At 41.4% G+C, this 228,520-nt stretch carries 260 protein-coding genes, 1 tRNA gene, 1 pseudogene, 1 riboswitch and 1 other annotated feature (1 of these 264 running past the window's edge); of the genes and pseudogenes, 50 read left to right on the plus strand and 212 right to left on the minus strand.

Going from position 1 to position 228,520, the window contains the following annotated elements; genetic code table 11:
- Positions 1-271: 271 nt before the first annotated feature.
- Both MHH68_RS10705 and MHH68_RS10710 read right to left on the minus strand, forming a co-directional pair.
- Positions 272-511 (minus strand): YqkC family protein, encoded by a 240-nt coding sequence (locus MHH68_RS10705; protein ID WP_339163004.1) that lies wholly within the window; start codon positions 509-511, stop codon positions 272-274.
- 12 nt (positions 512-523) lie between these two features.
- Positions 524-850: an iron-sulfur cluster biosynthesis family protein gene (locus MHH68_RS10710; RefSeq protein ID WP_339163006.1), complete on the minus strand. Its 327-nt coding sequence runs from the start codon at positions 848-850 to the stop codon at positions 524-526.
- A 220-nt stretch (positions 851-1,070) separates the two neighbouring features.
- Here MHH68_RS10710 and MHH68_RS10715 point away from each other — a divergent pair, with 220 nt between their 5' ends.
- Entirely contained in the window at positions 1,071-1,778 is a 708-nt protein-coding gene (locus tag MHH68_RS10715) for an expansin EXLX1 family cellulose-binding protein (RefSeq protein WP_058014755.1), read from the plus strand.
- A gap of 21 nt (positions 1,779-1,799) precedes the next feature.
- On the opposite strand, the gene MHH68_RS10720 is transcribed toward MHH68_RS10715, so the two are convergent.
- Both MHH68_RS10720 and MHH68_RS10725 read right to left on the minus strand, forming a co-directional pair.
- Positions 1,800-2,771: a GNAT family N-acetyltransferase gene (locus MHH68_RS10720; RefSeq protein WP_339163009.1), complete on the minus strand. Its 972-nt coding sequence runs from the start codon at positions 2,769-2,771 to the stop codon at positions 1,800-1,802.
- Positions 2,768-3,250: a GNAT family N-acetyltransferase gene (locus MHH68_RS10725; protein ID WP_058014959.1), complete on the minus strand. Its 483-nt coding sequence runs from the start codon at positions 3,248-3,250 to the stop codon at positions 2,768-2,770. The genes MHH68_RS10720 and MHH68_RS10725 overlap by 4 nt, the downstream gene beginning before the upstream one ends.
- 278 nt (positions 3,251-3,528) lie before the next feature.
- Here MHH68_RS10725 and MHH68_RS10730 point away from each other — a divergent pair, with 278 nt between their 5' ends.
- The 4 genes from MHH68_RS10730 to MHH68_RS10745 all read left to right on the plus strand — a co-directional run bounded on the left by MHH68_RS10730 (position 3,529) and on the right by MHH68_RS10745 (position 7,143).
- Entirely contained in the window at positions 3,529-3,978 is a 450-nt protein-coding gene (locus MHH68_RS10730) for a YfmQ family protein (protein ID WP_061408447.1), read from the plus strand.
- Between the two features lie 150 nt (positions 3,979-4,128).
- The gene (locus tag MHH68_RS10735) at positions 4,129-5,361 is read left to right on the plus strand and encodes a DNA polymerase IV (protein WP_058014752.1); all 1,233 of its coding nucleotides are present in this window, start codon (positions 4,129-4,131) and stop codon (positions 5,359-5,361) included.
- A gap of 15 nt (positions 5,362-5,376) precedes the next feature.
- Positions 5,377-5,721: a YolD-like family protein gene (locus MHH68_RS10740; protein ID WP_058014751.1), complete on the plus strand. Its 345-nt coding sequence runs from the start codon at positions 5,377-5,379 to the stop codon at positions 5,719-5,721.
- Between the two features lie 186 nt (positions 5,722-5,907).
- Positions 5,908-7,143 (plus strand): MFS transporter, encoded by a 1,236-nt coding sequence (locus MHH68_RS10745; RefSeq protein WP_058014750.1) that lies wholly within the window; start codon positions 5,908-5,910, stop codon positions 7,141-7,143.
- A gap of 31 nt (positions 7,144-7,174) precedes the next feature.
- Here the strand turns inward: MHH68_RS10745 and coaA are convergent, their stop codons facing one another.
- Positions 7,175-8,134: a type I pantothenate kinase gene (coaA, locus tag MHH68_RS10750; protein WP_058014749.1), complete on the minus strand. Its 960-nt coding sequence runs from the start codon at positions 8,132-8,134 to the stop codon at positions 7,175-7,177.
- Positions 8,135-8,322: 188 nt separating this feature from the next.
- Between coaA and MHH68_RS10755 the strand changes: the two genes are divergently transcribed.
- Positions 8,323-9,651: a CoA-disulfide reductase gene (locus tag MHH68_RS10755; RefSeq protein ID WP_061408449.1), complete on the plus strand. Its 1,329-nt coding sequence runs from the start codon at positions 8,323-8,325 to the stop codon at positions 9,649-9,651.
- 67 nt (positions 9,652-9,718) lie between these two features.
- Here MHH68_RS10755 and MHH68_RS10760 read toward each other — a convergent pair whose 3' ends face one another.
- Both MHH68_RS10760 and MHH68_RS10765 read right to left on the minus strand, forming a co-directional pair.
- Complete coding sequence (locus tag MHH68_RS10760) at positions 9,719-10,495, minus strand: SDR family oxidoreductase (RefSeq protein ID WP_058014747.1); 777 nt, start codon at positions 10,493-10,495, stop codon at positions 9,719-9,721.
- Between the two features lie 12 nt (positions 10,496-10,507).
- Positions 10,508-11,458 (minus strand): MBL fold metallo-hydrolase, encoded by a 951-nt coding sequence (locus MHH68_RS10765; protein ID WP_061408452.1) that lies wholly within the window; start codon positions 11,456-11,458, stop codon positions 10,508-10,510.
- A gap of 169 nt (positions 11,459-11,627) precedes the next feature.
- Positions 11,628-11,839: a binding site (T-box leader), on the plus strand.
- Between the two features lie 41 nt (positions 11,840-11,880).
- Here MHH68_RS10765 and proC point away from each other — a divergent pair.
- Positions 11,881-12,708, plus strand: a complete 828-nt coding sequence (gene proC, locus MHH68_RS10770) for a pyrroline-5-carboxylate reductase (protein ID WP_058014745.1) — start codon at positions 11,881-11,883, stop codon at positions 12,706-12,708.
- A gap of 48 nt (positions 12,709-12,756) precedes the next feature.
- On the opposite strand, the gene MHH68_RS10775 is transcribed toward proC, so the two are convergent.
- The 3 genes from MHH68_RS10775 to MHH68_RS10785 all read right to left on the minus strand — a co-directional run bounded on the left by MHH68_RS10775 (position 12,757) and on the right by MHH68_RS10785 (position 15,138).
- Positions 12,757-12,891 carry a hypothetical protein gene (locus tag MHH68_RS10775; protein ID WP_339163016.1) on the minus strand — a complete coding sequence of 45 codons (135 nt, stop codon included), beginning with the start codon at positions 12,889-12,891 and terminating at the stop codon, positions 12,757-12,759.
- A 14-nt stretch (positions 12,892-12,905) separates the two neighbouring features.
- On the minus strand, positions 12,906-13,394 hold the full coding sequence (locus MHH68_RS10780) for a DinB family protein (RefSeq protein ID WP_058014744.1): 489 nt from the start codon (positions 13,392-13,394) through the stop codon (positions 12,906-12,908).
- Positions 13,395-13,524: 130 nt separating this feature from the next.
- Positions 13,525-15,138 (minus strand): M20/M25/M40 family metallo-hydrolase, encoded by a 1,614-nt coding sequence (locus MHH68_RS10785; protein ID WP_339163017.1) that lies wholly within the window; start codon positions 15,136-15,138, stop codon positions 13,525-13,527.
- Between the two features lie 140 nt (positions 15,139-15,278).
- On the opposite strand from MHH68_RS10785, the gene namA reads away from it, so the two are divergent.
- Positions 15,279-16,295 (plus strand): NADPH dehydrogenase NamA, encoded by a 1,017-nt coding sequence (gene namA, locus MHH68_RS10790; RefSeq protein ID WP_144462779.1) that lies wholly within the window; start codon positions 15,279-15,281, stop codon positions 16,293-16,295.
- 119 nt (positions 16,296-16,414) lie between these two features.
- Positions 16,415-17,179, plus strand: a complete 765-nt coding sequence (locus MHH68_RS10795; protein WP_058014742.1) for an alpha/beta hydrolase — start codon at positions 16,415-16,417, stop codon at positions 17,177-17,179.
- Between the two features lie 45 nt (positions 17,180-17,224).
- Here MHH68_RS10795 and MHH68_RS10800 read toward each other — a convergent pair whose 3' ends face one another.
- Together MHH68_RS10800 and rnz are read right to left on the minus strand one after the other, a co-directional pair.
- Positions 17,225-18,532, minus strand: a complete 1,308-nt coding sequence (locus MHH68_RS10800; protein ID WP_339163020.1) for an aminotransferase class I/II-fold pyridoxal phosphate-dependent enzyme — start codon at positions 18,530-18,532, stop codon at positions 17,225-17,227.
- A gap of 139 nt (positions 18,533-18,671) precedes the next feature.
- Positions 18,672-19,601, minus strand: a complete 930-nt coding sequence (gene rnz / locus MHH68_RS10805) for a ribonuclease Z (protein ID WP_144462775.1) — start codon at positions 19,599-19,601, stop codon at positions 18,672-18,674.
- 221 nt (positions 19,602-19,822) lie between these two features.
- Here rnz and zwf point away from each other — a divergent pair, with 221 nt between their 5' ends.
- Positions 19,823-21,298, plus strand: coding sequence for a glucose-6-phosphate dehydrogenase (gene zwf, locus MHH68_RS10810; protein ID WP_058014740.1), 1,476 nt, complete (start codon positions 19,823-19,825; stop codon positions 21,296-21,298).
- 46 nt (positions 21,299-21,344) lie between these two features.
- Here the strand turns inward: zwf and MHH68_RS10815 are convergent, their stop codons facing one another.
- The 10 genes from MHH68_RS10815 to MHH68_RS10860 form a co-directional block, all read right to left on the minus strand.
- Positions 21,345-22,067 carry a GntR family transcriptional regulator gene (locus MHH68_RS10815; protein WP_003215808.1) on the minus strand — a complete coding sequence of 241 codons (723 nt, stop codon included), beginning with the start codon at positions 22,065-22,067 and terminating at the stop codon, positions 21,345-21,347.
- Positions 22,068-22,220: 153 nt separating this feature from the next.
- Positions 22,221-23,627 carry a glycoside hydrolase family 1 protein gene (locus MHH68_RS10820; RefSeq protein WP_339163025.1) on the minus strand — a complete coding sequence of 469 codons (1,407 nt, stop codon included), beginning with the start codon at positions 23,625-23,627 and terminating at the stop codon, positions 22,221-22,223.
- Complete coding sequence (celB, locus tag MHH68_RS10825) at positions 23,611-24,957, minus strand: PTS cellobiose transporter subunit IIC (protein WP_012010487.1); 1,347 nt, start codon at positions 24,955-24,957, stop codon at positions 23,611-23,613. Before celB ends, MHH68_RS10820 begins: the two co-directional genes overlap by 17 nt.
- A 25-nt stretch (positions 24,958-24,982) precedes the next feature.
- A complete protein-coding gene (locus MHH68_RS10830) occupies positions 24,983-25,315 on the minus strand; it encodes a PTS lactose/cellobiose transporter subunit IIA (RefSeq protein WP_339163027.1) in 333 nt (110 codons plus the stop codon).
- A 3-nt stretch (positions 25,316-25,318) separates the two neighbouring features.
- The gene (locus MHH68_RS10835; protein WP_061408468.1) at positions 25,319-25,630 is read right to left on the minus strand and encodes a PTS sugar transporter subunit IIB; all 312 of its coding nucleotides are present in this window, start codon (positions 25,628-25,630) and stop codon (positions 25,319-25,321) included.
- 143 nt (positions 25,631-25,773) lie between these two features.
- Positions 25,774-26,559: an SDR family oxidoreductase gene (locus MHH68_RS10840; RefSeq protein ID WP_144462769.1), complete on the minus strand. Its 786-nt coding sequence runs from the start codon at positions 26,557-26,559 to the stop codon at positions 25,774-25,776.
- Positions 26,560-26,572: 13 nt separating this feature from the next.
- Positions 26,573-27,421: a GRP family sugar transporter gene (locus tag MHH68_RS10845; protein WP_180310791.1), complete on the minus strand. Its 849-nt coding sequence runs from the start codon at positions 27,419-27,421 to the stop codon at positions 26,573-26,575.
- A 119-nt stretch (positions 27,422-27,540) separates the two neighbouring features.
- Complete coding sequence (gene gndA / locus MHH68_RS10850) at positions 27,541-28,950, minus strand: NADP-dependent phosphogluconate dehydrogenase (protein WP_058014734.1); 1,410 nt, start codon at positions 28,948-28,950, stop codon at positions 27,541-27,543.
- A gap of 98 nt (positions 28,951-29,048) precedes the next feature.
- Positions 29,049-30,293 carry a DNA polymerase IV gene (locus tag MHH68_RS10855; protein ID WP_339163028.1) on the minus strand — a complete coding sequence of 415 codons (1,245 nt, stop codon included), beginning with the start codon at positions 30,291-30,293 and terminating at the stop codon, positions 29,049-29,051.
- Positions 30,294-30,439: 146 nt separating this feature from the next.
- On the minus strand, positions 30,440-31,432 hold the full coding sequence (locus MHH68_RS10860) for a carbon-nitrogen hydrolase family protein (RefSeq protein WP_339163030.1): 993 nt from the start codon (positions 31,430-31,432) through the stop codon (positions 30,440-30,442).
- 180 nt (positions 31,433-31,612) lie between these two features.
- On the opposite strand from MHH68_RS10860, the gene MHH68_RS10865 reads away from it, so the two are divergent.
- Positions 31,613-31,894, plus strand: coding sequence for a hypothetical protein (locus MHH68_RS10865; protein ID WP_003215677.1), 282 nt, complete (start codon positions 31,613-31,615; stop codon positions 31,892-31,894).
- Between the two features lie 66 nt (positions 31,895-31,960).
- A complete protein-coding gene (locus tag MHH68_RS10870; protein ID WP_339165789.1) occupies positions 31,961-32,740 on the plus strand; it encodes a membrane protein insertase YidC in 780 nt (259 codons plus the stop codon).
- Positions 32,741-32,776: 36 nt separating this feature from the next.
- On the opposite strand, the gene MHH68_RS10875 is transcribed toward MHH68_RS10870, so the two are convergent.
- From MHH68_RS10875 to mce, 4 genes are read right to left on the minus strand one after another with little or no spacing between them, the layout of a single operon-like run.
- Positions 32,777-33,241, minus strand: coding sequence for a chemotaxis protein CheW (locus MHH68_RS10875; RefSeq protein WP_058014731.1), 465 nt, complete (start codon positions 33,239-33,241; stop codon positions 32,777-32,779).
- Positions 33,242-33,255: 14 nt separating this feature from the next.
- Entirely contained in the window at positions 33,256-34,377 is a 1,122-nt protein-coding gene (locus MHH68_RS10880; RefSeq protein WP_050943793.1) for a M20/M25/M40 family metallo-hydrolase, read from the minus strand.
- A 16-nt stretch (positions 34,378-34,393) separates the two neighbouring features.
- On the minus strand, positions 34,394-35,863 hold the full coding sequence (locus tag MHH68_RS10885; RefSeq protein WP_339163033.1) for an acyl-CoA carboxylase subunit beta: 1,470 nt from the start codon (positions 35,861-35,863) through the stop codon (positions 34,394-34,396).
- On the minus strand, positions 35,850-36,272 hold the full coding sequence (mce, locus tag MHH68_RS10890; protein WP_268496910.1) for a methylmalonyl-CoA epimerase: 423 nt from the start codon (positions 36,270-36,272) through the stop codon (positions 35,850-35,852). Before mce ends, MHH68_RS10885 begins: the two co-directional genes overlap by 14 nt.
- A gap of 114 nt (positions 36,273-36,386) precedes the next feature.
- Here mce and MHH68_RS10895 point away from each other — a divergent pair, with 114 nt between their 5' ends.
- Complete coding sequence (locus MHH68_RS10895; RefSeq protein WP_257736823.1) at positions 36,387-36,467, plus strand: hypothetical protein; 81 nt, start codon at positions 36,387-36,389, stop codon at positions 36,465-36,467.
- A gap of 38 nt (positions 36,468-36,505) precedes the next feature.
- Here the strand turns inward: MHH68_RS10895 and MHH68_RS10900 are convergent, their stop codons facing one another.
- The 6 genes from MHH68_RS10900 to MHH68_RS10925 all read right to left on the minus strand — a co-directional run bounded on the left by MHH68_RS10900 (position 36,506) and on the right by MHH68_RS10925 (position 41,037).
- The gene (locus MHH68_RS10900; protein WP_339163038.1) at positions 36,506-37,015 is read right to left on the minus strand and encodes a L,D-transpeptidase; all 510 of its coding nucleotides are present in this window, start codon (positions 37,013-37,015) and stop codon (positions 36,506-36,508) included.
- A gap of 52 nt (positions 37,016-37,067) precedes the next feature.
- Entirely contained in the window at positions 37,068-38,021 is a 954-nt protein-coding gene (locus MHH68_RS10905; protein ID WP_061408485.1) for an aromatic acid exporter family protein, read from the minus strand.
- 120 nt (positions 38,022-38,141) lie between these two features.
- On the minus strand, positions 38,142-38,864 hold the full coding sequence (locus MHH68_RS10910; RefSeq protein WP_003215712.1) for an amino acid ABC transporter ATP-binding protein: 723 nt from the start codon (positions 38,862-38,864) through the stop codon (positions 38,142-38,144).
- Complete coding sequence (locus MHH68_RS10915; RefSeq protein WP_003215691.1) at positions 38,857-39,513, minus strand: amino acid ABC transporter permease; 657 nt, start codon at positions 39,511-39,513, stop codon at positions 38,857-38,859. Before MHH68_RS10915 ends, MHH68_RS10910 begins: the two co-directional genes overlap by 8 nt.
- A gap of 126 nt (positions 39,514-39,639) precedes the next feature.
- Complete coding sequence (locus MHH68_RS10920; RefSeq protein ID WP_012010505.1) at positions 39,640-40,404, minus strand: transporter substrate-binding domain-containing protein; 765 nt, start codon at positions 40,402-40,404, stop codon at positions 39,640-39,642.
- 195 nt (positions 40,405-40,599) lie between these two features.
- Positions 40,600-41,037, minus strand: a complete 438-nt coding sequence (locus tag MHH68_RS10925; RefSeq protein ID WP_169057025.1) for a BrxA/BrxB family bacilliredoxin — start codon at positions 41,035-41,037, stop codon at positions 40,600-40,602.
- Positions 41,038-41,207: 170 nt separating this feature from the next.
- Between MHH68_RS10925 and MHH68_RS10930 the strand changes: the two genes are divergently transcribed.
- The gene (locus MHH68_RS10930) at positions 41,208-42,101 is read left to right on the plus strand and encodes a YegS/Rv2252/BmrU family lipid kinase (protein WP_339163042.1); all 894 of its coding nucleotides are present in this window, start codon (positions 41,208-41,210) and stop codon (positions 42,099-42,101) included.
- A gap of 15 nt (positions 42,102-42,116) precedes the next feature.
- Here the strand turns inward: MHH68_RS10930 and MHH68_RS10935 are convergent, their stop codons facing one another.
- The 9 genes from MHH68_RS10935 to MHH68_RS10975 form a co-directional block, all read right to left on the minus strand.
- Positions 42,117-42,410, minus strand: a complete 294-nt coding sequence (locus MHH68_RS10935) for a YesK-like family protein (protein ID WP_058014723.1) — start codon at positions 42,408-42,410, stop codon at positions 42,117-42,119.
- 65 nt (positions 42,411-42,475) lie between these two features.
- A complete protein-coding gene (locus MHH68_RS10940; protein ID WP_339163045.1) occupies positions 42,476-43,732 on the minus strand; it encodes a dihydrolipoamide acetyltransferase family protein in 1,257 nt (418 codons plus the stop codon).
- A gap of 18 nt (positions 43,733-43,750) precedes the next feature.
- Positions 43,751-44,734 carry an alpha-ketoacid dehydrogenase subunit beta gene (locus MHH68_RS10945; protein WP_003215848.1) on the minus strand — a complete coding sequence of 328 codons (984 nt, stop codon included), beginning with the start codon at positions 44,732-44,734 and terminating at the stop codon, positions 43,751-43,753.
- Between the two features lie 12 nt (positions 44,735-44,746).
- Positions 44,747-45,739: a thiamine pyrophosphate-dependent dehydrogenase E1 component subunit alpha gene (locus MHH68_RS10950; protein ID WP_339163048.1), complete on the minus strand. Its 993-nt coding sequence runs from the start codon at positions 45,737-45,739 to the stop codon at positions 44,747-44,749.
- A gap of 17 nt (positions 45,740-45,756) precedes the next feature.
- Positions 45,757-47,181 carry a dihydrolipoyl dehydrogenase gene (gene lpdA / locus MHH68_RS10955; protein WP_169057022.1) on the minus strand — a complete coding sequence of 475 codons (1,425 nt, stop codon included), beginning with the start codon at positions 47,179-47,181 and terminating at the stop codon, positions 45,757-45,759.
- Complete coding sequence (buk, locus tag MHH68_RS10960; RefSeq protein ID WP_169057021.1) at positions 47,171-48,298, minus strand: butyrate kinase; 1,128 nt, start codon at positions 48,296-48,298, stop codon at positions 47,171-47,173. The genes lpdA and buk overlap by 11 nt, the downstream gene beginning before the upstream one ends.
- Positions 48,299-48,325: 27 nt before the next feature.
- Positions 48,326-49,420 carry a branched-chain amino acid dehydrogenase gene (bcd, locus tag MHH68_RS10965; RefSeq protein ID WP_003215658.1) on the minus strand — a complete coding sequence of 365 codons (1,095 nt, stop codon included), beginning with the start codon at positions 49,418-49,420 and terminating at the stop codon, positions 48,326-48,328.
- A 25-nt stretch (positions 49,421-49,445) separates the two neighbouring features.
- Positions 49,446-50,393 (minus strand): phosphate butyryltransferase, encoded by a 948-nt coding sequence (yqiS, locus tag MHH68_RS10970; protein WP_339165790.1) that lies wholly within the window; start codon positions 50,391-50,393, stop codon positions 49,446-49,448.
- Between the two features lie 72 nt (positions 50,394-50,465).
- Positions 50,466-52,538: a sigma-54-dependent Fis family transcriptional regulator gene (locus MHH68_RS10975; protein ID WP_339163052.1), complete on the minus strand. Its 2,073-nt coding sequence runs from the start codon at positions 52,536-52,538 to the stop codon at positions 50,466-50,468.
- Positions 52,539-52,687: 149 nt separating this feature from the next.
- On the opposite strand from MHH68_RS10975, the gene MHH68_RS10980 reads away from it, so the two are divergent.
- Positions 52,688-52,924, plus strand: a complete 237-nt coding sequence (locus tag MHH68_RS10980) for a DUF2627 domain-containing protein (RefSeq protein WP_144462757.1) — start codon at positions 52,688-52,690, stop codon at positions 52,922-52,924.
- A gap of 34 nt (positions 52,925-52,958) precedes the next feature.
- On the opposite strand, the gene MHH68_RS10985 is transcribed toward MHH68_RS10980, so the two are convergent.
- From MHH68_RS10985 to MHH68_RS11125, 29 genes are all read right to left on the minus strand, one after another.
- Complete coding sequence (locus tag MHH68_RS10985) at positions 52,959-53,696, minus strand: glycerophosphodiester phosphodiesterase (RefSeq protein WP_339163055.1); 738 nt, start codon at positions 53,694-53,696, stop codon at positions 52,959-52,961.
- A gap of 225 nt (positions 53,697-53,921) precedes the next feature.
- On the minus strand, positions 53,922-55,022 hold the full coding sequence (locus tag MHH68_RS10990; RefSeq protein ID WP_058014715.1) for a Rap family tetratricopeptide repeat protein: 1,101 nt from the start codon (positions 55,020-55,022) through the stop codon (positions 53,922-53,924).
- A 457-nt stretch (positions 55,023-55,479) separates the two neighbouring features.
- Entirely contained in the window at positions 55,480-56,283 is an 804-nt protein-coding gene (gene spo0A / locus MHH68_RS10995) for a sporulation transcription factor Spo0A (RefSeq protein WP_003215740.1), read from the minus strand.
- Between the two features lie 285 nt (positions 56,284-56,568).
- Positions 56,569-57,846, minus strand: coding sequence for a SpoIVB peptidase (spoIVB, locus tag MHH68_RS11000; RefSeq protein WP_339163059.1), 1,278 nt, complete (start codon positions 57,844-57,846; stop codon positions 56,569-56,571).
- 198 nt (positions 57,847-58,044) lie between these two features.
- Positions 58,045-59,781, minus strand: coding sequence for a DNA repair protein RecN (recN, locus tag MHH68_RS11005; RefSeq protein ID WP_061408509.1), 1,737 nt, complete (start codon positions 59,779-59,781; stop codon positions 58,045-58,047).
- A gap of 33 nt (positions 59,782-59,814) precedes the next feature.
- Complete coding sequence (gene argR / locus MHH68_RS11010) at positions 59,815-60,264, minus strand: transcriptional regulator ArgR (protein ID WP_058014712.1); 450 nt, start codon at positions 60,262-60,264, stop codon at positions 59,815-59,817.
- A gap of 159 nt (positions 60,265-60,423) precedes the next feature.
- Entirely contained in the window at positions 60,424-61,278 is an 855-nt protein-coding gene (locus MHH68_RS11015) for a TlyA family RNA methyltransferase (protein ID WP_106067130.1), read from the minus strand.
- Positions 61,275-63,176, minus strand: coding sequence for a 1-deoxy-D-xylulose-5-phosphate synthase (dxs, locus tag MHH68_RS11020; RefSeq protein WP_061408514.1), 1,902 nt, complete (start codon positions 63,174-63,176; stop codon positions 61,275-61,277). Before dxs ends, MHH68_RS11015 begins: the two co-directional genes overlap by 4 nt.
- A gap of 150 nt (positions 63,177-63,326) precedes the next feature.
- On the minus strand, positions 63,327-64,217 hold the full coding sequence (locus MHH68_RS11025) for a polyprenyl synthetase family protein (protein ID WP_339163065.1): 891 nt from the start codon (positions 64,215-64,217) through the stop codon (positions 63,327-63,329).
- Entirely contained in the window at positions 64,207-64,467 is a 261-nt protein-coding gene (locus MHH68_RS11030) for an exodeoxyribonuclease VII small subunit (protein ID WP_003215880.1), read from the minus strand. Before MHH68_RS11030 ends, MHH68_RS11025 begins: the two co-directional genes overlap by 11 nt.
- Positions 64,464-65,807 carry an exodeoxyribonuclease VII large subunit gene (xseA, locus tag MHH68_RS11035; protein WP_144462751.1) on the minus strand — a complete coding sequence of 448 codons (1,344 nt, stop codon included), beginning with the start codon at positions 65,805-65,807 and terminating at the stop codon, positions 64,464-64,466. Before xseA ends, MHH68_RS11030 begins: the two co-directional genes overlap by 4 nt.
- 70 nt (positions 65,808-65,877) lie before the next feature.
- Positions 65,878-66,729: a bifunctional methylenetetrahydrofolate dehydrogenase/methenyltetrahydrofolate cyclohydrolase FolD gene (folD, locus tag MHH68_RS11040; protein ID WP_339163069.1), complete on the minus strand. Its 852-nt coding sequence runs from the start codon at positions 66,727-66,729 to the stop codon at positions 65,878-65,880.
- An 11-nt stretch (positions 66,730-66,740) separates the two neighbouring features.
- Positions 66,741-67,136, minus strand: coding sequence for a transcription antitermination factor NusB (gene nusB, locus MHH68_RS11045; protein ID WP_058014707.1), 396 nt, complete (start codon positions 67,134-67,136; stop codon positions 66,741-66,743).
- Positions 67,137-67,346: 210 nt separating this feature from the next.
- Complete coding sequence (locus MHH68_RS11050; RefSeq protein WP_058014706.1) at positions 67,347-67,754, minus strand: Asp23/Gls24 family envelope stress response protein; 408 nt, start codon at positions 67,752-67,754, stop codon at positions 67,347-67,349.
- Between the two features lie 25 nt (positions 67,755-67,779).
- Positions 67,780-69,129 carry an acetyl-CoA carboxylase biotin carboxylase subunit gene (accC, locus tag MHH68_RS11055; protein ID WP_144462749.1) on the minus strand — a complete coding sequence of 450 codons (1,350 nt, stop codon included), beginning with the start codon at positions 69,127-69,129 and terminating at the stop codon, positions 67,780-67,782.
- A gap of 11 nt (positions 69,130-69,140) precedes the next feature.
- The gene (gene accB, locus MHH68_RS11060; RefSeq protein ID WP_012010533.1) at positions 69,141-69,623 is read right to left on the minus strand and encodes an acetyl-CoA carboxylase biotin carboxyl carrier protein; all 483 of its coding nucleotides are present in this window, start codon (positions 69,621-69,623) and stop codon (positions 69,141-69,143) included.
- Positions 69,624-69,819: 196 nt separating this feature from the next.
- On the minus strand, positions 69,820-70,452 hold the full coding sequence (locus tag MHH68_RS11065; protein WP_003216063.1) for a SpoIIIAH-like family protein: 633 nt from the start codon (positions 70,450-70,452) through the stop codon (positions 69,820-69,822).
- The gene (gene spoIIIAG / locus MHH68_RS11070) at positions 70,452-71,123 is read right to left on the minus strand and encodes a stage III sporulation protein AG (RefSeq protein ID WP_012010535.1); all 672 of its coding nucleotides are present in this window, start codon (positions 71,121-71,123) and stop codon (positions 70,452-70,454) included. Before spoIIIAG ends, MHH68_RS11065 begins: the two co-directional genes overlap by 1 nt.
- On the minus strand, positions 71,116-71,748 hold the full coding sequence (gene spoIIIAF / locus MHH68_RS11075; RefSeq protein WP_339163072.1) for a stage III sporulation protein AF: 633 nt from the start codon (positions 71,746-71,748) through the stop codon (positions 71,116-71,118). The genes spoIIIAG and spoIIIAF overlap by 8 nt, the downstream gene beginning before the upstream one ends.
- A gap of 14 nt (positions 71,749-71,762) precedes the next feature.
- Positions 71,763-72,956: a stage III sporulation protein AE gene (gene spoIIIAE / locus MHH68_RS11080; protein ID WP_144462745.1), complete on the minus strand. Its 1,194-nt coding sequence runs from the start codon at positions 72,954-72,956 to the stop codon at positions 71,763-71,765.
- Between the two features lie 19 nt (positions 72,957-72,975).
- The gene (gene spoIIIAD, locus MHH68_RS11085) at positions 72,976-73,389 is read right to left on the minus strand and encodes a stage III sporulation protein AD (protein ID WP_144462743.1); all 414 of its coding nucleotides are present in this window, start codon (positions 73,387-73,389) and stop codon (positions 72,976-72,978) included.
- A complete protein-coding gene (gene spoIIIAC / locus MHH68_RS11090; RefSeq protein WP_003153142.1) occupies positions 73,386-73,592 on the minus strand; it encodes a stage III sporulation protein AC in 207 nt (68 codons plus the stop codon). Before spoIIIAC ends, spoIIIAD begins: the two co-directional genes overlap by 4 nt.
- A 19-nt stretch (positions 73,593-73,611) precedes the next feature.
- Positions 73,612-74,127, minus strand: coding sequence for a stage III sporulation protein SpoIIIAB (gene spoIIIAB / locus MHH68_RS11095; RefSeq protein ID WP_058014701.1), 516 nt, complete (start codon positions 74,125-74,127; stop codon positions 73,612-73,614).
- Positions 74,121-75,044: a stage III sporulation protein AA gene (gene spoIIIAA, locus MHH68_RS11100; protein ID WP_339163076.1), complete on the minus strand. Its 924-nt coding sequence runs from the start codon at positions 75,042-75,044 to the stop codon at positions 74,121-74,123. The genes spoIIIAB and spoIIIAA overlap by 7 nt, the downstream gene beginning before the upstream one ends.
- Positions 75,045-75,110: 66 nt before the next feature.
- A complete protein-coding gene (locus MHH68_RS11105; RefSeq protein ID WP_058014699.1) occupies positions 75,111-75,392 on the minus strand; it encodes a YqhV family protein in 282 nt (93 codons plus the stop codon).
- 180 nt (positions 75,393-75,572) lie between these two features.
- Positions 75,573-76,130: an elongation factor P gene (gene efp / locus MHH68_RS11110; protein WP_003215497.1), complete on the minus strand. Its 558-nt coding sequence runs from the start codon at positions 76,128-76,130 to the stop codon at positions 75,573-75,575.
- 25 nt (positions 76,131-76,155) lie between these two features.
- Complete coding sequence (locus MHH68_RS11115) at positions 76,156-77,217, minus strand: Xaa-Pro peptidase family protein (RefSeq protein WP_268496888.1); 1,062 nt, start codon at positions 77,215-77,217, stop codon at positions 76,156-76,158.
- Complete coding sequence (aroQ, locus tag MHH68_RS11120; RefSeq protein WP_003215787.1) at positions 77,214-77,657, minus strand: type II 3-dehydroquinate dehydratase; 444 nt, start codon at positions 77,655-77,657, stop codon at positions 77,214-77,216. The genes MHH68_RS11115 and aroQ overlap by 4 nt, the downstream gene beginning before the upstream one ends.
- Positions 77,658-77,765: 108 nt before the next feature.
- The gene (locus tag MHH68_RS11125) at positions 77,766-78,293 is read right to left on the minus strand and encodes a YqhR family membrane protein (protein ID WP_339163080.1); all 528 of its coding nucleotides are present in this window, start codon (positions 78,291-78,293) and stop codon (positions 77,766-77,768) included.
- A gap of 222 nt (positions 78,294-78,515) precedes the next feature.
- Here MHH68_RS11125 and MHH68_RS11130 point away from each other — a divergent pair, with 222 nt between their 5' ends.
- Positions 78,516-79,472 (plus strand): DUF1385 domain-containing protein, encoded by a 957-nt coding sequence (locus tag MHH68_RS11130; RefSeq protein ID WP_339163082.1) that lies wholly within the window; start codon positions 78,516-78,518, stop codon positions 79,470-79,472.
- Between the two features lie 38 nt (positions 79,473-79,510).
- The gene (locus MHH68_RS11135; protein ID WP_003215754.1) at positions 79,511-79,906 is read left to right on the plus strand and encodes an SA1362 family protein; all 396 of its coding nucleotides are present in this window, start codon (positions 79,511-79,513) and stop codon (positions 79,904-79,906) included.
- On the opposite strand, the gene MHH68_RS11140 is transcribed toward MHH68_RS11135, so the two are convergent.
- The 3 genes from MHH68_RS11140 to MHH68_RS11150 form a co-directional block, all read right to left on the minus strand.
- Positions 79,903-80,778, minus strand: coding sequence for a patatin-like phospholipase family protein (locus tag MHH68_RS11140; RefSeq protein WP_058014695.1), 876 nt, complete (start codon positions 80,776-80,778; stop codon positions 79,903-79,905). The two genes, MHH68_RS11135 and MHH68_RS11140, sit on opposite strands and share 4 nt — an antisense overlap.
- Positions 80,779-80,881: 103 nt before the next feature.
- Positions 80,882-81,316 carry a transcriptional regulator MntR gene (gene mntR, locus MHH68_RS11145; protein WP_003215946.1) on the minus strand — a complete coding sequence of 145 codons (435 nt, stop codon included), beginning with the start codon at positions 81,314-81,316 and terminating at the stop codon, positions 80,882-80,884.
- An 86-nt stretch (positions 81,317-81,402) separates the two neighbouring features.
- On the minus strand, positions 81,403-82,239 hold the full coding sequence (locus tag MHH68_RS11150) for a biotin/lipoate A/B protein ligase family protein (protein WP_003216009.1): 837 nt from the start codon (positions 82,237-82,239) through the stop codon (positions 81,403-81,405).
- A gap of 220 nt (positions 82,240-82,459) precedes the next feature.
- Between MHH68_RS11150 and MHH68_RS11155 the strand changes: the two genes are divergently transcribed.
- On the plus strand, positions 82,460-82,840 hold the full coding sequence (locus MHH68_RS11155; RefSeq protein WP_041816283.1) for a rhodanese-like domain-containing protein: 381 nt from the start codon (positions 82,460-82,462) through the stop codon (positions 82,838-82,840).
- A gap of 44 nt (positions 82,841-82,884) precedes the next feature.
- Here MHH68_RS11155 and gcvPB read toward each other — a convergent pair whose 3' ends face one another.
- Genes gcvPB through gcvT form a run of 3 tightly spaced genes read right to left on the minus strand, consistent with a single transcriptional unit; the run spans position 82,885 to position 86,795 of the window.
- Entirely contained in the window at positions 82,885-84,342 is a 1,458-nt protein-coding gene (gcvPB, locus tag MHH68_RS11160) for an aminomethyl-transferring glycine dehydrogenase subunit GcvPB (RefSeq protein ID WP_058014693.1), read from the minus strand.
- On the minus strand, positions 84,335-85,681 hold the full coding sequence (gcvPA, locus tag MHH68_RS11165; protein ID WP_180310528.1) for an aminomethyl-transferring glycine dehydrogenase subunit GcvPA: 1,347 nt from the start codon (positions 85,679-85,681) through the stop codon (positions 84,335-84,337). Before gcvPA ends, gcvPB begins: the two co-directional genes overlap by 8 nt.
- Before the next feature lie 16 nt (positions 85,682-85,697).
- Positions 85,698-86,795 (minus strand): glycine cleavage system aminomethyltransferase GcvT, encoded by a 1,098-nt coding sequence (gene gcvT / locus MHH68_RS11170; protein ID WP_144462734.1) that lies wholly within the window; start codon positions 86,793-86,795, stop codon positions 85,698-85,700.
- A gap of 203 nt (positions 86,796-86,998) precedes the next feature.
- A riboswitch (glycine riboswitch) is annotated at positions 86,999-87,106 on the minus strand.
- Between the two features lie 250 nt (positions 87,107-87,356).
- Here gcvT and MHH68_RS11175 point away from each other — a divergent pair.
- From MHH68_RS11175 to sinR, 4 genes are all read left to right on the plus strand, one after another.
- Positions 87,357-89,027 (plus strand): SNF2-related protein, encoded by a 1,671-nt coding sequence (locus tag MHH68_RS11175; RefSeq protein ID WP_339163088.1) that lies wholly within the window; start codon positions 87,357-87,359, stop codon positions 89,025-89,027.
- Positions 89,028-89,041: 14 nt separating this feature from the next.
- Complete coding sequence (locus tag MHH68_RS11180; protein WP_058014689.1) at positions 89,042-89,839, plus strand: YqhG family protein; 798 nt, start codon at positions 89,042-89,044, stop codon at positions 89,837-89,839.
- 182 nt (positions 89,840-90,021) lie between these two features.
- Positions 90,022-90,186 carry an anti-repressor SinI family protein gene (locus MHH68_RS11185; protein ID WP_003217357.1) on the plus strand — a complete coding sequence of 55 codons (165 nt, stop codon included), beginning with the start codon at positions 90,022-90,024 and terminating at the stop codon, positions 90,184-90,186.
- Positions 90,187-90,219: 33 nt separating this feature from the next.
- Complete coding sequence (sinR, locus tag MHH68_RS11190) at positions 90,220-90,555, plus strand: transcriptional regulator SinR (protein WP_012010555.1); 336 nt, start codon at positions 90,220-90,222, stop codon at positions 90,553-90,555.
- Positions 90,556-90,622: 67 nt separating this feature from the next.
- On the opposite strand, the gene MHH68_RS11195 is transcribed toward sinR, so the two are convergent.
- From MHH68_RS11195 to tapA, 3 genes are read right to left on the minus strand one after another with little or no spacing between them, the layout of a single operon-like run.
- Positions 90,623-91,423: a TasA family protein gene (locus MHH68_RS11195; RefSeq protein WP_058014688.1), complete on the minus strand. Its 801-nt coding sequence runs from the start codon at positions 91,421-91,423 to the stop codon at positions 90,623-90,625.
- A gap of 57 nt (positions 91,424-91,480) precedes the next feature.
- Positions 91,481-92,053 (minus strand): signal peptidase I, encoded by a 573-nt coding sequence (locus MHH68_RS11200; RefSeq protein WP_058014687.1) that lies wholly within the window; start codon positions 92,051-92,053, stop codon positions 91,481-91,483.
- A 44-nt stretch (positions 92,054-92,097) separates the two neighbouring features.
- Positions 92,098-92,625 carry an amyloid fiber anchoring/assembly protein TapA gene (gene tapA, locus MHH68_RS11205; protein ID WP_058014686.1) on the minus strand — a complete coding sequence of 176 codons (528 nt, stop codon included), beginning with the start codon at positions 92,623-92,625 and terminating at the stop codon, positions 92,098-92,100.
- Between the two features lie 266 nt (positions 92,626-92,891).
- On the opposite strand from tapA, the gene MHH68_RS11210 reads away from it, so the two are divergent.
- A complete protein-coding gene (locus MHH68_RS11210) occupies positions 92,892-93,203 on the plus strand; it encodes a YqzG/YhdC family protein (protein WP_061410249.1) in 312 nt (103 codons plus the stop codon).
- A gap of 33 nt (positions 93,204-93,236) precedes the next feature.
- On the opposite strand, the gene MHH68_RS11215 is transcribed toward MHH68_RS11210, so the two are convergent.
- The 10 genes from MHH68_RS11215 to MHH68_RS11260 all read right to left on the minus strand — a co-directional run bounded on the left by MHH68_RS11215 (position 93,237) and on the right by MHH68_RS11260 (position 99,573).
- On the minus strand, positions 93,237-93,431 hold the full coding sequence (locus tag MHH68_RS11215) for a YqzE family protein (RefSeq protein WP_044140973.1): 195 nt from the start codon (positions 93,429-93,431) through the stop codon (positions 93,237-93,239).
- 59 nt (positions 93,432-93,490) lie between these two features.
- On the minus strand, positions 93,491-93,874 hold the full coding sequence (gene comGG / locus MHH68_RS11220) for a competence type IV pilus minor pilin ComGG (RefSeq protein ID WP_058014684.1): 384 nt from the start codon (positions 93,872-93,874) through the stop codon (positions 93,491-93,493).
- Positions 93,871-94,401, minus strand: coding sequence for a competence type IV pilus minor pilin ComGF (comGF, locus tag MHH68_RS11225; protein ID WP_280150117.1), 531 nt, complete (start codon positions 94,399-94,401; stop codon positions 93,871-93,873). The genes comGG and comGF overlap by 4 nt, the downstream gene beginning before the upstream one ends.
- On the minus strand, positions 94,310-94,627 hold the full coding sequence (gene comGE / locus MHH68_RS11230; RefSeq protein ID WP_339163096.1) for a competence type IV pilus minor pilin ComGE: 318 nt from the start codon (positions 94,625-94,627) through the stop codon (positions 94,310-94,312). The genes comGF and comGE overlap by 92 nt, the downstream gene beginning before the upstream one ends.
- Positions 94,611-95,057 (minus strand): competence type IV pilus minor pilin ComGD, encoded by a 447-nt coding sequence (gene comGD, locus MHH68_RS11235; RefSeq protein ID WP_339163098.1) that lies wholly within the window; start codon positions 95,055-95,057, stop codon positions 94,611-94,613. The genes comGE and comGD overlap by 17 nt, the downstream gene beginning before the upstream one ends.
- Complete coding sequence (comGC, locus tag MHH68_RS11240; RefSeq protein ID WP_003217322.1) at positions 95,050-95,343, minus strand: competence type IV pilus major pilin ComGC; 294 nt, start codon at positions 95,341-95,343, stop codon at positions 95,050-95,052. The genes comGD and comGC overlap by 8 nt, the downstream gene beginning before the upstream one ends.
- A gap of 16 nt (positions 95,344-95,359) precedes the next feature.
- Complete coding sequence (comGB, locus tag MHH68_RS11245) at positions 95,360-96,400, minus strand: competence type IV pilus assembly protein ComGB (RefSeq protein ID WP_144462722.1); 1,041 nt, start codon at positions 96,398-96,400, stop codon at positions 95,360-95,362.
- On the minus strand, positions 96,381-97,451 hold the full coding sequence (comGA, locus tag MHH68_RS11250) for a competence type IV pilus ATPase ComGA (protein ID WP_081106456.1): 1,071 nt from the start codon (positions 97,449-97,451) through the stop codon (positions 96,381-96,383). Before comGA ends, comGB begins: the two co-directional genes overlap by 20 nt.
- Before the next feature lie 258 nt (positions 97,452-97,709).
- A complete protein-coding gene (locus MHH68_RS11255; RefSeq protein WP_339163103.1) occupies positions 97,710-98,300 on the minus strand; it encodes a hypothetical protein in 591 nt (196 codons plus the stop codon).
- A gap of 400 nt (positions 98,301-98,700) precedes the next feature.
- Positions 98,701-99,573 (minus strand): STAS domain-containing protein, encoded by an 873-nt coding sequence (locus MHH68_RS11260; RefSeq protein ID WP_058014678.1) that lies wholly within the window; start codon positions 99,571-99,573, stop codon positions 98,701-98,703.
- 98 nt (positions 99,574-99,671) lie between these two features.
- On the opposite strand from MHH68_RS11260, the gene MHH68_RS11265 reads away from it, so the two are divergent.
- Positions 99,672-99,742 (plus strand) — tRNA-Gln (locus MHH68_RS11265).
- A 54-nt stretch (positions 99,743-99,796) separates the two neighbouring features.
- On the opposite strand, the gene MHH68_RS11270 is transcribed toward MHH68_RS11265, so the two are convergent.
- Positions 99,797-100,177, minus strand: a complete 381-nt coding sequence (locus MHH68_RS11270) for a Spx/MgsR family RNA polymerase-binding regulatory protein (protein WP_003217382.1) — start codon at positions 100,175-100,177, stop codon at positions 99,797-99,799.
- A 213-nt stretch (positions 100,178-100,390) separates the two neighbouring features.
- On the opposite strand from MHH68_RS11270, the gene MHH68_RS11275 reads away from it, so the two are divergent.
- The gene (locus tag MHH68_RS11275; protein ID WP_003217440.1) at positions 100,391-100,633 is read left to right on the plus strand and encodes a DUF2626 domain-containing protein; all 243 of its coding nucleotides are present in this window, start codon (positions 100,391-100,393) and stop codon (positions 100,631-100,633) included.
- 45 nt (positions 100,634-100,678) lie between these two features.
- Here MHH68_RS11275 and MHH68_RS11280 read toward each other — a convergent pair whose 3' ends face one another.
- Positions 100,679-101,317, minus strand: a complete 639-nt coding sequence (locus MHH68_RS11280) for an MBL fold metallo-hydrolase (protein WP_339163105.1) — start codon at positions 101,315-101,317, stop codon at positions 100,679-100,681.
- A gap of 157 nt (positions 101,318-101,474) precedes the next feature.
- Between MHH68_RS11280 and MHH68_RS11285 the strand changes: the two genes are divergently transcribed.
- Entirely contained in the window at positions 101,475-101,648 is a 174-nt protein-coding gene (locus MHH68_RS11285; protein WP_003217333.1) for a DUF2759 domain-containing protein, read from the plus strand.
- A gap of 24 nt (positions 101,649-101,672) precedes the next feature.
- On the opposite strand, the gene MHH68_RS11290 is transcribed toward MHH68_RS11285, so the two are convergent.
- The 11 genes from MHH68_RS11290 to rpmG all read right to left on the minus strand — a co-directional run bounded on the left by MHH68_RS11290 (position 101,673) and on the right by rpmG (position 111,248).
- Positions 101,673-101,987, minus strand: a complete 315-nt coding sequence (locus MHH68_RS11290) for an MTH1187 family thiamine-binding protein (RefSeq protein ID WP_339165791.1) — start codon at positions 101,985-101,987, stop codon at positions 101,673-101,675.
- A gap of 77 nt (positions 101,988-102,064) precedes the next feature.
- Positions 102,065-103,318 carry an MFS transporter gene (locus MHH68_RS11295; RefSeq protein WP_339163107.1) on the minus strand — a complete coding sequence of 418 codons (1,254 nt, stop codon included), beginning with the start codon at positions 103,316-103,318 and terminating at the stop codon, positions 102,065-102,067.
- A gap of 155 nt (positions 103,319-103,473) precedes the next feature.
- Positions 103,474-104,598 (minus strand): M14 family metallocarboxypeptidase, encoded by a 1,125-nt coding sequence (locus tag MHH68_RS11300; RefSeq protein ID WP_339163109.1) that lies wholly within the window; start codon positions 104,596-104,598, stop codon positions 103,474-103,476.
- Between the two features lie 86 nt (positions 104,599-104,684).
- The gene (locus tag MHH68_RS11305; RefSeq protein WP_058014675.1) at positions 104,685-106,604 is read right to left on the minus strand and encodes an LTA synthase family protein; all 1,920 of its coding nucleotides are present in this window, start codon (positions 106,602-106,604) and stop codon (positions 104,685-104,687) included.
- A gap of 213 nt (positions 106,605-106,817) precedes the next feature.
- Positions 106,818-107,771, minus strand: coding sequence for an ROK family glucokinase (locus tag MHH68_RS11310; RefSeq protein ID WP_144462713.1), 954 nt, complete (start codon positions 107,769-107,771; stop codon positions 106,818-106,820).
- 13 nt (positions 107,772-107,784) lie between these two features.
- Entirely contained in the window at positions 107,785-107,988 is a 204-nt protein-coding gene (locus tag MHH68_RS11315) for a YqgQ family protein (RefSeq protein WP_008342322.1), read from the minus strand.
- Between the two features lie 70 nt (positions 107,989-108,058).
- Positions 108,059-109,597 carry a rhomboid family intramembrane serine protease gene (locus MHH68_RS11320; RefSeq protein ID WP_339163113.1) on the minus strand — a complete coding sequence of 513 codons (1,539 nt, stop codon included), beginning with the start codon at positions 109,595-109,597 and terminating at the stop codon, positions 108,059-108,061.
- 86 nt (positions 109,598-109,683) lie between these two features.
- Entirely contained in the window at positions 109,684-109,857 is a 174-nt protein-coding gene (locus MHH68_RS11325; RefSeq protein ID WP_017367602.1) for a hypothetical protein, read from the minus strand.
- A gap of 317 nt (positions 109,858-110,174) precedes the next feature.
- A complete protein-coding gene (locus tag MHH68_RS11330; RefSeq protein ID WP_339163115.1) occupies positions 110,175-110,411 on the minus strand; it encodes a hypothetical protein in 237 nt (78 codons plus the stop codon).
- A 78-nt stretch (positions 110,412-110,489) separates the two neighbouring features.
- Positions 110,490-111,050: a 5-formyltetrahydrofolate cyclo-ligase gene (locus MHH68_RS11335; RefSeq protein ID WP_216889381.1), complete on the minus strand. Its 561-nt coding sequence runs from the start codon at positions 111,048-111,050 to the stop codon at positions 110,490-110,492.
- A 48-nt stretch (positions 111,051-111,098) separates the two neighbouring features.
- Positions 111,099-111,248 carry a 50S ribosomal protein L33 gene (gene rpmG / locus MHH68_RS11340; protein WP_012010579.1) on the minus strand — a complete coding sequence of 50 codons (150 nt, stop codon included), beginning with the start codon at positions 111,246-111,248 and terminating at the stop codon, positions 111,099-111,101.
- A 420-nt stretch (positions 111,249-111,668) separates the two neighbouring features.
- Here rpmG and MHH68_RS11345 point away from each other — a divergent pair, with 420 nt between their 5' ends.
- Together MHH68_RS11345 and MHH68_RS11350 are read left to right on the plus strand one after the other, a co-directional pair.
- On the plus strand, positions 111,669-112,016 hold the full coding sequence (locus MHH68_RS11345) for a hypothetical protein (protein WP_058014670.1): 348 nt from the start codon (positions 111,669-111,671) through the stop codon (positions 112,014-112,016).
- Positions 112,013-112,513, plus strand: coding sequence for an endolytic transglycosylase MltG (locus tag MHH68_RS11350; RefSeq protein ID WP_339163120.1), 501 nt, complete (start codon positions 112,013-112,015; stop codon positions 112,511-112,513). The genes MHH68_RS11345 and MHH68_RS11350 overlap by 4 nt, the downstream gene beginning before the upstream one ends.
- A gap of 43 nt (positions 112,514-112,556) precedes the next feature.
- On the opposite strand, the gene pstB (MHH68_RS11355) is transcribed toward MHH68_RS11350, so the two are convergent.
- From pstB (MHH68_RS11355) to MHH68_RS11395, 9 genes are all read right to left on the minus strand, one after another.
- A complete protein-coding gene (gene pstB / locus MHH68_RS11355) occupies positions 112,557-113,339 on the minus strand; it encodes a phosphate ABC transporter ATP-binding protein PstB (RefSeq protein ID WP_034661307.1) in 783 nt (260 codons plus the stop codon).
- Between the two features lie 14 nt (positions 113,340-113,353).
- Entirely contained in the window at positions 113,354-114,157 is an 804-nt protein-coding gene (gene pstB / locus MHH68_RS11360; protein WP_170938397.1) for a phosphate ABC transporter ATP-binding protein PstB, read from the minus strand.
- Between the two features lie 32 nt (positions 114,158-114,189).
- Positions 114,190-115,074 (minus strand): phosphate ABC transporter permease PstA, encoded by an 885-nt coding sequence (gene pstA, locus MHH68_RS11365; RefSeq protein ID WP_003217489.1) that lies wholly within the window; start codon positions 115,072-115,074, stop codon positions 114,190-114,192.
- Positions 115,074-116,000, minus strand: coding sequence for a phosphate ABC transporter permease subunit PstC (gene pstC, locus MHH68_RS11370; RefSeq protein WP_003217329.1), 927 nt, complete (start codon positions 115,998-116,000; stop codon positions 115,074-115,076). The genes pstA and pstC overlap by 1 nt, the downstream gene beginning before the upstream one ends.
- A gap of 79 nt (positions 116,001-116,079) precedes the next feature.
- Positions 116,080-116,997 carry a phosphate ABC transporter substrate-binding protein gene (locus MHH68_RS11375; protein ID WP_058014668.1) on the minus strand — a complete coding sequence of 306 codons (918 nt, stop codon included), beginning with the start codon at positions 116,995-116,997 and terminating at the stop codon, positions 116,080-116,082.
- A 214-nt stretch (positions 116,998-117,211) separates the two neighbouring features.
- The gene (locus MHH68_RS11380) at positions 117,212-119,347 is read right to left on the minus strand and encodes a penicillin-binding protein 2 (RefSeq protein ID WP_058014953.1); all 2,136 of its coding nucleotides are present in this window, start codon (positions 119,345-119,347) and stop codon (positions 117,212-117,214) included.
- Between the two features lie 122 nt (positions 119,348-119,469).
- On the minus strand, positions 119,470-120,756 hold the full coding sequence (locus MHH68_RS11385; protein WP_339163125.1) for an MFS transporter: 1,287 nt from the start codon (positions 120,754-120,756) through the stop codon (positions 119,470-119,472).
- Between the two features lie 122 nt (positions 120,757-120,878).
- Positions 120,879-121,487: a superoxide dismutase SodA gene (sodA, locus tag MHH68_RS11390; protein ID WP_003217313.1), complete on the minus strand. Its 609-nt coding sequence runs from the start codon at positions 121,485-121,487 to the stop codon at positions 120,879-120,881.
- 187 nt (positions 121,488-121,674) lie between these two features.
- On the minus strand, positions 121,675-122,160 hold the full coding sequence (locus tag MHH68_RS11395) for a DUF456 domain-containing protein (RefSeq protein ID WP_003217408.1): 486 nt from the start codon (positions 122,158-122,160) through the stop codon (positions 121,675-121,677).
- 143 nt (positions 122,161-122,303) lie between these two features.
- On the opposite strand from MHH68_RS11395, the gene MHH68_RS11400 reads away from it, so the two are divergent.
- Complete coding sequence (locus tag MHH68_RS11400; protein WP_061408581.1) at positions 122,304-123,074, plus strand: DUF1189 domain-containing protein; 771 nt, start codon at positions 122,304-122,306, stop codon at positions 123,072-123,074.
- 55 nt (positions 123,075-123,129) lie between these two features.
- On the opposite strand, the gene MHH68_RS11405 is transcribed toward MHH68_RS11400, so the two are convergent.
- On the minus strand, positions 123,130-123,675 hold the full coding sequence (locus MHH68_RS11405; RefSeq protein WP_268496873.1) for a GNAT family protein: 546 nt from the start codon (positions 123,673-123,675) through the stop codon (positions 123,130-123,132).
- 190 nt (positions 123,676-123,865) lie between these two features.
- Here MHH68_RS11405 and MHH68_RS11410 point away from each other — a divergent pair, with 190 nt between their 5' ends.
- Positions 123,866-124,168 (plus strand): hypothetical protein, encoded by a 303-nt coding sequence (locus MHH68_RS11410; RefSeq protein ID WP_034661318.1) that lies wholly within the window; start codon positions 123,866-123,868, stop codon positions 124,166-124,168.
- Positions 124,169-124,273: 105 nt separating this feature from the next.
- Positions 124,274-125,386 carry a flavodoxin-dependent (E)-4-hydroxy-3-methylbut-2-enyl-diphosphate synthase gene (ispG, locus tag MHH68_RS11415; protein ID WP_003217392.1) on the plus strand — a complete coding sequence of 371 codons (1,113 nt, stop codon included), beginning with the start codon at positions 124,274-124,276 and terminating at the stop codon, positions 125,384-125,386.
- A 43-nt stretch (positions 125,387-125,429) separates the two neighbouring features.
- On the opposite strand, the gene MHH68_RS11420 is transcribed toward ispG, so the two are convergent.
- The gene (locus tag MHH68_RS11420) at positions 125,430-125,792 is read right to left on the minus strand and encodes a cell division protein CrgA (protein ID WP_058014664.1); all 363 of its coding nucleotides are present in this window, start codon (positions 125,790-125,792) and stop codon (positions 125,430-125,432) included.
- A gap of 139 nt (positions 125,793-125,931) precedes the next feature.
- Here MHH68_RS11420 and MHH68_RS11425 point away from each other — a divergent pair, with 139 nt between their 5' ends.
- Complete coding sequence (locus tag MHH68_RS11425) at positions 125,932-126,510, plus strand: hypothetical protein (protein WP_169056977.1); 579 nt, start codon at positions 125,932-125,934, stop codon at positions 126,508-126,510.
- 18 nt (positions 126,511-126,528) lie between these two features.
- Here the strand turns inward: MHH68_RS11425 and MHH68_RS11430 are convergent, their stop codons facing one another.
- The 5 genes from MHH68_RS11430 to MHH68_RS11450 form a co-directional block, all read right to left on the minus strand.
- The gene (locus MHH68_RS11430; RefSeq protein WP_339163131.1) at positions 126,529-127,446 is read right to left on the minus strand and encodes an ROK family protein; all 918 of its coding nucleotides are present in this window, start codon (positions 127,444-127,446) and stop codon (positions 126,529-126,531) included.
- Between the two features lie 131 nt (positions 127,447-127,577).
- On the minus strand, positions 127,578-128,006 hold the full coding sequence (locus MHH68_RS11435) for a Fur family transcriptional regulator (protein ID WP_003217433.1): 429 nt from the start codon (positions 128,004-128,006) through the stop codon (positions 127,578-127,580).
- On the minus strand, positions 127,984-128,844 hold the full coding sequence (locus MHH68_RS11440) for a metal ABC transporter permease (RefSeq protein ID WP_003217436.1): 861 nt from the start codon (positions 128,842-128,844) through the stop codon (positions 127,984-127,986). The genes MHH68_RS11435 and MHH68_RS11440 overlap by 23 nt, the downstream gene beginning before the upstream one ends.
- A complete protein-coding gene (locus MHH68_RS11445) occupies positions 128,844-129,620 on the minus strand; it encodes a metal ABC transporter ATP-binding protein (RefSeq protein ID WP_061408593.1) in 777 nt (258 codons plus the stop codon). The genes MHH68_RS11440 and MHH68_RS11445 overlap by 1 nt, the downstream gene beginning before the upstream one ends.
- A gap of 135 nt (positions 129,621-129,755) precedes the next feature.
- Positions 129,756-130,637: a YitT family protein gene (locus tag MHH68_RS11450; protein ID WP_058014660.1), complete on the minus strand. Its 882-nt coding sequence runs from the start codon at positions 130,635-130,637 to the stop codon at positions 129,756-129,758.
- A gap of 140 nt (positions 130,638-130,777) precedes the next feature.
- Between MHH68_RS11450 and MHH68_RS11455 the strand changes: the two genes are divergently transcribed.
- Positions 130,778-131,032 carry a DUF2624 domain-containing protein gene (locus MHH68_RS11455; protein ID WP_044139399.1) on the plus strand — a complete coding sequence of 85 codons (255 nt, stop codon included), beginning with the start codon at positions 130,778-130,780 and terminating at the stop codon, positions 131,030-131,032.
- Positions 131,033-131,079: 47 nt separating this feature from the next.
- Here MHH68_RS11455 and MHH68_RS11460 read toward each other — a convergent pair whose 3' ends face one another.
- Positions 131,080-131,973: a deoxyribonuclease IV gene (locus MHH68_RS11460; RefSeq protein WP_339163135.1), complete on the minus strand. Its 894-nt coding sequence runs from the start codon at positions 131,971-131,973 to the stop codon at positions 131,080-131,082.
- A 9-nt stretch (positions 131,974-131,982) separates the two neighbouring features.
- A complete protein-coding gene (locus tag MHH68_RS11465) occupies positions 131,983-133,302 on the minus strand; it encodes a DEAD/DEAH box helicase (protein ID WP_058014658.1) in 1,320 nt (439 codons plus the stop codon).
- 155 nt (positions 133,303-133,457) lie between these two features.
- On the opposite strand from MHH68_RS11465, the gene vrrA reads away from it, so the two are divergent.
- Entirely contained in the window at positions 133,458-134,156 is a 699-nt protein-coding gene (gene vrrA / locus MHH68_RS11470) for a VrrA/YqfQ family protein (protein WP_058014657.1), read from the plus strand.
- Positions 134,157-134,314: 158 nt separating this feature from the next.
- The gene (locus MHH68_RS11475) at positions 134,315-135,259 is read left to right on the plus strand and encodes a 4-hydroxy-3-methylbut-2-enyl diphosphate reductase (RefSeq protein WP_058014656.1); all 945 of its coding nucleotides are present in this window, start codon (positions 134,315-134,317) and stop codon (positions 135,257-135,259) included.
- A 37-nt stretch (positions 135,260-135,296) separates the two neighbouring features.
- Here MHH68_RS11475 and MHH68_RS11480 read toward each other — a convergent pair whose 3' ends face one another.
- The 25 genes from MHH68_RS11480 to rpsU all read right to left on the minus strand — a co-directional run bounded on the left by MHH68_RS11480 (position 135,297) and on the right by rpsU (position 158,636).
- Positions 135,297-136,418 (minus strand): Nif3-like dinuclear metal center hexameric protein, encoded by a 1,122-nt coding sequence (locus tag MHH68_RS11480; protein ID WP_339163139.1) that lies wholly within the window; start codon positions 136,416-136,418, stop codon positions 135,297-135,299.
- Complete coding sequence (locus MHH68_RS11485; protein ID WP_180310506.1) at positions 136,411-137,127, minus strand: tRNA (adenine(22)-N(1))-methyltransferase TrmK; 717 nt, start codon at positions 137,125-137,127, stop codon at positions 136,411-136,413. Before MHH68_RS11485 ends, MHH68_RS11480 begins: the two co-directional genes overlap by 8 nt.
- A gap of 109 nt (positions 137,128-137,236) precedes the next feature.
- Positions 137,237-137,596: a cytochrome c550 gene (cccA, locus tag MHH68_RS11490; RefSeq protein WP_058014653.1), complete on the minus strand. Its 360-nt coding sequence runs from the start codon at positions 137,594-137,596 to the stop codon at positions 137,237-137,239.
- Positions 137,597-137,899: 303 nt separating this feature from the next.
- The gene (gene rpoD / locus MHH68_RS11495; RefSeq protein ID WP_008342392.1) at positions 137,900-139,021 is read right to left on the minus strand and encodes an RNA polymerase sigma factor RpoD; all 1,122 of its coding nucleotides are present in this window, start codon (positions 139,019-139,021) and stop codon (positions 137,900-137,902) included.
- A gap of 201 nt (positions 139,022-139,222) precedes the next feature.
- Complete coding sequence (gene dnaG, locus MHH68_RS11500; RefSeq protein WP_058014652.1) at positions 139,223-141,052, minus strand: DNA primase; 1,830 nt, start codon at positions 141,050-141,052, stop codon at positions 139,223-139,225.
- Between the two features lie 33 nt (positions 141,053-141,085).
- Entirely contained in the window at positions 141,086-141,586 is a 501-nt protein-coding gene (locus MHH68_RS11505) for a YaiI/YqxD family protein (protein WP_060596665.1), read from the minus strand.
- Between the two features lie 261 nt (positions 141,587-141,847).
- Positions 141,848-142,669: a pyruvate, water dikinase regulatory protein gene (locus tag MHH68_RS11510; protein WP_008342399.1), complete on the minus strand. Its 822-nt coding sequence runs from the start codon at positions 142,667-142,669 to the stop codon at positions 141,848-141,850.
- A 25-nt stretch (positions 142,670-142,694) separates the two neighbouring features.
- Positions 142,695-143,333 (minus strand): helix-turn-helix transcriptional regulator, encoded by a 639-nt coding sequence (locus tag MHH68_RS11515; RefSeq protein ID WP_024423017.1) that lies wholly within the window; start codon positions 143,331-143,333, stop codon positions 142,695-142,697.
- A 167-nt stretch (positions 143,334-143,500) separates the two neighbouring features.
- On the minus strand, positions 143,501-145,546 hold the full coding sequence (gene glyS, locus MHH68_RS11520; RefSeq protein ID WP_339163145.1) for a glycine--tRNA ligase subunit beta: 2,046 nt from the start codon (positions 145,544-145,546) through the stop codon (positions 143,501-143,503).
- Positions 145,539-146,426 (minus strand): glycine--tRNA ligase subunit alpha, encoded by an 888-nt coding sequence (gene glyQ, locus MHH68_RS11525; protein ID WP_339163148.1) that lies wholly within the window; start codon positions 146,424-146,426, stop codon positions 145,539-145,541. Before glyQ ends, glyS begins: the two co-directional genes overlap by 8 nt.
- Before the next feature lie 327 nt (positions 146,427-146,753).
- Positions 146,754-147,524, minus strand: coding sequence for a DNA repair protein RecO (gene recO / locus MHH68_RS11530; protein ID WP_034661344.1), 771 nt, complete (start codon positions 147,522-147,524; stop codon positions 146,754-146,756).
- 35 nt (positions 147,525-147,559) lie between these two features.
- Positions 147,560-147,703 (minus strand): YqzL family protein, encoded by a 144-nt coding sequence (locus MHH68_RS11535; protein WP_003217288.1) that lies wholly within the window; start codon positions 147,701-147,703, stop codon positions 147,560-147,562.
- Positions 147,704-147,851: 148 nt separating this feature from the next.
- Positions 147,852-148,757 carry a GTPase Era gene (gene era / locus MHH68_RS11540; RefSeq protein WP_058014648.1) on the minus strand — a complete coding sequence of 302 codons (906 nt, stop codon included), beginning with the start codon at positions 148,755-148,757 and terminating at the stop codon, positions 147,852-147,854.
- Positions 148,750-149,148, minus strand: a complete 399-nt coding sequence (locus MHH68_RS11545; protein WP_003217296.1) for a cytidine deaminase — start codon at positions 149,146-149,148, stop codon at positions 148,750-148,752. The genes era and MHH68_RS11545 overlap by 8 nt, the downstream gene beginning before the upstream one ends.
- 113 nt (positions 149,149-149,261) lie before the next feature.
- A complete protein-coding gene (locus tag MHH68_RS11550; protein ID WP_339163152.1) occupies positions 149,262-149,648 on the minus strand; it encodes a diacylglycerol kinase family protein in 387 nt (128 codons plus the stop codon).
- A complete protein-coding gene (gene ybeY, locus MHH68_RS11555; protein WP_061408615.1) occupies positions 149,626-150,105 on the minus strand; it encodes an rRNA maturation RNase YbeY in 480 nt (159 codons plus the stop codon). Before ybeY ends, MHH68_RS11550 begins: the two co-directional genes overlap by 23 nt.
- Positions 150,106-152,193, minus strand: a complete 2,088-nt coding sequence (locus MHH68_RS11560; RefSeq protein ID WP_339165792.1) for an HD family phosphohydrolase — start codon at positions 152,191-152,193, stop codon at positions 150,106-150,108.
- A gap of 138 nt (positions 152,194-152,331) precedes the next feature.
- The gene (locus MHH68_RS11565) at positions 152,332-153,291 is read right to left on the minus strand and encodes a PhoH family protein (protein WP_003217430.1); all 960 of its coding nucleotides are present in this window, start codon (positions 153,289-153,291) and stop codon (positions 152,332-152,334) included.
- A gap of 3 nt (positions 153,292-153,294) precedes the next feature.
- Positions 153,295-154,485 carry a sporulation protein YqfD gene (gene yqfD, locus MHH68_RS11570; RefSeq protein ID WP_061408617.1) on the minus strand — a complete coding sequence of 397 codons (1,191 nt, stop codon included), beginning with the start codon at positions 154,483-154,485 and terminating at the stop codon, positions 153,295-153,297.
- 18 nt (positions 154,486-154,503) lie between these two features.
- The gene (gene yqfC, locus MHH68_RS11575) at positions 154,504-154,785 is read right to left on the minus strand and encodes a sporulation protein YqfC (RefSeq protein WP_012010618.1); all 282 of its coding nucleotides are present in this window, start codon (positions 154,783-154,785) and stop codon (positions 154,504-154,506) included.
- Between the two features lie 210 nt (positions 154,786-154,995).
- The gene (locus tag MHH68_RS11580) at positions 154,996-155,493 is read right to left on the minus strand and encodes a hypothetical protein (RefSeq protein WP_058014644.1); all 498 of its coding nucleotides are present in this window, start codon (positions 155,491-155,493) and stop codon (positions 154,996-154,998) included.
- A gap of 31 nt (positions 155,494-155,524) precedes the next feature.
- On the minus strand, positions 155,525-156,517 hold the full coding sequence (floA, locus tag MHH68_RS11585) for a flotillin-like protein FloA (RefSeq protein ID WP_034661354.1): 993 nt from the start codon (positions 156,515-156,517) through the stop codon (positions 155,525-155,527).
- 26 nt (positions 156,518-156,543) lie between these two features.
- Positions 156,544-157,857: a nodulation protein NfeD gene (locus MHH68_RS11590; protein ID WP_058014643.1), complete on the minus strand. Its 1,314-nt coding sequence runs from the start codon at positions 157,855-157,857 to the stop codon at positions 156,544-156,546.
- 141 nt (positions 157,858-157,998) lie between these two features.
- On the minus strand, positions 157,999-158,448 hold the full coding sequence (locus MHH68_RS11595; RefSeq protein WP_058014642.1) for a GatB/YqeY domain-containing protein: 450 nt from the start codon (positions 158,446-158,448) through the stop codon (positions 157,999-158,001).
- A 14-nt stretch (positions 158,449-158,462) separates the two neighbouring features.
- Entirely contained in the window at positions 158,463-158,636 is a 174-nt protein-coding gene (gene rpsU, locus MHH68_RS11600) for a 30S ribosomal protein S21 (protein WP_003152957.1), read from the minus strand.
- Positions 158,637-158,818: 182 nt separating this feature from the next.
- Between rpsU and MHH68_RS11605 the strand changes: the two genes are divergently transcribed.
- Entirely contained in the window at positions 158,819-159,748 is a 930-nt protein-coding gene (locus MHH68_RS11605; protein ID WP_339163160.1) for a Na/Pi symporter, read from the plus strand.
- Positions 159,749-159,787: 39 nt separating this feature from the next.
- Here MHH68_RS11605 and mtaB read toward each other — a convergent pair whose 3' ends face one another.
- The 12 genes from mtaB to gpr form a co-directional block, all read right to left on the minus strand.
- Positions 159,788-161,146, minus strand: coding sequence for a tRNA (N(6)-L-threonylcarbamoyladenosine(37)-C(2))-methylthiotransferase MtaB (mtaB, locus tag MHH68_RS11610; RefSeq protein WP_169057207.1), 1,359 nt, complete (start codon positions 161,144-161,146; stop codon positions 159,788-159,790).
- The gene (locus tag MHH68_RS11615) at positions 161,146-161,916 is read right to left on the minus strand and encodes a 16S rRNA (uracil(1498)-N(3))-methyltransferase (RefSeq protein ID WP_339163162.1); all 771 of its coding nucleotides are present in this window, start codon (positions 161,914-161,916) and stop codon (positions 161,146-161,148) included. Before MHH68_RS11615 ends, mtaB begins: the two co-directional genes overlap by 1 nt.
- Positions 161,917-161,939: 23 nt before the next feature.
- On the minus strand, positions 161,940-162,875 hold the full coding sequence (gene prmA / locus MHH68_RS11620; protein WP_339163163.1) for a 50S ribosomal protein L11 methyltransferase: 936 nt from the start codon (positions 162,873-162,875) through the stop codon (positions 161,940-161,942).
- A 22-nt stretch (positions 162,876-162,897) separates the two neighbouring features.
- On the minus strand, positions 162,898-164,031 hold the full coding sequence (gene dnaJ, locus MHH68_RS11625) for a molecular chaperone DnaJ (RefSeq protein WP_012010628.1): 1,134 nt from the start codon (positions 164,029-164,031) through the stop codon (positions 162,898-162,900).
- A 165-nt stretch (positions 164,032-164,196) separates the two neighbouring features.
- Positions 164,197-166,038 (minus strand): molecular chaperone DnaK, encoded by a 1,842-nt coding sequence (gene dnaK, locus MHH68_RS11630; protein ID WP_339163166.1) that lies wholly within the window; start codon positions 166,036-166,038, stop codon positions 164,197-164,199.
- Between the two features lie 24 nt (positions 166,039-166,062).
- The gene (gene grpE, locus MHH68_RS11635; protein ID WP_012010630.1) at positions 166,063-166,620 is read right to left on the minus strand and encodes a nucleotide exchange factor GrpE; all 558 of its coding nucleotides are present in this window, start codon (positions 166,618-166,620) and stop codon (positions 166,063-166,065) included.
- 63 nt (positions 166,621-166,683) lie between these two features.
- Positions 166,684-167,715, minus strand: a complete 1,032-nt coding sequence (hrcA, locus tag MHH68_RS11640) for a heat-inducible transcriptional repressor HrcA (RefSeq protein WP_003217350.1) — start codon at positions 167,713-167,715, stop codon at positions 166,684-166,686.
- Between the two features lie 81 nt (positions 167,716-167,796).
- Positions 167,797-168,936: a radical SAM family heme chaperone HemW gene (gene hemW, locus MHH68_RS11645; protein ID WP_339163169.1), complete on the minus strand. Its 1,140-nt coding sequence runs from the start codon at positions 168,934-168,936 to the stop codon at positions 167,797-167,799.
- A gap of 117 nt (positions 168,937-169,053) precedes the next feature.
- On the minus strand, positions 169,054-170,892 hold the full coding sequence (gene lepA / locus MHH68_RS11650) for a translation elongation factor 4 (RefSeq protein ID WP_050943735.1): 1,839 nt from the start codon (positions 170,890-170,892) through the stop codon (positions 169,054-169,056).
- Between the two features lie 131 nt (positions 170,893-171,023).
- Entirely contained in the window at positions 171,024-171,356 is a 333-nt protein-coding gene (locus tag MHH68_RS11655) for a YqxA family protein (RefSeq protein ID WP_061408632.1), read from the minus strand.
- Between the two features lie 14 nt (positions 171,357-171,370).
- Entirely contained in the window at positions 171,371-172,579 is a 1,209-nt protein-coding gene (locus MHH68_RS11660; RefSeq protein WP_034661367.1) for a stage II sporulation protein P, read from the minus strand.
- A 66-nt stretch (positions 172,580-172,645) separates the two neighbouring features.
- The gene (gpr, locus tag MHH68_RS11665; protein WP_339163171.1) at positions 172,646-173,761 is read right to left on the minus strand and encodes a GPR endopeptidase; all 1,116 of its coding nucleotides are present in this window, start codon (positions 173,759-173,761) and stop codon (positions 172,646-172,648) included.
- Positions 173,762-173,959: 198 nt separating this feature from the next.
- Between gpr and rpsT the strand changes: the two genes are divergently transcribed.
- Complete coding sequence (gene rpsT, locus MHH68_RS11670; protein WP_003217506.1) at positions 173,960-174,226, plus strand: 30S ribosomal protein S20; 267 nt, start codon at positions 173,960-173,962, stop codon at positions 174,224-174,226.
- Positions 174,227-174,358: 132 nt separating this feature from the next.
- On the opposite strand, the gene holA is transcribed toward rpsT, so the two are convergent.
- Complete coding sequence (gene holA / locus MHH68_RS11675) at positions 174,359-175,378, minus strand: DNA polymerase III subunit delta (RefSeq protein WP_180310497.1); 1,020 nt, start codon at positions 175,376-175,378, stop codon at positions 174,359-174,361.
- A 236-nt stretch (positions 175,379-175,614) separates the two neighbouring features.
- Between holA and MHH68_RS11680 the strand changes: the two genes are divergently transcribed.
- Positions 175,615-175,749 (plus strand): YqzM family protein, encoded by a 135-nt coding sequence (locus MHH68_RS11680; protein ID WP_012010638.1) that lies wholly within the window; start codon positions 175,615-175,617, stop codon positions 175,747-175,749.
- 39 nt (positions 175,750-175,788) lie between these two features.
- Here the strand turns inward: MHH68_RS11680 and MHH68_RS11685 are convergent, their stop codons facing one another.
- The 3 genes from MHH68_RS11685 to MHH68_RS11695 all read right to left on the minus strand — a co-directional run bounded on the left by MHH68_RS11685 (position 175,789) and on the right by MHH68_RS11695 (position 179,373).
- Positions 175,789-178,116: a DNA internalization-related competence protein ComEC/Rec2 gene (locus MHH68_RS11685; RefSeq protein WP_339165793.1), complete on the minus strand. Its 2,328-nt coding sequence runs from the start codon at positions 178,114-178,116 to the stop codon at positions 175,789-175,791.
- Complete coding sequence (locus tag MHH68_RS11690; protein ID WP_058014632.1) at positions 178,109-178,678, minus strand: ComE operon protein 2; 570 nt, start codon at positions 178,676-178,678, stop codon at positions 178,109-178,111. Before MHH68_RS11690 ends, MHH68_RS11685 begins: the two co-directional genes overlap by 8 nt.
- Before the next feature lie 65 nt (positions 178,679-178,743).
- Positions 178,744-179,373: a helix-hairpin-helix domain-containing protein gene (locus tag MHH68_RS11695; protein ID WP_339163176.1), complete on the minus strand. Its 630-nt coding sequence runs from the start codon at positions 179,371-179,373 to the stop codon at positions 178,744-178,746.
- A 90-nt stretch (positions 179,374-179,463) separates the two neighbouring features.
- On the opposite strand from MHH68_RS11695, the gene comER reads away from it, so the two are divergent.
- The gene (gene comER / locus MHH68_RS11700; protein WP_339163178.1) at positions 179,464-180,312 is read left to right on the plus strand and encodes a late competence protein ComER; all 849 of its coding nucleotides are present in this window, start codon (positions 179,464-179,466) and stop codon (positions 180,310-180,312) included.
- A gap of 48 nt (positions 180,313-180,360) precedes the next feature.
- On the opposite strand, the gene MHH68_RS11705 is transcribed toward comER, so the two are convergent.
- From MHH68_RS11705 to MHH68_RS11740, 8 genes are read right to left on the minus strand one after another with little or no spacing between them, the layout of a single operon-like run.
- Positions 180,361-181,104 (minus strand): class I SAM-dependent methyltransferase, encoded by a 744-nt coding sequence (locus tag MHH68_RS11705; protein WP_339163180.1) that lies wholly within the window; start codon positions 181,102-181,104, stop codon positions 180,361-180,363.
- A complete protein-coding gene (gene rsfS, locus MHH68_RS11710) occupies positions 181,101-181,457 on the minus strand; it encodes a ribosome silencing factor (protein ID WP_003217467.1) in 357 nt (118 codons plus the stop codon). Before rsfS ends, MHH68_RS11705 begins: the two co-directional genes overlap by 4 nt.
- Positions 181,458-181,469: 12 nt before the next feature.
- Positions 181,470-182,033 (minus strand): bis(5'-nucleosyl)-tetraphosphatase (symmetrical) YqeK, encoded by a 564-nt coding sequence (gene yqeK, locus MHH68_RS11715; RefSeq protein WP_339163182.1) that lies wholly within the window; start codon positions 182,031-182,033, stop codon positions 181,470-181,472.
- Positions 182,023-182,592, minus strand: a complete 570-nt coding sequence (locus MHH68_RS11720; protein ID WP_169056949.1) for a nicotinate-nucleotide adenylyltransferase — start codon at positions 182,590-182,592, stop codon at positions 182,023-182,025. The genes yqeK and MHH68_RS11720 overlap by 11 nt, the downstream gene beginning before the upstream one ends.
- A 13-nt stretch (positions 182,593-182,605) precedes the next feature.
- Positions 182,606-182,896, minus strand: a complete 291-nt coding sequence (gene yhbY / locus MHH68_RS11725) for a ribosome assembly RNA-binding protein YhbY (RefSeq protein WP_034661378.1) — start codon at positions 182,894-182,896, stop codon at positions 182,606-182,608.
- Positions 182,890-183,732: a shikimate dehydrogenase gene (gene aroE, locus MHH68_RS11730; RefSeq protein ID WP_339163185.1), complete on the minus strand. Its 843-nt coding sequence runs from the start codon at positions 183,730-183,732 to the stop codon at positions 182,890-182,892. Before aroE ends, yhbY begins: the two co-directional genes overlap by 7 nt.
- A 21-nt stretch (positions 183,733-183,753) precedes the next feature.
- Entirely contained in the window at positions 183,754-184,854 is a 1,101-nt protein-coding gene (yqeH, locus tag MHH68_RS11735; RefSeq protein WP_339163187.1) for a ribosome biogenesis GTPase YqeH, read from the minus strand.
- A gap of 2 nt (positions 184,855-184,856) precedes the next feature.
- Complete coding sequence (locus tag MHH68_RS11740; RefSeq protein ID WP_044139602.1) at positions 184,857-185,378, minus strand: YqeG family HAD IIIA-type phosphatase; 522 nt, start codon at positions 185,376-185,378, stop codon at positions 184,857-184,859.
- 362 nt (positions 185,379-185,740) lie between these two features.
- Here MHH68_RS11740 and MHH68_RS11745 point away from each other — a divergent pair, with 362 nt between their 5' ends.
- A complete protein-coding gene (locus MHH68_RS11745) occupies positions 185,741-185,881 on the plus strand; it encodes a sporulation histidine kinase inhibitor Sda (RefSeq protein ID WP_003217327.1) in 141 nt (46 codons plus the stop codon).
- Between the two features lie 135 nt (positions 185,882-186,016).
- Here MHH68_RS11745 and MHH68_RS11750 read toward each other — a convergent pair whose 3' ends face one another.
- The 4 genes from MHH68_RS11750 to MHH68_RS11765 form a co-directional block, all read right to left on the minus strand.
- Entirely contained in the window at positions 186,017-186,166 is a 150-nt protein-coding gene (locus tag MHH68_RS11750) for a hypothetical protein (protein ID WP_003217499.1), read from the minus strand.
- A 78-nt stretch (positions 186,167-186,244) separates the two neighbouring features.
- Positions 186,245-186,973, minus strand: a complete 729-nt coding sequence (locus MHH68_RS11755) for a GDSL-type esterase/lipase family protein (RefSeq protein ID WP_235567047.1) — start codon at positions 186,971-186,973, stop codon at positions 186,245-186,247.
- Positions 186,974-187,057: 84 nt separating this feature from the next.
- On the minus strand, positions 187,058-187,798 hold the full coding sequence (locus MHH68_RS11760; protein WP_339163190.1) for a polysaccharide deacetylase family protein: 741 nt from the start codon (positions 187,796-187,798) through the stop codon (positions 187,058-187,060).
- A gap of 175 nt (positions 187,799-187,973) precedes the next feature.
- A complete protein-coding gene (locus MHH68_RS11765) occupies positions 187,974-189,095 on the minus strand; it encodes a Rap family tetratricopeptide repeat protein (RefSeq protein ID WP_058014623.1) in 1,122 nt (373 codons plus the stop codon).
- Positions 189,096-189,326: 231 nt separating this feature from the next.
- Between MHH68_RS11765 and sigK the strand changes: the two genes are divergently transcribed.
- Positions 189,327-190,055, plus strand: a complete 729-nt coding sequence (gene sigK / locus MHH68_RS11770; protein ID WP_058014952.1) for an RNA polymerase sporulation sigma factor SigK — start codon at positions 189,327-189,329, stop codon at positions 190,053-190,055.
- A 128-nt stretch (positions 190,056-190,183) separates the two neighbouring features.
- Here the strand turns inward: sigK and MHH68_RS11775 are convergent, their stop codons facing one another.
- From MHH68_RS11775 to MHH68_RS11790, 4 genes are all read right to left on the minus strand, one after another.
- Complete coding sequence (locus MHH68_RS11775) at positions 190,184-190,702, minus strand: Imm6 family immunity protein (protein WP_339165794.1); 519 nt, start codon at positions 190,700-190,702, stop codon at positions 190,184-190,186.
- Between the two features lie 214 nt (positions 190,703-190,916).
- Positions 190,917-191,075 carry a hypothetical protein gene (locus MHH68_RS11780; RefSeq protein WP_339163192.1) on the minus strand — a complete coding sequence of 53 codons (159 nt, stop codon included), beginning with the start codon at positions 191,073-191,075 and terminating at the stop codon, positions 190,917-190,919.
- A 9-nt stretch (positions 191,076-191,084) separates the two neighbouring features.
- Positions 191,085-191,501 carry a hypothetical protein gene (locus tag MHH68_RS11785; RefSeq protein ID WP_339163195.1) on the minus strand — a complete coding sequence of 139 codons (417 nt, stop codon included), beginning with the start codon at positions 191,499-191,501 and terminating at the stop codon, positions 191,085-191,087.
- A 32-nt stretch (positions 191,502-191,533) separates the two neighbouring features.
- The gene (locus tag MHH68_RS11790; RefSeq protein WP_061408662.1) at positions 191,534-191,959 is read right to left on the minus strand and encodes an NUDIX hydrolase; all 426 of its coding nucleotides are present in this window, start codon (positions 191,957-191,959) and stop codon (positions 191,534-191,536) included.
- A 151-nt stretch (positions 191,960-192,110) separates the two neighbouring features.
- On the opposite strand from MHH68_RS11790, the gene MHH68_RS11795 reads away from it, so the two are divergent.
- Positions 192,111-192,242, plus strand: coding sequence for a hypothetical protein (locus tag MHH68_RS11795; RefSeq protein WP_260850340.1), 132 nt, complete (start codon positions 192,111-192,113; stop codon positions 192,240-192,242).
- 47 nt (positions 192,243-192,289) lie between these two features.
- Here MHH68_RS11795 and MHH68_RS11800 read toward each other — a convergent pair whose 3' ends face one another.
- From MHH68_RS11800 to MHH68_RS11820, 5 genes are all read right to left on the minus strand, one after another.
- Positions 192,290-192,481 carry a hypothetical protein gene (locus tag MHH68_RS11800; RefSeq protein WP_339163201.1) on the minus strand — a complete coding sequence of 64 codons (192 nt, stop codon included), beginning with the start codon at positions 192,479-192,481 and terminating at the stop codon, positions 192,290-192,292.
- Between the two features lie 93 nt (positions 192,482-192,574).
- Positions 192,575-193,987, minus strand: a complete 1,413-nt coding sequence (locus MHH68_RS11805) for a polysaccharide deacetylase family protein (protein ID WP_339163204.1) — start codon at positions 193,985-193,987, stop codon at positions 192,575-192,577.
- Between the two features lie 159 nt (positions 193,988-194,146).
- Positions 194,147-194,701 (minus strand): delta-aminolevulinic acid dehydratase, encoded by a 555-nt coding sequence (locus tag MHH68_RS11810; RefSeq protein WP_339163206.1) that lies wholly within the window; start codon positions 194,699-194,701, stop codon positions 194,147-194,149.
- A gap of 16 nt (positions 194,702-194,717) precedes the next feature.
- Positions 194,718-195,287 (minus strand): GNAT family N-acetyltransferase, encoded by a 570-nt coding sequence (locus tag MHH68_RS11815; protein WP_339163209.1) that lies wholly within the window; start codon positions 195,285-195,287, stop codon positions 194,718-194,720.
- Between the two features lie 51 nt (positions 195,288-195,338).
- Entirely contained in the window at positions 195,339-195,632 is a 294-nt protein-coding gene (locus MHH68_RS11820) for a CotD family spore coat protein (protein WP_044139542.1), read from the minus strand.
- Positions 195,633-195,854: 222 nt separating this feature from the next.
- On the opposite strand from MHH68_RS11820, the gene MHH68_RS11825 reads away from it, so the two are divergent.
- Entirely contained in the window at positions 195,855-196,067 is a 213-nt protein-coding gene (locus MHH68_RS11825) for a hypothetical protein (protein ID WP_058014617.1), read from the plus strand.
- 35 nt (positions 196,068-196,102) lie between these two features.
- On the opposite strand, the gene MHH68_RS11830 is transcribed toward MHH68_RS11825, so the two are convergent.
- The 4 genes from MHH68_RS11830 to MHH68_RS11845 all read right to left on the minus strand — a co-directional run bounded on the left by MHH68_RS11830 (position 196,103) and on the right by MHH68_RS11845 (position 201,287).
- Entirely contained in the window at positions 196,103-197,443 is a 1,341-nt protein-coding gene (locus MHH68_RS11830; RefSeq protein ID WP_061408677.1) for a sugar porter family MFS transporter, read from the minus strand.
- A gap of 81 nt (positions 197,444-197,524) precedes the next feature.
- Positions 197,525-198,946 (minus strand): L-arabinose isomerase, encoded by a 1,422-nt coding sequence (araA, locus tag MHH68_RS11835; protein ID WP_339163211.1) that lies wholly within the window; start codon positions 198,944-198,946, stop codon positions 197,525-197,527.
- Positions 198,947-198,963: 17 nt separating this feature from the next.
- Positions 198,964-199,668, minus strand: a complete 705-nt coding sequence (locus tag MHH68_RS11840) for an L-ribulose-5-phosphate 4-epimerase (protein ID WP_058014614.1) — start codon at positions 199,666-199,668, stop codon at positions 198,964-198,966.
- Complete coding sequence (locus tag MHH68_RS11845; RefSeq protein ID WP_339163213.1) at positions 199,662-201,287, minus strand: FGGY-family carbohydrate kinase; 1,626 nt, start codon at positions 201,285-201,287, stop codon at positions 199,662-199,664. Before MHH68_RS11845 ends, MHH68_RS11840 begins: the two co-directional genes overlap by 7 nt.
- Positions 201,288-201,559: 272 nt before the next feature.
- On the opposite strand from MHH68_RS11845, the gene MHH68_RS11850 reads away from it, so the two are divergent.
- On the plus strand, positions 201,560-202,660 hold the full coding sequence (locus MHH68_RS11850; protein WP_339163216.1) for a GntR family transcriptional regulator: 1,101 nt from the start codon (positions 201,560-201,562) through the stop codon (positions 202,658-202,660).
- A gap of 32 nt (positions 202,661-202,692) precedes the next feature.
- Here the strand turns inward: MHH68_RS11850 and MHH68_RS11855 are convergent, their stop codons facing one another.
- The 13 genes from MHH68_RS11855 to MHH68_RS11915 form a co-directional block, all read right to left on the minus strand.
- Positions 202,693-203,418 (minus strand): DsbA family oxidoreductase, encoded by a 726-nt coding sequence (locus MHH68_RS11855; protein WP_339163219.1) that lies wholly within the window; start codon positions 203,416-203,418, stop codon positions 202,693-202,695.
- A gap of 140 nt (positions 203,419-203,558) precedes the next feature.
- A complete protein-coding gene (hxlB, locus tag MHH68_RS11860) occupies positions 203,559-204,116 on the minus strand; it encodes a 6-phospho-3-hexuloisomerase (RefSeq protein WP_339163222.1) in 558 nt (185 codons plus the stop codon).
- A complete protein-coding gene (gene hxlA, locus MHH68_RS11865; protein ID WP_003216301.1) occupies positions 204,113-204,745 on the minus strand; it encodes a 3-hexulose-6-phosphate synthase in 633 nt (210 codons plus the stop codon). The genes hxlB and hxlA overlap by 4 nt, the downstream gene beginning before the upstream one ends.
- Positions 204,746-205,083: 338 nt before the next feature.
- Positions 205,084-205,440: a winged helix-turn-helix transcriptional regulator gene (locus MHH68_RS11870; protein ID WP_029708013.1), complete on the minus strand. Its 357-nt coding sequence runs from the start codon at positions 205,438-205,440 to the stop codon at positions 205,084-205,086.
- Positions 205,441-205,516: 76 nt separating this feature from the next.
- Positions 205,517-206,386 (minus strand): alpha/beta hydrolase, encoded by an 870-nt coding sequence (locus MHH68_RS11875; protein WP_339163224.1) that lies wholly within the window; start codon positions 206,384-206,386, stop codon positions 205,517-205,519.
- A 53-nt stretch (positions 206,387-206,439) separates the two neighbouring features.
- Positions 206,440-206,817 carry a hypothetical protein gene (locus tag MHH68_RS11880; protein WP_268496833.1) on the minus strand — a complete coding sequence of 126 codons (378 nt, stop codon included), beginning with the start codon at positions 206,815-206,817 and terminating at the stop codon, positions 206,440-206,442.
- 18 nt (positions 206,818-206,835) lie between these two features.
- Positions 206,836-207,183: a YxiJ family protein gene (locus tag MHH68_RS11885; protein WP_339163227.1), complete on the minus strand. Its 348-nt coding sequence runs from the start codon at positions 207,181-207,183 to the stop codon at positions 206,836-206,838.
- A 58-nt stretch (positions 207,184-207,241) separates the two neighbouring features.
- Positions 207,242-207,640 (minus strand): hypothetical protein, encoded by a 399-nt coding sequence (locus tag MHH68_RS11890; protein ID WP_339163230.1) that lies wholly within the window; start codon positions 207,638-207,640, stop codon positions 207,242-207,244.
- Between the two features lie 47 nt (positions 207,641-207,687).
- Positions 207,688-208,164 carry a hypothetical protein gene (locus MHH68_RS11895; RefSeq protein WP_339163232.1) on the minus strand — a complete coding sequence of 159 codons (477 nt, stop codon included), beginning with the start codon at positions 208,162-208,164 and terminating at the stop codon, positions 207,688-207,690.
- Between the two features lie 93 nt (positions 208,165-208,257).
- On the minus strand, positions 208,258-208,854 hold the full coding sequence (locus MHH68_RS11900) for a hypothetical protein (RefSeq protein ID WP_339163234.1): 597 nt from the start codon (positions 208,852-208,854) through the stop codon (positions 208,258-208,260).
- A gap of 152 nt (positions 208,855-209,006) precedes the next feature.
- Positions 209,007-209,549 carry a hypothetical protein gene (locus tag MHH68_RS11905; protein ID WP_339163237.1) on the minus strand — a complete coding sequence of 181 codons (543 nt, stop codon included), beginning with the start codon at positions 209,547-209,549 and terminating at the stop codon, positions 209,007-209,009.
- Between the two features lie 218 nt (positions 209,550-209,767).
- Positions 209,768-210,556, minus strand: a complete 789-nt coding sequence (gene blaBPU, locus MHH68_RS11910) for a BPU family class D beta-lactamase (RefSeq protein WP_339163239.1) — start codon at positions 210,554-210,556, stop codon at positions 209,768-209,770.
- A 126-nt stretch (positions 210,557-210,682) separates the two neighbouring features.
- A complete protein-coding gene (locus MHH68_RS11915; RefSeq protein WP_323641142.1) occupies positions 210,683-211,846 on the minus strand; it encodes an acyl-CoA dehydrogenase family protein in 1,164 nt (387 codons plus the stop codon).
- A 120-nt stretch (positions 211,847-211,966) separates the two neighbouring features.
- On the opposite strand from MHH68_RS11915, the gene MHH68_RS11920 reads away from it, so the two are divergent.
- From MHH68_RS11920 to MHH68_RS11935, 4 genes are read left to right on the plus strand one after another with little or no spacing between them, the layout of a single operon-like run.
- The gene (locus MHH68_RS11920) at positions 211,967-212,755 is read left to right on the plus strand and encodes an amino acid ABC transporter ATP-binding protein (RefSeq protein WP_339163246.1); all 789 of its coding nucleotides are present in this window, start codon (positions 211,967-211,969) and stop codon (positions 212,753-212,755) included.
- On the plus strand, positions 212,752-213,612 hold the full coding sequence (locus tag MHH68_RS11925) for an amino acid ABC transporter substrate-binding protein (RefSeq protein WP_339163249.1): 861 nt from the start codon (positions 212,752-212,754) through the stop codon (positions 213,610-213,612). The genes MHH68_RS11920 and MHH68_RS11925 overlap by 4 nt, the downstream gene beginning before the upstream one ends.
- Positions 213,609-214,307 (plus strand): amino acid ABC transporter permease, encoded by a 699-nt coding sequence (locus tag MHH68_RS11930; RefSeq protein WP_339163252.1) that lies wholly within the window; start codon positions 213,609-213,611, stop codon positions 214,305-214,307. Before MHH68_RS11925 ends, MHH68_RS11930 begins: the two co-directional genes overlap by 4 nt.
- A 12-nt stretch (positions 214,308-214,319) precedes the next feature.
- Entirely contained in the window at positions 214,320-215,033 is a 714-nt protein-coding gene (locus MHH68_RS11935; RefSeq protein WP_144462682.1) for an amino acid ABC transporter permease, read from the plus strand.
- A 36-nt stretch (positions 215,034-215,069) separates the two neighbouring features.
- On the opposite strand, the gene MHH68_RS11940 is transcribed toward MHH68_RS11935, so the two are convergent.
- The 6 genes from MHH68_RS11940 to MHH68_RS11965 all read right to left on the minus strand — a co-directional run bounded on the left by MHH68_RS11940 (position 215,070) and on the right by MHH68_RS11965 (position 222,228).
- On the minus strand, positions 215,070-215,900 hold the full coding sequence (locus MHH68_RS11940; protein ID WP_058014596.1) for a manganese catalase family protein: 831 nt from the start codon (positions 215,898-215,900) through the stop codon (positions 215,070-215,072).
- 128 nt (positions 215,901-216,028) lie between these two features.
- Entirely contained in the window at positions 216,029-217,069 is a 1,041-nt protein-coding gene (locus MHH68_RS11945; protein ID WP_058014595.1) for a 2,3-butanediol dehydrogenase, read from the minus strand.
- A 70-nt stretch (positions 217,070-217,139) separates the two neighbouring features.
- The gene (locus tag MHH68_RS11950) at positions 217,140-218,360 is read right to left on the minus strand and encodes an MFS transporter (protein WP_339163257.1); all 1,221 of its coding nucleotides are present in this window, start codon (positions 218,358-218,360) and stop codon (positions 217,140-217,142) included.
- A gap of 373 nt (positions 218,361-218,733) precedes the next feature.
- On the minus strand, positions 218,734-219,483 hold the full coding sequence (locus tag MHH68_RS11955) for an SDR family oxidoreductase (protein WP_339163260.1): 750 nt from the start codon (positions 219,481-219,483) through the stop codon (positions 218,734-218,736).
- A gap of 133 nt (positions 219,484-219,616) precedes the next feature.
- The gene (locus tag MHH68_RS11960; RefSeq protein WP_339163261.1) at positions 219,617-220,780 is read right to left on the minus strand and encodes an iron-containing alcohol dehydrogenase; all 1,164 of its coding nucleotides are present in this window, start codon (positions 220,778-220,780) and stop codon (positions 219,617-219,619) included.
- Entirely contained in the window at positions 220,777-222,228 is a 1,452-nt protein-coding gene (locus MHH68_RS11965; RefSeq protein WP_339163264.1) for an alanine/glycine:cation symporter family protein, read from the minus strand. The genes MHH68_RS11960 and MHH68_RS11965 overlap by 4 nt, the downstream gene beginning before the upstream one ends.
- A gap of 146 nt (positions 222,229-222,374) precedes the next feature.
- Here MHH68_RS11965 and MHH68_RS11970 point away from each other — a divergent pair, with 146 nt between their 5' ends.
- Positions 222,375-223,268 (plus strand): LysR family transcriptional regulator, encoded by an 894-nt coding sequence (locus MHH68_RS11970; protein ID WP_058014591.1) that lies wholly within the window; start codon positions 222,375-222,377, stop codon positions 223,266-223,268.
- Positions 223,269-223,462: 194 nt separating this feature from the next.
- Here MHH68_RS11970 and fdhA read toward each other — a convergent pair whose 3' ends face one another.
- Entirely contained in the window at positions 223,463-224,677 is a 1,215-nt protein-coding gene (fdhA, locus tag MHH68_RS11975; protein WP_058014590.1) for a formaldehyde dehydrogenase, glutathione-independent, read from the minus strand.
- Between the two features lie 419 nt (positions 224,678-225,096).
- The gene (locus tag MHH68_RS11980) at positions 225,097-225,699 is read right to left on the minus strand and encodes a methyltransferase domain-containing protein (protein ID WP_339165795.1); all 603 of its coding nucleotides are present in this window, start codon (positions 225,697-225,699) and stop codon (positions 225,097-225,099) included.
- A 318-nt stretch (positions 225,700-226,017) separates the two neighbouring features.
- On the opposite strand from MHH68_RS11980, the pseudogene MHH68_RS11985 reads away from it, so the two are divergent.
- Positions 226,018-226,092: pseudogene (locus MHH68_RS11985) on the plus strand (YjcZ family sporulation protein); the annotation flags it as partial.
- Between the two features lie 43 nt (positions 226,093-226,135).
- Here the strand turns inward: MHH68_RS11985 and MHH68_RS11990 are convergent.
- The 5 genes from MHH68_RS11990 to MHH68_RS12010 form a co-directional block, all read right to left on the minus strand.
- The gene (locus MHH68_RS11990; RefSeq protein ID WP_223250656.1) at positions 226,136-226,291 is read right to left on the minus strand and encodes a hypothetical protein; all 156 of its coding nucleotides are present in this window, start codon (positions 226,289-226,291) and stop codon (positions 226,136-226,138) included.
- A gap of 166 nt (positions 226,292-226,457) precedes the next feature.
- Positions 226,458-226,592 carry a YrzI family small protein gene (locus MHH68_RS11995; RefSeq protein WP_012010698.1) on the minus strand — a complete coding sequence of 45 codons (135 nt, stop codon included), beginning with the start codon at positions 226,590-226,592 and terminating at the stop codon, positions 226,458-226,460.
- Positions 226,593-227,037: 445 nt separating this feature from the next.
- The gene (locus MHH68_RS12000) at positions 227,038-227,268 is read right to left on the minus strand and encodes a YrhC family protein (protein WP_041815772.1); all 231 of its coding nucleotides are present in this window, start codon (positions 227,266-227,268) and stop codon (positions 227,038-227,040) included.
- A gap of 72 nt (positions 227,269-227,340) precedes the next feature.
- A complete protein-coding gene (locus MHH68_RS12005; RefSeq protein WP_339163268.1) occupies positions 227,341-228,489 on the minus strand; it encodes a bifunctional cystathionine gamma-lyase/homocysteine desulfhydrase in 1,149 nt (382 codons plus the stop codon).
- 1 nt (position 228,490) lies between these two features.
- Positions 228,491-228,520, minus strand: the 3' end of a protein-coding gene (locus MHH68_RS12010; protein WP_058014587.1) for a cysteine synthase family protein. 894 nt of this gene lie beyond the right edge of the window; 30 of the gene's 924 nt are visible here — the last part of the coding sequence; the start codon falls outside the window, past its right edge; the stop codon is at positions 228,491-228,493.

Genomic DNA, 228,520 nt, shown 5'->3' on the forward strand with positions numbered 1-228,520 from the left:
ATGTTGTATTCTATCACATTTCCTCGAATGGAAGAAATATGAAATGTCATTTTTCGCAAAGTTTTCGGTATCCCGCAATAACCGCTTCCATTGCCTATTTTTCGGCATGTATATTCACGATTTTTTCATGTCTATTTTTCTCATTTTGTCGAATTGCTTGTTATAAAATGGGGGTTTTTCGTTTCAAATGATCATTTTACAGATTAGACATTCTCAGCTTCTTGGTGAGATGATGAAGACACGAAAAAAGCCCTTTTGTCAAAAAGGGCTTTTATAATACATCTGTTATCTGTTCCATATTCTCTTTGATCCAATTGACAGCTAATTCGAGTGTTGGAAACTCTTCCGTTTCAAATGTGACTTCATCCTGAAGAAGCCAAACATCCTTTTTCACCGAATCCATTCCACCTATTGACCAGTGCAAAAGGGTATAGGGATGATTGTTATTTAAAAACGACACCCATGTTTTATTTTGTGCCGTGTTTTGTATCACTCTAAGCTTCTGATCCACTACGTTTCCACCTTACTTTACAAGTATGCCCATTCTTGGACTGAGTATTTGCTGAGGACTTTTCAGCATCAATGTATTGGATTTTTTATTAAAATCGATGGTCATTTCCTCATCAAAAAATACCTTCTGTGCAATGTGTATATATAGTTTTAAATGTTGGCTATTTTTAAGTTGTTCCCATTCACCTGTTCTTTCACTTGTTAACCAAAGCATTGGTACGCCACTCACTGCACAGCCACAACCTTCTGAATCGTAGCGAAGCAGTAATTCCTTAGTTTCGTTTTCTATTTGCTGTTTTTTTATATATGTTTTAGCCAGTTCTGTGATGTGAATATACATGGAGAACATCCTTTTTAAATTGATGCTTACATTGTAACACATAAAACACCATAAAACATGACACACGACTACACGACTAAATCCGAAAATCATATTCTTTGAAATACACGCTCTTCTCACTAGGATTATATCTATCTATTGACTCTTTTCGCTTCTTGTTTTTTAGAATTATACTGATGACGCTACCAATTTCAAAAGAATAAACAGGAGGTTTTAGATCGTGAAAAAAAGATTATCTCTCTGCTTCATCGGGGCACTGATATTTATGTTGAGTTTCGCTGTGCCAAACATGAAAGCGTCATCTGTCCTTGATGAAGTACGAGAAAGCTATGCGACTTATACGGGATCTGGTTACTCAGGGGGCGCTGCATTATTAGATCCTATTCCATCTGACATGGAAATTACGGCTTTAAATCCTCATGACTATAACTATAAAGGGGTAAATGCGGCACTTGCAGGCGCTTACCTTGAAGTAAAGGGTCCAAAAGGAAAAACCGTTGTGTATGTAACCGATAAATATCCAGAAGGAGCAAAAGGAGCTCTTGATCTTTCTCCTAATGCCTTTGCCAAAATCGGTAATATGGCAGATGGGAAAATCCCAATTAGTTGGAAAATTGTAAAAGCACCGATTAGCGGAAATGTAGCTTACAGAATAAAAGAAGGCAGCAGTGAGTGGTGGGCTGCGATTCAAGTGCGCAATCATAAATATCCGATTATGAAAATGGAATATTACAAAGATGGACAATGGGTGAACATGGAAAAGACAGACTACAACCATTTCCTTGGATTTAATATGGGGTCTAAATCTCTTCCTGTTCGAATCACAGATATCCGCGGGGTCATTGTAAAGGATAAATTACCCGCTCTTCCATCTACTGCTGCTTCACAGGCCTATATTGTAAAAGGCAATGTTCAGCTTCCTAATTAACGAGGAAAAGAGGTAGCTTATTTAAAGAGCTCCCTCTCTTCCTTCTCTATCCCAGTGATATGCCTCATTTTCTATTTCTTTTATGATTTCATTCTTTCCTGCCATATAGCTTTGTATATCTTCCGGATACTGTTTTGCTAATTGTTCCTTGACAGACGCATACGCTACAGCTCGTTCTGGATGGGCCCTTAAGTAATCTCGAAACAATAAATGCCTTTTCACATCAGGGTGATTTCTCTCATAAACATGGACATGATGCGTACGATTCAAGCCACCCTTTTGAAAAAAACGTCTCCCTTTTATGCCATTTTCACCTAGCGCTTGATATCCAAGATGTTCAAAGCTCTCTCTTTTTCTATCGATCTCTTTTATATGACTTACTTCTATTAAGATATCAATAATTGGTTTGGCAGCAAGTCCTTCAACTGACGTACTACCAATATGATGTCCTTCTATCCAGCTCTTTTGAATGATTTGCTTGAGTTGCTGCTTTTCTTGATGGAATTCTTCATGCCACTCTTTTTTGAATTCGACAACCTCAACCTTTCGCCTTGGTGTCCATGTCATTTTTGATAAGGTGAGCTCTTTTACAACATGAATCACACCTGTTTCAAGAAATCCTAACTTTTCATATAGCCTTTTTGCAGGGGTGTTTTTTTGCCCTGTGGTCAGTTCTATAGGGACATTTTTCTCCATAATTGTGGACATAAGTCTTGTTCCAATACCCTGCTTTAGCGCTTTTGGATGTACAGCCAATCGACTAATGATCAAATAATCTTTCTGCTCTTCATAAGAGGCAACACCTAGTAAGATTCCCTTTTGCTCAAAACCAATAAATTGCTCTTTTGCTTTCATTACATCTTGAATGGTCTCCTTTAATGGTGGGAGATCGGCATAGCCAATTTGCTCAGCTTCTTGTTGGTATGCAGCTAGTTGAATATGTAAGATCTGCTTTGCTACATCAATTATTGTTTGATCTAAATTGACAATCATTGCATTGCCTCTAATTTTTTCACAAATAAAACACGATCTTCATTTATTCCATCATAGTCTGAAAACACGGAGATTCCTTCTACAGTAGTTTTGTCCCCTTTTTCAATTTGAAAGCCCAATTTTGCATGATAGGCAATCGATACTTTATTTACAGGAGCTGTTACCGCTTTAATGGTTGTTCTTCCTTCCTGTTTTGCCACATCATAAAAGGCTTGATATAGGATTTTTCCTATCTTTAATTTCCGATGATCTGGATGTACCCCAACAAAGTGAATATACGCTTCATCTGAATGAGATTGCGATAAAAAACCGACTAAAAAGCCTATCAGTTCACCTTTTTCAACGACGACAAAACTTGTTTGCTGAAAATGTTCAAAAAATAGCTTCGGCAATTTTGCGCGTAAATCTCTACCGCCCCACCAGCTTTGGATGACGGATGTGACGGCGTAAAAATCTGACGGCTTCACTTGACGTATCATGATGACCTCGCCCCTTTTCATTTTTAACTTACCGCTCTCTTTTTTCACAAAAAACTGTTGTTTCAATAGTCTACCTGTCCGATTTATTGTTTGTAAAGATCACGTGTCAGCCTTTTTCCTTTCAGCTTTGTTGATTCTTCGTTCTTTCGCGGTCATCTCCTTTTAAATCTTCACACTTATTTCAAAAAGTTCACTTTTTGTGCGAAAGTTTCATTCTTTTGGTATGTTAAGATGGTTCATATAGGAAATGTAACAAATGTTTATTGGAGATGATGATATTGGTTTGGATTGTTACTTCACTTGTTGTGTTTAGTCTTTTAAAGCTTCTTGTCACTTCGCTGCCTTCTGGTGTTGTGGAACGCCTTTTTAGCCGTTATGCAGTGCATGCAAAAGTAACAAGTGATCAAACAACGATCATGTTTGAAGATCGTCCGCTCGATGATCAGCAAGCATCTGAAATTATTCAACATTTTAATGATGCGATCTTTATTGAACGCTATTATATTTATCCTGGTGATGAAGAACGCTTTCTTCGTCCGCAGGAAGGGCCTGCGCCGCTTACTATGCAAACAAAGCTTGGCAAGCATGATGTGACCCTTTATCTGTATCATTACGATGACCACGTGGATGTGGTGCGGCAATTTACTCATAAGCCTAAGAAAAAACTGACGGCCTATCGTTTGCGTTCTGAGCCGCTCCAAACATCTTACAATTTAGCACATGCTTAAAAATATGTTTGATCAAATGAGACGAAGTGGAAGACACTTCGTCTTTTTTATATGGTTTTACACTCTTTTCTTTGAATGATTTACCAGTATCAATTTCGCCTCTTGACGGTTACAATAAATACAGAACATACGTTCTAAGAGGTGAAAATAATGAATGAACGAGCCATTCTGCTTGTGGATATGCAATCGTTTTATGCGTCAGTCGAAAAAGTGGAGGCTCCCCACTTGAAGGATGTACCGCTCATCGTTTCTGGAGATCCTGAGCGGCGGAGCGGGGTCGTACTTGCTGCCTGCCCGCTTGCTAAAAAACGGGGCGTACAAAATGCATCAAGATTATGGGAAGCACAGGAGAAATGCCCCGAAGCTGTCGTCGTACGCCCCCGTATGCAGCGTTATCTTGATATCTCTGTCATGATCACAGAGCTGCTTGAACAATACACAGATCTTGTCGAACCGTATTCAATTGATGAACAATTTCTCGATATTACAGGTAGTCTGACACTACTCGGTTCTCCCCGTGAGATCGCTCAAAATATACAAACAACCATTATGAACCAGACGGGTATTTACGCACGTGTTGGCATCGGTCCTAATAAAGTGCTCGCCAAAATGGCCTGTGACCATTTTGCTAAAAAAAACACATCTGGCATTTATGAACTTCGCGCAGACAGTGTTGCGGCTGATTTATGGCCGCTTCCGATTGGAAAATTATTTGGCGTTGGTAAACGAATGGAGCACCATTTAAAACGAATGGGCATCAGTACCATTGGGACGCTTGCTGCTTATCCGTTAGACCGGCTTAAAAAACGCTGGGGAATCAACGGAGAGCTTTTGCAGCGAACAGCATTAGGGCATGATCCCTCTCCGGTTACCATTCACACACACAATGAACAAAAAGCGGTGGGACATCATATGACTCTCCCCCATGATTATGCGTCTTTTGAGGATATCAAAGTCTCTCTTCTTGAATTGAGCGAAGAAGTGGCAAGACGTGCACGCTTTAAGCATTATCTTGGTCAAACAGTGTCTGTTGGCGTGAGAGGCGCTGATTTTTCTCACCCGACCGGATTTCATAGACAAACTAAGCTTCATTCGCCTACACAGTACGGGAGAGATATTGCAGATGCAGCCATTCAGTTATGCCAGCAGCACTGGGATGGTCAGCCCATTCGAAGTGTCGGTATTACTCTCTCACAGCTGCAGTCTGACAGTCAGTATCAGCTAAATTTATTTGATCATCATGTTCAAAAAGACAAACTCAGCAAAGTATTTGATGCGATCCACATAAAGTATGGGCCTGCTGCCTTGCTGCACGCTTCGTCACTGACAAGCGCAGGGCAGGCGTATCACCGCGCCGAAAAAATTGGCGGACATTACAAATAACGGAGGCGAACAGCCATGAATCCCAATAAATTAACACCTGGATACAACCTCATGTGGGAATCAAGCCGAATGATGCTTCCAGAGCACCGGGAGCAGCTGCTTGCTCAAAAACGGAAGAAAAAAGAATACATCCCTCTCCCGCTGAGCACCGATCAACTGGAGGAAATGAATTTTTTGATCACACAGTCGATTACCGAGGATCAAGCGATTTGCGTGACGTATGCCGTAGAAGGTAGGAAAGAGCAGTTTTGGGGCTGGGTAAAAGCCATTCATTATGAAACGCAGCGCATAAAAATCATCAATGATGAAGATGTTCTCAACCTGTCCTTGCAGCAAATCGTCGCGATCGACCTTGATTAAATGGGGTCAAATGACCGCACGAATCAGTGTCATAAAAGCACCGGCATAAAAAAGCACGCGTCTTCAAATACGCTAATCAAGCTTCTCTGCCATATGGCGGATGTCCCCTCCATCAAATTGTGTATTTAATTTGCACAATTTTTCATGTATGATTGGAACATCTTACAAACTCAGGGGAGAAACAGCATGAAAAATAACTTACGTACGCTACATCCGCTTAGTTGGACGATCATCATCGGCACCATATTTGGCCGAATGGCGACGTCCATGAGCATTCCTTTTTTGGCCGTTTATTTAACACAAGTCAAAGGCGCCTCAGCTTCTTCTGCTGGATTAATCATTGCCGTTAGCTCTCTGATTGGGATCGTTGCGAGTTTTTACGGTGGATATATTTCTGATCGTATCGGAAGAAAAAAGGTCATGCTTCTATCAATCTTCGGTTGGACACTTGTCTTTGTTGGCTTTGCATTTGCAGATGCCATTTGGGTCTTCTTTATCATGAACGCTTTAAACGGACTGTGCCGGGCACTGTTTGAACCAACATCTAAGGCGCTCTTATCTGATGTCACCCCATCAAGTATTCGGTTGTTTGTGTTTAATTTACGGTATACAGCCATTAACATTGGTGTCATTTTCGGCCCGCTGCTTGGCTTATATCTTGGGTCATCAAAAACGACTTTTCCATTTCTCGTCGCTGCCCTCATTTACTTGTTATACGGATTAACGCTGGCATGGCAATTTCAAAAGCATCCAGTGGCTGCTCCAGAAAGCACCAAACAAATCGGTGTCAAAAAAGCTCTTTCCATTATTCAGAAAGATACGGTCTTTAGCATCATCCTCATTGGCGTTACTTTATGTTCGTTTGGCTATTCGCATCTAAGTTCAACACTGCCTCAATATTTATCAGCATCGCCTATGATTGAGGATGGCCCTAAGCTATTTGGTTACCTTTTATCCTTAAACGCTGTTGTTGTCATTGTCATTCAGTACCCGCTGATTATGATCGCCAAGCGCTATTCAACGATTTTGTCGTTAACGACTGGGAACTTGCTTCTAGCAGGAAGTTTGTTTGCCATTGCTTTTTCACAAAGTCTCGGTGCGCTTGCTTTTATCATTGTCGTGTTTACGATTGGTGAAGTACTGCTCTTTGCAATGATGGATCTGTTTGTGGACAATATTGCAAAACCTGAAATGAAAGGATCATACTTCGGCGCAATGGGGTTTTCTCAGCTAGGCAGCGTCGTCGGACCGTTTGTCGGAGGATTGTGTATTGATTTATTTGGTGCATCCCATCCCCTTTCCATTTTTTCAGTCTTGGCGATTGTCACTGCTGCAGGCGTTCCGTTCTTACTCATCGGATACTACCGCCTAAAAAAACGAACGGCGGCTGCCGTCGCTGTAAAAGTAAGTGGAGGTCACTAAAAAAAACCGCTCTCGTTTGAGCGGTTTTTCTTTATACTCGGCGGATGGCGATCTCTTCCACCTTATGCTGATCGCCTTTTTTTAAAATGAGATCAGCTCGATATTTTGTCGGTAAAATATTTTGATATAAATTAGGGCGATTGACAGTGTTCCAAATTGTGCTTGCCATGTGATCTGCCTCTTCATCCGTCAAATCTTTGTATTGATGAAAGAAGGATTCAGGGTCTTGGAAAGCTGTTTCCCTCAGCAAACGGAACCGTTCTTTATACCATGATTGAATTTGCGCTTCAGCAGCATCTACATAAATCGAAAAATCAAAGAAATCTGATACAAACACACGCGGTTCATCCTTCAGATCATCCAGCGCTGGGGATTGCAGCACATTGATTCCTTCAATGATGACAATATCGGCATCTTCCACCGTTTCATACACACCTTCAAGGCGGTCATAAGTCAGATGCGAATATACAGGGGCATGCACGGTTTGTTTCCCTGATTTTAATTCGTTTAAAAAAGACAACAAGGCTTTGACATCATAGCTTTCCGGGAAGCCTTTCTTTTCCATGAGTCCTCGATCCTTTAATTCTTTTTGAGGATACAAAAAGCCATCTGTTGTCACAAGACTCACTTTCAGTCCATCTCCAAGCCTCGATAAAAGTGTTTCGATGATACGGGCCGTTGTGCTTTTCCCGACAGCCACACTTCCAGCAATCCCAATTAGAAAAGGAATTTTCGCATGATGCGGGTAGTTTAAAAAGGCATTCACATGCTGATTTTTTTGTTTTTCTGCAAAGACATGCAATGTCAAAAAACGAATAAGTGGTATGTAAATATCTTGAACTTCTTCAAGCGATAAATAGTCATTTAATCCTTGAAGTGCTCTTGCTTCCTCTTCTGAAACAGATACCGGCATATATTCTCCAAGAGCAGACCAAGCCTCTCTTGTATGACGTGTATATAAAGTATTAAAATCTAGTCGTGTGTCACTCAAAGTCTTTCCCACCAATCTTCACTAAACTCGTAACCAAAAAGACGATAATCCGATTGTAGCTTAAAATGAAGGCGCTGTCTTTATTTTTCAACTAAAGTTTGCTTCTTTTGCGAAAAAAAAGCATTAAAAAAAGGAAAATGAGGGTAAATAAGAGTATTCAGTTCGATAGATAGAAGGGAGCACACCAAATGAAATATGTGATCATTGGCGGAGATGCAGCAGGAATGAGCTGTGCTATGCAAATATATCGAGAGGACCCGGATGCACATATTGTCGCTTTTGAAAAAGGAGAGATTTTCTCATATGGACAGTGCGGCCTCCCCTACTTGATCGGCGGTCTCATTGATCACCACAGCAAGCTGATTGCACGCAGTGCTGAAACATTTCGCGACAAATACGGAATTGATGCTAGATGCTTACACGAAGTGACCTCCATTGACCCAAAGCAAAAAATGGTGTCAGGGGCTCATACGAAAACAAAAGAATCCTTTACCGAAAGCTATGACCGCCTCTTAATTGCGACAGGAGCAAGCCCCGTCACACTGAATTTAAATAATCAGCCGCTAGAAGGCGTACACGTATTAAAAACCATTCCGCATGCGCTGTCCATTTTAGACCACTTAAAACAAAATATCACACATGTCACCATTATCGGCGGTGGATATATCGGCTTAGAGCTGGCTGAAAATTTAAAAGCACTGGGGAAAAATGTACATATCATTCAGCGGGGTTCAACACTTGGTCCGGGCTTTGACCCCGATATGGCAAAGCACCTGAAAGAAGAGGCGGATGCCCAAGGCATTCACGTGACTCTCGGGGAAACCGTGCAGACATTAGAGGGCGAGTCACGTGTCACAGCTGTTCAAACAGACAAACAAACCATAAGAACAGATATGGTCATCATGGCCATCGGCGTCACCCCGCAAACCTCTTTTTTAGACAAAACAGGAATCAAACGACTTTCAAATGGTGCCATTATTGTAAACGAATACATGCAAACCAATGTAAAAGACATCTATGCTGCCGGGGATTGCGCAGCCACTTATCACCGCATCAAACAATCACTCGATTATATTCCGCTCGGCACAACGGCGAATAAACAAGGAAGAATCGCTGGTTTTCATATGACGGGAACAAACCGGGCGTTTCAAGGCGTGACTGGAACTGCCGTCATGAAATTTATGAGCATGACAGCAGGACGAACGGGTTTATCTGAAAAGGAAGCACAAGCAGCTGATATTCCTTTTTCCACCATCACCATTGACAGTACAGATCACGCTGGATATTATCCAGATGCGCAAAAAATGAAAATCAAACTGCTTTACAGAAGTGATGACTACACCTTGCTCGGTGCCCAAATCATCGGAAGAAACGGTGTAGATAAACGGATCGATGTGATGGCAACTGCTCTTTACCAACAGCTAACCATAACAGATCTTGAAGATTTAGATATTAGCTATGCACCGCCTTTTAACAGTGTGTGGGACCCGCTTCAGCAAGCAGCAAGGCGGAGATAAAAAGACGGTCACAATGGCGGGCTTACTTCAAAAAAAAGAAACCAGTTCACGACCGGTTTCTTTTTTGTTATTTTTTCATCATCGCTTTGCGTGCTGCTTTTTCAAATAAAAATGGGAATAATTGATACAATTTACTGCCAGTATTCATCCATCCAGGCAGATTAATCTCTCTTTTTTTCGTCATCATAGCGGATACGACCTTCCCCGCCACCTTGTCCGCACTAAGCATCATGAATTCAACATTCTTCACATATTCACCGCTGCGATCGGCGATGGTAAAGAAGTCAGTGGCAATCGGGCCTGGATTCACTGTGGTGACGTGAATGCCGATGTCTGACAGCTCCATTCTGAGGCTGTTTGAAAAGCCAAGGACGGCATGCTTGGATGCAGAATAAATGGCCGATTTCGGGGTGGCAATCTTTCCTGCCTGAGAGGCAATATTGATAATATGTCCGTGTCCTCTCTGTTTCATCTCTGGAATGACCTTTTTCGTGCAGGCGATTAAACCAAACACGTTTACTTCAAACATCGACACCATTTCCTCAATGGACGCATCTTCAACGAGATCAAACGCACCAAAACCGGCATTGTTCACCAAAATATCAACAGCCCCCACTTCTTTATATGCGCGATCAATGTCCTCAAGATGACTGACATCTAGCTCCACGATGTGACACACCCCGCCAGCACTCATAATCTTTTCTTTTACACCCGCCAGCTTTTCAATTCGTCTTGCTGAAATAATGATCTCTGCGCCTTCTGCTGCTGCCAAGTACGCCATTTTTTCACCAATGCCGCCAGATGCGCCTGTAATCCATATTCTCTTTCCTGTTAATCGCCCCATGCGTTTCACTCCTTAGTTTGCCCTGTAATAGAGAATTCCATCTTTTTGCACTTCTTCAATTTGTCCAGCTTCTAAGAGGACATCCAGCTGCCCAACTGTCTCTGACATCGTTAAAAACAAGGCCTCTTCATACAGCACTGGAAATAGCTTGCGGCAAAGATGAAAGGCAGTCATTTCTTTTCGTTTAAGCAGCTGATACATCGTATTTGCCCGTTTTTCTTGTTTCTTAAATCTTTCTTCGATCAATTCATGATGAGACGTGATGAGCTGCCCGTGTCCTGGATAAATCGTCTTGATCGGCAGATGAAGTAATCGATTGAGTGATGCTTTATATTGAAGCAGCGATTTTTGGCGTTCCTCCCCTTCATACGGCGCTTCCATTAACGGGTTTGAGGAAATAGTCGTCAAAAGAAGGTCTCCACCAATGAAGTGGCCCGTTGTTTCATCTAGAAAGGAAAGATGAGATTGCGCATGTCCCGGTGTTTCCATGACGAAAAAATGTTCATGCCCTTTCAACCGATCGCCTTCTTTGATGACGTCATCTACATGTGCAGTACAGGAATATGTATAAGATTGCTTCACGATTCTTTCACACTCATCAGGGCGAAGCGGCACACCTAACTGCTGAAAAAAGTGTTTCGTAAAAGCAATTTGATGCTCTTTAAACACAGGGTCCTGGCTAATATACGGCTCATTTACCTCATGTCCGATCACACGAACATGAGGTTTCATCAGATTTAAAAGACCGACATGATCTGCATGATGATGGGTCAACACCACTTGATCAATATCGTCAATTGATAAACGATGCTCATGTAATTGCGTGACAAAGGCGTGCTCCGCCTCTTCTGTCATCGGCCCGCAGTCCACTAAAGTCACAGCTTCTCCTTTTAAAATATATGCATGTACATCCCCAACAGCAAAAGGGGTCGGGATAGATAATTGAATGATGTCTTCTTTCACTTTTTTATGTCATCTCCTGCTTTTTGACTCATGATTCATTGTCACTTCGTCTTCTTTATTCATTGTATCCTGCAAAGGGCAGACTGTCATGCGGTTTAGGCGGTCAATTTTTTTATCTGTCCCTATTGACACAAACTTGTCCATCGTTGCATAATGAACAACAAATATAAAATGCGTGATGACAAGGATTAGTAAGCAAAATAATGATGCAAGAGAGTGAGGTCCGCCGGCTGTAAGACCTCACCATCCTCTTATTTGCTGAACCTGCCCTTTGAGCTGTTAGGCAAACCTAAACGTTTCCCGCGTTAAGGGACTAGAGCTGAGTATGCATATTTGCATGCTAATTGAGGGTGGTACCGCGAAAAACCTTTCGTCCTTTTCAGGCGAGAGGTTTTTTTATTTTCTACAAGGAGGAGCGGCTTATGAGTAAAATTGGATTTATTGGTGCAGGCTCAATGGCAGAGTCGATGATGAAAGGTTTATTAAAAAGCGGCATCATGTCAAACGAAGATATTATTGTCACAAACAAAACGAATGAAAAACGCCTAGAAGAATTAAAGGTGCGTTATGGGGTCAAAACGGATTTCTCTCGTTCTTTTATTTATGAAGAAGCGGATATTCTCGTATTTGCTTTAAAACCGAAAGATGCTGAAAGCGGGATATCTGAAGTTCGGCCTCATTTACAAGGGCAGCTGATCATTTCGATTTTAGCAGGCATCTCAATTGAAACGATCCAACACTATGCTGGCGAGAAGACTGCAGTGGTTCGCGCGATGCCAAATACATCAGCCGCCATTCAGCAATCAGCAACAGGCATTTCTGTCAGTCAAGAAGTGACAGAGGATCAAAAGAATAAAGCAATCGAACTGTTTGAAACGATCGGTCATGTGACGGTATTAGATGAATCACAGCTTAATGCTGTTACAGCTATTGCAGGAAGCGGTCCTGCCTTCATTTATCATTTGATTGAAGGAATGGAGCGAGGCGCTTCGGAACTTGGGATGGACCAAGCAACAGCGAAGCTGCTCATCTGCCAAATGATTGCGGGTGCCGCCAACATGCTTCAAAGCAGCGGTAAAGAACCTGCTGAACTGCGCAAAGAGATCACAAGTGAAGGCGGAACGACAGAAGCCGGCCTGAACACACTTGCTGCCTATCAATTTGAAGAAGCCGTTGTCGATTGTGTCAAAACCGCAACAAAACGAGCAGCAGAATTAAACGAAATGTTTTCAGCAAGCACGTATAAATGATAGAGAAAAGCACCTGTGTTGATGACAGGTGCTTTTTGACATACACATCTATTTTTTCTCACTAGCAACTTGATGCAAACTGCCTGTTTCACACTTCGGTTCTTTTTTAGAAATGGCTTGTTCTAATAAAGAATTACGTGCCTGATAAAAATTCATATCGATTAACAATTCTTGATGCTTCACTAATTAGCATCTCCTCATGCAGATGATTCACTCATTGACATGATGGCTTTGATTTGATCGAGATGATGTAGTTCATGTAAGGCGATCGTTTCAGCTAATATTTGCACTGTCATCACCCCTTCTTCAGGATGCAGACCTGATTGCTCCCATGTATCGTTTTCTAATAGATGAAGTGTCTTGCTTCTTCTCTCTTTCAGTCTTTTAATCAATGCTTTGATTTCCTGTACGTTAAATCTTTCGTAAGCTCTTTCCTTCACATACATTTCAGGATCATACGATTGAAAAGGCGTATGGTCATTTGATATTGCTTGCTTTATTCGCTCTGACCAGACTTCTTCTGTATCATACAAATGCCCTGCAATTTGCTTGATCGACCACTTGCCCTCTCCCAAAGATTGATCTAGTGTGTGCTCATCACATGTCCCCACTAGCTGTTCTAGTTCACGGATACTTTCCTGAAGCGATGTAGTAATTTCTGTTTTTGTTAATTTTCCAGTTTCCATTTCATTCTCACCATCCTCTTCAAATAAATGTAAGTCATATTCTTTATCATACTCTATTTATCTAAGTCGTCGGATCGTTTATTTAAAAATAAAAAGCCCTATCATCACGATAGGGCTCTTCATCATATACTTACTTTTTCTCTAACAAAGCATGAATCGCTGAGTCTAATAATTCTGGCAAAATGCCAAATGAGAACGGGATGTGCAGGCGCTCTGTCCATTTGTGTGGGTCCTTTCCTAATGGACCCACGTTGATGACTGGAACGTAAAGTGCTCCCTTTTCTCCTTCCGGTAAAGAATAGCCTTTCTGATAAAGCGGCATATTGGTCGTGTAATGCCCTACGTCCTGTTTTTCGAGCTGTAAGTAACTTAAATCAGACAATCCCGGAAAATATTTCACTTCTTCTATTTCAAGACCATAACTCTTCTTCGCCTCAATTTGAATCCTCTTTAAGGTTGCTTGGATATGCGGATCTTCCGTTGAGGAAACCGCTGGATAAAATGGCGGGCTATAAAATAGAACAATGAGCGGCCCATCTTCCTTACAAAGCGTCGTCAGCTCAGAGACGATTTTGGTTGAAAAATCACGATCTCCAAGCTCACCTCGATTGGCAAACGCATAGTTTACAATGCGTTCAACCTCCTGTTTACCTGAGCGTTCAGCAGCTTTTTGATACAGCTCATGATACGTGAGAACGGTGATTCTCGTATCAATCGGTGTAAATGGTTTAAAGCGCTGAAAATCTGCTGTTTTTTGTTTGAGATCAGTTTCGATTTGGTCTGCTGCTTGTTTCGCCGTGTCATAAAGAAGCCCATGCAGTTCTTCACTTGAACGATTCATCATCAGCACATTAAATAAAGAAACAGCTGTGTGAGGTGTTTGAACGGAATAGGCTTCTTTTAAATCCTTTTGCATTAAGTTAGTTGGGGGCGGCGTGACTTCCCCATCTACTTCCTCACAATAATCACTATTCAGCTCTAACAGCCGATTTAATGCAGATACGATAAAATTCGCATTTAAGCCTGAGAACGGCTCTCCTACATGTGTTTCAATTCCTTTGCAGAAAAATCCGGCCAGCACCTTCCCTATACTGCCTGTATACATATAATAATGTTCATCACCTGGATACTTTTCAAACATAGGCTCACTGTTTAAGCACGCGGTATAGTCAAGGTCATGCTTTTCCTTAAGCTCCTTTAGTTTTGGAACAGCTTCAAGCATTCCTTGAGAATTCACTTCTTCATCCGGGACTGTGACGAGTAGGACATTTCCATCAAATGTCTCTGCCATCGCTCTTTCCAGCATAGACAGCTGTACAGTAAGACCTGCCTTCATATCCATGGCACCTCTTCCAAACAACCAGTCACCTGAAGCTAGATCTTCTCTTGCTCTTTTTGGGAGAAGCGCACTTTTTTGAGAAAATGACGCCATTAACTCCTCTGGCTTGCATGCCATGTTTTGAAATTCACCGTAATCTTCTGTATCGACAACATCGAAATGACTAAGCAGCAAAACGGTACGAGAAAGAGAACTGCGCTTTACAAGCGCCGTTAAATAATACCGGCCATCTTTCATCGGATGCAAAGCCAAATGATCAGGATTCTGCTTGTAATAAGGCCGCTCCCTCAGTAAATAATATAAATATTCAGCTAACGCAACTTCTCCAGTTGTACCCGATATGCTTTCATACTGCATAAGAGCTGTGAGCAGTTCCTTTCGTTCACTCTCTGTTTGCCATTTCATTCGTTCTCCCCCTTTGCTTTCTCTATTTCTCCATTATACAAAAACGTGTATAAAAGCTATATTCTTTGAGCACCTTTTATGACGAAAGTTTGAATGGCTGTTATAATCGGCTATACAATTCTATGAGGAGGCGAAGGTATTTGGAAACAAAACTCTTTTCACCTTGGACATTAAAAGGTGTTACGCTCAAAAACCGCATCGTAATGTCCCCGATGTGTATGTATTCATCCTATGATCGGGATGGGAAATTACAGCCTTTCCACTTTACACATTATATTTCCCGTGCCCAAGGTCAAGCTGGCCTGATCATGGTGGAGGCAAGTGCCGTTTCCCCCGAGGGAAGAATTAGTGATCAAGACCTCGGAATTTGGAGTGATGAGCACATTGAAGGCTTCGCTTCATTAAATGAACAAATCAAAGCATACGGAACCAAGACAGCCATCCAGCTGGCTCATGCAGGACGTAAAGCTGAACTAGATGGTGACATCCTGGCACCATCTAGCATTCCATTTGATGAACAGTCTAAAACCCCTGTCCAGATGTCCGTCGATCAAATCAAAGATACTGTTCAGGCGTTTCAGGATGCAGCAGTCCGGGCAAAAAAGGCCGGCTTTGACATCATTGAAATTCATGGGGCGCATGGCTATTTGATTAATGAATTCCTTTCACCGCTGTCAAATCATCGAACAGATGATTATGGCGGTTCACCAGAGAACCGTTATCGTTTCTTAAGAGAAGTCGTCGATGCAGTCAATGAAGTATGGGACGGCCCATTATTTGTCCGTGTGTCGGCTTCTGATTACACGACAAAAGGACTTGATATTGCTGATTACATTGGCATTGCTACATGGCTGAAGGAACAAGGTGTCGACTTAATCGATGTCAGCTCAGGCGCTGTCGTACAGGCGAAAATCAGCACATTCCCTGGCTACCAAGTGACCTTCGCAGAAAAAATCAAAGCAGGTGCCGGTATTCAAACAGGTGCTGTCGGTCTGATCACATCTGGTGTACAGGCAGAGGAGATTTTACGAAATCAGCGTGCAGACTTAATTTTTATAGGCAGAGAATTTTTACGGGATCCATACTTCCCAAAAACAGCTGCTGAAGAGCTTCGTACATCCATCGAAAGCCCGCGTCAATATGACCGCGCTTGGTAAAAATGCATAGGAAAAAGGTGTCTATTTTTTGAAATAGGCATCTTTTTTGTTTTTAAGAGAAACATATCTGCCTTTTGTGCCGTCTTTTAGCTAAAGAACCACTTAGAGGAGATGGAAGAATGAACTCGGCAATGATTGAAAGAATGTATCATATAGATGGACATCATTTTTATACAAAACATCGTCAGGGCAAAAGGCAAGCCACCATTATCTTTGAAGCAGGCTACGGCATTTCGGGTGATACGTGGTCGAATATGGCCCGCGATATTGATCCTGAGCTTGGGGTTTTCTTATATGATCGATTAGGAAATGGAAAAAGCAGTGAGAGCAGTGAAGGAAGAACATTGCATGATCTTGCAGATGATTTAGATGCGCTGCTAAAAGAAGCCAATATCCAGCCGCCCTTTCTCATTGTGGCTCACTCATTTGGCTCTCTTGTCAGCCGGTTATGGGCAAGCCGCAGAGGGGATGACGTCATTGGCATGGTGCTGTTAGACCCAGCAAGTGAGGAGCAAGAGCAGGTGATCCTGCCGCTTTTATCAAAGGAAGAACGCACCTCATATATGGCGCAGTTTACAGCAGAATGTACGCATGAGGATTTTCAGCAAATGCTCAGCACAATGAAAGAGGAGCAAACCCATTATGGGATGATGCCGCTCCTTGTCATTTCATCAGGTAAGAGCCGATTGTTTCATCCAGCACACGAGGCATGGCTCAGACTTCATAAACGGATGCTGTCTTTGTCATCCCAAAGCGGATGGATTCAAGCGCAGAACAGCTCGCACTATATTCATCATGATGAACCGCATATTGTGCAGCTTGCGATCTATGATGTATGGTGCGCAGCCAAACAACCTGTTTCCTATTATCAAACAGCCAATTAAAAACAAAAACTCCTTGACTAGTTTTGCGTCAAGGAGTTTTTTTCTTTATGCCGTTGGAGCTGACTGACTTTTTTTAGACAGCAACTTTTCAATGCTGACAAGCTGAACACATAATGTAAAGATGTCAATCGCTTGCTCTAGTTCTTCAAGTGATGGGAACGTTGGCGCAATGCGAATGTTACGATCAAGCGGGTCTTTTCCATAAGGATAAGTCGCGCCTGCACCTGTCATGGTCACACCAGCTTCTTTTGCCTTTTGCACAACAGCTTTTGCACAATGATCAAGTGTATTTAAACTAATAAAATATCCGCCATTTGGCTTGTGCCATTCTGCAATGTCCTTCCCGCCAAGTGTTTCATCAAGAATGGAAAGAACGAGGTCAAACTTTGGCTTAATGATCGCTGCATGTTTTCTCATATGTTCCTTCAAGCCTTCTGGATTCTTGAAGAAACGAAGGTGTCTTAATTGATTGATTTTGTCTGGTCCGATCGTTTGAATCGATAATTGTTTTTGAGTGAAGCTCACATTATCCGGGCTAGATGCCATGAGTGCAATACCTGAGCCTGGGAATGTAATTTTAGAAGTAGATGCAAACATAAATACACGATTAGGGTGCCCTGCTTCCTCTACTGCTTGAAAAATATCTTTTAACATATCAGGCGTATCCGTTAGGTGATGGACTGCGTATGCATCATCCCAAAAAATGCGGAAGTCGTCTGCTTTTGTTTTCATCGAAGCAAGGCGGTCAACCACCTCATCTGAATACGTAATGCCATCTGGGTTGCTATATTTTGGTACACACCAAATGCCTTTAATCGCTTCATCCTCTGCGACCAATTTTTCGACCTGATCCATATCAGGTCCATCAGCTTTCATATCTACCGTGATCATCTCTATGTTAAATAGCTCACAAATGGAAAAGTGACGGTCATATCCTGGACTTGGTGCAAGGAATTTTACTTTTGGCAGCTTTCCCCAAGGTGTTTTGCTGTCATATACGCCGTGGGTCATGGCACGGGCAATGGTATCGTGCATCATATTCAGGCTGGAATTACCGCCGATGATGATTTGTTCTGGCTTCAGATTGAGCACATCTGCAAAAAATGTCTTCGTTTCAGGAAGCCCTGTCAAACCGCCATAGTTACGCACATCTGTACCATCTTCAGCCGTCATCGCATCCTTTGATGTCACAACATCGAGCATACCCATAGACAAATCGAGCTGTTTTGGTGAAGGTTTTCCTCTAGACATGTCTAAGTGTAAGTTTTTACTTTTAAACGTTTCGTACTCATTTTGTAGTGCTGCATATAGGTCATTTAATTCTGCTTCACTTAACGCTGTAAAACCGCTCATCTTTGATTGTGCCTCCCGTATTCTTCATAGTTTCATTCGTCATTTGTTTTTTCTTCACCATTTTACCACTACCTGAAAAAGAGAGTCATTATAAATATCAAAAAAATCACACAACTTTTCTTGACGTTTCATCCAATTTTTACAGGGTGCGGTCAATGGAAAAAGAAGAGAAATCCTGTGCAGCTTCTGTCAGCGGGAATATATCGCGTGCCTCTTTCAATAGTTGTTTTAGTGCCTCTTCTCCCTGGTAACGTGCACTAATATGGGTCAAAATTAATCTTTTTGCGCCTGCTTCCTGCGCTGTTTTCGCTGCTTGTTCTGTCGTGCTGTGATAATAATTGTAGGCTAGCTCAGCATCTTCTTTACCAAATGTTGCTTCATGGACTAACACATCCGCATCCTTGGCAAGCCTTGTTATATTCTCGCATAAACGGGTATCTCCTGAAAATGCAACGATTCTCCCTTTTTTAGGGGGTTCCAAATAATCGGTTCCATCAATGATTCTTCCATCTTCGAGTGTCACGGTTTCCCCATTTTTTAACTTCTGATACAAAGGTCCAGGTTTTACACCGATTTCTTTTAGATCTTCGGCTTTTAATGCACCTGGTACATCTTTTTCTACTACCCGATAGCCGTAAGCTGGAATCCCGTGAGATACTCTTCTTGCTTCTACTTGAAAGGTATCATCTTCAAATACGATCCCTTCATCTATCTCTATGATATGCAGCGGATATGTCAAATGCGTTTGTGTAGCTGAAAGTGCTGCGTTCACAAACGCTTTGATGCCCTTAGGTCCATAGATCGTTAGTTCATCTTCTCCGCCTTGGAAGGATCTGCTCCCAAGCAGTCCTGGGAGACCGTATACATGATCACCATGCATATGAGTGATAAATATTTTCTCAATCTTTCTCGGTTTAATCGTTGTATGTAATATTTGATGCTGCGTCGCTTCTCCGCAATCAAAAAGCCACACTGCTTTTCTTTCTTCTAAAAGCTTTAGCGCAGTGCAAGTGACGTTTCTAGTTTTCGCAGGAATGCCTGCACCCGTTCCTAAAAAGAGCAGTTCCATTACTTTTCCTCCTAAAGCCGGTATACAATATCTTTATTCATATAGAATACATGAAGACAAGGTAAATGTGAATTCAGCGGAATTTTCGAAAAAAGTCAAACGAGACCAGAAAAAGTCGAATCAAATGTTTGCTTTACGAACAATGAAGCTTTAAAATAAAGAAAATGTACATACATTCTCGGTTTTTACAACAATGCTACGAATAAAGTGAGGTACTTTTCGTGAATACAGAAACTAACAATCCAAAAGCAGTCATTGTCATTTTTGGCGCAACAGGAGATCTTGCCAAACGCAAGCTCTACCCTTCTATACATAGACTTTATCATAGCGGAAAACTTGGCGATCAATTCGCCGTGGTCGGTGTTGGACGCCGTCCGTGGTCTCATGAGGATCTAAGAGCTGTGGTAAAAGAATCTGTTTCTTCTGATGATGCAGAAGCGAAAATAGAGGAATTCAGTTCACATTTTTATTATCACGACTTTGACGTATCAAGCCCTGCTTCCTATCAATCGCTTAACACACTTCTAACAGGCCTTGAAGATACGTACAGTATCCCAAACAACCGGATGTTCTATTTAGCGATGGCACCGGAATTCTTCGGAACGATTGCAAAGTTCCTAAAAAGTGAAGGTGTATCAAAAACAACTGGCTGGTCAAGACTTGTCATCGAAAAACCATTTGGCCATGACTTGCCAAGTGCGAAAAAGTTAAATGAAGAAATTCGAGATGCATTCTCTGAAGATCAGATTTATCGTATCGACCACTATCTCGGTAAACAAATGGTTCAAAACATTGAGGTCATCCGTTTTGCAAATGCCATCTTTGAACCACTTTGGACAAACCGATATATCTCAAACATTCAAATTACATCTAGTGAGTCATTAGGGGTTGAAGACCGGGCCCGCTATTATGAAAGTTCAGGTGCTCTAAGAGATATGGTCCAAAACCATATGCTTCAAATGGTTGCACTTTTAGCAATGGAGCCGCCAATTAAGCTGAATACCGAGGAAATCCGCAGCGAAAAACGGAAAGCATTACGCGCTCTTCGTCCTTTCTCTAAAGATGAGGTCGATCAATTCTTTGTCCGCGGACAGTATGATGCTGGTACGGTTGATGGCGGCATGGTTCCTTCGTATCTTGAAGAGCAAAATGTTGACCCGAACTCAAACACGGAAACATTCGTTGCAGGGAAGCTGCTCATCGATAACTTTAGATGGGCCGGCGTGCCATTTTACATTCGTACTGGAAAACGTTTAGAAAAGAAATCTACTCAAATCGTTGTTCAATTTAAAGACATTCCAATGAACCTGTACTATGGTAACGGAAATTCCATGCATCCGAACTTACTCGTCATTCATATTCAGCCAGATGAAGGTATCACCCTTCACCTGAACGCTCGCAAGCTTGATGGTGGTACATTTGCAAAGCCGATTAAGCTCGACTACCAAACAAACCATAATGACATCATGAATACACCAGAAGCATATGAAAAGCTGATTCATGACTGCTTGCTGGGTGATGCTACGAACTTTGCTCACTGGGATGAAGTGGCGCTTTCTTGGAACTTTGTTGATCCGATTTCTGAAAAATGGGCAGAAAACAAAACATTAAAACCAAATTATCCTGCTGGTTCTATGGGACCGAAAGAAGCCGATCAGCTTCTAGAAAAAGATGGGTATCATTGGTGGAATATATAAAATGATATAAAAAAGAGCAGTCTCCCTTGGGGGTTCTGCTCTTTTTTTAACGTCCTGTTTTCGTAATTTCAACCGTTGAAAAGTCGAACTTATCATAGCGATGATGACTAAAGGAGTACTCAAACGGCCGGCCTGTGTTTAAATAAGCAACCTGTTCGACCTCTAGCACAGGATCCGTTGGGTCACAGCCTAAATATTGCTGGTCTAGCTCGTCTGATTTAGCCGCTCTAATTTTCTTATGCGCGCCTGCCACTTTTAAATTCAAATCATTTGATATGTAGCCATAGATGGATCCCAATAAAACCTCTTCATCTATTCCCTTAATAAGATTGACGGGCATAAACGTTTTTTCTAATACGTATGGCTCCTCGTCCACAAGACGGAGACGGATGATGTCATAAATGGGTGTGGTGGAGTCTATGGATAGGTGGGCTGCCACCTCTTTGCTTGGAAAATGGACATCAAAGTGAATGATTTGCGTCGTGACGTTTTTATCCGCCATGACTTTTGTGAACCCTTTATTTTCATGTCCTGACACATTGATTGCCCCTTGATTGAGCGCTGCCTTCACAATAAATGTACCGTGACCTCTTTTTCTAAAGAGGAGACCTTCTGCTACGAGAAGATCGAGCGCACGCTTCATCGTCATTCGGCTGCATTGAAATTCAGCGGCAAGCGAGTTTTCATCTGGAATGGGTTGATCTTCTGGATAATATGCTGTTCCTATTCGTTTTCTGATTTCTTCTGAAATGAGTTCGTACTTTTTCATCTCACACCACCAACTGACTTGTTTTTTCATAGCTTCCTCTCATTCTACACTAAGCCTAGTGAGCTTAAAAGGTACCAGCCATTTTTGTTTCATCCATTTACCGTCACATAAGAAAAATACTTGCCCTTTTCAAGGAAAGAGCAAGTATCTTGATTAAAAACCGTTATTTTCTGATACCGATTGAAACCAGTATCCACTTTTCTTAATCATACGTTTTCCGTCTTCTTGAAGATCAACTGAGACAAATCCATAGCGATTCTTATAGGCATTCGACCATGACCAGTTATCCATAAAGGTCCACAGATGATAGCCTTTTACATTACTTCCTTCTTGAATGGCTTGATGCACCCATTTCAGATGCTCTGAAATAAAGTCAATGCGGTAATCGTCATGAATCATTCCTTCTTCATCCTTAAACCGCTCTTCTCCTTCAACACCCATTCCATTTTCAGAAATAAAACATTCAATATTATCATAGTCTGTTTGGACTTTTTTCAATATATCATAAATGCCTTTTTCATAGATTTCCCAGCCTCGATACACATTCATTTTTCTTCCCGGCATGTCAAATGCATCGAAATAATGATTTGGCATAAATGGGGCATTTGGATGCGGCATATGCTCTTTCGCCTTCACTCTTCTTGGCTGATAATAGTTGATTCCAAGGAGGTCGACGGTATTCTCTCGAATGAGCTCAAGGTCTCCTTCTTCCATACTCGGCATAAAGCCTTCTTTCTTTAAGACCTCTACTAGTTTCTCTGGGAAATGTCCCTTCACCGCAGGATCTAGGAAGGAACGGTTAAAGAAAGCATCCGCCATCTCAGCTGCTTCTACATCGCGCGGATTCTGGCTTCTCGGATAAGATGGGGTAAGATTAAGGATGATGCCAATCTTACCGCCTTGCTTCAGCTTTTTATAAGCCGCAATCGCCTTCGCATTTGATAAAAGTTCATGATAACCGACCTGTACAGCCTTTTGGAAATCAACTTCGTTTGGATAATGAAAGCTATACATATATCCGCCCTCTACAGGAACGATCGGTTCATTATGGGTAAACCATTTTTTCACCCGGTCGCCAAATAATTGAAAGCACAATTCTGCATAGCTCACATAATCATCTACTACCTGTCTGTTGACCCAGCCGCCTTTTTCCTGCAGCGCCATTGGCATATCGAAATGGTACAGGTTCACAAACGGCTCAATATCATGTGCAATCAATTCGTTGATCACATCATTGTAAAAAGATACTGCTTCTTCATTGACCGCACCTGTCCCTTCAGGTAAGAGACGTGACCATGAAATGGACAATCTGAATGAATTGTGCCCAATTTCTTTCATCAGACGAATATCCTCTTTATATTTTCGGTAAAATTGAGATGTCACATTCGGTCCAACGCCATCAAAAAAACGAGTCGGCTCTTGCTCAAACCAATGATCCCAAATATTCGGTCCTTTTCCATCACCAGGGACGCTTCCTTCTGTTTGCGTGGCAGAGGCAGAAGATCCCCACCAGAAACCTTCTGGAAATGTATATATTTGCTTGTTATTTTCCATCGACATGTATTGAGTCTCCCTCACCTTTGATGTTAGTTGTTTTTGTTTTTTCCGTTGTGGTTATTTTTTCATTTTTCACATTCATACGGTCAATAAACTTCAGGAACGGGAACCAAATGACAAACACGATCATCAGGTTAAACAGCTGAAGAAGACCGCCCGCTAGTGAATTGGTTGCCATGATTCCGCTTATAAAGATCGGCACCGTCCAGGGAATATTCACGCCAGTCGGTGGTGGTACAATGCCTGATGCCATCGCAAAATACGAAATACATGTAATAACCATTGGCGCCAAAATCCATGGAATAAGAATAAGCGGGTTCATGACAATCGGTAAGCCGAAAATAATCGGTTCATTGACGTTAAATAATCCTGGTCCTAAGCCTAGCTTTGCTACCTGTTTTAATTGCTTACTTTTCAGGAAAATTAAAATCGTAAACACGACAGCTAGCGTCATACCGGTTCCGCCCATGCCAACCGTATAAATTTCGATAAACTGCTTGCTGATGATATTTGGAACCTCACCAGTTTTTGTATAGCTCTCTAGGTTTTGAATGGACAACGTATTCCAAATGGGGTCCATGACAGAGTTGATAATAATTTGGCCGTGAAGCCCAAAGAACCAAAGAATTTGTATAAAGAAAACAGCGATCAAGGTAGGAATGATACCGCTTCCAAGTCCGACAAGTGGTGCCTGAATCGCATGATAAATCAAGTCATGCATGTTTGTTTTGAAGCCTTGTGTAATGATGATATTGATCAGTAAAAAGGTTGTGAGTGTCAAAGTAGCCGGGATCAGTGCAGCAAAAGACTTTGAAACAGCTGGCGGAACCCCTTGCGGCATATTAATGACAAATTTCTTTTGGACAAAATAACGATAAATTTCAGCAGACAAAAAGCCTGTGATCATCCCAAGGAACATCCCCTTTGCTCCTAAACGATCGACTGGGATCACGCCTGCAATAGATGCACCGCCTTCTTGTTCTAGTAAAAATGGCGTTAGAAGTAGAAAAGAGGCTAAAGCAATCACGCCGCCAAAGACAGCTTCTACATCATAGCTTTTCGATAAATAGTAGCCAATCCCAAATACAACAAACACACTCATAATGCTGATGGTCGCACTTGGCGCGATATTCAGTGCAGACTGGACGCCTTCCAGTGCGGTTTGACTCATGATTTTATCTAAAAATGGCAAATTCATTAGCACAACCATTATGGAACCAAAAATAGTAAGCGGGAACGCAAGCATAAAGGCATCCCGTAATACACCTAAATAGCGGTTATTGTTCAGTCTCCCAGCAATCGGAACCAAAATGGCACTTATTTTATCAAACATTGGTTTCCCCCCTTGTTTACACCCTTTATTGTTTAAGCGATTGGAAAATCGGCAGGAGCTCTCCCACAAGCTCCTTCATCGTAATAGTCGACATTAAGTGGTCTTCTGCGTGCATGAGCAATAAGGAGAAAGGCGTTTTCCCCCCGCCTGCCTCTTGCTGTACGAGTTGAAAATGGATGCCATGTGCATGACGTAAATCTTCTTCGGCTTCTTTCATGAGACCAAATGCCTCATCTTCTTGACCTTCTCGAAATTGTTTCAGAGATTGAAGCAATTTGCTGCGTGCATTACCGCTGTGTAAGATCAATTGAAAACTGACTTGTTCTTCCGTGAGCCCTTCGAGTGTTTTCTTTTCCATTCTTTACGCTTCCTCCATCAATGAAACGGCTTGTTCATACGCTTTTTGTCCATCGGCAAGCCCATACGCCTGCATATCGATGACCTCTACTGCAATCCCGTATTTTGTTGCTTCTTTTTGAAGATCCCCTTTTAAAAAGCTCATTTGCGGTCCAATTAACACAACATCCGCATTCGCCATTTCTTTCCTCGCTTGATCTTGTCCAACTGCCCAAATTTCTGCCTCGTCCCCTATTGAGTCGGCATGAGCCTTCATCTTTGTAACTAGTAAACTCGTAGACATTCCTGAACTGCATGCTAATAAAATACGTTTCATTTCTCTCACCCCATTGTTGTAATAAAAGCGCTTCCAGTTAATATTATATATTTTTATTTTTAAATGTCTAGACATTTAGAATCATTTGTCTGTATTTTATATAAAAAAGAGCGTATGTGTGTGTACGCTCTTTTTGTTTCTTCTTATCCTTTTCCTGCTTGGAAGCCAGGATACTTTGTCATGCCGCCGTCCACATAGAGCGTCAACCCTGTCACATAGCTCGCCTCTTTTGACGCCAGCCAGACAGCACATGCTGCTACTTCTTCCGGTTTTCCGATATAACCAATTGGGATCAGTTCTATCACGCCTTTTTTCAATGCTGGATCATTAAATTTTTCAGCATTGATCGGGGTATCAATTGCGCCTGGTGCAATGCTGTTTACGCGGATTTTTTTAGGGGCATATTCTAGTGCCAGCGTTTCTGTTAAAAGCTTAGCGCCTCCTTTACTTGCTGCATAATGGACGAAATGCGGCCATGGAATTTGTTGATGGACCGATGACATATTAATGATCGATCCTTCAATTCCATGTTCTGTCATATACTTCAATGCATCACGACAGCCTAAAAACATACCTGTTAAATTGGTGGACATCACTTTGTTCCAATTATCTAGCGTCATCTCCGTTGAAGGGACTTCATTTTCAATTCCTGCATTATTAATCATGACATCAAGACTGCCATATGTATCGACAGCTTGATCAATCATTGCCTTCATATCCTCTTCCTTTGATACATCTCCTTTAATTTTGACAGCCTGTCCGCCACTTTTCTGAATCTCAGCAATCGTGTCGTCTGGGTTTTCTTTGTCGGAGAAATAATTAATTACCACATTGGCTTTTTCTTGTCCAAACCGGCGTGCCATCGCTTGACCTATTCCTGTACCAGCTCCTGTAATCACGACTGTTTTTCCTTCTAAATCTGGATACATTCGTTTTACCCTCCTATTTTGTAAATCCTAATAGCACGCCACCTGCAATGATCATCAAGCAGCCTGCAATGACAAAGCTTGTTCTGGATGCTTTCTCTTTTAATAAGTAAATGCCGCCTAATGTCGAGATAACGATCCCTGTCTGTGACATCGAAAAACTTACGGCGACACCAATGAGCGGAATGGCCAAAAGAAGTCCGAGATTTCCTGTCGACCAAACAAGCCCGGCAATGATATTTTTAAACGTATATTTACTAAACGGGTTCTGCTTAAGACTAATCGCCAAGGATGAAAGCAGCATGCCGACCGATTGCGGAACGAGGGCAGACCAGCCATCAATATGAAACCATCGCAAAATAACAACATATCCGACATAACCAACCGTTGAGATAAGCAGAATCATGATCCCTTTTTTGAAATTGCCCCCACCGTTCCCACCGCCATTCTTTTTTTGACCGAGCGATGTCAGCACAACACCTGCAATAATCAGTAAAATGGCACAAGAACCAATGAGTATGACCGTCATCGTTTGCCATTCTTTGAAGACCATGACGCCAAATAACGTAGTGCTCACAAGCTGCATGCCGGTTGACAAAGGAACCGCCTTCGAGACTCCGAGAAACGCAACACTTGAAAGCTGATTCATTTGTCCAATGCTCCAAAAGATGCCTGAAATGACAGAAACCGCAAAAATAAACGGTGTCAGCTCTGGCATTTTGATGAAGAAGGCTGCAATTGAAAATATAAATGCGCCAAGCGTAATACCGAGGGTTTGCTGGTAAGCATTCCCGCCAAGTTTGACACTGATGAGAACAATACTCCCCCAAAATATCGCTGGGAGAAGTGCATATAAGATGCCCACTTCGATCCCTACTTTCTTTTCTTTTTTACATAGCATCCCTCTTTTTCGCATTTTTAGCCGAAAAGATGCAAACACAAAAAAACCTTACCAAAGGGTAAGGTTTTTCAGTCATTCTATGTTTATTTCATCCATTCTGTATGGAAGATGCCTTCTTTATCTGTGCGCTCATACGTATGTGCACCGAAATAGTCACGCTGCGCTTGAATTAAGTTCGCTGGCAGGACAGCTGTGCGATAGCTATCAAAGTAAGCAAGTGCACTTGAGAATGAAGGAACAGGAACTCCTTGCTCCACTGCAAGTGAAATGACTTTACGAAGAGATGATTGATAGCTTTGAGCAATATCCTTAAAGTAAGGATCAAGCAATAGGTTTTTCAGTTCTGGATTCCGGTCATATGCTTCTTTAATTTGTTGTAAGAAGGCTGCACGAATGATACAGCCACCACGGAAGATCATTGCAATTTCACCGTATTTTAAATCCCAGTTATACTCATCAGATGCTGCTTTCATTTGCGCAAAACCTTGTGCATATGAGCAGATTTTACTCATGAATAAGGCTTTTCTAACCGCTTCGATCAGCTCTTGTTTATTCTCTGCTGATTGTGCTGGCTTAGGACCTTCGATTAATTGACTTGCTTCAACACGCTCATCTTTCATTGCTGAAATGTAGCGCGCGAAAACAGACTCAGTAATGATTGGAAGCGGAACACCTAGATCAAGAGAACTTTGGCTCGTCCATTTTCCAGTTCCTTTTTGTCCAGCTTTATCTAAGATCACATCCACAAGCGGCTGGTTTGTTTCTTCATCCACTTTTGTGAAAATATCAGCTGTAATTTCGATTAAATAGCTGTCAAGCTCACCTTTATTCCATTCTGAGAATACTTCATGAAGCTCCTCTGCTGATAATCCAGCCACATGCTTCAAGATAAAGTATGATTCAGAAATCAATTGCATGTCTCCGTACTCGATGCCGTTATGGACCATTTTGACATAATGTCCTGCTCCATCTGGGCCGATATACGTTGTACATGGCTCGCCATCTACTTTCGCAGAGATCGCTTCTAAAATTGGTTTCACTAGCTCATGCGCTTCTTTTTGACCGCCAGGCATGATCGATGGACCTTTTAGTGCCCCTTCTTCACCGCCAGAAACACCTGTACCAATGAAGTGGATACCACTTTCCGCAAGCTCTTGATTACGTCTTTGCGTATCCTTGTAATATGTATTTCCACCATCAATTAAGATGTCACCTTTCTCTAGGTGAGGAAGTAATGATTGAATGGTTGCATCCGTTGCTGCACCAGCTTTTACCATTAAAAGAATTTTACGCGGTGTTTCAAGCGACTGAACAAATTCTTCGATGCTGTATGTGCCTACAACGTTTTTCCCTTTTGATTCTTGAAGAAATTCTTCCGTTTTGCTGCTAGATCTGTTATAAACGGACACGGAGAACCCGCGGCTTTCAATATTAAGGGCAAGGTTTTTCCCCATAACGGCTAGTCCAACCACACCGATTTGTTGTTTTGACATAATTCTGACGTCCCTTCTAACACACTATATTGATTACTGCTGAAATGATGTACCCTTTGAAATTACCACAACACCACCTCTTTTATCAAGTTTTCAGGCTAGTCATTTCCTCTTTTGTCCTGAAAAAAGTCTTTATTAAAACTTGTTCCACTTGTTTTGCTCTCTTTTTCCTTGATAGTTATCCCTCTTTGAACGAGTGATTTTCCATACTTTTCTTTCAGTCCTTCTAAAATGGTTTGAAGAGGCTCTTCTTTTGCATCTTCTGTATAGGAAAATAAATCAAGCTGTTTAACGGCTGCTTTTCGTTCTACAAGATCTGTCCCCGTCACACCTAAGAGTCTCACAGGCTGGTCATTCCAATGTTTAAGGAATAACTGCCTTGCTGCATCAAATAAATCTTCCTTCCGATCCGTCGAATTCGTGAGGGTGACACTTCGCGTAATATTTTTCCAGCTTGCGTACCGAATCATGATGAGCAGCCGATTTGCCATCACTTCTTTTCTCCTTAACCTTGCACTCACGGATTGTGACAGCTTATCAATTAACGCGACAAGTTCATCTGGATCGTCAGAATCATGAGGAAGGGTTGACGAATTACCGACGGATTTAAAATCGTATATTCTTTCTGGGTCTACGATGCCGTCATGTTCACCATTCGCCTTTTGCTTTAATCTCGGTCCATTGATGCCCAGTAATTCCTTTAGTGTATACTCATTTGCTTTCGCTAAGTCTTCAATGGTATGAATGCCAATCGTTTTCAATTTATCTGCCGTTTTTTGTCCAACTCCGTGCATGTCACCCGCTGGCAGCGGCCATAGCATTTGGGGTACATCTCGTTTACGCAAAATGGTGATGCCCATTGGTTTTTTCCAATTAGACGCCATTTTCGCTAAAAATTTATTCGGTGCAATGCCAATACTTGAAGGAAGCATGAGCTCCTCTACAAGCCTCGTTTGAATATCATGAGCCGTTTTCAACGCGTGCTCGGCATATGGCGTATGCGTTAAATCAATATAGCCCTCGTCGATGGATACTGGCTCGACTAAATCGCTGTATTCTCTTAGTATCGTAAACATCTCTTGTGAGGAGCTTCGGTACCGGTCAAAGTTTGGTGTACGGACAATCAGCCCCGGACAAAGCCGCTTCGCTTCCCATAACGGCATCGGGGGCTTTACACCTAGCGCTCTTGCCTCATAGCTGCACGTCACCACAATCCCTTTACGCTCTTTCGCATTTCCGCTAATGGCTAAAGGTTTCCCTCTCAAAGAAGGATCATACGCCATTTCTACATTGGCATAAAACGCATTCATGTCTATATGAAAAATAATATTTGACATTGGCATAACCCCATTTTCTTCAGTTCCTATATTTTAATCAGAAGTTCCGAATCGATCAAATATGATGAATCTCTTTTATGCTCAATTATACATTGATTTATTTCATCTTTCCTCAAAAAAACCTTCTCTAAAAAAAGAGAAGGTTTCACGAATTATACTTTTTCTTCAAGCATACCATTTTGATATTGAATAGCCTCGTATGTTAACACTTCATTTTTATTGTCATTCAAATGTTTCACAACTGGAGTCGGCTGCTGATTAAAATTCATACTCAAGCTTTGATTGGAGTAGTGGCCAGCTGGATCAATATAATACTTGTAATCAATGACTCTTTCCACATCAATGTCTGCGTATGCAATTCCCTCTGTTTCAGCTGGAACCATATCACTGATCGGTTCTCCATCTGGACCGTAAATGCACGTATGCCCACTCTTAAATGTGTCAAAGTAATCTCTTTGCTCCTGCGTTAAACAAATCATCTCTTTCATTTCTTCCGTATAGATAGAAGAAGTCATCAGCACAAAAGTTTGTGTCGCAATAGCATAATATCTGCTTGAAATTTCATCATCAAAATAACCTGGCCAAGATGCTACATGTACCTGTTCATTTTGAGCATTCATCGCCATCAGATCTAGTGGTACTTGATGCTCCCAGCACATCAATCCGCCAAGATTGCCAATGTCAGTTTGAAAAACGGGCATCATGCTTCCACTTCCATCTCCCCAAATCAGTCTTTCTGCTACAGAAGCTCTCATTTTCCGATGTTTTCCTATTAAATCCCCATTTGGGTTAAACCAAAGTTGAGCTAAATAGAGGGAACCGCCATCTTTTTCACTGCATGATATACAAACGTACGTTTCATTTCTTTTTGCTGCCTCGCTTATTTTTTGGATAGCTAAGCTAGGGATTTCGACTGCATTTTTATATAATTTGTGATAGAACTTTCTTGTATATTCTGAATGACCAATAAAAGCAAACCAAGGATAACCAGGTAAAAATGCTTCTGGGAATGCCACAAGTTTAGCACCATTTGAAGCTGCTTCGTCGATCAGTTCACATGATTTCTGAACGGTTGCCTCCAAATTTAAGTAGATAGGGGCTGCTTGTACCGCAGCTGCTCGAAACTTCGGGTAAATACTTGTCATATTCAAAACCTCCATTTCTTCTATTCCCCCTCATTATAAGATAGGAATGGTGAAGTTTGGATGACAAATACCACTTTATACAAAATAAGGATTTGCACTTAATAAAGAAAACACTTGGTCCTGTTAGACATTTCACAATGTGTATAGTACACTGTGAGTAATGAAATGGATGTGATAATCATGATTATTGATACATTCAATGAAGTCTTTTTCCTTGTTGAATTCTTTACGATTATTCTTCCAGCCCTGACGGCCATAGGCATTGCGTTTTTATTAAAAGACTGCCGTATGAACGAACACCTCGGTGGACATCGTTTGGAAGAGTTGGACGCATCTTTATTGAATCGAACAGACTTTCTGTTTATCATATATGATCGCATTACAACTTGGATTAGTAAAGTCATTCGAATGAAACGATCATCAAACGATGATGAAGACCATTCGCTTCCTCTCTCTAATTAATTTTTTAAAAAATGAGGAGGAAACGAATTGAAACGTTTATTAACGATTTGTACGACTTTATGTTTAATGATGATTGCCTCACCTGCTTTTGCAGCGAGTGGGCAGACAAATGCGAGCTCTGATGGGTTTTTCCATCATTATTTTGTCCAGCCTTTTTCTGAGCTGATCATTTGGCTTGCGAACTTCTTCCATGATGATTATGGTTTATCGATTATGTTCGTAACCTTGATTGTCCGCCTGCTGATTTTCCCTCTTTTTGCGAACCAATTTAAGAAGCAAAGAGTCATGCAGGAGAAAATGGCACTGGTGAAGCCTCAAATTGACGACATTCAAAGCAAATTAAAGAAAACGAAAGAACCTGAAAAACAAAAAGAATTACAAATGGAAATGATGAAAGTATACAAAGAGAACAATGTGAACCCGCTGGCAATGGGCTGTCTGCCTATGCTGATTCAAATTCCAATTGTTCTTGGCTTTTACTCAGCGATCCGTTCAACACCTGAGATCGCAACACATTCGTTCCTATGGTTTAACTTAGGACAAACTGATCTATTGGTCGCGATCTTTGCAGGCGCTATGTATTTCTTGCAATTTTATGTTACGCAAAAGTTTGCGAAACAATCAGGCACCCAGACAGAGGCTGCGCTAAAGCAAGCCAAAGTGATGGGCATGATTTTCCCAATCATGATGCTGTTTATTTCAATTAATGCACCCGCTGCCCTTCCTTTATACTGGATGACAAGCGGATTATTACTCACAGTCCAAACCATTATTTTGAATGTCATGTACCAAAAATCAAAATCAAAAGCTGAGGCAAACGACCAAGCTAGCCCAGCTGCTGAATAAAGAAGATCCCCTTATCATCAGATAAGGGGATCTTCTTTATGCCAATTCTTCTTTTAACCGCGCTGGCAATTGATCGAGATCCTCAATTCTCCCAAGGAACTTATTTGGGTCCACTTGTAAAATCATCTTGTTCTCTCTCTCCACAACGCCGAAGAAGTATTCAGAGGCTTTCGTGTTCATATGAAATGGCTTGATCTCACTTTGCTCGATATCGATAATATCTTTTGCATCCGAGACAAGACAGCCTACCATTTGTTCGTTTAATTCAAATAGCAATACCTTGGACTGCTCGTTCACATCAAGAGGCTTTCCGTGAAGCATCACGCCTGTGTCACTGACAGGAATGACCTCTCCCCTTAAAGACATGAGTCCTTTTATTTCTTTTGGAAGGTTCGATACTTCTTGTAAATAAGGGACCTTCTCAATTGAACGAATATGTTCTACACTGATGCCAAAATCCTCTTGCCCCACTTGGAAAATAATGATCTTTTGCGTGCTCACAGAGTCTCCTGCCTTTACGATGGATTTGTCGTTTCTTCGATAATGGCGAGAACCATTTCAGCTGTTTTGACTAATTCTTCAATCGGCATTTTCTCATTTTTCGTATGAATATCTTCATATCCAACAGCTAGGTTGACAGTTGGGACGCCGTTTCCTGCAATGACGTTTGCATCACTGCCTCCGCCGCTCGTCTGTAGTTCTGATGGACGGCCAATTTTCGCAGCCGCTTTTTTCGCCACTTCTACGACTTGATCGCCGTGAGAGAATTTGAAGCCTGGATACATGATGTCAATGTGTACATCGGCACTTCCGCCCATTTCTTTAGCAGTTTTTTCAAAGGCTTCTTTCATCTTTGCTACTTGCGCTTCCATTTTTGCAGGTTCTAAAGAGCGTGCTTCAGCAAGAATATCGACTTGATCGCACACAATATTCGTTTGCGTTCCGCCTTCAAAGCGGCCGATATTCGCCGTTGTTTCTTCATCAATTCGGCCAAGCGGCATACTAGCAATGGCTTTTGATGCAATGGTAATCGCTGATACACCTTTTTCAGGCGCGACACCTGCGTGAGCTGTTTTTCCGTAAATGGTTGCGCGTACTTTCGCCTGTGTTGGCGCTGCAACGATAATGGTTCCGACCTTGCCATCTGAATCAAGGGCATAGCCGTATGCCGCTGTCATCAACTTTGGATCTAACGCTTTTGCTCCGACAAGTCCTGATTCCTCACCTGCTGTGATGACAAATTCAATCGTTCCATGCGGTAAATTCTTCTCTTTCAGCACACGGATTGCTTCAAACATTGCCGCAAGTCCTGTTTTATCGTCAGCACCTAGAATAGTTGTTCCATCTGTTTTCACATAGCCGTCTTCAATGACTGGCTTTACACCATTGCCCGGAACAACTGTGTCCATATGAGAAGTGAAATAGATGGTATCAGCCTCTTGAGTACCTTCCAGTGTACAGATGAGGTTGCCTGCACCGTGGCCTGTTTTCGCTTTTGAGTCGTCTTCCACCACTTTTAGTCCAAGCTGTGAAAATTTTTCTTTTAAGACTTCCACAATTTTCTCTTCGTGTTTTGTTTCGGAATCAATCTGAACAAGTTCTAAAAATTCGTCTAATAAACGTTTTTCATTGATCATGATACTGCTCCTCCTCTTATAGCGGCATGTTGCCATGCTTTTTTAACGGTCTTTCTTCTTCCTTCCTGCGAAGCAAATCAAATGAGCGAATCAATCGTTCTCTCGTTTCAGACGGCATAAAAATATCGTCTATCAGCCCTGCCTGAGCCGCTTTTAATACACTTGGCTTCGTTTCAACCTCGCGCGAATCAGGATGAACGATTTCGTCTGCGAACATTTTCCCCATCACATCAATTTCTGCAGCTGGCCATGCATAAACAAAATCAGCGCCTAAGCCCTTGCTATTCATTGCGACATATGCTCCGCCAAACGCCTTTCTTAAAATCACTGTGATTTTTGGAACGGTCGCTTCAGCGTATGCATATAAAAGCTTTGCACCGTGACGGATAATTCCCGCATGCTCGGCTTTCTCACCTGGTAAAAAACCAGGGACGTCTACAAGCGTTAAGATCGGAATATGAAACGCATCGCAAAATCGAATAAACCTAGCCGCTTTATCAGCCGCATCAAGGTCAAGGCTTCCTGCCAGCACCTTTGGTTGATTGGCAACTACACCAATTGAAGCCCCTTGTAATCTCGCAAACCCTGTGACGATATTTTTTGAGAAACAAGGCTGCGTCTCAAAGAATGAGCCTGAATCGATGATGGCTGTCACCACTTGTTTGACATCATAGGTGCGTGATGGATCCTTTGGCAAGATGTTACCTGGATCAGCTGCGTCTTGCTCACTCGTTTTCGCATCCATGACAGTCTGTTGTTTCGTTGGTATGTACGTTAAAAGTGTTCGAACCGCTTTTAACACGTCTTTCTCATCTTTCCCAGTATAGTGCACATTCCCGCTTGTCTGATGCTGAACACTTGCACCGCCAAGACGGTCAGGACAGACCGTTTCTCCTGTTGCCTTCTCTATGACTTTCGGACCTGTTAAAAACATATGAGCTGTCTGTTCTGTCATGAACACAAAATCGGTCAAGGCAGGAGAATAGACTGCTCCTCCAGCACAAGAACCTAAAATAACGGATATTTGCGGGATTTGACCGGAGTACAGCACATTCCGTTTAAAGATCTGTCCGTATCCTTCTAATGATACCACACCCTCTTGAATTCTCGCACCACCTGAGTCTTTTAGACCGATGACCGGCATCTGATTCTTAGCTGCGAGATCCATGAGAGAAGCAATTTTTTTAGCATGTATTTCGCCTAAAGACCCTCCATGCACTGTTGCATCTTGTGCATAAACACATACTGGCCTTCCATGAATGAGTCCAGTTCCAGTGACGACGCCATCACCGACATGCTCTGACATGCGGCCTGTTGCAAATGCTTGAATTTCCATGAAACTGCCCCCGTCAAGAAGTTCATGCAGCCGCTGACGAACCGATAGTTTTCCTTTGTTCCGGTGCGCAGCTGCACGTTTCACGCCACCGCCCATGAATGCTTTTTCGCGCCATTTCGCCAAGTCATTGAACGATTCATTCATTGCCATGTTCCTCTCCTTTCAAGGGCTCGCACAATTCAAATAACACACCGGACGTTTCTTTCGGTGAAATAAATGCAATCCGCTTCCCGCTCGCGCCTATCTGTGCTGATTGTTGGAGAAGCTCCACCCCAAGATGATCAAGACGGTTAAGGTCCGCCTGTATGTCACCTGTCTTTAACGCAATATGATGAAGTCCTTCTCCCCTTTTGGTTAAAAAGGTATGTAGTTTGCTGCTGCCGGACATCGGTTCAATTAATTCAATGTGCACATGATCAAGTGAAGCGAAAGACGCTTTAACCTCCTGTTCAGGAATCTCTTGTATGTCTGAAAAATGCCAGTTAAACAGCTGTTGAAGAATGCGAGATGTATTTTTTATAGAAAAGACCGCAATGGCAATATGGTCGATTTGATTCATCCGTTCACTTCCTTTGTTGATCACTTGTCGCATTTGAAAAAACGAGCTAGAATAAAGAAAGGTGCGTTCGTCGCAAAAAATCTTCGGTTATAGGGGTGCGATATGTCTCAGAAAATGATGAAATTCATGGTATTGCTCATGATTAGCCTGCTGCTAATATCTTCACTTTTAGCAGGAGCGGCAACCTTTTTATAAGATTTCAATAAAAGCAGACAAGCAGGTGATTCGTTCAATCAACGAATGGCCTGTTTGTCTTTGGCAAGCTTTTCAAATGAATCGCTTGATGTTGTAATCCATACTTTTGTCCCAACCGGAAGCTGGTCAAATAGAAGCTCTACATCGTGATTATGAAGTCTCACACATCCTGACGTGATAAATTTCCCAATCGTTGTTTCGTCACTCGTCCCATGAATTCCGTATGTTCTGCCATCTGTTCCTCGTGCATCAAATCCAATCCATCTTCTGCCGAGAGGGTTATTCTTCGCACCGCCTTCGATATTCTTTTTTCTGTAATAGGGATCTTTCGCTTTGATCATAATGGTAAATTCCCCTTCTGGCGTTAAATCTGACGTTTTCCCTGTTGAAGCAGGATATATTTGTTGGATTTTCCCTTGATCAATATAGGCAAGTTCATTTGTTTGTTTATTAATAATGACATACGGGTCTCCTGGAAGCGGGTTTTGTCCGAGCGGCCAGATTGGTGAAAGGGACATGGTCAATACGGTATAAATTAAAAGACGCATAAGCTCCTCCTTTTTCATTAGATTGACCAATGAAGGAGGAACTCATGCGTCTCTATTCTTTCATCCCTTTAAAATAGCTTTTCAGTACTAAATATTGTTCCATTTCTCCGAGGAAATGAAACAGTGCAGCTCTTGCCTCAAACTCTTCTCTTGTTTGCGGCAGCGGTAGCTTATCGAACTCTTCTTTCATATCAATGAGGCGCCTTAAGAACTTATGTGCCGTGTTCCCTGGGTGAATATGTTCACGTAAGTCTCTAATGTATTCTGCAATGATTTGTCCATGCTCTGTTGTAATGGAAATGGACGTGATCTTCGGAAGCACACGCTCGATGATTTCGAATTGCTTTTGCCTCATATTGAAATAATGATAATACAGGTTTTCATGTCTTAACACATGGTTTTCAACATCACGATATGCAAGAGCTTTTGCTTCTTTAATCAATTGATGTGTCTCTGGTATTTCTTTGCCTGTCCAGTCTTGTTTCCCTGTCATTAAGTATTGTTCGATTTCCTCAAAAATTTTTGCAAAGTTGGCTTCAATCTGTTCGCTGTAGCGTTTAAGCTTTTTATCAACACTTGGCATATACAGGTTCATGATCAGTGCCACGCCAACACCAATCGTAATCAGCAGCAGTTCATTCCAAATGAGGTGAAGGGTAATCCCGCCGGACATGTATAAATGGAGGATGATGACTGAACTTGTGACAATCCCTTCTTTAATGCGAAGCAATACGGTTGTCGGAATAAAGACAAGCAGCATCAGACCAATCACAAAAGGATGATACCCAATCAGATCGAAAAATAGATAAGAAAATAAAATGGCAAGACTGCATGCGGCAAAGCGGGCGCCTGATGCAAGAAGCGACCGTTTCTTTGTCACCTGAATACACAGAATCGTAATAATCCCGGCAGCGGAATAATTTTGAAGGCCAAGCAGTTGCGCAATATAAATGGCGATCGCTGTTCCTAATGCTGTTTTCAGCGTTCGGTAACCGATTTTAAACATGATGTGAGTCACTCTTTTCTGTCTTGTTTCTATTCACTTATTGTGAAATGATGAACTTTTTTACTTTCCCCATTATAATCAAAAAAAGAAGGAGATGTTAAGTCTCCTTCTCTTTTTTCTTTATAATATTTTTTGCAAGAAATCTTTCGCGCGCTGTGACGACGGTGATTCAAAGAATTGCACAGGGTTTGCATCCTCTACAATTTTCCCATCGTCCATAAAGATCACGCGGTCAGCCACTTCTTTTGCAAAGCCCATTTCATGTGTGACGATCACAAGCGTCATTCCAGATTGAGCCAGCTCTTTCATGACCTCTAGCACTTCCTTGACCATTTCTGGATCTAGTGCAGACGTTGGCTCGTCAAACAGCATGATGTCTGGTGTCATCGCAAGCGCACGTGCAATTGCGACACGCTGCTTTTGACCACCTGACAAGCGGTTCGGAAAATCATCTTTTTTCTCTAAAAGCCCTACCTTTTTCAGCAGATCTTCAGCTTGTTTGATGCTGTCTTCCTTCGATTGATTCTTCACATTCATTGGCGCATATGTGATATTTTCCAGCACCGTTTTATGCGGGAACAGGTGAAAATGCTGAAACACCATTCCGATGTTCTCACGCACTTTGAGTGCATTGGTTTTTGGGTTTGTGATTTCGGTATCCTGAATCGTAATGACACCAGAAGTCGGCTTTTCAAGCAAGTTGATGCAGCGAAGAAACGTCGATTTTCCTGAACCAGATGGTCCAATGACTGCGACAACTTCCCCTTCTTTAATGGTGGTGTCAATCCCTTTTAATACTTCATTTTTACCAAAAGATTTTGTGAGTTTCTCTATGTTAATCATTTGATTTTAACTTCCTTTCCACCGATTTGCCGACAAAGGTGAGAACAAGCACGATGACATAATAGATGAGGCCCGCAAAAATAAGCGGTTCAAGATAATTATACGTGACGGCACCTGCTTGATAGGCTCGTCTCATGACATCTCCCAGTCCAATGACTGTTACAATCGCTGATTCTTTTGTCAGTGTAATCGTTTCGTTCACAAGTGCAGGTGAAATATTTTTAAATGCCTGCGGAAGCAATAAGTCCTTCATCATTTTAGCATAAGGGATGCCTAAAGCAACGGCTGCTTCTTTTTGCCCTTTATCAATGGCATTAATACCAGCACGAATAATTTCAGATACGTATGCAGCAGAGTTTAGTGAAAATGCCGCTACAGCAGCCCAGTATTGATCGATTTGAAACCCGAGAAGCTGAGGTAGACCGAAATAAATAATGAGCAATTGAAGCACAAGCGGTGTGCCTCGGAAGATGGATGTATAAAAATCCGCAAGCCAAATGAGCGGCTTAAATACACTAATTTTGCAAAGCGTTAATAAAATCCCTAAGATAAATCCAAGAAAAAGTGATACCACTACAATAGAAAGTGTGACCTTAAGCCCTTCTAAAATAAAGGGCATCTGAGGTATTACATCTTTAAAATCTAACATGACAGTCTCCTTTTTTATGCCTTCATACGAAATCAAAAAATAAAACAGGAAAAAAGTTCAACATGAGTTGAACTTTTCAGCGCTTTCTACTGGATTTTCGTGAATGACGCTGATCCTTTTCCTGACTTATTTTTCATCAGCAAACCATTTTTTAATTAATTTATCAAGTTCGCCATTGTCTTGCATTTCTTTTAATGATTTATTAAATTTAGCTGTTAAGTCGCTATTTTTCTTGAATGCAATAGCTGAACCTTCATTTGAACTATTCAATCCAAATGCTTGGAAGTCTTTTTCTTTTTTCAAATAACCAGCAGCTACTTTATCTTCAATAATGGCTGCATCAAAACGACCTGCTTTGATTTCTTGAATGATATCAGAGATTTTATTACGGTCTTCCACTTTTAAGTTATATTTCTTTTGCAAACCGTTTGCTTCATCCTGCTGAATTGAACCTAATTGAACGCCGACTGTTTTATCTTTTAAGTCTTTCTCTGTCTTCATTCCGCTAGATTTCTTTGAGACAACTAAGTTTTTAGCATTGTAATAAACATCAGAGAAATCTAATTGTTTTTTACGTTTTTCTGTAGGGGTCATGCCTGCAAGGACGATATCAGCTTTATTTGTTTTAAGAGCTGATACAAGGCTTGCAAAATCCATATCTTGAATTTCTAGCTTGTAGCCGTTCTTTTTCGCTAGTGCTGTAGCAAGATCAACATCAAAGCCGACAATTTTATCTCCGTCTTTTGATTCAAATGGCGGATAATCTGCTGATGTCGCCATAACGAGTGTTTTGTCATCTCCTGATGCGTTTGAATTATTAGAAGAAGTTCCGCAAGCTGCGAGTGCAGCTGCAAGACCAGCTGTCATAAGTAATAATAACCACTTTTTCATAAGATAATGCCTCCCAGTATTTAAAATCATGTATTGTTTTGAATATTTATTCACTATAATGTATTTTAAACACTTTCTTTTTAAGATGCAATAGTATTTTGCTAAAATTATTTTGATTCAATGGTCTTATAAAACAAAAAGCAGACCGATCTAAAGACCGGACTGCTTTATATGTCATCATTCAAACGTCACATGTTAAATTTCTTCGCAATGCTCATCGAATGCAGCTTGAAGCTTTGACACGACTTCCATTGGCTCGTGCCCTTCAATTTCATGACGCTCGACCATTTTGATGATCTTTCCATCTTTTAATAATGCAAAGGATGGTGAAGATGGCGGGAAGCCTTCAAAGTATTCACGGGCTCTTGCTGTTGCCTCTTTGTCTTGTCCAGCAAACACTGTCAGCAATTGATCAGGGCGCTTATCGTAATGAACAGAATAGCCTGCAGCTGGTCTTGCAATACCGCCAGCACATCCGCATACTGAATTCACCATGACAAGTGCCGTGCCTTCTTTAGACAAGGCTTCATCCACTTCCTCAGCTGATGTAAGCTCAGTATAGCCAGCCTGTTTGATCTCTTCTCTCGCTTGTTTCACAATATCATTCATAAATAAATTAAAATCAATATTCATTGTCCGTCCACTCCTTTAGCATGCCAAAACCATTTTAACAACATCATATCAAGGAAAACGCCTGCGGGCAAATGTGTTGTCTTTTCATTCCACACTTTTTCTGAACATCGTTTATACGCCGCAAAATTGGGGAAAAGTGATGATAAAGAGATGAAAGGGAGAACTGCGTGATGGCACAATTTAAAAAAGCGATGCTCATTTATAATGGAAATGCTGGACAAAAAAACATGGAAAAAGTTCTCGGTCAAACAGTACCTCTTCTTTCTCTACATATTGATGAACTCATTCTTAAACCAACAAAGCAGCCAAATGATGCTTATGAATTCTGTCGTACAATTAATGAGACGATTGAATTACTTATCATATTAGGCGGAGATGGAACCGTGCATGAATGTATGAATGGCATCGGTGGTTTAGAAAAAAGGCCAGCTGTAGCGATTTTACCAGGCGGGACATGTAATGACTTTTCTAGAACGCTTGGTATTCCGCAACAAATGCAGAAAGCCGCTCAAATGATTGTAGACGGCGTAGAAAAAAAGGTCGACTTAATCAAGGCAGAAGATCGATACTTGTTAAACTTTTGGGGCATCGGCCTCATTGCAGACACGTCCAACAATATTAATGATAAGGAAAAAGCTGTACTCGGAAAAATCAGCTACTTCACAAGTGCCTTGCGCACCTTGCAGCAAACAGATCCTTTTCACGTACGAGTTGAAACAGAGGAGGAAAGCTGGGAAGAAGAAGCCGTCATCGTTCTTGTTATGAATGGACATTTCATCGGGACAAATAAAATTGATTTGCCGAGAGCAGCAATTGATGATGGAAAAGCAGAAATCTTAATTTGCAGAAATACGAGCTTCTCTGCTCTAAAAGAGATCTTTTCTATGGACCGGGAAGAACTGGAGGATTTCACCGGCGACCTCTCTCTCATTCAAGCATCCAGTATTCAGATCCACACAAAAGAGGAAATGGATGCTGATACAGATGGTGAAGTGTATATGACAGCCCCAACTTCTTTAGAAGTGTTAAAACAGCATTTGACCTTTATTGTTCCAGCAGAATAAAGAAAACGCCCGAGATCATTCTTTTTCGGGCGTTTTTTTGATATACCGTCTGTATAAATATTCAAGTGCATATCCGAGCAGCGTTCCGGTAAGAAGAGAAATTCCTAAAAGGCTATTCGCTGCTCCTTTAAATCCACCGACAAGCAGCAAGCAATACAAAACTTGAATAATAGAAACGATTGATATGATCAGTAGTAATCTTTCAGGATGATTGCGTGATTTAGAAATATATCGAAGAAAAGCGAACGCAATTGCTGTGATAAACATGAGTCCAATCGTTAAAAATGCAAAAAAGTCTAGTCCAGACATATCATCGCTCCTTTCTCATCATGGGGAAATCCCCCTCTCCATAGCGGGAGGGGGACATTCTTGTTTTAGTAAACAGATGTCTGCTCGTCAATGCCTTCAAGGATTTGTTTAATCCGTTGAAGGAATCTGCCGCATACAAGACCATCAAGTACTCTGTGATCTAATGAAAGACAAAGGTTAACCATGTCTCTTGCTGCAATCATACCATTTACAATCACCGGACGCTTCACGATCGATTCTACTTGTAAAATCGCCGCTTGCGGATAATTGATGATTCCCATAGATTGTACAGAACCAAATGATCCCGTGTTGTTTACAGTAAAGGTGCCGCCTTCCATGTCGCTTTGCTTCAGCGTACCTTGTCTCACCTTGGAAGCAAGCTCATGAATTTCCTTGGCGATGCCTTTAATCGTTTTTTCATCTGCATCCTTAATAACTGGAACAAATAGAGCGTCATCAGTGGCAACAGCAATCGAGACGTTGATTGCTTTCTTTTGCACAATTTTATCTCCAGCCCACATGCTGTTCATTTCTGGGAATTCCTTTAAGCCCTGAGCCACTGCTTTGACAAAGAACGCAAAGAACGTCAAATTAAAGCCTTCTTTTGCTTTAAATTGGTCCTTGAGCTGATTTCTTCTAGTCACAAGGTTTGTTACATCAACTTCCATCATTGTCCATGCATGCGGAATTTCATGTTTGCTTCTCAGCATATTTGCCGCAATCGCCTGCCTGATTGGCGTGACTGGCAGTTCAACATCACCAGGCATTGTAGAGATGGAAGGCGCCGCTTTTGATTTTGATGACTGCACAGGCTCTGGCTTGACCGCCTGTTCAGTGACAGGTGCTGCCTTCTCTTGTACGCCGCCGCTTTCAATAAGCTGTAGTAAATCTTTTCTTGTGATTCGTCCGCCTGCTCCCGTTCCTTGCACTGCCGCTAAATCAATGCTGTGCTCATCAGCTAAACGAAGGACTGCTGGAGAGTAGCGTTTCTTTTGACTTTGATTCTCTTTTGCTTGATCTGCTTCGGGAGCTTCACTTTGCTCAGGTGCGGCTTCTTCTTTCGCACTTTGCTGCGAGCTGCCTTCTACTTCAATTTCACAGAACACTTCTCCTACTTGCAGTGTATCGCCTTCTTCAGCTGATAGCTTTGTTATCGTTCCTGTAAAAGATGACGGGACTTCTGCGTTCACTTTATCCGTCATGACTTCCGCAATAGGATCGTATTTATTCACATGATCGCCAGGTGAAACGAGCCATTTGCTGATGGTTCCTTCTGTTACACTTTCACCTAACTGAGGCATTTTCATTTGTTCAATTGCCACTTGAAACCCTCCTCTTTCTTAAAACGCCGCTAGCTCTCTCATTTCAGCTTCTACCTTATCTGGGTTGACCATAAAGAATTTTTCCATCGTCGGTGCATAAGGCATTGCCGGGATTTCTGGTCCAGCTAGACGTTTGATTGGTGCGTCTAAATCAAATAAGCAATGCTCTGATATGATCGCCGCTACCTCACTCATGATGCTGCCCTCTTTTGTATCTTCCGTTAGAAGAAGCACTTTGCCTGTTTTTGATGCCGCTTCAATAATGGCTTCCTGATCAAGCGGGTACACTGTTCTCAAATCGAGAATATGCGCAGAAATGCCGTCTTTTGCAAGGCGGTCTGCTGCTTGCAGCGCAAAATGGACGCAGAGGCCATATGTAATGACCGTGATATCATCGCCTTCACGTTTCACATCTGCTTTTCCAATAGGGAGTGTGTAATCCTCTTCAGGCACTTCTCCTTTAATGAGACGGTAGGCACGTTTGTGTTCAAAGAACAATACAGGATCTGGATCTCGCACCGCAGCTTTTAAAAGACCTTTTACATCATAAGGTGTAGAAGGCATGACAATCTTCAAACCAGGCTGGTTGGCAAAAATCGCTTCAACTGATTGTGAATGATAAAGCGCCCCGTGAACTCCGCCCCCATAAGGTGCACGGATGACCATCGGACAGCTCCAATCGTTATTTGAGCGGTATCTAATTTTCGCAGCCTCTGAAATGATTTGGTTAATGGCAGGCATGATAAAATCCGCAAATTGCATCTCAGCAATTGGGCGCATTCCATACATCGCGGCTCCAATCCCCACACCAGCAATGGCTGATTCTGCAAGAGGTGTATCCATGACGCGTGCTTCTCCGAATTGCTCATAGAGACCCGCTGTCGCCTTAAATACGCCGCCCTTTTTCCCGACATCCTCTCCGAGCACAAACACTTTCGGATCTCGCTCCATTTCTTCTTTCATCGCCAGTGTAATGGCGTCTATATATGACATAACAGGCATTTTTCTTCCCCCTTACTCCGCATACACGTAACGAAGTGCGCTTTCAGCATCAGCATAAGCAGCGTTTTCCGCTTCATCAGTAGCTTCGTTTACGATTTGCATGATTTCTTTTGTCATCTCTTCTTTCATTTCTGAAGTCATGACGTTTCCTTCGGTTAAATACGTTTCATATTGGATGAGCGGATCTTTCTTTCTCGCTTCAAGCACTTCTTCTTTTTCTCGATAGCTTGAATCATCGTCATCACTTGAATGCGCAGTTAAACGGTAAGAGATCGTTTCAATCAACGTTGGTCCTTCGCCTCTTGTCGCACGGTCTCTCGCTTCTTTGACAGCGGCATATACTTCAAGCGGATCATTGCCATCAACGGTTACGCCAGGCATTCCGTACCCAATCGCACGGTCTGAAATGCGTTCACATGCTACTTGTTTGTCATAAGGTACGGAAATCGCGTACTTATTGTTTTCACACATGAAAATAACAGGCAGCTTATGCACAGCAGCGAAGTTAGCACCTTCGTGGAAATCACCTTGGTTTGAAGAGCCCTCTCCAAACGTAACAAAGCTGACAAAGTTTTTTTGATCTAGTCGTCCAGCAAGTGCGATCCCCACTGCATGAGGAACCTGCGTTGTAACAGGTGAAGATCCTGTCACAATTCGATTTGATTTCTGTCCAAAATGCCCTGGCATCTGTCTTCCGCCTGAGTTTGGATCGTCTTGTTTTGCGAAACCTGACATCATTAAATCTTTTGCTGTCATTCCAAATGCGAGGACAACCCCCATATCACGGTAGTAAGGTAAGACGTAATCCTCTTCTCTATTAAGAGCGAAAGCAGCACCGACTTGCTGCGCTTCCTGCCCTTGACAAGAAATGACGAATGGAATTTTACCAGAACGGTTTAAAAGCCACATCCGTTCATCAATTTTTCTTGCTAGAAGCATTGTTCTATATATATCAATTGCTTGTTCATCAGATAATCCTAATTCATGATGACGCATGTTACTCATCTTATTTCCCTCCTTGATTAAAAATGGATCGCTTTCCCGTCAACAGCAAGGGCAGCCTCGCCAATCGCCTCTGATAAGGTTGGGTGCGGGTGAATTGTCTGCCCGACTTCCCAAGGCGTTGCATCAAGTACTTTGGCTAATCCAGCTTCAGATATCATATCTGTGACATGAGGACCAATCATATGAATCCCTAAAATATCATCTGTCTTTTGATCAGCAATGATTTTGACGAATCCATCAGACTCCCCGTATACAAGTGCTTTTCCGATCGCCATGAATGGAAATTTCCCCATTTTGACTTCGAAGCCTTGCTCTTTTGCCGCCTGTTCAGTGAGTCCAACACTAGCGGTTTCCGGGTGAGAGTAAACACATTTAGAAACGAGCGTTTCATCGAGCGGCTTTGGATCTTGCCCAGCCATATGCTCCACAGCAATCATGCCTTCGTGTGATGCCACATGTGCCAGCTGAAGCCCGCCAATGACATCTCCTATTGCATAAATATGTGATTCTTTCGTTTGATAATGTTCATTCACGACAATGCCTTGTTTTTCTGTTTGGATGTCCGTGTTTTCAAGACCAATGCCTTCAATATTTGGTACTCTACCGACTGATAGAAGAAGTTTTTCCGCTTCAAACGTCTGAATGTCTCCATCCTTTTCTGCTTGAATCGTCACGAGATTCTCTTGCTTTTTGACGGTATCTGGCAGTACTTTCGCATTTGTCACAAAGGTGATGCCTTTTTTAGATAAAAGCTTTTCCATTTCTTTAGAAATGTCATGATCCTCTGTTGGCAATATGCGGTCTGCAAATTCAATCACCGTCACCTTCACACCAAAATCATTGAGCATAGAAGCCCACTCGATTCCGATTACCCCGCCGCCGACAATGAGCATCGACTGCGGAAGCTCTGGCAGTTCTAGTGCATCATCTGATGTAAGAATGTGCGTCCCATCTGCTTCAAGTCCAGGCAGCACACGCGGTCTTGAACCTGTCGCAATGATGACCTGCTTTGGAATAAGCATTTCATTTTCATCTCCATTTGCCATTTCTACGGAGATGGTTCCTGGCATTGGCGAAAAGATAGATGGACCAAGGATGCGGCCGATCCCTTCATAGACATCAATTTTCCCTTGTTTCATTAAATGTTTGACGCCGCCTGCTAGTTTCTCTACAATCTCTGCTTTTCTTTTCTGCACACTTGCAAACTGCAAGGCGATGCCATTTGCCTCAACGCCAAAATCAGCAGCACGTTTGACGGTTTGATAGACTTCAGCACTTCTAAGCAGCGCTTTAGACGGAATGCATCCTTTATGGAGACATGTTCCGCCAAGCTTTTCTTTTTCTACAACTGCTGTTTTCAATCCAAGCTGTGAGGCACGAATGGCCGCTACATAGCCGCCTGTGCCTCCACCAAGAATGACGAGGTCATATTCAGTTGCCATGACTTGTCACTCCTTTCTTCATCTCTTGATCATTTGGGTATTCTTTCGGAGATTCTTCTTCTTTTAAAATACGAAGTGCACCTTCTGCTAAGGATTGCAGTTCATTTTCGCCTGGATAGACGACAACATCTGAAATCCAGTCAATGTGACCTCTAATACTTGATGTAATTTGTTTGCTGTACGCAAGTCCGCCTGTTAACACAATGACGTCAACTGCACCTTTTAGGACAGCACTAGCCGCACCGATTTCCTTGGCAATTTGATAGCACATCGCTTCATAAATCAGCGCCGCCCGTTCATCGCCTGCTTCAATCATGCGCTCAACTTTCACAGCATCTGTCGTACCAAGGTAGCCCGCAAGACCACCTTCACCAATAATGCGTTTCAGCATTTCCTCTTGGCTGTACTCACCAGAAAAGCAAAGATTGACGAGGTCACCTGTTGGCAGTGTCCCCGCGCGCTCCGGGCTGAAAGGGCCTTCACCATGGAGTCCGTTATTGACATCAATGACTTTTCCTTTTTCATGGACACCAATGGTGATGCCGCCGCCCATATGGGTAATGATCATATTCAAATCTTCGTAGCGCTTCCCAAAGGATGCAGCTGTTTTTCTTGCGACTGCTTTTTGGTTTAATGCATGGAAGATGCTTTTTCTTTCAATCGTTGGCAGCCCTGAAATACGAGCAATTGGTTTTAGCTCATCCACCACAACTGGATCGACAATAAAAGCTGGGATGTTCAAACCTAGTGCAATTTCTCGTGCAATGATACCCCCCAGATTTGATGCATGCTGGCCGGCATATCCTTCTTTCAGGTCTTGCACCATTTGCTCATTGACTTCATATGTGCCGCCTTCAATCGGACGAAGTAGACCGCCGCGCGCACAAACTGCATCAAACTTTGAGATGTTCATCCCTTGTTCATGCAGCGTCTTCAAGATTGTTTCTTTACGAAATGAAAACTGATCAATGATATGAGGGAATTTCTTTAATTCCTCATCTGTATGTCTCAGTGTCGTTTCAAAAATAGATCGTTCATTGTGAAACACACCGATTTTTGTTGAAGTAGAGCCAGGATTAATTGTGAGAATACGCCATTCTTTTGTCAGCAAAAACAAAACCTCCGTTTCAACTCATTCTTCAAATTAGCGACGACTTAAAATATGCTGGCCATTTTGCAGGAATTGACTTCTTGATTTGCGCATTCTTTCAATTCGCTCCTCCGCCAATCGGTCTGCCGCTTTATAAGTTGGAATGGCATCACGGTTTGAAATTTCAATCACGCGTTCAATGTTTTGGTAAATACCTTCTACCTTTTTCATCGCACGATCTGCATTATAACCATAAAGCTCATCAGCTACGTTAATTACACCGCCTGCATTGATCACATAATCAGGTGCATACACAATGCCCATTTCATGAATCAGGTCGCCGTGATGCGTTTCTCTCAGCTGGTTATTCGCTGCACCTGCGATGACCTTTGCTTTCAGCTTAGGAATCGTTACATCATTGATCGTTGCACCAAGTGCACACGGTGCATAAATATCACATGCTTGATCATAAATATCGTCAGGGTCTACTGCTTTTGCGCCAAAGTCTTCTACAGCTCGTTTTACAGAGTCTTTGTTGATATCTGTGACAATCAGCTGTGCGCCTTCCTCGTGCAGATGTTTACACAAATTGTAGGCCACATTCCCAACACCTTGGACTGCAATCGTTTTTCCTTCTAATGAATCGGTTCCAAATGCCGCTTTGGCAGCAGCTTTCATCCCTTTGTATACACCGTAAGCTGTAACAGGAGACGGGTTTCCGGATGAACCAAATGCAGGTGAAATACCTGTCACAAAGTCTGTTTCTTCATGAATCAGATCCATGTCTTCTACCGTTGTACCGACATCCTCCGCTGTGATATAGCGGCCATTTAATCCTTGGATGTAGCGTCCAAACGCACGGAACATTTCTTCATTTTTATCTTTTCTCGGATCACCGATGATGACTGTTTTACCGCCGCCAAGATTCAGACCTGCTGCTGCGTTTTTATAAGTCATCCCTCTTGCTAGACGAAGCGCATCTTCAATCGCTGCTTCTTCGTTTTCATACGTCCACATTCTTGTCCCGCCTAGTGCTGGCCCAAGTGTTGTATCATGAATGGCAATAATCGCTTTTAAGCCAGATTGTTCATCCTGACAAAATACAAGCTGTTCATAATCGTATCGTTCCATATATTTAAAAAGTTCCATTGTTTATTCCTCCTATGACTTTCGCTTAATTTGATGTACAGATGGCAAGTGCAATTGAATAAAGCTTACTTTCAGCTGTATCCGACCGGCTTGTTAAAGCAATCGGCGCCTTCGCTCCTGCCACCACAGCTCCCACCTTTGCATGCGCAAAGTAGATGAGAGATTTATAAAGAATGTTTCCTGCTTCAATCGTTGGCACAAGCAAAATATCTGCATGACCGGCGACATCACTCGTAATATTTTTATGAGAAGCTGCTGTTTGAGAAATGGCATTGTCTAAAGCAAGTGGCCCGTCAATGAGGCAGCCAGAAATTTGCCCTCGCCTATTCATTTGCGCCAGGCTTGCCGCTGTCAAAGTGGAATCCATTGCCGGGTTCACAACCTCTACCGCAGATAACACAGCCACCTTTGGCATGTCGTTTCCGACAGCTTGTGCTACTTGAACAGCATTGATCGTGATCTCTTTGAACATGTTTAAATCCGGCGCGATGTTCATCGCAGAATCTGTGACATAAATAAAACGATCAAAGCCCGGCACTTCGAATGCCGCGACATGTGATAGAACACTCGCCGTCCGCAGCCCGTACTCTTTATTCAGCACCGCTTTTAAAAGAACGGCTGTCGTGACATGCCCCTTCATCAATATATCTGCATGCTTCTCGCTCACTGCCTGCACGGCAATCTTGGCTGATTCTTCAGGAGAATCCGAATGAATAATATCTATCCAGTCTTCATTGATCTCATGCTGTTTCACCAGCTCCTTCAGGTTGCGTTTGTTCCCAACCAGCAGGAAGCGAGCGACCTTGCGTTCAATTGCCATTTTAATGGCATGAAGCACTTCTTCGTCTTCTGCATGAGCCACAGCAGCAGTTTTATTCTGCAACTGGGCGGCTTTCATAATCAGATCGTCAAGCTTCATATATGCCCACCTTTCCTTATGCTCGGGTTCATGGTTTTCATATGCAAGTTCTATGCCAGCTTAAAATGCAGTGAAATGAGGCATTTCGCATGAGATACGTGCAATTTTTTGCAGGTAACGTGCATTTTATTGCATGCTATCTTTTGCAAGTTGATATTTATCCATTTTATAGTAAAGGTTACGAATGCTAATCCCTAATGTTTTCGCTGTTTTCGTACGGTTGAATTGATGCTTTTCAAGGGTTTGTTTAATCAGCTGCGTTTCAAACGCTTCAACAGCATCCGAAAGAGTCTCTCCCTCAAATTGACTGACAGCTAGTTCCTGCTGCTCTTTTTCTTCCTGCTCTTCTGACTCCATGAAGGAAATATGATCTTCATCGATCCATTCTTCTTGCGGATTCAAAAAGATCATGGCTCGTCCAAGGACATTTTCCAGTTCTCTCACGTTTCCAGGCCAGCTGTAAGACCGAAGTCTATCGAGCGCACCTTCTGTTAAGCCGCTCACATTTCGACCATAGTCTAAATTGATTTTCTGAATAAGACGTTTGCTTAATGAGTCAATATCTTCAAGGCGCTGCCTTAGAGGCGGAATGGAGATCGGATATCTGTTCATCCGATAATATAAGTCCTCTCTGAACTTTCCTTCCGCCATCGCTTTTTCAATGTTGACATTTGTTGCGGTAATCACACGCACATCAACTGGTATCGCTTTTGTTCCGCCTACTCTCACAATTTCTTTCTCCTGCATGACGCGTAATAACTTTGCTTGTGTACTTGGCGTCATTTCACCAATTTCATCTAAAAAGATACTGCCATGATTCGCTTCTTCAAACAGCCCTTTCTTCCCGCCGCGCCTCGCACCAGAAAATGCACCTTCCTCGTAGCCAAAAAGCTCTGACTCTAAAAGTGTTTCTGATAAGGCAGCACAGTTGACTCTCACAAAGCGATTATATTTCCGGTCACTTTCATTGTGTATAGCGTGCGCAAATAGCTCTTTTCCAGTACCTGACTCTCCCCTGAGTAAAATAGTGGCTGGTGTTTTAGCCCCTAGCTTTGCCTGCTCAAGCGCTACAAGCATTTGCTCACTTTCTCCAATAATGTCTTCAAAAGTGTACTTTGCCTCAAGTGTTCGGATGAGCTGTCTTGCTTTATTTAATTCATTCGTGAGTGATTGAATTTCTGATACGTCATGAATGACGCCGACACTGCCTTTTAAAATGCCATCAACGATCACTGGTGCTACGTTGACAATCACATCCTTCTTATTAGGTCCGACTTTCATTCTGACGCCTCGAACTGGCCTTCTTGTTTCAAGCACCTTTAAATGCATGCTTTCCCCTTCAGAAATATCCGCACCCGCAGGTTTGCCCACAACCTCTTTGTCTGTTAATCCCGTCATTTTCGTATAAGCTCTGTTAATTAAAATTCCTTTCCCCTGCTCATCTACGACGGATATCGCTTCATCTGATGATTGAATGATCGCCTCAAGCATCGTGCGCACTTCTTTGAGGTTTGTGACTTCTTCTGCAAGTTCCACTGCATCTGTAATATCTTTAAAAATGGATAGAGCGCCTAGCATTCTTCCTGCGTCGTCAATAATCGGCAAACGCGTTGTGACAATTTGTATTTGCTGATTCAGAAATTGTTTTTGATGAAATTCTGGCTCCCTCGATCTTAAAATATCGGGGAGTTTTGTATTTGGGATCACTTCACGTATGTGCCGGCCAATCGCATCTTTTTGCGAACGTCCAACCATTTTGGCAGCCGATCGATTAAACAGAACAACTTCTTCATCCATATTAATAAAAATCATGCCGTCGTTCGTTGCATTAAAAATGCGGTCATGTTTATAGGTTTGTTCTTTTAATATTTGAATGAGCTGATGCTTTTCTGACATTAATTCTGAAATGACGTATGCCATCGAACTTGGAACAATGACAGACTGCTCTGCTTTTTCTTCCATCAGTTCTTTAAGGACAGCTGAACTGCCCGTTGTTTCAATGATGATATCAATGTCATCTTTTATGTATTCTTTCCAATCCGTTGTCGTATCAATTCCATTTTTTTTCGCTTCTACCATCCCCGGTGCCCCAAGATCAAGGTCGGCGATTGCAACGATTTGAATCATATTTGTTTTCAGCAATGTTTCAAGCAATGCTGATCCACCCTGTCCTGCACCGACAATCAAGACTCTCTGCATCCCGTTACCCCTTTATATGAAAAAATTTGCACACCATATTTTTCCGTTGCAAAAAATTGCACAACTCTTATATTACCACGTTTTCCTTTCTTGACAAAATATTTTTTGAATTAGACAATGGAAGTAAATGACGTTTAAGGGGACATTTGATGGGGAGAATACTTGCATTAGTGATTATTTTAATACCTGGCGCGCTTGCTGCACTTGGAATTAAGCTGCTGCGTGACACTGTTTTCGGTATCATCATTTCACCATTTCCATTTTTATGGCTGCAAGGAATTGCAGGGTTGGTTTTTTTAGGGGGAGGTCTTTACGTAGTCGCTGGCTTTATTTTATATAGAGACCGCAAACGAAATAAAGTGACCACCCGCTTTAAACAGAGATAAACATGAAAAAAGACCCGCTGTTGATCGCAGGTCTTTATTTCATTTCTTCTCTTATTTCGACGGCTCTATCAGGAAAATCTGTGAAAATTCCATCGACACCTAAGGAAAACATGTTTTTCATTTGCTTTTCACTGTTTACTGTAAATGGCCTGATCACTTGCTGGGCAGCATGGAGAGCTGATACGACTTCTTTTGTTACCCCTGCGCCCTTTATATTGGGGTGATAACCTCTTGCAGGTACTGTTTTTATGTACATCTCTGGCCGATGAATGACATCCATTGTGAGAACAGCAAGCTCAACATGCGGCATCCGCTTGTGAAAAAGAGCTAAACTGCCGTGATGAAACGATGAGACTAGTACACGATCTTCTATTTGAAAGTGTTCAATTTGCTCTTTTACTTTCTCTTCCATACCAGGATATCGATAAATGGAGTTTTTCAGTTCAATATTGATGATGAGTGATGATTGCTGCGTCACTAGCTCCAATACTTCTTCTAAAAGGGGAATGGATACAGCACCGGTTTCTTCATAAAAAGAATGACTCGCATCTCCTGCTTTTAACTCTTCATATGTATGGTCTTTCACTAAGCCTTTCATATTCGTTGTTCTATTCAGCTTCTCATCGTGAATGACAGCAAGCCTGCCATCTTTCGTCAACTGAACATCCAGCTCAATTCCGTCAGCCCCAGAATGAAGTGCATGCTCAAAGGCTATCATGGTATTTTCAGGATAGATGCCTTTAAAACCTCTGTGTGCAAAAATTTTCGTCATATGTCACCTCTAAGTATGATGCTTCCTTTCATTATGACGTCTCTCTTTTCGTTTTTCCAGTTTGAGCACATAAAAAAACCTCTTCTGATTCGTACGAAGAGGTTCTGTATAAATTCGATCACGTAATCGCTCTGATGGCTTGCTCTGTCGTCTCTGCGTCAAGAGCAAAAAGGGAAGAAACAACTGCGACTGCTGTAACAACGGTTAAACCTAACAACAACTTTTTCATAAGATAACCTCCACTTTCTTTTGAAGTATTTGTGCATCGAATTTCTTTTCAAGAAAACGAATGGCATTTTGATAGTCATTTCGTTCCTTGAAGTATTTCGATATTTGTTCAGACAAATCCTCAAGCTCCACATATAATCTATTTTTTTCTATGTAGTCTAATTTTTCAGAGAATAAGTCTGCTGCTCCACTATTTTCGCACATCAAATCTAAAATTTCAAATTTTACTATATATTCATTATTTTGGATATCACAACTATACTGAATGCCCTCTTTAATATATTCCTTCGCCTCTTGATCTCCTAGATGAACCAAGGCATTTGCCAGAACATATAAAGATTGGATGTAATAATGGCTATTGTCACGGTGCATTTGAATGCCCATCCCTTTTTTGGCATATTGTGCGCTGTTTTCGTAATCATGTTTCGCATAATAAAGAACGGCTAAATTGTGATAGCATTTCCCAATCAGCACTTCATTGTTAATACGTTTACTTTTCTCAAGTGCTTCTTGGTATTTTTCCTCCGCTTCGTCAAATTGGATCAAATCGATACAATTACTTGCATGTAAAATCAAGCTGTCAATCGCCTGCGCTGTATATTCTTCATGCGCTTTGAACGTATCGATGGCTTTTTTGATATGATTAATGGATATGAAATTTTGTTTCAGTTCGTAATAAATTGAAGCAACCTTATGATGAAAAGTCCCTACTTCAAGGTCCTCATTCACACGTTTTAGACGCTGTTCTGCAATTTTGTAAAAGCTGATGGCTTCATCATATTTTTTCACATATGCAGCATATTGACCTTTGTAAAAGTAAAAATAAAAATTAATAATGTCATCTGCTTTCTCATCAAGCGTTCCGACACTCTTCATAATGTGATTGGCTTTTTCAATATTTCCAAGTAACATTTCATGTCTGCCATTAACAAGCTGATAATACAGGAGAACTTCGCGGTCTTCATCTGTATTTTTTAGCAAATTCTGAATTTTCTCTTTATAGATCGCAGATTTTTCTAGGTCATTTTGAGAAATGACCCTCGTCCACTTGCTAATTTCGTTCGCTACCTCAGCAGAGTGGATTTTCAGCTTTCCCATAACCTCACCCTCTTCTTTTCATTATTATAGCATAGTAAAAGAATGTGAAAATTATTAAATTCGACAATGGGAATATTCAGTTCAAATGGCACAATCTCTAAGAAGCCAGTGACTTTAAAACGCCAACCAATCAGGTCAATAGCAATAGAACTTTCGATCTCATTTGCTTTATTTACCAAATTCATCAGACCTTTTCCTCTCATCCTTTTTCTTACGAATGAGCGTTTCCTTCTACTATTTTGAAGACCAAACAATTGATTGGCGTAGCTGATTACCACTAATTTATGTCATACCCATTTCTTTCATGCTTTATTTTTCATTTTATTCTGAAAATAAATCAAGCTGAGTTGTCCAAATGAAACAATAAGATGATTGTATCAATACAACCAATTTTTTACAATATTTTTTCAAAATAAAAAAACGCCTCTTTGAAGAAACGTTTTTCTATAAAAATGAACTAGCTAGCTCGATGCTCCAAGCGGAGACGGTCAGCCACCATTGCGATAAATTCAGAATTGGTTGGTTTTGCTTTAGACATGCTGACTGTATAACCAAAGAGTGAGGAAATGGAGTCGATGTTTCCTCTACTCCAAGCCACTTCAATCGCATGACGAATTGCTCGTTCGACCCTGCTCGCGGTCGTGTTAAATTTCTTCGCGATGTCTGGATACAACACTTTTGTGATGCTTCCGAGAAGCTCGATGTCATTGTACACCATCGAAATGGCTTCTCTTAAGTATAAGTAACCTTTAATATGAGCAGGTACACCAATCTCATGAATAATCGTCGTAATGCTCGCATCTAAGTTTCTGCGTTTCGGTTCAGGTTTGTTTCGAAGGACACTGTTTTGGATAGATGAAGATCGATGGGTGACTTGTGTGCCGTTTCCACTGACTTGACGAATATGACCGACTAGGTTTTCCATATCAAATGGCTTTAAGATGAAATAGGATGCCCCTAAATCAACTGCTTTTTTCGTGACATCTTCTTGTCCAAACGCCGTTAGCATAATCACACTTGGCTGTTTGGTCATGTCATTGTTTTCACGGAGGCGTTCCAGTACAGCAAGGCCATCTAAATGAGGCATGATAATATCTAAGAGGAGAACGTCGGGCTCTTTATCTTTAAATAATGTCAGACATTCCTGACCATTATACGCCACGCCAAGTACTTCCATATCTTCCTGTCCCTCAATATACTCTGTCAAAAGGCCAACAAGCTCTCGATTGTCATCAGCTACACACACTTTAATTTTCTCCACGTTCTTTCCTCCCCAATGTCGATTCCTTTAGTCTTTTGTATTTCTCTTCTGAGTGTTCAATTCGACAAAACCATGCTATCCCCTTTAAAAAACTTTAATTTTCCGAATAATAGAGCATTATCTAGCTTTTTCTACGTTTTTCTTAACGAATCGACGATTATTGCAATTTGACAACATACCACTTTCCATTTTGTCGAAAAATCTCTTTTTCCTTATTTTATAACATGATGGCAGAGAAAGAAAGGGGAGAAAAAAACTGCCGGAAGATTCGCGGCAGTTTGATGATCAGCTTGCTTTTTTGTTTTTTTGATAAAGGTCGATGCCTGCTTCTGACAGCATCCATTCAATGTGTACGCCGTAGCCGCTTGTCGGGTCATTGACGAAAACGTGCGTGACCGCCCCAATGACTTTTCCGTTTTGGATGATGGGGCTTCCGCTCATACCTTGGACGATACCGCCCGTTTTACTTAAAAGACGCTCATCTGTTACCTTTAATACCATCCCTTTTGTTGCCGGGAATTTCTGCGGAGTCGTGCTGACGATTTTAATATCAAACTTCTCCACTTTATCATGATCCACAACGGTTAAAATTTCTGCTGGACCTTCTTTCACTTCATTTGATAAAGCAACTGGAAGCGGTTTGTCTGATACATGATTTTCAAGCTTTTCGGTTAACGTACCAAAGATACCAAATGGACTGTTGCGGGAGATATCTCCTATTGTTTTTCGTTCGGAAGAGAATCTCGCCAATTTTTCTCCAGGATTGCCTCCTGTGCCTTTTTCAATCGATGTTACGGTTGATCTAACAATTTCACCATTGTCGACAACAATTGGTTTTTTTGTATCCATGTCAGAAATGACATGCCCAAGGGCACCATATTTTTTAGAAGATGGTTCAAAGAAGGTCATCGTGCCGATTCCTGCGGCGGAATCTCGAATGTAAAGACCAATTCGATAGGTGCCTTCACTTGAATCTTTTGCGGGTGTTAATGTTGTTTGAAAGGTTTTATGGTCTCTTTTTATGAGTAAACGAAGCGTTTCACCTGTTTTCCCTGCTTTCTGGATAAATGGGGTGAGGTCATTCATTTTCTCCATCTTTTGACCATTGATTTCAATGATCATATCCCCTGATTGAATGCCTGCGGCTTCGCCTGGTGATTTTTTGCCATCTGCTGTTGTGATTTGATGAAAACCTACAACGAGAACTCCTACAGAGTGGAGCTTGACGCCAATGGATTGTCCTCCAGGAACGACTTTTAATTCAGGGAGAACGTCGACTTTTGTTTTCTTAATAGGAAATCCTTTAAAATCATAAACAATTTCGGCTTTTCCTGCCTTTTGTCCTGTTACTTCAAGCTGATTCTTTTTCTCTGAAAGACTAAAGGCTTGTGAAGAAGCATTGGCTGACGCTTCTATTGATGTGTCAATTGCGTGCTTCTGTTTTTCAAATACAGCAACATTTGTTGGAATGCTGATGTATTCCTTCACTATGCTCATAAACCCTGTACTTATTAAAGAAACAAGGAGAATCACACCAATGGCTTTTCTCATCTTTTCGGGCATTCATTTTTCACTCTCCTCGCTCCTTACCCACACCAGAACACTCATGTTTTGGCTACATCTTTACTTTTGCCTTCTTCGCTTTGATTTATAACCAACAGCTATAGAAAATGATTGGATAAATTGATAAAAGAAAAAGACGAATTCGCGGGTATATACAGCGATTTTGACACAATATAAAAAAGGCAGCTGGTTTTTCAGCTACCCTGTTGTTTTGACATCATTTGCTTGATGCAGCAATTCTTTTGCATGCTGTTTGGTCAGCTCAGTGACTTCGACACCCGCAATCATCCTGCCAATTTCACTCACTTTTTCTTCATGACTTAATGGTTTGACGTTTGTCAGTGTTCTACCAGCTTTAGAGCGTTTCGAAATGAAGAGATGCGTGTCAGCCATTGCTGCTACTTGCGGGAGATGCGTAATGCAGAGCACTTGTGAGCCAGCCGCCACTTTATAAATTTTTTCGGCAATTGCCTGTGCAACTCTGCCGCTTACGCCTGTATCCACCTCATCGAAAATAATGGAAGTGACCTCTTGTTTGGCTGAGAAGATACTTTTCACGGCGAGCATAACACGTGAAATTTCTCCACCAGAAGCAACTTTTGATAAAGATTTCATCGGTTCGCCAGGATTAGTAGAAATCACAAATTGAGCTTGATCAATTCCGTTTTTCCCAAGCTGGACGGGCTTTCCATCTAGCAGCGGATTATCCGTGCTGCTAAAAGGCGCATACCGAATGGAAAAGGATGTATCAAATGTTGACTTCTCCATATACAAATCCTTTAGTTCTGTTTGAATTTGCTTCGCTAGCTTTTTGGCCCATTTTTTACGAAGCTCCGAAACGTTAAGTGCTTCAAGCAGGGCGTCACGGCTCATTGCATCCAGTTTGTTTTTAAGTGTCTGCAGATGACTGTCTCGATTTTGAATTTGATCGATTTCTTCTTCAATCTTCGCCGCATACTCCAAAATTTCCTCAACCGTCGTCCCGTACTTTCGCTTTAACTGCTTCATTTCATTCAGCCTAGACTCAATAAAATCAAGGCGTGCTGGGTCAAACTCTAATTGATCCAGCATGCTTCGCATTTGAAACGTCGAATCCTCTAATAAATAGTAAGAGTTCGACACTTGTTCGGAAAGCTTTTTTAGATCGTCGTTAATCTCAGAAACCTGCTCGAGCTCGCTCGATGACATGCCAACCCAATCAAGTCCCCCCTGCTCATTGCGCAAGGCATTATAGGCGTTTTGGAGTGAGGAAAAGATCTTTTCGTAGTTGCTGATCTGATGGCGCTCTTCTTGAAGCTTCTCATCTTCTCCCGGCTCTAATTGTGCCGCTTCAATCTCTTCTAGCTGAAATTGCAATAAATCTAATCGGTGCACCATTTCTTGCTCATTCTCAGAGAGCTGTTTTAGCTTTTGGGCTGTCTTTGTATATTGCTCATATGCTTCTTGATACTGTGACAAAGCAGGTGCAATTTCTTCTGCTCCAAATTGATCGAGTAAATGCAGATGATTTTCATCCTCCATCAATAACTGGTTATCGTGCTGTCCATGTATATCGAGCAAAAGGCGTCCTACTTCGCGTAAAAGTGAGATTGTGACGAGCTTGCCATTGATGCGGCAAATGCTTTTCCCGTTATTGTTAATATCACGGCGAAGGATCATCATTTCATCAGTTGCGTCAATTCCCTGCTCTTCGCATAAAGCAAATACAGGGTGGTCAGCTGCTGGTACAAGAAAAAGCCCCTCCAGCTCAGCCTTTTTCTCACCATAACGAACAAATTCAGACGACCCTCTACCTCCCACAAGAAGTGAGACAGCGTCAATCATGATGGATTTCCCTGCACCTGTTTCCCCTGTTAGGACTGTGAGTCCTTTTTCAAATGAAACCGTTAACTCTTCAATGATTGCAAAGTTTTTAATGGTTAGTTCTGCTAACACTCATTTGCCACCTCTTTTTGTAAACCTGATTCTTTATAGGAGCTCTAAAATTTTGCTTGAAACTATTTCCGTATCATCTGGTGTGCGGCAAATGATCAAAATGGTATCATCTCCGCAAATGGTTCCCATGATTTCTTCCCAATCTAAATTATCCATTAAAGCCCCAATCGCCTGAGCATTACCTGGCATGGTTTTGAGGACGATTAAATGACTGGCAGCATCCATTTTAATAAATGCATCCATTAAGGATCGCTTTAGTTTAGACAGCGGATTAAACCGCTGATCCGCAGGAAGGCTGTATTTATATGTTCCATTGTTCGTCGGCACTTTCACTAAATGCAATTCTTTAATATCTCTTGAAACGGTCGCTTGTGTAATGTTATATCCATCGGCTTTTAAAATATCGACTAGTTCATCTTGTGTTTCAATCTCTTGGCTCGCGATGATTTCTCTAATCTTAATATGCCTTTGACCTTTATTCATTATTGACCCCCCTAGGCGTTTGATCTCAGTTTTTCTTTACGTTCTATGTTATATGAACCACAGTTCAAAAAACAAGCGTTACGTGAGAAACGGCCAATTCTCATCTTTTGACCATGTAAAAAGGAATAATAGCGAGCTATTATTCCTTTTGTTTCAACCTCATGTATCAGCCGGCTCAGGACTGTTTTTCTTTTCTTTCAATACAGAATGGGCTTCCTTGACGATCTTTTCAAGTTCTGAAACTGGAAGTGCCGCATTCTCTTCTTGATCAGGGTGAAGCACTAAATGGAGAAGGAACTCAATATTCCCGTCTCCGCCTGTAATAGGCGAAAATGAGACATCCTTCACATCATAGCCTTCTTTTGCAGCAAATTGATTCATCTCTTCCAGCACACCAAGGTGGACAGACGGATCTCGCACGATGCCTTTTTTCCCAACAAGCTCTCTTCCTGCTTCAAATTGGGGCTTGACGAGTGCAATACAGTCTCCGCCCGGAACAAGAATGTGCTTTAAAGCCGGAAGAATGAGTTTAAGTGAAATAAAAGAGACATCAATTGACGCTACTTCTGGCAATCCTTCGGTAAAATCTGCCGGGACGGAATGACGGAAATTGGTGCGCTCCATGACGATTACCCTGTCATCCTGCCTTAATTTCCATGCAAGCTGATTGTAGCCAACATCAACAGCATATGATTTGACCGCTCCATTTTGAAGAGCGCAATCTGTAAATCCACCTGTTGATGAACCAATATCAATTAGCAATTTCCCTTCAACAGTTAAGTCGAATTCTTTTAGCGCTTTTTCAAGCTTTAATCCGCCGCGGCTCACATATTTCAGAGGGTTCCCTTTCACAGTGAGCGGTGTATCACGAGCGATTTTCTCTCCTGGTTTATCCAAGCGGTTTTCATTTGAGTAAACGATCCCTGCCATAATGGCACGCTTTGCTTTCTCTCTCGTTTCCATTAGTCCTTGTTCGACTAATAAAACGTCAAGTCGTTCTTTCTTTGATGTCATGATCCAATTCCTTTTCTTGGTGCTGCGGGAAGCAAGTCACGTAAAGTGTCAGCAACCTGTGCTTTCGTCAAACCAATTTCTTCAAGCAGGGCATCAACACTTCCATGCTCAATAAATTCATCTGGAATGCCCATACGTTCTACTTTGATATGAGATGCTTTCTTATCGTGTATATATTCTAAAACGCTGCTGCCAAATCCGCCTTGGAGCACAGCTTCTTCAATCGTTAAAATCGGAATACCTTCAGAAAGAATATCATTTAACATCGCTTCATCAAGAGGCTTAATAAAACGAGCATTGACAACACGAACCGATTTCCCTTCTTTTTGAAGTTCTTCTGCTGCTTGAAGCGCCATTTTAATCGTCGTACCAAATGTTAAAATCACAGCATCCTTCCCTGGACGAAGAACCTCCCAGGACCCAATCGGAATGGTTTTCAGCTGTTCATCCATTTTGACACCTAACCCATTACCGCGCGGGAAGCGCATGGCAATAGGACCGTCATCGTACTGAATAGCTGTATTGACCATGTGCTGCCCTTCATTTTCATCTTTTGGCATCATGAGCACCATATTCGGCATATGACGCATAAAGGCAATATCAAACACACCTTGATGGGTTTCTCCATCTGCACCGACAAGTCCAGCACGGTCAATGCCAATAAAGACGTTTAGATTCTGGCGGCAAATATCGTGGAGCACTTGGTCATAGGCTCTTTGCAGAAACGTTGAATAAATCGCTAAAAATGGCTTCATGTCCTGCGTCGCAAGACCAGCTGCCATTGTGGCTGCATGCTGCTCGGCAATGCCTACATCAAACATCCGCTCTGGAAATTCCTTCGCAAAGCCTTCAAGCTTTGAACCAACAGGCATCGCAGGCGTGATCGCAACAATCCGCTCATCTTCCCGTGCCAGCTTTCTGACTGTTTCACTGACGAGACCACTCCAAGACGGAGCTGCTGCTGCCGGTTTTACAAAATCACCTGTATCAATTTTGTATGGACCCGTACCATGCCAAGTGCCAATTTTATCGGATTCTGCCGGCTGATAGCCTTTTCCTTTTTTCGTGATGACATGCAGAAGAACAGGCCCTTTTGTTTTCTTTGCATATTCAAGATTCTCAAAAAGATCTTCATACGAATGTCCGTCAACAGGACCTAAGTAGGTAAATCCCATTTCCTCAAAGAACATGCCAGATACAAGTAAATATTTGAGGCTGTCTTTGATACGCTCTGCTGTCGCAGCAAGCTTACCACCTACAGCTGGAATGCGCTTGAATAAATATTCAAGTTCGTCCTTTACCCATTGGTATTTGCCAGCTGTACGTAATCTGCCAAGCATTGTGTGAATCGCACCGACGTTTGGTGCAATACTCATTTCATTGTCATTTAAGATCACAATCATATCTTTCTTTTCATCACCGATATGATTCAAAGCTTCCAGCGCCATACCTCCGGTTAGTGCACCGTCTCCAATAATCGGCAGGATATATTCATCTGTCCCTTTGATATCACGCGCTGCCGCCATACCCATCGCACCAGATAACGAGGTTGAACTGTGACCTGTCTCCCAAACATCGTGCTCGCTTTCATTTCGTTTAGGAAAACCGCAAAGCCCTTTATATTGGCGAAGTGTATCAAACTCCGCCCCTCTTCCCGTTAACAGCTTATGAACGTAAGACTGATGTCCAACATCCCAGAGGAATTTGTCTTTTGGGCTGTCAAATACTTTATGAAGCGCAACAGTCAGTTCAACGACTCCCAGGTTCGGACCGATATGCCCGCCAGAGTTAGCTAAGGACTCAATTAAAAACATGCGAATGTCAGCGCTAAGCTCCTCTAATTCTGCATTTGACATTCCCTTTAGAAACGTTGGATTTTTTATTGATAAAAGATCCAATTAGGATCAACTCGCTTTCAACAAAATTTCTATATACATCTATAATGCCTTATTCCTTTGAAAACCAGTAGGGAATAAGAGTTGTCTCATCATAATAAACTGTTTACAGTTTACCACAATTGCTCGAGGACCCTCAAATCTAGGCTGTTTTTAATGATCTCTTGAGGCAATTAGATCACATAAATCATGCAGCAATTGCTGCTCTAATTGAAGATTGGAGACAATTTCTTTTGCACGTGTGATGTGCTCATGCAGTTTTTCTTTTGCTCCTGAAAGCGTTAATAAAGAAGGATATGTCGACTTTTCATTTGCTGTATCAGAGCCGACCCGTTTTCCGATTTTTTCTTCGCTTCCTTCGAGATCTAAAATATCATCACGGATTTGAAACGCAATGCCAATATGATAGCTGAATTCCCTTAGCTTCTCGATATCGTCATCTGGTGCTCCTGCCAGCATTCCACCTGCTGCGACGCTGAACGTGAGGAGCTTTCCTGTTTTACGGGCGTGAATGGATTCTAGTTCAGCAAGCGATACTTGTTTTTGCTCTGCTTCCATGTCATCAAATTGACCGCCAACCATTCCTAGTGCACCTGCTGACTTTACAAGCTCATCTACAATTCTGATCTTTTTGTCAGCAGAGACGCTGCTTGACAGCTGTGATGTAATCAAACGGAAGCTCTCTGTTAAAAGGGCATCACCTGCGAGAACAGCTGTTGCTTCTCCGTACACTTTATGATTCGTCGGTTTTCCTCTGCGAAGGTCATCGTCGTCCATGCAAGGAAGGTCGTCATGTATCAAGGAATACGTATGAATCATCTCAACCGCACAGCCGACAGGTATACCATCTTCTTCGTTTTTACCGTAAGCATTTAGAAGAGCAAGAACGAGAATAGGTCGAAGCCTTTTCCCGCCCGCTTTAAGTGAATAGAGCATAGAAGATTTCAGGTCTTCTGGAATCGTCAATTCCTGAACATATGTAAATAAATAATCTTCAATGGCCTGCTTTCGTGTTGTTAAAAATTCATTTAAATTACTTGTCACCAGCATCTGCCTCCTTCACTGAGAAGGGAGCCAGCTCACCGTCCTCTTTTAAAATGAAATCCATTTGCTTTTCAACATGCTGTAATTTTTCATGACAAAGCTTCGAAAGGGTCATGCCTTCTTGAAAATAATGAATGGCCTGCTCAAGTGGTACATCTCCTTCTTCGAGCTTTCCCACAATCTCCTCAAGACCTTTCATCGCCTCTTCAAATGTCATTTGTTCTTCTTTTTGTTTATTGGATTCTGTCATGATTGCCCCTCCTTCTCAATAACCTCACAAATTAGACGTCCATCCTTCATCGTGATAGTCAGCTGATCCTTCGTCTCTACTTGGTTCACACTTTTTACTAGTTCTTCTTCTTTATAGGCTAAGCTGTAGCCTCTTTCCATCACTTGAAGTGGATTTAATGCATTTAGTTTACCAAGAACCGATTGGAACTGCGAATGAATTGTTTTCATTTGCACATTCATACTGCGAATGAGCTGTTCTGTTTCATTGGCGTGTCGTTTTTTCGCTTGAAGCAGCTGTTCTTTAGGATGAAGCGGCTTCAGTCTGTATGTCTGGCGGTCTAGCTGACTGCGTTTTTGCTCAATTTGTCTCGTCAGCTGTTTTTGAAAACGGTCAAATACCAAATCGAATTGCTGCTCTTTTTGCTCCTGTAATCGTTTTGGAAAACGGAAGGCATAAGAGGATTGCAGCGCCAGAAGACGGTCTTTCGCTTGTGAGGTTCGATTCTTTAACGCTCTTGTTAGCCGTATATCGATTGATTTGATTCGCTCTATTAAATCGGTCGTGCTTGGAACAGCAAGCTCGGCTGCTCCTGTTGGTGTGGGTGCTCTCATATCTGCAGTGAAATCACTGATCGTAAAGTCTGTTTCGTGCCCAACTGCAGATATGATTGGAATGTCTGATGCGAAGATGGCCCTTGCGACAGCTTCTTCATTAAAAGCCCAAAGCTCTTCAATCGAACCGCCTCCTCTTCCGACAATCAAGACATCACAGAGCTGTTTTTCATTCGCTTCCTTGATTCGCTCTACGATGGAACGGGTCGCATGCTCACCTTGGACGAGCGCCGGAAGCACAATGATTTTCGCCTGCTGATAGCGCCGATTGATCGTCGTAATGACATCTCGAACAGCCGCTCCTGTTGGAGACGTAATGACACCAACAACCTCTGGATATTCAGGGATTGGCTTTTTATAGCGCGCATCAAATAAGCCTTCACTTGCTAGCTTTTTCTTCAGCTCTTCATAAGCAAGATGAAGAGCACCAACACCATCAGGTTGCATTTCTTTTGCATATAATTGATAGTTGCCGCTTGGTTCATAGACTTGAATTCCGCCGCGAACAAACACCTTCATCCCACTTTTAGGTGAAAAAGGCAGCTTCGCCGCAGAGCGCTGGAACATGACAGCTTGCATGCGGGCGTTTTCGTCTTTTAAGGTGAAGTACACATGTCCCCTTGAATGAATCTTGACATTGGATAGCTCACCTTTGATCCAAATATCTTCTAAATGCGGATCAACATCAAATTTTCTTTTTATGTATTTTGTAAGGGCTGTGACCGTCACAAAGGCTTTTTCACTCATGACGTATTCCTCCTCCTCAAAAACGCACATTCATCCACCAGCAGTATGCAGGTGGATGAATGGATAAAGCTTATGCTAATGTACGTTTTGCTGATTTAACCGTATTATGTGCAAGCATCGTAATCGTCATTGGACCGACTCCGCCAGGGACTGGTGTGATATAAGAAGCTTTTTCTTTTGCCTCTTCAAAATCAACATCACCAACAAGCTTCCCGGTATCCAAACGATTGACTCCTACATCGATCACAATAGCGCCTTCTTTAATTTGGTCAGCTTTAATAAAGTTTGCTCGACCGACGGCAACAACTAAAATATCCGCTTTCAACGTATGTTCTGAAATATTCACTGTTCTTGAATGGCAATAAGTAACCGTTGCGTTTTCGTTTAACAGCAATTGTCCTACTGGTTTACCGACAATATTGCTGCGTCCGACAACAACGACTTCTTTTCCAGAAAGACTGACACCCGTCTTGTTTAGTAGTTCAACAATGCCTGCTGGTGTACATGGAAGGAATGTGTCTTCCCCAAGCAGCATTTTCCCGATATTCAATGGATGGAAACCATCAACATCTTTCTCAGGTGAAATACGTTCAATCACGGCTTTTTCAGAAATATGTTTTGGCAGTGGAAGCTGAACAAGAATCCCGTGAAATTGATCGTTCGCATTGTACTGATCAATCAGCTGAAGCAATTCTTCTTCTGTTAAAGAAGCCTCTAAATGATCTAGCTGGAAATGCATCCCCATTGCTTCTGCTGCTTTTTCCTTTCCGCGTACGTAAGAAAGTGAAGCCGGATCATCACCGATTAGAATAACGGCAAGACCAGGTGTGACACCTTTTTGTTTTAGCTCTTCTACTTCTTTTGCTAATTGCTCACGCTTTTCTTTTGCTGTTTCTTTCCCATCGATGATTGTTGCTGTCATGTCGAATCCTCCTATTGCTGCTTTAGGTCGTTTTTAATGTTCGAAAGTACTCCATTTACAAATTTCGGTGCTTTATCATCACCGAATAATTTGGCCAGTTCAATCGCTTCATTCATTGAGACACTAACCGGGATATCTTCTTGATACACCATCTCGTACACAGACAGCCTTAAAACGGCTCTGTCTACGTTTGCAATACGATCGAGTTTCCAATTCACTAAATGCTGTGAAATCATGTCATCGAGCTTGTCCTTTTGTTCAAGCACACCGAAAACCAGCTCCTCAAAAAAAGGATCTGATTCTTGTTCGTCCAGCGCATGTGTAATGGCCTCTTTCGGATCAATATTGCTCACATCAATTTGAAATAATGTTTGTAGCGCCTTTTCTCTTGCAGTTCTTCTTTTCATTATTTACTCCTTTAACCACTTTATCCGCTTGTCGTTAAGCCATACAGAGATCATAACATATTTTGACCGTGGTCGCACCAAGATCCATGTGAGCTGTCACGAAAAACGAATCAATCCACGTGTGAGATCATCATTATTCGGAAATGACCCAAAAATGGGCTTTAAAAAACCAAAGAGGCGATGCCTCCTTGGTTTCACTTGAACTCTTTTTTACATTTCTTGATCTACTTCAGCATCAGCTGATTTTGTATCAAATTGAATACCTACGACATGGATATTGATTTCATTAATCGTTAAGGCAGTCATGTTCAAAAGAGTTTGACGGATATTTTCTTGTACAGCAGTGGATACCTTTGGAATGGATAGGCCAAATTCAATCACACAATATACATCGATTGTGATGCCTTCATCAGAGACATCTACTTTCACACCTTTACGGTGATTTTTTTTACCAAAGCGTTCTGCTACATCAGCAGCGAAATTGCCGCGCATTTCGGCAATGCCTTCGACTTCTGAAGCGGCGATCCCAGCAATGACCTCAATCACTTCTGGTGCAATTTGCACTTTTCCCAATTGATCTTCATCAAGGTTCATTTCAAGCAAATTGTTTTCTGACACGATCATTCACCTCCGAAAGCTGTGATTATTTCATGATTTGGTATGTTTCTAAAAACTTCGTATTAAAATTACCGCTCACAAATGTTTCATGCTCAAGCAATCTTAGATGGAATGGAATTGTTGTGTAGACTCCTTCAATGACGAATTCTTGAAGCGCACGTTTCATTCTCGCAATCGCTTCTTCTCTCGTCTTACCATATGTGATCACCTTTGCAATCATACTATCGTAATATGGCGGAATCACATAGCCCGGATAAGCGGCAGAATCCACGCGTACTCCTAAACCGCCTGGCGGAAGATACATTTTAATTTCACCAGCTGATGGCATGAAGTTTTTCTCTGGGTTTTCTGCATTAATACGGCATTCGATTGCCCATCCTTCAAATTCGACATCCTCTTGTGTAAGAGAAAGCTTCTCACCTGATGCCACTTTAATTTGTTCTTTGATCAAGTCAACACCTGTGACCATTTCTGTTACAGGATGCTCTACTTGAATACGGGTATTCATTTCCATGAAGTAGAACTTCTCTTCATTATAATCATAAATAAATTCGACTGTTCCAGCACCAGTGTATTCAACAGCTTCTGCAGCTTTTACGGCTGCTTCACCCATTTGCTCACGGATGTCTGCATTTAGCGCTGGTGATGGCGTTTCTTCAAGAAGCTTTTGCATTCTTCTTTGGATTGAGCAATCACGCTCTCCTAAATGAATGGTATTGCCATGCTGATCTGCAAGCACTTGGATTTCCACGTGTCTAAAGTCTTCAATGAACTTTTCTAAATAGACGCCAGGGTTACCAAAGTTTTGCGCTGCTTCCTGCTGCGTGATGGTGACACCGTTAATGAGCTCTTCTTCGGTACGAGCTACACGGATTCCTTTACCACCGCCGCCGGCAGTTGCTTTTATAATCACAGGATACCCAATACTTGCTGCTGTTGAAACAGCATCATCAAGATCTTTTACAATTCCTTGAGAACCAGGAACAATCGGAACGCCAGCATCTTTCATTGTTTCCCTCGCGACATCTTTTGTTCCCATTTTGGAAATCGCTGACGGAGTTGGCCCAACAAAGATGACATTGCATTCCCCGCAAAGCTCAGCGAAGTCTGCATTTTCAGCAAGGAAGCCGTATCCTGGATGGATGGCATCAGTACCTGTTAATTTAGCAACACTAACAATATTCGTGACATTTAAATAACTATCTTTTGAAGCAGTCGGTCCGATGCAATATGCTTCATCAGCCATTTGAACATGAAGCGCATCGCGATCCGCTTCCGAAAATACCGCAACTGTTTCAATTCCAAGCTCTTTACAAGCGCGGATAATTCTAACTGCGATTTCTCCTCTGTTTGCAATTAATAGCTTTTTAATCATGATCGTACTCCTTACTCTGCTTTCACTAGAAAGAGGGGTTGTCCGAATTCTACAAGCTGACCGTTCTCAGCTAATACTTCGACGATTTCACCTTTTACTTCTGCTTCGATTTCATTAAACAGTTTCATCGCTTCTACGATGCACACAACTGTGTTTTCGTTCACCTTAGAACCTGTTGTCACGTAAGGACCTGCTTCTGGTGAAGATGAAGCATAAAATGTGCCAACCATTGGGGATGTAATTTTATGCAGATTATCAGACGCAGCTGCCTCTTGTGCAGGGGCTTCGGTCTGAGCTGGAGCTTGTGCTTTAGGAGCTTGTTGAGCTGGAGCTGCTTGGACAGGAGCCACTGATGCTTGTGCCGCAACTTGCTGAACGACTTCTTTATTTTTCTTCAGTTTGATTTTTGCACCTTCGTTTTCGTACGTAAATTCATCAATAGTAGATTCGTCAATTAATTTAATCAGTTCATGAATTTCTTCAATTTTTAACATGGATTTGCACCCCTATGTATGGATTTATCTTTTTCTTTATAGGCTAGTACTAAAAGTACATACTATAACCATCTTACAGGAGGATTTCAATGAATTCAACTACTATTGTGGCGAAGCGCTTTGCGAGAGCATCTTGAAGAGGGCGCAAAACCGCATCAAAAAACGCCCTTTTCGGCAAAGGGCGTCTGTTCATTTTTTATTCGTTAGAGGGCTCAAAAGTGACCGCTACGTTATCAAGACCTCTCATTTCTTTTGTGACCATATCAATAATATCGGCAGCTTGGGACTTTGATTTTTTGTCAGAACGAACTGTGATGCTCACTTTATCTCCCTCTGCACTCACTAGCGCATCTTTATAACCTTTTGTTTTAATTAAGGTTTCAAGTTGACGCTCCGTTCCTTCTGCTTCACTAAGCGCTGTCATTTGGTCATACGCTTCGCTTTTTTCTTGTGCTGTTGCATCATCACTGGATACGATTTCGTTGAACTCTTCGCGCTGCTTGCTTCGTTTATCTTCAAGCTCTAATCTGTATGTTGTAAAAAGCTCATCGTCTGTTTGCTCTGACACAGCCTTTCCTTCTTCACCGCTTGTTTCGATATCCTCTTGTTTACCATTTGTTTCTTTGTCAGTGGACTTCTCATCAGCGCCTTTTTCTGTTCCTTTATCCATTCCTTTTTCTGGTTCAGTCTTTTTCTCTTCCGTTCCTTTTGATTTCATCTCTTCTACTGTCACTGCATTTTCACCTTGTGGAGACATGATATAGTACACACTTAAGACGACAACTAAACTTAGCATCGTTAATAGCCAAACCGTTTGTTTTTTTAACATCATTCCGAATCCTCCTTGATTTTTTTAGGGGCAACAGCCACTCTATGGCTCGGTACATCAAGCACTCGTGTAACCGCTTCAATGATGGTTTTCTTTATTTGAACGTTGTCTACTCCTTGAGCAACAACGAGAACACCTCGAATGTCTGGTTTTTTCGTTTGCACCACAACTGGCGTTTCTTCATTGCCATTTTTGATGATGACGATTTCTTCTTCTTTTGTTTGATCAGTGACACTTCGCACGCCGCCTTCTTTATCTGTTTCTTCGGTCGTTGTGCTTTTATTGGATTTGTTTTTTTCAAACACTTTTAAAGAAGTTGCGTCTACATTGACCACAATCGATACATCCTCAACGCCAATAATGGTCTCTAAAATTTCTTTCAGCTGATTTTCGTATTCTTGCTCCACATCCTCAATCGAATTCTTTGATTTACTTGACGATGCCGGCTTGAATACCTCCTGCTCTTGTGAGGTTGTTTTTTTAGAAGCAGGAACAGCAGCTTGTTCTTTGCTTGATGGCGGTGACAAGATCTGACTGACTAACATGAAAGATACGCCGATGATGAATACAAGCAGCAAGTAATGGTGCTTCGTTAATTTTGGTTTCCCTTCACCTTTTTCAGGCGGCTGCAAGAATGATTTCAGCTTTTGTTTCCAGTCCTTGTTATTCATGATCTGCTGCGTCACCTCCCTCAATGTTCAGCGCAATGTGCTCAGGACTCGTATTCCAAACATCAGCAAGCGTCTCTTTCACCCTCTTGATCTCTTTGCTAGAAGATCCAGCGCTGTCCTCCTTTTGCCTGGAGAGATCAATGTCCACCTTTGCCACCGTTTCTACAGCATCACCTGTGAGCGGGGAAAGAACTGCTTTGATGCGAAATTGATCCGCCTCCATATTCTCATCCAGGTGCTCAACATCTGCCTGCACTTCTACGTGTTTCATTTCATAGCTCTCCTTCTCCAGTGGCTCCTTTGCGCTTTTTTCTAGTTGGACAGCCATTTGCTTTAAAATATATGCACGCTGAGAGGCTTGTATTTCTTTTTTTTCTAAATTTATCTGATTTTTTATTTCTTCTGACTGTGCTTCTTCCTTCCCCTTCATCAATTCTGAGAAGATTTGGTCAGGGTCTGCCCGAAATAAAGCAAAAATCGGATTGAGCATCACGACAATCAACAGGAGGCTGACGACCATTTTGGCATATTTTTGCATGCTTGAATTGGGAAGCAGAAGATCAATGACAATCGCAAATAAGATAAAGAGAATAATACTTGTGATCCATTCCGTGAGAAAACTCAAAAGGTGTCCCCTCCTTACTTCATCATCATGGTCAAATTGCCAGCAGTGATAATGACGGTAATGCTTAAAAAGAACATGAGCGATACGACAGCAAGTGCAGCAAAGATATAGAGCACACTTTTTGAAATGACATCAAGGCAGCTGATAATCGGACCGCCTCCTAATGGCTGAAGAATGGCTGCGGCAAGCTTATATATAAGAGCTAGCGAGAGCACTTTGATCGCAGGGAAGGCGGCAATTGAAATGAGAATAGCGACGCCGACAAGTCCGACCGTATTTTTAAGTAATACAGAGGCACTGATGACGGTATCCGTCGCATCTGTAAACATTCTGCCAAGGACGGGGATGAAATTTCCGGTAATAAATTTGGCTGTACGAAGTGTGATACCATCTGTAACCGCAGCAGATGCCCCTTGCACAGAAATGACACCAAGAAAGACAGTTAAAAAAACGGCTAACCCGCCTATCGCCACATTTCTTAACAGCTGGGCAAGCTGGGTAACCTTGTATTGTTCAGTCAGCGTACTGACAATGCTTAATATCGCTGATAAAAAAATAAGCGGAAGAACGACATATTGAATAAAAACGCCGCTCGTATTCATCAAAAATAAGATAACCGGATGAAAGAATCCGGCTGAGACAAGCCCGCCTGAGGAAGCAATAAGTGCTAATAACAGAGGAATAAGAGCAAGAATAAAACTGGTCATCGTTTGAATGGCTTCCGTTGCATAAGAAATCGCCACATGAAAGCTGTTGAGTGCAATAATGATCAGCACCATATAAACAAGTGCGTATGCGACTTTACTGACAGTGCTTTGTTCAAATGCATTCTGCAAAAGCTGTAAAAGCGAACAAAAGATGGTGAGTAAAATCAGTGTCCCAAGGAGCTTTCCGTTTGCGATGACCTCGTGAAAAAGATAATGAACAAAGGCTTTCAGCCATGTCTTGGGAGACAGCTCTTTATCGCCATCAATCATTTCTTTCACTGTTCCTTTTTGGCTTTCTGGCAGAAAGCCGCCATACTCATCCAATATGGTTTCCCAAAAGTCACTAATGGAATGAAGCTCAAGTGCATCAGCTTGTCCAGCCGCCACTTCTTCTGCTGCTGGTGCTTCATTTGATAAAGGCTCTTTTTCTTCTGCACCTGCGTGCGGAGCGATCAGCCAGAAGAAAAGCATCAGTCCCATAACAGCTGTCACCCGTTTCATTGTCATCACCTCTTTTCAATTAAGTCATGGACGGGATCATACCTAAGATCGTCTCAATGATGACTGTTAAAATAGGAACTGCCATGACCAAGATGAGAATTTTGCCGCCAAGCTCTATTTTTGATGCAATGGCGCCTTGTCCAGCATCTTTTGTCAGCTGGGCGCCAAATTCCGCAATATAGGCAATGCCAATAATTTTTAAAATGGTTTCAACATACTTCATATTGACACCGGCACTTGCCGCAATTTTTTCTATCATCGAGATAATGGCATAGATTTGATCTATTAAATAAAGAAAGATCACACACCCTGTAAATACAACTAGCAAAAAGGCGAAGGTTGGCTTTTGTTCTTTGACGATTAATGCTAAAAAAGTAGCGATTAAACCAAGTCCAACAATTTGTATGATTTCGATTTGTAAGCCCTCCCCTATCCTTGAAATAGAAATACGGCTTTAATCTTTTTAAACAAATCATCTACAATGGTTGCTACCATAAACAAAATGTAGATAAACCCAAGCAGCGTGACCCACTGAGCGTACTCCTTTTTCCCCATTTGATCTAAAATCGTATGGAGGAATGCCACAACGATGCCTACTCCCGCAATTTGAAAAATGACGTTTACATCAACGCCCATGCTCTCGACTCCCTTCCTCTCACATCAATAAAAGAATCAGTAGTAATCCGCTTAAAAATCCGAGGCTTCTGACCATTTTTTCATTTTTGGCTTGGGCGATTTCAGCTTCCTTCTCCTCCGATTCCAAATGACCTAAAGCAAGCTTGATATATTTTTGCTGAGACGTGACATCATGCTGGCCAAGTGTTTCTCCAAAGTGCTTCAGTGCCTCATATTCGCCTTTTTTTAAGACGGTTTTTTTCCAAACATCCTCAAGACTCTCATTCCATGCATGCCGTGCAGAAAAAGTTCCACCTTTCAGCTTTTCTGCAAATTGTTCAAATAACCGATTCACAGGAGTGCCTACTTGTGACGCAATTTGCTCTGCTGCACGCGCTAGAGGTGTTTGACCATACATAATTTCAGCTTCAAGAGACTGGAGCGCAAACCGGAGCTGTCGAATTTGTTTCGGCCGGTCGCTATATCGTTTGGCAAACTCGAACCCTCCCCAAGTCGTAGCCGCGACAATCAAGATAGCGCCAATGAGCTTTAACATACGTCCACTCCCCGCCTCCATTTCATCTCTTGTCCGCCTTGGTCATATATTCGTCCGATCGTGCCGGGACCGTCCTTGCGATTTAATTCAACATAACGCTCAAACACACGAAGCTCCCATAGCGGTTTCAATGATGGACGTTTATATACATCTTCAAGTGAATAGCCATGAACGGAAACGATAATGGTGACCCCCGCATGAATCGCTTCTAAAAGTGCCTGCACATCCTCGCGTTTGCCGATTTCATCGACAATCATGATCTCTGGACTCATAGACCGAATCATCATCATCAAGCCCTCAGCCTTTGGACACGCATCGAGCACATCCACCCGGTGTCCAAACTGGTGCTGCGGCACCCCTCTTATACACCCAGCGATTTCTGATCGCTCATCTATAATGCCTGTTTTTTTAGGAGGAATTGCTTTTGTGCCCGTACTAGCCAGTCTTGCTATATCCCGCAATAATGTCGTTTTCCCTGTTTGCGGTGGACCGATGATCAGTGTATTGCACCAGTGCTCATCATATAAATAAGGAAGAAAGGGAAGCGCAATCCCGACTTTTTCTTTTGCGATGCGGATATTAAATGAAGAGATATCTCTTAATCCTTTGACAATGCCGTTTTCAACGATCACCTTTCCTGCAAGTCCCACCCGGTGCCCGCCTGAAATGGTGATGTAGCCTTGCTTTAGCTCCTCTTCAAGTGTGTACATGCTGTAATTGCTCAGCCTGCCTAATAGCTGAGACGCATCTTCTCCTGTTGTGCGATAAGAAAGAAAGCGCGGTTTTCCTCTTTGCATTAATTCAATAGGACGATCCGTGCGAATGCGGATTTCTTCTATTTGATCCCATTCTGCTTCTTTTAGCAGTCTAAGTTCTTGTCCAATCGAGTGCGGGAGAATATCCAACAAGCTCCGCAACGAATTCCCCTCCTTTTTTTCTTCTCTAAAATGTATGATGGGAGCCGTTAATTATGCCAAGCCGTTTTACTTATAAATCCCAACAAGAATAAATACGACACCAATGAAAATAAAGACGAGCTTGGCATAGGATAGCTGCCCTGCGATTTGATAGATTCCAATCGTCATCGTGATAATAAAAATGAGCGGCCCAATGATCGCCAATATACTATTAATGACAACCGCTTTACGGACATCATTTGTGACTAAAATGAGGATGGCGGCTGTCATTTCAATCGCTGCTGATAAAAACCTCATGCCTGCCATCGCAGCGACTGATGGATGGATGCCCGGGAGAAATTGTTTCATACTAGAACCTCCAGCTTTTTTTACACTATATGCTTGTCTAGCTGGAAGTAGTCTTGTTTTTCGGAAAGGAAAAGAGATGAATGAGAGAATTGAGAGAAGGCGTACCTTTTGGGGGAGTCTTACATGTTTTACAATAAAAAAAGACTGTAAACACGAGGTTTACAGTCTTTTTTTCGTTCATTACGCTCTTGACACGTATGAACCGTCTGATGTATTAATGACTAGTTTATCTCCTTGGTTCACAAAGAAAGGAACGTTGACGATTAAACCAGTTTCTGTTTTTGCAGGTTTTGATCCGCCTGATGTCGTGTCACCTTTAATACCAGGCTCTGTTTCTACTACTTCTAGTTCTACCGTGTTTGGAAGTTCTACTCCAAGTGTTTCAGCACCATACATCACAATGTGAACCGACATATTTTCTAGCAAATATTTCAGCTCATCTTTAATTTGTGTTTCACTTAGTTCAAGCTGCTCATAAGAACTTGTATCCATGAAGACATGTTGGTCGCCATTTGCATATAAATATTGCATTGTTTTTGTTTCGATTTGAGCTTTCGCTACTTTTTCGCCTGCACGGAATGTTTTTTCTTGAATAGCACCAGTACGCAGGTTACGCAGTTTCGAACGAACAAACGCTGCGCCTTTCCCTGGCTTTACGTGTTGGAAATCCACTACACGCCAAATACCGCCGTCCACTTCAATTGTCAGGCCTGTACGAAAATCGTTTACTGAAATCATTTTGTCATCCTCCTACATTTCACCATCATAATATGATAAGTTCTTTCGGTGAGTGGGTCAATCGTTTATTGCCGTCAGCTGTCAGGACAATATCATCCTCAATTCTCACGCCGCCGACATCCGGCAAGTAAATTCCCGGTTCAACTGTCACGACCATTCCCTCTTCTAAAACGACCTCTGATCGTGAGGAAAGGCCTGGCGCTTCATGTACTTCCATCCCTAGCCCGTGGCCAGTTGAATGCCCGAAGTATTGACCATAGCCATACTTTTCAATGATGTCACGTGTGATGCGATCAGCTTCTTTTCCTGTTAAGCCTGGCTTGATTCTATCCACACCAGCGTTTTCTGCTTCTAATACGATATGATAAATTTCCTTTAACTTATCGCTCGGTGTGCCAACAGCAATCGTTCTTGTCATATCAGAACAATACCCTTTATAGTAAGCACCGAAATCGAGTGTAACTAAATCACCAGATTCAATCACCTTTTCACTCGCTCTTCCGTGCGGCAGGCTTGAACGAACACCTGAGGCGACAATCATATCGAATGAAGATCCTTCAGCGCCTTCTTTTCTCATGAAAAATTCAAGCTCGTTCATGACAGCAATTTCCGTCAAGCCCGGCTTGATGTAAGTGAGAATATGATCAAAGGCGTGATCTGCAATCTTCGCAGCTTCCTCTAATATCTTAATCTCTTCACTAGACTTAATCAAGCGCAACTTTTCAACTGATTCTGAGACCGGAACAAGCTCAATATCACCTGTTTTCTCTGCATACTGCTGGTACGTGGCAAATGTCATATGGTTTTGTTCAAATCCAAGGCGTTTGATCCCAAATTCCTTTGCCGTTTGAGCTGCGGTTTCTGCGATATTTCCTTTATGTTCAATAATGTCGAAGCCTTTTACTTGGTCCTTCGCTTGCTCTGTATAACGGAAATCCGTGATAAAAGCTGCCCGATCCTTTGAAACAACGGCGAGACCGGCTGAACCAGTAAAGCTGGTCATATACTGTAAATTAAAGCTGCTCGTAATGACTAGACCATCGATCTCTAATTCAGATAAAAGTGTTCTTAACTTTTCAAGTTTCATGATACTGCTCCCCCTTCACTCACTAAATAACGAATCGCCAATTTATACCCTTCTAAACCAAGACCAACGATTTGCCCTTGGCATACTGGAGCAAGTACAGAATGATGGCGGAATTCCTCTCTCTTATGAACGTTTGAGATATGTACTTCAACGACGGATAAAGAAATACTTGCAATGGCATCTCTCAGGGCATAGCTGTAATGTGTAAAAGCCCCCGGGTTAAATACGACTCCATCGTACTGATCTTCTGCCTCGTGGAGCGCATCAATCAAATCTCCTTCGTGATTTGATTGAAAGAACGTTAACTGGATATTGGCTCTTTCTGCAAACTGGAACAAATCTGTCTCTAAATCTGTCAGCGTCTTACTTCCGTAAACAGCCGGCTCTCTTTTGCCAAGCCTATTTAAATTCGGCCCATTCAGCACAAGAAAATGAGGCATACAACCACTCCTTCACCCTAATTCAATCTATATCGAGATCTGTTTCTTTTTCCTTAGAAACCTTTCGTTTCCAAAAATATTTTATCATATGAATAGGTGATTTACACTTTATTCTGTCTTTTTCCCGAGTGCCCTCGCAAGCTTTTGACTCGTTAATTCATTATATTCAAACGAAATGCTGTACCCGACAAACATGCCGTATAAAATATATAGGCAAAATGTCGTGACGATGGTGCTTTGCTGCAAATCTTGTACTTGCTTTACATCTGGGAAAATCGGGTTAAATACGTAAAAAACGATCAGCCATAAAAGCGCGCCATATATCAGCCCCATCCAATAGCCTTTGATCCGTTTCAAAAGCCCATAATAAATAAAGGCTGCTCCGATCGATAAAACCCCTAAAAGCACAATACTGATAAAAGTACCAAGTCCGCCCTTTTTCCACTCTCCGAGTACAAAAGGCTGAAGGAGCATATTGGGACTCACCTCTGAGAAATGAAACATATGGGTCAGAAACCCGATAAAGCCCCAAAAAACACCGCCAACAAAGCCTGTCGCAGCTGCTCTTGCCAATAGCGATGACGTTTGTACAGACTGATTGTTCTTTTCTTGGTTTTTCTTTTCATCACGTTTCATTTGTGAACACCTCCAGCAAGTAGTATGTCCAAAATGTCATAAAAAAAAGGATTTCCATACGTGAGTGTAAAATTTTTATAACAGGGTATACTGGCTAAAAAGAGGTAGATAGAATTCTAGTAGATAATCGACCTGTGCGCTAGTGATTTCCCTACATTTCCTGTACAATAAAGGTATAAGGAAATGCATGTAAATTACAGGAAACAGGCAGGTTGATGAAATATGTCCAATCAAACAAAATCTCCAGCATATGGAGGGCAGGCAGTTGTCGAAGGTGTCATGTTCGGAGGTAAAAAGAACTATGTGACAGCGATTCGGCGTAAGGATCAGTCCATTGAGTTTTTAAAGCTTCCCCGGACCTTCAATAAACGAACCGCCTTTCTCAAGAAAATCCCCTTTGTCAGGGGTGTTGTTGCACTTGTTGAAGCAAGCGCAAATGGCAGTAAGCACTTGAACTTCTCCAGCGAGCGCTATGACTTAGATCCTTCAGGAGATCATACTCTTGAAAAAGAACAACAAAGCTCAAAATTATCTATGATTTTCGGCATTGCTGTGATCGGAGTTCTCTCTCTCCTCTTTAGTAAATTTGTCTTTACCCTAGTACCTGTCTTTTTAGCTGAACTTGTGCGGCCCGTCTTTTCAGGGAATTTCGCACAAATCGCAGTTGAAACATTCTTTAAACTGGTCCTGTTATTAGGCTATATTTACTTTATTTCCATGACCCCTTTAATTAAAAGGGTATTTCAATATCATGGCGCAGAACATAAAGTCATAAACTGCTATGAACAGAATCTTGACATCACAGTGGAAAATGTCCAAAAACAATCACGTCTTCATTATCGATGCGGTAGCAGCTTTATTTTATTCACTGTCATTGTCGGAATGTTCGTCTATTTACTCGTACCGACAGATCCTTTATGGGTGAGAATTCTGAATCGCTTGGCGCTCATTCCAGTTGTTCTCGGCATTTCATTTGAAGTGCTTCAGCTTACGAATAAACTCCGAGAAGTGCCTGTGCTGAAAGTGCTTGGCTATCCTGGCCTTTGGCTGCAATTGCTGACAACAAAAGAACCTTCTGACGATCAAGTCGAGGTAGCCATTGCAAGTTTTAATGAACTTCTTCGTTTAGAGGAAGCATCTCTGAAACAAGCGTCAGATTCTGCTCATCAAGTGATCTAACTTATAAATCCGGTAAATTCCTTCGGAGGTGGACAGTTATGAATCGCCGAGTACATCCTGCTTTTACCATTATTTTCGCTTTAGGTGTTTTGGGATTTGTGTATTTACTCACAACGAATCCAGGCAGACTTTTTACAATGCTGCTATCAGTTGTGATCATTGGAGCGGTTATGTTTTTCCTATTTAGATGGCTGATGAATCGAAGAACTGGAACAGAGGGCAATCTTTATCGTAAAGCAGTCAAACAATCTAAACGTCGCTACCAGCAGCCTAAACCAAAAACGAAAAGCCAGATGAAAAATCGGGTCACTCATTTGCGAAGCGTGCCGACTGACCACAAGTCTAAGCCCGTCCTTCTCAAAAAGAAAAGCCAAACACAGTTAACTGTGATTGAAGGCAAGAAAAACAAAAAGAAGAATCGCGCTTTGTTTTAAAATGTCCAGCTTTTTAAAAATTGCTCGGCCTTCTGTCTGCCTAGATCGACGAGCGCCTTTTTCTTTTCTGTCATCAGCTGAAAATCAGTGGCAATGACGTGTTCTACAGGAATAAAAATCACATGACGTTCGTGTTTTGTGGCAATGTGTCTTTCGTCATGAGCACCACGCATCGTTTCAAAAAGAGCGCCAAACAGTTCAAACGCATTGCGGATGGAGTGTTGAGGGCGTTCTTTTTCGTTTGGGGTTAATGTGACACCGACGAACGGTCTTTTTTTCTCTTCGGCAAACAACCAAATTGGAAAATTACTAAGCACGCCTCCATCCACAATGGTACAAATGCCTTTTGATGACTTTAGTTTGACAGGCTCGAAAAAATACGGCAGACTGCAGCTCATCCGGATTGCCCTTGCAACAGAAAAACGCTCTGGATTTAAGCCGTATGAAGGAAGGTCGTCTGGCAGCACGAGAATTTTTCCATTTGTTAAATCAGAGGCAACAATTTTCAGCGAATCTTTTTTAAGATCCCCAAATACGGTGACCCCCTTTCGTTTCAACACATCTGTCAGCCATTTTTCCAGCCGGTCGCCTTTGTAAAGACCAAGACGCCAATAAATAGACACCCATCTAAGCATTTTAAACGGGATGAATTGACATCTCCTATCAAGCAACTGATGTTCATCCATTTCATCTAAAAGCCCCCGAATCTCCTGACTTGTAAAGCCTGCCGCGATGAGTGAAGCAATGATCGCTCCAGCACTTGTACCAGCAAGGCGGACAAATTGATATCCTCTCGCTTCAAGCGCTTCATAGGCACCCGCAAGTGCTGCCCCTTTAATGCCTCCACCTGAGAACACACCATCTATCTTCATCGAGGAGCCCCCTTTGATATCACGCTATTAATAGTGTAAGAGCATATGCTTTCAATTAGAACTTTAATCAAAAAGGACACCCATGCTGAGGGTGTCCTTTTTCTTAAGATTCTTGATTTGTTTGTTCGTTCTTCTTTTGAATCGCTTTCAGCTGAACAGATCGCTCGTCGTTTTCTTCAAAGAATTGAACGAGATCGCCGATACGGTCAATGCTGTTCCAGCTGAGATGATGTTCAATGCCTTCTACATCATCATAAATTTTCTCTTCATCTACACCAATGATTCTTAAAAATTGCTCTAGCAGTTCATGTCTGTATACGAGACGTTTTCCAATTTTTTTGCCTTTCGGGGTTAAAATTAGACCACGATACTTCTCATAAATGAGGTATTCATCTTTATCTAGCTTCTGAACCATTTTTGTTACAGAGGAGGGATGGACAGCGAGTGCTTCTGCAATATCAGAGACTCTGGCATATCCTTTTTCTTCTATCAGCATATATATTTGTTCAATGTAATCTTCCATACTAGGTGTAGTCATAAAACCCCTCCATAATGCACCTTTACTTAATAATCATAACAATTCTACACCATCGCCCATTAAAAAACAAGGAGTGTCCACTGTCTTTAACGCTTGTAATTCCACTCGTCTGATGCATATTTCGTTTTGGCAAGGTGGTGGACAAATGCTAACTCTTCATCTGTCAGCTCATAAGGCACAAGCTCAATATTTAATCCTTTTTCAAATCCTCGTTTAAACGCCACACGCGCATCATCTATTGTACAGGTTCGGTCTGAGATTTCATTGATGGCGACCGCTTTGTTTTTAAAGCTTCTCTGCATCCGCTCTCTCACCCGGTCGTTTGGATAAAGAAATAAATCGAACAATTTGTCCTCATCAAGGTCAATTAAGATGGAGCCGTGCTGGAGGATCACTCCTTTTTGTCTCGTTTGAGCACTGCCTGCTACCTTTCTGCCTTCTACGACAAGCTCGTACCAGGAAGGGGCATCAAAGCATACAGACGATCTTGGATTTTTTAAGCTTTCTTTTTCTTTATCTGTTCGAGGAATGGCAAAATACGCATCGAGTCCCAGTTCTTTAAAGCCCTCTAAAATGCCTTCTGAAATGACGCGGTATGCCTCTGTCACCGTCGCCGGCATTTCTGGGTGTTCCTCTGACACAATCACGCTGTAGGTCAGCTCCTGATCATGAAGAACCCCCCGCCCTCCAGTTGGTCTGCGCACAAACCCAAGGCCATAACGCTCGACTGCTTCCATGTTGATTTCTTTTTCAACATGCTGAAAATACCCAACAGACAATGTCGCCGGATTCCATCCATAAAAACGGATGACAGGCGGGATGAGCTTCTCACTATGCCAATAAAGCAAGGCTTCATCCATTGCCATGTTAAAGGCAGGGTCTTGATTTCCTGTATCAATGAAACACCATTTCTCTTTTTGCATATAAAAATCCCTTCTCTTTTACGTAGTCAATGTTAGATGATGGTCACAGCCACCGATATTCTCTCTTCATCAGTCTATCAAATAGGGAACGAATTGAAAATAATTCTGACCATTTATGATGACAAGTTTCTTTTGCTTTACTATAATAGTATTTGTCTAAAACGTACCATCAGACAGGCCACTGTGCTGATGCTCAAGAAGGAGTCGAGTTGTATTGTCAATGTTCAACTATATCGTCCTCTCACTTTGTGGACTTTTCGTTCTTTATTCTGTCGGCAGCTACATTTATCAGCAGCGTATTATGAAAACGCTGACGGAAGCAGAATTTATTAAAGGTTACCGCAAAGCTCAACTCATTGATGTGAGAGAGCCAAATGAGTTTGATGGCGGACATATTTTAGGGGCAAGAAACATCCCCCTTTCCCAGCTAAAACAGCGCAAAAATGAAATTCGTCCTGACAAGCCTGTTTATCTCTATTGCCAAAACAATTTGAGAAGCGGAAAAGCAGCGCAAACTTTACGTAAAAACGGCTGTCGTGAGATTTATAATTTAAAAGGCGGCTTTAAAAAATGGGGCGGCCGCATCAAAACAAAGAACTAACAAAAAAGACTCTGGGAGCATGATCCCCCCTGAGTCTTTTTTCTTTATCTTTCAAAAACGAGAACTGGATTTCGCGCGGCCTTTGTTTCGTCCATTCGTTTGACGACTGTTGTATGCGGCGCTTCCTGTACCACTTCTGGATTTTCTTCTGCTTCTTTGGCAATCTGAATCATTGCTTCGATAAAGGCATCAAGAGTTTCTTTTGATTCTGTTTCAGTTGGTTCAATCATGATACATTCCTCTACATTGAGCGGGAAGTAGATCGTTGGCGGATGATAGCCAAAATCAAGTAATCGTTTGGCAATATCCAGTGTACGCACACCTAATTTTTTCTGACGTTTACCTGAAAGGACAAATTCATGCTTACAGTGACGGTCAAATGGCAAATCGAAATGAGTACTTAAACGGCGCATCATATAGTTCGCATTTAACACAGCATTATCAGTTACAGCCTTTAAGCCGTCTGGACCCATAGAGCGAATATACGCATACGCTCTGACATTAATGCCGAAGTTGCCATAGAACGGCTTCACGCGGCCAATTGATTCTGGTCGATCATCATCGAAGTAAAAGCGGCCTTCTTTCTTCACAAGCACCGGCTTTGGCAAGTACGGAATCAAATCCTTTTTGACGCCTACAGGACCTGAACCAGGGCCTCCACCTCCATGTGGACCTGTAAAGGTTTTATGAAGATTTAAGTGAACAACGTCAAAGCCCATATCCCCCGGTCTTGCTCTGCTCAAAACGGCATTCAAGTTGGCTCCGTCATAATAAAGCTTGCCGCCAGCTCCGTGAACGATTTCAGCCATTTCTAAAATATTTTCTTCGAATAGGCCAAGTGTATTTGGATTCGTCAGCATTAAAGCCGCAGTTTCTTCATTGACAACACGGCGCAGGTCCTCTAAATCAACAAGTCCATTCTCATCAGATGCGACGGTAATGGTTTCAAATCCGGCCACTGTCGCAGATGCTGGGTTCGTTCCATGAGCAGAATCCGGTACAATGACTTTTGTTCGCTTATGGTCTCCTCTTGCTTCATGGTACGCACGGATCATCATGAGTCCTGTCCATTCCCCGTGTGCTCCTGCCGCAGGCTGTAATGTCACAGCGTCCATCCCCGTAATTTCTTCAAGATGATCACCTAGGTCATACAGTAATTCTAATGCTCCCTGCACAGTGTCCGCCTCCTGTAGTGGATGGACTTGCGCGAAGCCTGCAAAGCGTGCAACCTTTTCATTAATCTTTGGATTATATTTCATCGTACAAGAGCCAAGAGGATAAAATCCGGAATCGACCCCGTGATTACGTCTTGATAATGCTGTATAATGACGCATAATATCAAGTTCAGATACTTCAGGAAGCTCCGCATCCTCATGACGTATGTACGCCTCATCAAATAAGGACGGGATCTCCTGTTCAGGTACATCTAAATCAGGCAGGCTATAACCAATTCTTCCTTCTTTGGATAATTCAAAAATAAGCGGCTGATCTTGTTTATTCATGGCGATCCCCCAATTCCTTAATGAACGTATCAATTTCTTCTTTCGTTCTTAGCTCTGTCACGGCGACGAGCATGTGATGTTGAAGCTCGGGGTAGTCTCTCCCTAAGTCATAGCCGCCGATGATTCCTTTTTCAAGCAATCGTTTATTGGCTTCTTTCACAGGTTCTTGTAATTTGATGACAAATTCATTGAAATGGGCTCCTTCTACATCAGCAAGCAGTCCATGTGCTTCTGCCTGCGTCTTGGCATAGTGGGCTTTTTGCACGTTTTGATAGGCGATGTCTTTGATGCCTGTTTTTCCGAGCGCTGTCATGGCAACGGAAGCAGCTAATGCATTTAAAGCCTGATTCGAACAAATATTAGACGTCGCTTTATCTCTCCGAATATGCTGCTCACGCGCTTGAAGAGTTAGTACAAACCCACGAACACCATTTTCGTCTTCTGTCTGTCCGACTAAACGGCCTGGCACTTTTCGCATCAACTTTTTCGTCACAGCAAAATATCCGCAATGTGGCCCGCCAAACGCTGCTGGAATGCCAAACGGCTGTGCATCACCAACGACAATATCTGCTCCAAGTTTTCCTGGCGGTGTCAGTAACCCGAGTGCAAGTGGATTACTAGAAACAACGAACAGACTTTTTCCTTTATGCGCAATAGGTTCGATGTCTTTTAACGGTTCGACGACACCAAAAAAGTTTGGATATTGCACAAGAACTGCTGCTGTCTCGTCGCAGACAGCCTTTTCTAATGCTGCTAGGTCCGTCTGTCCTTTTTTCGCAGGCACTTCAACAACTTCGATGTGCTGTCCTTTGGCGTATGTTTTTAGCACGGCTCTTGATTCAGGGTGAACCGTTTCAGAAACAACCACTTTTTTCTTTTTTGTATGTCCAGCAGCTAGCATCGCCGCTTCAGCTAATGCCGTCCCGCCGTCATACATCGAGGAGTTAGCAAGATCCATACCCGTCAGCTCAGCAATCATTGTTTGAAATTCAAAAATGGCTTGTAGTTCACCTTGCGAAATCTCCGGCTGATAAGGTGTGTATGCTGTATAAAATTCAGAACGTGAGATGACATGATCCACAATGACAGGCTGGTAATGATCATATACACCGGCACCAAGAAACGATGCATAGGAAACCGTATCTTTATTCTTTGCAGCTAATCGGGATAATTCCCTTACAAGCTCTGTTTCAGATGCGGCTGCTTTAATGTTGTATGCTCCTTTAAATCTCACTTTTTCTGGGATATCTGAAAAAAGCTCATCGATCGACTGAACGCCGATGACATCCAGCATTTCTTTTTGATCTTGCTCGGTTTGCGGCAAATACCTGTGCTTCATCCTCTATTCCCCCTCGTTATTTGGCTCTTTTATAAAATGGTGTTGCGACGATTTTTGCTTTTAGACGTTTTTTGCGAACTTGTACTTCTATCTCTGTTCCAAGCTGCGCCTGAGAAGATTCGATTAAAGCAAGCCCGACATTTTTCTTTAATGTTGGGGATTGTGTGCCTGTGGTGACAACTCCAATCTGCTTTTCTCCTGAGAAGACTGGATAGTCTGTGCGCGGAATCCCTTTATCTATCATTTCAATGCCGACAAGCTTTCGCTTCGGCCCTTCTTCTTTTTGCTTCTTGAGCGCTTCTTTGCCAATAAAATTGGCTTCTTTATCTGTTTTGACCGCAAAGCCAATCCCGCCTTCTAATGGAGAGATCTCCTTTGTCAGCTCCTGGCCATAAAGCGGAAGTCTTGCTTCAAATCTCAAGGTGTCACGCGCACCGAGCCCGCACGGTATTAACCCTTTTGGCTCGCCTACTTTCAATAAAACCGACCAAATGTGGACCGCATCTTCTGACTTGCAGTAGATTTCAAAGCCGTCTTCCCCTGTGTAGCCCGTTCTTGAAACAAGCACCTCTTTTTGAGCAACCTCAGCTTTTGATAAAAATGTAAATGGCTTGAGCGATGTCACTTCTTCACCCGCTACAGCTTTCATGATGTCAGCGGCAAGAGGTCCTTGAAGTGCTAGCAAGGCGATTTGATCAGAGACATTTTGGATCAATACGTCGTTCGCCTCTTGATGCTGAAGCAGCCATTCCACATCTTTTTCGATATTCGATGCATTAATGACAAGCAAATAATCGTTCTTTTCTTTTTGATAGACGAGCAGATCATCCACTGTCCCGCCATCTTCATAGCACATGGCTGTATATAGTGCCTTGCCGTTTGTCAGCTTCGACACATCATTGGTTAATAACCTTTGTAAAAAAGGAAGGGCGTCTTGACCTTTGATTTCCACCTCACCCATGTGAGACACATCAAAAAGCCCTGCCTTTGTTCGAACAGCTTCGTGCTCTTCTTTAATGGAAGAAAATTGGACAGGTAATTCCCAGCCCCCGAAGTCAATGGTTTTTGCGCCAAACGTTTCATACGCATGAAAAAGCGGTGTTCGTTTCAACATCAATCGTTTCCCCCTTTTTTCTTTCAGTGCAGATCACAAGCTGAATTTTCAGAAAAAAATCACAGCAAAAAAGGACAGAGCGCTCCCTTTTATCAAAAAGAAGTCTCTGTCCTTGCACCTGAAAGTTTACAGCACAACATCATTGTGCGTTTTCCCCTTTGGTGGTTTGCTAAAAAACGATGAGCAAACACTCTCCAGAGTTGCGTCCGGTAAGAGTACTTTTGCCTGAGAGATTCACTGAAACAATTCAGCTTGCTCCTTCGGCGCCTGCCAGTGCTAAATAACCGCCAAGTCTCTCCTCATACCATCATCCGCTCATATTCTTCACATTTATTGGACATACTATCAAAATGGGTGACTTATTTTCTAGATCACTTACCAACATCCTACCATTAGAAACGGATGAAGAGCAACAGAAAAATCATTAACATTTTTTAAACAACCACTCATTATCGTTCGCTTTTATTCAAATATCTAGTCTTTTCAAGACCTCTTAAAAAATGAAGCGTTTAAATACAGAACAATTTTATCCTTAACCTACTAGAAAGGCAGGCGATCACATTGAAGATTCAAACGGTTTTTGATCAGGAATGGGCAAGTGAATTTCAGCAGCGGCTTTCAGCAGACGGACCATGGGCGAACTGGGAAATGTACCGTTTAGCGACGCAGGTCCAAAAAGTCACAGCCATTGATTCATTTGAAGGACTGCAAGCTCCTGCCCATCTGCCTGCATTCACCCCTTTAAAACATCAGCTTGAAGTTGCCAGAAGAGTCGTAGAAGAGATGAACGGAAAAGCCATTTTAGCAGATGAAGTGGGACTTGGAAAAACCGTAGAAGCAGGACTTATTATCAAAGAATACATGATTCGTGGACTTGCCAAAAAAATTCTCATACTCGTTCCCGCCTCTCTTGTATCTCAATGGGTACAGGAGCTGCGCACGAAATTTTATATTGATGCTGTCGAACAAAAAAAGAGCTACGTGTGGGAGCAGTGTGACGTCGTGGTTTCCTCCATTGATACAGCTAAAAGGCAGCCGCATCGAGATACCATTTTATCCATTGCCTACGATATGGTCATTATCGATGAAGCACACAAACTGAAAAACAATAAAACGAAAAACTATGAATTTGTGAGAAATCTAAATAAGAAATTCTGCTTGCTGCTGACAGCGACGCCTATCCAAAACCGTATCGGAGAAATATTTAATCTCGTTTCTCTTCTGAAGCCAGGTCACCTAGGGAATGAACATCAGTTTAAAGATGTCTTTGCCAAAAAGGATTTACAGCTAGAAGACCATGACCGTTTAAAACAGCTTGTGAATAAAGTGATGATTCGTAACCGAAGACAAGACACAGGCATCGAGTGGACAAAACGGCATGTCAAAACGATTTCCATTGATTTCTCTCCGACAGAACAAGCATTATATGATGAAATCTGCAAGCTGAAAGAGAACCCATCTTATACGAAACACATGTTTTCCATCATGACCTTGGAACGAGAATGCTGTTCAAGCCGTGAGGCGGTCTATATGACAATTAAAAAAATGCAGGAAGATGAAAAACATATCCTTGGATCCTCTGCTATAGCGCAAATTATGGAGAAAATCAACCAAGTGCAGCAAAACACAAAGGCGCTTGAAGTCGTCAAGCTTATTCAGCAGTTAAATGAAAAGGTCATTATTTTCACCGAATACCGCGCGACACAAATTTATTTACAATGGTTTCTTCAGCAAAATGGCATCAGCTCCGTTCCTTTTCGGGGCGGCTTTAAGCGGGGCAAAAAGGATTGGATGAAAGATTTATTTAGAGAACGGGCGCAAGTGTTAATTGCTACAGAAGCAGGCGGTGAAGGAATCAACCTTCAGTTTTGTAATCAGATCATCAACTACGATCTTCCGTGGAATCCGATGCGTCTAGAACAGCGGATTGGACGTATCCACCGCCTTGGACAAGAGCGGGATGTCCACATTTACAATATGGCAACTAACGGTACCGTCGAGGAACACATCTTAAAGCTTTTATATGAAAAAATTCAGTTGTTTGAAAACGTCATTGGCGATCTAGATGATATCTTAACGCGAATCGATATCAAAGATGCCGAAACAGAACTGCATCAGATTCTTTTTCATCATGAATCAGATGGAGACATGAACAAGAAATTAACCCAGTTTGCTTCCTATTTAACAGAAGCAAAAACACCGCTTTTAGAAAAAAGACAGCAAGGCTCATAAAGGAGAGTTGATCAATGAAGCAGCGTGACATACATACCTTTCTTCTCCGTTTCTTTCAGGCAAATCAATGCGACATACTGGAAGAAAGCGCAGGACATATGACCGTACAACTGACCATCGATATGGATAAATTGATAATGAACCGCCCTTTTTATTGGCACTGGCTTGAAAAAACTGGTGGTGTTCCGGAGCCGCGGCAATTGACCCTCATCACCGATCAAAAAATAGTGGATGACACTATTGAAGGTGAATTTATCCACTTCGGCTCCCCTCGTTTATTTCAGATTTTTGAAGCCGTCAAACAGCAGGGCCGATTTATCCGTCTCTATGAACGAGTCACTCCACTCATGACCAAACAGATCGCACTCGAGCCTTGGCTTGGTCTCAATGTGAAAATTTCTTATCTCGCAGATCGAAAGAAGGATAAGCTTTTATCACTAGGACTTCATCTCATACGAGGAGAAGTCGTTGAACAATTTCAAGAAAAGCTAGAAACCCGTGAGCTGTCATCTCAAATTCCCGATTACTGCTTTACGATGAGTACAATGATCAAGCCAGAAAGCGGAATCAGACGGCTCTACAGTTTAATGGAGCATTACGCCCATGAGGAACCAGATGATTGGGCGGTAAGAGCTGTTCAAAAATGGAAAGAAGACACTGAACTTTTAAACCAATTTTATGAAGGGACTTCAGACACGTCTGTAGAATATGAAATAGAAAGACAAGCACTCAAAACTTTATACGAACCAAAAATCAGTCTTACGATTGAAAATGGCGGACTTTTTTACTTACAGCAAAAAAGAGGAGGTTGATCCATAGGTCCCCTCCCTTTCATGTGACGTACAATTTTCGATCAGCCAAAAGCAACGTTTGTCTGTTTGTATTGGGCGGAAAAATGACGCAAGCAAACTACGAGGTCTTACCACCTGTGTCTTTCCATTTCATGCGTTAAGTGCCTGAAATACATGATTCAGTATTTTAGGAGGGTATTTGTATGGAAAAGAAAACGAACATATTAGACAGTGAATGGGTTCAATTATTACTTGAAGCTCGTAAAGCAGGGCTAACAGTGGAAGAAGTCCGTCAATTCCTCAAATCAAGTGAAAAGTCCTCTGAGTCTCACCCTCTGGTAAGAAGTCATTCTATCAAACCTTTCTGAATGTGCTATAATATCGAAAGGAAGGTGATGACATTGATTGGCCAGCGTATTAAACAATACCGCAATGAAAAAGGCTACTCACTATCAGAACTGGCCGAAAAGGCTGGGGTAGCGAAGTCTTATTTAAGCTCAATAGAAAGAAACTTGCAAACAAACCCCTCCATTCAATTTCTTGAAAAAGTCTCCGCTGTTCTGGACGTCTCGGTTCATACACTGTTACACGAAAAAGATGAAACCGAATACGATGGTCAATTAGATAGTGAATGGGAAAAACTAGTTCGAGATGCAATGACATCAGGGGTTTCGAAAAAGCAATTTCGTGAATTTTTAGATTATCAAATCTGGAGAAAAAAGCAAGAAGAGGAGTAAAGCGCACATTTTAGCGCATACTCCTCCAATTGCTATGCAGAACTTGATATCAGTCTAAAGACTGGCTTTATTTTTTATCTTCGCTGTGTGCTTTTTCGTTTTCTTTCACGTAGCCTTTTTCATCCGTATGCTTTTTGGGATTGATCGTTAAACCATTCCACTGAGTCGCTTCGAAGGAAAGATCAATTTGAATCGCATCGCCTTGGTATTTATTTTGGATATAGTGACCAGCTTTATCCTTCGTCTGGTCATTGACAAATTCAATGATCATTTCCATTTTATCGTAATCAAACGGGTTCTTTGGTATGCCGTCATACTCTGGAGCCACTGTTCCATCAACAGTTGCTACATTAATCTTCCCGCTTTCATGTAAAAACTTCTCATCGACGGCATGACGAAGCTTTTCAAATGCGGTCTGATCCTGTTTTGCCGTTAGTTGATGCAAGTCAAGCAGGTTTGCAGCGTCTAAGATAATATTTTTCGGATAACCATTTCCACCTTCAGCTCCGACCGTCAGAACACTTACCTGAAACTGGCTAAGAAATTCTTCAGCTGTATTCTTACCGCCATTTTTTGCGGAAGCTCCGTCTTGAAACTGGCTGTAATCAAGACTCATCAGCACTTGATTGATCGCAAGCGATCCTTTATTTTCAAAATTAAATTCTTTTTTGATCCGATCACCAGGTTTTAAGTTTGAAAGGTTGATGGCGCCGGAGTTCTCTTTTGCAGATAAATCCAGCTCTCCTGTCGAGTAGACCGCGTTTGCCGTTTCAACATCGTTAAACGCCGCCCATGTCCCCCCACCGATTAATGCCAGGCCTAAAGCCCCTGATAATACACCTAAACGAATTGATCTTTTCTTTACCATGAATGAACCCCCTAATAAATTGTTTTATTGAAACCTAATTAGGTTACAAACGAAAATTTAAGCTTGTTCCTCTGACATATGTAAATCAGCTGTGCGTCTTCGGTGTTTTGCAGCGCCCACAAAATGAAGAGTTGAATAAACGAGCAGCATCACACCTGGTATAATGAGCAGCAACGCGGTTCCAGCCGAAGTCCCAGCATACGAAAGAAGCTTTCCTGCATAAGGAATGTTCACACCCGTATACTGCGCAGCTACCTGATCCGCTTTTACTAGCGTGCCGTCCCGATACATATTGTTGTCACCTTTCGTCTCAAAGGCTTTATTTGCTCCCTTTCCTTTCACCCCAACAATTCGGTGGGTCACATAAGACTGGTCCTGTTTTGTTTGAAACGTGATAATATCTCCTTTTTTAAGCGACTCCGGTGAAGTCACTTCTTTTACGACAATGAGTGAGCCAGTTGGAAATTCTGGTTCCATTGATCCAGATAATACTTGCTTGAATTGAAAACCGAAAATTTGAGGATCTCCTCCTGTAGTTCTTGATGACAATACGACAATAATGCATGCAATCATCACCGTGAATACCACCACATAAAGAATACTTCCAGACATCTTCATCCATTTTTTCATGACCTCTTCTCCCCTTCGCCTATCATTAAAAAAGACAGCTCTATTTAAGATACCTTTTCTTGACACTTTACGAGCTGCATATGTTTAGACCATATAAATGCTTTTTCAGACCCACCAAAACCTATAGGATAATAAATTTTAAACGCATAAATTCCATTCGTTTTTGCTTTATCTGTCGTGACAGTCACTGTTTCTTGTGAAAGAAGGGATTTTATAGAACCTTTTTCAAGAATATGACCATCTTGTAACGGCTTCTGCTCACTTTTCACTTTATGTAATTCCCATTTCCATTCAGAGTGTGCAATAGATTGTCCACTATTTTTTAATGTCATGCTCAAGCTTTGAGGCGCACAGACTGTTCCTTTGATCATTGTTTGATCGATGAGTTCCAAATGACTTCTATCCCATTTGGCAGGCTGACAATGCTGATCGGTCTGTTCAAAATTTTCGCATGTTTTCATGACAAAGTTTGAGTGCTCAACATCGTTAAAAGAAGCGTTCGTTGTTGAGATCAATAGAGACGTGAAAATCAAACAAATGGCACAAAAAAGTACAAAGAGCGACTGTTTCATTCATTCTCCAACTCCTTGAACGATTGTTCTTTAATAAGAACGATTACATACAGTATAAGGAAATACCTATAAAACCCAAAACGTCAAATTAGTCCATTTTGTTCTTAAACAAGAATGATTACGAGAAAATTCTTCCATTTTCTCATTCTTTCGCCGTATTCAATATTTTTTTGTGTGACATTTGTACTTCTTAAAAATTTACATAAAAGTGCAGCATTTGGTCAAAATAATAGCAGGTGAGGTGATGTGAAGTGAAATATGGAAAGATGATAATCATGCTCTGTTTACTGTTGATTCCTATGATACAAGACACCAACCCTGCGGATGCGAGAGGTTTCACTGCCGCCGCAGATCAATGGGAAACACGGGCAGTCAAAGAAGCAAAGAAGCGATATCCTCTAACGCAAGTCTTATTCAAACAAAAAGTATGGGACCGTCATCGCGAGAAGGAATCTGTGAAACAGTATCATATTACATTAAAAGACCACACCAAAGAATTTGGGGTATATGTCACTATTTCTTATAATCCCTACTCAAACAAGGTCAATAAAGTGATTGTTGTGGAAGAATACAGCTAAAGAGGCATAAAAAAACCGCCTGCTGGCGGCTTTTTACTTTTGTCGATGTCGCTTACGTTTTTTTAGCATCATTGAAAACCCAAACGGCAGAACCCCAAATAAACGCTGTGAAAATGGCGGTTTCGTTTCCATTTTCTCTTGTTTATGTTCCTTCCGTTCGTCACGTGGTGTATTCATATATTTAATGATTTCCTGTGTCATATATTTTACATAGTCATTTGTTTTCAAGCACATTCACCTCTTCTTTCTTCAAGTGTTACCAGGAAGAGGATCATTTTATACACTGGCTATTCACTGTTTGCCCATTTCATGATTTCACGGGTCTTCCAATTTAGCACGAGTTCCCGCTCATCTGATAAACCATCCTTTGTTTTCACACTGACTAACATGTGGATATGCTTTTTCTTTTGATCGCATGTCACCTGCTTTAATGTCACTCGTCCTTCTTCAGTGTCAATAGGGGTATGCTGCTTTTCACACAACCGATGTAATGTACTGGCAGCTTCATTCGCACCCACCCTGAAAAGCTGCTGTTTTTTATAAAATGAAATCGTCAGCTCTGCACTTCTCAGCTCTCTTTGAAACCCCATCGTCATCGCCCCTAGAATCAAGAGAAAAAATAGAATCGCAGCCAGTACTTGCGGATAGATAAATCCTCCTTCCCTTTTCACGATGTAGGTACCACCCCTTTATATATGAAAAAAACGGCTTCATACACCTTACCAGATTCATCTGTGACTTTAAGGATAGCTTTGTGCTGATTTGTTCTTACGCGAAATTCTTTCACCTTTTGCAATAAAGGGAGATGGCCTGCTTGATCCATTCTCTTTCGAAGCATCTCTTGATATGGCTCAATCGTTACGACTCGCCCTTGATCAGACACATACTCTAACGCTTTCCCTCCTTGCGCCGATCGAATAGCCGTTGCTCGGCTTAATTCCTCATCTAATTGCAGCACAGTCTGTCTCCACTCCATTTGTGAAAATCGGTTGACCTCTTCAAAAGGACGAGCTTTCTCAGCTGTAGAAAAGATCAGTACACAGCCAATTGAAAGGAACAAAAAGAGCTGCAATTGCCACAAAGCCTGGACAAGGGTAAAACCTCGTTCACCGTTCAGCAACATGGTGAAAGCATATGGTCTGCTTTTTATGTATCGTGTATGATACACATCCCTTCTCTTTACTCCAATTGAATACATATGTGATGTCGCCTCGCTTCTTTTTGACAGAAGTTTTTGTACCATCTATGAACAATTCATTCATCTGTTCATGCAAAATTTGGTAAGCTTCAAGTTTGGCTCTTATTTCATTTTTCCCTATCATGATTCTTTCATAAGCTGGCATGAGCACAAGAGCTGCAAATAGGAAGATATGACAAGCAAACAGCGTTTCAATCGTACTAAACCCTCTATTGCTTTTGAACATGGATTCGCCCGCTTCCTAAATAGATCGTGAGCTTATACGTTTGACTGCCAAATTGAATAATGAGAGACCCGCCGCTGCTCGGATGTCCGTTTACATTAAAATAGATACCTTGTGGAAATGTAGAAGCCTTAATGCTTCCCTTTTGTTGCTGAAAAGAAGCAATGATTTCGCCATCCTTTTGATCGATTACCTGATACGATACATGTGGTGGATGGAATTCAACATACACACGTGTTTTTTTGACAAATGCAGTATAAGCAGCCAATTGAAAATCTTGTTTCATGATGTTCACTTGTCTTTTGGCTTCAGCGTCTTCTATTAAATTTGGGATTTTCACTCCTATGATCGACAATAGTATCGATAGAACCAGTAAGATCATTAGCTGTTCTATGAGGGTAAAACCCTTTTCATGAAAAACTAATTTATTCATGCTTCACATGGCCGTTTTGAATGACAATCGCTTTTCCATTAGGACACGTTAATCCCTTTTTGACATAACCTTCTTTTTCTAATTCAGCTAAAGATGGTGTCTTGCCATCGTGCTCTAATTCATATGCCATCACCTGTGTGCTCACCATTGATTTAAGCCCTTCACAGCCCTTTGCTTGAATCGTTTGGTGGTGACGAGTGATATTCGGAATGGTAATCAGTAAAAGAATTGAAATCACAAGCATGACAATTAACATTTCTAACAGAGTAAATCCTTTATCATTCATGTTTTTGTCCTCCTTCTTACACTTGCTCCATCAGTTGATACATTGGTAAAAGAATAGATAAATACACAATGAGTATTAGAATTGCCGTCAGACCATAGATAACCGGCTGCAGCCACGACATCCATTTTTCAATTTTCAGCTCTGCATTCTCTAATAGAAATTGGCTGTACGTGTACATTTCTCTTGCAAGCATCCCGCTCGCTTCACCATGTTCGATGACGGCGGCAAAATGTTTTTCAAAAAAAGGAGACAGGCTCACTTGATATGCCATGCTCTCTCCTTTTCTTAACTCTTCAATCATCTGTTCTGATATTTCTTGAAGAAAGGGTAAGTAGCTTTGCTGCTTAAAAGCTAGCAAGCTCTCGTACATCGATAACCCAGCCTGAAGCAGTCCGCTTAACTGTAGAGAGAAAAGGTACGTATGCATCAGCCGCATTCCTTTATATAAAAAAGGAAACCTGCTTATGACCCTCAGCTTCTCAAGGGTAGATTTTTTCCTAAAAAAGAAGGCATAGTATCCAGTCAGACAAATACACACACAGCCGATGAGGAGGAGAGATACATGAAGCAATTGAAAGATTCCAAACATACCTTGAATCAGCCATGACATTCGGGTATCCATCGAGGAGTACAAGAGAGAAAATTGAGGAATGATCATTTGCTGAACAAGTATGAGCACGATCAAAACCGTAAAGATGAGGAAAATTGGGTAACGTAATATGCGTTTAAACGTGTCTACCTGTTTAATTTTTTTCTCTAAAAACCGTGCGCTTTGTACAAGTGCTGTTGCTAGACTGCCATGCTTTTCGGAAAAACTTAAAATGGCGATGACTTCCCGCTGAAAATGAAGTCTTTCTAGCACCACATACAAAGGCTCCCCTTCAAGCAGCCACTGAATGCCCGGTGCTAATTGTTGCTGCTGTTTATTCGACAACTGAATATTCATCATCGTTAATGCCTCAACCAGTGTATATCCAGCCTGAATCAATTGAGCAAGTTTTGATAGACATTCCGCTTGATCCTTTTTAGACCACGCTTTATAGGCTTGCTTCTTCATAAACCCAGCGATGATAGGTGTTTTTCGATAAATAGCCTAGTGCCACTCCTTTACGAATTAATCTTTGCAGTGTTTCATATGACGAGTGAGCATATTCTCCTTTAGCCTCCTTGATACACTCACCGAGCTCCTTTCCGAACAGCAGTTCAAATACATTTGTTCGTCTGACCGGACGATTTAATTTACAGTAAAGCTGGCATGTTTCTCCGCAAAAAGGACAGGTGAGCTCGATTAATCGCTGCGCAGCAATCGCAACCATCGTTTGTTCGAGTTCATTCATCGTGACACCAAATTCAAGCATACGATAAAGGGCTCCTTTTGCATTTTTCGCATGTAGTGTACTCATCACTAAATGGCCTGTCAGTGCTGCTCTAATTGCCGTTCGGGCCGTTTCAGCATCTCTTATTTCTCCTAGCACAATCATATCTGGATCATGTCTTAAAATAGCGCGTAATCCTGCGGCATATGTGATACCGGCTTTTTCATTTACTTGAACCTGTAACACTTCTTCATTTCTTGTTTCCACCGGATCTTCAAGTGTAATTATATTTCGGTTAAAATTCTTTTTTGCGAACTGGATCAATGAATAGAGGGTCGTTGTTTTGCCTGAATTGGTTGGACCGGTAAATAAAATGAGCCCATGCGAATGATTCAAAAACGACAATAATCGAGTAGAGGCTTTCGGAAATAGTGACAGATGTTTTATTTTCGGAACATGATCCTGCGGCAATATTCTAATCACTAAACTTTCATCATTTACAGTTGGTAAGGTAGACATTCGAATAAACACCTGGCCTCTTCTCAGCATCACAGCTAGCGACCCATTTTGCGGTCTCCGTTTTTCTCCGATATCCATGGACGATAAAAATTTAAAATGAGCAATGAGCCGCTCGCCGCTTTTTTTATCAATGGTTCGCTGCTGAATTAAATCTGAGTCTACTCGGAAAGATACAGACGCTTCCTTTTCTTTTGGGACAATATGCACATCAGATGCCCTCATACGGCATGCTTCTTCTAGCAGCTCTTGTCCCAAATATTCAATCCCATACAATTGGTTCACTCCTTTCAGTGACCCTATTGTAAGGTGGTAGAACATTCCTGACAAAAGCGTATTTCTTCATTTTCATGACTGAAAAGGTGTGAACATGTTCAATATGAGATGTATTCCATCTATAAATAATAGAAGCGCATATAAAAAATTGATTTTTACAACAACGGGTTCCGTTCAGAGGGGAAAATAACTAAATAACATTAAAAAAAGAGATGCTATTGGCACCTCTTTTTTATACTAATTTACATAGGATCATCACTATTTTATTTTGTTCTTCCATTGTGGATGATCCGTTACAACGAATGAGTTAAATAGTGAATCATACTTATCCCCTTCGAGTGAGAAAACAGAAATTTGAGGTTGAGAAATCATTGACTCATATAATGTGTCTACCGGATGGGACAATTCTTCAATTAAAAGTTCGGTCATAACTTTATCTTTAATATCTACTAGCCCAAGGTAATCCTCAACTATTTCCGATTCTAAAAATGGTTGTGCTTTCATCATTTCTGTCATTTGTCCATTTCCAGAGAACTTTAATAAATCACGCCAGTACGGACAAGCCAACATGAGTGAAATAAAACCATTAAAACTTTTTCCAACCTTTCCAGCCTTTCCTTCTGAATCAATATGGAGAACTGGGCGCTTTTCAACTTCACCAGAACCAATTAATGAAAAAATTCCACCCGACACGTCTTGAGCAATAATCGCAGCTTGTTCATCCACCTTAAAATGAAATTTTTCTGTATCTGAATTAGGCTCAATCACTTCAAAGTCATAGTATTCAATAAGATGATTAACTATTTCTGGTTTGCTCAAAATTGTTGCAAACAATTTCGGTGTTTCCAAATGTATGTCCTCCTCAACAGGTTACTTATTACGGAAGATAAAGAATAACCTTTCATGTCTGTTCGGAAATGACCCAATTCACAATATCTGAGCTTTGATTTTCCGGCTTTATTTAGCTCCAATTCATCATCTTAAATAAAGACTCCTTATTTTGGTTGATGAATTAACAAAAATTCCAGCAGGTATTTTAGCATACAGATTGGACATTGACTCATCATGATTATGCATCATAAAATAGGTATGTTAAACGAACTGTTAAAGACAAATCCTATTAAATCAGCATTTATGGGTAAAAAAAGAGACCAAACCTGTATGCGAATTGGCCATCTAATGAATATGCTAATTATATTGTTTCTCCTTGTCAACGGACCCTGTACTTTTACAAGTACAGGTTTTTTGTTCATGTTGCTTCTTGCTGCTGCTCTTCAAAGATACGAAATCCTCTTTTTTCTAACGCTTTTGCAAGGCTGTGTTCTGTATTTACTTTTGAGAAATCAATGCCGAGTTTCACTACAGTTTGAGCGATCTCTGGGCGAATGCCTGATATAATCGTCTCAATTCCTAGTAGCTTCGAACTATCGACCACTTTAAACAGCTGATAAGCAACCATCGTATCAACGATCGGTACGCCCGATATATCAATGAATAAATGCGTTAAACGAAGTCTTGAAGCCTGTTCTAGTACGGATTCCAGAATGATTTTGGCTCGGTACGTATCGATTTCTCCGATCAGCGGCAAAATCCCGATTTCCTTTGACACCGGAATAACAGGGGCACTCAGTTCTTGAATCATCTCTCTTTGTGCATTCAGCTGACTGAGTGTCACACGGTCATATTCTTCTGATAAACGCTCAATCATATCATCAAATGTGGCGTGAAAGTGCTGATTCCACTGACACACATCTTGCAGGGTCACTTCAAGCTCTGTTTCTTGGGTGAATGTCTCAATTCTCGAACAGAAAATGTAGCGGAAGATCTTAAATTGTCCAATGATTTCATATAACGGCACCTCGTGCACTGCTCGATCACGAGCAATATCAACAGACCATTTTTTCAAATGGTTTTCTGCTTTGTCTGACAGTGTCACAAGTGTTGCTGCAATGGTTTGAATAAACGCTGTATTCTGTTCCTTCAGCTTCTTTTCCGTTTCCTCTGAAGCATGTTTAGAATATAATGAGCCTTCTTCTGTTCTTGTCTTTAGCCATTCTTCGGTCATGACAGGGGCTTCTTTTAGGATAAATTCATATAATTGCTTAGATTTTTCATTCTTCATTTACTTCTTCCGCTCCTTTTTCACTTAAAACTCGTGACATACAACTTTTATGTATAAATGACCGTAGATGGTGAACAATATCATTACACGTTTGATATTGGGCTATAGCCAAGTGGTAAGGCAATGGACTTTGACTCCGTGATCGTTGGTTCGAACCCAGCTAGCCCAGTTCAGCACAAAAACGAAGACGGCTGAAGCATGTTTCAGCTGATCTTCGTTTTTATTAGGAAACTGATTGATGAATCGCTTTCTTTTTTGATAATTTCATGAGTTCTCCGGGATTATAGCCTACTACTAACTTATTTCCATCAATGATAATCGGTCTTCGGAGCAGTTTTGGTTTTTCAATGAGAAGTTGAAGAACCTCGTTTACTTTTAAATCATTAATATTTAAATTTAAGCTTTTAAAAGCTTGGCTTCGTGTGGCTAAAATTTCATCCATTCCTTCTGTTGTTAAGGAAAGGATCTTTTTTAATTCTTCTAGGGTTGGCGTTTCTCTGAAAAGGTGACGCTCTTTAAAATCAATTTGATTCGCCTTTAGCCAATGTTTTGTTTTGCGGCAAGACGTGCAGCTCGGGTATGAATAAAAAGTAATGTCACTCATTAGTCTTCCTCCTTAGGTCGTTAACCTTTTCTCTTATGGAGTAAGTACCCTCATGTATTTCAGCATAAACACATTTTGATCAATTTTTCAAAAAAATTTTTTTCTACCTGCAAAATAAATGTTCACACGTTGTCAAAAATGTAAATGTTTACATAACAAGTGATGATCAGCTATAATATGAATCAAAGGGGTTTTTTAAGGGGAGGGAAAGAAATGAATCGCATGTTCCGCGTGCTTGGCTTTTGGACGGGTATTTTTGCTGTCATGTTCTATTTAGGGCATATGAAAGATGCATCGTTGCTGTTCTTCGGTCAAACCGTTCTTTTTGTATTTTTATCCTACTTGAATCTATCCGAAAGAATGTATATTTACATTTTCGGAGCGTACTTGACGATTTTCTTTGCCGGATTTACATATTATTCGATTTTCATCATGGTTCCCGGTACCGGACATTAATTGAAAAAAAGCATCTCTATAAAAGAGATGCTTTTTTTCATACATTTAAAGAGAAAAACCATTGATAAATGGATTTTGTTCCTGCTCCGTGAGTACAGTCGTTTCTCCGCCATGTCCACTTAAAACAAGAGTTGATTCTGGTAATGACAACAATTTGTTATGAATTGATTGAAGCAGCACTTCTTGACTGCCCCCTACTAAATCTGTTCTCCCGATGCCGCCTTCAAATAGCGTGTCACCAGAAATCACAAATCCTTCTTCCGCCGAATAGTAAGATACACTGCCTGGAGAATGCCCAGGAGTGTGGAACATCTCTAATGTAAACGATCCAATTTGAAGAGTTCCTTCTGACGTGATTAATTTTTCAGCTTCTTTGACCGTAATTCCATTCCCAATCAATCGAGCTGAACCGTTTAATTCAGCATTCGTGAGCCATTCTCTTTCATTCTCATGTACATAGAGTGGCACTCCCCACTCTGCCCGCACCTCATCTGCGGCACCGATATGATCAAAATGAGCATGTGTCAGTAAGACAGCAAGCGGTGTGAGCTGTTTTTCTTTTACATAGGAAATCAGCTTTTGTGCTTCACCGCCTGGATCAAAGATTAAACATTCTCCGTGCTCATTTTTCCAAATATACGCATTCGCTTGTACATAGCCTAGTGGCATTCTTCTCCAATTCATTTTCATCACCTACTTTATTCATTCTTTTTTATTATGAAGGCTACACAATAAAAATTCAAACAATCGTCAACTGGAATCTACTCGACAAGCTTTATGAAAACGGTTAAAATGAAAAGAAAGGAAATCAAGGGGATTGATGACAAAGGGGGACTTTCACATGATGCTCGTCATTATTTTTGGTCTAGTCACGATTTTAGCTGCACTCGGGATCTATCGCTCACTTAAAAAAGTGAACGTACTTGCCATCGCTTTTGCTGGCGCAACATTTTTGGTTTTTGGCTGGTTTACTGTCATGACCATCATCTATAGCGGTTATCCAACTGCACATTAAAAGCCTGCATATAGCAGGCTTTTTTCATTGATTCAAGTGCTTATTCACGCTTTCTATTTTACTTGTAAGCGTTGTGGTTTGATCCCGCCTGTCATCAATGCGGATATTGGTCGCTACGCGGTGCAGTCCCTTTTCAAAAGGTGCTTCATGAATGCGCTGAATGACTTCAAATAAATCAGATAATTCACCTTCAATTAACGTATTCATTGGTGTTAATTGATAATTAATTTTCCCTTCTTTTTGAAAGCCTTCTAAAATTCTTTGTACATCTGCTACATAAGCACTGACACTTGGTGTTTCGGTGCCTATTGGAATGATCGTGACATCTGCTATGGCCATGTTTAGTGCCCCTTTCCATTGAATCCTCATGTTTTCTCGTCCTCATTGTAACCTATTCGCAATCCATCATGCCATGCTCACGTTGCATTTAAAGAAGGTTTGTCTCTTTCTATCGTCAAATCCGCCCTCTTTACCTTCCCAATCTTTGTGAATAGCAGCAGGCATATCCCAGACACAGCTTCAATGATGCCGCCAGCCGCAATGACATATCCAGACCCAAATCGTGTTGCCATATAGCCGCCAATGAGTGCGCCTAACGGAATCATGAAGAAGGAAATCATATTGATAATTGCATACACTTGCGGCTGATCCTCTGCTTTTACTGACAATTGAATCATTGTATGTTCAGGCACGTTGACTGCACTGATGGCGGCACCTAAAGCAAAAGCTGATATAAATACAAGTGGTAAAAATGCGTTCATACCTGTGATGAAAAACGAGATTCCGTCAACGATCCCGGCACCTATAAACAGCAGCCCATACCGGTTCACTTTTACCTTTGTCAAAACAAATCCCATCAAGAATGCACCTAGTGCCGTTGTGACTTTAATAAATGAATAGATCACTGGTCCACTATGTAAATCCTCTGTTAAATAAATAACCGACAATGCTTCCCATGGTGCGGCAGCAAAGTTCGAGCAGACACAAAAAATCGCCAATGGGAACAAAATATGATGCCTTCTCACAAGTGAAAATCCCCGAATCAATCTTTTGCCGTATGATAACCCTTTTTTGGCTTTATCGATGATGATTTCTGTTTCATATGTAATGATGAATACGAGTAAAGCGGACAAGAGATAAAGAGGAATAATCACAAGCATTGTATATCCTACCCCCACAAATGCAATCATGACACCACAAACCGTGACCGTCACAAGCCTGACTACATGACTTGCTGATTGAATAGTTGCATTCGCTTTTTGTATGAGGTCCTCATGGACAAGCTTTGGAATAATTGATACAGACGCCGGTTCGTAGGAGCCACCAGTTGCTGAATGAAGAAGCATACAGCCAATAACAAGTGCTAATGGCGTGAAACCATAAAAGTAACTGACCACAATCACAAGGATTATCGCTCCTCTAGTTAAATCAGCAAAACACATCCAAAATTTCAGTTGATGCGGCTTCATCATTGGGGTAATGAGCGGGCCAACAATGGCTTGCGGAACAAAGCTGACCGCAATAAAAAAGGCTGTTCCAATTGCCCCTTTTCCGCCTAGTACTAAAAGCCACAAGATGGTGTTGAAAGATAAACTATCAGCGGTTATTTTGCACATTTTAGAAATAAATAAGTAAGTGAAATTCCTTTTCCACAGGCTTTGAGCACTCAATAATCGACATCTCCCTAAAAAATATCCTTTTTTTTACATCCATATCTTTCACAATAGCTCACAAGGGAGGCCTTCGTCAATGACCCTACCATTATTTTTATTGACAATAAGAAATTGCTTCATGTCAAATGTAAAAAGCACCTGACAGGTGCTTTTTAACACTTACATGCTTCCCATAACAACCGCTTTGTTTTCTCATAGATGGTATCAAATTGATTCATGGAAAGAGGATTTTTTCCTAGACCAAGCTCGACTGTATAGCCCTCATTGTGACATTGATAAATAAACCAATCGCGATAACCTGCATAGCTGTCAAGATATTGAACTGGCTGATAGCCGCTTACTTGCTCAAATCGTTTGACCGTTTCTTTTGAGATGGCTGGTTCATGACCAAGAAAACCCCAGTATATCTCTTCTCCTTGTGTATGAAGAGCAACAAGCCTGTCAAAGCGTTTTCGTAACGCTAGATTTGCCATCGCTTTCGCTTCTGGCTCTGTTAGCGGCTGATATCCAGGAAAACCGCGATTGGACGGTTCCTTAGGCTCATAACGGTAGTATTCGATCTCCCAATAAGCAGGAAATTGATTGTTCAAATCCACCCCTCTTATATTTGCTTTCCATTCTTGATAATCAGCATATCCTCCATGTAGCGCTGTGAATTCTTCACTGCTGAGCCCTAGTGACTCTGGTCCATTTCGTACGAGATCCACGCCATCTGGATTCACCATTGGTACGATGGAGAGAGCTGTAGTTCGCAGAATATGAACGGCTTCATGATGTCTTGCTTGCACCGGGTCAGATGCAGCCAAACACAGCGATTTCAGCCATTTTATTAAAACAGACGTCGTGATCCACTCATTTGCATGAAAAGAGGCATTCAAATGAATAGAATGCAAATGCTGAACAGGCTCTGTTCGGATTTCATAAATAGGTGTATCAAGCACTGAATGACCTATGACACTGATTTGAAGAAAAGGAAATGCGGCTTTTAATCGGCCCAGCTCTTTTTCTAATTGAACACTATCATATTCAAAGGTTCCATTGATCCAATCATCGGATTGCTGCAGCCTGTATGGCGCAATAAATTTCTGCAGCTCACCTATGGAAGAAAATGAATGGATGCCTTCCGGAAGTCGATATCCCGGTAAAAGGAGATACTCAGTGCTGATATGATTGGATAAATGGAAAGCTGCATTCCCTATCCCTAGCTGCTTTGCCACATTATCCTTTTCCTCTTCATCAAGCTGCCATTCAATTTTCCCAAACGACGTTGTCTTCATTTACATCCCTCCTCTCATACTATATGAGCTGGCATACAAAAAAAGAAAACCTCTGCATGTAAAAATAACAGAGGTTTTCTCATATGTTAGGACGCCTTTTTCAGCTTCGTTTCATCTTCTTTTTTGGATGGAGAATGGTCCGGGCTGTTCCGGTCATAAAATCTAAGGAGATCCCCATAGATGATCTGATCAGAGAATTGGAGCTCTTGCTTTGCCTTTTCTTCATAAGACTGACAAACAGTCTCATCATCTCTCGGCTCACCCGTTTTTTTATTGTAGCAAACACCATCTGTGAAAACACTGTCCTTCGTAATAAAGCTGCCATCACGAAGCACGGTAAAGTCATTCTTATCTTTTGATAAAAGATCATGACCAAATTGGATTTGTTTACTTGTATCGACTCCTAAAAGATTGAGTATAGTTGGACGGATATCGATTTGTCCGCCTACTGTATCAATTTCTTTTGGCTGTTGATCTGTGATCCCTGGAATGTGTACAACAAACGGCACTTTTTGAAGCTGCACTTCTTCAAATGGCGTAATCTCTTTATTTAAAAATTGTCCCATTGCTTCGTTATGGTTTTCTGAAATTCCATAGTGATCCCCATATAAAACAAAGATGGAATTTTCGTACAAACCTGTTTCCTTCATCTTTTCAAAGAAAATCTTCAGCGCCTCATCTTGATATCGCACTGTCGGAAAGAACTTGTTTAACGTTTTGCTCTTAGAATCATATTCATCAATCAGCTTATCTTCTTCGTCTAGATCAAACGGAAAGTGGTTCGTTAATGTAATCAATCTCGTATAGAAAGGCTGCGGGATCGATTTCATCAATTCCGCTGACTGTTCGAAGAATGGACCATCTTTCAGCCCCCAGCCAACTGAATTTTCTTCATTTACATCAAATGATTTAATATCAAAAAACTTGTCGTAGCCAAAGCTATCGTAGATCAGATCACGGTTCCAGAAACTTTTGTTATTCGCATGAATGACAGAAGAATGGTACCCCTCATCCTTTAACAGCTCAGGTGTGGCTGTATACTCATTGCTTGGATTTGTGAAGAACACAGCCCCTCTTCCAAGTGGATAGAGAGAGTTATCAACAATAAACTCCGAGTCCGATGTTTTTCCTTGCCCTGTTTGATGATAGAAATTAGTAAAGTTGTAGCTTTTCTTGATTAGTTTGTTGAGAAATGGGGTGATTTCTTTCCCATTTAATTTTTCATTGACCACAAAGCTCTGAGTAGACTCAAGTGAGACAAGGATGACATTTCGTCCTTTAGCTTGACCAAACGTCTTTTCATTACGGTCAGTTTGATTTGCGCTTACATAGTTTTCAATTTCCGTTAAGCTATTGCTGTCAGCAAGAGCTCGCTGAGCAGACTGCTTCGATTGCAGCACTCCATCATAAATATGGAAATTATATAAGCTAATATTTTTCACCAGCATCTCACGGTCAAATGAGCGAGTGAGCAGTTCTGGTCTTTCTGTTTCAGCCAAACCTAGGTTAAAGAAGAAAGTCGCTGCCACAAATAAATAATACGCTGCTCGTTCTTTTCGTGAAATGGTGACATCCGTTCTAAAGGAAGGCTGCTTTTTATAGAGCCACATTAAAATGATGATATCAACGAACATCAATAAATCGACTGGTTCAATTAAAGAGGTAATACTTGACCCGAGGTCACCCATATTGTTTGTTTGAAATAGGACGGGGATGGTTAGAAAATCACTATAGAATCGATAAAACACAATGTTAGCTAACAAAATGAATGTCAAAATAAAGCTCATGACGATGATATATCGATTGCGATTTTTTTCTTTCATAAATAAACCGATACCAAAGATAAACAAGAGAAAGCTAAGCGGATTAATAAACAGGATAAACTCCTGCATGAAATTTTCTATTTTAATATTGAAGCTAGATTTATAGATAACATAGGTTTTGACCCACATGAGCAATGTTGCAATCAGTAAAAATGAAATCGCCTTTAATCTTTTCTTTCGCATTGTAACCTCCTTATGCTAAGCGAGAACTCAAGCTAGGGATACACCCTAATTATTGGTGCTTCTTCAAAAATAACTAAACTATATCTTATCCTGTATGTGCTGGAAAATCAATGTCTTTCTCCTCATGACAAACTTATGAATATGCTAAACATTTCATTTCATGCCCATCTATCGCTTTTTTTAATAAAAATGACATCATGATGACTTTTTTGTTTAAGACAACCATTTGTTTTTTGCCATCCATGCACCGCCGATGACTCCTGCATCGTTTCCGAGAGAGGCAATCACGACTTCGACATCATCAGCGCAAGGCGGAAATGCGTGATGCTTAACAACGCGCTCTACTTTACTGCGAAGAATCTCACCTGCTTTTGAAACACCGCCGCCAATCACGATTTTTGTTGGGTTTAACGCACTGGCAAGATTCGCTAAGACAAGGCCAAGATGAGTCGTCACTTCTTCTACGACACGCATGGCAAGGTCATCTCCACTTTCAGCGGCCTTAAACACATCCTTTGCAGTCAGCGAGGTGAGTGTGCCCAGTGAAGATGTATGCTGCTCTGTTTCTAATTTATCCTTTGCTAGCCGGACGATGCCAGTCGCAGATGCAATGGTTTCAATACAGCCCGTTCTTCCGCAGTTACACGGTGCTCCTTGGAATGGAACGGCACAAATATGGCCAATTTCTCCGCCAGCCCCTGTCTCCCCTTGAACTACTTCACCATTTACAATAATACCGCCGCCAACACCTGTACCAAGTGTGACCATCAGGATGTTTTTTGCGCCATCGCCTGCACCCTTCCACATTTCACCGAGTGCAGCAATATTCGCATCATTTTCGATGACAGATGGAAGTCCTGTCTCTGCCTCTAGGTGATCTTTGAGTGGATAGTTTGTCCAGCCGAGATTCGTTGTTTTATAGACAATCCCAGATACTTTATCTACAGGCCCAGGTGCACCCATTCCAATCCCAATCAGCGCTGATTTGGGCATACTGATTTCGACCAATTTGTGGTCAATTGATTTGGCAATATCGACTGTGATCGTCTGCCCTGATTTATCCGTAGGAATTTCCCACTTATGCTGAATTTCACCATATAGATTAATGAACGCAAGCTTAATTGTCGTACCGCCAAGATCAACTCCTACAAACCAATCCCCTATCATATGCCCTCCACCTTCACATTGTTTTTCGATTTAATTTGGCTAGTTCCATTTGAAGAATCGTCATTGCGTTTGACCATTCGGTCCGGTCAATAATGCCCGATGTATACATTTCCTTCAGTTCATCTGCCATAAATTCTAATTCCACTTCACGATCTCCGAAATACACATAATTTCCAAATCTCATGAGCAGCTGCTGTACATCATATAACGTTTTCATTGTTTCCACCATTTCTTCTCATCAACAGATAGGATAAGCGTATTCATAAATGCGCTTTCAGTCAAGTCATTCAATGTGTTTGCGTGTTTTCAATATATTGTTTCAGCTTTAAAAATTGATCATTTTTTGGATCTTGGTCTAATCCTTTTTCTATTAGATCCTCTGCTTTCGCTGTCTCTCCTTTTTCTACGTACAACAACGATAAATGATACAGTTTATTTGGATCATCTGGATCTTTTTTAAGCGACTTTTGTAAAAATCCAATCGCTTTGTCAAGGTGGCCGAGCTGGGCTTCCGATAGTGCATATATATGGAGAGCCTCAGCTGATGCATCCTTTTGATGTACATATTCCTCTAGACGTTTACTTGCTTCGTTATAGTTCTTGTCATCAAATAGACTTGCTGCCTCACTTACTGCCGCCGCTTCCTTTTGATCATCTGAATGAAACCCTGTATACAATCCAAAACCACCAATCAATAGTAGAACAATACTAGCAAGAAACATTTTGACAGGCTGCACCTGTTTAGGGAGACGGACAGCTAAAGCAGCTAAAAAACCGCCAACCAGACCACCAAGGTGCCCTGCGTTATCAATACCTGATACGGTGAAGCCGATCCCTAAATTGATGAGGATGATCACAATAATATTTGTCCCCATCGTCCGAAAGAAGAGCTTACGGTTAGAGATTGCCAAATATAATAGTGCACCTAAGCATCCAAAGATCGCACCTGATGCACCGGCTGCGATGGCGGTATTAAAGACAAAGCTCGCTATGGAACCAAAAATGCCGGAAATGAAATAGATGAGCACAAATCGCCATGAACCATAAATTCTCTCAACAGCCGCTCCGACAGACCAAAGAGCAAATGTATTAAAGAGTAAGTGCGTCAAGCCAATGTGCAAAAACATTGGTGTAATCAGGCGCCACCATTCTCCCTCTAAGATCAGCCCATTATTTTTAGCACCAAACGCTGTCAAAGTTGCCGTATTGGTACTTCCGCCAAATAGTTCAAGTAAAAGAAACATCACCACTTGAACAGCGATGAGCAGGTAGGTGAAAATCGGTCTGCCATTTTGAAAAACGGCCCGTTCTCGTTCACGCTGCTTTTCCTGATCATCGAATGCTTGAAGTACGTTCACTTTAAGCTTTATGACATCTTCAGCTGTGTCTCTTTTTGCCTCTTCTACATCCACTGTCAACGATGTATTGAGCCATTTTTGCAGCTCGTTAACGTCGTGTTGAAGAGTGTCTGCATTCAATAATACTGGTGTAACCGTCACCTTTTGCTTTTTTTGCGGCTGACCGTTTAGGTCCTCCCAATCATCTACAGGGTGGTCAGCTGTAAATTGGAGCTGTAAGAGATGAAGAGACCGTTTACGCATGGCCTCTCTCAGCTGATTCATCCGATACGTCTGCTCTTCGATATCTCGAACAATCTCCTGTTTAAAATTCACATCTTTTCTATATAGACGGATAAGATCATACCCTGAGTTTCGTGGTGCTTCGAAAAATATTTCATCTTCTGGATACGGACTTTGAATCATCTCGTACCCTTTTTGTCTTAATTCATCAACAACTCGCCAAAATAAACTATCTATGACATTCATTCATTCGCGCTCCATTTTTTACATTATTATAACAAGAATCGTTCTGATCCGCATTTCTGAACAAAAAAATCCCGGCGTCTGCGGGATTAGAATGCTTGGCGAATAAATTTCGTCCGAAAATATGGGATTTTCATCAGCCACTTAATAAAAAAGTGACGCACTTGATTTTGACCTAAGATCAAATTCATCAGCCGATAACGATTTTGCACGAGAACAAATGCAAACAATGTGAACACAATGCTCCAAATCATTTTATTCATCATATTCCCTCCTATGTTCGTATCGTGGCTTAAATGGGATTTGTTTATGCATGAACCATCATTTTTATCGCTTACCATGCGATCTGCTTTCACACTCTAATCCCTTGTTCTTTTGATTGAATATAATAGACCTCTTCACACGCTGATTGATCAAAAGAAACGTCAAATTGATGAAGGTCGATTAAATCCTTGAACGTATGAGGCAGCTTACAATTCCGCTCTACCACTTCGATCTTATGCGGGAAATAACTGTCGTATGGATTCGGTGTATGTACATATACAGCGTCTAAACCAGGGTCATGTTCGTGAATACAAATTCATGTTTGGTATGGCTTTTCAAAGCCTTCAAGCTGTTTTAACAGCCTATGATATAAGGTGATATGGGCTTTGATATGCTCTCTTCTTATTTTTAAGCTATTTTCCCCGACTCCAAAAAAATCAAGGTGCGTATGCCAAAAATAAAACCATGAATCCTGATCGAGTTTTAGGTCACAAGTATTGACTTCCTCCCGCATATTGCGGAAGTATCTTTTCTTTCCACGAAATTTTTTCAAAACGGACCTCCTATCAGCTAAAATGAAATGACTTTATGAAACAACAAAAAGCCCGTTCTTTGGACAATCAGCGGACTTTTACTTTTGATATAACGTACCTTTTTCACTGACAATTATAGACACCGGTATGTCGTGTGCTTCAGATGGCACATGCCTAATTTGCTGTAAAGACAGACAAAGTGCAATGGTGACGCCGTGAAAGTCAGCTAAGTAGCGGTCATAATAGCCGCCCCCAAATCCAATCCGGTAGCCTTTTTGATCGAAGCATACTCCAGGCACAATGATTAAATCAATGGCTTCTTTATGTACAGCTGTTGATACTTGAGGATCTGGTTCCAATAGCCCAAAGTAACTGGATGTCATCTTTGTTTCGGGTGTATATTCATAAAATATCATCTCTTTTGTTTTCGGAAAGCAGGTGGGGATACATACTGTTTTTCCTTCTTCCCACGCTTTTTCAATCAGAGGCATTGTCGGTATCTCTTTTCCTCTAGACATCGTCAAAGCGATCGTTTCCGCCTGTTTCCATGCTGGCAGCTGCAGTAAATGCTCATGAAGTAAAGCCGTGCTGCGCTCAAATTCTTCAGCGCTTATCTGATCAAGCTTGGCTAATGTTTGAAGGCGAAGTTCCTTTTTCATACAGATCATCTCCCATCATAAAAAAACAGCAGGAAAATTCCCTGCTGCTTACTTTGTTTCACGATGTACAGTTTGTTTTTTATCACGTGAGCAATACTTTTTGAATTCAACGCGATCTGGATTGTTTCGCTTATTCTTTTTAGTAATATAGTTACGCTCACCGCATTCAGTGCAAGCTAGAGTAATATTTACGCGCATATTTTTCCCTCCAAACTAAAATCAATTCACATTCAGACCTAACTATAATACCACTTCTAGCTTAGGAATGCTAGAATGTTTTTTCACCAATTTCAATTTGAATGCATTCACTTACATATCACATGCTTATGTCATGAAAAATCGTCTGCTCCCCTATAAAACCTGATCCTTTGTCGTACTGTATACATGAGACCCCTCTTCTCCCCGCCACTTTCATTTATTTTGACAGCGAGGCAAGGTTTTCATACCCGTTTTACATATAAAAAGAAAAAAGATGAAAAAAAGGTGATTTTCTTCAGCAATTCCTTTTGAAACTAGCTTTTTTATGGTATAAAAAAGAAGGGTCGAAAACTGTCTGAAACAATCTTGAAAGCCTTTTATGGCTTTCAGCATTAAAATATGAATAAAAGGTGATGAAACATGGAAATTGCAATTATCGGATTGCTTGTTGTCAGTATTGTACTGATCGCATTCTCATATTTTCAAAGAGAGCCGATTAAAGAAGTCGAGCAGGAACTTGAAACACTTCAACTATCTGCAATGCAAGAAATCTATAAACTGAAAAAGAAAATGAAAGTGCTTGAAGAAGAATTACTTGAAACAAACATCGTTGTCCGCCAGCATTCTGAAATTGATCCATCCATCGCAAGACAGATCATTTCAAAGCATCAAAATGGCATGTCTCCTGAGGCCATTGCGCGCGCTGAGCATGTATCTGTAGAAGATGTCAACATGATCATTAAAGACAACGAGAGGGTGCTTGTATGACGAAAAAAAGCATCCAAACGTTTGCAGCAGGTATGATTCTTGCAACTGGGGTTCTTGCGATTGTCTTTTTCCTCACTGGGAAAGACGAGGCAGCAGCTGATACAACAACAAAAGAAACCCTCGCACAGAAAGTAACAGACACTGACGTGAAAAACTATTTAGACTCCAAAAAAGAAGTCACTGTCAGCCGTGAAACGTACCAGCAGCTTCTTGGCTATAAGGAAAAAGCGCTAAAGGCAAATGAAGACGGCGATTCTAATAGTGATCAACAAAAAGAGGACAAGCCTAAAGGCAAATCGATCAAATTCGTGATTAAAAACGGTATGAGTACAAGTGATGTTTCAGACATGCTTGAAAAAGACGGCATCATCAACTCGTCTAAAGACTTTAATGATTACGTAATTGACGCTGGCTACCATAAAGAAATTCGTGCAGGCAAATTCAATTTAAAAACAGGAATGACGTTCAAACAGATTGTCAAATCCTTAACAAAATAACAAGAAAAACCCCCTGGCGGCACTGACCTTCAGGGGGTTTTTCTTATCCAAATCGACCAGATATATAATCATTCGTTCTTTGATCGTTTGGCTCAGAAAACATCACATTTGTATCATTGACTTCAACAAGCTCTCCCATTAAGAAGAATGCCGTTCGGTCTGATACCCGAGCCGCTTGCTGCATGTTATGCGTCACAATGGCAATTGTATATTTCTCTTTCAATTTCATAATCAATTCTTCAATCTTTAATGTGGAGACAGGATCAAGCGCTGATGTTGGTTCATCCATTAATAAGATGTCTGGGCTTGTGGCAATGGCTCTTGCGATACAAAGACGCTGCTGTTGACCGCCAGAAAGACCTAGAGCGGGGGCACTTAATCGATCTTTCACTTCATCCCATAGGGCAACATCTCGAAGCGCTTTTTCCGCGATTTCTTTCAATTGCTGCTTGCTCTTTACTCCATGAATTCTTGGTCCGTATACGACATTATCAAAGATTGACTGAGGAAATGGATTCCCTTTTTGAAACACCATGCCGACATTTTTACGCAGCTCGACTAAATCGACACGACCTTTTAAAATGTTGTCATCTTTATACATCATATCCCCGGTGATTTTCACACCTGGCACTGTTTTGACCATAAGATTTAACGTTTTAATAAACGTTGACTTTCCGCAGCCGGACGGGCCGATAATCGCTGTGACTTCATGCTCTCTAATCGCTAAGTCAATATGCTTCAATGCATGATGCTGTCCATACCAAAGATTCATATCATTCACACGAAACACTTCTTTTTTTGCTGTTTCAGTTGCTACTGCATTCATCAACTCCACCCGCCTTATCCAAATCGACCATTGATATAGTCTTCTGTTTTTTGCTGCGCAGGACGTGTAAAGATACGTTCTGTGGCATCATATTCTACTAGATCTCCGTTTAAGAAAAAGGCCGTACGATCTGATACACGGAGCGCTTGCTGCATGTTGTGTGTCACAATGACGATTGAATAATCATTTTTCAATTCGCCTAATAGCTCTTCAATTTTCGCATTTGAGATAGGGTCTAAGGCAGAAGCCGGTTCATCTAATAGCAAGACACTAGGTTTCATCGCAAGTGTACGTGCAATACAAAGACGCTGCTGCTGACCACCTGACAATGACAAAGCGGATCGGTGCAAACGATCTTTGACCTCATCCCATAACGCCGCCTTTGTTAAGCTTTCTTCAACCGCATCATCAAGCACAGATTTTCTTTTCTCCCCGGCATACTTTAACGCATGGGTAATGTTATTGTAGATCGATTTAGGAAATGGATTTGGTTTTTGGAAGACCATGCCGATTTCTCTTCTTAAATTCACCACATTAATACGGTCATCCAAAATATTTAATCCTTCGTACATGATCGCCCCTTCACTTCTCGCACCTGGAATTAAGTCGTTCATGCGGTTAATACTGCGTAAAAAGGTTGACTTCCCGCAGCCGGATGGACCGATTAATGCAGTAATTGCATTCTTCTCAATCTCGAATGAAATGTGATTGACTGCTCTTTTTTCACCATAATAAATGCTTAAATCCTGCACCTGTAAAATCTGTTCCGCTTGAAGTGGAGCCTTTTTCGCTGCAATCTCTTTTTTTTCTGCTAGCATTTGAACCATATCCCCTTCACACCTCTCTCACATTATTTTGACGTAAGCTTTTTATGAATAAATGAACCCAGCCATCTAGCTGCTAAGTTGAATAATAAGACTGAAAGCACAAGTACAGCTGATGCACCATTTGCGATGGCTTCTGCATCTGGAATGATTCCTTGTGTATTGACGTTCCATATATGAACGGCTAATGTTTCTGCCGGTCTAAACACATTCAGCGGTGACGTATCAGAAAAAGGACTCCAGTTTGTGAAATCTAGGCGCGGTGTGGAGAGACCTGCTGTAAAAAGAAGGGCAGCCGCCTCACCAAAGACTCTTCCTGATGCTAAAATCGCACCGGTAATTATAGAAGGAAGCGCACCTGGAATAAGGACCGTTTTGACTGTATGCCACTTCGTTACACCAAGCGCAAGTGATGCTTCCTTTTGATCCTTCGGTACAGAGCGCAGCGCATCTTCTGTCACCCTGACCATCACCGGCAGGTTAAACACAGTGAGCGCAAGAGCTCCTCCAATGATCGTATAGCCCCAGCCTGTTAAATTCACAAACATGAGTAAACCAAACATACCAATGACGATAGACGGAAGTGAAGACAGCACTTCAATACATGTACGTATAAAATCTGTGACTTTGTTTTGAGGCGCGTACTCTGCCATATACACTCCGCCGCCGACGCCAAGCGGGACTGTAATCAGCATCGTAATAAACAAAATATAAAACGAGTTAAACAGCTGATCCCTGATGCCGCCGCCAGAGCCAATCGCACTTGAGCGGGTTGTCAAAAAGTCGAAATTTAATTCTTTTGCACCGTTAAAAATGATATAAGAAAACAAACCAACGAGAATCGCCGTAATAATGGCAGCACATAATCCAAATATAAATGTGGCAAAACGATCAGTCATTTTGCTATTCATTAAATCTTCCTCCTAGACGACAAGTATCTGATAATGAGTATGAACATAAATGATACAACTAGAAGGACAAGTCCCATTGACCAAAGTGTATTGTTCTCAACACTTCCATACGTTGTGTGACCCATGTTTAACGTAATAATGGTTGTTAATGTACCAGCTGTATCCATAATGCTCTCTGGTAAATTACGCGTGTTTCCAATGACCATCTGTACAGCAAGAGCTTCTCCAAATGCTCTAGCCATGCCAAGAACGACCGCTGTCATTAATGTTGGCAGAGCTGCCGGGACAAGCACACGTCTAATCGTTTGCCATCTTGTTGCGCCTAGTGCATACGATCCCTCACGTAAACTTTTTGGTAGTGAACCCATTGCATCAGTCGCAATGGATGTAACGGTTGGCAGGATCATAATAGACAGGACAATCGTTCCTGCTAGCACACTATGCCCTGAGCCGCTTGACTTGAAATGTCCGATAAACGGCACCAATACTGTAAGACCTATGAATCCGTAAACAACGGATGGAATCCCCACAAGCAATTCAATGACTGGCTGGAGGATTTTACGTCCCCAAGCAGGTGCAATTTCTGTCATAAAGATTGCGCCTGCGATGCCTAGCGGCGCTGCAATGAGTGCCGATAGGAGCGTGACGGCGATTGATCCGAAGATAAAAGGAAATGCACCGTACTGCGGGTTTTCTGCTGTTGGGTTCCAATTGATACTGGTTAAGAACTCAATTGGGCTTACACCATTTACGATGAAAGATTGTAAACCCTTAATGCCAAGGAAGATGGTGATGGCGATCGAGACAGCAATCATTAAGAATGCGCAAAATCTCACCAAAATACTTCCTCTTACTTCATCCATTTGCCTATTTTTCTTCGAGCTGATCAGTCGATCGCTCGCTTCTGTATGTTCTATCTGCTTCATCTTTTTCTACACTCCTATGAATGTCATAAAAGGAAAAGTGAAAAGCTCCACTTTTCCTTCATCAGCAATTCAAGACCTCTTACTTATCTGTTTGTTTGCCTGTTGCGTCTCTTTCTACTTTCATATTAGAAACTGAGATGTAGCCTTGGTCTTTGACGATTTCTTTTTGCACTTCATCACTCATGAGGTAATCTAAGAATTGTTTTGCTAGACCATCTGGCTCACCTTTTGTATAAGAATGCTCGTAAGCCCAAATTGTATATTTACCGCTTTCTACATTGCTTTCTTCCGGTTTCACACCATCAATGCTAAGCGGTGTAATTTTGTCATCTGTTAAATAAGAGAATGCTAGGTATCCGATCGCACCTGGTGTTTCTGCAATCAGTTTTTTCACTGTGTTTGAAGAATCTTCTGTGATTCCTTCTGCAGGTGTTGCACCATCAAGTGCATACTTCACAAATGTTGCACGAGTTCCTGAAGAGTCAGGTCTGTTCACAAGAGTGATTTTTTGATCTTTCCCGCCAAGCTCTTTCCAGTTTTTGATTTTACCAGTGAAGATTTTTTTCAATTCGTCCTTTGTGATGTCTTTGACACCCACTTCAGGGTTTACAGCTGCAGCCATTCCAACAACTGCTACTTTGTGGTCTGTTAAAGCTTTTGCGTCGATTCCGTCTTTCTCTTCTGCGAATACATCTGAGTTACCAATTTGTACAGATCCTTCTGACACTTGAGAAAGTCCTGTTCCTGAACCGCCGGCTTGTACTTGAATATCGGCTTTTGGATGTTTATCCATGAATTTTTCTGCTGCCGCAAGAACTAAAGGCTGCATCGCAGATGATCCTGAGATGGTAATGGAACCTGATGCCTCTTCTTTGTTTGAAGCATTTCCTTTACTGTCTTTTGAATCTCCGCTTGAGCTGCTGTTTCCGCATGCTGTAACGAATGCTAACAATGCGATCGTAAGGAAAGTAAGCAGCCATAATTTGTTCTTTTTCATTTCAAGAATACCCCCTGAATAATTTGTCCTACGAGTAATACATTAAAGGTTCTTTATTAATTTCGTTTAAATGGAATGTTAAGGTTTTGTAAATGTCGAAGTTTTGTAGAGATCTTGCGATGTTTTTTATGTATTTTGTCAATTTATCTCGAAGTTTTTGAAGAAAACGTAAAAAAACGCCCACAAAAAGTGAGCGTTTTTACCTAGAGAAAGTCTAGTCATTTGTTTCTGCTTCATTTTCAATTTTATTTTTGTTCTTCGCTTGTGTATCATTGCTTTCCTGTTTTGATTTTAGCTCAAAGTATTTGTCTAATACTTGTTCACCGATATCATTTGTAATTGGATAGCGCTGATTGTAGTCTTGATACACCCATGGTACAACAACAGAAATGGCCACTTCTGGGTTATCAGCAGGTGCATACGCAACAAGAGTGGTGTTATACGTCGGTGTGCCGCGCTTGCTTTTAATTGGGCCGTCATAGAATGATTGAGCGGTCCCTGTTTTGCCAGCTGGGTTATACTTTTTGTTGCCAAAGTTCGAGTAGGCTGTCCCTCTTGGGTTCTGCATGACAAGCTTGAACCCTTGCTGAACACGCTTGATTTGATCACTTGTCATGTCTAGTTTATTCAATACGTCTGGTTTGACGGATTCTGTTACAGCACCAATGCCGCGCTGCGGATCTGGCTCTCTCACTTCTTTCACAAGCTGCGGACGTAAACGATAGCCGCCATTGGCAACCGTTGAAACGTATTGCGCCATTTGCAGCGGTGTAAACGTATCATACTGTCCAATTGCATAGTCAAGCAGGAGCCCAGATTGTGTAGACGTTCCCCGGTAGCCTGTCGCTTCGTTTGGCAGGTCAATCCCTGTTTTGACCCCAAGACCAAATTTACTGAAATTATAACGGAATGTATCAAAAGCTTTCGGATCGATTGGGAGCGGCTGGTTCTTACGATACTCCCCTTTTCCAACGGCAATCGCTGTTTTAAACATATACACGTTAGATGAACGCTCAAGTGCCGTTAAATCATTAATGAGTCCCATATTTTGATAGGATTTCTTAGGCGGTGACTGCGCGATGTACAGCGGTTCATCGTACTGGGTACTTCCAATATGAATCACGCCTGTTTTATAGCCAGTCAGTACAGTGGCACCTTTTACGGCTGAGCCCATCGCATAGGATGATGTCATTGTTCCCAGTGCGTAGTCATCAAATTTGTATTTTCCGTTTTTGTTTGAAATCTGTTTCCCCGCAACAGAGAGAACTTCTCCATTTCTAGGGTCCATCATGACAACAAACGCACGATCAAGAAGCTCTGTCCCGCCTCTTTGTTTCGCACTTTTCAAGTTCTTTTCAATGATTTTTTCAACCGCTTTTTGCAGCTGAATATCAATAGTGAGCACAAGGTCTTTCCCGCTCTTTCCTTCTGTTAGCACTTTAGAACTTGTCACATTACCCTCTTTATCCGTTGTGCTCTGTTCTTTTTCCTTTTGTCCTTGCAGGACATCTTCATATTGATACTCTAGATAGCTTTTTCCTACACGGTCATTTCGGCTGTAGCCGAGCGATAAATAATGTTCAAGAAGTGACTGTGGAAGTCCTTCATCACTTGAGGACACGCTGCCGAGCATACTGCGAAGCAGTCCTTTATACGGATAGCTGCGTGACCAGTCTGTTGTGACATCCACACCTGGCAGCTCGTCCAAATGCTCAGAGACGTAAGCAATTTCGCTTGGCTTCACATCATCATTTTTAATGAATTGAGGCGTAAGTGCATAACCTGCATCCATTTGTCTTTTAATCGCAAGCACTTGTAAGTCTTTTTTCGTCAGTTGATTTAATTCCTTGTCCGTGATGCGCTTCAGCTGAAGCTCATATAATTTATCATCAGCGACCTTATCGTCACCCTTTAATTCCGATTCCTTTTGAACAAGCTTTTTCGCTTCGTTCGGGTGGGTTAAAATCCAGAAATCTTTTTTGTCCCGATCTGTGATTTTTTTCGTACTCACATGAATCATATCCGCTAATTTTGTAGCCACTTTGAGCCGCTCTTCTTGTGAAGTCGTCGAGGTTCTCGTATATGTAATGGCATTTAGCGCTTTATTGCTGACAATCGTATTATAGTTTCGATCGTAAATTTTTCCGCGCGGAGCAGATGAGCTGACATTCACATCCTCTTGTTTTTCTGCCTGCTTTTTATAATCTTCTCCATTGACAATTTGTACAAACCCGAGTCTTACAACAACACCAGTAAAAATAATAAACGCAGCTAAAAATAGTAAATTCAGCCGGAGTGGAAGTGTTTTGCGCCCTTCCTTCGCGTCTTTTTTGTTTTTCTTGTTTCTCATCACATCACCTTTTCTATCAAGAAAGAAATGGCACCCCTTTTTGTGTATAAAAGGTGCCATCATCATTTTAGCGGTTTTTCTATTATTTATCTAGAAATTTGATGTTCCATTGGTAAGAAATTTTACCTTTCTCCCTTAATAAGGTTCTTCTGAGAAACTGGCTTTTGACCGTCTGCCTCTTTCATATCAGCAGTTTTTTCTTTCAAATGAATATCTTTAACAAAGAAATAAATGAGGGTATGTCCCGCTCCAAGCACAACAAGAGATGCAGGTATCCCGAGCTCGTCACCAAGTAAAGTGACAGACAGAAGAAACAACACAATGGAACAAATACGGCCTGCATTTAAAAACAGCTCTCTGACCACAATATATTCAATTCGGGCCTTCCTTGCATACCTTGCATGGCCGATGACATCGTATGTTAAGGATACATATGGAACAAGCAGAAGCGGATATCCTATCGCGATGGCTACCGCATACATGAGAAGCGATACATAGGACAAGTGAAAGACGATTAAGAACAAGGCGCCGTATAAAATCAGCCCGCCAAGCATGATGGCTTTCTTACGCCACTTTTTCTTAATCAAACGTGTAGCGAAAAAATAAGCGAAAAAGGCAACACCTGAGTTCACTAAACCAAATGTCCCGAGAGCAAGCTCACTGTTTGTTGCAATAAACACAAAGACACTAATTAAGAAGACAAAGACCCCTTCACGAAGCCCTTGAAAAAAGTGAGCTGTTGTAATCTTACGCCAATTCTCGTCGGCATGGCGTTCTTTCCATATTTGCTTGATGATAAATTTCCCTTTGGACTGCCTTCTCTTGAGGAAAAAGCTCATTACAACCGCAAGTGAGAACAAAAAAAGCGATAACGTGAAAATCACCGTATAGCCTGTATCATCCGTTAATTGAGATATGACAATCCCTGCAATAAGAGGACCGATCATCCCAGCTGTAGATGACAGCACACCGAGAAACCCATTAAAGAAATCTCTTGTTTCAGGCTCGGTGATCTCAAAGGTAAGTACGTTAAAAGCAAGCCAGTAAAAACCATAACCGATCCCAAGGACACTTCCTAATAAAACAAGCCGCGCGGCCGCTTGTTCTCCTGCTATTAAGACAATTAAGTAAAAAGCGGCTAAGAAGATAACGCCGAAACGAAGAACAAACGCCCGGTCTATTTTTTTAGCGAGCCGGCCTGCGAATAAAAATGTAATGGGCTGAAGCACAACAATAGCCAGATTGTAAATCGCAAGATCCGTAAATTTCCCAGACTGTTTCCATAAATACACGTTTACAAACGTATTTGAAAGCGCAATGGCAAGTGCATATAATCCGCCAATCGTGAGGAGGAGCATTAAATCTCTTGTAACATCCATGTCCCCGAACATTTTCTTTAATCTGCTCATATATTTCATTCTCCTTTTCTACACAATAGTCTGTCTCATCAAAAGGCAGATATGTAAAAAAAGGAGGGAAAATATAAAAAGACCTGCTTCACTAAAGAGCAGGTCTTTTCAAGTCAAATGATTTATTTAGCTTCGCTGTAAAGGCGAGCTACTTCATCCCAGTTCACAACATTCCAGAAAGCTGAAATGTAATCAGGACGACGGTTTTGGTAGTTTAGGTAGTAAGCATGCTCCCAAACGTCTAGTCCTAGAATTGGTGTTTTTCCTTCAGTTAAAGGAGAATCTTGGTTTGGCGTGCTTGTGATTTCAAGTTTGCCATTGTTCACAACAAGCCATGCCCAACCAGAACCAAAGCGTCCTGCAGCTGCTGCAGCGAAATCAGATTTGAATTTTTCAAATCCGCCTAATTCTTTTTCGATTGCATCTGCAAGTTCACCAGTTGGTGCACCGCCACCGTTTGGTGAAAGAAGCGTCCAGAATAATGAGTGGTTAGCATGTCCTCCGCCATTGTTACGTACAGCTGTACGAACGTTTTCAGGTACAGAGTTTAGGTTAGCCACTAGCTCTTCGATTGATTGATCTTCAAGAGCTGATACACCTTCGATTGCTTTGTTTAAGTTTGTTACGTATGTGTTGTGGTGTTTTGTGTGGTGAATCGTCATTGTTTCCTTGTCGATATGTGGTTCTAATGCATCGTAAGCATATGGTAATTCTGGAAGTTTAAAAGCCATGGTTAAATTCCTCCTTAGAAATGTATGTACTGAAATGCTTCCTTAATTCATAAGCAAGCAATTCACCCTACTCAAAGAGTATCAAAAGAATTGGCTTGTTTCAACGTTATTGCTCATGATCTGAAACATTTCAGTGTTTATTTTGTATTTAGCCCTTTAGAAAAAGTTTTAAACGCCCTTTTTCTATTTATCGAAGGACATAAAATAAAAAGATGCCCAGCATCAGCGCTTGGATCAATCCTTTGGCAAATACACCTGATATAAATCCGATTAATGAGCCTAATCCTACTTTCACACTTGTCTTCACATCTTTTTGATGAACAAGGAGCTCTGCAATAACACTTCCGATAAATGGACCAATGATAATTCCTGCAATCGGAATGACAAAAGGACCGACTAATAACCCGATGGTGCTTCCCCAAATAGCTGCACGGCTGCCGCCAAAACGCTTGACCCCAATAAGATTCGAGACATAATCTGCCGCAAATAATACTGCAGTAAATACGGCTTGAATGAGCCAAAACGTCAGTGTCAGCGGCTCGAAGCTGAAAAAGAAACCATATAGAATAAATCCGAGAACCATAAAAACCACGCTAGGGATAATTGGATAAACAAGTCCAACAAATGCAATGATAAATGCACAAATAATGAGAATCCAATACAACACATCCAAGTCACAGCCGCCTCCTTTTTATTTGCTGTATACATTATGCCTCATTCCCTCTATCTTAACCAGCAATGAAGGCCATACTTGTACTTGTTAGATAGACATTGATACAATATGAGAAATAGAAAAGAATGTAGGAAGTGAATTGATTGAACGTATTTAAACTTTTGTTAAAAGGCATTTATTCACCAAAAGATATTGCTAAAGCACGGTTTACAGGGATTGGCAAAGCGATTTTATTCATTTTTATCCTTTCGATTATCGCAGCAGTTCCTCAGGGTTACCACATGAGTCAAGAGATCTCGAATGCGATGTCAGGATTTCAGCATGTGATCAAAAAAGATTTACCTGATTTCTCAATCGAAAAAGGAAAGCTTCAAGCGGATCAAAGTGAACCGATAGAAAAAGAAGAAAACGGCATTACGATCATTTTTGATCCAGCTGAAAAAATAAAAGCAAGTGAGCTTGAATCAAAGCAAACAGCCATCGCATTATTAAAAGAAAAAGCAGTGATTGCCATTGATGGGCAAATGACAGATATCCCGTATCAGCTGCTTGGTGGGACGCTGACAAAAGACGAACTTGCCCGCGTTACAAATCAGAATCAAGCGATTATTATCCCAGTTATCTGCGTGCTGCTATATCTATCAACTGCGGCTCTCATGTTCATTAGCGCAACTTTCCTTGCGATGCTCGGTACATTTATTAAACGCATGCAGCAAAAAGAGCTGTCCTTCCAAATGCTATGGAAGCTCTCTGCTTACTCACTCACATTAACAACCGTCTTTTTCGCCATCATGAGTGCATTAAACACACCTGTTGCGAATTCATTTTTATTAAATTGGGTCATTAACTTTATCTTCTTATACCTTGTCGTAAAGGAAATACCCGCTAAACATAAACCACTTGCCAAAAATTAATTTAGTATACGAAAGCTCCCCCAACTTGGAGGAGCTTTTTATGTATGTGCATGCCCTATGATTCATCCGGATGAATGATCGCAAACAAATAATGATCTTCCCATACGTCATTAATCTTTACTTTTTTACGATTAAGTCCCTCATTTTCAAAACCTGACTTTTCAAGCACACGAATGGAACCTATATTACTCGGCTTTACTCCAGCTTCAATACGATGCAGATGCAGCTCTTCAAAGGCATAATCGATGATTAACTGAATGGCTTCTGTCATATACCCTTTCCCGCCATGCTTTTCATCAAGTACATACCCTAGCCAAGCTCCTTCTATCGGACCTCTTTCAACAGAACTTAATGAGATTGTCCCAATTAAGGCATCTGTTTCATTTAAGAAAATACCGTGCATGTAGGCTTCATCCTGTGCGCATTTTTTCACACTGCGCTGAATTCGTTCAATTTGACGAGGTAACGTGAAAAAATCATCTTTGACCAAAGGTGTAAATTGCTGAAAATAGGAGCGATTCTCAAGCTCAAGTGTAAGTAGTGATTGTGCATCTTCTTCTGCTAGCGCTCTCACATAGATCTGCTGACTGATTTTCTTCATAAACTCTCCCCCCTGTTTTTATTTTATCATAATCGTGATAGAAGCTTGAAAAAGCACCGCCGAGCGTAAATTCAATGCAAGACTCACTAGAACGAACTAGAACCTCCCTTTCCAGCTTTTTTCCTCATGTTGGTTCTATCATTTCGGGACATGCATAGACTGAAGTAAACTCTTAAAAGCGGTGAGTGAAATGCGGCGTATTATTTTTTTGCTAATCAGTTTGTTTGTCCTCTTTATTATCTTTTTTGATTTAAAAAATGGCACCATCCCCGTTGAAGAAGGTCCAGCTGTTCCTGCAAATGCCTTTCAAACACCTGAGAAAAAAGCATATAAGAAGGTCACGGTGAAACAAGGTGAAACCGTCGTCTCTATCGTCCATACAAGTAAGCCTCTTGATGAAGTCATTGAAGATTTTGAAGAGCTGAATCAAGGCGTCAAAGCAAACGAAATTCGGGCAGGCAGCACATATAAGTTTCCGGTCTATAAGAGATAAAACGTTAATTCCTTGTCATTCATACAAAGAGACTGTTACAATATGAACTGTAAAACAAGACGTACATGGCAAATGATTGCTTGTACACTAAGGAGCGATTGACAAGTGAGTGAAGTCACACATCGTACTAAAACGCGTCCCGTCAAAGTGGGACCTTTAACTATAGGTGGAAATAATGAGGTTGTCATTCAAAGTATGGCAACAACCAAAACACATGATGTCGAAGCGACAGTAGCTGAAATTAAGCGTCTTGAAGAAGCAGGCTGTCAAATCGTGCGTGTCGCATGCCCAGACGAGCGTGCAGCAAATGCGATTGCAGACATAAAAAAACAGATCAACATCCCGCTAGTTGTCGATATTCATTTTGACTACAAGCTTGCACTGAAAGCGATTGAAGCAGGTGCAGACAAAATTCGAATCAACCCAGGAAACATCGGAAGACGAGAAAAAGTCGAAGCGGTTGTAAAAGCAGCAAAAGAAAAAGGCATTCCAATCCGTATTGGGGTAAACGCTGGTTCATTAGAGAAAAAAATTCTTGATAAATATGGCTATCCAACAGCAGATGGTATGGTCGAAAGTGCACTGCACCACATTAAAATTCTAGAAGATCTAGATTTTCATGATATCATCGTCAGCATGAAAGCATCTGATGTCAACCTAGCGATTGAGGCGTACGAAAAAGCTGCAAAAGCATTTGACTACCCTCTTCACCTTGGGATTACGGAATCAGGTACATTATTTGCAGGTACGGTCAAAAGTGCAGCTGGCCTCGGCGCTATCTTGAATATGGGAATTGGGAACACACTCCGCATCTCATTAAGTGCTGATCCAGTTGAGGAAGTAAAAGTAGCACGTGAACTGTTGAAATCATTTGGTCTTGCAGCAAATGCAGCAACACTGATCTCTTGCCCAACTTGTGGCCGAATCGAAATTGACCTCATTAGCATTGCAAATGAAGTTGAGGAATATATCTCCACGATTAAAGCACCGATTAAAGTAGCTGTTCTTGGCTGTGCTGTAAATGGTCCAGGTGAAGCGCGTGAAGCTGATATCGGAATTGCCGGCGCTAGAGGCGAAGGCCTATTGTTCCGTAAAGGTGAAATTGTTCGTAAAGTGCCAGAAGAAACAATGGTCGAAGAACTGAAAAAAGAAATCGATAAAATTGCTGAAGAGCATTATGCAAAAATGGAAGCTGAAAAAGCAAAAGCCAACGCATAACAAAAAACGCCTGACGTCACTGTCAGGCGTTTTTCTGTTCTTGTTAAAAGAACGGGGTGATAAATATGCCAAGGATGACGGAAACAATTCCGATCCCAATTGACCATGCGCCAAGCGCATGTGCTCCTTTTCTTCTTGCAATATAACCAACGACGATTGCCGCTACTCCTAATAGCACCGGCAAGACAAATAACGAGATAATCGCAATCGCGAGTGCTGTATAGCCTATCCCCTTACTGCCTGAATCGTCACCTACTTGGTCACGTTCTCGTCTGTCTACTCGATCTCTTGAAGCCTGATATGGCTCTGCAATTTCAGCAGCTGTTTCCTCTAGATAGCCATCATCATTACTAAAGTGTGTATCGATTTCACGATCATCTCTTCTGAAATCTTCGTCTCTTTCCATGATCAATTCCCCCTTTTGGTTAATAGAAAGGAGCTTTTTTAGTATGAGCAAAAATGTCTGTTTCATGTTTGCTAAAACTTGCTGGAATTGTGAATTGATTATGTTACACTTTAAGAGTATAAAAATGAGGAGTGTGGGCATGTTACGTTTAGGAATTGATATAGATGGCACAGTGACGGCACAGGACACCTTTGTTCCCTATTTAAATGAGTCGTTCCAATGTGCCATGACACTAGATGATATGACAGAATATGATTTGACGAAGCTTTTAAATATTTCTCAAGAAGAGTTTTGGGGCTGGATGAATCAGCACGAGCCTCTTATATATAAACAGGCACAGCCTGCTAAGGATGCAAAAGAGATTCTTGATCAAATGAAACATCAACATAGGCTGATCTATATTACAGCAAGAAGGCAGCATCATGCGGATATCACCTACGAGTGGTTTCACAAACATCACGTGCACTATGATGACATTGAACTGGTTGGCGGTCATCATAAGCTCGAAGCAGTTCAAAAGCACAAGATTGATGTGTTTTTCGAGGATCATCATGGGAATGCCACCATGATTGCAAAAGAGGCTGACATCCCGGTTATTCTTTTTAACTCCCCATATAATCAAATGCCTATTGATGACAGAATTATACGCGTCAACAACTGGCAGGAAGCGTCTCAATGGATTAAACAATACGAGCAGCGTTTGGAAACTGCTTATTAATACAGAAAAGCCGATACTCTAATGTATCGGCTTTTTTAATGAAACAAACTGCCCTTCTTTCATGAGAAAATGGTACAGTGCTCCCTTCATGCCTGCCTGATTCAAGTAGTAGCACGTTTCCAGCTTCACCTGAATGTTCTTCCACGCATGCAGTGTATGTAAATGTTTCTCAATGTTTGATAGCAAATCTGGTCTGGCACTAACGCCCCCGCCAATGAGAATTTTCTCTGGATTAAGGACAGTTGCTACATTGTAAATGCCAATGGCGATTCGCTTGTACCACTGATCCACCAGCTTTTCAATGGACGGATCATGCTTTGCTTTTTCAAATATGTCTTGACCGTCTATTTGCGTACTTTGCGGAATTCCTTGCTTTTCTTTATAGCTGCGAATTAAACCAGCTGTTGAAGCACTGCTGTTGAGTGTTGTGAATTGTCCATTTTCTGTCTCTGTCAGCATCATGCCAAATTCACCGCCGCGAAAGGAAGCCCCGCGCACAAGCTGACCGCCAGCGAAAATACCACCCCCAACACCTGTGCCAAGCGTCATACAAATAAAGCTGTCACACTCTTTCGCATGACCACTATATTTTTCTGCAAGAGCTGCACAGTTCGCATCATTTTCCACTTCCACACGAAGCGATGTTTTCTCTTCTAAAAGTGTTTTTACATTTTGACCATTTAAGGCGATGATGGCTCCTGCAAATTCTGTATAACCTGTTTCACTGTCCACAAAGCCCGGAAGACTAATCGCGATTCCGCTGACATCCGACGTTCTCTGATATTGCTTGACCACATCCACCATCGCTTCTAAAAACGGTTCAAGCTGCCGGCAGTTCGTTTCATAGTCACCGCTCGTGACAAGTTCCCCATCCTGATCCATTAAACCATGTTTTGTTCTCGTCCCGCCTACATCAAACACGACATAATACGCCATTTTTGACCCTCCCTTTACCCCAAAAGACACAAATTGCTTCAGTACCTTGTTCTCATTTTAATGAAACAGCCGTCCTTTGTAAAACGTTTTCAAAAAGATAAAAGAAACAGCCAGCTCTGCGGCTGGCTGTTTTATGAATGAACTTCCTTCGGTTCGCAGGAAGGACACGTTCCGTATATTTCGAATTTATGTCCGCTAATGTGATAATCCTCTAGATCGGCGTCTAACTTGTCCATAGGGCAGGCATCGATCTCCTTTGTTTTACCGCATGTCAGACAAATAAAATGATGATGGTGATGAGAAAATGAGCATTTAAAACGAAAAAGCTTCTCCCCTGACAATTCCGTTGTTTCTAATATACCTAAGTCTTCATATAGCGACAGGTTACGATAAATCGTATCAAAGCTAAGACCTGGGTAGTCTTCACTTAGTGCCGTCAGCACATTTTTAGCAGTCAAATATTTATCAGAATCAGAAAACAGTTGAAGCATGTCTTCACGTTTGCTTGTATACTTGTAGCCTTTTTCCTTTAATAAATCAAGCGCTTCTTGTACGTTCATGATGATTCCCCCTTTTGAATTTTCCAATAAAAATACATCCGATTAAAATCAAAATGGACAGCATCACAATGGTTCCGCCTGGTGCTAAATCTAGATAATAGCTTAAGATCAATCCCGCCAATACAGACAATTCACCGAACAAGATTGAAAGGAAGATCGCCTGTTTGAATCCTTTGGCAATGCGGATACTTGCCGCAACAGGAAGTGTCATGAGCGCAGAGACAAGCAGTGTACCTACGATACGCATCGACGCCGCAATGACAAGTGCGACAACTAAGATAAAAATAAAATGAATCCATTTCGCTGAAATACCAGAAGCCTTTGCATGCTCTTCATCAAAAGAAAGTAAAAATAATTCTTTATATAAAAGCACCACAACTAACACAACAACGAGTGAGATCCCAACAACAATCCAAAGATCTAATCTCGACACCGCACTGACACTTCCGAACAAATAACTAAACAAATCTGTATTAAAGCCATTCGCTAGTGAAATGAAGATGACGGAAATCCCAATACCGCCTGATAAAATAATAGGTATCGCCAGTTCCTGATAATGCTTATACACAGAACGCAGGCGTTCAATAAATAACGAACCGGCAACAGAAAACGCCATCCCTAAGTACAGCGGGCTCACCCCTGTCAAGAGGCCAAACTTTTTATCAAGGAATAAACTAGCTGCAATACCGGCAAGTGATACGTGACTGAGGGCATCTGCAATCAGCGAGAGCCTTCTCACGACGATAAATACACCAAGCAAGGGCGCAATAAAGCCGATCAGCATTCCTGCGATAAACGCATTTTGTAAAAACTCATAATGAAAAAATGGAAATAGCATTATTCATGTCCCCCATGATGGTGATGATCGTGATGAATCACTTGAATGTCATGCCCGTAAAATTGGGATAACGCTTGATCATCCATTGAATCAAACGTTTCTGCATCTCCGTGGAAATGAAGTGTCTGATTTAAGCAAGCCACATGGGTGACTTTATCAGAAACAGTGCCCACGTCGTGTGTGACGAGAATTAAAGACATTCCTTTTTCTTTGTTCAATGTTTCTAACAGCTGATAAAAGCTTTCTACTGTCCGCTGGTCTACGCCAACCGTTGGTTCATCTAAAATGAGCAGTTTCGGCTGACTGACGAGCGCACGTGCAATAAAGGCACGCTGCTGCTGACCGCCTGAAAGTTCCCCAATGTTTTGATGCTTCAAATCTTGTATCCCAACTGAGCGAATGGCATCCTCAACTTGCCATTTGTCCTGCTTGCTCATTCGTTTAAATAATCCTATTTTCGCCGTCAATCCACTTGCGACGACTTCGTAAACAGAAGCAGGGAAACCTGTATTAAAACTATTCGCCTTTTGAGAAACAAATCCAATTTGGTCCCAGTCTCTAAATTTAGAAGCAGGCGTGCCAAATAGTTTTAATTCGCCTTGCTGTGGTTTAATGAGCCCAAGCAGGCATTTTAATAAGGTTGTTTTACCAGATCCATTCGGTCCAACAAGTGCTAGAAAGTTCCCTTCCTCTACTGTTAAATGAATGTGATCTATGACATTTCGCTGTCCATACGAGTACGAAATGTCCTTCATTTCAATAATTGGCTTTGCCATGAATCTTTCCACCTTTAATCAATATAAAAAGAATGATTACGATTTATACAACAAAAAGAAAATGGCTTTTGCCATTTTCTCTGTCCATACATACATTTCATTATATAAAAGAAAGATTAAAAAGTAAAATAAAAGCTAATGAATGGCTGTTTTGAACTTACCGCCTTTTGTTTCATGCGTATCCATAATTGTAATAAATGCTTGACTATCAATTTCAAATACAATGGATTTTAGCTTTGTAATTTCAAGTCTTGTGACAACGGCGTAGATGACATCTTTTTCTTCATCTGTATAACCGCCTTTCCCTCTCAGCTTTGTCGTTCCCCTGCCAAGTCGATGAAGAATCGCATCTGAAATTTCATCATAATAATCTGATACGATAATGACAGCTTTTGTTTCATCAAGCCCTTGAATGACAGCATCAATTGTTTTCATTGCCAAATAATATGTCATGACAGAATACATAGCCTGCTCTGGTCCGAAAACAAAGCCTGCCCAAATAAAAATGAACACATTGACGATCATGACAAACTCACCGACGGAAAAAGGAATTTTTTTCGTTAGCAGAATGCCTAAGATCTCTGTTCCATCCATTGAGCCTCCATTACGGATGACAAGTCCAACACCAAAACCAAGTAATAGCCCGCCAAATACAGTAGCTAAGATCGGCTGATTGGTAAATGCCTCTACATGATGGAGTGAAGATTCTATGACGGCTAAGCTGACAATCCCAATCACAGTGGAAATAAGGAACGTTTTCCCAATATGTTTGTATCCTGATATCATAAATGGAATATTTAAAATGACAACAATCGTCGCAAAATTGATGAATGGGTTATCTGTAAAGAGATAATCCAAAATAAGCGAAATGCCGATGATGCCTCCATCGATAATATTGTTTGGCACTAAAAATAATTCAATGCTGACTGCTGCGCATGTAGCACCTACTAGAATTAGGAAAATTCTAAATATAAAATGAGGCACTGATTCCTTTCTATGCTGTTTACTATTTGCCATACGTTCTCCCTTCTACACATGTTAAATTTTCAATGAACATTTTATTCACTTTACTATTTTATCATTTCACAGGGTAAAATAAAATTTTTTGCACATTTTCCGTTTTCGCCCATACATTGTTACAGAGGGGAGGAATGGAATTGATTTTAATTCAAAAAATTGTCCTGCAGCGGCTCAATCAGATCACAGCAAATGATCTGTTAAGGTATGCGAAACAGTATGGTGTCAGTTTAACGTCAAACCAAGCTGCTGAGGTGGCCAAACTCATGAATGGGAAAAACGTCAATATTTTTAATGATGCAGAGCGTAGCCGGCTTCTTAAGCAAGTAGAGGCGATTACATCTAAACAGACAGCTCAGACTGTCAATGATCTGTTTAATCAGTTTACAAGTTAAGAAAAAAAGGGCCGCATTTAGCGGCACCTCCTGATGTTGTATGCTTTTTACTGATCTTTAATTTTATCTAGTAAGCCTCCGTCAAATTGCTTTTCTTTTAGCATCGCAATTTCGAATTTGTAAGGTGGTTTTTTGTTCTTTTTATCTTCACCTACATAAGGCGTTTCTAAGATTTTTGGCACATCTTGAAGCTGCGGATGATGCACAATATTGTTCAGTGCATCGAAGCCAATTTCACCAAAGCCGATATTTTCATGTCGGTCTTTTCTTGCGCCTTGTACGTTTTTACTGTCATTAATATGAAGAACCTTGATTCGGTCAATACCAACGATTCGATCAAATTCTTCTAACACCCCATCAAAGTCAGTCACAATCGGATATCCAGCATCGTGTGTGTGACACGTATCAAAGCAGACAGAAAGTGCTTCGTTATGTGTCACTCCGTCGATAATTTGGGCAAGCTCTTCAAAGCTTCTTCCGCACTCTGAACCTTTGCCAGCCATTGTTTCAAGTGCAATTTGAACCTTTTGCCCTTTTACGATGACTTCGTTTAAACCTTCAATGATTTTTTGGATTCCTGCTTCTGGTCCTGCTCCGACATGTGCACCTGGGTGGAGAACAATCTGCCTCGCACCTAGCGCTTCTGTACGTTCAATCTCAGAGCGAAGGAAGTCCACACCAAGCTCAAAGGTCGCTGGATTGACGGTATTCCCAATATTAATAATATACGGTGCATGTACGACGATATCTGTCATACCATGCTCTTTCATATGCGCTTGTCCAGCTTCAATATTGAGATCTTCAATTTTTTTACGGCGCGTATTTTGAGGTGCACCTGTATAAATCATAAACGTATTTGAACCATAAGAGGCAGCTTCTTGACTCGCTGCAAGAAGCATATGTTTTCCGCTCATGGATACATGTGAACCAATCTTCAACAATGTTTCCCCCTACTTTCCATTACGCTTTGACTTTCTACGTTCCTGTCTTTTGATTTTGTCCATCTCACGTGTCATTTTCTTTTTATATCCAGGTTTGACGGCTTTCGGTTTTCTCACAAGACGCTTTGCTTTTTCTTCAATTTCATTAGGTGCTTTTTTACGTCTTTGACGCTTCAAGCGGTCATCTGCATCTCGCCATTCGCCATGAACAATGGTTTTGTTTTCAAACACAACGCCCATTTTCTCGATCTGAATAAGTGCATCCTCATCAGCAAGCTCATAAATCGTCATCGCAATTCCAGATGAACCAGCTCGAGCTGTTCTCCCAACACGGTGAACATAAAAATCAAGATCAGATGGCAGTTCATAGTTGATCACATGGCTGATGCCTTTGATGTCGATTCCGCGGGCTGCAAGATCTGATGCCACTATATAAGTGAACTCTAAATCATCAATTTGCTTCATCACTTTTTTACGTTCGCGCGGTGTTAATCCGCCGTGCAGCACCCCAACCTTCATTCCTTTTTCTTGTAGGAATGATGCGATTTCATCAACGGTTGTTTTTGTATTGGCAAAAATGATGCCTAAATAAGGCTGTACATTCGTCACCATTTCATGAAGCAATTTCAGCTTGTCACGCTGTTTAGATGGGACTAAAATATGCTGAATGTTTTCAGCTGTAATTCGTTTTGGTTCAACATGGGCATATTTTGGATTGTCCATATATTTTTTCAGGAATGGCTTTAGTTTTTCTGGAATCGTTGCTGAGAACACAAGCATTTGCAGCTGTTCTGGCATTTGTGAGCCAATACGGTCCACATCTTCTAAAAATCCCATATCCAGCATTAAATCCGCTTCATCAATGACAAGAGATGTCGCTTTGTAAACGTTCAGCGCCTGCTCATGAATGAGGTCAGCAATACGTCCAGGTGTACCGACAACCAAATGCGGCTGGTTTTTTAGCTTTTGAATGGATTTTTGCTTGTCCGTTCCGCCAATGTAAAGCTTCGCTTTAATCTCTTCTTCTGGAGAAGCATTTTTTAAAATCGTTTGGGCTTCTTTGAAAATTTGATTAGCTAATTCTCTTGTAGGTGCAGTAATCACGACTTGTACGTGCTCTTTGCTTGGATCAATTGAATGAATAAGCGGCAATAAGTACGCGTGGGTTTTTCCTGTTCCTGTTTGTGATTGACCAATCACGCTTTCTCCTTTTAACACAGCAGGGATGATTCTTTTTTGAATATCAGTTGGCTCATAAAAGCCCAGTTCATGAATAGCATCTATAATAAAAGACTTTAATTCATATGTCGTAAATTTTGTTTCGTTCATGTTTTCACTCCTTAAGGCAATGCCTTTTTGCTCATCTCCTCATTATAGCTGATTTTCAGCAAAAAAACCATGTCCGCTTTTCTTAAAGGAAACCAATTGATGCTTCGTTGCATAACCTATGAAGAGAAAGAGAATGCAGTAAGGGAGGTACAAGTATGTTAGGGCAAAGGCCTATGGGCGATTTTCAGCCGCACCGTCCCTCACGCCGGCATCTTGGAAATGGCGGACAGCCCGGAATTTTTCAAAGGAGGCAGCAGGCTCCTATCGAACAGCCTTTTCAAGGGCAAGGCAATCAATTTCAGCAAATGATGCCTCGCTCCCCGTCTGTACAGGGAGGCGGTGTACGCGGAATAGGTGGAATTCCAGGAGGCGAAAGCCGTGCACTAGGCGGCGGAGCAGGAATGAAAGGCATGCTCGCTAAATTTCTTCCTGGCGCAGGGGGAGCAGGAGTCTCTGGAGGTGGTGCGGGTTTACAAGGAATCCAGAGCTTCGCAAATCCTGCAACCCTCTCAAGCATGTTGGGAAATGTTCAAAAGGTGCTCGGTATGGCGCAGCAATTTACGCCAATGATTCAGCAATACGGTCCTTTAGTCAGAAATCTGCCTGCGATGATTAAGCTATATAGCCAGCTTGGCAGTGCGGATGATGATGAAACTAGTACAGATGAAGAACCTAAAGAAATCGGCGAGGAAACAGAAGTGCAAAAAGAGGTTGCATCAGGAGATGATGAAATAGAAGAAACCGAAGAACCAGAAGACATCCTCGTCAAAAAAACAGCTCCTCACACATCACCTGCTCCTGAAGTGAAACCGAAAAAAAGACCTGGCAGCTCTGTTCCAAAACTATATGTCTAGTGATCTTTTAATGGCGAAATGTCCCCTGCGTATAACAATCTTTGATATATACGCTTACTTTGGCTATAATGGAAGCTAGAGAATGATAAAAAGCCGTTTTTTCACGGCTTTTTATATTGTTCTTCTCTAGCAGCACTTCCCTACAGGAGGACGAATAAATGAATGTAATTAAAATTTCGCCGCGTGGCTATTGCTATGGCGTTGTAGATGCAATGGTCATTGCTAAAAATGCCGCACTTGATAAAAATTTGCCACGCCCAATTTATATATTAGGTATGATTGTGCACAACAAACACGTGACAGATGCCTTCGAAGAAGATGGGATCTACACACTGGACGGCCCAAACCGCTTGGACATTTTAAAGCAGGTTGAAAGCGGAACAGTCATTTTCACTGCTCACGGCGTTTCACCTGAGGTTCGTCAAATTGCAGAAGAAAAAGGCCTTGTCGCCATTGATGCAACCTGTCCCGATGTAACGAAAACACATGAACTCATTTCAGAGAAAACAGCCGATGGATATGACATTATTTATATCGGAAAAAAAGGTCATCCTGAGCCAGAGGGAGCTGTCGGAGTAGCCCCTGACAAGGTGCATCTTGTCGAATCAGAAGCGGACATTGAAGCGCTCGATTTAACATCAGATAAATTGCTTATCACCAATCAGACAACGATGTCTCAGTGGGATGTCCACGATCTGATGGAGCTCATAAAAGAGAAATATCCTCACGTCGAGTACCACCAAGAAATTTGTCTTGCGACACAAGTACGTCAGGAAGCTGTATCTCAGCAAGCTGGCCAAGCCGACCTTACCATTGTTGTCGGAGATCCAAAAAGTAATAACTCCAACCGTCTGGCACAAGTGTCAATGGAGATTGCCGGAACGCAGGCTTATCGTATTGGTGACCTAAGTGAACTCAAGCTGGAGTGGCTGCAAGGCGTCAAAACCGTTGCCATTACTGCTGGCGCTTCTACACCGACACCTATTACAAAGGAAGTGATCCGTTTCTTAGAAAACTACGAGCCGGATGATGAATCAACTTGGAAGATTGAACGGTCGGTTCCTCTTTCGAAAATACTACCGCGCGTGAAAACAAAGAAATAAAAAAACGTCAGAGCATAGAAGCTCTGACGTTTTTTATTTACATAAATTGAAATGGATTTGTGTTCGATTCAGAAACAAAGAGCTGTACATCATACTTTTTATCTGAACATAGGGATTGAAGCTTCGTCTTTACGCCCTCTTTCATAATCTTTTCTGCATAATGCCCTGGGTCCACTACATTCAGCCCGAGCATCATGGCATCATGGGCGACATGGAAATAAAGATCCCCTGTCACATACACATCAGCACCCATTCTTTTCGCTTGATGAATGTATTTATTTCCGTCTCCGCCAAGCACAGCTACTTTTTTCACAACAGCATCCTGATCACCTACAAAGCGAGCACCATTTACATCGAGCTTTGTCTTCACAAATCGTGTAAAGTCTCCAAGGGGCATTGGCTCTCTTAGCTCCCCTATACGGCCAAGACCTTTTTGAATAGGAGGAAGATCTGTCGTGTGTACACTATAGGCGACTTCTTCATAAGGATGTGCCTTGATCATTTCACGAATGACTTGTTTTTCAATACTTGCTGGGAAAATGGTTTCAATCCGCACTTCTTTCACAAATTCCAATTGACCGGTCTCACCAATAAACGGATCCGCATCTTCTGATGGCAAAAAACTGCCTGTCCCTTCATTTGAAAACACACAATGGCTATAGTTGCCAATATGACCGGCACCCGCATTTCCTAAAGCTGTACGGATGGCTTCTTCAAATTCCTGCGGGACATAGAGGGCAAGCTGTTTGATTGGATCTTCATATGTCGGCACTAGCACACTTGTTTCTTCAAGCTCTAGAGCCTCAGCAAGCAAATCATTAACTCCTCCGTCAGCCACATCTAAATTCGTATGTGCCACATATACTGCAATATCGTGTTTGATGCATTTCTCAATGATCCGTCCAGCCGGCTGATCTGTCGCTACATGTTTTAATGGACGAAAAATCGGCGGATGGTGAGCAATAATGAGATCCACTTTTCGCTCGATCGCCTCATCTACTACATTCTCTAATACATCCAAAGTGATCATAACATTGGTTACTTTTTTATTTAATGTCCCGATCTGAAGACCAATTTTGTCACCTTCCATGGCATATGCCTTTGGTGAAAATTGTTCAAATAATTGGATGATTTCATGTCCGTTTACTGTTTTAGCCAACAGTCAAAACCTCCTTTAGAATCTTTATTTTCACATGCAACTCTTCAAGGCGATCGTTGTTCTCTTCTGTTTGCGCTGCCTGCTGGATTTGACTTTCTATCTTCTCCATATGCTGAAGCTCTTGCATCCACTTGCGACGGAAGACGTCATTTTGCTCTTTCGCAAGAAACGGCCCAACTAGCATGCCTGTTTCAATTGACATCCCTTCATAGGCTTTATCTTTGTCGCCTTTTTCGGCGATGATGATTTCGTATATTTTGCCATCCTCTTCTAAAATAACTTCATCTATCAATTCATACCCCTCTTGATAGAGCCATAAACGAATGTGATGAGCATGGATATTTGGCTGAAGAATGAGCCTTTCAAGGCCTGTAAGCTTATGCTTGCCGTCATTTAAAATGCTTGCGATGAGTGCTCCGCCCATACCTGCAATCGTTACAGCATTCACTTCGCCCTTTTCAATGACTTCAAGGCCATTTCCTTTTCTGACCGAGATCTGGTCATCTAATTCAAGTCTATGTACTTGCTGCTTCGCTGATTGAAGCGGACCTTCTGTAATTTCACCAGCAATCGCTTTTACTGCTTTTTGATGCAGGATCGCATAACACGGCAAATAGGCATGATCTGAGCCGATATCAGCAAAGACAGCCTCATGTGGTAAAAAGTCTGCGACTCTTTTTAATCGTTTTGATAAATTCATTTCATTCATACGTATCACTACTTTTCTTTAATGTTCATTCTTGTCTATCTTATATAAATTAAAAGTCGTTTTCAAATGAAAAAAGCTCTTCTGATCAAAAAGAGCTTTTTGCGTAACATTATTTAATTTTGGATACCCATTCTGACATTTCATCAAGCTTTTCATTCGGAATCAGCCCGCCTGGCATCCCATTGCCGCCTTCTTGAATTTTCTTCTTGATGTCTGCTACTTCAAGCTTGTCGCCAACACCTTTTAATGCAGGACCAGCACCGCCTTCATAGTTTTCCCCATGACAGCTAATACAGTTCTGTTTATACAATTCTTCCGGCGTCGCATTTGCTGTTTCTTCTTGCTTTTGCTCCTCGCCTCCAGAGGCGATTTTGTCTTCATCTTTCAACCCCTTCATTGATAAGAAAAAAGTGAGTCCAATACCTAAAATGGCAATCAATAAGAATGGTATAAGTGGATTCCGTTTCATTTCTTTCATCCTCCCCTTTGTGAAAACCCCTTTAAGACTATACAAACAATTCTAATTCTACTTTAATTTTACAAAAAGTAAACGAATTATGATACAAAACTTTGGTCAAGTTCACAGATTAGACAAAAATGATGCAAAGATGAGAAATGAAGCCTTCAGCACATTTTGATGTATTTTTTATACATCTTTTCTCTAAGAACGTTGCAAATTCATTATTTATTCAGTAAAATATAATCAGATTGAAAAAAGCGTTTTCATTTTTGATGAAGAAAGAACGGATCTCTTTCAAGATCCGTCCAGTTTCTACTCTAAGAAGTCTTTTAATCGTTTACTTCTGCTTGGGTGTCTTAATTTACGCAGAGCTTTCGCTTCAATTTGGCGGATACGCTCTCTTGTGACGCCGAACACCTTTCCAACCTCTTCTAACGTACGTGTTCTTCCGTCATCTAGTCCGAAACGTAGTCTTAGTACATTTTCTTCACGGTCCGTTAGCGTGTCTAATACATCTTCAAGCTGCTCTTTTAACAATTCGTATGCAGCATGATCAGATGGAGATGTCGCCTCTTGGTCTTCAATAAAATCACCAAGGTGCGAGTCATCTTCTTCACCAATAGGTGTTTCTAAAGATACAGGCTCTTGCGCAATTTTAAGAATTTCTCTAACCTTTTCTGGCGTTAAATCCATGTCTTCAGCAATTTCCTCTGGCGTTGGTTCTCTGCCTAGGTCTTGCAGAAGCTGTCTTTGAACACGGATCAATTTATTAATGGTTTCCACCATATGAACCGGGATCCTGATTGTTCTTGCCTGATCGGCAATCGCACGCGTGATCGCCTGTCTAATCCACCAAGTCGCATATGTTGAGAATTTGTATCCTTTTCGGTAATCAAACTTCTCAACTGCCTTCATAAGACCCATGTTTCCTTCTTGAATCAAGTCTAGGAACAGCATACCACGACCGACGTAGCGTTTCGCGATGCTGACAACGAGACGAAGGTTCGCTTCCGCTAATCTTCTTTTTGATTCCTCATCGCCTTCTTCGATCTTTTGAGCATACGTAATTTCTTCTTTAGCAGATAACAAATTGACGCGTCCGATTTCTTTTAAGTACATACGAACAGGATCATTAATTTTGACACCTGGTGGTACGCTTAAATCATTCAGGTCAAATTCTTCTTCCGCTTTAGCCAGCTGCTGAACATTTGGGTCTTCTGTCTCTTCGTTTTCACTAATGAGCTCTACACCCTGTTCGCCTAAGTATTCATAGTATTCATCCATTTGGTCTGATTCAATTTCAAAGCTAGACATACGCTCTGCAATTTCTTCGTATGTTAAAACGCCCCGTTTTTTACCCGTTTCAGTGAGCTTATCTCTCACCTGTTCAAAGGTTAGTTCAGTTTCGGTTTCGTGGGCTTGTTTATCAGCCATTATGGATCCCTCCTTCCAAAGCTTGCAACGAATTCTAAAGTAACTTGCGATTTGCTTCCGCCCTGCTTTTCTCTCTTTATCAAACAGATGAGCAAATAGGAATAAAATAAATAATGATGAAGGCAAGATGCTTGCGGTCTTATGCTCCTCCCGTAAAGGATTCATTGCCAGCCGTAAGTCTTGTCATAAATATTAGACGTATTACTTCAGCGAACGGTTCAACTGAATAATTTCTTTTGCAAGTGTTGCCGCTTTGAAGAAATCTTTTTGCCTCTCCGCTTCTGCACGTTCTAGTTCTTTTTCCTTTATCATTGACAAATTCCGATGATTCAACACTTTCTTTACATAATCACTTAATTCAGCTTCACTTAGTTCGTCTCCAACTTGAATCATGAATATATCCGTCAGAAGCTGATTGATGACATCATCTTCTATACGGTTCATCAGGTGCTGCGGCGTTGGTTCTTTGCCTTCTTCATACAAAGCATAAATGTACGTGGCCAGCGCCCTGTGAGAATCTATATTAAATTCAATCCCTACTCTGTCCAGTACTTTGCGGATCACGTCATCGCTTTTTACCATATGAGCAAGCAGCATTCGCTCTGCATTTTCATACGCTGGCCGCAGACGCTTTCTCCGTACCTGTGTTGACAGATGTGCACGCCGTTTTTCAAGCCCGCTTTCTTCCTGCGTGCTTTTAGCTTCTTGACGCTGCTGTTTTTCAAACAGGTCCAGTTGTTCCTTTAATGAATCAAGTGAGATCGAGAACTCTCCAGCAAGCTGTTTCATGTAAATCTCTTGTTCCAAGGAACCGTTTAACCGGCTAATTTCTCGGAGTACCTGCTTCATATAAGTAAGCCGGTCTCCTTCATCAGATAAATTCTTTCCCCTACGGAAAAAGTTCATCTTAAAAGTCATTAATGTCACACTTGCATCTATGATGTCATTCCTAAATTTCTCGCCGCCATATTTACGAATGTAATCATCTGGATCAAGTCCATCTGGTATCATGGCAACGCGAACTTTACATCCTCTTTTTCCAAGCAAATCTGATGCTTTCATGGTGGCTTCATAACCGGCCGTATCAGAGTCATAGCAAAGAATAATCTCTTCTACGTTCCGTCTGAGAAGTTTTACGTGCTCTTCTGTTAGAGACGTACCCATTGTTGCAACACTTTCGCCGACACCTGATGTGACAGCTGAGATGACGTCAGCAAATCCTTCGAAAAGAACCGCTCGTTCGCGTTTTCGAATATGCATACGCGCGTCATGAAAGTGATAAAGCAGCTTACTTTTATGAAAAAGTGGCGTTTCAGGACTATTCATATATTTAGGCTGCTGATCACCAAGCGATCTTCCGGAAAAAGCGACGACTGTCCCATGATGATCATGAATGGGAAACATCACACGATCCCTAAAGCGGTCAAAAAAGCCTGTTCCGTTTTCACGTTGAATCAAAAGACCGGCCTTCTCCATCATCGCAGGATCAAACCCTCGTTTTTCTAAAAACTTGGTCACAAAATCCCAAGAGTCAAGAGCATATCCGATCTCAAACTTGGCAATTGTTTCATCTGTAAAGCCTCTCGCCCGTAAATAATCGAGAGCGTTTTGACCTTCCTTTGTATTTACCAGCAAATGGTGGTAAAATTTCTTAAGAAGCTCATGCGCTTCAATCATTTTATGATCTGCAGTGTCCTCTTGCTGTGAGGAGCTGATCTGAGCATTTGCTACATGATCAGGCAAATCAATATGGTACTTATCAGCAACATGTGAAACGGCTTCAATAAATGAGTAGCCTTCCATTTGTCTGAGGAACGAAAATACATTACCTCCTGCACCACAGCCAAAACAATGGAAGATTTGCTTATCTGCTGAAACAGAGAATGAAGGAGTATTTTCACCATGGAATGGACAAAGACCGAAGTAATTTCGACCTTGCTTTCTAAGCTGTACGTATTCTCCAATCACTTCGACAATGTCTGCGTTTTTTTGGATTTGCTCCAAAAGTTCATCTGGTATACGTTTGCTCATCCTAATAACACTCCGTCGTACATTATTCGCCTTTTAATTCAAAAATCCTTCATGATTCGACAGGATTTTTTGTAGTTGCGCAATAAATCGCTTTTTATCCTCTTCTAAAAGCTTTTTGGGACCTTTTCCGTATACACCTTTTCTTCGCTGTTTACTGGAAACATGCCTGCGTTCCAAATCAAAATCAATTGTTTCGTTCGTGTACATCCGTCCTCTTTCAGACAGGACAATGACCTGTCTTGGAAGCAGTAAGGAGGCAAGACCAATGTCTTGGGTGACGACAATATCATGCGCGGCAGCTGAGTTCGCAATGACTAAATCCGCTGCTTCCTTATGTGTATCTACAAACCGCCAATCTTCAAGTGGAGATCTTTTGGTTTGAAAATGCTCATATGAAGCAATGAACGTCACAGGTACTTGAAATTGAGATGCGACAGAAAGGATTTCGTCTTTTACAGGACAAGCATCTGCATCGACATAAATCGTCCTCTCTTGTTTATGTTCATTCAGGTGACTAATTCTCCATCCCTCCACCTTATTCCTGCTTTAGAGAAGCAAAAAGACCATACTTTTCCCCCATATAGCTAACAACAGTACAACTCATTTTGTCGAAAAGTTATGTTCAGAATCACTTGACTTCTGCCAATATTAGTTTATTCGTTCTTGACTTAACTTAAACCTAAAATCAATCATTTTATCACAATTTTTTATTATAATACAAATACAGCAAATATGCCATTGTTTTTGTTTACCCGTTTCCCACCATAGGAAAAACCCAGGAGGAGCATCCTGAGTTTATTCGGAACCTCTTTTGGTCAGCATTTGATGAATAACATTTGCCGTTTCTTCAACTGCTTTATTCGATACATCAACAACTTGACAGTTAATGCGGTCCACCACTTTTTCAAAATACTCTAGCTCTTCTTTAATCCGTTCAATGTTCGCATAAATGGCGCGATCATTTAAACCTAGAGATTTCAAACGCTCTTTACGAATATGATTTAGTTTGTCTGGACTGATTTTCAGACCGATGCATTTCTTTGGATCAACTGAAAATAACTCCTCTGGCGGATCTACTTCAGGAACAATTGGAACGTTCGCTACCTTCAGCCGTTTATGCGCCAAGTATTGAGATAGTGGTGTCTTAGATGTACGTGATACACCGATGAGCACAATATCAGCCTTTAGAATGCCTCTTGGGTCTCTGCCGTCATCATACTTCACTGCGAACTCAATGGCTTCAACCTTCTTAAAATAGTCCTCATCTAATTGACGTACACGCCCCGGCTCATGTTTCGCTTCATTTCCATAAGCAGTCTCCATTTTGTCGATCAGTGGTCCGATGATGTCATAATAAACAACTCCGTTTGCTTCTGCCTCTTCGATTAAGAATTGGCGCATTTCTGGCACAACAAGAGTAAAGCAGACGATTCCGTTATCTGCTTTCGCCAGTGAAATGACTTCTTTAATCGTACCGACATCCTCTACATATGGGATTCTTCTAATATTTGAATGGTCTGATGAGCCGCCATCAAATTGGCTAAGTGCCGCTTTGACTACGAGCTCTGCCGTTTCTCCTACTGAATCTGATACCACAAAAATTACGCGATTACTCATAACATCCCCTCGCAGTCTTCTGAAATTAGATTATTTCGTTCTCCGATAAGCTAACAAGTATTTTCGTCATGTTTGTTTTTGTAATTCTGCCGACCACTTCAAAGCCTTTATCCGTATCTTTTATAACAGGAAGTGCGTCTATCTGCTTTTCAATCAAGTGCTTCGCCACATCCATAATGAAATCTTCCTTGCGGCAAACGGTGATGTTCGGCATTCTTGTCATAATGATATGGACAGGAATCGATGGAAGCTCCTGTTTTCCAATACTCGCGCGAAGGAGATCCTTCCTTGACAACACCCCTGTTAAAATAGAGTGATCGTCCACAACGAATAATGTGCCCACATCCTCTAAAAACATCGTACAAATCGCATCATAAACTGAAACATTCTCATGTATCACCACTGGAATGGATTGAAAATCTTTCACTTGAAGTTTTTTCAGCTTATCTGCTAAAAGCTGCGTGCCTGTTTTTCCTGTGAAAAAGTAGCCGACTCTTGGTCTTGCTTCTAAAAAGCCTGACATCGTTAATATGGCTAAATCCGGTCTGAGGGTCGCCCTAGTTAAGTTCAGCCGATCGGCGATATGCTCTCCAGTGATCGGACCATTCTCTTTGACAATCTGTAAAATCTGCTCTTGCCGTTTATTTAACTCGATTGTACTCACCACCTTTAAATAGAGAGAGCGAATCTTTACTTTATGTATATCATTTTCATAACTCATCATATTATAGCGCATCTTTGTCCGAATGAAACAAAAATCCACTCAAAAACCGTGAATTAAATGAGTAAAAAACGATTGCCCTTCAAAAAAAGGCAACCGTTCTTAGGTATTTATTTTACAATTAAATTGTTCATATTCGCAAATGATTGAATGACTTTAGCTAGTTTCACCATTTGTGCCAAACGATTTCGCTTCAGCTTTTCATCATCTGCATGAACCATTGTGTGATCGAAATAATGAACAATCGGTGTTTTTAACGTATCAAGCGCCTCAAGCGCTGCACTGTATTGCCCTGCTGCTACATGTTCATTGACAGCTGTCTCTACTTGCTGATACGCCTCATAGAGCTTTTGCTCATGTTCATTTTCAAACAGCTCAGGCTGAATCTCTGCGTCTTCTCCTTTTTTACTGATTGAAATGACGCGTCCTAATGCTTCTGCTGTTTCTTTGAAGCTTTCTTGTTTCACACTCTCTTCAAGAACAGCTGCTTTTTTCACAACTGCATAAGGTTCAATATTTTCAACATCCAGTACTGCATCGACAACATCATGACGGATATGCTCTGCTTGGAGGACATATTTTAAACGGTATGTTAAAAATTCAATGAGAGCAGTTTCATGTGCGGCTTCTACTTGAGCAAGTGCCAAAAGCTCTTTGAATGAAATGTTCCAATGACGATCAAGCAGAATTTGAACGATACCGCTCGCTTGTCTTCTTAGTCCATAAGGATCTTGAGAGCCCGTTGGAATGACATCAATTGAGAAGAAGGAACAAATAGAATCCAGCTTATCGGCTACTGCCACAATCGCACCAATTAAAGTGGAAGGCGCCTCATCACCGGCAAAGCGCGGCATATAGTGCTCGTTGATGCTTTTAGCCACTTCTTCATGTTCACCAAGTGCTTTTGCATATTTCTCGCCCATGATTCCTTGTAATTCTGGGAATTCATAGACCATTTGAGTCACAAGGTCAAACTTCGAAATACTGGCGGCTCTTGCCACACGCTCTGTCGTTTCGTCATCTGCACCGACATGTGCCGCTAGACGCGTCGCAATGTCTGTCACTCTCTTTAGCTTGTCGCCAATTGTGCCAAGTTTCTCATGGAATACAACCTTATCAAGCTTCTTAATATTGTCTTCAATGACTAGTTTTTCGTCTTCTTTATAGAAGAAGGCAGCATCTGATAAACGCGCACGAAGGACTTTTTCGTTCCCTCTTGCGACATTTTCAAGCGCCTCACTGTTTCCGTTTCTCACCGTAATAAAGTGAGGCAATAATTCTCCTTGCTCATTTTTCACAGGGAAATAGCGCTGATGCTCTTTCATTGTGGTTACCAAAACTTCCTCCGGCAATGCAAGGAATTCTTCTTCAAAGGAACCAGATAGTACCGTTGGGTATTCTACAAGATTGTTGACCTCTTCTAGAAGCTCAGGATCAACAGGAATCACCCAGCCTTTTTCAGAAGATAGAGCATTTAGCTGCTCGGTAATAGATTGTTTTCTTTTATCTGAATCTGCAATGACAAATTGATCGCGCAACGTTTGCTCATAAGAAGCAGGAGAGTCGATGGTAGTTGCCTTACCAAGGAAACGGTGTCCTCTTGTCTCACGGCCGCTTTTCACCCCAGCAATGTCAACAGGTACAATCTCCTCTCCAAATAAACAAACAATCCATTTAATCGGACGGATGTAGCGTAAATCTTTACTTCCCCATCTCATGTTCTTTGGAAAACTTAATGAAGCAGCGATCTCACCTAATGCTGGCAGAAGGTCTTTAACTTGCTTTCCTTCTTGAAACTTCTGGACATGGACATAATCCACTCCTTTGATCTCTTTAAAATAGAGATCATCTGTTGAAGCACCTTGTCCGCGGGCAAAACCTTCCGCTGCTTTTGTCCAATTGCCTTCCGAATCTTGCGCGATTTTTTTAGCCGGACCTTTTGCTTCTTCTTTGATGTCTTCTTGTTTTTCTGCGACACCTTTCACAAGTACAGCAAGACGTCTTGGTGAGTTAAATAGAGCAGCATCTTCAAATGAAATGTTTTGCGCTTCAAACCACGCTTTTACTTTTTCGCCTAGCTGCTTTGTGCTTTCTGGCATGAAGCGAGCCGGCATCTCTTCTAAGCCGATTTCGAGTAATACATCTTGTTTATTCATGAGAAGCCGCCTCCTCTTTTAGCATAGGGAATCCCAATTTTTCTCGTTCTTCATAATAGGTTTTGGCTACTTTTCTTGCTAACTGACGCACTCTTCCGATATAACCAGTTCGCTCAGTAACAGAAATTGCGCCCTTTGCATCGAGCAAGTTAAACGTATGAGAGCATTTCAGTACGTAATCGTATGCTGGGTGAACAAGCCCTTTGTCCATTTGGCTATGCGCTTCCTTCTCATAAGTCGTAAATAGCTCAAACAGCATGTCAGTATTAGATGTTTCAAATGTATAAACAGAGTGCTCATATTCAGCCATTAAGAATAAATCTCTGACCGTAAAACCGTCAGTCCATTCAAGATCGAAGACATTTTCTTCGTCCTGGATGTAGGAAGCAAGACGTTCAATACCGTATGTGATTTCAACGGAAACAGGCTTACATTCTAAGCCGCCGACTTGCTGGAAATACGTGAATTGGGTGATTTCCATTCCATCAAGCCATACTTCCCAGCCAAGTCCTGCACAGCCAAGAGATGGGTTCTCCCAGTTGTCTTCGACAAAACGAATATCATGTTTCAGCGGGTCAATACCAAGCGCTTTCAATGATTCAAGATACAGTTCTTGAATATTGTCAGGTGACGGCTTAATGATTACTTGGAATTGATGATGCTGATACAATCTATTTGGGTTTTCTCCATATCTGCCATCAGCCGGGCGTCTTGAAGGCTCTACATACGCTACCTTCCATGGCTCTGGACCAATGCTTCTGAGGAACGTGTATGGACTCATCGTTCCGGCACCTTTTTCTGTGTCATACGCCTGCATTAATACGCAGCCTTCATTTGACCAATGCTTTTGCAGTGTCAAAATCATGTCTTGAATATTCAATGATCGCACCTCCATCTTTTCTACACCATCGCTATGTATGGCGGGTGGGTCTAGAACCTCGCAAAAAACACAAAAACTCCCGTCTCTATGCTCGCAAGGCTCCTTGCAAACATAGGGACGAGAGTTTTTCCCGCGGTTCCACCCTATTTGCTGGTATCGTAGCAACCAGCCGCTTTGTTTTACGTTGCTCAAGAATGCCTTTCGTTACGCCTCCATCCTTAGCTCACACCGCCCTAAGGTCGCTTTTATGGGTTCTGCGCAAGTACTTCTTTCTGTCAATGCAACATATTTTATCTTAGATGATCTTACAAAAAGTCATGGAAGATGTCAACTTTTGTTTTCCCCGCCCATGAGCTTTTTCATGGATTCCATCTGATTCATGAATTTTTTTGATTTCAAATAAAGGCCTGAATACTCTTCATAGTAGTGATCGAGCACTTGACGAATTTCTTGTTTCGTCTGCGGTTTCACATCCACCTGACCGAGCCTTGATAAATCAAAATAATGAAATAAACGGAGCAGCCTTGCAGCTGCTGGGGATAAGGGCAGTTTATACGGATCTTTAGAAAAGCAATTTTGGCAAATAAAGCCGTTGTCTCTAATCGAGAAATGAAACTGCCCTTCTTTTTGACCACAGTGGACACATTGATCCAGTTCGGGCTTCATTCCCATCACTGATAACATTTTGACCTCTACGATAAATAAGATAATATCAGCATCTGTGCCTTCATTCAGATGACGCAGAGATTGAAGCAGGAGCTCAAACAAATAAGGGTTTGGCTTTTTTTCTTCTGTACCTTTATCGAGTAACTCTGTCATATATGCGGCATATGCGGTCAAGAATAAATCCTCCCGAATGGTTCGCATACTTTCAATCATTTCGCCTTGCTGGAGCGTTCCAAGTCCTGTTGATGATTGGATCAGGAAGGTTCCGTATAAAAACGGCTGGCTTATGGCTGACAGGCGGCTGTTTGATTTTTTCGCGCCTCTTGCCATCACACCAATTTTCCCATGTTCTCTAGTGAGCAGCGTGACAATTTTGTTTGTTTCGCCATAATCTGTTGTTCTAAGGACGATTCCTTCACTTTTAATGAGCATTTGTCTACACTCCGAGCATTGGAGGGGGTCAAGAATTATAAGATTGGAAAATCAAATCGTGCTATCTCTTCTTCAAGTACATCGGGTCTTTCCAGGTTCTCCTTTTCTAACTCTTTGAAAAGCAGATACGTGTCAACGCTTCCTGTTTGTGAAAATACGTTCCATGTAAAATTCAACATAAAAACCCCACCTTTCTTTATTAGAAGCAGCAACGCTACATCCAACATATTAATTTTATCTTGACCAGACTACCTCCATTTCATGATAAACAATTTTTACTAATCGAACCGCACCATTGTCAGGTTTTATGACAACAGCAGCGATTTTTTAATATTCGTCGTCTCTAAATCCGAAGTCACGAAGGTGAGTGGATTTATTACGCCAGTCCTTCTGAACCTTTACCCAAAGCTCCAGATACACTTTTGAACCGAGAAGTGCTTCGATATCTCTGCGCGCTTTTTGTCCCACTTCTTTTAATAAGCTGCCTCGTTTACCAATGACAATCCCTTTTTGTGAATCACGTTCTACGACAATGGTCGCCGCCACATGGATCTTGCCATTTTCATCTGGCTTAATGGATTCGATCGCAACTGCAATGCTGTGCGGGATCTCTTCTCTCGTTAAATGCAGCACTTTTTCACGAATTAATTCAGAAATAATAAACCGCTCTGGATGATCTGTTACTTGATCTGCTGGATAAAATTGCGGGCCCTCAGGAAGATAACCTTCAATCTGCTGAAGAAGCGTGTCAATGTTGTTTCCTTCAAGAGCTGAAATTGGCACAATTTCCTTAAATGGATAACGTGTGCGGTATTCATCAATTAAAAGGAACAGCTCATCTGGATGAATTTGGTCGATTTTATTGACGACTAGGAATACTGGTGTAGATGTTTGCTTGAGTCGTTCAATGATGAATTCATCACCCTTGCCATAGCCTTCCTTTGCATTGATCATAAACAAGATCAGGTCGACTTCCTTCAGTGTATTTTGAGCCACTTTCATCATAAAATCACCAAGCTTATGCTTAGGTTTATGAATCCCTGGTGTATCGATAAAGATCGTTTGTGACGTGTTTGTTGTTAAGACACCTTGCACTTTGTTTCGCGTTGTTTGGGGCTTATCACTCATGATGGCGATCTTTTGTCCAATCACACGATTAAGAAAGGTTGATTTTCCTACATTTGGTCTACCAATAATTGATACAAATCCTGATTTGAAGCTTTCGTTAGTCATTTAAATCCTCCGGTGAAAATGCGCCTGGCAATAGTTCGTTTACTGTTGTTTCGTATATTTGTCCTTTTAAGTTCGTTAGAATCACTGGCATGTCAGGTGCACATAGCTCTGAAATAACCTGTCTGCATGCGCCGCACGGCGAAACAGGCCGGTCTGTATCAGCTACTACCGCTAGCATTTGAAACGATGTGATGCCTTCTGAATAGGCTTTAAAAAGTGCTGTTCTTTCCGCACAATTACACATACCATATGCTGCATTTTCAATGTTGCAGCCGCCATACACTTTTCCATCATTCGACAACAATGCTGCACCGACTTTGAATTTCGAATAGGGTACATATGCAAAATCTCTTGCTTTAACTGCTTCTGAAATCAACTCTTGTTTGTTCATTCCTAGTTCCCACTTTCAGAAGAAATGGTACCACTGTCACATTTATATTTTACATAATTCACGTGACATTTTCACGCCCATTTCTAAAAATGTTAATAAATAGTAATATTGTTCTATTGCATGATCTTCGGTAAGAAGATGCTCAACCCAATCATAACCGAAATCGCGGCGTAAACGCAAACAGCGCCTGCTGCGGCGTCTTTCGCTTTCTCAGCAAGCGGGTGTCTCTCTTCTGTCATAAGGTCCACTGTATGTTCAATGGCTGTATTGACAAGTTCAAGCGCAAACATCCCCCCGCACAAAAGCAATACGATCATCCATTCAAATGGTTCAATGTGAAACCAAAAGCCGCAGATCACCACGATGATGGCTGCGACTGTGTGAAATCGAAAATTCCGTTCATTCAAGAAAGTTCGCCATATTCCTCTAAATGCATAATAAAAACTCCGAAAAAAACGGGCAAGCGGCCTTCTCTTCTTACGAAGATCTTGAAAGGCCATAATCATCCAAGATTTTTGTCTGTTTGGCGAACATTTCTTTTTCATCTTCCTCTGTCATATGATCAAACCCGAGTAAATGAAGGAACCCATGAATGGTGAGAAATCCAAGTTCTCTCATAAAGGAATGTCCGTATTCCTCTGCCTGCTCTTTTGTACGATCCACACTAATGATGATGTCACCGAGTACAGGCGGAATATCATCAGCACCAATGATTTCAATTTCCCCTTCTCCTTCTTCCTCAAGTGCAAAGGAGATCACATCTGTCGGTGCGTCTTTTCCGCGGTATTCTTTATTAATTTGATGAATCTCTTCATTTGAGACGATCGTCACTGATACCTCCGCTTGATCTTTGACCTCAAGGGCATCAGCAGCGAATTGAAGAAGCTTTTCCACTTCTTCAAGCTGCTCTTTTGTTACTTGTCCTGTTTCATCTATTAAATCGATTAACAATGTCATTTACTTCACCTTCTGCTTCGGGGCATCTGGATATTCAATCCGAGAATGGAAAATCCCCTTTAATGTTGTACAAATCGTTTGACTAATAATATTTAACTCTTTAAATGTCAGATCACATTCGCTGAATTGCCCATTCTGCATTTTATCGGAAATAATGCCTTTGACGAGCTTTTCGATCCGCTCTGGATTTGGATTATGCATCGATCGTACCGCTGCTTCCACGCTATCCGCTACAGAAATAATCGCCGCTTCTTTTGATTGCGGCTTTGGACCAGGATAACGGAATTCTTCTTCTGTCACCTGATCATCACGCTCTTTTGCCTTATAGTAAAAGAACTTTAACAGTGACTTGCCGTGATGCTGTTCAGCAATATCGACAAGCTCTTCGGGAAACTTCTTTTCTCTCAGCATATCAGCTCCATCTGTCGTATGGGCAATAATGATATTTTTACTTAGCTGAGGGGAAAGTTTGTCATGCGGATTATCAATATTCATTTGGTTTTCAATAAAGTATTGCGGCCTTTTCGTTTTGCCAATGTCATGATAATAAGCGCCAACCCTTGCTAAAAGACCGTTTGCTCCGACTGCTTCACATGCAGCATCCGCTAAATTTGCCACCATGACACTATGATGATATGTACCTGGTGTCTCTGTTAAAATCTTTTTAAGCAGCGGATGATTTGGGTTTGATAGTTCAATCAGCTTCATTGTTGAAAGAATACCGAACATACTCTCAAACACAGGCATTAACCCAATGACCAAAATAGATGATGCAAACCCTGACACAATCGCCATCATAAGGTTTACACCGATTTCAAGCCCTGATGGTGAGGAGTTTTGAATCAGCGTAATGGATAGAACCACAAGGACATTCACCAAAGCGACCCAAAGCCCTGCCTGCAATATTTTTGAACGTGCATTATGCTTTCTCAAAAATAAAATGCCCGCCATCCCGCTCACAAGGTAATAAGCGCAGATCACATAGTTAAAGACGCCGGTTACTCCTTGATTAAACATCATACTGCCGCAAAGAGCAAATACAAGACCAGAGAAGATCGCCAGCCGCTCATTGATAAGGAGCTTGATCAGCATCGTGCCAAGTGCCACTGGCACCACATAACCTATTGTCGTATACTTTGTTTCCTGAAAGAGACTGAATACTTCCATGATAACTAAAATAATGGTAAAAATGAGCGAATAGAGCAGCAACGACTTATTCTTATGAACAAGCGATTTTTTCCTCGATTCAAGTGAATGAATAATCGCTGCTAAGAACAGACCTATCAATATCATAAGACCGCTTACAGGCTTAATCAAATTGGAGCTGTTTAAGAGCCCTGTCAGTTCTAATTTACGATACACTTCTCGGTCAATAAGTTCTCCTTCTTCGACTAAGATTTGCCCTTGCTTAATCTGAACCGGCTGAATATTATCTGCGGCTTCTTGTCTTTTCTTCTCTGTCGCCACTGGATCAAATACATAGTTTGGAATGATCGCAAATTCACCGATTTCTTTCGCTGCATTTAAGTATTTGGATGGAATTGAGTTATTTTCAAGCTCTGTTTTCACTTGTTTTTTCTCTTCTTGTAATTTCGCTGCTGTGATTTCTTTACTCATCAGTGAATTCACCACTGTGATGATGGAATCTTTAGTAAAAGAGAGATTTTCGTCACTTGCCTGAAGCAGTGCTTTAATAGATTGGTCTGATACAGCCTCCTGCATATCTGATGTGAGTTTTTCTTTGACACGCTTGACCATTTCTTTATCTGATGGTGGATTTTCTTTTTCATCAGCTGCTTTCTTCTCTTCTTTAATGGCTTCAAAAAGGGAGGAGATGAGGTCAACACGATTGTCAGAATACGCTTTTTTGAGTGTATATTGATCCTCTACTTGATCTGTTGCTTCTTGCTTCTTTTCTTCTGTCGCTTCTTGATCATCAACGGTTGATGGAGAATAGATGGTCTGTTCGCTCACTGAAAACAAATCTAAGTCGAGCGATTCAGGCTTTACATGGAAGAAGAGCACCACGAATAGAATGGCTGCTAAACCAGCGTATAGCAATACATTTAAATAACGTGAGCGCTCCATTTTCTGAGGTTCTTTTTTAGACAGCAGTCTTTTGCGCTTACTGTCTTTCTGATTCTTTCTCAAGGAAAGTACCTCCTTTTTTACTTTAAACCACGATCGAAACAAAATGACCCGATGTAGACGATCGGGTCACTAAGGTCATTTTTGCTTTTCGTATGCTCCGATGATCTTTGCCACAAGGGGGTGTCTGACCACATCTGTCTGGTCTAGCTCAATAAATGAGATGCCCTTGATCTCTGCAAGCATGTCCTTTGCAGCTGCAAGACCAGACTGCATGCCCTTCGGCAGGTCAATCTGTGTAATATCTCCTGTAATGACCATTTTAGAGCCAAACCCAAGTCTCGTCAAAAACATTTTCATTTGGGCGGGCGTTGTATTCTGCGCTTCATCTAAAATAACAAATGCATCATCGAGTGTCCGTCCTCTCATATAGGCAAGAGGCGCTATTTCAATCACACCGCGCTCAATTAAACGTTCCGTATGATCACTGCCAAGCACATCATGCAAGGCATCATATAGTGGTCTTAAATAAGGATCTACTTTTTCCTTTAGATCACCTGGTAAAAAACCAAGACTTTCTCCTGCTTCAACAGCTGGTCTTGTCAAGATAATTCGTTTCACATGTCCATTTTTCAGTGCATGTACCGCGTTGACGACTGCCAAATACGTTTTCCCTGTTCCAGCTGGTCCAATTCCAAAGACCAAGTCATCTTTTTTCATCGCCGCAGCATATTCCCGCTGGCCAATGGTTTTTACCCTGATTGACTTTCCTTTAGCATTTTTCGTAATTTCATCTTCATACATATTTTCAAAATAATTGAGCTTGTCTTTTTGCGCCATTTTGATGGCATATACGACATCCCGTTCAGAAATCTCAATTCCTTTTCGGATGAGATGTAAGAGAGATGTCATCAGACGGCTTGCTGTTTCTCTTGATGCTTCCTGACCAGAAACATACACTTTTTCTCCGCGCGTAATAATGGAGACATTCAGCTCGTTTTCCATCAGTTTCAGATAAGCATCTTGATTTCCAAATAAAGCAATCGCTTCGTTTGGGCTATCTAATTTTTGTTGAATTTCAAGTAAATGTTCTGTCATTCTCTAGTCTCCCTGAACAATAGGTGTTGGTTGAACAATATCTTCTATTACTTGGTAAAGGATGATTAACTTAACTTTACCATTCCCTGTTGTCTCGTGCAAAACTTTTTCACTTTTCACCTCTCCTGTTTGACCTAGCTTCTCTTCTAATTCTTTTTTACCCATTTTAATCCCTGCTTGAACCGCTTCTTTATTTGTGTATGTCCGGTTAATTTTTTCACTTTCGCGTGTCGTTTCTTTTTCATAGGAAAATGGGAGCTGGAACTGTAAGAAATGGAGTGGGTGAACTTCTGTTTCGATTTTTGGCTGCTTAAAATCATCCTTTTTAAAGGAAAAGCCCCAAAATGGCATTGAACCTCCAAATGCGGAGAGCTTGTGCTTTGTCTTCATTTTACCCGTAAAGACATCAAAAGATGTTCGAAGAGGGACAGAAACTTCAGAACGGTACCACGTTTCTCCATAAATTTTCGCTTTAGCACCGACCGTTTTTTGCTTGTCTTCACTGCCGATGAGGCCTGAGACGAGCATTTGTCCTTTCTTCACATGTTCATCAACTGCGGCAAGCGGTTCCCCTTTTTCCACATACATTCTTGTGATGACCGCCTTCTTCTTTGCCACAATATGCTGAGGACTCGTATATTTCTCTTTCTCCGGCTCATTTTTTTCCACAACTTTCATTTGAAATGTTGTACCGTTTAGTTCAACGCCAACCCATGTAATGCTTTGAATATTGGCGGTCAGTGATTTTTGAATTTTTTCAGGTGTTCCCATTAGAAACTGAAAACGGCCTTTTTGCACCCCAATCTCGTCTAAATGCTTTCTCATCTGATGTTCAGTTTCTGGATTGGCTCCTTTAATATCTATTTTCCACACCATGTTTGAAAGCGCCAATATCGTCACTAGAAAAAACACAATCCCAAAGGTAAACCCAATATTCTTTCTTGACCATAGGAGAAGGAATGGAAATCCCTTCCTTTGATGAAATGAACATGTTACCTCATGATGTCTTTGTACTTTTCTGAAGGCATGTACATCTGATAAGCGAATAAATAAGCGCACGCTGTCTTGACGGCGGCTCACTTGAAACATTGTGATCCCCTGTCTCGTGCACTCATTGATGAGCCGCTCAATGCCGCTTCCCTTGATCTCCACTTCCACTCTGCCAATAAAATAGGCAAACCATTTATTCTTCACACTTCTCCCCTCCGTCAGTTAAGAATCAATATAACGGACCTCATCGATTTTCCCTTCTAATAAGATCTCTTCTGGCAAAATCGTTTTAATCACAAAATCTTTCCCTGAAATAATGCATTGTCCTTGTTTGAGCATCAGCCTTACCTCTTGATCACTGAAAAGCAAAAGCCCTTTATGGTTCTCTATGTAAATGTGGAGTCTACCAACCATCGTAATACGGGGAAGATCCATCATGACGTCTGGAGGGATTTCAAGTGTTCTTGTCAGCCATGCTTTAAGTCGATTTTTTCTTTTTCCCATTCAATAAGAACCCCTTCCCACCTCATGTGTATGAGATCAAACTGAAAGATGGTGAGACTGATGAGAAAGCCTCTATGTCATCTTATTCCTCAGCGGTTCAGATCATGCTAATGAATCCCGCAAAACAGCCATTTCATCATTTTTCACTGCGAGAGGTCTCCCTCAAGTCAAATAAAAAAAGCCCCTTTTTATATAAAGGGACTTTCTTGTTTATCTGTTATATGGCCGTTTCATCGTTCTGTGCGGCTTTTTCGCGCGCGGCTCTCCAAATACTTCTCCAAGAAGCATGCCTTGAACAACAGTATTTTGATTAAGCTTGCCAATGATGTGCGGCTTCATCTCCGCAGCAGAAGCTTTCGGCTTGGTCAGCTGCCTTTCAAGAGATTGGAACTCTTTATTCAGCTCACTTTTTCTTTCTTCCATTTCAGCTAGTGTAGCGGTATAACGATCCTGTAAGGACTGTGATCCTTGCTTCTTCATCCCGCCATGATCATGTACATCGCCGAAATCGTCCAACTGGTCTGTTTTGACCGGGTTTGGGCTCGTTTGTTCTGCTTTCTTTTGAGACATAGGCTTATTCTGAGGAGCCGGCTTATGTTGCCGGTTGTTTTGTTCCTTCTCCTCTTGTTTGCCGATTTTTCCAAATACAGCAGAGATAATACCGATGATAATCGCAATTAGTAACGGATTTTCAAATAGAATGTCCATTGGGCTCCCTCCTTAAAGCGTGAGAGGATGCTTATTTGTTTTCATTATCAGATGGACCTTTTGTCATTTTACCAAATGAATCTCTCATGTCCGTATCAGCATCGATATTCTTAATGTTCATGTAGTCCATGACTCCAATATTACCTTCACGTAATGCTTCAGCCATGGCAAGTGGTACTTCAGCCTCTGCTTCTACGACTTTCGCGCGCATTTCTTCAACTCTTGCACGCATTTCTTGCTCCTGGGCAACAGCCATTGCGCGGCGTTCTTCTGCTTTTGCCTGTGCAATGTTTTTATCTGCTTCTGCTTGGTCTGTTTGCAGAATTGCCCCGATGTTCTTACCGATATCCACATCTGCGATATCAATCGAGAGAATTTCAAACGCAGTACCTGAATCTAATCCTTTACCAAGAACCGTTTGAGAAATCATATCTGGGTTTTCTAGAACCTTTTTATGATTATTTGATGAACCAATTGTAGAGACAATTCCTTCACCTACACGAGCAATGATTGTTTCTTCCCCTGCACCACCGACAAGTCGTTCGATGTTTGCACGAACTGTAATACGTGCTTTTGCTTTTACTTCAATCCCGTCCATTGCCACACCAGAGATAAATGGTGTTTCAATGACTTTAGGGTTTACACTCATTTGTACAGCTTCAAGTACGTCACGGCCTGCTAGGTCGATCGCTGCACAGCGTGCAAAGTTCAATTCGATATTCGCACGTTGAGCCGCGATCAATGCATTTACAACACGGTCAACGTTACCACCTGCAAGGTAGTGACTTTCTAATTGGTTAATCGTCACATCAAGACCTGCTTTATGTGCTTTGATGAGCGGATTGACCACTCGGTTTGGAATAACGCGGCGAAGTCTCATTCCTACAAGTGTAAAAATGCTCACTCTTACGCCAGCCGCTAGGGCAGAAATCCACAGCATCACCGGTACAAAGGTGAAGAAGATCGATAGAACGATCAGACCTGCTGCGATAATCACAAATAATAGTAAAGTAGATGGATCCATTTTATTCCTCCTATAAAATCAGTTATCTATACTTTCCTCACGACAATGCGTGAGCCTTCCGCTTTCACAATTTTTACTTTTTCATCCTTATCGATGAATGCACCTTCTGACACAACATCAATGCGTTCATCTCCAAATACAATTGTACCTGACGGACGAAGTGCGGTTGCTGTCACCGCGATTTGCCCAACAAGATCTTCTCTTGTTTCATTTGAGACATAACCGCTTTCCTTATTGGTTGAATCGGTTAAAATGAACTTTTTGAAAAATTTCATACGTTTCCCCAACACCTTTGTCAATATAATAACTGCTATGATTGAAACAGCAGTGGCAATCAAGATGGAAATCGCCATTTCTGTAAAGCTTCCAGCTGCTAAAAATAAGCTGACAACCACACAGATCAGTCCAATGACACCTACGATTCCCCCCGGCAAAAACAATTCCAGGATCAAGAGCAATAACCCTGCTAAAAACAGGAACAACGTCTCATAACCTGCAAAACCTGCCACAAGATGACCATAAAAGAATAGAAGAAGCGCTGTCACTCCCATGGTACCTGGAACCCCAAAGCCGGGTGAATAGAGCTCAACGATTAACCCTAAGCTTGCGATGGATAAAAGGATTGGAATGACAATTGGGTGCGTGAAAAAGCGCGCAACCTTTTCAGCAAAGCTCACTTCATCGTATTGAATAGAAGCGTCTGCTAAATTCAGCTTCTGAAGCAAGTCATCCATATTTTTCGCTTCCCCTTCTGCATAACCGAATTGAAGGGCACGGTCTGTATTGAAGGTAAGCAATTCTCCTTTTGGTGCACCAGCTTCTTTTGCGTCTATATTTACATCTGCCATTGCAAGTGCATACTTTGGATCACGCCCCTGCTTTTCGGCAGCGTCACTCATTTCAGCAAGCCATAGCGATTCAGATTTTTGATCGGCAGCATTGCCTTCACCGTCAATGATCGCAGCAGCCCCCATCTTTCCATTTGGGGTCATATAGATTTGGTCGGCATTTAGCGCAAGGAAAGCCCCTGCTGAAAGCGCTCTATGATTCACAAACGCTGTCACAGGGATATCAGACGCACGAATGGTATCTGCGATCTCAAGCGCCGCATCGACTGCGCCACCTGGTGTATTGATGTCTAGAATGATATGTTTCGCTCGTTCAGACTTTGCCTGCTCAAATGATCGCTCAATAAATTGAGAAAGTCCTTTTTCTACTGTATCTTCAATTGGGATAACATGAACTTTCTGATCTGCTGATTTCGCGGTCAATTGAACCCCTAATAATAAGCATATTATAAAACAGCTGAAGAGAGCAATAGAAATTTTTATTTTTTTCATCTATTTGGTGATCCCTCCTCTCTATCTTCCATTTTACCGTTCCTTTACATACGTTACAAATGTATCATAGGTTTCATTTTTATATGACAGATTGATGAGGGTATAAAAAAAGTACCCTTCTAACAATAGAAGGATACTTTTTTATTGAGACAGCTGCTCGCTGACAAATCTGTTAATGACAGCTCCATCAGCTTTACCTTTTACTTTTGGCATAATAGCGCTCATGACTTTACCCATATCAGCCTTCGATGAAGCGCCTGTTTCAGCGATCGTCTCTTTCACGATCGTTTGCAGTTCTTCTTCAGAAAACTGTTCAGGTAAATAAACGTCTAAGATGTCAATCTCTTTTTGAACTTTATCTACTAAATCTAAGCGATTAGCTTTCGAAAATTCATGGAGGGAGTCTTTACGTTGCTTAATCTCGCGGGAAAGGACGGTTAGTTCCTCATCGCCGGTCAAACTGTCTTTCTTAAGCTTAATTGCTTCATTTTGGAGTGAAGCCTTTACCATCCGAATGACAACAAGCTTGTCTTTCTCACGGTTTTTCATAAAAAGCTTCATATCAGAATTTAATTGCTCAAGAAGACTCATAAAATCCACCCTCTTTAGAATTTACGTTTTCTAGCAGCTTCAGACTTTTTCTTGCGCTTTACGCTAGGCTTTTCATAAAATTCACGCTTTCTTGCTTCTTGCAATGTTCCAGTTTTGGATACACTGCGTTTAAAGCGACGAAGAGCATCTTCAAGCGATTCGTTTTTTCTAACGACCGTTTTTGACATTCTCTTTCCCTCCCTCCGAATACACCAATCGACTGCATTAAAAAAAGATATACATGCGAAACATGTACCTAGATATTATAATATAAGCCTAGTGTGAGGTCAACTAAGTGATTTGGAAATATATTTTCGTCATGAGCAGGTAGACAAGTCCATATATTCATTGGTAAGAGGAGGACTTTTCTATGATGGCGATCATTTATTTTTGTGCACTTATTTTCATTTTTTTATGGTCAATGGGTTTGCTGAGAAAAGGATTAATGGCGCTTGCGTCGTCTCGTATTGAGAAATCACTTCTTCTCTTTACAGATCACCCAGTAAAAGCATTCTTAGTCAGCATTATATTTACAGGGATTCTCCAAAGCAGTTCGGCGTTTATGGTCATCGTGATCGGCTTTGTCAGTACAGGCATTCTCTCTTTTAAAAAATCCATTCCAATGATTCTTGGTACCAATATTGGCTCCACGTTTACAACAGAATTTATCGCCATTAAAATGGATGTTTTCATGTGGGTCTTGATCCTAGCTGGTCTCATATGTATGATGTTAGGCAGAAAATCTTTTCGGCATGCAGGAAAAAGTATATTTGGACTCGGGATGATCTTTTTTTGTATTCAAGGCTTTTCTAAAATTGCAGGTATGATGACAAGTCAGCCTGAGACATTACGCTTTCTCGAAATGATGCAGCATTCTGACTGGACGGCGCTGCTTTCGGGTACTATTTTCACAGCAATTGTTCATTCGAGCTCCGTCTGTATCGGCATTTTAATGGGCTTTATGAATGAAGGAACGGTTGGGCTTCAGGAAGGCATCAGCTTTGTGTTAGGATCCAATATCGGGACATGTATTACAGCCGTTATGGCTGCCATATCTGGCGGCTATGCAGCACGTCAAACGGCTTATGCACACGTTTTGTTTAATGTGCTCGGAGTACTTTTATGTCTCCCGTTTCTCGCCATAATGACAGAATTTGTCGCCCTTCTTGCAAACGCTCCAGCTCAGCAAATTGCGCACTTCAGCCTGCTGTTTAATGTGGCAAGCTCTTTGCTTTTCTTCCCATTCATCCGTCCATTTCACACATTGATTTTATGTCTTTTACCGAATCAATCAAAATAAAACACCGGCTTACCCTTTTGGCAGCCGGTGTTTTATTGATTATGAGGTCATTCTCACTTTGTCTGTTTGTACTTCATCGCTTATACGAACGAATTGTCCTTCGTTATAAGGATAACCCGCTTTCGTGATTTTCACTTTGACCAAACGGCCGATCATGTCCTCTGTTCCTTCAAAAACAACCTTCATATAGTTATCTGTATAGCCCACATAAAGATTGTGCTTTCCTTCTTGTTCTTTGAAGGATTCTTCCGGAATAATCTCTAGGACATCTCCTTCATAAGCTGATGCGTATTCTTTCGCAAGCTGGTCAGAAAGAGCGATCAAGCGGTGGACACGTTCGTTTTTCACATTTTCATCCACTTGATCATCCATTCTTGCAGCTGGCGTACCCGTACGTTTACTGTAAGGGAATACGTGCAGTTCAGAGAATTGATGGTCTTTGACAAAATTGTATGTTTCCAAAAACTCTTCTTCTGTTTCTCCAGGGAATCCTACAATCACATCAGAGGTGACAGCAAGACCTGGCAATGCTTTTTTCAGCTTTGTTAAACGCTCTGCAAAGAATTCCATCGTATATTTACGGCGCATTCTTTTCAGCACTGTATTAGAGCCAGATTGAAGCGGGATATGAAGATGTCTGACAATCTTATCTGACTGATCAAGCACTTCTATCACTTCATCTGTAATTTGACTTGCTTCGATAGATGAAATACGAATTCGTTTTAAGCCATTGACACGTGCATCTAATTCTTTCAGAAGCTTTGCAAAGTTATAATCTTTTAAGTCTTCTCCGTATCCGCCTGTGTGAATACCTGTTAATACAATTTCTTTATAGCCGGCATCCACAAGCTGCTGCGCTTGGTTGATGACCTCTTCTGGATCACGAGAACGAAGAAGTCCGCGAGCCCAAGGAATAATGCAGAATGTACAGAAATTGTTACAGCCTTCTTGGATTTTTAATGACGCACGTGTTCTGTCTGTAAAAGCAGGAACATCAAGTTCTTCAAACACACGTGCCTTCATGATATTGCCAACCCCATTAATCGGCTGTCTTTCTCTGCGATATTCTTCAATGTAACCGAGCAATTTATGTCTGTCTTGTGTTCCGACGACAATATCTACACCAGGAATCGCCATGATTTCTGCTGGAGATGTTTGCGCATAACAGCCTGTTACACAAATGACACCATCCGGGTTATGACGAATGGCTCTTCTAATGACTTGGCGGCTTTTTTTATCGCCTGTATTCGTGACCGTACATGTATTAATGACATATACGTCTGCTTTTGATTCGTACTCTTTTCTTTCATAGCCTGCTTCTTTAAACAGCTGCCAGATCGCTTCTGTTTCATAGTGATTGACCTTACAGCCAAGTGTATGGAACGCTACTGTTCCCATCATGATTCACCTCTTAATAACTCTGTTTGATAAGATATAGCAGAAAGCGCGTAAAGAGGAGCTGTTTCCGTTCTTAAAATGCGTGGTCCGAGCCCGCAAATGACTGCACCAAGCGTTTCAAGCGCTTCAATCTCCTTTTCTGCCAAACCGCCTTCAGGGCCAAAAACCACTAGCAAGGTTTGTCCGCCTTTCATCTGTTGGAGCACAGTTTGAAAGCGGCTTTGCTCTCCTTCTTTCGATGATTCTTCGTATGCAACGACACATTTATCGAATTCACCAGCTAATTGAGTCAGCTCTTTAAACGTTGATACTGGATAAACATGAGGAATGATATTCCGGTAGGACTGCTCAGCTGCTTCTTTCGCAATTTTCTCCCAGCGTTCACGTTTTTTATGTGACTTCTTTTGGTCAAGTTTTGTAATAGAACGAGCCGCTTGAAACGGGATAAATGAACTTGCACCAAGCTCTGTGCCTTTTTGGATAATCAGCTCAAGCTTATCTCCTTTTGGGAGTCCGCTCGCAATTGTTACCCTTACCGGAAGCTCTCTGTCCTGATTTGTCCAGCCTTCAAGGTGACAAATGACTTCTTCCTTTGTTATTGTATCAATTTTACTGAGCGCTTCAAAGCCGTCTGTCGTTAAGCAAAGGATTTCCTGCCCTGCTTTCATGCGCATGACGTTGGAAAGATGATGTACATCTTCACCTTTGATGACGATAGATCCCTTTGCGATCACTTCTTCTTTCGTGAGGTCGATAAAATATCGTTGCATACGTGTCCTGACACCTACTCGCTTTATTTTTTCGCTATAATGCTGAACCAATCTTCCATTGACAGCACTTCAACTATGTCAAAACCTGCTTCTTCTAATGCTGTTTTGACTTGTAATTTCTTTTGTCCAATGATGCCCGATGTAATGAAATAGCCATCTTTCTTCAATAAATCATAAGCTTGATCTGTAAAGCGCAAAATCACTTCTGCGAGAATGTTGGCGACGATCACATCACGTTCACCTGAAATCCCATCAAGTAAGTTATTTTGCTTGACCGTCACTTGTTCGCTTACACCATTTAGCTCAATGTTTTGCTTCGCACTTTCAACCGCAACGGTGTCGAGATCAAAGGCTTGAATGTCCTTTGCACCAACCATCGCTGCTGCCACACTTAAAATCCCAGAGCCTGTTCCAACATCAATCACCGTATCGTTTTCCTTCACATAGCGCTCAAGCGCCTGAATACACAGAACGGTTGTTGGATGTGTCCCTGTTCCAAATGCCATTCCTGGGTCCATTTCAATAATCAGTTCATCAGAATGAACCGGAGTATATTCTTCCCATGTTGGAACGATGGTGAATTTTTCAGAGATTTTCACAGGGTGATAGTATTTCTTCCATGCGGTGGCCCATTCTTCTTCATTTACTTCACAGATAGACAGCGTATTTCTTCCTAGGTCAATATCGTATAGAAGAAGATTGTTGATGGCTTCTTTGATCTCATCTACCGTTTCCATTAAAAAGCTGTTCATTGGAAGATAGGCTTTGACGATGACCCCTTCTTCAGGATAGTCATTCGGATCGAGCTGGTAGATCTCACCGTATACATTTTCACGTTCCTTGACTAAATCAAGCGGGTCCTCAATCACGACACCACTCGCACCTGCTTCATGCAAAATATTGGTGATTGGTTCCACCGCTTCATTTGTTGTATGGACGCTAACTTCTGACCACTTCAATACTACCAACTCCTTATCCGTCTTACTCGCCTTTAAATGCGCGTTTTACCTTATCGAAGAAGCTCATTTCTTGTTCGTCCGGTTTATTTCCGCTCACTTCAGCAAATTTTCTAATGATATCTTTTTGATTGTCCGTTAAATTTGTTGGTGTGACGACTCGTACAACGATATGCTGATCGCCTTGACCATAGCCGCGTACATTTTTCACACCTTTTCCTTTGAGTCTAAATTTCGTGCCAGTTTGCGTGCCAGCAGGGACTTTCAATTTTACTTTACCGTGTAATGTCGGCACTTCAATTTCGTCACCTAATGCAGCCTGTGCAAAGGTTAGCGGCATTTCGCAGTAAATGTCATCTCCGTCACGCTCGAAGAATTCATGCGAGCGCACATGGAACACAACAAATAAATCGCCTGGAGGTCCTCCATTTACACCTGGCTCCCCTTGACCAGACACTCTGAGCTGCTGACCATCGTCAACACCAGCTGGGATCGTCACATTGATTTTCTTACGCTTACGCACTTTACCAGAGCCGCCGCATGTAGAACATTTGTGATCGATTTGTTTTCCTGTTCCGCTACAGTAGTTACATACTCTGCGGTTGACCACTTTACCAAACGGAGTTGACTGCTCAACATTTAATTGACCAGAGCCGCCGCAATGTGAACAAGTCTTCGCATCTGTTCCAGGCTTTGCCCCTGATCCATGACACGTTTCACATGATTCCTCACGAGGAATTTCAATCGTTGCTTCTTTTCCAAATGCTGCTTCTTCAAATGAAAGCGTCATTGTATACTGCAAGTCTGCTCCTTGACGCGGTGCATTTGGATCTCTTCTTCTGGCTCCGCCGCCAAAAATACTAGAGAAGATGTCATCAAAGCCGCCGAAGCCGCCAAAGTCTCCTCCTCCGCCAAAACCGCCGCCGCCAAAGCCTTGGTTTGGATCCGTATGACCGAACTGATCATACTGCGAACGTTTTTGATCGTCAGAAAGGGTTTCATAGGCTTCTTTTACTTCTTTGAATTTCTCATCTGAGCCAGCTTCTTTATTAATATCAGGGTGATACTTTTTTGAAAGCTTGCGGTATGCCTTTTTGATCTCGTCTTTTGAGGCGCTCTTACTCACGCCAAGCACTTCATAGTAATCACGCTTACTCATCTCTTCACACTCCCGATTTTCTCACATAAATACGATTGTATCATTTTGATTTGACCTTTTTCAATTGCTTTCATCGTTGGAAAGAAAAAAAGTCAAAGCCAAGAGATCCTGACTTTGACTTTCTGACGAGTACGTTTCAGCAGTCTTTTTCAAAAGTAAAGGTGATTATTTTTTCTCTTGATCGTCGTTTACTTCTTCGTATTCTGCATCCACTACATTGTCATCTGCTTTTTGAGCACCTTCAGCGCCGCCTTCTTGCTGAGCTTGTGCTTGTTTTGCAGCTTCTTCATAGAGCTTTGTCGTTAGTTCTTGAACGATTGTTTGCAGCTCATCTTTTTTCGCTTTGATGTCTTCAAACTCGCCTTTTTCGATCGCAGCTTTTAGTGCATCTTTCGCGTCGTTTGCTTTTTTCACTTGCTCTTCATCGATTTTGCCTTCTAGATCTTTTAATGTTTTTTCAGTTGTAAACACTAATTGATCTGCTTCATTGCGCACTTCGATTTCTTCTTTTTTCTTCGCATCTGCTTCAGCATTTTCTTCTGCTTCTTTGACCATTTTTTCGATCTCATCATCAGAAAGACCTGAAGAAGATTTGATTGTGATGTTTTGCTCTTTGCCTGTACCCATATCTTTCGCACGTACGTTGACAATACCGTTTTTATCAATATCAAAAGATACTTCGATTTGTGGTACGCCGCGTGGTGCTGGCGGAATGTCAGTCAATTGGAAACGACCTAATGTTTTGTTATCTGCTGCCATTGGGCGCTCACCTTGCAGGACATGGATGTCTACCGCTGTTTGGTTGTCAGCAGCCGTTGAGAATACTTGAGATTTACTTGTTGGAATTGTTGTATTACGTTCAATCAGCTTTGTGAATACGCCGCCCATTGTTTCAATTCCTAAAGAAAGTGGTGTTACGTCAAGAAGAACAACGTCTTTGACATCTCCTGTGATGACTCCACCTTGGATCGCCGCACCAAGAGCAACCACTTCATCAGGGTTTACACCTTTATGAGGCTCTTTGCCTGTTTCTTTTTTGATTGCTTCTTGTACTGCAGGAATACGAGTTGATCCACCAACAAGGATGACTTTATCAATCTCGCTAGCAGATAAACCAGCATCTTTCAAAGATTGACGTACAGGTGTCATTGTACGCTCTACAAGGTCTGCAGAAAGCTCTTCGAATTTAGCACGCGTTAGCGTTAATTCTAGGTGAAGAGGACCTGCATCTCCAGCTGTGATAAATGGCAGTGAGATTTGTGTAGAAGATACACCAGAAAGATCTTTTTTCGCTTTTTCAGCAGCATCTTTTAAACGCTGAAGCGCCATTTTATCTTTTGAAAGGTCAATGCCATTTTCTTTTTTGAATTCAGCCACTAAGTGATCAATGATCACTTGGTCAAAATCGTCTCCACCTAGACGGTTGTCCCCAGCAGTTGAGCGTACTTCAAAGACGCCGTCTCCAAGCTCAAGGACTGATACGTCAAATGTACCGCCGCCAAGGTCGTATACAAGAATCGTTTGATCTTCATCTGTTTTATCTAAACCATAAGCAAGTGCAGCTGCTGTTGGTTCGTTGATGATACGTTCTACTTCAAGACCAGCAATTTTACCAGCATCTTTTGTAGCTTGACGTTCTGCATCGTTGAAGTAAGCAGGAACTGTGATAACAGCTTTTGTTACTTCTTCGCCAAGGTAACCTTCAGCGTAAGATTTAAGATGTTGAAGAATGATTGCAGAGATTTCCTGCGGCGTGTAGTTCTTGCCTTCAACTTCTACTTTATAATCTGTACCCATATGTCTTTTAACAGACATGATTGTGTTCGGGTTTGTAATTGATTGGCGTTTCGCTACTTCACCAACTTGGCGCTCTCCATTTTTAAAAGCGACAACAGATGGTGTTGTACGTGCTCCTTCAGCGTTTGCAATGACTTTTGGCTCTCCGCCTTCAAGTACTGCAACACATGAGTTTGTTGTTCCTAAGTCAATCCCAATGATTTTACTCATAATCGATGACCTCCCATTATGTAGTTATTGATTTACTTTTACCATTGATGGACGAATAACTCGGTCTTTGAGTTTATAGCCCTTTTGCAATTCTTCTACTACGATATTTGAATCGAAGTTTTCATCTTCAACTTGCATGACGGCTTGATGAAGGTTCGGATCGAACTCTTTGCCGACAGCTTCAATTGGTTCAACGCCTTCATTTTTCAACGCTTCTACCAGCTGGCGGTAAACCATTTGCATTCCTTCTAACAAACTTTTCGCCTGCTCATTGTCTGGATCAATTCCAAGCGCTCTTTCAAAGTTGTCAAGAGCTGGGAGAAGATCGCTGACAACATGTTGAGAACGATATTTTTGCACGGTCTCCACTTCAGTTCGAGCACGGCGTTTATAGTTTTCAAAATCTGCTTGAACACGCAGAATCTTGTTTTCTTTTTCATCTAGAAGCTGCTGCAATTCATCGATTTTCTCTTGGAAGGCAGACTGTTCATCCTGTGTTACTTCCTCAGTATCTGCTTGAACTGCTTCTTCTTGTGCTTCAACCTCTGCTTCTTGCTCAGGTGTCTGTTTTTCTTCTGACATTGTGTTCACCTCCCTCAAAAGATTCAAGAATACGAAGGGGCTGTGCCCCCGCCTTTTATCACCCTACTCATCATACAAATTGGAAAGTGCGTTTGACAAGTCTTTTGATACATGATGCAAAAGACTAACGACTCGCCCGTAATCCATGCGGGTTGGTCCGATGACGGCAATGGAGCCGAGTGATTTTTGATCAATCGAATAAGTCGCTGTGATCAAACTGCAGTTCTCCATTGCTTCCAAATTGTTTTCTGAACCGATTTTAATGGTGATACCTTGCTGATTTGGATGAAACAGCTGCATGACATCATTCTTTTGCTCAATCAGCATCATGAGTGAGCGAATGCGGTCGATGTCATGAAATTCAGGCTGATTCAACATATTAATCTTCCCGCCAAAGAAAAGTTTTGATTCATTTTGTGTCGATGTAAATGTGTTACCAAGCGCATCTAAAATGTGATCATAATCTTTTAAATGTGTGCGCAGAAGCATGACCACTTCTTTATACATCCTGTCCTTCAACTGATCCATTGGTACGCCAGCTAAGCGGCTATTCAAAATATTCATCAGCTTCTCAATATCGGAGACATCGAGATGCTCAGAGAAGGTAATGGTTTTGTTTTCAACATGTCCGCTGTCTGTAATCATGATCGCTACTGCTTTGTTTGGCTGAACGGGGACAAGCTGAATTTGCTTTAATCGATTTTCACTCAGCTTTGGACCAAGCACGATCGATGTATAGTTTGTGAGATCTGATAAAATTTCCGCCGATTTTTGAACTGTTTTTTCCAGCTCAAAAATTTTCTCCTGAAAAGCCGACTGGATAAGCACAAGCTCTTTAGACGACAGTTTTCGCGGAGAGAGCAAATGATCTACATAATAACGATATCCTTTTTCTGAAGGAATTCTTCCTGATGAAGAATGGGTCTTTTCAATAAAACCAAGTTCCTCCAAATCAGCCATTTCGTTTCTAATCGTCGCAGAGCTGAATGTGATGTCCTCTTTTTTAGAAAGAGTCCTTGACCCAACTGGCTGCGCCGAACGAATAAAGTCATTAATGATGACTTGCAGAATCAAAAGCTGACGATTTGTTAACATCATCATCACCCCTGTTAGCACTCTCTTTCAACGAGTGCTAATTGTATAAACAAAATTACCAAACTCAAATTAAAATGTCAATTATAACTCACCGAGAAACGCTTGAAATACTTCATTTCCTAACAATTTTCCTTTTCTTGTTAAACGAATTCCAATGTCATTTTTTACAATGAGACCTTTTTCTGCTAATTCTTCAAGAACCGTGGGAAAAAGGGCTTCTGGTGAAGCACCATATTTGGCTTGGAAGTCGGCACTTTTTACCCCTTCGATTTTTCGAAGGCCTAAAAACAATTCTTCTTCTATCTGCTCTGCTTTTGTGACTTGATGAGTTTCTTTATACGGGAACCCAGTTTGCTCAATCAGTTCCAAGTAATGCTTCACTGGTCCTGCGTTCACATTTCGGATGCCATCTACATACCCGTGTGCCCCTGCACCGAAACCGAAGTAGTCTTCATTGCTCCAATAGGTCAGGTTATGCTGGCTTTCAAAACCAGGTTTGGCGTAATTACTGATTTCGTATTGATGTAATCCATGGCGCTCCATTTCATCCATCACAAGCTCATACATTTCAGCCTCCCGTTCTTGCGGCGGTAAATGCAGTTTTCCTTTTTGCATTAAGTTGTAAAACACCGTTTTCGGCTCCACAATCAGTGAGTAGACAGAATAATGCTCTGCTCCTAAAGAGAAAGCTGTCTCAAGTGAATTCATAACATGATGCTTTTCTTGATGCGGCAAGCCAAACATGAGGTCAAGGCTAATGTTGTCAAATCCAACATCTCTTGCTCGTTCGAAAGATGTGAGAACATCTTTCTTTTGATGAACTCGTCCGATTTTTTTGAGCAAATCATCTTCAAAGGTTTGGACGCCAAAGCTTAACCGATTGACACCGGCTTCTTTTAACACATGCAGCTTCTCGAGTGATAATTCATCTGGGTTCGCTTCCACTGCAAATTCAACCAAGTTTTTTGACGGTTTTAACACACGGTGGATGCTGTTCATGAGCTCGTCTAGCTGGCTGACGGTCAATGATGTCGGAGTCCCCCCGCCAATAAAGATCGTCTTTAGTTCTTGCTCACCCTTTTGCTCGATCGTGTGCTGCATCTCTTTTTCAAGAGCCGCTAAGTATTCATCGACTGGCTGCGTTTTAATGAAAAATTTATTGAAATCACAATAGTGGCAAATGTGCTCACAAAATGGAATGTGAATGTATGCTGCTTTCATTTGATGACACCTTCTTTACAGGTAAAGAGCCGCAGTTTATCGCTGCGGCACCTTTGTTTGTTTTCGACTATAAACGCCAAGGCTGACATTGTAAAGCAGGTTGCCTTGAGGAGGATGTTATTTTTTCGGTGTGCTGTCGTCCATCTTCAGCACAGCCATAAATGCTTCTTGCGGGACTTCAACAGAGCCCACTTGTTTCATGCGCTTTTTCCCTTCTTTTTGCTTCTCAAGAAGCTTTCTTTTCCGGGAAATGTCTCCCCCATAACATTTAGCAAGTACGTTTTTACGCATCGCTTTAATGGTAGAGCGAGCCACGATTTTTTGTCCAATCGCTGCTTGAACTGGTACTTCAAAATGCTGGCGCGGAATAAGTTCTTTCAGCTTTTCTACGATGATCTTGCCTCGTTCATAAGCGTAATCGCGGTGAACAATAAAGGAAAGGGCATCGATTTTTTCGCCATTCAGCATGATGTCCATTTTCACTAGAGTAGATGGGCGATAGCCAATCAGCTCATAGTCAAAGGACGCATAGCCTTTTGTATTGGACTTGAGCATATCAAAGAATTCATACACGATCTCCGCCAAAGGAATTTCGTACACAATGCTCACTCGGTTTGCATCAAGGTATTGCATATCAATGAAATGTCCGCGCTTCCCTTGGCAAAGCTCCATGACAGAACCTACATAATCATTCGGTACCATCATTGTTGCCTTCACGTATGGTTCTTCAATTTTCTCAATCTTTTGCGGATCAGGCAGATTGGACGGGTTATCGACGATGATTTTTTCTCCGTCTGTCATATACACATCGTAAATAACACTTGGTGCTGTCGTAATGAGATCGATTTTAAATTCACGTTCAATCCGTTCTTGGATGATTTCCATATGAAGCATTCCAAGAAAGCCGCAGCGGAAACCGAAGCCAAGTGCTTGGGACGTCTCTGCCTCATATTGAAGTGAAGAATCATTTAATTCAAGCTTTTCTAGTGCTTCACGTAAATCGTTATATTTCGCTGTGTCAATTGGATAAAGACCGCAGTAAACCATTGGGTTTAGCTTTCTGTATCCTGGCAGTGCTTCTTTCGCTGGGTTCACCGCACTTGTGATCGTATCCCCCACACGTGTATCGCCGACGTTTTTAATCGCTGCTGTTAAGTAGCCAACATCTCCAACAGTGAGTTCATCTGTCGGCATGGCTTTTGGTGTGAATACGCCGACTTCAAGTACTTCAAATTCTTTGCCCGTCGCCATCATTTTGATTTTCTGACCTGGTTTGACGGTCCCTTCCACAATTCGTATGTACGCAATAACGCCGCGATACGCATCGTAGAGAGAATCAAATATAAGAGCTTGAAGCGGTGCTTCTGGGTCTCCAGCAGGTGCTGGCACCTTTTCGACGATTTGTTCTAAAATATCTTCGATCCCAATACCCGCCTTAGCAGAGGTGAGAACAGCTTCAGATGCATCCAACCCGATGACATCTTCAATTTCTCCTCTTACACGCTCAGGCTCTGCACTTGGCAGATCGATTTTATTGATAATCGGAAGAATTTCTAAGTTGTTATCAAGAGCTAAATAAACGTTCGCAAGTGTCTGTGCTTCAATTCCTTGTGCTGCATCTACTACGAGAATCGCACCTTCACAGGCAGCAAGGCTTCGAGATACCTCATAGGTGAAGTCGACATGCCCTGGTGTATCAATCAGGTGCATAATATATTCTTCTCCATCCTTCGCCTTATATTTCAGCTGGACAGAGTTTAATTTAATCGTTATGCCGCGTTCACGCTCTAAGTCCATGGAATCAAGTAATTGTTCTTTCATTTCTCGCTGCGTAATCGCCGCTGTTTTTTCTAAAATACGGTCGGCCAATGTGGATTTCCCGTGGTCAATATGGGCGATAATGGAGAAATTTCGAATTCTTGATTGCCGTTCTAATCGTTTTTCTTTATCTGTCACAATCTATCACTCCTACTATAAAACGCGGGTTGCGCTAGGTTAGATTATATCAATAGGGCTGTAAAGATTCAATCGAAATCAAGAAAAGCCGCTCATCAATTAGCGGCTTTAGTCATATGGTGTTGATTTGTTTATTTCCCATTCACCCAATCATAAAGAGAACGAGCTGCATGTGTCATGCCATCAGACAACGCCTTCCCTGCCTTGGAGAAGGCATTAAAGCTCTCTATTTCCTCAAGCTGCTTTTGTTTTTCGGCAAGATCCTTTTCTGTAACAGCCGTTCCTAAGATAGAGGCTTCTCGTTCTTCATCATCGTTCATTTGGATGGAGAAAGCGCCTTTTAATTGCGGGTCATGGTAACCCTTCATTTGCAGCATGCCATTATTTGCCTGCTGCATTCCTAAAAAGACGCCAAATAGCAAGACCAGTCCTAAAATAATGGTTTTTCCAATAAATGATCCCATGCACCGTCACCACCTTAAGAGCGTTTTTTCTCATCCTTTGCTTTGCCGTTTACCTTTTCCGCGTCCCAGAAAATGTCGCTGAAGACATCAGCTGCTGCATTGGATGCATTTTTCAATTCTTCCATATTATTATCCACTCCGCCAAATTCTAAAAGAAGGGCTTTGTCGGATAAATCTTGATTATAAATTCCATTATCACCAATTTCGCCTTTGGCAAACACACCGACACTGAGCCCTTTATATTTTTTCTCCATCAAATGGTGGAACTCCGTCGCAAGCTTGAGGTTTTTCTCATAGCTTTGATTCTTCTTCCCCACAACAAACGCAATTCTCGCATATTTCTTTCCTTTGATCTCGACAGTGGTGTCTTTCTTTCTTCTTGAGTCACGGTGGATATCGATTAAATATTCGAGATCATCATTTTTCGCTAAGGCTTCTTTTACGACCAGTCTTGATTCATTATAAGACTGGGGATACTTTAGTCCTTTTTGCAGAAGCCGTTTTTCAACTTCTGTTTTGTCGACCGTATTCCCGATTCCTTGCTGATCAAGCGCCTTTCCGAACATGTCGCCAACAAGGGTGACATTCACTTTTGAGTGCCGTGCATTGTTTGGATTCGTTTCTCCTTTTAAAAATGGTAAATATGATTCCGTATTATGTGTGTGGTAAATGTAAACTGCTTTTCGTTTTCCTGTCGACCGGTCTGGCTCTTTCGCAGGCTTTTTCGGCACATCTTTGTCGAGCTTGTCCAGCTCTGCCAAATTTGCTTCTTTTTCATCTTGGATGACTTCACTTGGCGGCGGCGATTCCATTGGCATGTTGGTATAATCTGTTCCTTCACCCGCTAAAATGATTTTTGTATCAAAATGTTCAAAGCCCGGGAGTTCTCTCCCTAGAAAACTACGCGGGTCTTCTAAATTGATACTGGTCGCAAGCTTGAGTGACAGTCCAGAGAAATGAAACCCTTTTTGATCTTTCGGAACGGCTGAGGCGAAATATTGGTTTTCCATGCCCATTAATGTGGCAAAAAAAGCCCCGGAAAGCTCATCTGCTACACCATATAGCGAGGCTTGTGGCCTCAGCTCCGGCTTTAAAGATGTCAGCGCCCCTGACATCACAAATACTACAACAAGCGAGGCTATAAATAAGAAAATGCTTTTGACTACTTTCGTTCCATTAATCGCAACGACCAACTGTCGAGGACGGCGGGGTCTTTTTTTCATGATTTACTCCCTCCAGCACGCTTTCTAGTAATTACACTATGAGCGAGCTAGAGAAAGTAGAACCGATTAATGATTATAAGAACCCTTGTTATCTTGAGAGATTTTTTGATGAAGCGCTGTGTTCAATCCATTGGCGAGCACGTTTGCCATATCATCAATGAATGTATCCACTTCCTTAGGCGTCACCATTAAATTTTGCCCTAGCGGCGCAAGCACTTCATGGATCAGCTGCCGTTTCTCTTCTTCTGTAAGAGTTCCTACGATACCTAAGAATGATTGACGCGTTTCCTCATCTGGTAAGTCTTCTTCGTTTAGTACTTTTTTCTTCCCAAACGTCAAACCAGCCGGCACAAGAGAGCGGGACGGCCGGTCATCTTTCAGTTCTCTACCAAAATGCTTTAAGACATAATCAATTGTGTCACTTGCAATGGTGACTGCATCTACGACTGTCGGAACGCCAATCGCAATCACTGGGATTCCCAACGTTTCTTTGCTTAATTCTTTTCGCTTATTCCCTACACCTGAACCGGGATGGATGCCTGTATCAGAGATTTGAATCGTCGTATTCACCCGTTCCACTGCACGAGCAGCAAGGGCATCGATTGCAATGACAAAATCGGGTTTGGACCTCTCGATGACACCTTGAATTATGTCGCTTGTTTCAATACCGGTCAGTCCCATCACTCCCGGTGATAAAGAGGACACTGGGCGGTAGCCTTCCTGTACATTTTCCGGCTGCAATTCAAAAAGATGCCGGGTCACAAGCAGACTTTCAACCGTGAGCGGACCTAGCGCATCTGGCGTGACATTCCAGTTTCCTAGTCCTACTACAAGACAGCTCGCATCACTCTGAATGCCTCGGTCTTTTAAAAACTGAGCAAAATGATGGGCAAAGACTTCGACAACTTTTTCCTGCATCTCAGAATCTTTCTCCCGAATGCCTTGCGCCTCAAGTGTCAAGTATGTTCCTGCCTTTTTGCTGGTCAGCGCCTCCCCTTCTTTCGTGATCTCCACCGTGCGTATACGGATGCCGTGCTCCTCTTTTTCCTTTTCGACAATCCCTTGAATTCCGTCCTTTTTGACGACATTCGGATCGTTCTCTTGTTCTAGTATCTCTTTTGTTTCAACAGCCAGGTCTGTCCGAATTTGATAAGCACTTAAATCAAGTTTCTGTTTCTCCATAAAAAGACTCCTTCCACCAAGTAATTAACAGTAGTCTTTCCATCTCTTGAAAGAAACATTCGAGCGCTTCATCAATGAAAAATACTTTACATTTATATTGCATTCTAAAGGTGTGTTTGATAGAATACAACTTGTTCTATTGTGAAGATTTAACCTTAAGACAATTGTGTTTAGGTTGTATCTTAGGAGGTGAAACACATGCCAAATATTAAATCAGCGATCAAACGTACAAAAACGAATAACGAACGCCGTGCACACAACGTGACAATCAAGTCTGCGATGCGTACTGCGATTAAACAAGTTGAAGTTTCTGTAGCTAACAACGATGCTGAGCAAGCAAAAGCTGCTCTTTCTTCTGCTGCAAAACGCATTGACAAAGCCGTTAAAACTGGTCTTGTACACAAAAACGCAGCTGCGCGTTACAAGTCAAGACTTGCTAAACAAGTAAACGGACTTTCTGCATAATGCTTGCAACGCCTCAGTAATGAGGCAACTGTTTAACTGTACGTCCGTCCTGACCGGCTCAGCCATTAGGACAGACTGGCAATTATACATCTACAAAAACGACCTTCTTTTTAGAAGGTCGTTTTTGTATGTTCAAGCGCCTAATAGGCGAAGCAGAAACAATTCTAGCAATAGCTGCTTGTCCTTTTTACCGGTTTTCATTTCATAATCGATCGTTGACAGCTCTTTGACAATCTGCTTGAGCTCTTCTTCTGTAAACAGTCTTGCCTGATCCATAGCAAGTTTGACGCGGAATGGGTGAACTTTTAGATTTGAAGCAATTTGTTTTTGCCCATATCCTTGCTGAGCGAAATATTTTGTCTGCAAAATCAAACGAAATTGAGTGGATATAAGCGCTAATATTTTAATGGGTTCCTCATTTTGTTTCAGCAAATCATAAAACATCTGCATGGCCTGAGAGCGGCGTCTGTTGACAATTTGGTTAATTAATTCAAAAATATTCTGCTCTAAGCTTCTTGCAACAAGCTGATTAACATCCGCTAATTCAATTTCTTCTCGTTCTCCAATATATGTACTGAGTTTCCTGACCTCTTGAAACAATGAGGATAGGCTCCCTCCGCACAGCATCACAAGCTGCTCAGCCGCTTCAGAGGAAATCGACTTTCCTTCTGTTTTCACCAGTGTAATGGTGAAATCCGTTGTTTCTTTTGGGTTTAACTCTTTTGCCTCAACCATAGCCGCTTTCTTTTTTAGCAATTTGGTGATTTTCTTTCGTTCATCCAGCTTTTCATATGGTGCCAATAAGACGAGAATGGTATAAGGCGCCGGCTTTTCTAAATACGCTTCTAACAGAGAAAGCTCATGCTCAATCTTCTCCTTTTTCTTTTCCGCTGTAAGAAAATAAGGGTTCTTAATCACAACAAGACGCCTTTCTCCCATGAACGGAAAGGTTTCTGCATCTGTCACAGCCTGTTCAAGCGGCACCTCTTCCATATCAAAGACGGAGTAATTAAAATCCTTTGTCTCCTCGTCTACTACAGTTTGTCTTAATTTAGCTGCTGTTTCTTGCAGTAAATACGTTTCTTTTCCATATAAGCAATAAACGGGATGGATATCCCCTCTTTTTAAATTGTTCCAAACCTCAAAGACCATAAATTGAATCCCTCTCTTTCACTTCCTCCTCTATCCTAAAGTGTGCGAAGACATTAGTAAAGAGGAAGCTGAAAGTACCGCCTCCTCATTTATAGTAAACGTCTGGTGCAAGCTCCCGGGTCAGCTTGCCACAGACGATATTCATAAAATGATCATGAAAATGGAAAACGGTTACTTTACCTTCTAGCAATTCCAAATGAGTTCAAGTATACTAAAATTAGCCAGGAGGGATGAAAATGAATGAATTTGAAAAAAATGTTCAAAGCAAGCGGAATGATGTGACCGACTCAGCCGTTGGTTTTATCGTCACATTCGGATTTTTCGCCTCAATGTTTATTTTGGCCACCATTATACACCTCGTTGGATCTTAACTTCATGAATGCTACATGACTGCCGTTTTGGCAGTTTTTTTATTGATTTTGTAAGATATCATATGGAGGATGCGTGTAAAACGTTCCTTTCTCCTCAAGAAATTCATATGTCACACTCCCGTCTCGATCTGTACGGTACACCTTCGTTTGATGATCCATGAGTTTTTTCAAGACATCCTGATGAGGATGCTGATAACGATTGCGTTCACCAGCCGAAATGAGTGCATGCGACGGCTCTAGATGCCGAAGCCACTCCTCACTTGTTGACCCTTTGCTCCCATGATGCCCAACCTTTAAGATATCTGCTCGCAGGTGAGGGTAGGCTTCCATAATGTCTCGTTCCCCTTCATGTTCAAGATCTCCAGTGAACAGAAACCTTTTCCCACCAAGAGTAAAAGCTAGAACAAGTGAATCATTGTTCTTACTTGTCACCCGGTGTTGCGAAGGGTGGAGAACCTCAAATGTGTGCTCTCCAACTTGGAGCTGATCTCCTCTTTCTAATTCAACAATCATAATCCCTTTTTCAGCGGCTTCTTTTAACAGTTTTGCATCCTCTGGACTTCGGGCAAAACCTTTTGGTATAGCCAGCCGCTTTACTTTATTTCGCTTGATTAAATGAACCGCTTCTCCCATGTGGTCTTGATCTGCATGCGTGAGAATCAACACATCAAGTTTTGCTATACCTTTTGAATGGAAAAACGGGATTAGCGTTTGATCACCGATCGTAGATACTTTACGTCTTTTTTTCCATGGTTCATCATCAAAAGAAAGTCTGCCACCTGTGTCCACAAGTAGATGTCCCTTTCGGTAAGGGAGCTGAATAAACAGACTATCCCCTTGTCCGACATCCAGCATCGTGACCTCTCCTTTTTGGAGAACATTCGGGGTGAAATAGTGTACACTCAAGACACCAATGAGTAACAGAATCGGCACGGCATAGGATTTAACGGACATTTTGCACTCCATCATAAATAGCAGAAAAACAATAGCACTCATTTCAAGCAGAATATGCCACCAAGTCGATTTCATAAAAATTAAGTTGAACCCATCAAAAACTGCCATATGTGCTGACAACTGATGACTTAGCTGGATGACCGAATCAAGCAGCTGGAACAACGCTAGCCCAAGCGGAAGATAAATGATAGACAAAAGAAAAAAGAGTAAGGACAGAGGCAGGACAACTGTCGTATAAAAAGGCACAAATATCATATTCAATGGGATGCTCAGCAAAGAAAATAGCTGAAAATGATATAAAAGAACAGGAAGCGAGGCAAGCTGTGCCACAAATGAGATCAGGAATAACTGCATCACTGCGCTTTTCGCTTGTGATAAGATTCTGGTCGATAACAAAATAAAAAACGTCACCACGAATGAAAGCTGAAATCCGATATCGAATAGATATAGAGGATGAATCGCTAATAAGAATAAAAACGCTGCGCTTAATACGACAGCAGAAGACTGTTTCATTTCTTTTGGCAGGCTTGTCATCACTAAATAGATTCCTGCCATAAGGCAAGCTCTTAAAACTGATGGTGCAGCACCTGTCAAACAAGCATAAACTGGAAGAAAGCATAATAGAAGAAGACGCGCTGTCTCTCTAGTCACACCGGCACGAAGCAGACACCAAAATAAACAGGCAAGAAGCGTTTGCACATGGAGTCCTGAGATCGCTAACAGATGAATAATGCCGAGCATTTGATAGTCTCTTAGTGTGTCAGAATCTATCAATTCTCGTTCTCCAAAAATAAGAGCCTGTACAATACCTACAGAGTTTTTCGGTACATGATCTTCTAAGAATCTTAAGCCCTTTTGCCTCATCTTTTGAAGTAAATAGGAAGGATGATCATTTTTTGTACAGCCTTTGATTGACTGCGGTAAGAAAATAGCGCGAATGCCCTTTGATTTTAGAAATTGATTGTATTGAAACCCGTTAGGAATGGTTGCGTGTTTCGGTCGTCGAACATCACCTGTCATATGACAGCTCATACCTGGCTCTATATCTTTTAGCGCCTCTTTTTCACGCTCTGTTTGAATGGTATAGAAAGCGGCTAGCCGCTCATCTTCTGTTGACACAGTCGCCGAAAAACGATTGCCATCTGTTTTCGGAATCGTTTCAATCACAACGGAGCCGGAAAAGAATTTTTCTTGAACAGGTTGATCTTTTTCAAAAGACTCATGAACCATAAAAATAAGAATATAGACAGCTCCACATAGGCTGATCATAAGAAAGAGTTTGGGAATTTTTTTCAGTAGACTGAGAAGGAAGATGATGAGAAGAAAGAGAAGGAAATACATATGAAGATGATATGCAGCCAGAGCAATTCCAACAGCTGCTGAAATTGCCCCAAACGGCAAATAATTAAACATACGAAGTAAATAATTGATTCGCCTTCTCATGCATATCGCGAATTTCTGATTCACTAAGTCCTGATTCACTTAGTTTGCCAATTAGATCTGCAACAAAGGCTAATTTTTCTTGATTTTTTAAGTCGATGATCATTTCATCAAGTTCAACTTGTTCCGTTTGAACACCTGCCTGCTCAAATAAATCAATGGCGTATGGGTGATTTTTATAATCCTTTGCATAGTATACGGTTCGAATCCCTGCTTGAATAATGGCTTTACAGCACTGCAAACAAGGAAAATGTGTGACATATATTTCAGCATCGGATGTAGGTGCACCAAATTTGGCACATTGTAAAATAGCATTCATTTCCGCATGGATGGTGCGAACGCAGTGATGATCAATGACATAGCATCCCACATCTGCACAATGGACATCACCAGCAATTGAACCATTATATCCTCCCGCAATGATACGCTTGTCTCTGACGATGGTCGCCCCAACAGCTAACCGCTCACAGGTGCTTCGTAAAGCAAGCAAATGGCTTTGTGCCATAAAATATTGATTCCATGAAATTCTTTCCACGAGCTGATCCCTCCAGAATGATGGTTGGTATTAAGTGTACATGCCTTCCTTCTATACCGTCAATTCTACTTAACGGTCAATTCATTTTTCAGCCGTTCAATGGTCTTCTCCCCAAAACCTGAAATGTTCCGCAAATCTTCAATTTGTTGAAATTCTCCGTGTTCCTCTCTGTACGTAATGATGGCTTCTGCTTTAGCTGGCCCTATTCCATTAATGGTTTGCAATTCCGCCGCATCAGCCTGATTCACATTGACACCTTGACTCTTTTCATTACCTGATGGAACGCTTGCACCTACTGTTTGTGTCTCTCTCTCTGCTTCTCCCTGCTTCCGGACATAAATCATCATACTGTCTTCTAATTTTGCTGCTTGATTAATTTCAATCGTGTCTGCTTTACTAGTAAAGCCTCCTGCCCTTCGAATGGCTTCTTCTACCCGCGCATCAGGCTGAAACGTATAAACACCTGGCTTTTTTACAGCCCCTTTGACCTCCACAAAAATGGAGGATGATTCATTATCGGTCTTTTCTTGTTTGTCTTCTAATGTGACTTGTTTGTCTTGATCGCCCTTCAATACACTTGGCTCTCTAGTGCCCTCCTTATTTCCTACCAAAAGGAAGAAAGTGATGATGATCGCGCCCATGAGCCCAGCTCCGATATAAAGACTGTATTTTTTCAATGGAATGAATCGCTTCAAGTGCTCACGCTTCTTTCAATCATATTTTTCTATTGCTCAACATACTGTTTAGAAGATAACAGATCCTATGCGCCTAAGGAGGGAGAACGTTTGAATATCGGGATAATCGGTACAGGAAACATGGGTACCATACTTACTGAGGCATTTATTGAATCAAAGGCAGTCAATCCCTCATCCATCACCATCACAAACCGGACCATTGAAAAAGCGTTCAATATAAAAAAGAACCACCCAGATCTTGAAGTTACGAAACAGCTTACAGGAGCTGTCACGAATAAAGATTTTATCTTTGTTTGTGTCAAACCGCTTGATATTTATCCTCTGTTAAAGGAAGTGAGCCCTCTCTTAACAGAGCAGCAAACCATTGTCATCATCACAAGTCCGGTTCATCCTGAGCAGCTTCAGGATGTCGTTCCTTGTCAAACAGCCAGGCTGATTCCAAGCATTACGAACCGCGCTTTATCAGGAGCGTCACTTTTAACATTTGGATCGTCATGTAATGTCACAACGAAAACAGCGTTAAGACAATTAGCTTCCTGCATTTCAACACCTATCGAAATTCATCATTCGATTACAAGAGCGGCGTCAGATATCGTCAGCTGCGGTCCTGCCTTTATCAGCTTCCTCGTTCAGAAAATGATTGAAGCAGCCGTTGAAGAAACGGATATTTCTAAAGAAGAAGCCACCTCCTTATCAGAAGATATGCTTGTAGGGCTTGGCCGTTTGATCGAAAAAAGAGTCTATACCCTCCCGACACTGCAAGACAAAGTGTGTGTAAAAGGCGGCGTCACTGGTGAAGGGATTAAAGCACTTGAAGCAGGTGTTCAAGATATGTTTCACCGCCTTTTTCAAAACACACATGAAAAATTCGATGAAGATCTTGAAGCAGTTGCGCATCAATACCCGCCAAGTGTGTTTACTGATGATCACAGAAATTAATCAACTCTGCAACAAGCGAAAAAAGGATTTTAAAAAACCATCGTTCCATTAAACGATGGTTTTTGGTTTCTTAGCTGAAATGAAATATCTTTCGGCGAATTCCCCGGGCGCTTCATTTGTAAAATCAGCAGTCACTTCTATTTGTTCAAAGCCAGCGGACTCAAGGAACGCCGCATACGTCTCAAATGGAAATGTACGCTGTTCATGTGTCTCATCATAACGCTGATACACGTCTCCGTCCTTTACAAAAAAGCTTAAATCGTGAATGACCGAATACATGTCATCCCCTTTATCACTCTGCCAAATATAGCTGATCTCTTCATCTTGATCGGCATAAGTCGAACCTGGGAATACCTTATCCATTTTATAAGGAGTATGAACATCAAAGAGTAAAACCCCATCTGCCTCTAAAAGCTGAAACATGTTTTGAAAGGTTTTTTTGACATCATTTTCGTTTTTTAAGTAATTCAAGGAATCACAGCATATAACCGCCGCCTGAAAGACTTGCTCAAAACCCGTCAGCTCTCTCATATCTTGATGTAAAAATTGAATGGACTGCTTTTTCGCCTGTGCTTTTTGCTGCGCGAAAGCCAGCATTTCTTCACTGAGGTCAATTCCTGTGACTGCATGACCCTTTTCAGCTAACCGAAGAGAAATCTCTCCAGTTCCACAGCCAACATCAATAATGGCAGCATTCGGTTTGATATTCTGCTGGATCCACTGAACCCATTCATCATAAGGTGCATGTGTCATGAGCTCGTCATACACACCTGCAAACCCTTGATAAATCATGAGTTAATGCCAAGTGAAAGCGTTTCTCTCGGCGCATCTCCCCATAGCTTCTCTAGGTTGTAGTATCCTCTTTCTTCTTTGTGGAACACATGAGCAATGACATCACCAAGATCAATCAATACCCATCTTGCTTCATCAAAGCCCTCCATCTTCTTCACTTCAATTCCACTTTCCTCTGCAAGATGTTTTACCTCTCTTGCAATGGCCTGAACTTGTTTATCAGAGTTCCCATGACAAATGAGAAAATAATCGGCAACAAGTGAGATTCCTTGCATATTAAGGGCAATAATATCCTCCGCCCGTTTATCATCGCATGCTCCTGCCGCGACGTTTAAAATTGATGATGAATCCATCCAAATTCCTCCTTAATTGTTCTTAAGCACAAGTGAGTTGTAAGTCGCAAGCGTATCTGGATAGACTGGCTGGTTCTTTTTCAATAAAAAGCTGATCGTGTTTTTTAGTGACTGAATCAGTGCGCTATCTAGATCTTTCTCTGCCAACTCTCTTACTTCTTCAACACCAGGGAAATGACGTCCTGGTTCGATATAATCAGCGACATAAATGACCTTTTCAAGTAATGTCATGTTTGGTCTACCTGATGTATGGAATTCAATAGCCGTTAAAATGTCTTGGTCGTGAATAGCTGCTTCCTTTTTAACCAAATAGGCACCGACCGGGGCATGCCAAAGCTCGGGCGAATATTCCAGCAATAGAGGGTCCATCTGCTCCTTTTGGATAATCCCCTTCATTTCATCCTTTGGTCTAAATTTCGCATAATCATGAAAAATAGCAGCGATTTCTGCTTTTTTCACATCTGCACCGAACCGTTCCGCTAATGAAATGGCTGTCTCCATAACCCCGAGTGTATGTGTATATCTATGCTCTGTTAACTGCTCTTTGACACAGTTCAATGCTTCTTCACGATTCATATAAGTGATGCTCCTTTATATAACGCTCAACAGGTTTCGGTATCAAATAATCGACAGGTTTTTCCTGCAAGATTCGCTGCCTAATCAATGTCGATGATACATCAAAAGCTGGAACATCTGCAAATAAAAGAGGATATGTCGTATTTCCGGTATAACCCGGTCTTTTCATCCCAATAAAAGTAATCATCTGAAGCAAATCATCAATCCGATGCCATTTTGGCAAATACTCGACCATGTCCGCTCCAATCATAAAAAAGAACTCATCTTCAGGGTGGCGCTTCTTTAAAAGCTCCACCGTATCTACTGTATAAGATGGACCCTCTCGCTCCATTTCAATGAGCTCCAATCGAAAATGTGGATTTGACTGGATCGCCGCTTCCACCATTTTCACCCGGTGACGACTATCAGCTCGTTTCCGGTCTGTTTTATGAGGAGGCTTGTGGTTTGGGATAAACCAAATTTCATCAAGCCCTACTTGAAAACGCACCTCATTTGCCATCAGCAAATGCCCATTATGAGGAGGATCAAACGTACCGCCGAACAACCCTATTTTTTTCATATCACATCCACCTTTACGGCAGCTTAATTTGTTTATTTTCCTTCGATTCTTTATAAAGGACAATCACATTTCCGATCGTTTGAACAAGTTCAGCTTTTGCACCTTTGACAAGTGCTTTCGCAACTTCCGTTTTGTCCTCGTCGCAGTTTTGTAATACGCTGACCTTTAACAGTTCTCTTACTTCAAGCGCCTCGGAAATTTGCTTGATCATATTGTCATTTACCCCGCCTTTTCCTACTTGAAAAATAGGCGATAAATGATGTGCTTTTGCACGTAAAAAACGTTTTTGTTTCCCTTTTAACATGGTGTTCCTCCTAATTTCTGTATCACAATTGACTTCATTTTTCTTACGTCAGGCGTGATGCCTGTCCATAGTTCAAAGGCTCTAGCTGCTTGTCCAACAAACATGCCGACACCATCTACTGTTTTCAAACCTAACCCGGCTGCTTCTCTGAGCAGTTTTGTTTCTATTGGATTATACACAATATCACAAACGACCGCTGTTTTTTTTGCGTTTGCTAAAGAAATCGGGGTTTCTTCAACATTCGGATGCATACCAATAGAGGTTGTATGGATGATGACATCATATTCCCCAAGCTGCTCTTCCGCCGTCTTTAATGTAATGGCACTAGAAGTGATGTTCCCATCTGCACTTTCAATTAAAGCCTCAGCTTTTTCAATGGTGCGGTTGGTGATATCAAATCTTTTCGGTGCATAGTGAGCAATTGTCGTATAAATTGCTCTTGCCGCTCCTCCAGCACCAATTAGAAGAAATGAAAGCTCTGATAATGGCTGATCCAAGGCTTCAAGCAATGAATGAAGAAAGCCCTCTCCATCTGTGTTGTACCCAACGAGCTGACCTCCTTCGAGCCGCACCGTATTGACGGCACGCAGGCGTTCAGCTGTGACATCAATTTTGTCCAGGTACTGCATGATGTCTACCTTGTGCGGAACAGTGACGTTAAAGCCGCTGATTCCTAAGGCTTTCATACCGCTAATCGCATCTTTCAGGTCATCATTTTCTACTTGAAAGCCGTGATAATGTCCATCAATTCCAGCATCCTTTAATGCTGCATTATGAATATCCGGAGACATTGAATGGCCAACAGGGTTACCGATTACTCCGTATAAAGGTTTCAAGGTCTCTCCCCCTCTGAACAATTATATTAACGAACGTCTCATAAACACATGCACGCCTTTTGGCGCATAGACTTTAATTTGCTTACCTGCATCATTTGCCGTGATCCATCCTAAGCCTGAGAAAACGATATCCATTTTGGGCTGATCAATGGTAAAGGTATGCGGAACGAGTGCTGGAAAATCTCCCATCCCCTCTTTTGATGGCGGTGATAGCAGTTCCCCTGCATGTTTTTCATATAAATCATCTGCGTTCTCTAACTTTGTTCTGTGTATGTTCAGCTCATTTGGCATATAGCAGACAAATGACGTTCTGCCGCCTTTTACATAATCAAATCGAGCAAGTCCGCCAAAATAAAGCGTTTGTGCTTCATTTAATTGGAACGTTCTCGGTTTCAATTCTTTTTTCGGCGTTAAGATCTTCAAGTCATTTTTGCCGACATAGTGCGCCATCTGATGACGATTGATAATGCCCGGCGTATCAAATAGAGCAGATCCATCATCAAGCGGGATCTCAATGGCATCAAGTGTTGTACCTGGATATTGTGATGTGGTAATCACGTTCTCTTCGCCAGATACTTCTTTGATGATTCGATTGATAAATGTAGATTTCCCAACATTCGTACAGCCGACGACATAGACATTTCTTCCCTCGCGATAATGATCGATCGCTTCCATCACCTCAGTTACGCCCTGACCTCTGCTTGCACTGATTAAGAACACATCGATCGGGTTCAATCCGTTTTCTTTCGCTTCCCGTTTCATCCAATGAATCAAACGATCTTTTTTCACGGATTTCGGTAAAATATCTACTTTGTTGCCGACGAGTAAAATCGGGTTACCACCGACAATACGACTCAGCCCATTTATCCAGCTTCCGTTAAAGTCAAAAATATCAACGACCTTGACAATCAGAGAATCTGTCTCTCCGATGCTGTGCAATATATTTAAAAAGTCGTCTTCCGTTAAAGAAACATCTTGTATTTCATTGTAGTTCTTTAACCTAAAACAGCGCTGACAGATCACATCTTCTTTCAATAGAGATGCTGCCGGCGCATATCCTAATTGATCTTTATCTTCCGTCTGAATGGCTACACCGCAGCCAATACAAACAACCTTTTCCATTATTACTCTTCCTCCCACTGAATGTGGCCCTTACGCTTTAAGGCTCCTAAAATTCTGCGTTCAATCTGCCTGTTAAATTTAGTGAAAAATCCGTCTGAGGCAGCAACAGGGACGACCAAAATCGTATGGAAGCCGTGACGATTCCCGCCTAGAACATCGGTCATAAGCTGATCCCCAATGACCACCACATCTTCTTTTTTCAATTGCATATCAGCGACGGCCTTATTAAAAGCTCTTCCCATCGGCTTTTTCGCTTTATAAATAAACGGGATATGAACGGGTTCAGAAAAAAGCTTGACCCTTTTTTCATTATTGTTCGATACAATCGTCACTTGTATCCCGTGATCCTTCATTTCTTGAAACCATTCAATTAAGCGGGGCGTCGCACTTGGACGATCCCATTCTACTAGTGTGTTATCTAAATCGGTAATAATTCCTTTTACATTTCGTTCTTTTAGTTTTTGCGGTGAAATGTGGAAAATGCTTTTCACAAATTCATCCGGTAAGAAATACTTCTTTAGCACAATTTGCACCCTTTCTTCCATTGGTTTTTCAGCGATTGTGTCGAATCAAATCACAATTTGTCTGTCTATCGAATACAATGAAAAAGTTTTCGACATATGATGAGGACCTTCAACAGGTGTGGATAATTTTACACACATTATCCACCTATATTCCATCACGCTTTCATTCAATTATAAACACTCTACCCACAAGTTATCCACTTCACCATGTGGATAACAGAACGATTGTTCTTGTTTCCCATTCATGGTAGATTAAAGGTACTTCAGAGACATTCGATCAACCTATGATGATATGTCTTTTCCTCAAGTTTTATGCCAACTTTTTCAGGGGAGGTGTTTTTCCCATCATATGGGTTTCTAGTATGAAAAAGCTGTCAGATGATTTACTTATAGAATCGTACTATAAAGCAAATGAAATGAACTTAAATCGCGACTTCATTGAATTAATTGAGACAGAAATGAAAAGACGTTCGCTCGGGCATATGCTCTCTGTTTCCTCTTAATTCCATATCACAGGAACCATGCCTCCCGAGCACTCTCCTTTTTTAAACTCAGGTGACTGATATTATATCACTTGCGCTATAGGCTTACTACTATTTTCCGTAAAAAACACCCCTTCTTAACAAAGAAGAGGTGTCTTATTTGCAAGGCTGTTCATTCCAAAACCATAACCCTCCACCTACGACCAAAATGACCACAAGGAACACAACAAGAAAAGCGTAACCGATTCCTGCTCCTTGAGCTGGATAAGGCGAACACGCAGGGTAAGGATAAGGGCATCCCCACATATCAGTTACCTCCTTCTAGGAAGATATACTGTTAGACTATGCTGGATGGATGGTCTTGTTTAGGCAGATGGCCATCATTTAAAAATGTTTAATGACATCACGCTCTTTGATTTCGTTATAAATGATTCTTGCCCCTTTTGGCGTCATATGATTGCCAGAAGGGTCGATTAAACCTGATTGAATCAGCGCATTGTCACTATCTTCGCCTGCTTCTCGGATGAACGCTTTCCAGTTGTCGACAAGCGGTACTTGCTGATCCTTAGCTAGTTCTCTCGTGATGTCATTATAGGAATTTTGCCAAGCTCTTGCCCCGCCTCTCTCAGCAAAATAAGATGACTTATACCTAGAGTAATAATACAAGCCCTTTTTTCCGCCTTCTACAACAGGAACGCACGTCATGAGAATCGGGGTAATACCTGCTTTTCTACTTTCAGAAATGAAGTAGGTTATATTTTCTTTAAATCTTTTTTTCGTCACTCGGGGATGTTTCCCGTCTAAAATCGCCGCATCATTCGTACCGAACATAATGAGGACGTAAGTTGGTTTCTGCTTTAAAATATCCTGCTCAAAGCGAAGCTTCGCATCTTCAGTCGTCTGCCCGCCAATCCCTGCGTTCTTCACTTGAATTTGACCGCGCTCGACGTTTTTCATGAGATTCACCCATTTTTCAGATGTTGGATAATCTCGAAAGTCCCAGTTTGATCCCTTTGTATTGCTGTCGCCAAATGCAATGACACTTTCTTGTTCTGGCTTTGAACACCCAGCAGCGACACATAGCAGGATGAAAAGGACAACATATTTCTTCACAACATTCACCTCCAAAAGCCCTCTTCATATAGTAAACGACAAGACTTTTGGTTTCAATGAATGACTGTTTTTGACGAATACTTCCTAGTGCAGTTGAACAGGTACATACGCTTTGTCGTGATGCAGCAGTTCGCTCACTTTGACAAATTCATAGCCTCGATCCTTTAATTCAGGTATCACTTGTTTCAGTGCTTCGACCGTCTGCTTCCGGTTTCCCCCGCCATCATGCAAAAGAATGATATCGCCGCCTTGAATGTGATCAATAATCCGGCTCGCAATTTTGCGTGAGCCTGGTCTTGACCAGTCCTTCGGATCTTGCGTAAAGGACCACATCACCACATCATATCCTTGCTTTGACAAAATGCGGAAAGATTTCATCGTTAAACGGCCGCCAGGAGGGCGAAATAATAAGGGTCCTCCTGGCTGGAGTGAAGCGATTTGAGCCGCTGATTCTTTTAGCTCCTGCTTGATCTCCTTTGATGATAACAGGTCAAAATACGTATGATTCATCGTGTGGTTGCCAAGCTCATTTCCCTCGCCTACGATTCGTTTCGCAATCTCTGGATATGTATGAATCCGGCTGCCTATAGCAAAAAAGCTGGCATTCACTTGATGCTCCTTCAGCACATCTAATACTTGATTCGTGTACACTGGATGAGGTCCATCATCAAAGGTCAGTGCAATCTTTTTTCGTTCCTGTCTCATGTCCCAAAAAGCTCGTCCTGTTTTTTCTAGGTCGATTCTTTTTAATGTTCGAGCTTCTATTTTATTAGGAACAAACGTGCATAGCATTAATATACACATCAAGACATGCGACCCTCTCATTTGACCGCCTCCACAGAACATTCTTACAGATTAAATTGCCCGCTTTTTGATGAATCATTCAACATTCAAGGTCACGATCCGCATCTCTGGCTTCTTTTTTACATAAAAAAAAGCTGGCCATCAGGCCCGCTTTTTGTTTCACGTTTGGTTTCTCTCTTCAACTGTCGAACGTTGCTTAGAATTCATACAGACACTCTCCTTCTTGGATTTGATTTTGAGCCCATAATAATTTCCGATAATACTGGTTGGACTTCTGGTATTGTTGAGAGGCTTCTAAGGCTGTCGCAATTTCTAGTGAGATATCCTCTATATAAGAGTATAGGCTAAGTTTTTCCAAATAATCAATGGTTTTTTGCAGTTGTTCTTCATTCATTTCTTGAACATATAAAGCATCTAGATACTCAAACATATGACAGAACAGCTGGTCTTCATGCTTCTTTGCAGCTAATTTTCCATCTTCTAATATGCGGCATGCAGCTACTTGTTCATTTTGTCTAAAAAGCAGTTTTGCCAGCGTATAGAGCGTATGCGGAAGCGTGGGAAGCTGCTCTTTACAGGCAATATCAGCCGATTCCGTTAAATAGCGTTCTGCTTCCTCAAGGTAGCCCAGCTCCCCATAACATTTCCCTAAATTATAAAGCGCTGAACTGTATATCCGCGGGTGATCAATTTGTGATGCGAGCTGTTTTGCCTTTTTTAAATGAGGCAGTGCTCGGTCTTTTCGTTTTAAATCTTGATAGTTTCCTGAGATCACAAACAGGCACTGAATGATGCGAATAGAATAAGCATCATGCTGATCGTATATTTCCAGCGCCTTTAAAATATGATGCATCGAGACATGCGTTTGCTTCATAATATAGTAGGCTTCTGCTACTTTAAAATGAAATTCAGCCTGCTCAATATCATCAAATACCATAGAAAGCTGTTTTTCTGCCACTCGGTAATATTTGACGGCTTCTAAATATTCTTTTTGACTAAACTCATGCATGCCACGAAAAAATGCATGGTAATAATGCAGCATATCAGATAACTCATGATTGGAGTTTTCGATTTTATCGACAAGATTAGATACTGAGAAAGGTTGATATTTTGAAGGGTGTATATAGTCAAGCATGATCTGGTGCCGAAAACACATGAGCTGATAATAAATCAGTAAATGCTGGTCCTCTTCCATCCGTTCAATTTCCGCTTCTACTTCTGCTTTTAGGATTTCCGCATCTGGAACACTGAACTGCCGTATCATTCGATACCATTCATTAATTTTCATACCTACATGTGAAGAAAGAACCTTCCCCATGTTCCGAAAAAACCCCTTCCTTTTCGGTCTAATATTACATATTTTAGCACGCTTCTTGACCGCCAAGCACCGCAAAGAAACCGCAAACATATGAGAAGGGAAGCAAAACAAGACGAACAGAAGCCCGTTTTTTTCGAAAAAGATGATTTTTTCATCGTACAGACACAGACAATCCCCCCTTCACATACATTTGAGGATATAGGCAGTGGCCTAAACATGGTGGAGGTGAAAATCGTGGCAGGAGTATTTACAGCGATGGGATTGATGGTCAAAGAATTGGTGTTCTTAGTGTCCTATGTCAAAAACAATGCCTTTCCACAGCCCCTTTCGGGAGATGATGAAAAAAAATACTTAGCCCTTATGGCAGAGGGCGATGAACACGCGAGAAATATGCTGATTGAACATAACCTTCGGCTCGTCGCCCATATTGTCAAGAAATTTGAAAATACCGGGGAAGACGCAGAAGACCTCATCTCCATCGGGACGATCGGACTCATTAAAGCCATCGAAAGCTATTCCTCTGGAAAAGGAACAAAGCTGGCAACGTATGCGGCGCGGTGTATTGAAAATGAAATCCTGATGCATTTACGCGCGCTCAAAAAGACAAAAAAGGATGTCTCCTTGCATGACCCCATTGGTCAGGATAAAGAAGGCAATGAAATTTCTTTAATTGATGTCTTAAAATCCGAAAATGAAGATGTGATTGATACGATTCAGCTCAACATGGAGCTTGAAAAAGTAAAAGAGTATATCGACATTCTCGACGGCCGGGAAAAAGAAGTGATCGTCGGCCGGTTCGGCCTTGATTTAAAGAAAGAAAAAACGCAGCGGGAAATCGCCAAGGAGCTCGGGATATCGCGAAGTTATGTGTCCCGGATTGAGAAGCGAGCTCTGATGAAGATGTTTCATGAGTTTTACCGGGCGGAGAAGGAGAAACGGAAGCGGGAGAAGGGGAAGTGAAAATAAATTACTTCCATCTACTAATAAAAAACAGACCTTGTTGGGTCTGTTTTTATTTTCAGCACTAAGCTACTGTCTCTCTGCATTTCTTTTCAAATAGATGCTCTGTATTCATAACGCCCATAAATCTAATTTAAAAAGATTGCGATATCCTTTTTATTAATGAAAAATAAATGGTTATTATCATGATCTTTTTTAGGATAATGGTCAATTAAATATTGTCTCAAGGTATTTAATTCATCTATTTCAATCATTTTTGACTCAATTGCATTTTCCCACATTACAATTAATGTTTCATCGTCTATTACTTCTAGCACTTGAGGAACAAATTTTTTATTCTCTCTTCTATACGCTTGATACGCTGTGTAAGAAACTGCATCTAATACTGAATACCAGCCATATTGTTTTTGTTCATCTTTTTCTTTATTTGCGAACTCGGCTACATCCATATAATCTTCACTATCTATGTAGTTACATAAATCATCTGCACTTAACTGTTTGCCAGAAAGCCATTTCCAGCAATCATCTAAAGCTTTTTGTCCTATGTGGTAACCATCATCTTCTTTACCTATGAATGTATACATTTTTTCGGCTATCGCTAAGCCTAGTGCAACTTTAGCTTCTTCTCGTTCTGTTGTTACTTTTATTTTCAATTCTGGATAGTGATCTGTCAGTTGCTTGAATATTCCTCTTTCCTCACTTGGAACTCGATCAAACAAACCTTTTGTACATTTATTACAAACTCCATTTGGATTAGATTGATGGATATTTAGTATACCTTTTATCTCTTCTGGTTTAAAAACAGCACTTAGATGATTCAGAGTTCTCGAAAATTTAAACTAGTAATATTCTTTTAAGATGTTAATGCGCAACTATTTTAATCAAAGAAATTACCATCTTCCTGTCTCTAAACTCTAAAAAAAACACACCTTCATAATCAAAATCATGTTCATAATACCCTACATGTAAAAGCATAGTATCGTCTAAACTAGGTAATTTTTCTTCTGTACTCACTTTCATCTTGCGCCCCTAACTTTTCATATCCTTCTGAAAATCAATATCCCTCAACTCAACCCATTCAACAAAGTCAGGAACTGTTTTTGTCGTCAAAAAATGATGAACGATTTGATACGCTTGATTACGATCGACATAGCTGCACGACGGCACATACAATGGGATTCCTGCGACCAAATGCTCGATCGTTTCAATTTTTTCTCCCTTTTTAAAAGGAACCAAAAAATTTGGATACCTCATGATCAAGAAACCATACGGTTCCGTATAAAAGAAAACTAGACTTTCACTTTCCCAATCTTCTTCTATCTCAATGGAAGATTCTCCGTTACCTTGTTCCCAATATTCTTCACCCTCCTGAAAGAAAATCCTTTTCATGAATTCTTCTCCTGGAGTTGCTACTGAAGCTCCTGTGGGGCCGTAGTATAAAAACATCTATATCTCTCCTTCATACCTATATCAACTTGTTAACCAACTATTCTATTTCCTTCAAATTGATAAAAAGCTTGTGGTTCTTCGTTTAATTTCAGCAAGTGATATAGCTTTGGGTTTAGCTTTTGAAAAGTTTGCTTGCTGACCCATTTTACTTCTTCAATATCATGATCCGGATCGAGAATACTCATTTGTCCTCCGGTGATTTCAGCAAAGAAGGTGATCATCAGTGCATGATGCTTTTTGTCTTGAAAGAATGCTTCTCGAACCGAATGAAGTTCATTTACTTTGCAAATATACCCTGTCTCTTCTTTCACCTCACGGATCACGGCTTGATGCAGTTGTTCGCCTTTTTCTACAGCACCACCAGGAAGCCCCCAATATCCCCTTACGTTTTTGACCATTAAAATATTTTCTGCCTCATCATTCATAATAGCTGATACTACGTCTACTCTTTTCAAATGAATCCCCCTCAATCATTCTCTTTTCTCATCAATTATCGAATAAATAGCACGAACTGTTCATTTCAATACAATCATTATACGGTATCCTTGATACAAGAGAATGGATAAGAAAGCAAACAGCTTTCGTGAGCAGATTGGAGGCCACAGCATGTGGATCATCATCATTTTACTTATTGTCCTCATTGGGTTTACAGGGAATATCGTTTCTTTATTAAGACAAATGAAAGAATCAAACGAGAAAATTATACAACTGTTAGAACAGCAAAAACCGAAAAAATAAAAACCTCACTCTTTTAGAGAGAGGTTTTTTAGAGTAAGCCATTATTCTTACCGTTTCTCATGAAGCAACATATATCTGATTCGACGAATATAATGCAGCGCAATATGAACGAGACATAAAATGAGCCCGATCATCGCAAGAATATAAATGGGCAGCATCAAACTAGGTACATAGTTGACGATAAAACCCAAACAAAACGCTGTCAGCATATAAAGGCTGATCAACCTCATCAATACCATTCGAAGCCCTCCCTTTCTACAACTTTAACATCATTTCCTTTATTTTTATAATTGGATTTAAAAAATGCGAATCCACTAAGATTCGCATGATCATTACGTATTCAATTCACCTTTCTTCGCCCGCGCTTCCTTCCACTGCTCAAGCTCTGACACTGTCAATAATTGATATCCTTGTTTGGTTAATTCCTTGATAATCGTGACAGCTGCGTTTGCCGAGGTGTCGTAGATGTCGTGCATTAAAACAGTTTCTCCGCTAGATGCATGTGTGAGAATGTAGTTGGCAACGTACTGGCTGTTGCGATATTTCCAGTCTTCAGGATCTACGTCCCAAAGCGTGACTTTCATGTTGACAGCCGCGTTAATTTGCCCGTTTGTTCCTCCATATGGCGGTCTAAAGTGAGTCGGTGTGAAACCACCCGCTTTTTCAATGATTTGCTGGGTCTCTTCCACTTGTTTGACGGCTTGTTTTAATGGAAGTCTTGTGAGTAAAGGATGGCTATAGGAATGATTTCCGATTTCATTCCCACCCTTTCTGATTTCACCTAGCATATCAGGGTAATATTGAACCCTGTTTCCTAATACAAAAAATGTCGCATGTCCTTTGTTTTCTTTTAAAGCTTTTAAAATTTTTGAGGTCGTGGATGGATTTGGTCCATCATCAAATGTCAGGGCAATAGCTTTTTGACTCGGGTTGAATGTTGCTTGTTTTGGCAGTTTGACGAGCTTTCTTTTTGAGATCGGTTCTTTTTTCTCATTTTTGTTCTTTTCTTTATGAATGTATTCAGGCTTTAACTTTCCTTTAAGCAGCGTTTTTTTAATCGCCAGCACTTGAGGCCCTTGTTCGCTTGGTGCGATTTGCCCTGCTGGAAAGTAGAATTCTATAAAACGATCTTTGATGGCAAAATACTGATAATGCTCTGCTGCAGGAGACGTTCCTTGTTTGAGCAAATGCTCATTTTCAGCAAGAGAGCGATCTTTTTTTAATTCATCAAATGTCATTTGAGACAGTTTTTGCAGATCTTCTTTCTTTGATAAAAATAGATCATCTATTGATAAAAAATGCTGTTTCTTGAAATCAAAATTGAATATCTTTGATTCATGTTCGCCCTTTACTCCGCCTTTTAATTCATAAGTATTGAATTTGATCGCAGCGGTTTGCTTGGCATAATGAGTAATCTCGTAATCTATGTTTAATTCGTATCGATGATCTTCATCGACATCGTTTGCTTCACTGAATGATGTTTTGAATTTATCTAGCGCTGTTTCAGCAAATCTTTTCATCTCTTGATCTAGCTTTTCTTGATGAAAGACCGGATAGTTGACAGCATATCTCATGTATCTCCCGTCATTCACGAGGGTGACTATTTCCACTTCTTTATAGCTCGCATCTTGTTCTACTTTCTTCTTCTCCGTCCCGCTTGCCTGCTGATTATGATAAAACGCAGCAATTCCGATGATGATTGCAAGTCCGCATAGGACGAGACTAATCTTCCATTTCATTGACACAATAATTCCCCTCTCGTGATGGCGTCATGCCTTGATGACGTGTGTTTGTAGGATAGACTTTGCGTGAACCCCATTTAGTTTTCAAAAAACAAACTCGTCACATTTTAGACACATTTTAAAAGAGGAATAGAAAAAGGGCTTGATTTCTCAGCCCTAACATTATTTTTGCATATATAGTTGAAATAATTTCGTTTCTTCATCAATCGAACTCGCTCGATCAAAAGCCGCTCTGACCGTCTTTGTATTGTTCAATCGCTCATAAAGCATAGTCAATACAAAGATAAATGCCGCATTCCCATCAATGTAATCATCTGGCGCTACATAGGACATGGCACCTGCTTCTAAAAATGCATCAGCTAGTTTTTTCTCACCTAGTGTGCAGCCTGTAGAAATAACGTGAACCCCTTCTAACGAAGCATATCGCTTGATTTCATCCACTCCAAAAGCAGCGCCTCTAGGCTCCCCATCTTCATATACATCTTCCCCTAATTCCGGCATGAGAAATGCTCCTTCTTCCCCATGAAACGATAGAAGAATGCAATCGATTTCTCCTCTATTTTTTCCAGATAACACATGGATCAGGTCATTTGGTCTTCCGATCCATTGCATATCGACTTTCACACCGAAGTTTTCAAGTGCTGCACGCAGCGCAAAAGATTCCAGCTCACTATTTGGTCCTGCTGCTAACATGATGCGCATCGTCTGTTGATCCACTTTTATCCCCTCCAGATTATGATAAAAATAAAACCATTTTTTCCTCATCTGCATATGTATGATCAGGCCATTTTAGTGCTTTTTCTTCAAGTGCGTATGACTCAAATCCAATAGAGCGATACAGGCGTTTGGCTGAGTGATTGGTCGTCACGACTGATAAATACATTTGCTCGATGTCATGTCGTTCTCCGGCGAATGAAAGAACTTCTGTCATCAAGGCCTTGCCTACTCCTTTTCCGCGGGCACCCGCCGTTACATACATCGCTGCTACATTCGCTCGGTGCTTTAATTTCTGCAAATTTTCTTGGGTGAGCGTGACCATGCCCACAAGTTGCCCTTGATCAAAGGCGCCAAAGGTCCACATCAATTGTACAGAAGCAAAACGAGCTGCGTATTTTTCTATTGTACCGATTTGCTCTTCTTCATAACTCATCGCAAAGCCCTCAGGATGTAATCGCAGTGCTTCTAGTCTCAATGCGGTATATTCTTCAGCATCATCTGGTGTTAACAATCGAATATTCAGAACATCGCCCCCAACAGAATGATTAATACGTCCAATTTTATCTTGAAAGGAGGTTTTGATCAAAATGTTTCTCCTGAAAATAAAAAGGCATCCCCTAAAAGGATGCCCCCTCCATTACCACTTACAGCGTTTCACTGGACGGCAGCAAGGGTTTTTGATATCACTGCCGCAATCGTATTCTTTCACGATATACTCGTTATGAGTCGACTCAGTGACAGGATAGTAGTTTTCAATTCTTTTGATGTTTTTGTTGACGTTTGTGATATGCGTTGGATGAATTTTTCTGATGGTTTGTTCATTCGTTCTTGTGTTGACAATTTGACGTGTGGGGAAAACAACCGTTTCATCTCCTCCATGGTTTCCTCTGCGAGGTCCAAAGAAAAAATCATCTAATCGATTCCGGCTCATCTCAACACCCCTTCAATTTGTCTTTCACTTACACTCTATCGTATGTAAGAGACGCCATTCGTGATTAGATGCTTGTCTATTTTTTAAAAATTCCGCTATTCATCTCGTTTTCTCTTTCTTTACAAAAGGGCAATTTTAACATATTATACAAATGATATATTGTAGCAGAAGAAAATGTGCCCCATAGCCTTCCCACTCATCATCAAACACGAGGTGAACGATATGATCAATACGACACAACCAATCGAACGAAACAAGCTAGACATTGCACTTGAACTGACTCAAATGCATTTGAATCAATATGAAACGAATCATCCTGATCAGTTGAGTGAGGTTTATGCGAAATATTATGCACTGCTTGAAGTGCTGGATTTATCTTCTTATGATCAATTGATTGATTTATTGCCAGATGAGCTAAAACAGACGCTTGAGTAAAAAACCCTCTATCCACATGGGATAGAGGGTTTTCTTTATACTCGTGCTGCCATATCGGTTTCGATTTGTTCTAAGCTTCTTCCTTTTGTTTCCACTAGTACAAAGCGGGTGAACAATAGTCCGATTAAGCAGATGACACCAAATGAGGAGAAAATGACCCCGAAGCTGAATTTGTCTGCCAGGATAGGGAACACGAGTCCAACGGCTAACGATCCCGTCCAGTTAAAGGCAGATGAAATACCTGCGCCGATACCTCTGACAGAAAGCGGGAAAATTTCGCCGATGATGATCCACGTGATCGGTGCCCATGAAAAGGCGTAGCACAAGATAAAGCAGCAAAGTGAAATTAAGGTCACCCAGTTTAAAATCCCTTCACTAACGCCAAGTGCACCTAATGCGGCTGGTGCAAAGAAAGAAAGGGCCATGCCCGTTCCCCCTACAGTGAGAATCGTTCGGCGGTCGAACCGGTCGACAAATTGTAAAAAGATCACGGTGGTGACGACAAAAATGACACCGACAATGACTGTAAAACCTGCGGCAACCTGAGGTGCAAGCCCTACATTCCGAGCAATACTCGTTGCATAATACACAATAGAGTTCGCCCCTTGAATTTGCTGAAGGGTCGCCATCCCAACCCCGATGAAAAGAGCCATTCTAAATTTCTTTTGGAACAACTCGCGAATACCAGAGCGTTCTTCTTTTGCGACTTCTAAAATTTCCTGCATCTCTGCTTCGATTTCCTCATGAGAAGAGCGCAGTGATCCTAATACTTCCCGTGCTTTATGAGCCATTCCGTGTTTAATTAAATATCTCGGAGATTCAGGAAGCTTCAGCATACCAATATAAAGCACGATGGCAAATAAAGCGGCACTACCGAGCATCCAGCGCCAGCTGTCTGGAATAGGTTCAAACACAAATGCGACAATATAGCTCAGCAATAGTCCGCTCACGATCATGAGCTGATTGAGCCCAGACAATTTCCCGCGAATTTTAGCAGGAGCAATTTCAGACATGTATGCCGGCACCAAAGATGAGGCTGTACCAACGGCTGTTCCTAAAAAGATACGTGCAATGGTTAATGAAATCTCTTCTGGTGCGATAGCTGATCCGATCGCTCCGACAAAAAAGATAACAGATGAGACCAAAATAAGCTTTCTGCGGCCAAATTTATCCCCTAAGAGACCGCTTAAAATGGAGCCGATGATCGCCCCGCCCATTAATGAAGAAACGACAATTCCAAGCCATAATGGACTGAGCTGAAATTCTTGCTGAATATGCCCTTCTGCCCCTGCAATAATCCCAATATCATATCCGAATAAGATGCCTGCAAAGGACCCGAAAAAGAAGATAAATTTGCTTGACACTTTTTTCTCCAAGTGGATGACCCCCTCACTTAATTAACCGCTTTCATTTCATCCCGTGCTTCTACTGTAATCAGTAGAAGACCTTTCACCCTTCTATAAAACCACATATTCTGCACTCACAAGCTTTGCAAAATGAACAATTTGATCAACCGTTAAATTGAGGGATACGACTGTATGATGACCCCCGCCTTGCTTAATCCACGCTTTGACGCCATCCTGAAAATTCGGCTTGATTTTCCAGAGCACACGTGCAACCGGTAAATGAGGTGCTGCTTCCTCCGGCTCAAAGGCTTCGACTTCTTGTATGAGCCATTTGAAATGAGTCCCAAAGTCAGCAATAGAAACAACAACACCTTCCCCTGCTTTGCCATCAAACACAAGACGAGCTGGATCCTCCCTGTTTCCAATTCCAAGCGGAGATACGACAATGACAGGTTTCGTATGGGCGAGCGCCGGATCTACTTCTAACATATGAGATTGCAGCACTGCTTCCTGTCCAGAGGTCATTTCATACGTGTAGTCCTCCATAAAACCAGTGGATTGATGATGACTCATCACTTTTAATAACCGGTCCAGCGCAGCCGTTTTCCAATCGCCTTCACCCGCAAAGCCATATCCCTTTGCCATTAGCCGCTGTACCGCAAGTCCTGGCAACTGTTTCATTCCATGTAAATCTTCAAAGTTTGTCGTAAAGGCATTGTACCCGCCTTCATCTAAAAAGCGTTTGATAGCGATTTCATAGCGCGCTTGCACCTTCACACTTTTTTCCCATTCTTCGACTGAATATGTCCCATAATCCACATCATATTGCGATAAATACTCCGCAAATAATGCATCTACCTCTGCTTCTTCTACTGCATTCACATATTTGACGAGATCGCCTATACCAAAGTAATCAACCGTCCACCCTAACTGAATCTGGGCTTCGATTTTATCGCCTTCTGTGACAGCCACGTGGCGCATGTTGTCACCAAACCTAGCCACTTTAATCTGAAAGCTTTCATGATAGGCAGCTGCCACGTCCATCCAATCAGCGATTTGCTGCTGCACATCCGGCTTAGACCAATGACCGGCAACAATTTGATTTTCTTTATTTAAACGTGCATTGATATAGCCATATTCTCTGTCTCCATGTGCCGATTGATGAAGATTCATATAGTCCATGTCGATCGTGTCCCACGGAATCTTTTCATAATACTGTGTGACAAGATGCAAAAGAGGCTTCTGCAAAAGATTGGTCCCGCGTATCCACATTTTTGCCGGTGAAAATGTATGCATCCACGTCATGACGCCGACAACCTCATCACGATAATTGACCTCTTTCATCAGCTTTGTGATTTGATCCGCGCTGACAGCTAGCTCCTGCAAGATTACTGGATAAGGAAGTAAACCGCTCTCATTTAAGGCATCCGTCATCTTTTGTGCATCTGCTTTTACTTTCTGCAGTGCTTCATCTCCGTATAAATGCTGTGATCCGACAATAAACCAGCATTCTTTATGTTGACTTGTTAACATAGATATCCCTCTTTTCTTTATCTTGAAGGTTTTTGTCCGTAATACGCATGTTCTCCGTGTTTTCTTAAGTAATGTTTATCTAAAATTCGCTGCGGAAGAGGCTCCGCGTATTCATTTAATTGCTTTGCGAACAAATTCATTTTGGCGACTTCATCTAAAATCACACTGTTTGTGACCGCACTTTTTGCATCTTTCCCCCACGTAAATGGGCCGTGGCCTTGAAGCAAAACACCCGGCACCGCCATCACATCTAGGTTTCTTTTCCCAAACGTTTCGATGATCAGCCGGCCCGTTTCTACCTCATAACCGCGATTGACTTCTTCTTCTGTCAGAAATCGAGCACACGGAACAGCGCCGTAAAATGTATCGGCATGTGTTGTGCCCATTGCCTGTAAATCGAGACCTGCCTGTGCCCAAACGGTTGCCCACATGGAATGGCTATGTGAAATACCGCCAATTTCCTCAAAGTGTTTGTAAAGGACAGCATGTGTTGCTGTATCTGAAGAAGGACTGTATTCCCCTTCCACTACTTCACCGTCAAAATCGACCACAACCATGTCTTTCGCTGATAATTGATCATACGCTATCCCGCTAGGCTTAATAACAAATAGACCGCTGTCACGATCACACGCGCTGACATTGCCCCATGTGAATTTCACAAGTCCGTATTTTGGTAAATCTAAATTGGCTTCGTATACTTCTTCTTTTAAGCGTTCTAGCATACGGTTATCACTCCTTTCTTTGACATCAGATGTGCTACTGCCGCCTCTTCAATCGGAAGGCCATCTTGATAGCGCTTTAAAAATTCACCAAAGCCTTTGACATCAAGCGGATCGGGTTCTATCATTTCTTCTGATGTATCGGCAAACACTTGATGCGTGAGAAATTCAGCCAATGTTTGGTTTTGATGATGGATCATATAGGAAGCGAGGACAGCCATTCCAAACGCACCACCTTCTCCCGCGGTGGAAACGACTGATACAGGTGTATTAAGCGCTGCCGCCACCATTTTTTGACCAACGAGCGGTGTTTTAAATAACCCTCCATGTGCTAATAAACGATCAATCACAACATGTTCTTGTTCTTTTAAGCGATCCATCCCTATTTTCATTGCGCCAAAAGCAGAAAAAAGATGGGTACGCATGAAGTTAGCCAGATTAAAGCGGCTTTCAGCTGATCTGACAAAAAGAGGTCTTCCTTCTGGCAGTCTTGTAATATTTTCACCAGAATAATAGCCATAGCTTAAGAGTCCGCCGCCATCTGGATCTGCTTCTAACGCCTGCTGCAATAAAGCTTCGTATACCTTTTCTGATGCTACTTGCATACCCAATGCGTCAAATGCCTCTCTAAAGATATTCATCCAAGCATTTAAGTCACTTGTACAGTTGTTCGCATGAACCATTGCGACTGGCAGTCCGTCCGGCGTTGTGACCATATCCACCTCTGGATATACACCCTTTAGCTCCTGCTCTAGCACAATCATGGCAAAAACAGATGTCCCAACTGAAATGTTCCCTGTTCGTTTTTCTACACTGTTTGTTGCCACCATTCCCGTTCCGGCGTCACCTTCAGGGGGGCAAAATGGAATGCCTGGCCGCAAATGTTTGCCTTGATCTAAAATGGCTGCTCCTGCTGCCGTTAACACGCCAGCCTCCTCACCTGCTAAATAAACACGCGGCAGAAGATGACGAAGCCTCCATGGATAGCCTTTTTCTGCGATCAAGTCTTCAAATTGATGGAGCATTTCTTCATTGTAATCTTTCGTTTGTTCGTCAATTGGGAACATACCTGACGCATCCCCAATGCCAATGGCCTGCTTTCCTGTTAACAGCCAGTGAATGTATCCTGATAGGGTGGTCATATATTCTAAACGGGAAAGATGTTTTTCCTCTTCTAATATGGCTTGATACAAATGGGCAATGCTCCATCTTTCTGGAATATGAAATTGGAAAACATCCGTCAGTTTTTGACTCGCCTCAATGGTTGTGGCATTCCGCCATGTGCGAAATGGAACGAGGACCTCTCCTGTATGATCACATGCCACATAGCCATGCATCATCGCTGATACCCCAATTGAGCCAATGGTTTGAATGGTCACGCCATACCTTTGCTCGACTTGCTCTTTCATCTCTCGGTACGCTACTTGAAGACCTGTAATGATATCAATTAAGTTGTACGTCCAAATACCTTCCTGAAGAGAACTTTCCCATTCAAATGCACCTTGGGCAATTGGCTGAAACACTTCATCTATTAAAATGGCTTTAATTCGTGTTGAACCAAATTCAATCCCTAAAGATGTACGTCCTTCTTTTAAGGCTTTGGTCGTCTCTTCATGATTCATTCTGCGTTCACCTCCACGATTGATAGCGGTTTCAATTTTAATTTTCTAGATTCATTGATTCTCTGTGCACATTCACAATATAATATTTGTACGTACATATGTCAATAATAAATATAGTTGTACATACACAATGTGACAAAAACCGTACTTTTCTAAAGCTGAGACGACAGAAAGGGAAAGCGCCTGTTTTTGATTCGACAACCATGTTAAAATATGTCCATACAATTTCTTCTCAATCCGAGTAGATGATCAACTGAGAAAGAAGTGAAACGATGAAAAAGAAGTACCAGATCATTATCGATGATATAAAAAGCAAAATACTTACAGGAGATTATCGGATCGGGGAACGTATTCCAACTGAATCAAGCCTGCAGGAGATGTATCAAGTGAGCAGGCATACAGTTCGAAAGGCCATCTTAGAATTGTCGAGCGAAGGTTTTTTGCGAAGTGAGAAGGGTTCAGGCACATTTGTGACCAATCAATATCAAACAAAGCCTGCGGGACATGCGCATATGAAAACGATTGGTGTTATCACGACATACATATCCGATTACATTTTCCCTTCCATCATTCGAGGCATTGAAAGCCGATTAAACGAAGAGAACTATTCTTTGTTACTGGCGAGTACGAATAATGATGTAGAACAGGAGAAAAAAGCGCTCGAAATGATGCTGTCCTTTGGTGTGGACGGACTTATTGTCGAGCCGACGAAAAGTAATTTATATAATCCGAACATCTCGTACTATTTATCTTTTAAAGAACAGGATGTACCGCTCATTATGATCAATGCTTATTATGAGCAGTTAGAGGTTCCTTTTCTCTGCTTGGATGATGTGAAGTCCAGTTATTTAGCCACAAAAGAGCTGATTACCTCGGGGCATCAGCAAATTGGGTTCATTTCAAAAACAGATGATTTACAGGGAAAGTACCGAATGAAAGGCTATATTCAAGCGCTCGGTGAAGCGAAGCTTAATTTTCTGCCTGAGCACGTCCTCTTTTTCGATACAGAATCGAAGCAGCATTTGGGGGATGATATTAAAACTTTCTTATTAAAGCATCAGCATGAGCTGACTGCCCTTGTTTGCTATAACGATGAGGTTGGATTAGAGGTTGCCAATGTATGCAGTGACATCGGGCTGTCCATTCCAGAGGATCTCTCCATTATTGGGCAGGATAATTCATATATTGCCCAGAAAAATGCCCATGTGAAGCTGACAACACTGACGCACCCTCAGGAGCAAATGGGCCGGGATGCAGCAGACTGGATGATTAAAAAGGTGCAGGGGAAGAAGAATCTCCCTCATCAAACCTTTTATGAACCTGAATTGGTTCCAGGAGAAACGATCAAACAAATGCATGCAAGAAAAAAATGAGCCCTTGCCGCAAGAGGCTCATTTTTATATGATTAGATCTCTTCTTTAGGAGTAGGCACTGCGCATACACCATCTGCACATGCCGCTTCAAATGAATTAGAAGCCGCTTTATCAGCTTGAGCTGCTTCTTCTGTCCAAGCCGTTTCAAGTGCACGCAGGAATGTATCGGCTGGCTGTGCACCTGCCACTGAATACTTGTCATTGATCAAGAAAAACGGAACAGCATTGATACCAAGCTGTCTCGCTTCTTGTTCGTCTTTTCGGACATGATCGGCAAACTCTTCGCCACCTAAAATTTGCTGTACTTCCTGCAAATCAAGACCTGCTTTTTCTGCAATGTCTAAAAGGGTTTGACGATCACCAACATGCTTTCCATCTGTAAAGTATGCTTGAAACAGCTCAGTCATGACGAAATCACCTTTCCCCATTTGACCGGCATATTGCGCCAATCGATGGGCATCAAAGGTGTTTGTCAACACGAGTGGATCAAATTGAAAATCGATTCCTTTCTCTTTGCCGGCCTGCTTCACCTGCTCATTCATCGCCATGGCCTGGCTGCGGCTCATCCCATATTTTTTAACGAGCATATCATGAACATCATAATTGACCTCAGCAGGTGCATGTGGATCAAGCTCAAAGCTTTTAAACTCGATTTCTACCTGTTCCTTTTGAGGGAATTGTTCAAGCGCTGTTTCTAGTTGTTTTTTTCCTATATAACAAAAAGGACAGGCGATATCTGACCAGATTTGTACTTTCATGTTCATCTTCCTTTCGTGTTTACGCTTTTTCTTTGACGATGTAACAATTATAGTTACAACAAATCGGTTATGTCAAGATTCTGATCTTGATTGAAATGAAAAAGCCTCTCCTTTTAAGAAAGGAGAGGCTTTGAAAATGACTATTCTAAATTGGCATGGTGACCATACATTGTCTGTGTGTCGAGCTTTTTCATTTCCATTAACCGCAAAATAACCGCATCGTATGTCAGAAGAAGCGACTGCTCAAATAGCGAGCCCATTGGCTGAATGGTATGATGGCTTCCTTCCTGTTGATCCTTCGGCGCACCTGACAGTAAGATGACTTCATCCGATAGATCAGCTAGAGGTGACTGAGCAGAAAGCGTAAAAGTTGCCACTTTTCCGCCAATTGCTTTTGCTTTTTTTGCAAGGACAAGCAAGGTCTCTGTACGGCCAGAGCCGCTCCCGACAATCAAGAGATCTTCTTCTGTAAAGGAAGGTGTATTGGTTTCACCGATCACATACGCCTTGACGCCAATATGCGTGAGTCTCATGGCAAATGATTTTCCCATCAAACCAGACCTGCCAGCCCCTGTCACAAAGACCTTTCTTGTAGTTAAAATGCTTGAGACAAGCCGCTCTGCTTGTTCGTCTTGAATAGCGGGCGAGTGCTCAGAAAGCTCATTTAAAATGGCTTTCACATAGTCACTGGTTTTCATGATTGTGCGATCAGCTGCTTCATTTGTGCGGCCACTTCTGCTTTATTGTCCTGGCTTGCGATACCACCGCCGACAATGATTAAATCAGGATTTAATTTCACGACTTCAGGTAACGTATCAAGCTTAATTCCGCCTGCAATGGCTGTTTTCGCTTGTTTGACGACTTGTTTAATGGTCATAAGGTCAGCAAATGAGTTTTGACCAACCGCTTGCAGATCATAGCCCGTGTGCACACAAATATAATCGACTCCAAGTTCATCCAGCTCCTTTGCCCGGCCTGCGATATCTTTGATGCCAATCATATCAACTAAAATTTGTTTTCCTCTTGCTTTCGCTTCTTTCACCGCTCCTTGAATGGACATATCTTCTGCCGCTGCAAGAATGGTGACGATATCTGCTCCAGCTTCGGATGCCTGCTGCACTTCATAGCCGGCAGCATCCATTATTTTCAGATCGGCGAGTACACGTAAGTTTGGAAATGCCTGTTTCACTTCTTTAACGGCACGCAAGCCTTCGTTGATCACAACAGGTGTTCCAATTTCGACTACATCGATCGATCCTTCTACTTCTTTAATCAGCTCAATCGCTTCTGGTATATTCACTAAATCTAATGCTAATTGTAATTTCATGAACGTTCACTCCTATTTTTTCATCTCATCTTCAAGAGCTCCGTGGATAGAGCTTCTTGCACGATGAAATGAGTATAACAACAGGATGGAAGCAATCCAAGTACGCACTTTTTTTTTACATACTATACTTTTTCGCATATGGTTACAAAAAAGACACTGTCTTTTCGACCAGTATGTCAGCGAGCGCACAAACCCTCGCATTCGGTGTCATGTCTGTGTTCTGATGCCGCTCCGGTACTCGGCCTTCCTAGACTGCAAAGGTTTTCAAGTCACGCTAAAAAAAAGACAAAGAGCTAAAATAAAGTGATTTTAGCTCTTTGTCTACATCGGTCATCTTTCTATTTATCATCCTTTAAAAAATTGCTGTCGAGATATTGTTTTCCCCAATCATACATCGCCTCTAAAATCGGCATTAAGCTTTCTCCTAATTCTGTGAGAGAATACTCAACCTTTGGCGGAACGACAGGATAAACCTCCCGGTGCACAATGTGATCTTCCTCTAATTCTCTTAGCTGATTGACAAGCATTCTTTGCGTAATCCCAGGCATTAACGACTTTAACTCACCAAAACGTTTTGTCCCTTCTCTGCCAAGGTGCCATAAAATCAGCATTTTCCACTTACCGCCGATAATATTCAGCGTCAGCTCTTTTTCGCAATTGAACACTTTATTTTCCATACGTGATGACAACAACATTCACTCCTATCATTACAAACCATTTACCCTTTATCATATACTGCGGCAAAATGAATTGCCTAGCATACGGTCTTTGTTATTGATTTTGTTTTTTGACAAAAGCCATCACAGCCTTTGTCATATCTTGCGCTTCTTTTGGCGCCCTGTCTGATCCAAACCATTTATTCAGATCACTATGGCTTAACGTATGAACCCGAAAAACAAACCGAGAGCCTTTATCATGATTTAGTTTTTCTGCAAATCGGTACACCTCAGGATTTTCCCAGCCTGTAACCAAATAGACGGGAGGTACATTCTTTTGATTCATATAAGTGACAGGTGATGCCTTTGTCCAATTCTCCTCTTGTTTTCCAAAGACTTTTTTGTACGATGGGATGGCTTGTATAAATTGATTGAGGTTTAACGGTCCGTCTAAAATCACAATGGAATTAATCGTTTTTGGCGACAACCCCACACGCTTTAAGTAAGTCGAATCTGTGGCAACCAGCGCCGTCAAATGACCGCCCGCTGAGTGACCCATGACATTGATTTTTGATGAATCGATTTGATATTCATACGCATGATCCTTCACCCACTTAATGGCGTTTGCCGTATCATCTGCCATCTGCTCATAGTTGGCATCAGGGTGAAGCCTGTAATTCATTGAAACAAACACATATCCTTGACCCGTAAAATAATCAGCTTTTGAAGCGACTCTATTCTTATCGCCGCCTGTCCAGCCGCCGCCATGGAGATAGATCATGACTGGATGCTTTTTCTTTTTGTCTTCATCTTTGCCCTTTGGCATATACATATCGAGTGTTTGCTGTTTGTTTTGTGTGTCTGCATAATGGATATTCGTCGTCGGCTTAGGCTGGTTGAAACGGAACACAAAGAATGCGCATACCAATAATCCAGCGATGACCGCCGCAAATAAAAGCCACTTCATCATTCGATTCAATGTCATTGCACCTTTCTATGTTGGGATGGGGAAGCATCATTCGCACATATGTAGAGAGACTAGGCTGATTCATTTGATACGACTTGTATGACTTGAACCGTTTCACAATAAAAAGAAAAATACTGTTCTTCATAATCTTCGACAAAGTAATTCAAATATTCCCAGCCTCTATCCAAAAGTTGAATGTTCAATATAATATGGTCATCGTTTGTTAACTCCAAATCTTTGATTTGAACAGAAGAGACATTAGTGAATTTCAGACGAATGTCTGCTTGTAGATTCGGGGATTCATATGGGATGTGCAGAACAATACAGTTGATCAAGTCGTAATGTTCATTATACTCTTTAAAGTAGTGAAATTCATTGATTTGCTTTAGATGGTTGATATTGAAATCGGGGATTTGTTTCTGGATTTTTTCATTTAAAAACCATGTCATCGTTTATCCTCCAAGAGGTTATTGTATAAGTACAATGATTCGTTTTCTTGTTTCTTCATGGTATTGAACATAGGAATGCAATAAAGGATAAGATTCAAGGATCTGTTGATACGTTTTGATTTGGGGATATTGCTCTTCAAATGACTGACGCAGCACGTTTAACTGTTTTTTCGGTATTCGTTTATGATCGATCACATAACTTAAGCTGCCTGCAACAAGTGAAAAAAACATATAAAAATCATCTGAGTACATACCAGTTTCTTCTTCAAAAGAGATGATATCATCTGGATAAGATGAATCTAATAAGTATTGATAACGTTGTTTTACATCATCGAATAAACCTTGTTTATCACGGCTGATTTTCATGAATTTTCCCCAATCTCTCATTGTTTTTAATTCTTATTTAGACGCTAATGAGATCTTCCTATACACTGCAAATAAATTCTTGTGAATCGAAACATACGTTTTTCGATTCTATTGCGAGTAACATCCCATTGATGTTAAATAGAAAATTTGCATTTGAATCAAATTCTTCAAGAAGTACATTTTTAAGGTTCCCTATCCCTTGAGGGTGGTAGCTGCATTCGAAAATTTGCCAATTCATCTCTTCTTGTATCAATTCTTCAAATCTATCATTACCTTCACCCCCATTATAATAAAGACTCGCCACATTCATAAATCGCAATTCATGTTGAGTAACTTTATTTAATTCTGATACTTTTACGCTCAGTATTAATTCTTTATGAAACAAATCAAATGTGACTCCAAGTACATTACAACCACCATCTAGATAATCGATCCATTTTTGTACACTATTAAACATCTCATTCACTCTCCTATTTTTTCAGGATGAACTCTATTCTTATCATGTCACGGAGTTTGTAAATATTCTTCAAATGAAATAAAGTTCGCTTTTTTTCGAAATTCGCTTAAGATATTCTGATCTCCCGTAAAAATAACATCTGTCGAATCAAAAAAACCGATTTCAAACACGGCTTGAGGGATAACGGGTGTATAATTCACGTTCCAATATCGTTCATTATCTTCAATTTGAGGTATTGAACTGATATTCAAATGATCTACATGACGAGGCAATGCGGTCAAAACAGCGAAAATAAAAGAATAAGAATAGTCATGTAAGAATTTTTTAAAATGTTCACCCTTCAGAAATAAAAAATCCGTGTAATCCGGCATGACTTCTGAATGAGATTGATTATTCCGTTTATGAAGCATTGAGAGTGTCACATCACTTATGACCCAATGATACTCTTCTACGTTTAAATTGATTTTCTTTATTAATTCATTTACTTCGAATAGATTTTTCTCTTTTGCTAATACGATTCTCATTACTTGCTCCACCTCACCGATTTAAAACATCAGACGAAACTAAAAATATTCCACAGTATCAAAATCAGAACACGTAGTTTTATGTAAAATTTATTATTTAGTTTTATAATTTCGAATCAGTTCTTTTTTAAAATCATCAGGAAGTTTTTGATTCGGAAATACAACTGAAATCCAGCCTAATACTACCTCATCTAAAGTTCTCCACGTTTTTAACAACTGTTTATTCATCTGTTCTAATTGATGAATCGCTAATACTCCTATCTCATAACCTCTTTCGCCATAAATGATCCATTTCGCAGAAGGAGAAACCCATATCACACGTGAAGCAATATCCATTATGCTATCATTTACACTCTCTATCGGATAATCCGTTAAGAGATCGAGGTAATCACTTGGCGTGAGGTTTAACGGAATTTTCACCCAAGGATAATAACCAAAATCATGATAATAATCATCCATGCTCTGCTGCTCATCTAATACAGCCATGAGTATATAGTCATCATGATGATTCAAAGCTAAACCTTTTAACATTTCCCAGCTATCATCTGATAACAACCAATGGAATTCTTCGAATAAATAATGAGGGATTTTTGTTTTCAACACTTGATTAGGGAATGTCTTTGTCCTGTGAACGAGCGAATCAACAAACGATAGAACATGTTCAAGTTCTTTTGGATCGGATATAAACAAATGTTTTTATGCTCCTTTCATATCTTCGGGTGGAACTATCATCAGTCAGTCATTAATACTCCATTTCAACGCTTGTAACATGACGCATAATGAGATAGCATTTGAGTGATATAGTCATCGAAAGTTTTTTGATCCTTCAATAATCCTTCAAATCAATTTGCTAAAGCATGGTGATCCATTGGTTTCCATCTTTCTTTCAATAACCTATTTTTCACAGAATCTTTTGTTGATACCATTCCTATGATACAAATTTCCATATCTCTATCTGCCCAAATCGCCCACTTCAAAGAATGCGATAGCCAGACCACTATATACGAATTCGTTATGATATCATCCGCTATAGACTCTTTTGGGTGCGTCCACAGTGCATTTACATAATCCTCACTTGAAATGTTCACACTCGTTTTCAGCCAATTATAATACCCAAATTCCTTCAAATAATATTCGGCTGGATCTGGTTGAAGGACTGCAGTTAAAAATTCTCTATCTTGTGTAACAGTTGATAACTCTTTAATGGTTGGTAAAATATCATCACTCAATGCCCAATCAAACTCTTGAAACAAAAAACAATCAAATGTCTTACGGAAGACTTGTTGTGGTAGCTCTTTATTTGTGTCAAACACATGGTCTACTAAATTCTGATAGAATTTGAATTCTTTTTCTGAACGAATAAATAAGTCTTCAAGCCGTTTCAAACAACTACCTCCACTCTTGTTGAAATAATCGGTTTTAATTCTTCCTCTATATCTTCTTTTAATGTTTGAATTTCAATTGGACAATTTTATTGATGATTTGTTTTTTACAATCCGCATGGAATTTTTCAATATTTTTCTATAAATATACCATACTTTCAAACTAATCCATATATCATCAACTTATCAATATATCCCCTTTTTCACATTAAAAAAGCACCCTAAACGGATGCTTCCATCAAATGATATTTTTTCAAAATGCGATAGGTGATGTCTTTTGCTTCTATGCCGGTGCCTTTGATATTTGTGGCGAAAATGTAGGTTTTATTTTCATGTTTGATAAAGCCTACGTACCAGCCGATGCCTGATCCCGAGCCTGTTTTTCCGTATAGGGTGGCGTATTTCTCTTCTTCTTGCACCATCATTCGTTTAACTGTTCTCATGTTCTTTAGGTCAAATGGAAGAGTCTCTTCATATAGCTGTTTGAGGAAACGAACTTGTTCGATAGGAGAAATTCGCAGGGTGCTGCTTAACCAAAATTGATCGATTCCGCCAGATATGTCTTTGTTCCCATAATGAATGGCCTTCACCCAATGATTCATACGTTCTTCTCCAATGTCACGTGCCATGGCTTGATAGTACCAGACGACTGAATCTCTCATTCCAGAGCCTAATGTATGATCTCTATTCCAGCTGTCAATCTCTCTTTTTACACCATCCCAATATTTGATGTCGTATTCATCTCTCACTGCGCCTGTTTGGAGTCCGATTAAGGCATTTGCTATCTTAAATGTCGATTGAGGTGCAAAGCGCTCTTTCGCTCTTTTTTTGTTATACACCCATGGGGACTTTTCTTTTACTTCTTGAATCACAAACGTGCCTTTCCGATTTTTAAAGAATTCATCTACTGACCACGCTGATGATCTTGCTTCAGTTGATGAAGGCTGGCTGATCCAAAGTGCCATCAGCATGATGCCAGAAAACAGCCATTTTATATAATTTTTCTTCAAAACAATCGCTCCTTTTCTCATGATTCCCATGATTGTAGCATGCTTAAGCGATGGGACATAAGGTACGCTTGTCCTCTTTTCTTTCAAATAAAAAAAGCCGGTTTTTATCCGACTTTTTGCTGTATATTAGCTCTCTTTTTTCTCTTGAATGGCCTGTTTCGCCATTTTTGATATCGTCATATCGTCCATTGGCGGGTTATGAAGCCCGGCACGAATATCTCGATAGTAACGCTGCAGTGGACAATCTAGGCTTAAGCTTTTCGCACCGACTAAACGCATAGCTTTATCGACAACTTGCAAACTATGATTAACGACGGTATGCTTCACAGCACCAAATTCATTAATTAACAGCTCTCTTTTTTCTGGCTTTTCATACAATGTGGTCGTTGAGTAGATGACGTGGCGTGCTTGCTTTAATAGTAAGTCGATTTCACCAATCAGCGTTTGGACATTTGGCAGGTCACTAATTGTGCCGTTGATGCTGTTCGGTGAATGGGTGATGGCATATTGAACAGCATAATCTCTTGCTGCTTGCGCAATGCCTAAATAGCAGGATGGAATATGTGCAATCCAAGGATTTAGCGTACCACCGCGCGGCCCTTTTTGCACCTCAACAAGCATGTCATCTGAAACCTTCACCTGATCTAAAATTAAATCATGACTTTCAGTTCCTCTCATCCCCACAACATTCCACGTTTCTTCTATTGAAACACCTTCAGTCTCGCGATGAATTAAGAAGAAGCCCATTGCCTCTTTTTCTTCAATCCATACGCCGACTAAAAAGTATGTAAGTGCTGGTGACATCGTTGTGAAAATTTTACGTCCATTGATGATCCACTCATTACCTGATCTAGTGGCTGTTGTCCCAGGCTTCCCGCCTCTTGTTGGACTGCCTGTCTGCGCCTCGCTCACAGCACGGTTGACAAGGGCGCCCTTCTTCACTTCTTTCGCAAAGAATTGCAGCTGTTGCTCATTCCATTGTTTCTTTTCGAAGATTTCGCCTACAACCCCTTGATGCCAGCCGATAGATAAGGCAGTCGCTCCGTCCATACTGCCGAGCGTTTCTTGAAACAGAACCATATCCTTCACAGATTGACCTCCGCCTCCGTATTCAGCAGGAAGAGACAACGTGGTATAGCCCATCTCTACTAATGATTCAATATTTTTTTCAGGAAAATAAGCACCTTCATCATGTTCTTTTGCCGCTTGTTCGATCGTTTCACGAAGAGATTCCAGCTGATTGAGCCATGTTTTTTGAAAATCGGTATCGACAAATAATGCTTTAGACAAAACGTATCCAACTCCTCTGTTTCTCACAATCTATCATATCTGATTTTTCCAATCGGAATAAATAAAACACACTTTACTTATAGGATTTAATGTGTTAAATTTTATCAATATTAAGTACATATGTCAAAGGAACGTGATGTTTTTATGATTTCAGCTACTAATCTACATAAATCCTATGGGTCAACCCATGTGTTAAAAGGCATTGATTTCACCGTACAAGAAGGTGAAGTGGTCGCCATTATTGGACCGAGCGGATCAGGAAAAACTACACTTCTCCGCAGCTTAAACAGCCTTGATATTCCAGACAAAGGAGAGCTGACAGTTGGTGAAGCCACGATTCAATTTGAACGATATCATAAAAAAGATCTGCTAAAACTCAGACAGCAATCTTCCATGGTGTTTCAGCATTATCACTTGTTTCAGAATAAACGTGCACTTGAAAATATTACAGAAGGATTGATCGTGTCTCAAAACATGTCTAAAAAAGAAGCAGAAAAGGTCGGAGAGCAATTTTTAACGCGGATTGGACTGCTTCATAAAAAGGATGCATTTCCGAGTGAATTATCTGGTGGTCAGCAGCAGCGAATTGGCATAGCCCGCGCTCTTGCGATGAATCCTTCAGTGCTCTTGTTTGATGAACCTACGTCGGCACTGGACCCAGAGATGGTAGGAGAAATTCTTGAAATGATCAAAGATATTGCGAGCCAAGGGATGACAATGGTCATTGTGACGCATGAAATTTCTTTTGCAAAGGACGTGGCGGATACGGTGATCTTTATGGCAGATGGCGAAATCGTTGAAAAAGGCTCACCGGAAGACGTCCTATTGAAGCCACAGCATGAACGAACGAAACAATTTTTATCAAGAATTCATCGCGGCATGTGGCAAGAATCGGAGAAAGACAAATGAAGCAAAGAACAGCATTCATGATGTCCGGAGTCTTTCTGTTATTTCTTTTTCTGATGGGCTGTAGCAGTGTGAAAACCACGACAGATGATGGTAGGAAAATTGTAAAAGTCGCACTAAGTGCAGAGGTCAATCCACCCTTTTTAGCAACAAATGACCGAAACGAACCAATTGGCTATAACATTGATTATTTAAATGAAGTGGAAAAGAGGCTTCCTCACGTACATTTTGATTACATTTTTGGCGAGGAAGAATCGAATTTAATTGGTGTAGGCGCAGGGAAGTTTGAAATGGCGGCTAATTGGTTTTTTAGTAATCCTGAACGTGAAAAGCGTTTCCTTTACCCTAAGGTTCCGTATGGCTATTCGATGACAGGTTTAATTGTGAATGAATCAGACAAGGAGATTCGATCGCTTGATGATATGACATCTAAAAAGCTGGCTCCTGTCAGCCCTAGCGGAGGCTTGCGTTCGATTTTAAATCAATATAATAAAGAACATGATCCGGATATTCCGCTAACGACTATTGAGAGCCCTTCAAATGAGCTTAACTTAAAGCGCGTTGAAAGTGGACGGTCAGATGCAGCATTTATGAACATTTCAACCTTTGATACCATTCAAAAGCATTTAAATCTAAAGGTCAAAGTTGGAGGCATTGTGTCAAAGGAGCCTATCTATCTTGTCTTTCAGCCAAGCGAGAAGAAGCTTGCAAAAGATTTGGACCGGATCACACAAGAGATGATTGATGATGGAACACTACCTAAACTGGCGAAAAAGTGGTTTGGGGTTGATTTCTTTCAAGATATTGATGACATCTCAGAGCAAGGCGATCAAAATGAAGAAAGGAAGGAAGCGTCATGACGTTTACAGCTGGAGATTGGCTGGGCATTTTTTTACAGGTGATTGAACGCCTGCCACTTACTTTTCTCATGATTATCGTGTCATTGTTTTTTGCCATCATCATCGGCTTGCTATTTGCATGTATTCGTATTAAACAAGTCCCAGTGCTGAAGCAATTGGCTGTTATTTATTTATCTTTTACACGGAGTACGCCTTTAATTGTTCAGCTTTTCTTGATTTATTTTGGACTGCCTCAGCTTTTGCTTGTGGCAGGGATTCAAATCAATCACTGGGATCGTGTGTTATTTGTGATGATGACGTTTTCTTTACATACGGGGGCTTATTTATCTGAAGTTTTTCGCAGTGCGTATTCATCTGTCGGGAAGGATCAGCTGGAGGCCGCCTACATTGTTGGGATGACAGATACACAGGCGTTGATCAGGATCATTATCCCGCAGGCCTTTCTCATTGCACTGCCGAACCTCGGAAATTACACCATTGATCTTGTGAAAGACACAGCAATTGCCTTTACAATCGGACTCATTGATATGATGGGACAGGTAAAGATCATTTTGGGAAATAACTACGGAATCGGTATGTTTGAGGTGTATGTGATCATTGCGATTGTGTATTGGCTTATTTGCATGAGTATTGAACTGATCACCATGCTGCTTGAAAGGAAATTTGTAAAAGGCCGCACCAGCCTGTCACGTTAAGGAGGCGATTTGATGCAAACCATCGATATTCCATTTGCGATTGACCAAGTACCTCATATTTTAAAAGGCGTTCCTTTCACCTTATTGATTGCACTCGTTTCCATGGCTGTAAGTCTGATGATTGGATCTGTTTTTGCTTTCATTCGTCTCTTCCGCATTCCTTTACTCAGACAGCTTGTGACGCTCTATGTCTCCTTTTTTAGAGGAACGCCTCTTATTGTTCAGTTGTTCGCTTTCTTTTATGGACTTCCTTTTGTTCTAACCAAAATGAGCGGTACATTCGGGCTGACTTTTCATCAAGACATGGTCTCCCCATTAGCTGTTGCTCTTATTACATTCAGCCTCCATTCAGCTGCCCATTTAACAGAGGTTGTTCGGAGTGCACTTCTTGCGGTAGACAAAGGGCAGCTTGAAGCAGCAAAAATTGTGGGGATGACAACACGCCAAGCGATGATGCGCATTATTTTGCCGCAGGCATTTGTGGTAGCCCTGCCGAACTTAGGCAATCAGCTCATTCAGCTATTAAAAGCCACCTCTCTTTCGTTTACGATTGGAGTACTTGAAATCATGGGGATTTCCCGAATCATTGCGAACGACGGCTATCAGTTTTTAGAAACGTATCTCGTCTCTGCTATGATCTATTGGCTGCTGAGCATTTTCTTTGAACTCGCTTTTGCCTTGTTAGAGAAACGTGTCAGTGTGTACGGAAGATCTCTCGGACGTTAAAAAAGCCGGTCAGGCTCAAATCCTGATCGACTTTTTTTATTCGCCTTTTTTCGGTGTGTTAAACAGTTCCTTTGGTGCGGGTTTTAGTTTTGGTGCAGAACCAAACACGACTGGTGCAGAAATATATCTAAACTCCCCTTTTCCATCCATGCTTCGGCCATGTGCCCATCTGCCTTCCTTACTTGCTTCCCCTCTTGAGAAGTTAAACAGATCATAGGATACTTGCTGTTTTTCTAGTGAGCGCGGGAAGGTGGTTGGTACGACGACATCCCCTTCTCGTTCTTCTAATTCTTTAATCGCCGCAATCCACATATTTTGATGATATGTATCTCGAGCAATAAGAAAAGAAAGCATATCCTTCACGCCTCGATCATCGGTCATTTCGTAGAGCCTTGTGACCTGAAGTCTCCCTTGTGATTCTGCATTTAAATTGGCTCTAAAATCAGCCATTAAATTTCCGCTTGCAATGATATACTTAGCATTCCACGGATATCCTTGACTATCCGCTGCCATGGCTCCTAAACCGGCAACAATTGCATGCTGAGGATTCATTCCGCCCATAACAGCTGCAAGTGCTGGATCACTTTCATACGCCTGTTCTTGTTCTTTAACAGGTGCTTTATCAAGTAAACGAGCGATCATCGTCGCAAGCATTTCCACATGACCAATTTCCTCTGTCCCTATGTCAAACAATAAATCTCTATATTTTTGATCTGCTCGACAATTAAAGCCTTGAAATAAATATTGCATCATGACGCTGATCTCACCATATTGACCGCCTAATACCTCCTGCAATTTTTTTGCATAAACTGGATCAGGCTTTGAGGGCTTTGCTTCATATTGCAGTTCTTTGATGTGATAAAACATGATGTCATCTCCCTTATCAAAAACATCTTTTCATTTATCACTATTCAACCGCATGCCTCTTTATGAAAAGGAGCAATCATGTGCATAAAAAAAGAGAATGGCCTCTGCCATTCTCTTTATCATCCTACTTATTCAGCACTCACTAGAATTTTCACTTGATCTTTTTCATTGATTAATGCATGGAAACCCTCTTCAATCACATCGTCCAACTTGATTTTCTTTGTGACGAGCGTATCAGCAGAGAAATAGCCTTTTCTCATTAAGTTTAATACAGATGGGAATACGTCTCTGTAGCCGATAATTCCTTTGACTGTACGTTCTTTAATGACAATGTCATTTGGCAGAATTTCTGCGCCTTTTTCCCAAATACTCACAATGACTGTTTCACCTGAAATTCTAGTTGATTGGATTGCTTGTTTCAATACAACAGGTACACCTGTCACTTCAAAAGAAACATCGACGCCACCGTTTGTACGGCGTGCAATTTCTTGAACCACATCTTCATATTGAGAAGGATCAACAATGATCGCTCCAAGCTCTTTCGCTTTTTCTTGGCGTTCTTTAGATAATTCTACTGCGTAAATATCAGTAGCACCAGCTGCTTTTAATGCTTCAATAACAAGCAAGCCAATTGGGCCGCAGCCAAACACTGCCGCTGTATCACCAGCTTGTACTTTACTAGAACGAACCGCATATAAAGCAACTGCTGAAGGCTCTACAAGTGCCCCTTGCTCATATGAAATTTCGTCTGGTAATAAATGAAGTAATTCTTCATCGACAGATACATATTCAGAGAATCCACCGCCGCCTCCGGCAAGTCCTAAAAAGCCCATGTTTTCATCTAAGTTGTAAGCACCTTGGTGTCCATGAGTTGCAAAAATAGGCTCAACAACCACTCGGTCGCCTACTTTGTAATTGCTGACGTCTTCTCCTACTTCAACAACCTCACCAGAAAATTCATGTCCCAGTGTAATAGGGGCTTTTTCTTTTGTCAGTGGATGAGGTTCATTCACTGGAATGAAGATAGGTCCTCCTAGATATTCATGTAAATCACTACCACAAATGCCGCACCATTTCACTTTAAGTTTCACTTTTCCTGGAGCAACTTTTGGTTCATCAATTTCCTCTAGTCGAATGTCCTTTTGATCGTGCCAGCGTAGTGCTTTCATGTGTAAGACTCCTTTTCTCATCAATTTCATTAACTTACTTAAATAATCATAACATAATTTTTTTAATTTTCTAAGTAAGATGCACTATCTTTTTGACATTCAATGGACGAAAGATGACAAAACATAGCAATAAACAGACAATAAGCATACATAGACACCCGATGATAACAGAGGTTCGGATTGATAAAACATGTGCAAGTCCACCAGAGACCCCTGTCAGCATGATCGTCAGAATGGCTTCAACCAAAGCATAAAAACTGGCTACCCTCCCCATCACCTCTACCGGGATATTCGTTTGATAGAAAGTCATAAAACCTGTGTTCGCAAATGCTAAAAAGAATGCTAGTATAAAAAATCCAACAGCGGCTGCAAACAATGTGCTGGAAAAAGCATAAATGAGATAGCCACATGCCACAAACAAACTGCCAATCCCGAGCATGATCGAAACAGGCAGCTTCTCCACAATGACCGAATTGAGACTTGCGCCTGCGATAATGCCTACCCCAGCTATACTAACAAGAAGACCATATTGTGTATCAGTTAGCAGCAGCACTTCTTTTGCAAAGGCTGTTTCAAGAGAGTCAATGGCAGTAGGAAGTACCGTGATAGCGGCACTAAATAATAAATACACCGCCATCATTTGGCGTGATGTCAAACTAAACCGAAGAACAAGCTTCGCATCCTCTTTTAACATTGAAAAGGTAAAACCCTTTTGGACAGCATCTTGTTTGAGCAAATTCGGTAAACACATCGTGAACAGAGCAGATACCAACAGGCAGATCGCATTTATATAAATGGAAAAAACAGGTGTACCTATTAAAAAAAGCAGACCTGCTGCAGCGGGTCCAAGTAAAAATCCACCCGATTGTAATAATGAGCGAATGGCATTAAACCTTTTTCGGTTATCTGCTGGGATCAATGCTGTCATATAGACCATCGAAGCTGGATGAAACATCGCTTGTGCCATTTGAATGAGGAACACCATTACATACAGGGTAAGCAGATGTCCTGAACATAACGCAAAGGGTATACATGCGATCAAGATAGCCCGGCTGATATCTAAGCTGATCATCACTTTCCGCTGATTCAGCCTGTCAATCAAACTACCAGACCAGCTGTTTGTCAAAAGAGCCGCAGCTGGTCTCAGCATATAGACAGCCGTTACAGCCAGCACAGAGCCCGTTTCTTGAAAAATGAGCAGATGGAGAGCAATCATATAAATCCATTCTCCTATATTTGCAATTCCGATAGCTCCAAGCAGCAAACTCATATCCCGCCAATGTTTTTTCATCACTTTTCCCCCTATTTGTCATAAAAAAAATCCCGCCCCCAAGACATTTCTGTCTTGAGGACGGGATTTACTCCGCGTTGCCACCTCAGTTTATTCATCTGTTGCCAGATGAACCTTAGCAGGTCATCATGAACCCATCTCTGTAACGGGAGAATGTCGCTGCACCACCATCCGAAGGAATCCGGTGCAGAGCTAAGAGGTTTGGTTCCATCATGCTGCCCGGCTCCTTCTCAGCTTCACGGAGTTCTCTGTGCGGGACGGCTCATGATGTACTCATCTCTGTGAGCGCCATGTCTTTATTTCATCACGATCTTCAGCTGAATTGTTACATATTGTACTGCGCCTTGATCAAAGCGTCAATGTTTTTTTCGAGTTAATCAGCATAGATCATCTTTCTGGTCATGCCGCCATCAACGACTAAATCTGTGCCGGTCACAAATTGATTCTCCTCATCGGTTAAATAAAAGCAAGCCTTCACAATATCCTTTGGCGTGCCCACTCGATTGGAAAGATGCTGCTTGTGGTCAATCTCTCGAAGATTCTCCTCATCCTTCGTTTCAATCCATCCAGGTGAAATGCTATTCACCGTGATATGATCCGGACTAAAAGAAGCCGCTAAGGCATGAGTCAGCGCCGATATTCCGCCTTTTGATGCAACATATGCTTCTGTATTTGGCTCTGACATGGTCGCTCGGGTGGATGAAATGTTCACAATAGAACCGCCTTTTGGATTCTCTTTTATATAACGTGCTGCTTCTCTTGCACATAAAAAAGTTCCTCTTAGGTTCGTCTGTAACACACGATCCCACTCATCGACCGTTAATTCATAAGGCGATACTGTGCACATGACACCAGCATTATTAATGAGAATATCAATCGTTTTACAGCGCTCCGCCGCAAACGACATTAAGTGTTGAATATCCTTTTCTTGCGTCACATCTGTTTTATTAAAATAAGCTTCTAACGATTCTTTTTTCAGCTCTTCCTCCAAGCGCTTCCCCTTCTCTTCATCTATATCTGCAAGCACCACTCGCGCTCCTTCTTTTGCATAGCCCCATGCGATCATTTCACCAATTCCATTGGCTGCGCCTGTGATGACGACCGTTTTATTGTGAAAGTTCATCGTTTATCCACTCCTTTCTCCATCACATGTTGTCGTCTATCATACCACTCTTATATAGGCGATACCTAGCCACATGAAACATAAAAGAACACCCTCCAAGTGATCGTGTCATAGGAGGGTGTTTCTTTGGAATTCATTGATCAAAAGCAGCCTTTAAAATGTCTAAGTAGTCTGCTTTCGTAACAGTACGAACATTGCTTGATGTAGAGCCGTTTTGTTCTGCTAATTCAGCCATTTTTTCAAAATCCTCTTCTTTTACATAAGATAGATCTTTTAGTGCTGGAATACCTAAATTTTTTGTGAAAGTATACATGCCATCAATTAATTTTTGAATCGCCACATCATCTGAATCCGTTTTATCTGCCAAGCTCATGATTTTGGCAAGCTCTGCGTGCAGTACCTTGTTTTCAACTGCATTGAATTGCATGACATAAGGCAAAAATACCGCGTTTGCGATACCATGAGGTGTATCATAAAGACTGCCAAGTGCTTCTGCTAAGCAATGAACGGCTGCGACATCGGCTGAACCGAAGCATAAGCCGGCCAGTAAACTACCTTCCTGCATTTTATATCTCGCTTCTAGATCAGATTCATTTTCGTATGCCTTGGGTAAGTATTTCACAATTGTCTCCATTGCACTTGCACCCATTGCTTTCGAAATTGGATTTGTTACTTTACATGAATAGCCTTCAATAGCATGTACCAATGCATCTACACCTGTTGCGGCTGTTATGCTTTTTGGCACCGTCAATGTAAGAGCCGGATCTAAAATCGCAATGGTTGGCCGAAGCAAGGCATGTTTTAATGTGATTTTTTTATGGGAAGCAGCTAACGTAATGACAGATGAACGGGTCACCTCAGAACCAGTACCAGCCGTTGTTGGGATACAAATTAATGGAGATAGATTAGCATACGCCTTCTTCCCTGATATATAATCTTCAGGAATGCCGCCATTTGGCCCTAATAAAGCAATCGCTTTCGCTGTATCCATTGGACTTCCGCCACCAATCGCAATGACCGCTGATGCTTGTTCTTTTCTAAAGAGCTCTGCACCAGCTAGACATTCATTATCTCTAGGGTTTGGAGATACTTGATCAAATATAAAAACAGAATAACCGGCTTCCTGCAAATACACTTCAATAGGCTGAACTAGACCTGCGTTTCTCACACCAGAATCTGTCACAATCATCACTGTGGCACCCGGCAATACAAGATCCTCTACTATAGATCCGATTTTTTTTGACTGACCAATCCCCATCATTATGTTTGTTTGGCAATGATAATCAAAATTCATCATGATTTTTCTACTCCTTCATGTAAATTTGTTGAGTGAGCCGTTTGTTTTTCTGCTCCCCACCACTCTATTTCTTTTAAACCTGGAATGCTAGATGCATAAAAGACAGGATTTTTGCCTAACAGCCTTTGTTGCATGTAATCATCCAAAGCGGCAAAAGCATATTTTCCTAGGATAGCTATTGCAATCAAATTGACGATTGCCATGATGGCCATTGACAAATCCGCCAAAGTCCAAACGATTTGTAAGTTGGCAACAGCGCCAAACATCATCATCATTAATACCATGATTCGGTACACCAATAACGCTGTTGCACTGTTATGAATAAAACCGATATTGGCTTCACCATAATAGTAGCCACCTACAATAGAACTAAAAGCAAAAGTAAATATAGCAAATGCTAAAAAGATACTCGCCCAAGATCCAAAATGCTGTGCCATCGCAGCTTGGGTAATTTCGATACCAGATAATTCACCCGTTGTTTCTACTGTCGATAGCATAATAATAAAGGCTGTACAGCTGCAAACAACTAATGTGTCAAAAAACACACCTAATAATTGAACAAACCCTTGTTTTACTGGATGCGAAACATTGGCGGCAGCAGCGGCGTTTGGGGCACTTCCCATTCCTGCTTCATTTGAAAAAAGCCCACGTTTGACACCGTTCATTATCGCAGCACCAATCCCGCCTCCAACGATTTGCTCTAATCCAAATGCACTCTTCATAATACTTGCTAATGCTGCGGGTACATCAGTGATATTTGTGACAATCACATAGAATGCTAAGATAATATAAAACACTGACATCACTGGAACAACGATTTGAGTGACGTTAGCAATTCGCTTGACTCCACCAAAAATGATGAAAGCCGTTAAAATGGTGACAAAGAGACCCATGCCAATCGGACTAATACCAAATGAATACTGAAAGGCATTTGTAATTGTATTCGTTTGTACTGCATTAAAAATTAAGCCGAAACTAAGAATGACAGAAAAAGCAAAAATCCTGCTTGGCCATTTCAATCCGAATTGCTTTTGAATATAGTAACCAGGACCTCCTTTAAAACCGTCACTTGTTCTCACCTTATAAATTTGAGCCAGTGTACTTTCGACAAATGCAGAGGCTCCTCCTAAAACGGCTGCAAACCACATCCAGAAAATAGCTCCAGGACCACCAACAGTGATAGCAATCGCAACGCCTGCCATATTTCCAGTACCAATTCTTGTAGCAGCTCCAATAAAAAAAGCTTGCAAAGAGGAAATTTCATTCCTATTCTCTTTTGTTTTGGAAGATTTTTCAAAAATAGAACGAAAGACCTCTTTTAGTAAAACAATTTGCATGAATTTCATTCTCACCGTAAAGTAGATTCCTATGCCTAATAACATAACCACTAAAATATATGTCCATAAAAAGTCATTCACTGAATTGACAATCATTTCAAACAAAGCCATCTCCCCTTTGTGAATCTGAATATTTGAAATAACATAACTTGCAAGCGCTTACTTTTATGATAGTAAAAATGTTATGATCAATCTATAGAGGTTTTCTGATGATATCAATCGGCTCATCCGATTTAGAGAGGTAGGGAGGCTTGAAGTTGGAGATCAAACAACTAATGATGTTCCAAACAGCATCAAAAGTATTAAACTTTACAAAAACTGCACAAATGCTTGGTTATGCTCAATCTAGCATCACAGCAAATATTGTGGCATTGGAAGAAGAGCTAGGAACCCCTCTATTTGAAAGGCTTGGAAAAAGGGTGATCTTAACAGAAGCTGGAAAACAATTTCAACAATATACGGATAAAATTTTAGGTTTAACAGGGGAAGCATTAGAGGCTGTTGGCGGGATGAATGAGCCAAGCGGCATTTTGAGAATATGTGCATCTGAAACACAATGCACCTACCGGCTTCCTCACATTTTAACGGACTTTCAAACAAAGTATCCAAAAGTCGAACTGATCTTCCGCCCAGGAATAGCGGAAAAAGATGTTTTAAATCTATTACTAGAAGGACAAATTGATGTCGCCTTATTATCCATGAATCCTGTAGTATCCTCGCATTTACTTGTAAAAGAATTAAAAGATGAACCGATGGCCATTGTATGCTGCCCAACAAATCCTTTGAGCAAAAAACAAAAAGTATATCCAATTGATTTGAACGAGCAAAGATTGTTGTTAACGGAAGACTGTGATTATCGCTACGCCTTTGAACATTCATTAACACAGGCGGGAGCAAAACCGCGAAGTAAACTAGAATTAGCAGATGTAGAAGCCATAAAAAAATGTGTAATGGCAGGCTTAGGAATCGCTGTACTTCCTGAAATTTCTGTGAAAAGAGAAATTTCAGAAGGCAATATCATCAAAATCAATTGGATGGAACCTTGTTTCTCAACGAAAATTCAACTATTTTGGCATAAAAACAAATGGATGTCCCCTGCTTTAAAGGCATTTGTTGATTTAACAGAGGATTATATACTCATGAACGGCTAGCAGGGATCAACTCTAGATTAAATAAAAGAAGGACTGTTATAACACTTACTGAAGAAATTGATCATTCTAAATAACTAAACAAAGCTTTCTTATATTTAGAATGGAAACCTCTGAATCTTAAAAGACTATTTACACAAAAAAACTTACAGGATATACTCTCCCGTAAGTTTTTTCGATTTTTTTACATTGAATCATTATTTAGAAATCATCCCATGCGGATCAATGACAAATTTCTTCGCTACACCTGAATCAAAGTCACTGTATCCTTGAGGGGCTTGATCAAGGTTAATGACGGTTGCATTCACTGCTTTGGCGATTTGTGCTCGTCCGCTTAAAATGGATTTCATTAGGCTGCGGTGATATTGCATAACAGGAGTTTGGCCTGTCACAAAGGTATGGGCTTTTGCCCAGCCGAGTCCAATTCGCACTTTCAGTGATCCAACTTTTGCATCAGCATCCACTGCACCTGGGTCTTCTGTGACGTAAAGCCCTGGAATTCCAAGTTTACCGCCAACTTTGGTAATATCCATAATTGTATTTAAAACGGTTGCAGGTGCTTCTCCTTGATCTCCATGACCTGAAGCTTCAAAGCCAACACAATCGACGGCACAGTCTACTTCTGGCTCTCCTAAGATATTGGTGATTTGTTCTCCGATTCGATCATGTTTTCGTAAATTGATCGTCTCGCAGCCAAAGCTTCTGGCCTGCTCCAGCCTTTGTTCATTCAAATCACCGACAATGACCGTAGAAGCGCCAAGAAGCTGAGCGGAATGCGCTGCGGCAAGACCTACTGGCCCTGCACCGGCAATATATACAGTTGAACCAGGCTTTACTCCAGCCGAATACGCACCGTGAAAACCTGTCGGGAAAATATCGGAAAGCATCGTCAGATCAAGTATTTTTTCCATCGCTTGATCTTTGTCTGGAAATTTCAGCAGCTGAAAATCTGCATATGGTACCATGACGTACTCGGATTGGCCGCCAACCCATCCACCCATATCAACATACCCATAGGCAGAGCCGGGACGGTCCGGGTTTACATTTAAGCACACATGGGTTTTTTGTTCCTTACACATGACGCATCGTCCACAAGCAATATTAAAGGGAACGGACACAAGGTCTCCTTTTTGAATAAACTCCACATCTCGTCCTACCTCAACGACTTCACCTGTAATTTCATGACCAAGGACGAGTCCTGCAGGCGCAGTCGTACGACCTCTCACCATGTGCTGGTCACTTCCGCAAATATTCGTCGTCACTACTTTTAAAATGACGCCATGCTCACATTTGCGCCCCACATTGGCTTTCGGTACACCCGGGCCATCTCTTAAAATCAAATCAGGGTATCCAATATCCTCAACTGCTACATTTCCTGCTCCTTTATAAACGACACCTTTGTTTCCCGACATTTTTTCATTCCTCCCTTTTTGTTTAAAAATGAAGTCTCTACAATTTTCTCTACTTCTGAAGCAATTCCCTGCTTCAAATGGCACAATTGATTAAAAAAAAGCGAAAAATGTCTATCACGGAGAGAAAAATGTATTTTCTAGTCAAATAAAAAAGAAAATATTGAAAAAAAAGCTAAACTTTTGAAGAACGGTGTCGATATAAGGAATAAGCCAGACAGGTATCCTTAATCGACAAACAAATTCCTTATATATACTATCATTCCTTACACACCTGGCTGGCGCCTACATCATATACAAAAGTCTCTTCGGTGAAGAGACTTTTTTTATTCGTTCAAACATGATTCAATTACACGCAAAGAAGCTCCTCTCACGAAGAGCCTTTTTTTGAATGCTTGTTCATTACCTGGGAAATATTTTCATCATTTTAACGCTTTGATACAGATGTATGTATCATAGTGATAAACCGAAACTTCTCTAAAGTGATACGCTGAAAATAGTCGGCTAATCTCTTGTTCACTATACGATGAAAAAGAATGTAACCGCTTTTGTTCCTTCATCAGTTCCTGCTGTTGGAAAGATAAGAATACTTCTCCATCCACTTGAAGAACACGGTACACTTCCTTCATGACTTGCTCAATATCCTTCAAGTAATAAATGGTCTGCACCGTAAATAATTTATTGAAAGATCTATCTTCAAACGGTAAATGCTCGGCTTTACCAAGAGTCAAGACGGCTTTATCCTGTTCCACAAGCTTCTTATGTTTTCTTTTTGCATATTTGATCATATGACGAGAGGCATCCACTCCATATACTTTACCGCGATCAAGTTTCTCTGCTACCTTCGATAATGTCACGCCTCTTCCAGTACCGATTTCTAAAATCCGGTCATTTTCTTGTATATTTAAGAGTTGAATCGTCCATTCATTGATATTATGATGATTTTTTTCCATATAGCGGGCAACCCATTTTGAGAACAAGCCTTTTGGTTCCCTCATTTGTTTTCCAATCCAGCTTTGAATCAATGTTAACACCTGCTTTGCACCAGTAAATAAAACTATTTACGAATTTTCTTACTTTTCATATCGGCTCTCACCTAACAAAGTTTAAGACCTAGTCCTAATTATTTGTTATTGATTAGACGGCACCTTTTCAGAAAATGTTTCGCAGAACTTTAAAAAATTTTCATCTACATAGGCGTTTTCATTAATTGTGCTTAGATTGATTTCGTTTTCTGCATGAGCTGCATATTTTATGAATGTATCTTGATTAGATAAAGGTGGTGCTAGATTATGGGCTTTGGTGGAGGTTATGCTGGAGGCTGCGGTGGTTACGGTGGCGGCTTTGCAGGCGGATTCGCATTGCTTGTTGTACTGTTCATTTTGTTGATCATCATCGGTGCAAGCTGGATTTGCTAATGTAAAAGGAGCAGGAAACGATAACGTTTCCTGCTCCTTTTCTTTAATACCAATAAGCTCGGTACTGATACATATATTGTCTGAGCATTTCCTCTTGCTCTCTTTGCATTCGGTACGGATTACCGTATCCATGCTTTAAGGAATGCGGAATGGATGTATATCCGTGCCCCACTGACGGAAACCTCATATATGGTGACATCGACATTCGTTGATCACCTCACAATCTCCTTTTACGGATATCATATGTGCAGATGATCAATGTGGAGCGTGTCTAAACCTGGTCCTTCTCCATCGTATAACAATCAAGCATTGCAAGCATCATAAACATGTCAATCTCCTCCTTTTCCAATTTTTCTTTTCGTGTTTTAGTTCATATACTTTAGTTGTTTCTGCTTCATTTCTTCATAAAATGTTTCGACTTGTTGTTCATAAAGAACCGTTTCAATGTCTTTGTATTTTCGTCGGATCGTCAATGTGATAAAAAATAAATGGATCGTCATATACGCTCACCTCCCTTCAGTTCGCAGCACGCGAAATAGCCCGCAGATCTTCTTTGTCAGTTGACCTGCGGGCACAAAAATGCAGATCAAAAGACAGTGTCTTCCAACCTGCAATGGATGATACGTAAAATCCTCTTTTACTTTAACAGTTTTGAAGCGTGTGCACCGTATAAGGTAAAGGAAGGACACGAGCTCTTCCACAGGCTGATGACATGATGAAATTGTTGTTGAATTGATCACAAGTAGATACGAATAACATATTCTTCAGCCTCCTTTACGTTTTTAATTACTTTGTTAGTATATCCAGCAAGCACCATTTTGTAAACCTGTTTTTAGTAAAATAGATGAATTTTGTGTGTTTGACTAAATTTCTACAGTGATTCTTGTCCGATTGTCCAATACAATCAAAAAAAGCCTCCTCACGTATATGAGGAGACTTTTCGAATTAATCTTCATCTAGTTCTTGCAGTTTCTTTTGAAAAAAGATCGCGCGTCTCACACAAAGAAAAGCTGCTAATAAGAAAACACAATCAATTCCCATCATCAGCATTTTTGGAGATGCTTCGATGTGTTGGTTTGGTATGATCGTACCAATATATAAAAAGGTGCTGACAGCAAGCAAAATAAAAGCGTACTGCTTGTAATCTGTCACTAAACCACTCCACTTTTTCTTCACTTGAATCACCTTCCTGTTTAACATGTCTATTGATAGCTTAACATAGTAAAAGAAAGGTAGTGGCATGTAAATCTATCCATTCACTAGTGCATTTAGTCCCTGATTCATATCATTCAGTAAATCATCCACATCTTCAATCCCGACGGATATACGAATTAACCCACCAGTGATGCCAAGCTCCTCGCGGCGGTCTTTTGGAATGGACGCATGAGTCATACGAGCAGGAACAGAGATTAAGCTTTCAACCGCTCCAAGGCTTTCTGCGATCGTAAACAGCTTAAGCTGACTTAAAAAGACATCGACATGTTCTTCTTTTCCAATATCAAAAGAGATCATGCCGCCGTAGCCTGATGCTTGCGTTTTTGCAAGTTCATATCCAGGATGAGCATCAAGACCTGGGTAATAAACACGTGTCACTGCTGGATGTTTCTCTAAAAACTCAGCGATTTTCTGTGCATTTTGCTGATGTGCTTCCATTCTTAGTCCAAGCGTTTTGATTCCTCTCATGAGAAGCCATGAATCCTGCGGTCCAAGAATTCCACCTGTAGAATTTTGAACAAAATGCAGTTCTTCTCCAAGCTCTTCTGTCGCTGTTACCACAAGCCCGCCTACGACATCGCTGTGGCCGCCTAAATATTTAGTGGCACTATGCAGGACAATGTCCGCCCCATATTCAATCGGCCTTTGGAAATAAGGTGTGAAAAATGTATTATCAACAATCATTAAGATGTTGGCTTCTTTTGTCAATTGGCCGATCGCTTTGAGATCAGTCATTTTGAGTAAAGGATTGGTTGGTGATTCAATGTAAACCGCTTTTGTTTCAGGTAAAATCGCCTTTTTCACTGCTTCAGGATCACTTGTGTCAACAAAGGTCGCTTGAATACCAATACGATTGAGTACCTTTGTGATGACGCGGTACGTTCCGCCGTATACGTCATCTGTCAGGATAATATGATCTCCGCTGTTAAACAGCATCATCACTGCCGTAATGGCAGCCATTCCTGAACCAAATGCGTAGCCGTTTGCTCCTCCTTCAAGGTCACGAATGACGGTTTCTAGTGCTGTTCTTGTTGGATTCGCTGTTCTTGAATATTCATATCCTGTATGCTCGCCTGCTTTCGGCTGCTTATAGGTGCTCACTTGGTATATAGGTACAGACACAGCGCCTGTTTTTTCATCACCAGTTGTTCCGCTGTGTATCATCATTGTTTTTCGTTTCATTTTATTTTCCTCCCTCATAAATACCTTTACT

The organism is Bacillus sp. FSL K6-2841, from assembly GCF_037976435.1.
GTDB classification, from domain to species: Bacteria; Bacillota; Bacilli; order Bacillales; family Bacillaceae; genus Bacillus; species Bacillus pumilus.

What these genes read in the sequence shown, in the direction of transcription:
- MHH68_RS11925 (WP_339163249.1), top strand. Translation starts at nt 212,752, where the DNA reads ATGAAGCAAAGAACAGCATTCATGATGTCCGGAGTCTTTCTGTTATTT.
- MHH68_RS11845 (WP_339163213.1), bottom strand. Translation starts at nt 201,287, where the DNA reads ATGAATCATGAAGAGACGACCAAAGCCTTAAAAGAAGGACGTACATCT.
- MHH68_RS11430 (WP_339163131.1), bottom strand. Translation starts at nt 127,446, where the DNA reads ATGGCGTATTATGTCGTGTTTGATGTAGGCGGGACGAGAACAAAACAT.
- rpsU (WP_003152957.1), bottom strand. Translation starts at nt 158,636, where the DNA reads ATGTCAAAAACGGTCGTTAGAAAAAACGAATCGCTTGAAGATGCTCTT.
- pstC (WP_003217329.1), bottom strand. Translation starts at nt 116,000, where the DNA reads ATGAAGCAGATAGAACATACAGAAGCGAGCGATCGACTGATCAGCTCG.
- MHH68_RS10865 (WP_003215677.1), top strand. Translation starts at nt 31,613, where the DNA reads ATGATTATTGATACATTCAATGAAGTCTTTTTCCTTGTTGAATTCTTT.
- MHH68_RS10990 (WP_058014715.1), bottom strand. Translation starts at nt 55,022, where the DNA reads ATGGGAAAGCTGAAAATCCACTCTGCTGAGGTAGCGAACGAAATTAGC.
- MHH68_RS10835 (WP_061408468.1), bottom strand. Translation starts at nt 25,630, where the DNA reads ATGAAACGTATTTTATTAGCATGCAGTTCAGGAATGTCTACGAGTTTA.
- mntR (WP_003215946.1), bottom strand. Translation starts at nt 81,316, where the DNA reads ATGACTACACCTAGTATGGAAGATTACATTGAACAAATATATATGCTG.
- MHH68_RS11410 (WP_034661318.1), top strand. Translation starts at nt 123,866, where the DNA reads ATGCGGCGTATTATTTTTTTGCTAATCAGTTTGTTTGTCCTCTTTATT.
- lpdA (WP_169057022.1), bottom strand. Translation starts at nt 47,181, where the DNA reads ATGGCAACTGAATATGACCTCGTCATTCTTGGTGGAGGCACAGGCGGC.
- MHH68_RS10710 (WP_339163006.1), bottom strand. Translation starts at nt 850, where the DNA reads ATGTATATTCACATCACAGAACTGGCTAAAACATATATAAAAAAACAG.
- yqeK (WP_339163182.1), bottom strand. Translation starts at nt 182,033, where the DNA reads ATGAATCGTGAAGAAGCATTGAACTGTGTCAAAGAGCAGTTAACAGAG.
- rnz (WP_144462775.1), bottom strand. Translation starts at nt 19,601, where the DNA reads ATGGAACTGCTCTTTTTAGGAACGGGTGCAGGCATTCCTGCGAAAACT.
- MHH68_RS11870 (WP_029708013.1), bottom strand. Translation starts at nt 205,440, where the DNA reads ATGTTGTTGTCATCACGTATGGAAAATAAAGTGTTCAATTGCGAAAAA.
- rpsT (WP_003217506.1), top strand. Translation starts at nt 173,960, where the DNA reads ATGCCAAATATTAAATCAGCGATCAAACGTACAAAAACGAATAACGAA.
- MHH68_RS10860 (WP_339163030.1), bottom strand. Translation starts at nt 31,432, where the DNA reads ATGACAAGTATTTACCCGAAGTTTCGAGCAGCTGCGGTACAAGCAGCC.
- glyS (WP_339163145.1), bottom strand. Translation starts at nt 145,546, where the DNA reads ATGAATAAACAAGATGTATTACTCGAAATCGGCTTAGAAGAGATGCCG.
- MHH68_RS10745 (WP_058014750.1), top strand. Translation starts at nt 5,908, where the DNA reads ATGAAAAATAACTTACGTACGCTACATCCGCTTAGTTGGACGATCATC.
- MHH68_RS11750 (WP_003217499.1), bottom strand. Translation starts at nt 186,166, where the DNA reads ATGTGGGGATGCCCTTATCCTTACCCTGCGTGTTCGCCTTATCCAGCT.
- MHH68_RS11440 (WP_003217436.1), bottom strand. Translation starts at nt 128,844, where the DNA reads ATGCTATTTCCATTTTTTCATTATGAGTTTTTACAAAATGCGTTTATC.
- MHH68_RS11345 (WP_058014670.1), top strand. Translation starts at nt 111,669, where the DNA reads ATGGAAATTGCAATTATCGGATTGCTTGTTGTCAGTATTGTACTGATC.
- MHH68_RS10720 (WP_339163009.1), bottom strand. Translation starts at nt 2,771, where the DNA reads ATGATTGTCAATTTAGATCAAACAATAATTGATGTAGCAAAGCAGATC.
- vrrA (WP_058014657.1), top strand. Translation starts at nt 133,458, where the DNA reads ATGTTAGGGCAAAGGCCTATGGGCGATTTTCAGCCGCACCGTCCCTCA.
- MHH68_RS11485 (WP_180310506.1), bottom strand. Translation starts at nt 137,127, where the DNA reads ATGAATGAAATGAATTTATCAAAACGATTAAAAAGAGTCGCAGACTTT.
- hemW (WP_339163169.1), bottom strand. Translation starts at nt 168,936, where the DNA reads ATGAAAGCAGCATACATTCACATTCCATTTTGTGAGCACATTTGCCAC.
- comGF (WP_280150117.1), bottom strand. Translation starts at nt 94,401, where the DNA reads ATGTATTCAATTGGAGTAAAGAGAAGGGATGTGTATCATACACGATAC.
- comGE (WP_339163096.1), bottom strand. Translation starts at nt 94,627, where the DNA reads ATGTTCAAAAGCAATAGAGGGTTTAGTACGATTGAAACGCTGTTTGCT.
- MHH68_RS11655 (WP_061408632.1), bottom strand. Translation starts at nt 171,356, where the DNA reads ATGGGATCATTTATTGGAAAAACCATTATTTTAGGACTGGTCTTGCTA.
- MHH68_RS11335 (WP_216889381.1), bottom strand. Translation starts at nt 111,050, where the DNA reads ATGAAAAAGGAACTTCGCCTTCAAACATTAGCCAAGCTTGATCAGATA.
- MHH68_RS11605 (WP_339163160.1), top strand. Translation starts at nt 158,819, where the DNA reads ATGATGGCGATCATTTATTTTTGTGCACTTATTTTCATTTTTTTATGG.
- comGB (WP_144462722.1), bottom strand. Translation starts at nt 96,400, where the DNA reads ATGAAGAAGCAAGCCTATAAAGCGTGGTCTAAAAAGGATCAAGCGGAA.
- MHH68_RS10910 (WP_003215712.1), bottom strand. Translation starts at nt 38,864, where the DNA reads ATGATTAACATAGAGAAACTCACAAAATCTTTTGGTAAAAATGAAGTA.
- pstB (WP_170938397.1), bottom strand. Translation starts at nt 114,157, where the DNA reads ATGCTAGCAGAAAAAAAAGAGATTGCAGCGAAAAAGGCTCCACTTCAA.
- accC (WP_144462749.1), bottom strand. Translation starts at nt 69,129, where the DNA reads ATGATTAAAAAGCTATTAATTGCAAACAGAGGAGAAATCGCAGTTAGA.
- MHH68_RS11015 (WP_106067130.1), bottom strand. Translation starts at nt 61,278, where the DNA reads ATGACATCAAAGAAAGAACGACTTGACGTTTTATTAGTCGAACAAGGA.
- MHH68_RS11785 (WP_339163195.1), bottom strand. Translation starts at nt 191,501, where the DNA reads ATGTTTTTATACTACGGCCCCACAGGAGCTTCAGTAGCAACTCCAGGA.
- rpmG (WP_012010579.1), bottom strand. Translation starts at nt 111,248, where the DNA reads ATGCGCGTAAATATTACTCTAGCTTGCACTGAATGCGGTGAGCGTAAC.
- MHH68_RS11935 (WP_144462682.1), top strand. Translation starts at nt 214,320, where the DNA reads ATGCAAACCATCGATATTCCATTTGCGATTGACCAAGTACCTCATATT.
- MHH68_RS11200 (WP_058014687.1), bottom strand. Translation starts at nt 92,053, where the DNA reads ATGAAAAAATGGATGAAGATGTCTGGAAGTATTCTTTATGTGGTGGTA.
- MHH68_RS10840 (WP_144462769.1), bottom strand. Translation starts at nt 26,559, where the DNA reads ATGTATCCAGATTTAGAAGGAAAAACAGTCGTGATTACAGGAGCTGGT.
- MHH68_RS11720 (WP_169056949.1), bottom strand. Translation starts at nt 182,592, where the DNA reads ATGAAAAAAATAGGGTTGTTCGGCGGTACGTTTGATCCTCCTCATAAT.
- accB (WP_012010533.1), bottom strand. Translation starts at nt 69,623, where the DNA reads ATGTTAAAAATTGAAGAAATTCATGAACTGATTAAATTAATTGACGAA.
- rsfS (WP_003217467.1), bottom strand. Translation starts at nt 181,457, where the DNA reads ATGGATTCATCATCAATTTTAAACGTCGCGGCAGGAGCATGCGATGAT.
- comGC (WP_003217322.1), bottom strand. Translation starts at nt 95,343, where the DNA reads ATGAATGATAAAGGATTTACTCTGTTAGAAATGTTAATTGTCATGCTT.
- spoIIIAB (WP_058014701.1), bottom strand. Translation starts at nt 74,127, where the DNA reads ATGTTAAAGCTCATTGGCGCTATCTTGATTGTCGCGGCTACGACTTGG.
- celB (WP_012010487.1), bottom strand. Translation starts at nt 24,957, where the DNA reads ATGTTTGATAAAATAAGTGCCATTTTGGTTCCGATTGCTGGGAGACTG.
- MHH68_RS11155 (WP_041816283.1), top strand. Translation starts at nt 82,460, where the DNA reads ATGTTCAACTATATCGTCCTCTCACTTTGTGGACTTTTCGTTCTTTAT.
- MHH68_RS11465 (WP_058014658.1), bottom strand. Translation starts at nt 133,302, where the DNA reads ATGAACGAAACAAAATTTACGACATATGAATTAAAGTCTTTTATTATA.
- MHH68_RS10925 (WP_169057025.1), bottom strand. Translation starts at nt 41,037, where the DNA reads ATGAATATTGATTTTAATTTATTTATGAATGATATTGTGAAACAAGCG.
- MHH68_RS11375 (WP_058014668.1), bottom strand. Translation starts at nt 116,997, where the DNA reads ATGAAAAAGAACAAATTATGGCTGCTTACTTTCCTTACGATCGCATTG.
- MHH68_RS11545 (WP_003217296.1), bottom strand. Translation starts at nt 149,148, where the DNA reads ATGAACAAACAAGAGTTGATTTCAGAAGCAGTTAAAGCAAGAGATTTT.
- gcvT (WP_144462734.1), bottom strand. Translation starts at nt 86,795, where the DNA reads ATGTTGAAACGAACACCGCTTTTTCATGCGTATGAAACGTTTGGCGCA.
- MHH68_RS11380 (WP_058014953.1), bottom strand. Translation starts at nt 119,347, where the DNA reads ATGAGAAACAAGAAAAACAAAAAAGACGCGAAGGAAGGGCGCAAAACA.
- spoIIIAC (WP_003153142.1), bottom strand. Translation starts at nt 73,592, where the DNA reads ATGGGCGTTGATGTAAACGTCATTTTTCAAATTGCGGGAGTAGGCATC.
- ybeY (WP_061408615.1), bottom strand. Translation starts at nt 150,105, where the DNA reads ATGACATTGTTAATCGATTTAATAGATGAAACAGGACAAGTAACAAAA.
- MHH68_RS10870 (WP_339165789.1), top strand. Translation starts at nt 31,961, where the DNA reads ATGATGATTGCCTCACCTGCTTTTGCAGCGAGTGGGCAGACAAATGCG.
- MHH68_RS11535 (WP_003217288.1), bottom strand. Translation starts at nt 147,703, where the DNA reads ATGTTGAATTTTACATGGAACGTATTTTCACAAACAGGAAGCGTTGAC.
- MHH68_RS11385 (WP_339163125.1), bottom strand. Translation starts at nt 120,756, where the DNA reads ATGAGCAGATTAAAGAAAATGTTCGGGGACATGGATGTTACAAGAGAT.
- recO (WP_034661344.1), bottom strand. Translation starts at nt 147,524, where the DNA reads ATGCTCATTAAAAGTGAAGGAATCGTCCTTAGAACAACAGATTATGGC.
- MHH68_RS11780 (WP_339163192.1), bottom strand. Translation starts at nt 191,075, where the DNA reads ATGAAAGTGAGTACAGAAGAAAAATTACCTAGTTTAGACGATACTATG.
- yqfC (WP_012010618.1), bottom strand. Translation starts at nt 154,785, where the DNA reads ATGGGAAAAAGAAAAAATCGACTTAAAGCATGGCTGACAAGAACACTT.
- MHH68_RS11270 (WP_003217382.1), bottom strand. Translation starts at nt 100,177, where the DNA reads ATGAGTGACATTACTTTTTATTCATACCCGAGCTGCACGTCTTGCCGC.
- MHH68_RS11105 (WP_058014699.1), bottom strand. Translation starts at nt 75,392, where the DNA reads ATGAAACAATTTCTCCCGGGCATCCATCCATCAGTCGCTGCGATGGCA.
- MHH68_RS11425 (WP_169056977.1), top strand. Translation starts at nt 125,932, where the DNA reads ATGTTACGTTTAGGAATTGATATAGATGGCACAGTGACGGCACAGGAC.
- MHH68_RS11125 (WP_339163080.1), bottom strand. Translation starts at nt 78,293, where the DNA reads ATGAAACGTGATGAAAAGAAAAACCAAGAAAAGAACAATCAGTCTGTA.
- MHH68_RS10815 (WP_003215808.1), bottom strand. Translation starts at nt 22,067, where the DNA reads ATGAAAAAGTACGAACTCATTTCAGAAGAAATCAGAAAACGAATAGGA.
- MHH68_RS11195 (WP_058014688.1), bottom strand. Translation starts at nt 91,423, where the DNA reads ATGGTAAAGAAAAGATCAATTCGTTTAGGTGTATTATCAGGGGCTTTA.
- MHH68_RS11300 (WP_339163109.1), bottom strand. Translation starts at nt 104,598, where the DNA reads ATGAAGACAACGTCGTTTGGGAAAATTGAATGGCAGCTTGATGAAGAG.
- yhbY (WP_034661378.1), bottom strand. Translation starts at nt 182,896, where the DNA reads ATGTTAAAAGGGAAACAAAAACGTTTTTTACGTGCAAAAGCACATCAT.
- MHH68_RS10760 (WP_058014747.1), bottom strand. Translation starts at nt 10,495, where the DNA reads ATGGGGCGATTAACAGGAAAGAGAATATGGATTACAGGCGCATCTGGC.
- MHH68_RS11030 (WP_003215880.1), bottom strand. Translation starts at nt 64,467, where the DNA reads ATGACAGAATCCAATAAACAAAAAGAAGAACAAATGACATTTGAAGAG.
- MHH68_RS11950 (WP_339163257.1), bottom strand. Translation starts at nt 218,360, where the DNA reads ATGAAAAAACATTGGCGGGATATGAGTTTGCTGCTTGGAGCTATCGGA.
- dnaK (WP_339163166.1), bottom strand. Translation starts at nt 166,038, where the DNA reads ATGAGTAAAATCATTGGGATTGACTTAGGAACAACAAACTCATGTGTT.
- MHH68_RS11260 (WP_058014678.1), bottom strand. Translation starts at nt 99,573, where the DNA reads ATGAAGAATGAAAAATCTAAGCAATTATATGAATTTATCCTAAAAGAA.
- cccA (WP_058014653.1), bottom strand. Translation starts at nt 137,596, where the DNA reads ATGAAACGGAATCCACTTATACCATTCTTATTGATTGCCATTTTAGGT.
- MHH68_RS10795 (WP_058014742.1), top strand. Translation starts at nt 16,415, where the DNA reads ATGAACTCGGCAATGATTGAAAGAATGTATCATATAGATGGACATCAT.
- MHH68_RS11315 (WP_008342322.1), bottom strand. Translation starts at nt 107,988, where the DNA reads ATGAAAACGTTATATGATGTACAGCAGCTGCTCATGAGATTTGGAAAT.
- MHH68_RS12005 (WP_339163268.1), bottom strand. Translation starts at nt 228,489, where the DNA reads ATGAAACGAAAAACAATGATGATACACAGCGGAACAACTGGTGATGAA.
- MHH68_RS10880 (WP_050943793.1), bottom strand. Translation starts at nt 34,377, where the DNA reads ATGATCAATGAAAAACGTTTATTAGACGAATTTTTAGAACTTGTTCAG.
- MHH68_RS10820 (WP_339163025.1), bottom strand. Translation starts at nt 23,627, where the DNA reads ATGTCGATGGAAAATAACAAGCAAATATATACATTTCCAGAAGGTTTC.
- gpr (WP_339163171.1), bottom strand. Translation starts at nt 173,761, where the DNA reads ATGGAGAAACAGAAACTTGATTTAAGTGCTTATCAAATTCGGACAGAC.
- sodA (WP_003217313.1), bottom strand. Translation starts at nt 121,487, where the DNA reads ATGGCTTTTAAACTTCCAGAATTACCATATGCTTACGATGCATTAGAA.
- hrcA (WP_003217350.1), bottom strand. Translation starts at nt 167,715, where the DNA reads ATGTTAACAAATCGTCAGCTTTTGATTCTGCAAGTCATCATTAATGAC.
- MHH68_RS10855 (WP_339163028.1), bottom strand. Translation starts at nt 30,293, where the DNA reads ATGCCAATGTCAAATATTATTTTTCATATAGACATGAATGCGTTTTAT.
- aroQ (WP_003215787.1), bottom strand. Translation starts at nt 77,657, where the DNA reads ATGCCTCATTTTCTTGTGCTGAATGGGCCGAATTTAAATAGGCTTGGC.
- MHH68_RS11115 (WP_268496888.1), bottom strand. Translation starts at nt 77,217, where the DNA reads ATGAAACTTGAAAAGTTAAGAACACTTTTATCTGAATTAGAGATCGAT.
- MHH68_RS11880 (WP_268496833.1), bottom strand. Translation starts at nt 206,817, where the DNA reads ATGACATGGTTTTTAAATGAAAAAATCCAGAAACAAATCCCCGATTTC.
- MHH68_RS11580 (WP_058014644.1), bottom strand. Translation starts at nt 155,493, where the DNA reads ATGGACATTCTATTTGAAAATCCGTTACTAATTGCGATTATCATCGGT.
- MHH68_RS11350 (WP_339163120.1), top strand. Translation starts at nt 112,013, where the DNA reads ATGACGAAAAAAAGCATCCAAACGTTTGCAGCAGGTATGATTCTTGCA.
- MHH68_RS10830 (WP_339163027.1), bottom strand. Translation starts at nt 25,315, where the DNA reads ATGGAAAAGAAAACACTCGAAGGGCTCACGGAAGAACAAGTCAGTTTT.
- MHH68_RS11765 (WP_058014623.1), bottom strand. Translation starts at nt 189,095, where the DNA reads ATGGGGAAGGTTCTTTCTTCACATGTAGGTATGAAAATTAATGAATGG.
- MHH68_RS11560 (WP_339165792.1), bottom strand. Translation starts at nt 152,193, where the DNA reads ATGGAGCGCTCACGTTATTTAAATGTATTGCTATACGCTGGTTTAGCA.
- yqeH (WP_339163187.1), bottom strand. Translation starts at nt 184,854, where the DNA reads ATGGAAAAGGTTGTTTGTATTGGCTGCGGTGTAGCCATTCAGACGGAA.
- MHH68_RS11550 (WP_339163152.1), bottom strand. Translation starts at nt 149,648, where the DNA reads ATGGCCTTTCAAGATCTTCGTAAGAAGAGAAGGCCGCTTGCCCGTTTT.
- MHH68_RS11855 (WP_339163219.1), bottom strand. Translation starts at nt 203,418, where the DNA reads ATGAAAGTACAAATCTGGTCAGATATCGCCTGTCCTTTTTGTTATATA.
- MHH68_RS11150 (WP_003216009.1), bottom strand. Translation starts at nt 82,239, where the DNA reads ATGCAAAAAGAGAAATGGTGTTTCATTGATACAGGAAATCAAGACCCT.
- araA (WP_339163211.1), bottom strand. Translation starts at nt 198,946, where the DNA reads ATGTTAACAAGTCAACATAAAGAATGCTGGTTTATTGTCGGATCACAG.
- MHH68_RS10905 (WP_061408485.1), bottom strand. Translation starts at nt 38,021, where the DNA reads ATGTTTAAAATCGGTTACCGAACGCTGAAAACAGCATTAGGAACAGCG.
- dnaJ (WP_012010628.1), bottom strand. Translation starts at nt 164,031, where the DNA reads ATGAGTAAGCGTGATTACTATGAAGTGCTTGGCGTGAGTAAGAGCGCC.
- MHH68_RS11820 (WP_044139542.1), bottom strand. Translation starts at nt 195,632, where the DNA reads ATGAGCCGGAATCGATTAGATGATTTTTTCTTTGGACCTCGCAGAGGA.
- dnaG (WP_058014652.1), bottom strand. Translation starts at nt 141,052, where the DNA reads ATGAGCAAACGTATACCAGATGAACTTTTGGAGCAAATCCAAAAAAAC.
- MHH68_RS10980 (WP_144462757.1), top strand. Translation starts at nt 52,688, where the DNA reads ATGGGGAGAATACTTGCATTAGTGATTATTTTAATACCTGGCGCGCTT.
- MHH68_RS10755 (WP_061408449.1), top strand. Translation starts at nt 8,323, where the DNA reads ATGAAATATGTGATCATTGGCGGAGATGCAGCAGGAATGAGCTGTGCT.
- MHH68_RS11275 (WP_003217440.1), top strand. Translation starts at nt 100,391, where the DNA reads ATGAATCGCATGTTCCGCGTGCTTGGCTTTTGGACGGGTATTTTTGCT.
- MHH68_RS11960 (WP_339163261.1), bottom strand. Translation starts at nt 220,780, where the DNA reads ATGATGAATTTTGATTATCATTGCCAAACAAACATAATGATGGGGATT.
- MHH68_RS11595 (WP_058014642.1), bottom strand. Translation starts at nt 158,448, where the DNA reads ATGAGTCTTCTTGAGCAATTAAATTCTGATATGAAGCTTTTTATGAAA.
- proC (WP_058014745.1), top strand. Translation starts at nt 11,881, where the DNA reads ATGAGTAAAATTGGATTTATTGGTGCAGGCTCAATGGCAGAGTCGATG.
- MHH68_RS11760 (WP_339163190.1), bottom strand. Translation starts at nt 187,798, where the DNA reads ATGAGAGGGTCGCATGTCTTGATGTGTATATTAATGCTATGCACGTTT.
- nusB (WP_058014707.1), bottom strand. Translation starts at nt 67,136, where the DNA reads ATGAAAAGAAGAACTGCAAGAGAAAAGGCGCTACAAACATTATTTCAA.
- MHH68_RS10900 (WP_339163038.1), bottom strand. Translation starts at nt 37,015, where the DNA reads ATGCGTCTTTTAATTTATACCGTATTGACCATGTCCCTTTCACCAATC.
- mce (WP_268496910.1), bottom strand. Translation starts at nt 36,272, where the DNA reads ATGAATCAAATCGACCATATTGCCATTGCGGTCTTTTCTATAAAAAAT.
- MHH68_RS11875 (WP_339163224.1), bottom strand. Translation starts at nt 206,386, where the DNA reads ATGACATTGAATCGAATGATGAAGTGGCTTTTATTTGCGGCGGTCATC.
- era (WP_058014648.1), bottom strand. Translation starts at nt 148,757, where the DNA reads ATGACTAACGAAAGCTTCAAATCAGGATTTGTATCAATTATTGGTAGA.
- MHH68_RS11565 (WP_003217430.1), bottom strand. Translation starts at nt 153,291, where the DNA reads ATGACAGAACATTTACTTGAAATTCAACAAAAATTAGATAGCCCAAAC.
- bcd (WP_003215658.1), bottom strand. Translation starts at nt 49,420, where the DNA reads ATGGAACTTTTTAAATATATGGAACGATACGATTATGAACAGCTTGTA.
- MHH68_RS11210 (WP_061410249.1), top strand. Translation starts at nt 92,892, where the DNA reads ATGATAATCATGCTCTGTTTACTGTTGATTCCTATGATACAAGACACC.
- MHH68_RS10985 (WP_339163055.1), bottom strand. Translation starts at nt 53,696, where the DNA reads ATGACGAAAATTTTTGCACACAGAGGTTTTAAAGGCATCTATCCTGAA.
- MHH68_RS11890 (WP_339163230.1), bottom strand. Translation starts at nt 207,640, where the DNA reads ATGTTTAATAGTGTACAAAAATGGATCGATTATCTAGATGGTGGTTGT.
- folD (WP_339163069.1), bottom strand. Translation starts at nt 66,729, where the DNA reads ATGACAGCAACAATCATCGATGGGAAAGAAACAGCAAAAGAAAAGCGT.
- MHH68_RS11680 (WP_012010638.1), top strand. Translation starts at nt 175,615, where the DNA reads ATGAATGAATTTGAAAAAAATGTTCAAAGCAAGCGGAATGATGTGACC.
- MHH68_RS11285 (WP_003217333.1), top strand. Translation starts at nt 101,475, where the DNA reads ATGATGCTCGTCATTATTTTTGGTCTAGTCACGATTTTAGCTGCACTC.
- floA (WP_034661354.1), bottom strand. Translation starts at nt 156,517, where the DNA reads ATGGATCCATCTACTTTACTATTATTTGTGATTATCGCAGCAGGTCTG.
- MHH68_RS11180 (WP_058014689.1), top strand. Translation starts at nt 89,042, where the DNA reads ATGAAGCAGCGTGACATACATACCTTTCTTCTCCGTTTCTTTCAGGCA.
- pstB (WP_034661307.1), bottom strand. Translation starts at nt 113,339, where the DNA reads ATGAATGCAGTAGCAACTGAAACAGCAAAAAAAGAAGTGTTTCGTGTG.
- MHH68_RS10735 (WP_058014752.1), top strand. Translation starts at nt 4,129, where the DNA reads ATGAATGAACGAGCCATTCTGCTTGTGGATATGCAATCGTTTTATGCG.
- MHH68_RS11660 (WP_034661367.1), bottom strand. Translation starts at nt 172,579, where the DNA reads ATGAAAAAAAGACCCCGCCGTCCTCGACAGTTGGTCGTTGCGATTAAT.
- MHH68_RS11305 (WP_058014675.1), bottom strand. Translation starts at nt 106,604, where the DNA reads ATGCGAAAGAAAAGATTAAAGGCGATTTCATTTTTACTGATTGCAACA.
- MHH68_RS11995 (WP_012010698.1), bottom strand. Translation starts at nt 226,592, where the DNA reads ATGACGATCCATTTATTTTTTATCACATTGACGATCCGACGAAAATAC.
- MHH68_RS11590 (WP_058014643.1), bottom strand. Translation starts at nt 157,857, where the DNA reads ATGAAAAAAATAAAAATTTCTATTGCTCTCTTCAGCTGTTTTATAATA.
- MHH68_RS11850 (WP_339163216.1), top strand. Translation starts at nt 201,560, where the DNA reads ATGAAAAAGAAGTACCAGATCATTATCGATGATATAAAAAGCAAAATA.
- MHH68_RS10780 (WP_058014744.1), bottom strand. Translation starts at nt 13,394, where the DNA reads ATGGAAACTGGAAAATTAACAAAAACAGAAATTACTACATCGCTTCAG.
- MHH68_RS11140 (WP_058014695.1), bottom strand. Translation starts at nt 80,778, where the DNA reads ATGAAGATAGATGGTGTGTTCTCAGGTGGAGGCATTAAAGGGGCAGCA.
- MHH68_RS10950 (WP_339163048.1), bottom strand. Translation starts at nt 45,739, where the DNA reads ATGAGTAACATGCGTCATCATGAATTAGGATTATCTGATGAACAAGCA.
- MHH68_RS11965 (WP_339163264.1), bottom strand. Translation starts at nt 222,228, where the DNA reads ATGGCTTTGTTTGAAATGATTGTCAATTCAGTGAATGACTTTTTATGG.
- MHH68_RS10785 (WP_339163017.1), bottom strand. Translation starts at nt 15,138, where the DNA reads ATGAAATGGCAAACAGAGAGTGAACGAAAGGAACTGCTCACAGCTCTT.
- MHH68_RS11955 (WP_339163260.1), bottom strand. Translation starts at nt 219,483, where the DNA reads ATGAACTTTCACAATAAAACGGTCGTCATCACAGGCGCAGCCAATGGA.
- efp (WP_003215497.1), bottom strand. Translation starts at nt 76,130, where the DNA reads ATGATTTCAGTAAACGATTTTCGTACAGGCCTGACAATTGAAGTGGAC.
- MHH68_RS10895 (WP_257736823.1), top strand. Translation starts at nt 36,387, where the DNA reads ATGATGAAATTCATGGTATTGCTCATGATTAGCCTGCTGCTAATATCT.
- xseA (WP_144462751.1), bottom strand. Translation starts at nt 65,807, where the DNA reads ATGAGTGAAAAAGCCTTTGTGACGGTCACAGCCCTTACAAAATACATA.
- MHH68_RS11990 (WP_223250656.1), bottom strand. Translation starts at nt 226,291, where the DNA reads ATGTCACCATATATGAGGTTTCCGTCAGTGGGGCACGGATATACATCC.
- rpoD (WP_008342392.1), bottom strand. Translation starts at nt 139,021, where the DNA reads ATGGCTGATAAACAAGCCCACGAAACCGAAACTGAACTAACCTTTGAA.
- MHH68_RS10915 (WP_003215691.1), bottom strand. Translation starts at nt 39,513, where the DNA reads ATGTTAGATTTTAAAGATGTAATACCTCAGATGCCCTTTATTTTAGAA.
- hxlB (WP_339163222.1), bottom strand. Translation starts at nt 204,116, where the DNA reads ATGAAAACCAGTGACTATGTGAAAGCCATTTTAAATGAGCTTTCTGAG.
- gcvPB (WP_058014693.1), bottom strand. Translation starts at nt 84,342, where the DNA reads ATGAATAAACAAGATCAGCCGCTTATTTTTGAATTATCCAAAGAAGGA.
- MHH68_RS10885 (WP_339163033.1), bottom strand. Translation starts at nt 35,863, where the DNA reads ATGGCAATGAATGAATCGTTCAATGACTTGGCGAAATGGCGCGAAAAA.
- MHH68_RS11135 (WP_003215754.1), top strand. Translation starts at nt 79,511, where the DNA reads ATGAATCGCCGAGTACATCCTGCTTTTACCATTATTTTCGCTTTAGGT.
- MHH68_RS10920 (WP_012010505.1), bottom strand. Translation starts at nt 40,404, where the DNA reads ATGAAAAAGTGGTTATTATTACTTATGACAGCTGGTCTTGCAGCTGCA.
- MHH68_RS11435 (WP_003217433.1), bottom strand. Translation starts at nt 128,006, where the DNA reads ATGAACGTACAAGAAGCGCTTGATTTATTAAAGGAAAAAGGCTACAAG.
- MHH68_RS10945 (WP_003215848.1), bottom strand. Translation starts at nt 44,734, where the DNA reads ATGCCTGTTATGTCATATATAGACGCCATTACACTGGCGATGAAAGAA.
- comGD (WP_339163098.1), bottom strand. Translation starts at nt 95,057, where the DNA reads ATGAATAAATTAGTTTTTCATGAAAAGGGTTTTACCCTCATAGAACAG.
- holA (WP_180310497.1), bottom strand. Translation starts at nt 175,378, where the DNA reads ATGGTCTTTGAGGTTTGGAACAATTTAAAAAGAGGGGATATCCATCCC.
- spoIVB (WP_339163059.1), bottom strand. Translation starts at nt 57,846, where the DNA reads ATGCCCGAAAAGATGAGAAAAGCCATTGGTGTGATTCTCCTTGTTTCT.
- MHH68_RS11800 (WP_339163201.1), bottom strand. Translation starts at nt 192,481, where the DNA reads ATGGTATTGATGAGGTTGATCAGCCTTTATATGCTGACAGCGTTTTGT.
- MHH68_RS11065 (WP_003216063.1), bottom strand. Translation starts at nt 70,452, where the DNA reads ATGTTAAAAAAACAAACGGTTTGGCTATTAACGATGCTAAGTTTAGTT.
- MHH68_RS11185 (WP_003217357.1), top strand. Translation starts at nt 90,022, where the DNA reads ATGGAAAAGAAAACGAACATATTAGACAGTGAATGGGTTCAATTATTA.
- MHH68_RS11310 (WP_144462713.1), bottom strand. Translation starts at nt 107,771, where the DNA reads ATGATAGGGGATTGGTTTGTAGGAGTTGATCTTGGCGGTACGACAATT.
- MHH68_RS11940 (WP_058014596.1), bottom strand. Translation starts at nt 215,900, where the DNA reads ATGTTTTATCACATCAAAGAACTGCAATATGAAGCAAAGCCCTCAAAG.
- MHH68_RS11130 (WP_339163082.1), top strand. Translation starts at nt 78,516, where the DNA reads ATGTCCAATCAAACAAAATCTCCAGCATATGGAGGGCAGGCAGTTGTC.
- MHH68_RS11685 (WP_339165793.1), bottom strand. Translation starts at nt 178,116, where the DNA reads ATGTTTAATTATTTGCCGTTTGGGGCAATTTCAGCAGCTGTTGGAATT.
- MHH68_RS11510 (WP_008342399.1), bottom strand. Translation starts at nt 142,669, where the DNA reads ATGAGTAATCGCGTAATTTTTGTGGTATCAGATTCAGTAGGAGAAACG.
- MHH68_RS11945 (WP_058014595.1), bottom strand. Translation starts at nt 217,069, where the DNA reads ATGAAAGCACTACGCTGGCACGATCAAAAGGACATTCGACTAGAGGAA.
- gcvPA (WP_180310528.1), bottom strand. Translation starts at nt 85,681, where the DNA reads ATGAAGCACAGGTATTTGCCGCAAACCGAGCAAGATCAAAAAGAAATG.
- MHH68_RS11745 (WP_003217327.1), top strand. Translation starts at nt 185,741, where the DNA reads ATGAAAAAGCTGTCAGATGATTTACTTATAGAATCGTACTATAAAGCA.
- MHH68_RS11290 (WP_339165791.1), bottom strand. Translation starts at nt 101,987, where the DNA reads ATGGCCATAGCAGATGTCACGATCATTCCAATAGGCACCGAAACACCA.
- MHH68_RS11320 (WP_339163113.1), bottom strand. Translation starts at nt 109,597, where the DNA reads ATGAATGTCATAGATAGTTTATTTTGGCGAGTTGTTGATGAATTAAGA.
- MHH68_RS11325 (WP_017367602.1), bottom strand. Translation starts at nt 109,857, where the DNA reads ATGAATAAAATGATTTGGAGCATTGTGTTCACATTGTTTGCATTTGTT.
- pstA (WP_003217489.1), bottom strand. Translation starts at nt 115,074, where the DNA reads ATGAATAGCAAAATGACTGATCGTTTTGCCACATTTATATTTGGATTA.
- tapA (WP_058014686.1), bottom strand. Translation starts at nt 92,625, where the DNA reads ATGAAACAGTCGCTCTTTGTACTTTTTTGTGCCATTTGTTTGATTTTC.
- MHH68_RS11885 (WP_339163227.1), bottom strand. Translation starts at nt 207,183, where the DNA reads ATGAAAATCAGCCGTGATAAACAAGGTTTATTCGATGATGTAAAACAA.
- grpE (WP_012010630.1), bottom strand. Translation starts at nt 166,620, where the DNA reads ATGTCAGAAGAAAAACAGACACCTGAGCAAGAAGCAGAGGTTGAAGCA.
- MHH68_RS10725 (WP_058014959.1), bottom strand. Translation starts at nt 3,250, where the DNA reads ATGATACGTCAAGTGAAGCCGTCAGATTTTTACGCCGTCACATCCGTC.
- mtaB (WP_169057207.1), bottom strand. Translation starts at nt 161,146, where the DNA reads ATGGGAACAGTAGCGTTCCATACACTTGGCTGTAAGGTCAATCACTAT.
- MHH68_RS11930 (WP_339163252.1), top strand. Translation starts at nt 213,609, where the DNA reads ATGACGTTTACAGCTGGAGATTGGCTGGGCATTTTTTTACAGGTGATT.
- MHH68_RS11920 (WP_339163246.1), top strand. Translation starts at nt 211,967, where the DNA reads ATGTCAAAGGAACGTGATGTTTTTATGATTTCAGCTACTAATCTACAT.
- fdhA (WP_058014590.1), bottom strand. Translation starts at nt 224,677, where the DNA reads ATGTCGGGAAACAAAGGTGTCGTTTATAAAGGAGCAGGAAATGTAGCA.
- MHH68_RS11475 (WP_058014656.1), top strand. Translation starts at nt 134,315, where the DNA reads ATGAATGTAATTAAAATTTCGCCGCGTGGCTATTGCTATGGCGTTGTA.
- MHH68_RS10935 (WP_058014723.1), bottom strand. Translation starts at nt 42,410, where the DNA reads ATGTCTGGACTAGACTTTTTTGCATTTTTAACGATTGGACTCATGTTT.
- MHH68_RS11445 (WP_061408593.1), bottom strand. Translation starts at nt 129,620, where the DNA reads ATGGCAAAGCCAATTATTGAAATGAAGGACATTTCGTACTCGTATGGA.
- MHH68_RS11895 (WP_339163232.1), bottom strand. Translation starts at nt 208,164, where the DNA reads ATGAGAATCGTATTAGCAAAAGAGAAAAATCTATTCGAAGTAAATGAA.
- MHH68_RS11420 (WP_058014664.1), bottom strand. Translation starts at nt 125,792, where the DNA reads ATGGAAAGAGACGAAGATTTCAGAAGAGATGATCGTGAAATCGATACA.
- spoIIIAE (WP_144462745.1), bottom strand. Translation starts at nt 72,956, where the DNA reads ATGAAACGGGTGACAGCTGTTATGGGACTGATGCTTTTCTTCTGGCTG.
- MHH68_RS10800 (WP_339163020.1), bottom strand. Translation starts at nt 18,532, where the DNA reads ATGAGCGGTTTTACAGCGTTAAGTGAAGCAGAATTAAATGACCTATAT.
- MHH68_RS11615 (WP_339163162.1), bottom strand. Translation starts at nt 161,916, where the DNA reads ATGCAACGATATTTTATCGACCTCACGAAAGAAGAAGTGATCGCAAAG.
- MHH68_RS10930 (WP_339163042.1), top strand. Translation starts at nt 41,208, where the DNA reads ATGGCACAATTTAAAAAAGCGATGCTCATTTATAATGGAAATGCTGGA.
- MHH68_RS10975 (WP_339163052.1), bottom strand. Translation starts at nt 52,538, where the DNA reads ATGCAGAGAGTCTTGATTGTCGGTGCAGGACAGGGTGGATCAGCATTG.
- MHH68_RS11450 (WP_058014660.1), bottom strand. Translation starts at nt 130,637, where the DNA reads ATGGCAAATAGTAAACAGCATAGAAAGGAATCAGTGCCTCATTTTATA.
- MHH68_RS11280 (WP_339163105.1), bottom strand. Translation starts at nt 101,317, where the DNA reads ATGAATTGGAGAAGAATGCCACTAGGCTATGTACAAGCGAATGCGTAT.
- MHH68_RS11825 (WP_058014617.1), top strand. Translation starts at nt 195,855, where the DNA reads ATGATCAATACGACACAACCAATCGAACGAAACAAGCTAGACATTGCA.
- MHH68_RS11705 (WP_339163180.1), bottom strand. Translation starts at nt 181,104, where the DNA reads ATGATTTATCAAGGGTTTGCAGGTGTGTATGACGAGCTCATGACACAT.
- MHH68_RS11840 (WP_058014614.1), bottom strand. Translation starts at nt 199,668, where the DNA reads ATGCTAGAACGCTTAAAAGAAGAAGTATACGAAGCCAATTTAGATTTA.
- MHH68_RS10740 (WP_058014751.1), top strand. Translation starts at nt 5,377, where the DNA reads ATGAATCCCAATAAATTAACACCTGGATACAACCTCATGTGGGAATCA.
- hxlA (WP_003216301.1), bottom strand. Translation starts at nt 204,745, where the DNA reads ATGAAATTACAATTAGCATTAGATTTAGTGAATATACCAGAAGCGATT.
- MHH68_RS11795 (WP_260850340.1), top strand. Translation starts at nt 192,111, where the DNA reads ATGTGGATCATCATCATTTTACTTATTGTCCTCATTGGGTTTACAGGG.
- spoIIIAG (WP_012010535.1), bottom strand. Translation starts at nt 71,123, where the DNA reads ATGAATAACAAGGACTGGAAACAAAAGCTGAAATCATTCTTGCAGCCG.
- argR (WP_058014712.1), bottom strand. Translation starts at nt 60,264, where the DNA reads ATGAATAAAGGTCAAAGGCATATTAAGATTAGAGAAATCATCGCGAGC.
- gndA (WP_058014734.1), bottom strand. Translation starts at nt 28,950, where the DNA reads ATGTCAAAACAACAAATCGGTGTGGTTGGACTAGCCGTTATGGGGAAA.
- MHH68_RS11405 (WP_268496873.1), bottom strand. Translation starts at nt 123,675, where the DNA reads ATGAAGAAAATCAGTCAGCAGATCTATGTGAGAGCGCTAGCAGAAGAA.